At 61.3% G+C, this 227,459-nt stretch carries 208 protein-coding genes and 3 pseudogenes (2 of these 211 cut by a window edge); 112 read left to right on the top strand and 99 right to left on the bottom strand.

Annotated elements, in window-relative coordinates; translation table 11 throughout:
- From AB8B20_RS05350 to AB8B20_RS05275, 16 genes are all read left to right on the top strand, one after another.
- Window positions 1-15: the end of an SDR family NAD(P)-dependent oxidoreductase gene (locus AB8B20_RS05350; protein ID WP_439071884.1), read on the top strand. It extends 756 nt beyond the left edge of the window; only the last 15 of its 771 coding nucleotides appear in the window; the start codon falls outside the window, past its left edge; the stop codon is at window positions 13-15.
- Window positions 16-502: 487 nt separating this feature from the next.
- A complete protein-coding gene (locus AB8B20_RS05345; RefSeq protein WP_439071883.1) occupies window positions 503-2,026 on the top strand; it encodes a porin in 1,524 nt (507 codons plus the stop codon).
- Between the two features lie 223 nt (window positions 2,027-2,249).
- Entirely contained in the window at window positions 2,250-3,218 is a 969-nt protein-coding gene (locus AB8B20_RS05340; protein WP_439071882.1) for a Bug family tripartite tricarboxylate transporter substrate binding protein, read from the top strand.
- A 94-nt stretch (window positions 3,219-3,312) separates the two neighbouring features.
- Window positions 3,313-4,074 carry an SDR family NAD(P)-dependent oxidoreductase gene (locus AB8B20_RS05335; protein ID WP_439073029.1) on the top strand — a complete coding sequence of 254 codons (762 nt, stop codon included), beginning with the start codon at window positions 3,313-3,315 and terminating at the stop codon, window positions 4,072-4,074.
- A gap of 95 nt (window positions 4,075-4,169) precedes the next feature.
- On the top strand, window positions 4,170-5,585 hold the full coding sequence (locus tag AB8B20_RS05330; protein WP_439071881.1) for an aldehyde dehydrogenase family protein: 1,416 nt from the start codon (window positions 4,170-4,172) through the stop codon (window positions 5,583-5,585).
- Between the two features lie 1,145 nt (window positions 5,586-6,730).
- Window positions 6,731-7,342, top strand: a complete 612-nt coding sequence (locus tag AB8B20_RS05325) for a TetR/AcrR family transcriptional regulator (protein WP_439071880.1) — start codon at window positions 6,731-6,733, stop codon at window positions 7,340-7,342.
- Window positions 7,343-7,430: 88 nt separating this feature from the next.
- Window positions 7,431-9,161 (top strand): FAD-dependent monooxygenase, encoded by a 1,731-nt coding sequence (locus tag AB8B20_RS05320; protein ID WP_439071879.1) that lies wholly within the window; start codon window positions 7,431-7,433, stop codon window positions 9,159-9,161.
- 20 nt (window positions 9,162-9,181) lie between these two features.
- Entirely contained in the window at window positions 9,182-10,195 is a 1,014-nt protein-coding gene (locus AB8B20_RS05315; RefSeq protein WP_439071878.1) for an ABC transporter substrate-binding protein, read from the top strand.
- Between the two features lie 19 nt (window positions 10,196-10,214).
- Window positions 10,215-10,973, top strand: a complete 759-nt coding sequence (locus AB8B20_RS05310) for an ABC transporter permease (protein WP_439071877.1) — start codon at window positions 10,215-10,217, stop codon at window positions 10,971-10,973.
- Window position 10,974: 1 nt separating this feature from the next.
- Window positions 10,975-11,766 (top strand): ABC transporter ATP-binding protein, encoded by a 792-nt coding sequence (locus AB8B20_RS05305; protein WP_231079509.1) that lies wholly within the window; start codon window positions 10,975-10,977, stop codon window positions 11,764-11,766.
- Window positions 11,766-12,590 (top strand): ABC transporter permease, encoded by an 825-nt coding sequence (locus AB8B20_RS05300; protein WP_439071876.1) that lies wholly within the window; start codon window positions 11,766-11,768, stop codon window positions 12,588-12,590. Before AB8B20_RS05305 ends, AB8B20_RS05300 begins: the two co-directional genes overlap by 1 nt.
- 9 nt (window positions 12,591-12,599) lie before the next feature.
- Complete coding sequence (locus AB8B20_RS05295; RefSeq protein ID WP_439071875.1) at window positions 12,600-13,220, top strand: glutathione S-transferase family protein; 621 nt, start codon at window positions 12,600-12,602, stop codon at window positions 13,218-13,220.
- The gene (locus AB8B20_RS05290; protein ID WP_439071874.1) at window positions 13,217-14,203 is read left to right on the top strand and encodes a Bug family tripartite tricarboxylate transporter substrate binding protein; all 987 of its coding nucleotides are present in this window, start codon (window positions 13,217-13,219) and stop codon (window positions 14,201-14,203) included. Before AB8B20_RS05295 ends, AB8B20_RS05290 begins: the two co-directional genes overlap by 4 nt.
- Before the next feature lie 34 nt (window positions 14,204-14,237).
- Window positions 14,238-15,209, top strand: coding sequence for a VOC family protein (locus AB8B20_RS05285; RefSeq protein WP_120286750.1), 972 nt, complete (start codon window positions 14,238-14,240; stop codon window positions 15,207-15,209).
- A gap of 4 nt (window positions 15,210-15,213) precedes the next feature.
- The gene (gene mhpA / locus AB8B20_RS05280; protein ID WP_439073028.1) at window positions 15,214-16,734 is read left to right on the top strand and encodes a bifunctional 3-(3-hydroxy-phenyl)propionate/3-hydroxycinnamic acid hydroxylase MhpA; all 1,521 of its coding nucleotides are present in this window, start codon (window positions 15,214-15,216) and stop codon (window positions 16,732-16,734) included.
- Between the two features lie 42 nt (window positions 16,735-16,776).
- Window positions 16,777-17,634, top strand: a complete 858-nt coding sequence (locus tag AB8B20_RS05275) for a fumarylacetoacetate hydrolase family protein (RefSeq protein ID WP_439071873.1) — start codon at window positions 16,777-16,779, stop codon at window positions 17,632-17,634.
- 593 nt (window positions 17,635-18,227) lie between these two features.
- Here AB8B20_RS05275 and AB8B20_RS05270 read toward each other — a convergent pair.
- The 7 genes and pseudogenes from AB8B20_RS05270 to AB8B20_RS05240 all read right to left on the bottom strand — a co-directional run bounded on the left by AB8B20_RS05270 (window position 18,228) and on the right by AB8B20_RS05240 (window position 23,166).
- Window positions 18,228-18,464 (bottom strand): hypothetical protein, encoded by a 237-nt coding sequence (locus AB8B20_RS05270; protein ID WP_439071872.1) that lies wholly within the window; start codon window positions 18,462-18,464, stop codon window positions 18,228-18,230.
- 91 nt (window positions 18,465-18,555) lie between these two features.
- A complete protein-coding gene (locus AB8B20_RS05265) occupies window positions 18,556-18,783 on the bottom strand; it encodes a hypothetical protein (protein WP_439071871.1) in 228 nt (75 codons plus the stop codon).
- A 542-nt stretch (window positions 18,784-19,325) separates the two neighbouring features.
- Window positions 19,326-20,047: pseudogene (locus AB8B20_RS05260) on the bottom strand (SOS response-associated peptidase).
- A gap of 16 nt (window positions 20,048-20,063) precedes the next feature.
- Window positions 20,064-20,279 (bottom strand): hypothetical protein, encoded by a 216-nt coding sequence (locus AB8B20_RS05255; RefSeq protein ID WP_439071870.1) that lies wholly within the window; start codon window positions 20,277-20,279, stop codon window positions 20,064-20,066.
- A gap of 204 nt (window positions 20,280-20,483) precedes the next feature.
- The gene (locus AB8B20_RS05250; protein WP_439071869.1) at window positions 20,484-21,362 is read right to left on the bottom strand and encodes a class I SAM-dependent methyltransferase; all 879 of its coding nucleotides are present in this window, start codon (window positions 21,360-21,362) and stop codon (window positions 20,484-20,486) included.
- A 33-nt stretch (window positions 21,363-21,395) separates the two neighbouring features.
- Window positions 21,396-22,259, bottom strand: coding sequence for an alpha/beta fold hydrolase (locus AB8B20_RS05245; protein WP_439071868.1), 864 nt, complete (start codon window positions 22,257-22,259; stop codon window positions 21,396-21,398).
- Between the two features lie 10 nt (window positions 22,260-22,269).
- Window positions 22,270-23,166 (bottom strand): NAD(P)/FAD-dependent oxidoreductase, encoded by an 897-nt coding sequence (locus AB8B20_RS05240; RefSeq protein WP_439073027.1) that lies wholly within the window; start codon window positions 23,164-23,166, stop codon window positions 22,270-22,272.
- 234 nt (window positions 23,167-23,400) lie between these two features.
- Between AB8B20_RS05240 and AB8B20_RS05235 the strand changes: the two genes are divergently transcribed.
- A complete protein-coding gene (locus AB8B20_RS05235) occupies window positions 23,401-24,048 on the top strand; it encodes a TetR/AcrR family transcriptional regulator (RefSeq protein ID WP_439071867.1) in 648 nt (215 codons plus the stop codon).
- Between the two features lie 875 nt (window positions 24,049-24,923).
- Here AB8B20_RS05235 and gcvA read toward each other — a convergent pair.
- Window positions 24,924-25,817, bottom strand: coding sequence for a transcriptional regulator GcvA (gcvA, locus tag AB8B20_RS05230; protein WP_439071866.1), 894 nt, complete (start codon window positions 25,815-25,817; stop codon window positions 24,924-24,926).
- On the opposite strand from gcvA, the gene AB8B20_RS05225 reads away from it, so the two are divergent.
- The 7 genes and pseudogenes from AB8B20_RS05225 to AB8B20_RS05195 all read left to right on the top strand — a co-directional run.
- Complete coding sequence (locus tag AB8B20_RS05225) at window positions 25,767-27,083, top strand: acyl-CoA dehydrogenase family protein (RefSeq protein ID WP_439071865.1); 1,317 nt, start codon at window positions 25,767-25,769, stop codon at window positions 27,081-27,083. The genes gcvA and AB8B20_RS05225 overlap by 51 nt on opposite strands.
- 1 nt (window position 27,084) lies before the next feature.
- Entirely contained in the window at window positions 27,085-29,157 is a 2,073-nt protein-coding gene (locus tag AB8B20_RS05220; protein ID WP_439071864.1) for an acetate--CoA ligase family protein, read from the top strand.
- A gap of 14 nt (window positions 29,158-29,171) precedes the next feature.
- Complete coding sequence (locus AB8B20_RS05215; protein WP_439066474.1) at window positions 29,172-29,534, top strand: hypothetical protein; 363 nt, start codon at window positions 29,172-29,174, stop codon at window positions 29,532-29,534.
- Window positions 29,531-30,373, top strand: a complete 843-nt coding sequence (locus AB8B20_RS05210; protein WP_439071863.1) for an alpha/beta fold hydrolase — start codon at window positions 29,531-29,533, stop codon at window positions 30,371-30,373. Before AB8B20_RS05215 ends, AB8B20_RS05210 begins: the two co-directional genes overlap by 4 nt.
- Before the next feature lie 50 nt (window positions 30,374-30,423).
- Window positions 30,424-31,623: an ABC transporter substrate-binding protein gene (locus AB8B20_RS05205; RefSeq protein WP_439073026.1), complete on the top strand. Its 1,200-nt coding sequence runs from the start codon at window positions 30,424-30,426 to the stop codon at window positions 31,621-31,623.
- A 72-nt stretch (window positions 31,624-31,695) separates the two neighbouring features.
- Window positions 31,696-33,135 (top strand): NAD-dependent succinate-semialdehyde dehydrogenase, encoded by a 1,440-nt coding sequence (locus AB8B20_RS05200; protein ID WP_439071862.1) that lies wholly within the window; start codon window positions 31,696-31,698, stop codon window positions 33,133-33,135.
- Between the two features lie 34 nt (window positions 33,136-33,169).
- Window positions 33,170-33,307: pseudogene (locus tag AB8B20_RS05195) on the top strand (ATP-binding cassette domain-containing protein); the annotation flags it as partial.
- An 833-nt stretch (window positions 33,308-34,140) separates the two neighbouring features.
- Here the strand turns inward: AB8B20_RS05195 and AB8B20_RS05190 are convergent.
- The 3 genes from AB8B20_RS05190 to AB8B20_RS05180 all read right to left on the bottom strand — a co-directional run bounded on the left by AB8B20_RS05190 (window position 34,141) and on the right by AB8B20_RS05180 (window position 40,942).
- On the bottom strand, window positions 34,141-35,214 hold the full coding sequence (locus AB8B20_RS05190) for a CBASS cGAMP-activated phospholipase (protein WP_439071861.1): 1,074 nt from the start codon (window positions 35,212-35,214) through the stop codon (window positions 34,141-34,143).
- Window positions 35,215-35,649: 435 nt separating this feature from the next.
- Window positions 35,650-36,927, bottom strand: coding sequence for a nucleotidyltransferase domain-containing protein (locus tag AB8B20_RS05185; RefSeq protein WP_439071860.1), 1,278 nt, complete (start codon window positions 36,925-36,927; stop codon window positions 35,650-35,652).
- Window positions 36,928-37,198: 271 nt separating this feature from the next.
- The gene (locus AB8B20_RS05180; protein WP_439071859.1) at window positions 37,199-40,942 is read right to left on the bottom strand and encodes a vitamin B12-dependent ribonucleotide reductase; all 3,744 of its coding nucleotides are present in this window, start codon (window positions 40,940-40,942) and stop codon (window positions 37,199-37,201) included.
- Between the two features lie 754 nt (window positions 40,943-41,696).
- Between AB8B20_RS05180 and AB8B20_RS05175 the strand changes: the two genes are divergently transcribed.
- Window positions 41,697-42,593: a DMT family transporter gene (locus AB8B20_RS05175; RefSeq protein WP_439071858.1), complete on the top strand. Its 897-nt coding sequence runs from the start codon at window positions 41,697-41,699 to the stop codon at window positions 42,591-42,593.
- On the opposite strand, the gene AB8B20_RS05170 is transcribed toward AB8B20_RS05175, so the two are convergent.
- Window positions 42,556-43,167 (bottom strand): cytochrome b, encoded by a 612-nt coding sequence (locus AB8B20_RS05170; protein WP_439071857.1) that lies wholly within the window; start codon window positions 43,165-43,167, stop codon window positions 42,556-42,558. The genes AB8B20_RS05175 and AB8B20_RS05170 overlap by 38 nt on opposite strands.
- Before the next feature lie 177 nt (window positions 43,168-43,344).
- On the opposite strand from AB8B20_RS05170, the gene AB8B20_RS05165 reads away from it, so the two are divergent.
- On the top strand, window positions 43,345-44,805 hold the full coding sequence (locus tag AB8B20_RS05165) for a glycosyltransferase family 2 protein (protein ID WP_439071856.1): 1,461 nt from the start codon (window positions 43,345-43,347) through the stop codon (window positions 44,803-44,805).
- A 3-nt stretch (window positions 44,806-44,808) separates the two neighbouring features.
- Here the strand turns inward: AB8B20_RS05165 and AB8B20_RS05160 are convergent, their stop codons facing one another.
- Window positions 44,809-46,005, bottom strand: coding sequence for a GAF domain-containing sensor histidine kinase (locus tag AB8B20_RS05160; RefSeq protein ID WP_439071855.1), 1,197 nt, complete (start codon window positions 46,003-46,005; stop codon window positions 44,809-44,811).
- Between the two features lie 200 nt (window positions 46,006-46,205).
- Complete coding sequence (locus tag AB8B20_RS05155) at window positions 46,206-46,721, bottom strand: BA14K family protein (protein ID WP_093758378.1); 516 nt, start codon at window positions 46,719-46,721, stop codon at window positions 46,206-46,208.
- A 286-nt stretch (window positions 46,722-47,007) separates the two neighbouring features.
- Between AB8B20_RS05155 and AB8B20_RS05150 the strand changes: the two genes are divergently transcribed.
- Window positions 47,008-47,418, top strand: coding sequence for an NADH:ubiquinone oxidoreductase subunit NDUFA12 (locus tag AB8B20_RS05150; protein ID WP_089264087.1), 411 nt, complete (start codon window positions 47,008-47,010; stop codon window positions 47,416-47,418).
- A 306-nt stretch (window positions 47,419-47,724) separates the two neighbouring features.
- Window positions 47,725-49,140 carry an aspartate ammonia-lyase gene (gene aspA, locus AB8B20_RS05145; protein ID WP_439061662.1) on the top strand — a complete coding sequence of 472 codons (1,416 nt, stop codon included), beginning with the start codon at window positions 47,725-47,727 and terminating at the stop codon, window positions 49,138-49,140.
- Between the two features lie 22 nt (window positions 49,141-49,162).
- Here aspA and aroQ (AB8B20_RS05140) read toward each other — a convergent pair whose 3' ends face one another.
- From aroQ (AB8B20_RS05140) to AB8B20_RS05125, 4 genes are read right to left on the bottom strand one after another with little or no spacing between them, the layout of a single operon-like run.
- Complete coding sequence (gene aroQ, locus AB8B20_RS05140) at window positions 49,163-49,600, bottom strand: type II 3-dehydroquinate dehydratase (protein ID WP_149533122.1); 438 nt, start codon at window positions 49,598-49,600, stop codon at window positions 49,163-49,165.
- Between the two features lie 14 nt (window positions 49,601-49,614).
- Window positions 49,615-50,895, bottom strand: coding sequence for a TRAP transporter large permease (locus AB8B20_RS05135; protein ID WP_439071854.1), 1,281 nt, complete (start codon window positions 50,893-50,895; stop codon window positions 49,615-49,617).
- A complete protein-coding gene (locus AB8B20_RS05130; RefSeq protein WP_439071853.1) occupies window positions 50,892-51,467 on the bottom strand; it encodes a TRAP transporter small permease in 576 nt (191 codons plus the stop codon). Before AB8B20_RS05130 ends, AB8B20_RS05135 begins: the two co-directional genes overlap by 4 nt.
- Before the next feature lie 60 nt (window positions 51,468-51,527).
- Window positions 51,528-52,547: a TRAP transporter substrate-binding protein gene (locus AB8B20_RS05125; RefSeq protein WP_231080551.1), complete on the bottom strand. Its 1,020-nt coding sequence runs from the start codon at window positions 52,545-52,547 to the stop codon at window positions 51,528-51,530.
- Between the two features lie 163 nt (window positions 52,548-52,710).
- Between AB8B20_RS05125 and AB8B20_RS05120 the strand changes: the two genes are divergently transcribed.
- On the top strand, window positions 52,711-53,445 hold the full coding sequence (locus AB8B20_RS05120) for a GntR family transcriptional regulator (RefSeq protein WP_184517019.1): 735 nt from the start codon (window positions 52,711-52,713) through the stop codon (window positions 53,443-53,445).
- Here AB8B20_RS05120 and AB8B20_RS05115 read toward each other — a convergent pair.
- From AB8B20_RS05115 to AB8B20_RS05105, 3 genes are read right to left on the bottom strand one after another with little or no spacing between them, the layout of a single operon-like run.
- On the bottom strand, window positions 53,442-53,933 hold the full coding sequence (locus AB8B20_RS05115; RefSeq protein WP_184517016.1) for a GFA family protein: 492 nt from the start codon (window positions 53,931-53,933) through the stop codon (window positions 53,442-53,444). The genes AB8B20_RS05120 and AB8B20_RS05115 overlap by 4 nt on opposite strands.
- Before the next feature lie 30 nt (window positions 53,934-53,963).
- The gene (locus tag AB8B20_RS05110; RefSeq protein WP_439071852.1) at window positions 53,964-54,911 is read right to left on the bottom strand and encodes an alpha/beta hydrolase; all 948 of its coding nucleotides are present in this window, start codon (window positions 54,909-54,911) and stop codon (window positions 53,964-53,966) included.
- Between the two features lie 27 nt (window positions 54,912-54,938).
- Window positions 54,939-55,718: an SDR family NAD(P)-dependent oxidoreductase gene (locus tag AB8B20_RS05105; protein ID WP_439071851.1), complete on the bottom strand. Its 780-nt coding sequence runs from the start codon at window positions 55,716-55,718 to the stop codon at window positions 54,939-54,941.
- A 225-nt stretch (window positions 55,719-55,943) separates the two neighbouring features.
- Between AB8B20_RS05105 and AB8B20_RS05100 the strand changes: the two genes are divergently transcribed.
- Window positions 55,944-56,864 (top strand): DUF2155 domain-containing protein, encoded by a 921-nt coding sequence (locus tag AB8B20_RS05100; protein ID WP_439071850.1) that lies wholly within the window; start codon window positions 55,944-55,946, stop codon window positions 56,862-56,864.
- A 15-nt stretch (window positions 56,865-56,879) separates the two neighbouring features.
- Here AB8B20_RS05100 and aat read toward each other — a convergent pair whose 3' ends face one another.
- Window positions 56,880-57,566, bottom strand: coding sequence for a leucyl/phenylalanyl-tRNA--protein transferase (gene aat / locus AB8B20_RS05095; RefSeq protein WP_439071849.1), 687 nt, complete (start codon window positions 57,564-57,566; stop codon window positions 56,880-56,882).
- A 287-nt stretch (window positions 57,567-57,853) separates the two neighbouring features.
- Here aat and AB8B20_RS05090 point away from each other — a divergent pair, with 287 nt between their 5' ends.
- Entirely contained in the window at window positions 57,854-59,209 is a 1,356-nt protein-coding gene (locus AB8B20_RS05090) for an NAD(P)/FAD-dependent oxidoreductase (RefSeq protein ID WP_439071848.1), read from the top strand.
- 451 nt (window positions 59,210-59,660) lie between these two features.
- On the top strand, window positions 59,661-61,106 hold the full coding sequence (locus AB8B20_RS05085; protein WP_439063984.1) for a DASS family sodium-coupled anion symporter: 1,446 nt from the start codon (window positions 59,661-59,663) through the stop codon (window positions 61,104-61,106).
- A 57-nt stretch (window positions 61,107-61,163) separates the two neighbouring features.
- Here AB8B20_RS05085 and upp read toward each other — a convergent pair whose 3' ends face one another.
- The 3 genes from upp to AB8B20_RS05070 are packed head-to-tail and all read right to left on the bottom strand — an operon-like array spanning window position 61,164 to window position 64,344.
- Window positions 61,164-61,793 (bottom strand): uracil phosphoribosyltransferase, encoded by a 630-nt coding sequence (upp, locus tag AB8B20_RS05080; protein ID WP_068736713.1) that lies wholly within the window; start codon window positions 61,791-61,793, stop codon window positions 61,164-61,166.
- 39 nt (window positions 61,794-61,832) lie between these two features.
- Entirely contained in the window at window positions 61,833-63,077 is a 1,245-nt protein-coding gene (locus AB8B20_RS05075; protein WP_439071847.1) for a URC4/urg3 family protein, read from the bottom strand.
- Between the two features lie 10 nt (window positions 63,078-63,087).
- Window positions 63,088-64,344: a GTP cyclohydrolase II gene (locus AB8B20_RS05070; RefSeq protein WP_439071846.1), complete on the bottom strand. Its 1,257-nt coding sequence runs from the start codon at window positions 64,342-64,344 to the stop codon at window positions 63,088-63,090.
- A gap of 251 nt (window positions 64,345-64,595) precedes the next feature.
- Between AB8B20_RS05070 and AB8B20_RS05065 the strand changes: the two genes are divergently transcribed.
- Complete coding sequence (locus tag AB8B20_RS05065; RefSeq protein WP_439071845.1) at window positions 64,596-65,093, top strand: Crp/Fnr family transcriptional regulator; 498 nt, start codon at window positions 64,596-64,598, stop codon at window positions 65,091-65,093.
- Here the strand turns inward: AB8B20_RS05065 and AB8B20_RS05060 are convergent.
- The 9 genes from AB8B20_RS05060 to AB8B20_RS05020 form a co-directional block, all read right to left on the bottom strand.
- Window positions 65,020-65,859, bottom strand: coding sequence for a metallophosphoesterase family protein (locus AB8B20_RS05060; protein ID WP_439071844.1), 840 nt, complete (start codon window positions 65,857-65,859; stop codon window positions 65,020-65,022). The two genes, AB8B20_RS05065 and AB8B20_RS05060, sit on opposite strands and share 74 nt — an antisense overlap.
- Window positions 65,860-66,005: 146 nt before the next feature.
- Window positions 66,006-67,100 carry a response regulator gene (locus tag AB8B20_RS05055; RefSeq protein WP_439071843.1) on the bottom strand — a complete coding sequence of 365 codons (1,095 nt, stop codon included), beginning with the start codon at window positions 67,098-67,100 and terminating at the stop codon, window positions 66,006-66,008.
- Window positions 67,097-67,537 (bottom strand): response regulator, encoded by a 441-nt coding sequence (locus AB8B20_RS05050; RefSeq protein WP_089264105.1) that lies wholly within the window; start codon window positions 67,535-67,537, stop codon window positions 67,097-67,099. Before AB8B20_RS05050 ends, AB8B20_RS05055 begins: the two co-directional genes overlap by 4 nt.
- Complete coding sequence (locus tag AB8B20_RS05045) at window positions 67,534-69,057, bottom strand: sensor histidine kinase (protein WP_439071842.1); 1,524 nt, start codon at window positions 69,055-69,057, stop codon at window positions 67,534-67,536. Before AB8B20_RS05045 ends, AB8B20_RS05050 begins: the two co-directional genes overlap by 4 nt.
- A 116-nt stretch (window positions 69,058-69,173) precedes the next feature.
- Complete coding sequence (gene accC / locus AB8B20_RS05040) at window positions 69,174-70,526, bottom strand: acetyl-CoA carboxylase biotin carboxylase subunit (protein ID WP_120289360.1); 1,353 nt, start codon at window positions 70,524-70,526, stop codon at window positions 69,174-69,176.
- 30 nt (window positions 70,527-70,556) lie between these two features.
- Window positions 70,557-71,051 carry an acetyl-CoA carboxylase biotin carboxyl carrier protein gene (gene accB / locus AB8B20_RS05035; protein WP_089264108.1) on the bottom strand — a complete coding sequence of 165 codons (495 nt, stop codon included), beginning with the start codon at window positions 71,049-71,051 and terminating at the stop codon, window positions 70,557-70,559.
- Window positions 71,052-71,102: 51 nt separating this feature from the next.
- On the bottom strand, window positions 71,103-71,570 hold the full coding sequence (aroQ, locus tag AB8B20_RS05030; RefSeq protein ID WP_093758393.1) for a type II 3-dehydroquinate dehydratase: 468 nt from the start codon (window positions 71,568-71,570) through the stop codon (window positions 71,103-71,105).
- Window positions 71,571-71,858: 288 nt separating this feature from the next.
- A complete protein-coding gene (locus AB8B20_RS05025; RefSeq protein WP_439071841.1) occupies window positions 71,859-72,596 on the bottom strand; it encodes a DUF1236 domain-containing protein in 738 nt (245 codons plus the stop codon).
- Window positions 72,597-72,699: 103 nt separating this feature from the next.
- Complete coding sequence (locus AB8B20_RS05020) at window positions 72,700-72,915, bottom strand: DUF6894 family protein (protein WP_439071840.1); 216 nt, start codon at window positions 72,913-72,915, stop codon at window positions 72,700-72,702.
- A gap of 134 nt (window positions 72,916-73,049) precedes the next feature.
- Here AB8B20_RS05020 and AB8B20_RS05015 point away from each other — a divergent pair, with 134 nt between their 5' ends.
- Complete coding sequence (locus AB8B20_RS05015) at window positions 73,050-73,217, top strand: hypothetical protein (RefSeq protein ID WP_439071839.1); 168 nt, start codon at window positions 73,050-73,052, stop codon at window positions 73,215-73,217.
- A gap of 141 nt (window positions 73,218-73,358) precedes the next feature.
- On the top strand, window positions 73,359-75,383 hold the full coding sequence (locus tag AB8B20_RS05010) for a pyrroloquinoline quinone-dependent dehydrogenase (protein ID WP_439071838.1): 2,025 nt from the start codon (window positions 73,359-73,361) through the stop codon (window positions 75,381-75,383).
- A 1-nt stretch (window position 75,384) separates the two neighbouring features.
- Here the strand turns inward: AB8B20_RS05010 and AB8B20_RS05005 are convergent, their stop codons facing one another.
- The 3 genes from AB8B20_RS05005 to AB8B20_RS04995 form a co-directional block, all read right to left on the bottom strand.
- Window positions 75,385-76,293 carry a cation diffusion facilitator family transporter gene (locus tag AB8B20_RS05005; RefSeq protein ID WP_439071837.1) on the bottom strand — a complete coding sequence of 303 codons (909 nt, stop codon included), beginning with the start codon at window positions 76,291-76,293 and terminating at the stop codon, window positions 75,385-75,387.
- A 197-nt stretch (window positions 76,294-76,490) separates the two neighbouring features.
- Entirely contained in the window at window positions 76,491-77,255 is a 765-nt protein-coding gene (locus tag AB8B20_RS05000; protein WP_439058516.1) for a DsbA family protein, read from the bottom strand.
- Between the two features lie 133 nt (window positions 77,256-77,388).
- Window positions 77,389-78,648, bottom strand: a complete 1,260-nt coding sequence (locus tag AB8B20_RS04995; protein ID WP_439071836.1) for a GGDEF domain-containing protein — start codon at window positions 78,646-78,648, stop codon at window positions 77,389-77,391.
- A gap of 316 nt (window positions 78,649-78,964) precedes the next feature.
- Between AB8B20_RS04995 and AB8B20_RS04990 the strand changes: the two genes are divergently transcribed.
- Window positions 78,965-79,978 carry an adenylate/guanylate cyclase domain-containing protein gene (locus AB8B20_RS04990; RefSeq protein WP_439071835.1) on the top strand — a complete coding sequence of 338 codons (1,014 nt, stop codon included), beginning with the start codon at window positions 78,965-78,967 and terminating at the stop codon, window positions 79,976-79,978.
- A gap of 111 nt (window positions 79,979-80,089) precedes the next feature.
- Complete coding sequence (locus tag AB8B20_RS04985) at window positions 80,090-81,217, top strand: patatin-like phospholipase family protein (protein ID WP_439071834.1); 1,128 nt, start codon at window positions 80,090-80,092, stop codon at window positions 81,215-81,217.
- Between the two features lie 240 nt (window positions 81,218-81,457).
- On the opposite strand, the gene AB8B20_RS04980 is transcribed toward AB8B20_RS04985, so the two are convergent.
- The 4 genes from AB8B20_RS04980 to AB8B20_RS04965 all read right to left on the bottom strand — a co-directional run bounded on the left by AB8B20_RS04980 (window position 81,458) and on the right by AB8B20_RS04965 (window position 85,922).
- Window positions 81,458-82,687 carry an ATP-binding protein gene (locus tag AB8B20_RS04980; RefSeq protein WP_439090620.1) on the bottom strand — a complete coding sequence of 410 codons (1,230 nt, stop codon included), beginning with the start codon at window positions 82,685-82,687 and terminating at the stop codon, window positions 81,458-81,460.
- A 26-nt stretch (window positions 82,688-82,713) separates the two neighbouring features.
- On the bottom strand, window positions 82,714-83,439 hold the full coding sequence (locus tag AB8B20_RS04975) for a response regulator (RefSeq protein WP_089264118.1): 726 nt from the start codon (window positions 83,437-83,439) through the stop codon (window positions 82,714-82,716).
- A 105-nt stretch (window positions 83,440-83,544) separates the two neighbouring features.
- A complete protein-coding gene (locus AB8B20_RS04970) occupies window positions 83,545-84,393 on the bottom strand; it encodes a DUF3313 family protein (protein ID WP_439071831.1) in 849 nt (282 codons plus the stop codon).
- Between the two features lie 113 nt (window positions 84,394-84,506).
- The gene (locus tag AB8B20_RS04965; RefSeq protein WP_093758401.1) at window positions 84,507-85,922 is read right to left on the bottom strand and encodes a M48 family metalloprotease; all 1,416 of its coding nucleotides are present in this window, start codon (window positions 85,920-85,922) and stop codon (window positions 84,507-84,509) included.
- 111 nt (window positions 85,923-86,033) lie between these two features.
- Here AB8B20_RS04965 and AB8B20_RS04960 point away from each other — a divergent pair, with 111 nt between their 5' ends.
- From AB8B20_RS04960 to AB8B20_RS04950, 3 genes are all read left to right on the top strand, one after another.
- Entirely contained in the window at window positions 86,034-87,236 is a 1,203-nt protein-coding gene (locus AB8B20_RS04960; RefSeq protein WP_439071830.1) for a pyridoxal phosphate-dependent aminotransferase, read from the top strand.
- A 17-nt stretch (window positions 87,237-87,253) separates the two neighbouring features.
- The gene (locus AB8B20_RS04955) at window positions 87,254-87,862 is read left to right on the top strand and encodes a biotin transporter BioY (RefSeq protein WP_439073025.1); all 609 of its coding nucleotides are present in this window, start codon (window positions 87,254-87,256) and stop codon (window positions 87,860-87,862) included.
- Window positions 87,863-87,980: 118 nt separating this feature from the next.
- On the top strand, window positions 87,981-89,321 hold the full coding sequence (locus AB8B20_RS04950) for a dicarboxylate/amino acid:cation symporter (protein WP_120289380.1): 1,341 nt from the start codon (window positions 87,981-87,983) through the stop codon (window positions 89,319-89,321).
- 74 nt (window positions 89,322-89,395) lie between these two features.
- Here the strand turns inward: AB8B20_RS04950 and AB8B20_RS04945 are convergent, their stop codons facing one another.
- Window positions 89,396-92,575, bottom strand: a complete 3,180-nt coding sequence (locus tag AB8B20_RS04945) for an Rne/Rng family ribonuclease (protein WP_439071829.1) — start codon at window positions 92,573-92,575, stop codon at window positions 89,396-89,398.
- A gap of 699 nt (window positions 92,576-93,274) precedes the next feature.
- On the opposite strand from AB8B20_RS04945, the gene AB8B20_RS04940 reads away from it, so the two are divergent.
- The 5 genes from AB8B20_RS04940 (at window position 93,275) to AB8B20_RS04920 (ending at window position 100,002) form a co-directional block, all read left to right on the top strand.
- Window positions 93,275-94,573, top strand: coding sequence for an N-acetylmuramoyl-L-alanine amidase (locus AB8B20_RS04940; protein WP_439071828.1), 1,299 nt, complete (start codon window positions 93,275-93,277; stop codon window positions 94,571-94,573).
- 245 nt (window positions 94,574-94,818) lie between these two features.
- Window positions 94,819-97,311 (top strand): penicillin-binding protein 1A, encoded by a 2,493-nt coding sequence (locus tag AB8B20_RS04935; RefSeq protein WP_320444266.1) that lies wholly within the window; start codon window positions 94,819-94,821, stop codon window positions 97,309-97,311.
- Between the two features lie 108 nt (window positions 97,312-97,419).
- A protein-coding gene (gene prfB, locus AB8B20_RS04930; RefSeq protein WP_139285829.1) for a peptide chain release factor 2 occupies window positions 97,420-98,551 on the top strand; the annotation gives its coding sequence in 2 pieces (ribosomal slippage) (window positions 97,420-97,488 and window positions 97,490-98,551; 1,131 coding nt in all).
- Between the two features lie 15 nt (window positions 98,552-98,566).
- Window positions 98,567-99,445: an NAD(P)-dependent oxidoreductase gene (locus AB8B20_RS04925; RefSeq protein WP_439060492.1), complete on the top strand. Its 879-nt coding sequence runs from the start codon at window positions 98,567-98,569 to the stop codon at window positions 99,443-99,445.
- 173 nt (window positions 99,446-99,618) lie between these two features.
- Window positions 99,619-100,002, top strand: a complete 384-nt coding sequence (locus AB8B20_RS04920; RefSeq protein WP_116662286.1) for a hypothetical protein — start codon at window positions 99,619-99,621, stop codon at window positions 100,000-100,002.
- 84 nt (window positions 100,003-100,086) lie between these two features.
- On the opposite strand, the gene AB8B20_RS04915 is transcribed toward AB8B20_RS04920, so the two are convergent.
- Window positions 100,087-100,716, bottom strand: coding sequence for a helix-turn-helix domain-containing protein (locus AB8B20_RS04915; protein ID WP_089264128.1), 630 nt, complete (start codon window positions 100,714-100,716; stop codon window positions 100,087-100,089).
- A 227-nt stretch (window positions 100,717-100,943) separates the two neighbouring features.
- On the opposite strand from AB8B20_RS04915, the gene AB8B20_RS04910 reads away from it, so the two are divergent.
- Both AB8B20_RS04910 and AB8B20_RS04905 read left to right on the top strand, forming a co-directional pair.
- Window positions 100,944-101,813, top strand: a complete 870-nt coding sequence (locus AB8B20_RS04910; RefSeq protein ID WP_093758407.1) for a fumarylacetoacetate hydrolase family protein — start codon at window positions 100,944-100,946, stop codon at window positions 101,811-101,813.
- Between the two features lie 195 nt (window positions 101,814-102,008).
- Window positions 102,009-102,989, top strand: coding sequence for a tripartite tricarboxylate transporter substrate binding protein (locus tag AB8B20_RS04905; RefSeq protein ID WP_439071827.1), 981 nt, complete (start codon window positions 102,009-102,011; stop codon window positions 102,987-102,989).
- Here the strand turns inward: AB8B20_RS04905 and AB8B20_RS04900 are convergent.
- The 5 genes from AB8B20_RS04900 to AB8B20_RS04880 all read right to left on the bottom strand — a co-directional run bounded on the left by AB8B20_RS04900 (window position 102,986) and on the right by AB8B20_RS04880 (window position 108,367).
- The gene (locus tag AB8B20_RS04900; RefSeq protein ID WP_439071826.1) at window positions 102,986-105,046 is read right to left on the bottom strand and encodes a carbamoyltransferase C-terminal domain-containing protein; all 2,061 of its coding nucleotides are present in this window, start codon (window positions 105,044-105,046) and stop codon (window positions 102,986-102,988) included. The genes AB8B20_RS04905 and AB8B20_RS04900 overlap by 4 nt on opposite strands.
- A 159-nt stretch (window positions 105,047-105,205) precedes the next feature.
- On the bottom strand, window positions 105,206-106,564 hold the full coding sequence (locus tag AB8B20_RS04895; RefSeq protein WP_439071825.1) for a M23 family metallopeptidase: 1,359 nt from the start codon (window positions 106,562-106,564) through the stop codon (window positions 105,206-105,208).
- 91 nt (window positions 106,565-106,655) lie between these two features.
- Window positions 106,656-107,450: a peroxiredoxin gene (locus AB8B20_RS04890; RefSeq protein WP_439071824.1), complete on the bottom strand. Its 795-nt coding sequence runs from the start codon at window positions 107,448-107,450 to the stop codon at window positions 106,656-106,658.
- 20 nt (window positions 107,451-107,470) lie between these two features.
- Window positions 107,471-107,611: a hypothetical protein gene (locus AB8B20_RS04885; RefSeq protein ID WP_158005733.1), complete on the bottom strand. Its 141-nt coding sequence runs from the start codon at window positions 107,609-107,611 to the stop codon at window positions 107,471-107,473.
- 195 nt (window positions 107,612-107,806) lie between these two features.
- On the bottom strand, window positions 107,807-108,367 hold the full coding sequence (locus AB8B20_RS04880) for a hypothetical protein (RefSeq protein ID WP_439071823.1): 561 nt from the start codon (window positions 108,365-108,367) through the stop codon (window positions 107,807-107,809).
- Between AB8B20_RS04880 and AB8B20_RS04875 the strand changes: the two genes are divergently transcribed.
- Window positions 108,323-111,556 (top strand): DUF3971 domain-containing protein, encoded by a 3,234-nt coding sequence (locus AB8B20_RS04875; RefSeq protein WP_231080587.1) that lies wholly within the window; start codon window positions 108,323-108,325, stop codon window positions 111,554-111,556. The two genes, AB8B20_RS04880 and AB8B20_RS04875, sit on opposite strands and share 45 nt — an antisense overlap.
- Before the next feature lie 45 nt (window positions 111,557-111,601).
- Here the strand turns inward: AB8B20_RS04875 and AB8B20_RS04870 are convergent, their stop codons facing one another.
- Window positions 111,602-112,345: an IclR family transcriptional regulator gene (locus tag AB8B20_RS04870; protein ID WP_439071822.1), complete on the bottom strand. Its 744-nt coding sequence runs from the start codon at window positions 112,343-112,345 to the stop codon at window positions 111,602-111,604.
- A gap of 238 nt (window positions 112,346-112,583) precedes the next feature.
- Here AB8B20_RS04870 and AB8B20_RS04865 point away from each other — a divergent pair, with 238 nt between their 5' ends.
- Both AB8B20_RS04865 and AB8B20_RS04860 read left to right on the top strand, forming a co-directional pair.
- Window positions 112,584-113,807 carry an ABC transporter substrate-binding protein gene (locus AB8B20_RS04865; RefSeq protein WP_089264135.1) on the top strand — a complete coding sequence of 408 codons (1,224 nt, stop codon included), beginning with the start codon at window positions 112,584-112,586 and terminating at the stop codon, window positions 113,805-113,807.
- Between the two features lie 105 nt (window positions 113,808-113,912).
- Window positions 113,913-114,683 (top strand): SDR family NAD(P)-dependent oxidoreductase, encoded by a 771-nt coding sequence (locus AB8B20_RS04860; protein ID WP_439071821.1) that lies wholly within the window; start codon window positions 113,913-113,915, stop codon window positions 114,681-114,683.
- A 75-nt stretch (window positions 114,684-114,758) separates the two neighbouring features.
- On the opposite strand, the gene AB8B20_RS04855 is transcribed toward AB8B20_RS04860, so the two are convergent.
- From AB8B20_RS04855 to tyrS, 5 genes are all read right to left on the bottom strand, one after another.
- Window positions 114,759-116,453, bottom strand: a complete 1,695-nt coding sequence (locus tag AB8B20_RS04855) for a methyl-accepting chemotaxis protein (RefSeq protein WP_439071820.1) — start codon at window positions 116,451-116,453, stop codon at window positions 114,759-114,761.
- Between the two features lie 185 nt (window positions 116,454-116,638).
- Entirely contained in the window at window positions 116,639-118,333 is a 1,695-nt protein-coding gene (locus tag AB8B20_RS04850; protein ID WP_439071819.1) for a methyl-accepting chemotaxis protein, read from the bottom strand.
- Window positions 118,334-118,514: 181 nt separating this feature from the next.
- Complete coding sequence (locus AB8B20_RS04845; protein WP_093758416.1) at window positions 118,515-120,209, bottom strand: methyl-accepting chemotaxis protein; 1,695 nt, start codon at window positions 120,207-120,209, stop codon at window positions 118,515-118,517.
- A gap of 110 nt (window positions 120,210-120,319) precedes the next feature.
- Window positions 120,320-121,537 (bottom strand): MFS transporter, encoded by a 1,218-nt coding sequence (locus AB8B20_RS04840; protein WP_439071818.1) that lies wholly within the window; start codon window positions 121,535-121,537, stop codon window positions 120,320-120,322.
- Between the two features lie 84 nt (window positions 121,538-121,621).
- Window positions 121,622-122,872 carry a tyrosine--tRNA ligase gene (gene tyrS / locus AB8B20_RS04835; protein WP_093758417.1) on the bottom strand — a complete coding sequence of 417 codons (1,251 nt, stop codon included), beginning with the start codon at window positions 122,870-122,872 and terminating at the stop codon, window positions 121,622-121,624.
- 155 nt (window positions 122,873-123,027) lie between these two features.
- On the opposite strand from tyrS, the gene AB8B20_RS04830 reads away from it, so the two are divergent.
- Window positions 123,028-124,137: an anhydro-N-acetylmuramic acid kinase gene (locus AB8B20_RS04830; RefSeq protein ID WP_439073024.1), complete on the top strand. Its 1,110-nt coding sequence runs from the start codon at window positions 123,028-123,030 to the stop codon at window positions 124,135-124,137.
- Between the two features lie 317 nt (window positions 124,138-124,454).
- On the top strand, window positions 124,455-125,981 hold the full coding sequence (locus AB8B20_RS04825) for a porin (RefSeq protein ID WP_439071816.1): 1,527 nt from the start codon (window positions 124,455-124,457) through the stop codon (window positions 125,979-125,981).
- Window positions 125,982-126,086: 105 nt separating this feature from the next.
- On the opposite strand, the gene AB8B20_RS04820 is transcribed toward AB8B20_RS04825, so the two are convergent.
- Window positions 126,087-126,734 (bottom strand): alpha/beta hydrolase, encoded by a 648-nt coding sequence (locus AB8B20_RS04820; protein WP_068736626.1) that lies wholly within the window; start codon window positions 126,732-126,734, stop codon window positions 126,087-126,089.
- A 318-nt stretch (window positions 126,735-127,052) separates the two neighbouring features.
- Between AB8B20_RS04820 and AB8B20_RS04815 the strand changes: the two genes are divergently transcribed.
- From AB8B20_RS04815 to AB8B20_RS04775, 9 genes are all read left to right on the top strand, one after another.
- The gene (locus AB8B20_RS04815) at window positions 127,053-128,219 is read left to right on the top strand and encodes a cysteine desulfurase family protein (protein WP_439071815.1); all 1,167 of its coding nucleotides are present in this window, start codon (window positions 127,053-127,055) and stop codon (window positions 128,217-128,219) included.
- A 108-nt stretch (window positions 128,220-128,327) separates the two neighbouring features.
- Window positions 128,328-129,809: a Fe-S cluster assembly protein SufB gene (sufB, locus tag AB8B20_RS04810; RefSeq protein ID WP_093758420.1), complete on the top strand. Its 1,482-nt coding sequence runs from the start codon at window positions 128,328-128,330 to the stop codon at window positions 129,807-129,809.
- Between the two features lie 5 nt (window positions 129,810-129,814).
- Window positions 129,815-130,126: a hypothetical protein gene (locus AB8B20_RS04805; RefSeq protein WP_120289416.1), complete on the top strand. Its 312-nt coding sequence runs from the start codon at window positions 129,815-129,817 to the stop codon at window positions 130,124-130,126.
- Window positions 130,110-130,868 carry a Fe-S cluster assembly ATPase SufC gene (gene sufC, locus AB8B20_RS04800; protein WP_089264143.1) on the top strand — a complete coding sequence of 253 codons (759 nt, stop codon included), beginning with the start codon at window positions 130,110-130,112 and terminating at the stop codon, window positions 130,866-130,868. The genes AB8B20_RS04805 and sufC overlap by 17 nt, the downstream gene beginning before the upstream one ends.
- 11 nt (window positions 130,869-130,879) lie before the next feature.
- The gene (gene sufD, locus AB8B20_RS04795) at window positions 130,880-132,199 is read left to right on the top strand and encodes a Fe-S cluster assembly protein SufD (RefSeq protein ID WP_439071814.1); all 1,320 of its coding nucleotides are present in this window, start codon (window positions 130,880-130,882) and stop codon (window positions 132,197-132,199) included.
- Entirely contained in the window at window positions 132,196-133,443 is a 1,248-nt protein-coding gene (locus AB8B20_RS04790; RefSeq protein WP_093758422.1) for a cysteine desulfurase, read from the top strand. The genes sufD and AB8B20_RS04790 overlap by 4 nt, the downstream gene beginning before the upstream one ends.
- Complete coding sequence (locus tag AB8B20_RS04785) at window positions 133,440-133,841, top strand: SUF system Fe-S cluster assembly protein (RefSeq protein WP_170849663.1); 402 nt, start codon at window positions 133,440-133,442, stop codon at window positions 133,839-133,841. The genes AB8B20_RS04790 and AB8B20_RS04785 overlap by 4 nt, the downstream gene beginning before the upstream one ends.
- An 89-nt stretch (window positions 133,842-133,930) precedes the next feature.
- A complete protein-coding gene (locus tag AB8B20_RS04780; RefSeq protein WP_439073023.1) occupies window positions 133,931-134,332 on the top strand; it encodes a HesB/IscA family protein in 402 nt (133 codons plus the stop codon).
- A gap of 202 nt (window positions 134,333-134,534) precedes the next feature.
- On the top strand, window positions 134,535-135,002 hold the full coding sequence (locus AB8B20_RS04775; protein WP_175368911.1) for a TfoX/Sxy family protein: 468 nt from the start codon (window positions 134,535-134,537) through the stop codon (window positions 135,000-135,002).
- Window positions 135,003-135,058: 56 nt separating this feature from the next.
- Here the strand turns inward: AB8B20_RS04775 and AB8B20_RS04770 are convergent, their stop codons facing one another.
- The 5 genes from AB8B20_RS04770 to AB8B20_RS04750 form a co-directional block, all read right to left on the bottom strand.
- Complete coding sequence (locus AB8B20_RS04770; RefSeq protein WP_315842317.1) at window positions 135,059-136,126, bottom strand: GGDEF domain-containing protein; 1,068 nt, start codon at window positions 136,124-136,126, stop codon at window positions 135,059-135,061.
- Between the two features lie 123 nt (window positions 136,127-136,249).
- A complete protein-coding gene (locus tag AB8B20_RS04765; RefSeq protein WP_089264148.1) occupies window positions 136,250-137,761 on the bottom strand; it encodes a DEAD/DEAH box helicase in 1,512 nt (503 codons plus the stop codon).
- Between the two features lie 376 nt (window positions 137,762-138,137).
- The gene (locus tag AB8B20_RS04760) at window positions 138,138-139,514 is read right to left on the bottom strand and encodes an MFS transporter (RefSeq protein ID WP_439058492.1); all 1,377 of its coding nucleotides are present in this window, start codon (window positions 139,512-139,514) and stop codon (window positions 138,138-138,140) included.
- Window positions 139,515-139,633: 119 nt separating this feature from the next.
- On the bottom strand, window positions 139,634-140,248 hold the full coding sequence (locus tag AB8B20_RS04755) for a TetR/AcrR family transcriptional regulator (protein ID WP_089264150.1): 615 nt from the start codon (window positions 140,246-140,248) through the stop codon (window positions 139,634-139,636).
- 369 nt (window positions 140,249-140,617) lie between these two features.
- Window positions 140,618-140,926: a hypothetical protein gene (locus AB8B20_RS04750; RefSeq protein WP_089264151.1), complete on the bottom strand. Its 309-nt coding sequence runs from the start codon at window positions 140,924-140,926 to the stop codon at window positions 140,618-140,620.
- A gap of 228 nt (window positions 140,927-141,154) precedes the next feature.
- On the opposite strand from AB8B20_RS04750, the gene AB8B20_RS04745 reads away from it, so the two are divergent.
- Together AB8B20_RS04745 and AB8B20_RS04740 are read left to right on the top strand one after the other, a co-directional pair.
- On the top strand, window positions 141,155-142,654 hold the full coding sequence (locus AB8B20_RS04745; protein ID WP_439071813.1) for a caspase family protein: 1,500 nt from the start codon (window positions 141,155-141,157) through the stop codon (window positions 142,652-142,654).
- Window positions 142,655-142,748: 94 nt separating this feature from the next.
- Complete coding sequence (locus AB8B20_RS04740) at window positions 142,749-143,981, top strand: FAD-dependent oxidoreductase (protein ID WP_439071812.1); 1,233 nt, start codon at window positions 142,749-142,751, stop codon at window positions 143,979-143,981.
- Window positions 143,982-143,987: 6 nt separating this feature from the next.
- On the opposite strand, the gene AB8B20_RS04735 is transcribed toward AB8B20_RS04740, so the two are convergent.
- The 4 genes from AB8B20_RS04735 to AB8B20_RS04720 form a co-directional block, all read right to left on the bottom strand.
- A complete protein-coding gene (locus tag AB8B20_RS04735; RefSeq protein WP_439071811.1) occupies window positions 143,988-144,758 on the bottom strand; it encodes an SDR family NAD(P)-dependent oxidoreductase in 771 nt (256 codons plus the stop codon).
- Window positions 144,759-144,776: 18 nt separating this feature from the next.
- The gene (locus tag AB8B20_RS04730) at window positions 144,777-145,547 is read right to left on the bottom strand and encodes a glucose 1-dehydrogenase (RefSeq protein ID WP_120289438.1); all 771 of its coding nucleotides are present in this window, start codon (window positions 145,545-145,547) and stop codon (window positions 144,777-144,779) included.
- Window positions 145,548-145,642: 95 nt separating this feature from the next.
- A complete protein-coding gene (locus tag AB8B20_RS04725) occupies window positions 145,643-145,834 on the bottom strand; it encodes a hypothetical protein (RefSeq protein ID WP_120289440.1) in 192 nt (63 codons plus the stop codon).
- Window positions 145,835-145,936: 102 nt separating this feature from the next.
- Window positions 145,937-146,905: an SDR family NAD(P)-dependent oxidoreductase gene (locus AB8B20_RS04720; RefSeq protein ID WP_439071810.1), complete on the bottom strand. Its 969-nt coding sequence runs from the start codon at window positions 146,903-146,905 to the stop codon at window positions 145,937-145,939.
- A gap of 136 nt (window positions 146,906-147,041) precedes the next feature.
- Between AB8B20_RS04720 and AB8B20_RS04715 the strand changes: the two genes are divergently transcribed.
- Window positions 147,042-147,638 carry a TetR/AcrR family transcriptional regulator gene (locus AB8B20_RS04715; RefSeq protein ID WP_439071809.1) on the top strand — a complete coding sequence of 199 codons (597 nt, stop codon included), beginning with the start codon at window positions 147,042-147,044 and terminating at the stop codon, window positions 147,636-147,638.
- A 78-nt stretch (window positions 147,639-147,716) separates the two neighbouring features.
- On the opposite strand, the gene parE is transcribed toward AB8B20_RS04715, so the two are convergent.
- Window positions 147,717-149,765: a DNA topoisomerase IV subunit B gene (parE, locus tag AB8B20_RS04710; protein WP_309946110.1), complete on the bottom strand. Its 2,049-nt coding sequence runs from the start codon at window positions 149,763-149,765 to the stop codon at window positions 147,717-147,719.
- A 102-nt stretch (window positions 149,766-149,867) separates the two neighbouring features.
- Window positions 149,868-150,248 carry a hypothetical protein gene (locus AB8B20_RS04705; RefSeq protein WP_093758435.1) on the bottom strand — a complete coding sequence of 127 codons (381 nt, stop codon included), beginning with the start codon at window positions 150,246-150,248 and terminating at the stop codon, window positions 149,868-149,870.
- 277 nt (window positions 150,249-150,525) lie between these two features.
- Here AB8B20_RS04705 and AB8B20_RS04700 point away from each other — a divergent pair, with 277 nt between their 5' ends.
- From AB8B20_RS04700 to argC, 5 genes are all read left to right on the top strand, one after another.
- The gene (locus tag AB8B20_RS04700; RefSeq protein WP_120289448.1) at window positions 150,526-151,056 is read left to right on the top strand and encodes a DedA family protein; all 531 of its coding nucleotides are present in this window, start codon (window positions 150,526-150,528) and stop codon (window positions 151,054-151,056) included.
- 148 nt (window positions 151,057-151,204) lie between these two features.
- Window positions 151,205-152,194: an MBL fold metallo-hydrolase gene (locus AB8B20_RS04695; protein WP_439071808.1), complete on the top strand. Its 990-nt coding sequence runs from the start codon at window positions 151,205-151,207 to the stop codon at window positions 152,192-152,194.
- 146 nt (window positions 152,195-152,340) lie between these two features.
- Window positions 152,341-153,330 (top strand): MBL fold metallo-hydrolase, encoded by a 990-nt coding sequence (locus tag AB8B20_RS04690; protein WP_115028867.1) that lies wholly within the window; start codon window positions 152,341-152,343, stop codon window positions 153,328-153,330.
- A 232-nt stretch (window positions 153,331-153,562) separates the two neighbouring features.
- Window positions 153,563-154,249: an FMN-binding negative transcriptional regulator gene (locus AB8B20_RS04685; protein ID WP_439071807.1), complete on the top strand. Its 687-nt coding sequence runs from the start codon at window positions 153,563-153,565 to the stop codon at window positions 154,247-154,249.
- Window positions 154,246-155,304 (top strand): N-acetyl-gamma-glutamyl-phosphate reductase, encoded by a 1,059-nt coding sequence (argC, locus tag AB8B20_RS04680; RefSeq protein ID WP_120289454.1) that lies wholly within the window; start codon window positions 154,246-154,248, stop codon window positions 155,302-155,304. The genes AB8B20_RS04685 and argC overlap by 4 nt, the downstream gene beginning before the upstream one ends.
- A gap of 103 nt (window positions 155,305-155,407) precedes the next feature.
- On the opposite strand, the gene AB8B20_RS04675 is transcribed toward argC, so the two are convergent.
- Both AB8B20_RS04675 and AB8B20_RS04670 read right to left on the bottom strand, forming a co-directional pair.
- Entirely contained in the window at window positions 155,408-155,872 is a 465-nt protein-coding gene (locus tag AB8B20_RS04675) for a carboxymuconolactone decarboxylase family protein (RefSeq protein ID WP_439071806.1), read from the bottom strand.
- Window positions 155,873-156,069: 197 nt separating this feature from the next.
- Complete coding sequence (locus AB8B20_RS04670) at window positions 156,070-157,104, bottom strand: glutamine synthetase beta-grasp domain-containing protein (RefSeq protein ID WP_089264165.1); 1,035 nt, start codon at window positions 157,102-157,104, stop codon at window positions 156,070-156,072.
- A gap of 502 nt (window positions 157,105-157,606) precedes the next feature.
- On the opposite strand from AB8B20_RS04670, the gene AB8B20_RS04665 reads away from it, so the two are divergent.
- Window positions 157,607-157,807: a DUF2735 domain-containing protein gene (locus tag AB8B20_RS04665; RefSeq protein ID WP_093758441.1), complete on the top strand. Its 201-nt coding sequence runs from the start codon at window positions 157,607-157,609 to the stop codon at window positions 157,805-157,807.
- Window positions 157,808-157,920: 113 nt separating this feature from the next.
- Here the strand turns inward: AB8B20_RS04665 and AB8B20_RS04660 are convergent, their stop codons facing one another.
- The 3 genes from AB8B20_RS04660 to AB8B20_RS04650 form a co-directional block, all read right to left on the bottom strand.
- Complete coding sequence (locus AB8B20_RS04660; protein WP_089264167.1) at window positions 157,921-158,862, bottom strand: glutaminase; 942 nt, start codon at window positions 158,860-158,862, stop codon at window positions 157,921-157,923.
- Window positions 158,863-158,889: 27 nt separating this feature from the next.
- The gene (locus AB8B20_RS04655; protein ID WP_439071805.1) at window positions 158,890-159,291 is read right to left on the bottom strand and encodes an MAPEG family protein; all 402 of its coding nucleotides are present in this window, start codon (window positions 159,289-159,291) and stop codon (window positions 158,890-158,892) included.
- A gap of 146 nt (window positions 159,292-159,437) precedes the next feature.
- Entirely contained in the window at window positions 159,438-161,177 is a 1,740-nt protein-coding gene (locus AB8B20_RS04650; protein WP_276511328.1) for a PHA/PHB synthase family protein, read from the bottom strand.
- 351 nt (window positions 161,178-161,528) lie between these two features.
- Here AB8B20_RS04650 and AB8B20_RS04645 point away from each other — a divergent pair, with 351 nt between their 5' ends.
- The 7 genes from AB8B20_RS04645 (at window position 161,529) to recJ (ending at window position 168,766) form a co-directional block, all read left to right on the top strand.
- The gene (locus AB8B20_RS04645) at window positions 161,529-161,849 is read left to right on the top strand and encodes a hypothetical protein (RefSeq protein WP_414716883.1); all 321 of its coding nucleotides are present in this window, start codon (window positions 161,529-161,531) and stop codon (window positions 161,847-161,849) included.
- A 93-nt stretch (window positions 161,850-161,942) separates the two neighbouring features.
- Window positions 161,943-163,163 carry an LL-diaminopimelate aminotransferase gene (locus tag AB8B20_RS04640; protein ID WP_092143358.1) on the top strand — a complete coding sequence of 407 codons (1,221 nt, stop codon included), beginning with the start codon at window positions 161,943-161,945 and terminating at the stop codon, window positions 163,161-163,163.
- Between the two features lie 77 nt (window positions 163,164-163,240).
- On the top strand, window positions 163,241-164,563 hold the full coding sequence (locus AB8B20_RS04635) for a homoserine dehydrogenase (RefSeq protein ID WP_184516879.1): 1,323 nt from the start codon (window positions 163,241-163,243) through the stop codon (window positions 164,561-164,563).
- A gap of 57 nt (window positions 164,564-164,620) precedes the next feature.
- Complete coding sequence (gene glpX / locus AB8B20_RS04630) at window positions 164,621-165,619, top strand: class II fructose-bisphosphatase (RefSeq protein WP_068736567.1); 999 nt, start codon at window positions 164,621-164,623, stop codon at window positions 165,617-165,619.
- Between the two features lie 10 nt (window positions 165,620-165,629).
- The gene (locus tag AB8B20_RS04625; protein WP_439058481.1) at window positions 165,630-166,082 is read left to right on the top strand and encodes a GNAT family N-acetyltransferase; all 453 of its coding nucleotides are present in this window, start codon (window positions 165,630-165,632) and stop codon (window positions 166,080-166,082) included.
- Between the two features lie 78 nt (window positions 166,083-166,160).
- A complete protein-coding gene (locus AB8B20_RS04620; RefSeq protein WP_439071804.1) occupies window positions 166,161-166,880 on the top strand; it encodes a haloacid dehalogenase type II in 720 nt (239 codons plus the stop codon).
- Window positions 166,881-166,927: 47 nt separating this feature from the next.
- Window positions 166,928-168,766: a single-stranded-DNA-specific exonuclease RecJ gene (recJ, locus tag AB8B20_RS04615; protein WP_439071803.1), complete on the top strand. Its 1,839-nt coding sequence runs from the start codon at window positions 166,928-166,930 to the stop codon at window positions 168,764-168,766.
- A gap of 41 nt (window positions 168,767-168,807) precedes the next feature.
- Here recJ and AB8B20_RS04610 read toward each other — a convergent pair whose 3' ends face one another.
- A complete protein-coding gene (locus tag AB8B20_RS04610; RefSeq protein WP_439071802.1) occupies window positions 168,808-169,557 on the bottom strand; it encodes a GntR family transcriptional regulator in 750 nt (249 codons plus the stop codon).
- Between the two features lie 134 nt (window positions 169,558-169,691).
- Between AB8B20_RS04610 and AB8B20_RS04605 the strand changes: the two genes are divergently transcribed.
- Genes AB8B20_RS04605 through AB8B20_RS04595 form a run of 3 tightly spaced genes read left to right on the top strand, consistent with a single transcriptional unit; the run spans window position 169,692 to window position 173,450 of the window.
- Window positions 169,692-171,041 (top strand): class-II fumarase/aspartase family protein, encoded by a 1,350-nt coding sequence (locus tag AB8B20_RS04605; protein ID WP_439071801.1) that lies wholly within the window; start codon window positions 169,692-169,694, stop codon window positions 171,039-171,041.
- Window positions 171,042-171,065: 24 nt separating this feature from the next.
- Window positions 171,066-172,052 carry a tripartite tricarboxylate transporter substrate-binding protein gene (locus AB8B20_RS04600; protein WP_439073022.1) on the top strand — a complete coding sequence of 329 codons (987 nt, stop codon included), beginning with the start codon at window positions 171,066-171,068 and terminating at the stop codon, window positions 172,050-172,052.
- Between the two features lie 9 nt (window positions 172,053-172,061).
- Window positions 172,062-173,450 carry a class II fumarate hydratase gene (locus AB8B20_RS04595; RefSeq protein WP_439071800.1) on the top strand — a complete coding sequence of 463 codons (1,389 nt, stop codon included), beginning with the start codon at window positions 172,062-172,064 and terminating at the stop codon, window positions 173,448-173,450.
- Window positions 173,451-173,459: 9 nt separating this feature from the next.
- On the opposite strand, the gene AB8B20_RS04590 is transcribed toward AB8B20_RS04595, so the two are convergent.
- Complete coding sequence (locus AB8B20_RS04590) at window positions 173,460-174,689, bottom strand: lytic murein transglycosylase (protein WP_439071799.1); 1,230 nt, start codon at window positions 174,687-174,689, stop codon at window positions 173,460-173,462.
- Between the two features lie 168 nt (window positions 174,690-174,857).
- A complete protein-coding gene (gene efp / locus AB8B20_RS04585; RefSeq protein ID WP_068736546.1) occupies window positions 174,858-175,424 on the bottom strand; it encodes an elongation factor P in 567 nt (188 codons plus the stop codon).
- Window positions 175,425-175,562: 138 nt separating this feature from the next.
- Between efp and epmA the strand changes: the two genes are divergently transcribed.
- Genes epmA through AB8B20_RS04570 form a run of 3 tightly spaced genes read left to right on the top strand, consistent with a single transcriptional unit; the run spans window position 175,563 to window position 178,031 of the window.
- Complete coding sequence (gene epmA, locus AB8B20_RS04580; RefSeq protein ID WP_439071798.1) at window positions 175,563-176,615, top strand: EF-P lysine aminoacylase EpmA; 1,053 nt, start codon at window positions 175,563-175,565, stop codon at window positions 176,613-176,615.
- A complete protein-coding gene (locus AB8B20_RS04575; RefSeq protein WP_093758455.1) occupies window positions 176,612-177,712 on the top strand; it encodes a lysine-2,3-aminomutase-like protein in 1,101 nt (366 codons plus the stop codon). Before epmA ends, AB8B20_RS04575 begins: the two co-directional genes overlap by 4 nt.
- 40 nt (window positions 177,713-177,752) lie before the next feature.
- The gene (locus tag AB8B20_RS04570) at window positions 177,753-178,031 is read left to right on the top strand and encodes a hypothetical protein (RefSeq protein ID WP_081422013.1); all 279 of its coding nucleotides are present in this window, start codon (window positions 177,753-177,755) and stop codon (window positions 178,029-178,031) included.
- A gap of 23 nt (window positions 178,032-178,054) precedes the next feature.
- On the opposite strand, the gene AB8B20_RS04565 is transcribed toward AB8B20_RS04570, so the two are convergent.
- Window positions 178,055-178,630 (bottom strand): HdeD family acid-resistance protein, encoded by a 576-nt coding sequence (locus tag AB8B20_RS04565; protein WP_089264182.1) that lies wholly within the window; start codon window positions 178,628-178,630, stop codon window positions 178,055-178,057.
- Between the two features lie 123 nt (window positions 178,631-178,753).
- Window positions 178,754-179,779 carry a PrsW family glutamic-type intramembrane protease gene (locus AB8B20_RS04560; RefSeq protein ID WP_093758456.1) on the bottom strand — a complete coding sequence of 342 codons (1,026 nt, stop codon included), beginning with the start codon at window positions 179,777-179,779 and terminating at the stop codon, window positions 178,754-178,756.
- 156 nt (window positions 179,780-179,935) lie between these two features.
- Here AB8B20_RS04560 and AB8B20_RS04555 point away from each other — a divergent pair, with 156 nt between their 5' ends.
- On the top strand, window positions 179,936-180,196 hold the full coding sequence (locus AB8B20_RS04555; protein WP_068736902.1) for a hypothetical protein: 261 nt from the start codon (window positions 179,936-179,938) through the stop codon (window positions 180,194-180,196).
- 3 nt (window positions 180,197-180,199) lie between these two features.
- On the opposite strand, the gene AB8B20_RS04550 is transcribed toward AB8B20_RS04555, so the two are convergent.
- Complete coding sequence (locus AB8B20_RS04550; protein WP_175368942.1) at window positions 180,200-180,490, bottom strand: hypothetical protein; 291 nt, start codon at window positions 180,488-180,490, stop codon at window positions 180,200-180,202.
- Between the two features lie 198 nt (window positions 180,491-180,688).
- Here AB8B20_RS04550 and AB8B20_RS04545 point away from each other — a divergent pair, with 198 nt between their 5' ends.
- Window positions 180,689-181,282 (top strand): DedA family protein, encoded by a 594-nt coding sequence (locus AB8B20_RS04545; RefSeq protein ID WP_439071797.1) that lies wholly within the window; start codon window positions 180,689-180,691, stop codon window positions 181,280-181,282.
- A gap of 21 nt (window positions 181,283-181,303) precedes the next feature.
- Here the strand turns inward: AB8B20_RS04545 and AB8B20_RS04540 are convergent, their stop codons facing one another.
- Both AB8B20_RS04540 and AB8B20_RS04535 read right to left on the bottom strand, forming a co-directional pair.
- Complete coding sequence (locus AB8B20_RS04540) at window positions 181,304-181,540, bottom strand: hypothetical protein (RefSeq protein ID WP_439071796.1); 237 nt, start codon at window positions 181,538-181,540, stop codon at window positions 181,304-181,306.
- A gap of 135 nt (window positions 181,541-181,675) precedes the next feature.
- On the bottom strand, window positions 181,676-182,227 hold the full coding sequence (locus AB8B20_RS04535; protein ID WP_309946149.1) for a hypothetical protein: 552 nt from the start codon (window positions 182,225-182,227) through the stop codon (window positions 181,676-181,678).
- Window positions 182,228-182,439: 212 nt separating this feature from the next.
- On the opposite strand from AB8B20_RS04535, the gene AB8B20_RS04530 reads away from it, so the two are divergent.
- Window positions 182,440-183,837 (top strand): molecular chaperone, encoded by a 1,398-nt coding sequence (locus tag AB8B20_RS04530; RefSeq protein WP_439071795.1) that lies wholly within the window; start codon window positions 182,440-182,442, stop codon window positions 183,835-183,837.
- Window positions 183,838-183,972: 135 nt separating this feature from the next.
- Here AB8B20_RS04530 and AB8B20_RS04525 read toward each other — a convergent pair whose 3' ends face one another.
- The 3 genes from AB8B20_RS04525 to AB8B20_RS04515 all read right to left on the bottom strand — a co-directional run bounded on the left by AB8B20_RS04525 (window position 183,973) and on the right by AB8B20_RS04515 (window position 186,933).
- Entirely contained in the window at window positions 183,973-184,827 is an 855-nt protein-coding gene (locus AB8B20_RS04525) for a metal-dependent phosphohydrolase (protein ID WP_439071794.1), read from the bottom strand.
- 233 nt (window positions 184,828-185,060) lie between these two features.
- Window positions 185,061-186,161, bottom strand: coding sequence for a calcium/proton exchanger (gene cax / locus AB8B20_RS04520; protein ID WP_120289492.1), 1,101 nt, complete (start codon window positions 186,159-186,161; stop codon window positions 185,061-185,063).
- A 250-nt stretch (window positions 186,162-186,411) separates the two neighbouring features.
- Entirely contained in the window at window positions 186,412-186,933 is a 522-nt protein-coding gene (locus AB8B20_RS04515) for a GNAT family N-acetyltransferase (protein WP_439071793.1), read from the bottom strand.
- A gap of 145 nt (window positions 186,934-187,078) precedes the next feature.
- On the opposite strand from AB8B20_RS04515, the gene AB8B20_RS04510 reads away from it, so the two are divergent.
- The 5 genes from AB8B20_RS04510 to fabI all read left to right on the top strand — a co-directional run bounded on the left by AB8B20_RS04510 (window position 187,079) and on the right by fabI (window position 193,453).
- Window positions 187,079-188,155: an AI-2E family transporter gene (locus AB8B20_RS04510; protein WP_120290302.1), complete on the top strand. Its 1,077-nt coding sequence runs from the start codon at window positions 187,079-187,081 to the stop codon at window positions 188,153-188,155.
- 77 nt (window positions 188,156-188,232) lie between these two features.
- The gene (locus AB8B20_RS04505) at window positions 188,233-190,455 is read left to right on the top strand and encodes a DUF3141 domain-containing protein (RefSeq protein ID WP_439071792.1); all 2,223 of its coding nucleotides are present in this window, start codon (window positions 188,233-188,235) and stop codon (window positions 190,453-190,455) included.
- Between the two features lie 27 nt (window positions 190,456-190,482).
- Window positions 190,483-191,445 (top strand): phosphate acetyltransferase, encoded by a 963-nt coding sequence (locus AB8B20_RS04500; RefSeq protein ID WP_120289498.1) that lies wholly within the window; start codon window positions 190,483-190,485, stop codon window positions 191,443-191,445.
- Between the two features lie 5 nt (window positions 191,446-191,450).
- Window positions 191,451-192,665 (top strand): acetate kinase, encoded by a 1,215-nt coding sequence (locus AB8B20_RS04495; RefSeq protein ID WP_120289500.1) that lies wholly within the window; start codon window positions 191,451-191,453, stop codon window positions 192,663-192,665.
- Window positions 192,662-193,453 carry an enoyl-ACP reductase FabI gene (fabI, locus tag AB8B20_RS04490; RefSeq protein WP_120289502.1) on the top strand — a complete coding sequence of 264 codons (792 nt, stop codon included), beginning with the start codon at window positions 192,662-192,664 and terminating at the stop codon, window positions 193,451-193,453. The genes AB8B20_RS04495 and fabI overlap by 4 nt, the downstream gene beginning before the upstream one ends.
- Before the next feature lie 17 nt (window positions 193,454-193,470).
- Here the strand turns inward: fabI and AB8B20_RS04485 are convergent, their stop codons facing one another.
- From AB8B20_RS04485 to AB8B20_RS04465, 5 genes are all read right to left on the bottom strand, one after another.
- A complete protein-coding gene (locus tag AB8B20_RS04485) occupies window positions 193,471-193,929 on the bottom strand; it encodes a MaoC family dehydratase (RefSeq protein WP_120289504.1) in 459 nt (152 codons plus the stop codon).
- 22 nt (window positions 193,930-193,951) lie between these two features.
- Window positions 193,952-194,602, bottom strand: coding sequence for a 3-oxoacid CoA-transferase subunit B (locus AB8B20_RS04480; RefSeq protein ID WP_120289506.1), 651 nt, complete (start codon window positions 194,600-194,602; stop codon window positions 193,952-193,954).
- 3 nt (window positions 194,603-194,605) lie between these two features.
- On the bottom strand, window positions 194,606-195,253 hold the full coding sequence (locus AB8B20_RS04475; protein ID WP_120289508.1) for a 3-oxoacid CoA-transferase subunit A: 648 nt from the start codon (window positions 195,251-195,253) through the stop codon (window positions 194,606-194,608).
- A gap of 84 nt (window positions 195,254-195,337) precedes the next feature.
- Window positions 195,338-195,952 (bottom strand): hypothetical protein, encoded by a 615-nt coding sequence (locus AB8B20_RS04470; RefSeq protein WP_120289510.1) that lies wholly within the window; start codon window positions 195,950-195,952, stop codon window positions 195,338-195,340.
- Window positions 195,949-196,875 (bottom strand): alpha/beta fold hydrolase, encoded by a 927-nt coding sequence (locus AB8B20_RS04465; protein ID WP_439061637.1) that lies wholly within the window; start codon window positions 196,873-196,875, stop codon window positions 195,949-195,951. Before AB8B20_RS04465 ends, AB8B20_RS04470 begins: the two co-directional genes overlap by 4 nt.
- A 131-nt stretch (window positions 196,876-197,006) precedes the next feature.
- Here AB8B20_RS04465 and AB8B20_RS04460 point away from each other — a divergent pair, with 131 nt between their 5' ends.
- The 4 genes and pseudogenes from AB8B20_RS04460 to AB8B20_RS04445 all read left to right on the top strand — a co-directional run bounded on the left by AB8B20_RS04460 (window position 197,007) and on the right by AB8B20_RS04445 (window position 200,861).
- Window positions 197,007-199,514: an alpha/beta hydrolase gene (locus AB8B20_RS04460; RefSeq protein ID WP_439071791.1), complete on the top strand. Its 2,508-nt coding sequence runs from the start codon at window positions 197,007-197,009 to the stop codon at window positions 199,512-199,514.
- Between the two features lie 8 nt (window positions 199,515-199,522).
- Window positions 199,523-199,711: pseudogene (locus tag AB8B20_RS04455) on the top strand (alpha/beta fold hydrolase); the annotation flags it as partial.
- Window positions 199,692-200,384 (top strand): alpha/beta fold hydrolase, encoded by a 693-nt coding sequence (locus AB8B20_RS04450; protein WP_439071790.1) that lies wholly within the window; start codon window positions 199,692-199,694, stop codon window positions 200,382-200,384. The pseudogene AB8B20_RS04455 and the gene AB8B20_RS04450, both read left to right, overlap by 20 nt.
- A gap of 18 nt (window positions 200,385-200,402) precedes the next feature.
- On the top strand, window positions 200,403-200,861 hold the full coding sequence (locus AB8B20_RS04445; RefSeq protein WP_089264203.1) for a potassium channel family protein: 459 nt from the start codon (window positions 200,403-200,405) through the stop codon (window positions 200,859-200,861).
- On the opposite strand, the gene AB8B20_RS04440 is transcribed toward AB8B20_RS04445, so the two are convergent.
- The gene (locus AB8B20_RS04440) at window positions 200,839-201,522 is read right to left on the bottom strand and encodes a helix-turn-helix domain-containing protein (RefSeq protein ID WP_120289518.1); all 684 of its coding nucleotides are present in this window, start codon (window positions 201,520-201,522) and stop codon (window positions 200,839-200,841) included. The two genes, AB8B20_RS04445 and AB8B20_RS04440, sit on opposite strands and share 23 nt — an antisense overlap.
- Before the next feature lie 306 nt (window positions 201,523-201,828).
- On the opposite strand from AB8B20_RS04440, the gene AB8B20_RS04435 reads away from it, so the two are divergent.
- Window positions 201,829-202,446: a response regulator gene (locus AB8B20_RS04435; RefSeq protein ID WP_120289520.1), complete on the top strand. Its 618-nt coding sequence runs from the start codon at window positions 201,829-201,831 to the stop codon at window positions 202,444-202,446.
- A gap of 22 nt (window positions 202,447-202,468) precedes the next feature.
- Here AB8B20_RS04435 and AB8B20_RS04430 read toward each other — a convergent pair whose 3' ends face one another.
- Both AB8B20_RS04430 and AB8B20_RS04425 read right to left on the bottom strand, forming a co-directional pair.
- Window positions 202,469-203,086, bottom strand: a complete 618-nt coding sequence (locus AB8B20_RS04430) for an invasion associated locus B family protein (protein WP_439071789.1) — start codon at window positions 203,084-203,086, stop codon at window positions 202,469-202,471.
- 21 nt (window positions 203,087-203,107) lie between these two features.
- A complete protein-coding gene (locus tag AB8B20_RS04425) occupies window positions 203,108-203,947 on the bottom strand; it encodes an alpha/beta hydrolase family protein (protein ID WP_439060489.1) in 840 nt (279 codons plus the stop codon).
- A 152-nt stretch (window positions 203,948-204,099) separates the two neighbouring features.
- On the opposite strand from AB8B20_RS04425, the gene AB8B20_RS04420 reads away from it, so the two are divergent.
- The 4 genes from AB8B20_RS04420 to AB8B20_RS04405 all read left to right on the top strand — a co-directional run bounded on the left by AB8B20_RS04420 (window position 204,100) and on the right by AB8B20_RS04405 (window position 207,245).
- Window positions 204,100-204,816: a YoaK family protein gene (locus tag AB8B20_RS04420; protein ID WP_120289526.1), complete on the top strand. Its 717-nt coding sequence runs from the start codon at window positions 204,100-204,102 to the stop codon at window positions 204,814-204,816.
- A 68-nt stretch (window positions 204,817-204,884) separates the two neighbouring features.
- Window positions 204,885-206,477, top strand: coding sequence for a SulP family inorganic anion transporter (locus tag AB8B20_RS04415; RefSeq protein WP_439071788.1), 1,593 nt, complete (start codon window positions 204,885-204,887; stop codon window positions 206,475-206,477).
- A 123-nt stretch (window positions 206,478-206,600) separates the two neighbouring features.
- Window positions 206,601-206,756, top strand: coding sequence for a hypothetical protein (locus tag AB8B20_RS04410; protein WP_158596792.1), 156 nt, complete (start codon window positions 206,601-206,603; stop codon window positions 206,754-206,756).
- Between the two features lie 54 nt (window positions 206,757-206,810).
- Window positions 206,811-207,245, top strand: coding sequence for a hypothetical protein (locus AB8B20_RS04405; protein ID WP_120289530.1), 435 nt, complete (start codon window positions 206,811-206,813; stop codon window positions 207,243-207,245).
- A gap of 43 nt (window positions 207,246-207,288) precedes the next feature.
- Here AB8B20_RS04405 and ppk2 read toward each other — a convergent pair whose 3' ends face one another.
- Together ppk2 and AB8B20_RS04395 are read right to left on the bottom strand one after the other, a co-directional pair.
- Window positions 207,289-208,089, bottom strand: a complete 801-nt coding sequence (ppk2, locus tag AB8B20_RS04400; protein WP_120289532.1) for a polyphosphate kinase 2 — start codon at window positions 208,087-208,089, stop codon at window positions 207,289-207,291.
- A gap of 36 nt (window positions 208,090-208,125) precedes the next feature.
- On the bottom strand, window positions 208,126-208,581 hold the full coding sequence (locus AB8B20_RS04395; RefSeq protein WP_089264212.1) for a hypothetical protein: 456 nt from the start codon (window positions 208,579-208,581) through the stop codon (window positions 208,126-208,128).
- A gap of 158 nt (window positions 208,582-208,739) precedes the next feature.
- Between AB8B20_RS04395 and AB8B20_RS04390 the strand changes: the two genes are divergently transcribed.
- The 9 genes from AB8B20_RS04390 to AB8B20_RS04350 all read left to right on the top strand — a co-directional run bounded on the left by AB8B20_RS04390 (window position 208,740) and on the right by AB8B20_RS04350 (window position 217,123).
- Complete coding sequence (locus tag AB8B20_RS04390; protein ID WP_120289534.1) at window positions 208,740-209,183, top strand: hypothetical protein; 444 nt, start codon at window positions 208,740-208,742, stop codon at window positions 209,181-209,183.
- Window positions 209,176-210,408: a biotin/lipoyl-binding protein gene (locus tag AB8B20_RS04385; RefSeq protein ID WP_120290304.1), complete on the top strand. Its 1,233-nt coding sequence runs from the start codon at window positions 209,176-209,178 to the stop codon at window positions 210,406-210,408. Before AB8B20_RS04390 ends, AB8B20_RS04385 begins: the two co-directional genes overlap by 8 nt.
- A gap of 11 nt (window positions 210,409-210,419) precedes the next feature.
- Window positions 210,420-210,845 carry a hypothetical protein gene (locus AB8B20_RS04380; protein WP_439071787.1) on the top strand — a complete coding sequence of 142 codons (426 nt, stop codon included), beginning with the start codon at window positions 210,420-210,422 and terminating at the stop codon, window positions 210,843-210,845.
- Window positions 210,846-210,924: 79 nt separating this feature from the next.
- Entirely contained in the window at window positions 210,925-211,728 is an 804-nt protein-coding gene (locus tag AB8B20_RS04375; protein ID WP_439071786.1) for a DUF2092 domain-containing protein, read from the top strand.
- A gap of 38 nt (window positions 211,729-211,766) precedes the next feature.
- Window positions 211,767-212,006, top strand: a complete 240-nt coding sequence (locus tag AB8B20_RS04370; RefSeq protein ID WP_439073021.1) for a hypothetical protein — start codon at window positions 211,767-211,769, stop codon at window positions 212,004-212,006.
- Between the two features lie 96 nt (window positions 212,007-212,102).
- Window positions 212,103-214,004: a sensor histidine kinase gene (locus tag AB8B20_RS04365; RefSeq protein ID WP_120289540.1), complete on the top strand. Its 1,902-nt coding sequence runs from the start codon at window positions 212,103-212,105 to the stop codon at window positions 214,002-214,004.
- Window positions 214,005-214,120: 116 nt separating this feature from the next.
- A complete protein-coding gene (locus AB8B20_RS04360; RefSeq protein WP_120289542.1) occupies window positions 214,121-215,749 on the top strand; it encodes a DUF3300 domain-containing protein in 1,629 nt (542 codons plus the stop codon).
- Entirely contained in the window at window positions 215,746-216,669 is a 924-nt protein-coding gene (locus AB8B20_RS04355) for a DUF2950 domain-containing protein (RefSeq protein ID WP_120289544.1), read from the top strand. Before AB8B20_RS04360 ends, AB8B20_RS04355 begins: the two co-directional genes overlap by 4 nt.
- Window positions 216,653-217,123, top strand: a complete 471-nt coding sequence (locus AB8B20_RS04350; protein ID WP_120289546.1) for a hypothetical protein — start codon at window positions 216,653-216,655, stop codon at window positions 217,121-217,123. The genes AB8B20_RS04355 and AB8B20_RS04350 overlap by 17 nt, the downstream gene beginning before the upstream one ends.
- A 485-nt stretch (window positions 217,124-217,608) precedes the next feature.
- On the opposite strand, the gene AB8B20_RS04345 is transcribed toward AB8B20_RS04350, so the two are convergent.
- The 3 genes from AB8B20_RS04345 to AB8B20_RS04335 all read right to left on the bottom strand — a co-directional run bounded on the left by AB8B20_RS04345 (window position 217,609) and on the right by AB8B20_RS04335 (window position 219,726).
- Window positions 217,609-218,538, bottom strand: a complete 930-nt coding sequence (locus AB8B20_RS04345; protein WP_439071785.1) for a DUF4344 domain-containing metallopeptidase — start codon at window positions 218,536-218,538, stop codon at window positions 217,609-217,611.
- Window positions 218,539-218,887: 349 nt separating this feature from the next.
- Window positions 218,888-219,151: a hypothetical protein gene (locus tag AB8B20_RS04340; RefSeq protein ID WP_120289550.1), complete on the bottom strand. Its 264-nt coding sequence runs from the start codon at window positions 219,149-219,151 to the stop codon at window positions 218,888-218,890.
- A 374-nt stretch (window positions 219,152-219,525) separates the two neighbouring features.
- Window positions 219,526-219,726 carry a hypothetical protein gene (locus tag AB8B20_RS04335; RefSeq protein ID WP_147421633.1) on the bottom strand — a complete coding sequence of 67 codons (201 nt, stop codon included), beginning with the start codon at window positions 219,724-219,726 and terminating at the stop codon, window positions 219,526-219,528.
- Here AB8B20_RS04335 and AB8B20_RS04330 point away from each other — a divergent pair.
- Window positions 219,716-220,111 (top strand): hypothetical protein, encoded by a 396-nt coding sequence (locus tag AB8B20_RS04330; RefSeq protein WP_439071784.1) that lies wholly within the window; start codon window positions 219,716-219,718, stop codon window positions 220,109-220,111. The genes AB8B20_RS04335 and AB8B20_RS04330 overlap by 11 nt on opposite strands.
- Window positions 220,112-220,625: 514 nt before the next feature.
- Here AB8B20_RS04330 and AB8B20_RS04325 read toward each other — a convergent pair.
- The 4 genes from AB8B20_RS04325 to pflB are packed head-to-tail and all read right to left on the bottom strand — an operon-like array spanning window position 220,626 to window position 226,278.
- The gene (locus AB8B20_RS04325) at window positions 220,626-221,495 is read right to left on the bottom strand and encodes a formate/nitrite transporter family protein (RefSeq protein ID WP_120289556.1); all 870 of its coding nucleotides are present in this window, start codon (window positions 221,493-221,495) and stop codon (window positions 220,626-220,628) included.
- A gap of 31 nt (window positions 221,496-221,526) precedes the next feature.
- Window positions 221,527-223,131 carry an aspartate:alanine exchanger family transporter gene (locus AB8B20_RS04320; RefSeq protein ID WP_439071783.1) on the bottom strand — a complete coding sequence of 535 codons (1,605 nt, stop codon included), beginning with the start codon at window positions 223,129-223,131 and terminating at the stop codon, window positions 221,527-221,529.
- 36 nt (window positions 223,132-223,167) lie between these two features.
- Window positions 223,168-223,995 (bottom strand): pyruvate formate-lyase-activating protein, encoded by an 828-nt coding sequence (gene pflA / locus AB8B20_RS04315; RefSeq protein WP_093758490.1) that lies wholly within the window; start codon window positions 223,993-223,995, stop codon window positions 223,168-223,170.
- Between the two features lie 12 nt (window positions 223,996-224,007).
- The gene (gene pflB, locus AB8B20_RS04310; protein WP_439071782.1) at window positions 224,008-226,278 is read right to left on the bottom strand and encodes a formate C-acetyltransferase; all 2,271 of its coding nucleotides are present in this window, start codon (window positions 226,276-226,278) and stop codon (window positions 224,008-224,010) included.
- A 294-nt stretch (window positions 226,279-226,572) separates the two neighbouring features.
- On the opposite strand from pflB, the gene AB8B20_RS04305 reads away from it, so the two are divergent.
- Together AB8B20_RS04305 and AB8B20_RS04300 are read left to right on the top strand one after the other, a co-directional pair.
- The gene (locus tag AB8B20_RS04305) at window positions 226,573-226,746 is read left to right on the top strand and encodes a hypothetical protein (protein WP_170849664.1); all 174 of its coding nucleotides are present in this window, start codon (window positions 226,573-226,575) and stop codon (window positions 226,744-226,746) included.
- Window positions 226,747-226,795: 49 nt separating this feature from the next.
- A protein-coding gene (locus AB8B20_RS04300; RefSeq protein ID WP_120289560.1) for a hypothetical protein crosses the window boundary here: on the top strand, window positions 226,796-227,459 show its 5' portion. The gene runs 20 nt beyond the window's last position; only the first 664 of its 684 coding nucleotides appear in the window; it begins with the start codon at window positions 226,796-226,798; its stop codon lies beyond the right edge, outside the window.

Genomic DNA, 227,459 nt, shown 5'->3' with positions numbered 1-227,459 from the left:
GGCGGCGTGAGCTGACGGAGCGCGCCAAACAGCAGTCCGCATCCGCTGCGGGATCGAACGACGCCGGTTCGACAATAGTTCGGCGGCATTCATACGCCGACCATGGATGCGCTGCCCTACACGCCCAATGATATCGCCGCGCGCGCGAGCCGCAGCGAGCGGCATCTTGCGGAGCGACTCACTAAATCGATCGCCGGCAATGCGGTAGCGAGTTGATATGAGCCCCATTGGCGGGCTCGCAATCATCGTTCTCGGCGCGCTGCGCGCATGCGTTTCGATAGTTGTTCGCGATGACGAAACGTCACCCTTCATTTGTGCGTCAATCCAACGCGAATGACACACTCTGTTCATCATTGGCCCGAAATTCGCCGCCGTCGTTGACAGGCCGATCTCTCCATCAATATCCTATTTAAAACGATGTTCCGTCCTCGCGTACATATAGGCGTGGGCCGGGCAAGTAGATTTCACTGAGGAAACGAAGGCAATTGGAGGGCTATCTATAATGACGACTATCAAGACTCTTGTTCTCGGCTCGACGGCAGGGATGCTGGCGATCGGCGGTGCACACGCTGCCGATCTTCCTGTGAAGGCCAAGGCGGTCGAATATGTGAAGATCTGCTCACTTTACGGCGCAGGCTTCTATTACATCCCGGGCACCGACACCTGCATTAAGATCGGCGGTGCACTTCGCATCGATACCGCGTTCAATGCCGCGAGCAATTATGACGTGCCGTACTGGTTCGGCGGCGCTGGCGGCAACAATCTTTACACGAAGGACTATTTCAACACCAAGCCGCGCCTGACGCTGACCACCGATACGCGCACGGCGACCGAATATGGTCTGCTTCGCACATTCTCTAACATTCATTTCGACTTCGCACAGGGACGTGAAAGCATCGCCGGTGGCTTCGTCGAAGTAGACTTCGCGTTCATCCAGTTCGCAGGTTTCACCTTCGGCAAGGCCGTCTCGCAATTCGACCCGCAATGGGCGCTCGCCAAGCCGACCATTGCGTCCGGTTTCTTCGCGGGCTCCAACAATGCGACGGGCATTCCGCAGCTGGCCTATACGGCGTCGTTCGGTAACGGCGTCTCTGGCACCATCTCGCTTGAGAACGCATCACCCTATCGCAATGCCGGCCTGTGGAACGTGAACACGTTCATTGTGGCGCCCGGTGCCTCGCAGTTCACCGGTGCATTCTATGGCTCGTCGTCGAACACGTTCCTCGGTAATGCCGCCGGCGGCAACCATATGCCGGACGTTGTCGGCAACCTGCGGCTAGATCAGGCATGGGGCACGCTGCATTTCGCTGCAACCCTTCATCAGGCGACGGCGCAATACTACACCAACGAACCCTCCGGCCACCCCGACGATGCCTATGGCTTCGCCGTAAGCGGCGCTGTCGAGTTCAAGAACCTGCCAACTGGCGCGGGCGACAGCCTCAAGCTGGAAGCCTCCTACGCCAAGGGCGCTGCGAAATACGTCTTCGCTGGGACGGTGGATACGCTGGGTGGCGGGCGGTTCGCCAAGTTCGATGGCAACACGGTCGGCTTCGGCTACGTTCTCGATGGCGTCTATGCGCCCGGCGGCCAGATCGTGCAGAGCTCGGCTTGGGAAGTCAGCGGCTTCTTCGAGCATTACTGGAACCCGGCGTGGCGCACCTCTCTGTTCGCCAACTACAGCCACATCTCTTACGGCGACGCGGGCAACGCTCTGTTGGCAGGGGCATTCGCCTCGACCACGCGGGGCTTCGGCACCAGTTCGTCCTCGGCAGCGGCTTCGTCCGCCGGCGTTCTGTCCGGGACCAGCAACAACTTCGACTTTGCCACCACGCAGGTCGGCACCAGAACAGCCTGGACGCCCGTTCAGAATCTGACGCTCTCGGCGGAATTCATCTACAGCCGCATGGATCAGAGCCTGGGTGGCACCTACACCGGCAACGTCGTGGGCAAGCCAGCCGGCACATCCTACGCCGTGCGCGATCAGAACCTCTACAACGGAGCGGTTCAGATCCTGCGGTCGTTCTGAGCCTGATCAACCACCGGGTCGGTGTTGATAACAAGAGCCCCCGGCAGACGTGCCGGGGAACTGTTCACGCAAGCGCGTGAGCGAGCCATGCCGTACAGCGGAACGGCGGCACATTCCGCAACTTCGATATCGGTTTGATTGTAGGACATCGAACAGGGAAAGCGCTGCGGAAGATGGCGCTGAACAAGTGGGCACAGCCTGCATCTTAAAAATCGGAGGAAACATGCGTGCATTGCTAGTCGGCCTGTGCGGTCTCGTGCTCGCCCTGACGCCCATTCACAACGCCGCCGCGCAAGGATGGCCGGAACGGACCGTCACCATGATCGTGCCGTTTCCGGCAGGATCCGCCGTTGATACGCTCGCGCGCGCGGTCGGCCAGGCACTGAGCGAGGCGCTCGGCAAGCAGTTCATCGTCGACAATCGAGCGGGGGCAGGCGGCAGCATTGGCGGTGCGGCCGTGGCCAAGGCGAGCGCTGACGGCTACACGCTTCTGTTCGGCACGCCTGCGCCGATTGCGCTCAACAAGCTGATGTATAAGGGGCTGGCCTATGATTCCGAAAAGGATTTCACGCCGGTCGTTCTCGTCGCTAAGTCCCCGCTCATCGTGACCGCGCGCGCCGACTTTCCAGCGAAGACGTTCGAAGAGCTGATCGCTTATGCGAAGCAGAACCCCGACAAGGTCAATGTGGGACATCCCGGTAACGGCACGCTCGGACACATCACGTCGGAACTGGTGCAGAGGTCCGTCGGCGTCAAGATGACCAACGTGCCGTATCGCGGCACATCACCGCTGATGACAGATTTGCTCGGCGGTCAGATCGATATCGTCATCGACTTCATGCCGACCTATGTACCGCTGGTCACCTCCGGAAAAGTTCAGGCGCTTGCCGTCACGACCAGCCAGCGGGCCGCGCAACTGCCGGCCGTGCCCACAGTGCAGGAGACGGGCTTCAAGGGCTTCGAGGCTTCAGCGTGGTACGCCATGGTCGCGCCGATCGGGACGTCACCCGAGATCGTCGCCAAGTTGAACAGCATCGTGAACAGCTTTCTTCAGAGTGAAAAGGGAAAGGCTATTCTCGGGCAGAATGCATTGCTGGGCGTCGGTGGATCGCCGGACGATCTCAAGGCATTCATCGCGGCCGAACTCGCCAAGTGGCGCCCGGTAATCGAGGCGGCAAAAATTGCAATGTAGCAAGGGCGAGGCCGGCACCGCGCAGTGCAGTGTTATCCTGCTTGCGCTGGTCCGGGCTCGTCGTCTGACGATCGGGAGTGATTGAGTGACCGACATGATCCGCATCGATGTTCCCGCGCTATCGACTCCCACAGTGGCGCTCGTCACGGGCGGCGGCAGCGGGATTGGCAAGGCGACAGCGGCGCGCCTCGCCGCCAGCAGATCGGCTGTCGTGGTCGGCTACAACAGCCGCAAGGAGCTGGCGGAAGATGTCGTGAGCGGGCTGCAGGGTACCGGGCATCTCGCTCTGCGTATCGCGATCGACGATCCATCCTCTATCGCCGAAGCCGCGGCGCGGGTGGAGAAGGAGTACGGCCGGCTCGATGTACTGGTCAATTGTGGAGGCGCCACGACGCCAGTGCCCGCCAACGATCTTGACGCACTGACCGACGAGATCTTCGATCGCACCGTGACCATCAACCTGCGGGGGCCTTTCGCCATGGTGCGCGCTTTCCGTCCATTGCTGGAGCGCGGTAGCGGCGCCGCCATTGTGAACATTTCATCCATTGCCGCTCGCACGGGACTGGGAAGCAGCCTCGCTTATCTGTCCGCCAAGGCGGGTGTCGACGCGCTGACGATTGCGCTCGCGAAAGTGCTCGCACCCAAAATCCGCGTGTTTTCCATATCGCCGGCTGGCGTGGATACGGATTTCGTCGCCGGGCGGACGCGAGAGCAGTTGCAGCGGGTCGCCGAGAAACTCCCGCTGGCCCGGATCACGACGCCCGACGATGTCGCGAGGGCAGTGATGGCCTGCATCATCAACCTGACGAGTTCGACAGGGATCGTCGTGCCCGTGGACGAGGGCAGGCATCTTTAAAGCGCGCGCCGGGAACTACAGCGAGACAGCGATGGCGGGGGCACGAGCCCCGGACACAATGGCTACGCCTCGTATGGGCGTCACGGGTGGAGAAAATGGACAAGCTGAAGTTCTATATCGACGGCGCTTGGGTGGATCCGGTTACACCGTCAACTCTTGAAGTTTTCAATCCTGCGACGGAGGAGGCCTTCGCGCGGATCAGCCTGGGTACCCGCCAGGATGTGGACCGGGCCGCGCAGGCGGCCCGCCGCGCCTTCGCAACCTATTCCGAAGTGAGCGTGAAAGACCGGCTCGTCTATCTTCAGAAGATCATTGAGGGCTTCAGGGCACGTCTGCCGGAACTGGCGCAGATGATGACGCTGGAAATGGGATCGCCGATCACCTTTGCGACAGAACGCCAGGCGACCGTTGCGCTGTTTCATTTCGAGGAAGCTGCGCGCGTGCTTGCGGACTACAGGTTTGAAGAACCGATGGGAGGCGGGGTCGTTCGCCGTGAGCCAATCGGTGTCTGCGGCCTGATCACGCCGTGGAACTGGCCGTTGAACCAGGTGGCTTCGAAGGTCGCGCCAGCACTGGCCGCCGGCTGCACGGTCATTCTCAAGCCGAGTGAGATCGCGCCGCTGAGCTCCATGCTGTTCGCCGAGATCGTGCACGACGCCGGCATTCCAGCGGGTGTGTTCAATGTGGTGAACGGCGATGGTCCAACGGTGGGCGAGGCAATCGCCGGCCATCCCGAGATTGACATGGTGTCATTCACCGGATCGACAGCCGCCGGTGTTCGGGTGGCCAAGCTGGCGGCGGATACGGTCAAGCGCGTCGCGCAGGAGCTGGGCGGCAAGTCCGCCAATATCATCCTTCCGGATGCCGATCTGAAAGCTGCTGTCATACAGGGCGTTCACGCCTGCTACACGAATACGGGCCAGAATTGTCAGTCGCCCACTCGCATGCTGATTCCGCGCGCGCAGCGCGACGCAGCCTTCGCCGCGGCAAGTGAAGCCGTCAGCAGAATCCGTCTCGGTGATCCGCTCGATCCGGCGTCCACCATGGGGCCTTTGGTGAGCCAGTCACAGTTCGGGAAAGTGCAAGACCTGATCCAGTCCGGCATCGACGAGGGCGCGACCCTGGTAGCGGGCGGAACGGGCCGGCCGGCCGGGCTCAATCGCGGATATTACGTTCGTCCCACCGTGTTCGGCGACGTGACGTCGCAAATGAGGATTGCGCGCGAGGAGGTGTTCGGTCCGGTACTGTCCATCATGAGCTATGACAGCGAAGATGAGGCCATCGAGATCGCCAATGACACGCCGTTCGGACTGGCGGGCTTCGTGCAATCGCGTGACCGTAACCACGCGCGCTCCGTCGCCAATCGCATCCGCGCGGGACGTGTTTACCTCAACGGCGCTGCATTCGACCGCAGCCTCCCGTTCGGAGGATACAAGCAGTCTGGTAACGGGCGCGAGTTCGGGGTTTTCGGCTTCGAAGAATATCTGGAGGTCAAAGCGATCATTGGGTAGCGAATCCGGCTTCGCCCCAAAACACGATAGCGGTTCGCCGCAAGTGGTCCGCCACGGGGCTGTCGTAGCTCTCGCGGCGCCGCGGTCGCGCGCTTCCTCCAAGTTGGCGCGCGGCCGCACATTATCTTCCCGCGGGGAAAGTTGGGCTTCGACTTTGAGCCCGTGCCCGCAAATTGGACGGGTCAGGTCGTACGGCGTAAAGGACTAGGCGTGACCTGTGGGCGGCTCTTGGCGCAAAAAAAAAAGCGGTCATCGGATATCTGGCATCTCGAAAACGGCTGGCAGGCCAGCAGAGTTCTGTCCAACTGGCGCCAATTGTAGAGACGGGCGAATTCCACCGGTGGACCCAGCAAATCGTCCCTGACGTACCGTCGATAGCGAAAATGCGGGCGGGGAATGCAAGATAGCTTCTCGTCTACCGAGCGCCCGAGCCCGATTTTTGTATTCGCCCGGCAAGACTCGCATCGGTACGCTTCAAGGGGCGGATGATCTCGGAACGCGACTGGTAAAGCTGTCGGACCTCTTCTTCGATCATCGCTTTGATGGCAAGAACCGTGCGTCCGAGCGGACGATCGCGGCGAATAGGCCGCGGGTCAGGACGAGGCCCTGCAATGGTGCCCCAACAAATTCTCCTGCACGGACGCCCTCAATGAGATCGAGTCGGAGTTTGCCGGCTTCTTCGCCCATATCGTGGCGACTGGTGCGGACCGTGGACAGCCGGCTCTTCTGGAACGCCGTGCTCGCTTACGTAATCTGAACTGGCATAGAGACCTACCGAAAATTCGCCGATGCGACGCGCAATGAGATTTGAGTCAGGCAGATATGTTCGCAGATCAGAGCAGCTATCGTTGATCTGAATTTTCCATAGGCAGACGGTGGCGCTTCCCGGCGCGAAACACGTCGATGGTCTGCTTGGGATTCTATAGGGTGGAGGGTAGGGCCCGATACCGGGAAGTAGCGTGAGTGCGAGACTATTTTTGTCGGCAATCGAACATGGTATCGATAAGAGCGAAGGGCAAGTCATTGGCGCCAATTGGACGTTTGAGAAACAGCTGGGCTGATCTAGTCTTTCCGTTGCTTTCTGTTAGAGCAAATACTTCGCATTGTAGATGGGCGATGTCGGAGTGATACGGGCGGTCAAATCAATGAAGAAAATAAGCAGTAAGGCCGGAAGTATCGAATCCAGAAGGAAGATCATCGACGCCGCGACGCGTCTTTTTACGAAGACCTCGTTTCAAGATGTGCCCGTTGAGGAAGTCGCCCGCCAGGCCGGGGTCGCGCACGGTCTTGTCTTTCACTATTTCGGGACAAAGGCGAAGCTCTATGAGGCAGTTTCGCAGGGCGCCGCCGATCGCCTCGATCTGCTTCACATCGAAGCGACGCGGCGACCGAAGACACCGAACGCGAAACTTCGCGCTTTCTTGGTAAGCCATATGGACGCCGTCAGCCAGCGACGGGCGGACTATGTGTTTCACTCGCGCGGCGGTGGGACGCCGGCCATTCAGGCGATCTGGGAAAAATCCCGCAGCAATGCCATCCACTTGGTTCTCGGCTTTTTCAACATCGAAAAGCCTTCGGAGCCGCTTGTCGTCGCCACGAGGGCGTGGCTTGGATTCTACGACGAACTGGTCCTGGAGTGGATTCAGGGGCGGCGTGTGCTGCCCGATGGTGTGATCACCGCATCCCTGCAGCTGTTTCCCGTCGTAATGTCACAAGCGCACGTCCTCGGCGCAGATGATGCACCGCAAGGCCTATAATAAACGGCTTGACTGCCAGTCAATCTAAGGATTGACTGGCAGTCAATGAAGGTGACGCTGCTTAGAACGCGTCATGCCGGAGGAAGCGATGCCTGACGTTGCGGTTATCGGCGCGGGTCCTGTGGGGCTGACGTGCGCCTTGTTGCTGTCCCATGAGGGCATAGCGACGATCGTCTACGAACAGAATGCAACGACGTCCACGCATCCCCGTGGTCATGTCGTCAATGCGCGCAGCATGGAGATCTTTCGCTCTTTGGGGCTGGAAGAATCCATCGTGGCCCAAAGCCTTCCAGCCGATCGAAACCAGGGCGTTGCTTTCCTGCGACGGCTCGCCGAGCCTGCAGTTGCGGTGCTGCGCACGCGCGGTGTAACGGAACGCGATGCAGCCCATCGCGCCGCTAGTCCCAGCTTGCGCGCATCGTGTCCGCAGGATCGCCTCGAGCCGATCCTGCTGCAAGCGGTCCGCAACGATCCGAATATCGAGCTCCGCTTCGAAACCGAGATCCAAAGCGTTGCGCGTGAAGGCGATGGCGTGCGTCTGGTCGGCATCGGTCCGGATGGCGCGTTCGAAATCGCCGTTCCCTTCGTGGTTGGTGCCGACGGCGCGCGCAGCCTGGTTCGCCGACAGGCCGGCATCGAAATGTCCGGGCGCGGCCGGATCGGACGCCAGATCGGCATCTATTTCGAAGCCGACTTGTGGTCGCTGGTCGAGGATCGCCCGTATCTATTGTGGTGGATCTATAATGCACAGACGTGCGGGGTCCTGATCGCGCTCGATGGGCGCCGTCGCTGGACCTATAATTTCGCTTTCGATGAGCAGAAGGAAGCGGCAGCTGATTTCACGCCGGATCGCTGCGCCGACATCCTGCACGAAGTAATCGGCCTCGACAGCATCGACATCAAAATCCATTCGATCATGCCATGGCGGATGCAAGCGCGGTTGGCCGACCGCATGAATGCGGGACCGATTTTCCTGGCGGGCGATGCGGCCCATCCGCTCCCGCCGACGGGCGGGCAAGGTATGAATACAGGGATCACAGACGTTCAGAATCTCGCCTGGAAATTGGCGCTGGTGTTGCGCGAACGGGCGCCGGGCGCACTGCTCGACAGCTACGATACGGAGCGGCGGCCGATTGCGCAGATCAACATCGAGCAAAGTGTCGCCAATGCCTTGAAGATGGCGGAGCTTGGCTTGTCCGGTATGGCGACGGCTGACAGCGCGATGGCGAGGAGCCTCGACGGCGATGGCCGCGATGCGGCGGAAGCCCATATTCGCAACGTCGTGCCGAGTCTTCGGGAGCATTTCGATTATCTTGGCCAGACTTTTGGCCACGTCTATCCAAGGGGAGCCTTCGTCAGCGACGGGACATCGGCTCCGCCGTTTTCGGTAATCGACTACACGCCGGATGGCCGCCCCGGTCATCGCGCGCCGCACATCTGGCTGGGGCGCGGCGGACAGCCCGTTTCGACCATCGATCTGATCGGCTACGGGCAGTTCACGTTGTTCACGACGCCAGAGTTCGAGGCCTGGCACGCTCCATTCATGCAGGCCATCGACGCTCGGCAGTTGCGGGGCGGTGCCTGGTCGATCGGCGCAAGCGGTGACTTGGACGATCCGTCCGAACAATTCCGTGCGCTGTACGGGCTCGCGCAGGGCGGCGCCGTGCTGGTTCGGCCCGATGGTTACGTGACCTTCCGGACTACAGACCCGCACGCGGAGCCGCCCGACATTGTCGATCAAGCATTGGACGTCGCGCTCTGTCGGACGCCGAGACGACATCCGGAACAGGAAGCATATCTGCAAAAGACAGGTAGCTGAACATCAAGGGGAGGGACGTCATGAGCTACTCGGTAAAGAAAGCGCGGTTTGCAGCACTGGTTTCCTGTCTGATGTTCGCGTCGGGTGGCGGTGCCGTGCAGGCGCAGACCGCCGTGACGATGGCGCTGCCGGCGCAGTCGCTGCTGTTCGCGCCGGCTTACATCGCTGTCGAGCGGGGGCTGTTTCGCGAACACGGGATCGACCCCAAGATCATCTATGTCGCCGGGCCCGGTGTCATTCCGGCTGTGCTCGGCAAGAGCGCCGATTTTACGCTGATCTCCGGCGGCATTCAGGTCGCGGCAGCCGCGCGCAACCAGAAGCTTGTCGCGATTGCCAATACCCAGGATCGCTTCACGACCGATATCATCGTGCGCAAGCCGGTCGCCGACAAACTCGGGTCGATGGCCTCCGCAGGCGCCCTCGACAAGGTCAAGGCACTCAAGGGACTGACCATCGGTATCGACGCGGTGAACGGTCTGCCGCACAGCTTCCTGCGTTATCTTGCCCGCAAGGCGGGCATGAATCCCGAAACAGACTTCACCATCACGGCTCTGCAGCCGCAGGCGATGGTCGCCGCAATGAAGAGCGGGACGATCGACGCGATGGCGTTCTCGCCGCCGTTCTCCCTGACGGCGGTCGCCGACGGCGGCGTGATGTGGGTGTCGGGTCCCGACGTCGACCTGCCGGAAATGAAGACGTTTCCCTACAACGTCGTTCTGGTGCGTCCGGATCATTGCCAGGCCCAGGCGGCGATCTGCCGTGGCTTCGTCGCGGCGCTGAAGAAGGCCGTCGCCTTGATGAAGAGCGATCCGGCCGCGAGCCTCGCGGCGCTCGGCGAGACCTTCGACAAGATGGAGCCCGGCGCGCTGAAGCAGTCGTTCGAGATCTTCGCGAAATATGCGCGGTCCGACCTCGAACTGACCGACGACATGTATCGTAACGTCGTTTCCTTCGACAGGATCAGCGGCATCATCCCGGAGGATGCCAAGGTTCCGCCTGCCGGCGAGCTGTACTCGCCGGCATCCGCCAACTAACGCCATCTGGAGCTGAGAGATGTGGGATCGCATCATCTTTGCGGCTGCACTGGCTGCCATCTGGCAGGTAGGAAGCGCCTGGGCCGGGCCAGAGCAGATAAGCTCTCCGGTCCTGGTGGTGCAGCAGATCTATGTCTGGATCGCATCCGGCGTGCTGCTCGGCCATGTCGGCTACACCGTGCTCGAGGCGGCGCTCGGCTTCTTAATCGGAGCGGTGCCCGGCTTGCTGCTGCCGTTGGTGCTGCGGCGGCACGTGTTCCTCGCCGCCGTGCTCGATCCCTTCATCATGATCGGCTACGGGCTGCCAAAAATCGCGTTCATTCCGCTTTTCATCGTCTGGTTCGGGATCGGTATTTGGAGCAAGGTCGCGCTGGTCGCGAGCGTTAGTTTCTTCCTGGTTTTCTTCAGTACTTCTGAGGGAGTGCGAGCCGTCGATCCACGCCTGCTGCGGATGGCAAAGGTCGCCGGCGCCAGCGAAGCGCAATTGCTGCGCACCATCGTGCTGCCCTCGGCGACGCCGTTCGTCTTCCAGGCGGTCCAGATTGCCCTGCCGCTGTCGATCGGCGGTGCGGCGATCGCCGAATTGATCTCCTCAAACCGCGGCCTCGGCTACTTGATCCAGTCCTCGGCCGGCAACTTCGAGATCACCGGCGCGCTGGCCGCCGTCGCGGCGCTGACGCTGATCGTGGCGCTGACCAATATCGCCGTGGCCGCTGCAGAAGCGCAGCTACTGGCATGGCGTCCGCAGATGAACCCCAGCACTCCGAAGGCGGCCTGACATGACTTGTGAACCCGTTCTCGAAGCCCGCGATCTTGGCAGGTTCTTTAGCGACAGAGCGACGCAGAGCGAGCGCTGGATCATCAAGGGGCTCTCATTTGCGCTGCACGAAGGCGAGTTCGTCACGCTGGTTGGCCCATCGGGATCGGGAAAGTCGACGCTTCTGAATCTGCTCGCCCAGATCGATAGGCCTTCGGCGGGAGAGATCCGGCTCCACGGTGAGGTCATAAGCGCGCCGTCGCGGCCGGGTCAGAGCGCGGGCGCAAATGGACGCATCGGCTACATCATGCAGGACGACAACCTGCTGCCGTGGCGCACGCTGCGCGCCAATGTCGAATACCCGCTGCAGATCCAGGGCCGGCTCGATGCCTCGTTTCGCAAGCGGGTCGATGAGTTGATCGCCGCTGTCGGCCTGAACGGTTTTGAGAACCACTATCCGCACGAATTGTCGGGCGGCATGCGCAAACGCGCGTCGATCATCCGCACGCTGGCCTACGATCCGCCTGTGATTCTGATGGACGAACCATTTGGCGCACTCGATGCGGAGTCGCGCCTGCACATTCAGGAGGATCTGGTCCGGCTGTGGGAACTCGGTCGCAAGAGCATCCTATTCGTGACGCACGACATCACCGAGGCCATCGCGCTCGGCGACCGGACCCTGACGTTGACGAGGTCGCCGGCTTGTATTCGCGGCGAGCACCTAATCGACATTTCACGCCCACGCTCGGTCGATAGCCTCGTCACCGAGCCGAATTATCCTGGCATCTTCAGCCGCATCCGGGCGGAGGTCTGATGAGCCAGTCCATCAGCCATATCGTTCCCGAGATCGCGCAGCCCCAGCTGCGTCGCTCCGTTATGCCCTGGCTCGCGCTGGCCCGCGGCGGCGTTGCAATCGGCTTGCTGTTGATGTGGGAAGCATTCGCCCGCTGGGTTCCGGATTTGATTGCCGGGCCGTTGCCGACCCTACTACGTGTGATCGATCTGGCTCGGACCGGCGAGATCGTCTCGATGGTCTGGGCAACGACGCTGGAAGCCATCGGCGGACTTCTGATCGGCGCAGGCCTCGGGGTAGTGCTTCCGTTTGTCGTGCAAATGTCGCCGCGGCTGTCAGCCGTCATCGAGCCGTTTGCCAAGACGACGGTCGGGATTCCGAAACTCGCGCTAAGCCCGATCCTGATCATGTGGTTCGGGATCGGCCTGACGTCGAAGATCGTGCTAGTGGCGCTGATGACGTTCTTCCTTGTCTTCGTCGCCACCTTTGTCGGCATTCGGTCGGTCGGACCGAACCTGATTCGGACGGTTGCGATCTTCGGCGCCGGCAAGCGCGAGATCGCGCGCGAGGTTCTGTGGAATTCGTCCCAGCCCTTCGTCTGGGCGGCGCTGCGGGCGGCGCTGCCGTGGGCGATCAATGCGGCGCTGGTCGGTGAATTCCTCGCGGCCGAAAACGGCATCGGTTACTACATCCACCATTCCTACAACGTTGCCGATATCACCGGTGTTTATGCCGGCATGGTCATTACCGCAGCACTGGTGCTGCTCGCCGACGCCGTGCTGCGCCTGTTTCAGCGCCGTGCCCTAGCCTGGCGTCCCGACAACGCAGATCAAACTCTTCATTAGAGGACGAGCATGAAACTGTTTTACGCACCCGGCGCGTGTTCGATCGGCATCCACTATCTGCTGGAGACCATCGGACACCCCTACGACCGGCAGAAGATCGACATCAAGACGGGCGAGAACCGCCAGCCCTGGTATCTAGCTCTCAACCCGAAGGCCAAGGTGCCCACGCTGCAGCGTGACGATGGATCGGTGCTGACGGAATTTCCGGTGATCGCGCAACACATCGCTGCGTCGGCGCCGGGCACTGGTTTGTCGCCGTCCGATCCTGAGTGTGCATTGCGGGCGGCCGAAATGACGGATTACCTGGTCTCGACCCTGCACATGCAGGGCTTCTCTCGCATCTTTCGTCCGGCCAAATTTTGCGAAGATCCAGCCACGCATGATGCCATCCAGCAGCAAGGCCGCGACGTGGTCACAGCCGGGCTCGCCATTGTCGAACGCGATTTAAGAACGGGCGGCGCTTTGCACGGCGAGGCGACCTTCGCGGATGCGGCCCTGTTCTATGTGCTGTTCTGGGCCGTCGACCGCGTCAAGCTCGAGGTCCCGTCAGCCTGTGCGGAGCGCTATGGCAAGTTGAAGTCGAGCGACGCAGCAAGACGCGTATTTGCCGAAGAGGGGATTGCGCTATGATCGGGCACCGTTCGTCAACGAGGCGGATTGCGGTCATAGCGGCCGCATTCGGTATCGCTCTGTCGTCGGCGGACGGGCAGGCCGCAGACGGATATCCTGGTAAGGCGATCCGCATCGTCGTGGGTTTTGCACCCGGTGGCAGCTCCGATACCGCGTCCCGGTTGGTCGCTGACCGGCTGTCTAAGCGTCTCGGCCAGACCGTGGTGGTTGAGAACAAGCCCGGCGCAGGCGGCATGCTCGCGACAACGCAGGTAATGAACGAGCCGGCGGACGGCTATTCGTTGCTGCTGCTGGCGAGCGCGCATTCGGTGGCAGCGGCGATGCGTGCCAAGCTGCCATTCGATCCGGTAGAGGATCTAGAGTGGATTTCGACGGTCTCGACCTACGGCATGGTGGTCGGCGTTAGACCTGCGTCGCCCTACAATTCGCTGGACGAGCTGATCGCGGCGGCCAAGGCAAAGCCGGGGTCGATCAGTTTTTATTCGGTGGGATTCGGTACGGGACACCACCTGGTGGGCGAATGGATCAATGCCGCCACCGGTGCAGGACTGCTCCACGTGCCGTATCGTGGAAGCACGCCCGCACTGACCGATTTTCTCGGCGGGCGTGTCGACGTGATGATCGATACGATGACCTTCGCTTATCCGCAGACCTTGGCCGGCACCGTTCGGCCGCTCGCGGTGACGACGCGCGACGTCCCCGCGGAGATGAAAAACGTTGCCTTCTCCGGGGACGTCGTGCCGGGGCTGGAATACGAATCCTGGCTCGGCATCGCGGCCAAGAAAGGCATCCCATCCGAGGCCGCCGACCGTCTGCGGCAGGAAGTCGTCGCGATCGTCAAGTCCGAGGACTTCCAGAAGGAGATGCGTGCGCTGGGGGCCAATGCGACGCCGAGCACTGCGCCCGAATTCGCCGGTCGCGTGAGGCGGGAGATCGCAGAATTTAACAAGGTCATCGATGCCCGGGGCATCGAGCGTCAGTAGTGGTACCGACCGCATTTCCGACAGGAGATATTCAATGGCTCTTAAGTCTCTCGGCTATATCGGCATTCAGTCCACCAAACTCGAGGACTGGAGTGGCTTTGCCACCAGTCTTCTAGGCATGCAGCCGGTCGACCGGGGCGGGGCCGTGCGAACCTTCAGGATGGACGATCGCAAGCAGCGACTTGTGGTGACCGGAGCGGACAACGAAGGGCTCGGCTTCATGGGCTGGGAGGTCGATCATCACGACGACCTGGAAGCGATGGCTACGCGGTTGGATGCGCATGGCGTCCGGGTCAGGCGCGGCACGCGGGCGCTTGCGGACGAACGCCGCGTCGCCGACTTGATCGTCTTCACCGATCCCAACGGGCACCGCGTCGAGATCTTCCACACGCCAGAGATCGCGAGCGACCCGTTCAGTCCCGGCCGTCCGATTTCCGGGTTCAAGACCGGACCGCTGGGCATGGGCCACGTGGTCCTGAACGTCGACAATATCGAGCAGGCGATGTTGTTCTATCGCGATGTCCTCGGTTTCAGTGTGACGGACTATGGCTTGAAGCCTTATCCGCTGTATTTCTTCCACATCAACGGGCGCCATCACTCCTTCGCGATGGTCGGGTCGGGCAGGCAGAGCTTCCACCATTTCATGGTTGAACTGCAGAGCCTCGACGATGTCGGGCAGGGCTACGATCTGGCCCAGCTCGACGAGGGCCGCGTCGCCTATACGCTGGGACGCCACACCAACGATCACATGACGTCGTTCTATGCGCACTCGCCGTCGGACTTTTTTGTCGAATACGGCTGGGGCGCGCAGGTCATCGATCCCAACACCTGGGAGCCGTTCGAGACCCATGACGGCCCGAGCCTGTGGGGCCACGAGCGGCTCTACATGGCGGAGGAACAACGCAAGCGCATGCGGGACATGCGGCTGGATGCTGCCCGCCGCGGCGTCCGCGTTCCCAACCCGGCAAACTGCGCCTGGCTCGACTCCGTGGTGCGGGCGGAGTAGCGGAATGTCCGTCAGCGATAAAACCGTCGATGTGGCAATCGTTGGCCTCGGGCCGGTCGGCGCCACGCTTGCGCTGCTGCTAACCCAGGCCGGTCTCTCCATCACCGTGCTGGAACGCGAGGCCAAACCGTATCCGCTGCCGCGCGCGGTTCACTTCGACGACGAAGTGATGCGTGTCTTTCAGACGATCGGCATCGCCGCCGACGTCCTGCCGTCCACCTGCCTGTCCCCCGGCATGCTGTTCGTCGATGCCGATGGCCGGTGCATGCTCGATTGGTCTCGGCCGGCGACGATCGGGCCGCAGGGTTGGCACGAAAGCTACCGCTTTCATCAGCCGGACCTCGAGCGCGTGCTGCGCCACAAGCTTGAGACGCTGCCCGAGGCGACGGTGCTCACCCGTTGCGATGTGTTCGCGATCGATCAGGACGTGGACGGCGCAACGTTGCGCTTCGAGGATCTTGCCTCGGGCCAGCTGGAACAAATCCGTGCGCGCTATGTGGTCGGCTGCGACGGGGCGCGCTCGTTGGTTCGGCGTCTGATCGGTTCGACATCGACCGATCTGGGTTTTCACGAGCGCTGGCTGGTGGTGGATTGCCTGTTGAAGCGCGACAGGCCGGATCTCGGCGATCACAGCATCCAGTTTTGTGAACCGGAGCGGCCCGCGACCTATGTGCGCGGTGTGGGACAACGCCGCCGCTGGGAGATCACGGCGCGCGATGACGAAAGCAACGCCGCGCTGATCGAGCCCGCAAAGATCTGGCAATTGCTGTCACGCTGGATCACGCCGGAGGATGCCGATCTCGAACGCGCGGCGGTCTACATGTTTCATTCGGTGGTGGCGCGCAGGTGGCGACGGGACCGCTTGCTGATTGCCGGCGATTCCGCCCATCAGACGCCGCCGTTTCTTGGTCAGGGGCTTTGTGCGGGGATCCGCGATGTGAGCAATCTGGCGTGGAAACTGATCGCAGTGATCGGGGGCTGCGCTGACGATGCGTTGCTCGATACCTACGCCAGCGAACGCGTGCCGCATGTCACCGAATATATCGAGCTTGCCGTGCGTCTCGGCGGATTGATCAATACCCGCGCCGTCGAGCGCGCGTTGCCGGGCGCGTCGGCCACCGCCGAGCCGGTCCGCATGAGTTCGATCAAGCCCCGTCTGGGCCCGGGTCTGGCGCCGGACGGCGTTTGCCCGATCGGGATGCCCGGGCCGCAACCGCGCATGTCGGACGGCCGCCTTCTCGACGATCACGTCGGATATGGATTCGCCCTGATCGCGCGTGCCGGCGACATCGGCGCCGAGGAAACGCTGCGGCGGCGATGCCGGCAGCAGGGCGTGGCATTCGTGGCGGCCGATGACGACGGTCCGCTTCGGGATTGGCTGGATCAGGGCAATATCAGCGCCGCGCTCATCCGGCCGGATCGATACGTGCTCGCCGTGGCCGCGACTCCGGGTGATGCAGCAAGCCTGCTCACCCACGCGCTCCACCTTCCGCCTTCACTGCACCGGGAATCCTGCGCCGCATGAGCGCTCCAGATCATTTTTTCATTCAACTCAGAGAGACCGATCATGAAACTTGTATCGTTCCAAGCCGACAACGTCACTCGCTTCGGCGGCATAAAGAACCAGGGCATCGTCGAACTCGGCCCGCATTTCAGGGAGCGCGGCATCGCGTCGTTACGGCAGCTACTCGCGGCGGATGCGCTCGGCGAAGCGAAGCGCATTGTCGAGCAGGCTGCGCCGAACTGGAAACTCGATGATGTCGCCTTCCTTCCAGTGATCCCCGACCCGGGTAAGATCATCTGCATCGGTCTCAACTATCGCGATCATGTCGCGGAAACTGGGCGCACCGTGACGGAAAATCCGGCGCTCTTCGTCCGCTTTCCAGAAAGCCAGGTGGGGCATCTACAACCGATCGTGAAGCCGCTGGAATCCGATCATTTCGATTACGAGGGCGAATTGGCCGTGGTGATAGGCAGCGGAGGTCGTCGCATCGCAGAAGATCTCGCGTTGGCCGCGATTGCCGGATACGCTTGCTACAATGAAGGCAGCATCCGGGACTGGCAGCGCCATACGTCGCAATTCATTGCAGGAAAGACGTTCGCGCGAACCGGGTCGTTCGGACCGTGGCTAGTGACGGCCGACGAGATTCCCGACCCGTCGAAACTGTCATTGCAGACCCGGCTCAACGGCGAGGTCGTTCAGAAATCAACGACGGATCTGCTGATCACGGGCATCCCAGCGCTGATTAAATATTGTTCCACGATCATGACTCTCGAGCCGGGCGATGTGATCGTCACCGGCACGCCCGGCGGTGTGGGCGCGAAGCGCTCTCCGCCGCTGTGGATGAAAGACGGCGACACTGTTGAAGTAGAGATCAGCAGAATTGGTGTGCTGCGCAATCCTGTCGTTGCCGAAAAATGTTAAGTGTCGGGACGGGCAAACTGTGGAGAGTGCGGACCACATTGCAGTCCGGCAGCTAGGCGCGACAGGCCAAAGCCGAGTTTGAGGTTGTGCCAGAACCGTGAACCTCCGGCGTTTATCCCTCGTTTTGTAACCCGTCCAATCTTTCCGTGCGGCCTATAACGTCAAGTAGCGGCTCGCTTGGCGCGGCTATCGCGCGGCGAGCGTCCATCTTCTGCGCTGGACTAAGCAGAGCCACGCCAGAGCTTCCAGCTCCGGGTACCGCTTTGCCCTCGCAGACCGCAGCCAAGCAGTGAGCGATCCGCACTTCGGACAGATAGGCGTTTGGGTCTGTGGCATAGCGGTAATAAATTATCAGAATTAGTCATCTGAAAAGTGAATTGCGCTTGATACCAATTGAGCAGCGGAGGTACCTCGTAGTAACTCGGCCCGACGTCATCGGGGGCAATGCCGTCGGGCCTGACCGGATATTTATGTGATTTTGGGGGAACGGTATCCGGCTTTGCAAACAACCAAATCGGGTGAGCAATGTTCCTTGAGCGCCCGGGCAGGTCGGGGCTTCTGCCGCTACTCAAGCGGCAGAAGCTTGGGGATAGTTAGTTCTCGGTGCACACCTTGATGGTCTTCATGCCGGTCTCGGCTTCAGCCCTGGTCTTGAAGATGCCATTACCGACGATGGTGGTGGTAGTTGTCGTCGGCTTCTTATCGACGACAGTGCACTTCTTAGTGGTGGTGTCGCGGACCACGTAATACTCAGTCGAAACGGCTGCCTGGCCAAATGCCGCGGTAGCAGCGAAAGCTGAAACGGCGGAGACTATAAGAAATTTTTTCATAGCATTCCTCCATTCGCATGCGGGTGCACAAATCCCGCTTGATTCAAATAAGAAGAATTGCCGAAAGTTCCCGATTGCTGCAGACCGCAGACTATTGGTGCCGACGATACTTGATAGCGCCCTTGCCACGCAGGTCAGCCCTTACCTTGCGGACGCCGGCCAGAGGAATACCCAGATCGAACGCCTTCCTTCTTACCGACGTAATAGGCCTGCCGAGCGCGGCTGCGGCTCGCAGAGCGGACGCTCCTTTTTCGGCCAGCACTTTCAGCTTGGCGACGTCTTCCGTGTCCCATGGTTTCGCGAGGAGGCGCCTGACCATGGCTACCTCTCCGGCGGCCGCAGCTCGCCCTTCAACCAGCCCTGGGCTTTGAGCACCGGATCTGGCTCAACAGCGGCGTGGATGAAGCTGCACTTTGGGCACTCATATGTGTGAGCAACGAAGCCGTTCTCCGGGAGGGAGCATCTGATCCAATAAGAGGCGGCTCCGCAATTTGGACAGGGTATGGTTCGGATGCGTCGCATGGCCGATACTCGAACTAGAGCCGTTGCGCGGCAGGGCACAGAGTATCGTTAAAACTCTCACGATATCGGTTGGGTTCCCGGCAACTGGCCGTCAGCGCCCGGCTCGACCCACATGAAGAACCCGCCGCACTCGTGCATTTTGATAATGCCGTCGGCTATGAGCTTGTCGCGGCCAAGCGTGTATTCGGCGACGCTCGCCTTGTCCTTCCATATAAATGTCGAATTTCATTCGCCGATCGACATCCGGCTCGTCGATACGGAGGGTCTTCGCGATCTCAAGCAGTTTGGCTGCTGCGGCCTCAGGCTCGGCGTAGGGGCGTTTGTCGCCAACGTACTTCGTCATGGAGCAGTAGCTTCGTCTTTCTTGGTGCCGCGGGCGACGAGCTTGAGCGCGCCGTTCGGAAGGGGGCGCTGCAGCTTCATTGCCTCGTCGGCGGGGCCCGTCATCCAGGCTTGCAGCTCTTCAGGGGTCGTCAGGATAACGGGCATAGCTTTCGGATGGATTGCGCCGACTTCGGCGTTAGGGTCGGTGGTCAGGAAGGCGAAGATGTCGTTGGTCGTCTCACCTTCTTTGACCTTCCGGACCGAGGTCCAGTTCGTCCAGATTCCCGCGAAGAATGCCAGAGGGCGTGTCTCATCAAAGGCGAACCAGATGTCGCCGCCCTCAGCTTTGTTGAATTCGCTGAACGAGGTGAACGGCACAAGGCAACGGGACTCGACACCGAGCCAGCGCTTCCAATGTTTGTATCGAGATTGCGGATGTTGGTCGTCCCGCTATCAGGCTCCATCCGCAGCAATTCTTTGAAGTCGACTGGCTTGCCTTTCTCCTCAAGCTTGGCCGCGCGATTCTTGGCCGCCTGCATTTGGGCGAATTGCGAGGAGGGCATGCCCCAGCGAGCGAGCGTCAGTTCTGTCGCGCCGGCATTGTTGCGCACTATCGGCGCTGGATAGTCTGGGAAAATGCCCGGCATAGCCGGGAGATTGCCGGTGATGTCATGATCGACCTTGAACAGGTTGCGGATCGCGGCCTGGTTCTTCGTCATCGAATACAGATTGCACATACAGCATTCCTGTCCGTTACGTGCCCGGTGCTCGCCCGGTGATGTGGCTGATATGGGCCATCGTCTGTTCATGGAATCGAGGGTTAAATGTCTTGCCGCACGGGCAGTGGATCTCGCCACGCCGGATTTGCTCGGTATAACCGGCATCCCATAGCGCGTATTTGTTGGCAGTCCACTGTTTGTCTCGGCGCGAGGCCTCGAACTCGGCTTCGGTGCGCGTCGTCAGGAACACGTTCCAGGCAGCATCAAAGGCGGCTCACGCCGTTTCGAAGTCCCGTGCGACGCCTCTGAAACATTGATCCCGATGGAGCGGGTAAAAGCCGCAAGACCATTGCCAGACGCCAGATCGCTCCGGGTTCGGATCCCAGTCTTGCTGAGCGATGGCGCCGACCTTCACGTCGCCGTACCAGATTTCCCACGTCTCACGCTCTCCACCTCAAAACCAAAAATATGATTGAACCGCCGACTTGCGCGCCGTAACGATCCACGCCGCGCTGTCGATCATCACCGACCGTTCGCCGGAGCTGCCCGCGAAGGCAGCACGAAGCGCGATCGAGGCGCGGGCACGGATGTCATCGGGCTGATCAGCGAGCACGCGCGACACCGGACCGACCTCGAATGTCAACTTCACCGCGTCGTCGATCGCCGCGTCCCGCGTCGCGCCCTCGCCAAACGGGAGGGAAGCATCGAAGGGCGCGATAGCGATATCGGTGAAGCCGGCCGCCGTCAGGATGCGAGCCACCCGGCCCCGGTCGCCGAATGAGAATGGGCCCGGTGCTTCGGGATCGGGCGGCGCCGCGGGCGGGACGATGCCTTTGATCGCACCCATCGCCAGGCGCACCCAATCGTTCTCGGCCGCGCTACGCCAGCAAACGAAAGCGACCCGCCCTCCCGGCTGGAGCGCGCGGCGCATATGGGCGAATGCTCTTGTCGGATCGTCGAAGAACATCACCCCGAAACGCGAGAACAGTATGTCGAACACGCCCTCGGGCAGTTCGGCGCTGCTGGCGTCGGCAACCCGGAACAGGACTGGCGTATCCTGTGGCGCAAGCGCACGCGCTCGGGCGATCATCGGTTCGGATATGTCCACGCCCAGCACTTGGCCCTCTGCTCCGACGCGGGCGGCGAGAGCAAAACTCGACGCGCCGGTGCCGCAGCCGATGTCCAGCACGCGCTCGCCCATCGCGGGCGCGGCGGCTTCGATCGCGGCTTGGCCGAACACCGCCAGCCTAGCGTCGAGCATGGCCTGGTGGGCGACCCAGCGCTCCCCGCTTTGGTCGTTCCAGTCCACCCGCTCCACATTCTGCTCTGCCATACATATCCTTGTTCGGATTAGTTGATAACTAAGCTATCCGATGCCAAAGCGCGCATCGGCCCATACCGCGATCCGTTCCGCTATCGCCTCGGGGGCCTCGAGGTGCAAGAAGTGACCGAGGTTGGGGACGATCTCCCTCGTGCGCTGCGCGGCGAACCGATGTCGGTCGTCAACCTCCGCAGGAAGGATGCAGCCGTCGTTGGCACCGTGAAGCTGCAACATGGACACCGTGATCGGCCGAGACATGCGGAGCGTCGCCCTAAGCATGCCGGGTCGCATCATCGCCCGGTAGTACTTCAGAGGCGCGGGCATACTCGCCCGCAGGTGCTCGTGTAGTTCCGCCTTGAGAGCAGGATCAAGCGAGCAGCCGGGCGACCACTGACGCCAGAGGCGGTCGATGAAGGCGAGATCGCGGGCGGTGGCGATCCAGCCGCTTCCCGGTAGTTGAAAGAGTCCCATGTACGCGCTCCGGAGCAGCTGAGCGGGGTGCGTCAGCCGGCTCATGAACGTGAGAGGGTGAGGGATTGCGAGAGCGACCGCGCGTTCGATCCGCCCCGGCGCGGTGACGCAGGCATCATAGGTGAGTAGGGCGCCCCAGTCGTGGCCAATCAACTCCACGGGTCGCCCCGGAGACCAGCGGTCAATCAGCGCGAGTACGTCGCTGGTGAGGGCTGCGAAGTCGAACGGCCCAGCCGTCGGGGACGGCGCGTAACCGCGAAGCCAGGGTGCGACGACGTGACGTCCACGGCGGCCGAGCTCAGCAAGGAAGGGCTTCGCGATCGGCGGATGGTCCGGGAAGCCGTGCAAGACGATCGTCGGTTGACCATCGGGAGCACCACCCTGTAGCGCGTGAAAGGTGCCGTGCGGTAGGTCGAAAGTGACCTGTTCGAACTCCATATGTGTCTTCTCAAACCACCATCGACTGCTGCGCGAAGATACCCGCCATCGCGCCGTGCGACGATGCCAGGGTGACCGATGGCGGCGTGATGGGGTTAGCGAGGTCGCCGGCGGCGTAGATGCCGGGCATGCTGGTTTCGCGGCGCTCGTCGACCTTGAGGATGATGCCGAGAGGTGTTTTGACCGTGGCGAGCCCCAGTGATTCATGCAGGCTTGCGGACGGCTTGTTGCGCGGATGCGCGAACAGGATGTCGACCGCGACATCGGGGCCGGTATCGAGCTTGACGGTGGCGTTATGGGCCCCGCGTTGGGCGATCCCAGTAATACGGCCATCGACGACAGGGACGTTGCGGCGAGCCAGATCGGCCCGGATATCGGGTGCAATGTCGTGACCATCGGCGAAGACCGTCAACCTGTCGGTCCAATCGTGGAACAGCCTGACCTGATTAATCGACTGCGGGCCGGACCAGACGAGACCCCAATGCTGGCCGGCGACTTCAAAGCCGTCGCAATAGGGGCAGGGCACGATGGACCCGCCCCAGCTTTCGGCGAAGCCCGGAACATCGGGCATCTGGTCGACAACGCCATAGCTCAGGATCAGGCGGCGCGCGCCAAGGCTTTCACCATCGCCAGTGAGGACGGAGAATTTGTCGATGGCGCCAGAGACGCTGTCGGCCCGGGCATTGACCAGCCTGACCGTGGGATAACGCGCCAGTTGCTGCCGCGCCTCGGCCAGAATGTCCAACGGTGGCTTGTGATCGTGGCCGAGAAGACCATGCGAGTGTTCAGCGAAGCGGTTGCGCGGCAGGCCGGTATCGAGAACAGTGACCTTGCGGCGGGCGCGGCCGAGCTGCAGGGCGCCGGAGAGACCGGCAAAGCTGCCGCCAATGATGATAACGTCCTTCATGGTGATGGGCTCCGTGTTGTGGATGGAGGGAGACGGGTTTGCCTGGGCGCGGGCGAGGCCGATGGTAGAAAGCGCGGCCAACTTCAGCAGGGCTCGTCGTTGCATCGAAGTCGCCTTGTGTTTTGGTCAGATGATACGCGCTTGAGACAGGCAGCGATCTTTGGCTTGCATGTTTTGGAAACTGCGTGGTATCGTAATTCAAGAATTGGAATACTGTCAAGTACTGGAATTGTCGTGACCGAAAACAGCCAGGCCCGGCGCGGCCGGCCCGCCAACGAGGCGCTTGGCCAAACGATAGTCGACGCCGCGCGCGAACTTTTTGTGGAATTGGGTTTTCAGGCGACGACCTTGGACAAGGTCGCCCAGCGAGCGAAGATATCCAAGCTCAGCATCTATCGGCACTTCGAGAACAAGGAGGCGCTGTTCAGCGCGGCCATGGCGGCCAGCTGCCATCAGTTGTTTGCACCACAGGCCCTTCTTAAAGGCGTCGACGGTTCGGTCGAAGATCAGCTCGTGGCGGTGGGATCATTACTGCTTCGCACGCTGTTGCGATCAGACGTCCGCAGTGTCGAAGCCATGGTCATGGCCGACAAGACGAGTCAAAACTCGTTAAGCAAGCTCCATTTCGAAGCCGGCCCCGCCCATGTCATCGCCCAAATCGAGGCCCTGTTGCGTGAGTTGCACGCGAAGGCGGTTCTAAACGTGCCCGATCCTCTTCGGTCCGCCCGCTTGTTTGCCGCGCTTTTCAAAGGATCCGATCTCCTGATTGTCGCACGTTTCGATGAGGCGAGAGCAGAGGACGAAATCGAATCCTATTGCCGGTCTGCCGTCGCCATGTTCATCGCCGCGCACGGTAGCAACGACCACGCGGGAGGCTCTTAAAGGCGGCAACTCGCTCGCCAACATCAAGGGCGGCAATGTCGGAGCGGCAAGTAAGTAGTCGATAAGCGTTGAGGGGCAGGGCGCGCCGCTCCAATTCGCAGTTCGGTCAACCACCTTCCAAGAAAAATCGCTCCTCGATCGGCCGTTTCTTTTACGAAACCACCGACGATGAAGAGGCGAAAAGTGGAGCAGTCGCCTTTGCGATCGAAGAAGCTGTCGCAGGATGTCCCGTCCGTTGAGACTATAAATTGGTCTCCGACTTTGGTCCCCTTAATAACGGTCACAACCCAAGTTGGCCAGAATGCGAAGAAAGGCGACAGCCCAGCTGATCGGTCATGGTGGCCATGAGCTGCGTGGGAAGTCTTCTCGAGTCGAGGGAGGCTCGAGTTAGACCCCACGTAGTGTGCGATAGCTCTGTAGAACAGTTAGCTTCCCAACGGAGCAGTTCTGGCTCGGTGGCCGAGTAGCAAAGTCACCAGCGTGACCTCCTATAATGATCTTCTTTGCCGATGACATAAGGCTTCGCTTCGCTGTCCGCGCGGTCCAGCTGGGGGACCCCGAAATTGATTGGCCACGAAGGGAAGCTAAATCAACTTAGCTTCCCTCCTACGACCACGAGTCCCGGGGCGCCCGTCCGCCGCTCATGGCGACGATGATGCGGTCACAGCGCCGGCGGTACTGGGAGCTGCGAATGTCTAGGAACAGTCGGCGGCACCAACCTCCACGGCATCTCTGCATCAGCTGAGAGTCCTAGCACCGCGGACGGTAGGCAGAACCGACCCGCTGCGAGAGATGCCCGCAACCGGGAACATGGCGCGGTGGTACGCCTCAGCATGGGCATGAAGACAAGCAAGATTTCCGGACGCAGCGACGGTTCACACAGCGTTGGCAAGGGACTCGGCGATCTGCGCCTTCAGCCAATGTACGAAGCTCCGTGCCTTCCGACTGAGCGGCCGGTGCTTTGGCCAGGCGACATAGTGGGCCATGCGGCGCTCGAACGGCGCGTTGAACAGCGGGACCAAGGTCCCGTCCTGGATCTCGTTTCGCAGCAGGAAGAGCTGACCGATCGCGACGCCAACGCCTTCGACGGCGGCCTGATAGGTGAGCACCGAACTCGGGAAGCTGATCCCGGCGTCGGTGAGCAGGTCCGGGCGCTTCACGGCCATCAACCAGTCCGGCCAGTCGGTGCGGCGATAATGGGAATGCAGGAGCTGCACCTTTCGCAGATCGTCGAGCTCCGAGAGCCGCGTCTTTTTGAGGAGCTTCGGGCTGCATACCGGCTGAATCAGATCCTTGAACAGGAGTGCGGTCTCGACGCCCGGCCAGTTTCCACCGCCGAACTGGACGGCGAGATCGACCTTGTCCTTCTCGAAATCGATCGGGGCCACCATGTTGCTGATGTTCAGCTTGATCTGCGGGTAGGCGACGTAGAACGACGGCAATCTCGGAATAAGCCACTTCGCGGCGAATGTGGTGTAGAGGCGGATCTTGAGCGGCTCGGCTTTTCCGGTTGCCGTGATGCTGGCGGTCGCGTTGGCGATGATCCGGAACGCCGGAGCGATCTGGCGCTGGAACTCCTCGCCCTCCGACGTGAGCCGCAGTCCGTGCTTATCACGCTCGAACAGCCGAACGCCGAGAAAGCTCTCGAGTGTGTTGATCTGCCGGCTGATCGCCGGCTGGGTGACGCGGAGCTCTGCCGCCGCGCTCGTGAAATTCAGATGCCGGGCGGCGACATCGAAGACGTGCAGCGGGTTCAGCGGAGGCAGCATGGGTTAGCCATTACCTTAAGTAATAGACCTATAACCGATGTTCAGTTGCAGGTCAAAGCCCGGGTTGGGAAACAGGGCGCACATTCCAGCAGGTGCGCCAGGCAGATGAATTTCGAACTGAACGAAGAGCAGCAGGCATTCGCGGACTCGGTCCGCCGTTTCGCGGAAGCCAATCTGAAGGATGGCGCTCTCGAGCGTGCGCACGATCCGCAATTCCCGCGGGATGTCGCGCAGTTGCTCGCGAAGCAGGGGCTCATGGGCATCGCGTTCGATCCGGAGGACGGGGGCCAGGGTGGTACGCTGTTCGACTCGGTGATCGCCATTGAGCAGATTGCATCCGTGTGTCCTCGCAGCGCAGACGTGGTGCAGGCCGGCAACTTCGGACCGATCCGCACCTTCGTGGAATACGCGACGCCGGAACAGAAGGAGCGGTGGCTTCCCGATCTGCTCGCCGGCAACATCTGCATCAGCCTCGGCATGAGCGAGCCCGATGCGGGATCCGCCGTTACCGAACTGAAGACCTCTGCGACCCCGGACGGCGACGACTATCTCATCAACGGAAGCAAGGTGTTCGGCACCCACAGCCCGGACGCCGCGATCTATCTCGTCTACGTTCGGTTCGGGCCCGGCGTGAACGGCATCGGCTCCGTCATCATCGAGCGGGATGCACCGGGCTTCACGATCGGCAAACCGACGCCGTTCATGAGCGGCGAGCAGTGGAGCCAGCTCTATTTCGAGAACTGCCGTATCCCGGCGAAAAATGTGCTGCTGGGCCCCGGCGGATTCAAGAAGCAGATTTCTGGCTTCAACGTGGAGCGTCTCGGCAATTCGTCGCGCGCTCTCGCCGTGGGACGCTTCGCCTTCAACCTCGCCCGGGAGCACGCCCTCATTCGCAAGCAGTTCGGCCGCCCGCTGTGCGAATTCCAGGGACTGCAATGGAAGTTCGCCGACATGGCGCTGAAGCTGGAATCCGCGCAACTGCTGCTGTACCGCGCCGCCAGCGTGACCGAAGGTCTGCCGTCGCCGTACCAGACGGCATTGGCGAAGCTCGCATGCAATCAGGCGGGCTTCGATGCAGCCAACGAAGCGGTGCAGATCATGGGCGGGCTCGGCTACAGCCAGGAATCGCTCGCCGAATACTGCATGCGCCGGACACGCGGCTGGATGATCGCCGGCGGATCCACCGAAATCCTCAAGAACCGCATCGCGGAGGACGTGTTCGAACGCCGCTTCGACCAACGCGGACAGGCAGCACGTGCAAGCTGAGATGAAAAGACTGTCGCTCCGCCAGGCGCTGCTCGCCCCGCGCAGCATCGCGCTCGTTGGCGCGTCCGACGATGTCTCGAAGACGTCGGCGCGTCCGCTGCAGTACCTGCGGAGCGCCGGGTACGAAGGCAAGATCTATCCGATCAATCCGCGCCGCGCGACGGTCCTGGGCGAACGGGCCTGGCCGTCGCTTGCCGACCTGCCGTCGGCGCCGGACCACGCATTCATCCTGACGCCCACCGAGGGAGTGATGGAGGCCGCTTCGGAATGCGCGCGTCTGGGCGTGCCGGTGGCGACGATCCTAGCGTCCGGCTTCTCAGAAGGCGGAGAAGAGGGCCTGAAGCTGGTCGCAGCGCTGCAGAAACTTTGCGCGGAGACGGGCCTGCGAATCCTCGGACCGTCCAGCCTCGGCGCCATCAACCTGCGCCACAAGACGATCATCACGGCCAACGCCGCGTTCGCGGAGCCGGACCTGCCGACCGGGGGCATCTTCGTCGCCTCGCACAGCGGAAGCCTGCTCGGAGCCCTGATCTCGCGCGGCAAGACCCGCAATGTCGGCTTTGCCGGGCTCGTCTCCGTCGGTAATGAGATCGACCTTTCTCTCGGAGAGATCTGTTCGGCGACGCTCGATGATCCCGAGATCACGGGCTACATGCTGTTCCTCGAGAGCATCCGCCGTGCGCGCGATCTGCGGACCTTCGCGCTCGCCGCAGCCGAGCGGGGCAAGCCGGTGGTCGCCTACAAGCTCGGCCGTTCCGCTGCCGCCGCCGAACTCGCGCTATCGCACACCGGTGCCCTTGCCGGTGAAGACGATGTCGCCGCGGCGTTCCTCGCCGACTGCGGCATCGCGCGCGTGTTCAATTTCGAAACCCTCCTCGAATCCCTGCCGCTGCTGCAGCGCATGCCTGCGCGCGCGGCGGGCGTGCAAAGCAAGCGTGTGGGCGTCGTCACCACCACCGGGGGCGGGGCGGCCATGGTCGTGGACGAGCTTTCCGTGCGCGGCATCGACGTCGTGAAGCCGAGCGACGAGACGTTCGCCCGTCTCGCCGCGGCTGGCGTCAAGGCCAACCATGAACGCATCACGGACCTCACGCTGGCAGGGACGCGCTACGACGTCATGAAGGCCGCGCTCGATACGATGCTCGCCGCGCCGGAATTCGATGTCGTGGTCGCGGTCATCGGCTCGTCGGCCAGGTTCAAGCCCGAGCTCGCCGTGAAGCCCGCCATCGACAGCGCTGCGTCCTCGAAGCCGTTGGTGACCTTTCTGGTCCCGGACGCTCCGGATGCGCTGGCCATGCTCACGGCCGCTGACGTGCCTAATTTCCGCACCCCTGAATCCTGCGCCGACGCGGTCGCCGCTGCGCTGCTGCGTCGGCCGCCGGTGATCGCACCGACCACGCGGCACGATACGACGGTCGTGGCGACACGACAGTTGGACGAACTCGCGGCCTACGAGCTATTCGAGAAGGTGGGCGTCCCGCACGCGCCGGCCGTGGCGGTCGCGGTGGATGCAGCCTCGATCACGCTGCCTTTCGCCTATCCCGTTGCCGTCAAGCTTCTGTCCGCCGAGATCGCCCACAAGACAGAGGTCGGTGGAGTGATCCTCAACGTCCGCAGCGAGGCGGAACTCAAGGTCGCGATGACGAAGATCTCGGACAACGTGACATCGCATCGCTCCGACGCGCAGGTGTCCAAGGTGCTCGTCCAGCCGATGACCTTGGGTCTCGGCGAGATGTTGCTCGGCTTCCGGGTCGATCCGGAAGCCGGCCCGATGGTCCTGCTGGCGGCCGGTGGCATCTACACCGAGATCTACCGGGACCGCAGCATTCGCCTCGCGCCTGTCGATCTCGCCGGCGCGAGGAGCATGATCGCGGAGCTGTCGATCACGAAGGTCTTCCAGGGCTTCCGGAACAAGCCTCACGGAGACCTGGAGGCGCTTGCGCATGCCATCGTCGCGATGTCGCAGCTTGCGCATGAGAGCACGGTCGTGGTGGATGCCGAGATCAATCCACTGATCATAAATCAGGTGGGCGAGGGCGTCGTCGCGGTCGACGCGCTGATCGCGATAGCCTGAAGGGAGAAGACGCGATGATCGAAGACCTGAAGAACAAGGTCAATGCCGACGAGACGCTGGTGAAACGCGGTCGATGGCTGTCGACGACGTTTCTGCTGGAGGTCGGCACGACGCCCTGGCTGATCAACATCGTCGAAGGCAGGATCGTCTCGATCGTGAAGGGACCCTTCGTGATGCCGTCCTGGACCTTCGCGCTGCGCGCGTCGGACGAGGAGTGGACGAAGTTCTGGAGTCCGCCCCGGCCGGGCTCGCACGATCTCATGGCGCTGATCAAGCGTCGCGTCCTGAAGGCGGAGGGCGACCTCCAGCCTTTCATGGCCAACCTCAGGTACTTCAAGGAAGCGCTCGTCAAGCTGCGCAAGGGAGACGCCGCATGAGCGCCCGTTTCGAACCCACCATCGGCCGCTATCTTCATCTCGAACTGTTCGGACGCGAGCACCGCATCTACGTCGAGGAGGCCGGCCAAGGCACGCCGCTGCTATGTCTGCACACCGCAGGCGCCGACGGCCGCCAGTACCGCGCGCTGATGAACGACAAACGCGTCACGTCGAAGCACCGCGTCATCGCGTTCGACATGCCATGGCATGGCAAATCCTCGCCACCGGTCGGATGGCACAACGAGGAATACCAGCTCACGTCGGCTCAGTTCACGACCATGATCCTCGAAGTCATGACTGCGCTCGAACTCGACAAGCCGATCGTGATGGGCTGCTCGATCGGCGGCCGCATCGTCCTGCATCTGGCGCTGGAGCATCCGGAGCGCTTCCGCGCCATCATCGGCCTCCAGGCCGGCGCGCACGTCGATCCTTACTACGACCTCAACTTCCTGCATCGTGCCGACGTGCACGGCGGCGAGACCTGTGCCGCGATCGTGTCGGGCCTGGTCGGACCGGACGCGTCGGACGCGCATCGTTGGGAGACGCTCTGGCACTACATGCAGGGCGGTCCCGGCGTGTTCAAGGGAGACCTCTATTTCTACAAGCTCGACGGCGACATCCGCTCCCGGGTGGCGCAGATCGACACGTCGAAGTGCCCGCTGTTTCTGCTTTCCGGCGAGTACGACTACTCCTGCACGCCCGAGGAGACGCTCGCCGTCGCCAACAGCGTCAAGGGCAGCCACGTCACGATCATGAAGGATCTCGGCCATTTTCCGATGAGCGAGGATCCCGACAAGTTCCTGAACCACCTTCTTCCGGTGCTCGCAAAGATCGACTGAACGAAACCTAACAACAAATCGAAAAGGGGAAACGCGTGAAGATCAACAAGATGCTTGTCACCGCTGCGGTGCTGTCGTTCGTGACGTCCGCTTCCGCGGAGATCTCCAACGGCACGGTCAAGATCGGCGTACTCACCGACATGTCCGGCCCCTATGCCGACAATGTCGGTGCCGGTTCGGTGCTGGCCGCGAAGATGGCTGTCGAGGACTACGGCGGAAAGGTCGCCGGCATGCCGGTCGAGGTGATATCGGCGGACCACCAGAACAAGGCGGACATCGGCCTCGCGCTGGCGCGCAAGTGGTACGACACCGAAGGCGTCGACGCGATAACCGAAGTCGTCTCTTCGGGTGTCGCGCTCGCGGTGCAGCAGCTGTCGCGCGAGAAGGACAAGGTCTTCCTGGCGACCGGCCCCGGCACGCCCGATCTCACCGGCAAGGCCTGCTCGCCCAACGGCGTACATTGGGCGTACGACAACTACGCGCTCGCCAACGTCGCGACCGCGCCGCTGGTTCAGAAGGGCCTCAAGAGCTGGTACTTCCTGACCGCCGACTACAGCTTCGGCTTGGCGCTGGAATCCGAGGCCGCCAAGGTGGTCACGGCCAACGGTGGCAAGGTGCTCGGGTCCTCGAAGCATCCGCTGAATTCGTCGGACTTCTCTTCCTTCCTGCTGCAGGCGCAGGCCTCCAAGGCCCAGGTCGTCGGCCTCGCCAACGCGGGTTCGGACATGATGACGGCGCTGAAGCAGGCCAACGAGTTCGGGCTGACCGCGGGCGGGCAGAGCATGGCGGCGTTGCTGGTGAACCTGCCGGACATCCACGCGCTCGGCCTCGCCAGCGCGAAGGACCTGATCTTCGCCGACAGCTTCTACTGGGACGCCAACGACAAGACCCGCGAATGGAGCAAGCGTTTCATGGCCCGCTTCAGCGGCAAGGCGCCCGGAAGCCTCCAGGCCGCGGTCTATGGCGCGGTCACGCACTACCTGAAGGCCGTCGAGGCCACCAAGAGCGACGTCGGTTCTGTCGTCGTGCCCGAAATGAAGAAGCTGCCGATCAACGACTTCTACACGACGAACGCATCCATCCGCGAGGACGGCCGGGTGATCCGCGACATGTACCTGCTGCAGGTCAAGCAGCCCTCGGAGTCCAAGTATCCTTGGGACTACTACAAGATCCTCGACACCGTCCCCGGTGAGAAGGCGTTCCGCCCCCTCAAGGACGGCAACTGCCCGTTCATCAACGCTGCCAAGTAGGCGGCCGGCATTCCAACCAACACGCGGGCACGGTGTCGTCGTGCCCGTTTTTGCTCCCGACGGAGGACGCTCATGGTCGATTATCCCGCGCTCAAGCTTTTCATCGACAGTAAATGGCGGACCGGCGAAGGCCGAGATACGCAATCGGTGCTCAATCCGGCGACAGGTGCGGTGCTCGGCGAACTGCCGAATGCCGGCGAGGCCGATCTGGACGAGGCGCTGGCATCGTCGGCACGTGGCCACGAGCAGTGGCGCAAGATGTCGCCGGTCGACCGCGGCCGGATTCTCCTGAAGGCGGCGGCGCTGATCCGGGAACGCAGCGAGCGGATCGCCGGACTGATCACGTTGGAGCTCGGCAAGCCGATCGCCGAATCCCGCGTCGAGGTCGAAACCGCCGCCGGAATGTTCGATTGGAACGCGGAGGAGGGCCGTCGGGCGTATGGTCGCGTGATCCCCTCGCGCAGCCGCTCCATCCAGCAGATCGCGGTACGTGAGCCGCTCGGTCCGATCGCGGCGTTCGCCCCTTGGAACGCGCCGGCTATCACTCCCGCCCGCAAGATTTCTAGTGCGTTGGCGGCGGGCTGCTCCGTGATCATCAAGCCTGCCGAAGAGACGCCGGCGACGGCACTCGCCATCGCCGAGGCTCTCGCGGATGCCGGCTTGCCGGCCGGCGTGCTGAACGTCGTGTTCGGCGACCCCGCGCTGGTGTCGCGGAAGCTGCTGGAATCTCCGATCATCCGCGGCCTGACCTTCACGGGCTCCACCCAGGTGGGCAAGCAACTCGGCTCGCTCGCCGTGCAGACGATGAAGAAAATGACGCTTGAGCTCGGCGGTCACGCCCCCGTGCTTGTCTTCGGCGATGTCGATCCGGAGGCGGCGGCGGTCTCGGCGGTCGCGGCCAAGTTCCGGAATTCCGGTCAGGTCTGCACCTCGCCGACGCGCTTCTTCGTGCATGAATCGATCCACGACCAGTTCGCCGCGAAGCTCTCGGAACTCGCCGACAAGATCGTCGTCGGCGACGGCTTCGATGCGGCCACCAAGATGGGGCCATTGGCGCATGCGCGGCGCGTGGAATCCATCGAGCGCTTCGTCGAGGATGCGCGGGCCTGCAACATCGCGGTCTCGGCTGGCGGGGAGAGGTGCGGCAACCAGGGCTTTTTCTACAGGCCGACGGTGCTGTCGAACGCCGACGACGACTGCATGGCGTCGAACGTCGAGCCTTTTGGGCCGCTTGCGACCACCGCTCCGTTCTCGGGGATGGACGATGCCATCAGGCTCGCCAACAGGCTTCCCTTCGGTCTGGCCTCCTACGTGATGACCAACGACATGCGCAACGCGTCCGCAGTCTCCGAGGCGATCCAGAGCGGCAACGTCGTCATCAACCATTGGCAGGCGTCGCTGCCGGAGACCCCGTTCGGCGGCTACAAGGATTCCGGCATCGGCTCCGAAGGCGGGATCGAGGGTCTCCAGGAATTCCAGTCCGTCAAGTACATCAGCCAGTCGGCGGCCTGAGCCGTGATCAGGACCCGGCGGAAGAGGGGCGTCCATGCCCGGTGACATCATTCTGGAAGCCCGCGGACTGACAAAGCAGTTCGCTGGCTTCTTCGCCGTCGGCGGCGTCGACCTCAAGGTCAGGCGCGGGACGATCCACGCGCTGATGGGCCCCAATGGTGCCGGCAAGTCGCCGCTGAAGTCGTCGACCTTGCGTTGCCTCCGATGGATCAGCGATTTCGCAGCCTGTGACCTATGTGCAGTGCGATGAGGCCAAATGGCTCGAACAGTAGGAGCTGGACCCAGTAATTCCGCAAGTTGGCTAGGATGGGTGGGAAAGTGACGGCACAGCTGATCGGTCATGGTGGCCATGAGCTGCGGGGCAAGTCTTCTCGAGTCGAGGGAGGCTCAAGTTAGACCCCACGTAGTGTGCGATAGCTCTGTAGAACAGTTAGCTTCCCAACGGAGCAGTTCTGGCTCGGTCGTCTGGTCCGCGTGGCCTCCTATATTGACGATATTCTCTGCCGATGACGGAGCGCTTCGTCTCGCAGTCCGCGCGGTCCACCCGGGGCCCCGAAATTGATTGGCCACGGAGGGAAGCTAAATCAACTTAGCTTCCCTCCAATGACCGTGCGTTCCTGGGCGCCTTCAGAGGCGCCATGGGGCGGTACTGGGAGCCGCGAATGTCCAGTAACAGTCGGCGACGCCAGCCTCCACGGCATCTCTCTATCAGTTGGTCCTAGCCCCGCGGAGAGTAGCGACGACCGCGACGGCGGCACCAACTCGGACTGAAACCGCCCGCTCAATTCGTTGACCGACCCTCCGTCGTGCCTAACTGGCCGGATCAGCGAGCTAATATATTTCGCAGCTCCGCTGGGGGAGCTACCAAATAGCTTGCTTGATGATACGCAGCCGCTCCGACTGTCTTCCATCGTGTGTTAGCCGGTCTCTCGCAGACTTTAAGTATCGCTGGCCTCTGAACGAGCGAGCTGTCGAGCACGCAGAGGTGCTTCCAAAAGAGGGAGCTCAAGTAACCAGGTCCGGCGGCACCGGTACGAACGGTACGGCGGGAGCAGCAAGAAATTCGGCGGCGATCCGGTCGCCGTGTTCGTCGACCGCTTTGCGGGCCGCCGGAACGAGTTCGTCCCGGGACCTGCGGAAATCGTCCAGCATGATCGGCTTCGGGTTCGCGGGCGGATCGATGCGCCTGATCGCCGGCGGACCCAGCAGCAGGCGCGCCTGGTTGGTCGCAGCCAGCGACTGCAGCCGCATGGCCGCGAAGATCAAGTCGTACCAGGCCAGCTTCCCGCCGAGAGCCGACTGTAGGGGAGAGACGACGTAGGGGTCGTCGCCGCAGCCGAGCGTCAGCACGTCGATCTGGTCGTGATCAAGGTCGAAGCAGATCATCGCCTCGATGACGGCCAGCATGACTGGATTGTTGGCCCAGACGCCGCCATCCACCAGCTTATAGCCGTTGTGCGCGAGGGGCCGGAAGAAGGTCGGCGCCGCGGCCGTCGCCAACGCCGCTTTGACCATGGGTTCGAGACGATCGAACTTGTAGTCGCGGTGGTGGGGCGTCTTGAAGACGAAGACCTCGCTGTTCTTGCCCTCGAACGCGGGAATGCACAGCCGCACCGTGGAGTCACCCAGCAGTTTGCCGTCGAGCGCACCCGCGAGAAGGGCTTCCAGCGGCCCGCGGTCGTAGTTGTACAGGACGTAGTTGCGGGCCCCCCTCCACCACGACAGGGCGCGCCCCCAGGCGGTGTCCGACGGCTGAGGAAAGACCTCGGGGCCGCGCGTCAGGTAGAGGTCGGCCATGTCCGCCGCTGTCAGGCCCGCTCCGAGACCAAGTGCGATGATGCCGCCGGTGGAGGTGCCGGCGACGAGATCGAAATAGCCAGCGATCGATGCACCGCCGAGGTAGCGTCGTTCGAGCTCGGCGAGAACAGTTGCTGGGAACAGGCCCTTAATGCCGCCCCCGTCCAGAGATAGGATCCGAAAACGCCGGTCCTTCGGCCAATCCTGTGGAATTCGTCGCTGCGGAATCGCGCCCTTCGAGCGCGGATCTCCGGGTCGGAAGTCTCGGGCGGTTTCGGGCATTCCTTGCGTCTCCTCGGCGGATGCCGGCCTGGCCCCAGGAACTCGCCGGAGATCTGCCAGTATTCGAAAAACAGCAGCCACTCGGACGTCCATGGGATGATCGTCGTCGCGATCGACATCTCCGGGGTCCAAAACATCTCGGCTGGATCCCACAGGCATAGCGCCGGCCAGGCGGGGTTGCGGTCGTTCCAGTAGATGTGCGGCAGAAGCGTCTCGTTCGCCAGCATCTCCGCGCCGACGAGCGGGTCGACAACGTGGACGGTCACGTAGTCGTTCGTAAGCGTCCATCCCTCGAAGATCGTCCGCCGGAAGTGGACGATGCGGACGCGGTAGGTCTTCGACGCCGGCCTGAGCGGTCCTTCCCACACCGCGATCCAGTCGGCGTGGGCCGTGAGGCGGAAGTCGGGAAAGAGCCGCCGGATCTCGGCGTCCTGCTCATCGATGCTTCGGTAGGTCATCGTGGTGATCGCCGAAGAACTTGTGCGATGGGGCCGACCTGACGCTGCTCGGCGCCGCGACGCCGCCGGCGATCGCCGCCGGGATTGCCGCCTTGCCGGGCGTGAAGCGGCTACCAGTGGAGCCGACATCCTGTCCGACGCGCTTGACGTGGTCCTTGATCGCCGACCGCGCCGGCTTCTCGCCGAACAGATCCTCGAGAATCTGCTGCATCTCGGGCAGCGCGATCTCGCCGCGAAGCCGCCGCAGTTTGACTGCGAAGTCGGTGAGTTCGCGGATGAAGACTGCTTGGTCGCTCAGGTCCGCGGGCCAGCGGTCCGTGAGGATGTCGTCCTCGCACATCGGGTTGCTGGCGGAGACCTTCTGGCCGCGGTCGTGGGCCTCTCCGAGGATCGCCAGCATGCTCTCGACCTGGAAACTGAGCTCCTCCGCAAGCGATTTCGTCCGGTTGGCATTGGTGGCTACGTAGAAGGCCAGCAGCACCGAAGGTGGCAAGCGTTGGGCGCCGTGCCGCTTGTCGTAGGCGAGGTTGCGCCAGCGTTTGATCAATTGCAGCGCGATGACGGCACGCGACTTTTGGTAGGCCGGGCACTGCTCGGGCACCGGGGCGGCGTCGGCGCGCTTGGACAGGATCGCGCGTTCGCGGTCGTAGTCCAGAGAGCGGCGCTCGAAGAAGGTGCCGAAGTCCTGGTCCGGCGGGGTCCGGGAGATGAACCACTGCGCGAAGCCGTGTGGGTTGGCTAACAGAGACTTCTTCGCCCACGGCTCTTCCGGTTTCGAGTGGAAGATCAGTCCCGTCTTCTCGTGGGTACCCGCGATGCGGGCGGTCGGCGTCACGTCGAGGTGCATGCCGTCGTAGTTGACGGTGCTGCAGCGGGTCTTGCGGTCGGTCTTGACGTAGTAGCGCGAGCCGCGCTCGCCGCGCATCGCGTCGTGCAGGGTCGCCAGCGCATCTTCGGGATCGACGTCGGGGCGGTAGTCGATGTCGGCCATGACGTCGATGTCGAACTCATCGTCGGTCGAGTGCCGGGCCACGGTCGCGCCGATTGCGAAGCCGCCCTGCGGATAGAAGTCGCGCACGTGCCCCGTCAGAGGACTGTCGTCGCGCTCAAGCCACTCGTTGATGGCGTGGTAGTGGTCGACGGCGAGCTGGTAGTCAGTCGGGCTGAGCTGGATCCGAATCGCCACGTCGGCCAGCATCACGTCGATGATCGAGTAGCTCGCGATCTGACGCAGGTAGCGATCGGAATAGTTCATATCGACTGCCCTCTACAACTTTTGCTTCAATTCCCGTTTCGTTCCTTTTGCCATTTTCCGGCGGCCCTGACGGCCGCCGGAAAACCTGTTTCCGCTCTCTCTTGGGTTGTAATTCGCGCAATAACTAATTGGGGCGCAAATACCTGGGCCGGAAGTAGGCCGATTGGGTTCGTAATCTGCGGCAGTGCTTTCGCTCCATTTGCGGAAGCGGATCGTGGCCGCGCGGAAACACTATGATTCCTCTCTCATCAGAGCCCATTTTTCTCCCGCCTTAAGAGCAACCCGTTGTTGAGCCGCAAGTGTCGCACTTCATACACGTACCGTTGCGTACCAGAGTAAAGTTGCTGCATTCACCGCACATGTCGCCTTCGTAGCCCTTGGCTTTGGCTTCGGCTCGGCGTTCTGCTTTCGATGGAGCCGCTGCGGCCGCGGTACCCGCCTTGCTCCAGGCCTGAGCTTCGAGCTTGCCCGTTGGCGAAAGATTATGCTCTGGCTCGATCTTGAGAGCGGTGGCGCTACCTAACGAAGATTCAGACCGTGCCTCAGGAGCCGAAAATGCCATCCGAGGTCCGTCGGCTTTCGCAGCAGTAGCAGTCGTTTCAGCCGGAGCAGATGCGCGCATGACGACGAGGTTGTCGCTGCGTGAGCGGGTCAGGCCCTTGGAGACGTACTTGTTCGCGCCGGCCGGTGCCTTGCCTTCGTCCTCGCCCTTGCCGAGCGCGTCGAAACCCGCTTCCGAGACGTCGACATGGCCGAGATCGAAGCGCGACATGTAGGAAACCGCGAGTTCGCGGAACACATAGTCGAGGATCGAGGTCGCGAACTTGATGCTGTCGTTGCCCTGTACCGGGCCCGCGGGTTCGAAGCGGGTGAAGGTGAAGGCGTCGACATATTCCTCCAGCGGCACGCCATACTGGAGGCCCAGCGAGACGGCGATGGCGAAGTTGTTGATGAAGGAGCGGAGCGCCGCGCCTTCCTTGTGCATGTCGATGAATATCTCGCCGAGGCGGCCGTCATCATATTCGCCGGTGCGCAAGTACACCTTGTGACCGCCGACGACGGCCTTCTGGGTGTAGCCCTTGCGGCGATCCGGCATCTTCTCGCGGTCGCGCATCACCACGATGCGCTCGACCAGACGCTCCACCACCTTCTCGGAGATCGCGGCGGTGCGGGCCGCCATCGGCTTCTCCATCAGGTTCTCCAGCGCATCCTCGTCCTCGTCATCATCGCTGATGAGCTGCGAGTTGAGCGGCTGCGAGAGCTTGGAGCCGTCGCGATACAGCGCGTTGGCCTTCAGCGCGAGCTTCCAGGAGAGGAGGTAAGCGGACTTGCAGTCCTCCACCGTGGCGTCGTTCGGCATGTTGATGGTCTTGGAGATCGCACCCGAGATGAAGGGCTGCGACGCTGCCATCATGCGGATGTGGCTTTCCACCGAGAGATAGCGCTTGCCGATCTTGCCGCAGGGATTGGCGCAATCGAACACGCTGTAGTGCTCGGCCTTCAGATGCGGGGCACCTTCCACCGTCATCGCGCCGCAGATGTGCACGTTGGCGGCTTCGATCTCGCGCTTGGTGAAGCCGAGCGCGGCGAGCAGGTCGAAGCCCGGAGCCGCAATGGCTTCGGCTTCGATCTTCAGGGTGTCGCGCAGGAAGTCCTCGCCGAAAGTCCACTTGTTGAAGGCGAACTTGATGTCGAAGGCGGTCGGCAGGGCAGCCTCGACCTTCTTCAGCGCTTCATCGGTGAAGCCCTTGGCCTTCAGCGTCGAGGCATTGATGCCCGGCGCGTTGGACAGCGAGCCGTGACCGACGGCATAGGCCTCGATCTCGGCGATCTCGCTTTCGCGATAGCCGAGCACGCGGAGTGCTGCGGGGACGGCGCGGTTGATGATCTTCCAGTAGCCGCCGCCGGCGAGCTTCTTGAATTTCACCAGCGCGAAATCAGGCTCGATGCCGGTGGTGTCGCAATCCATGACCAGGCCGATGGTGCCGGTCGGCGCCACGACGGTGGTCTGGGCGTTGCGATAGCCGTGGAGTTCGCCGAGTTCGAGGGCGAGATCCCAGGCGATCTTGGCGCGGGTGACGATGTCGGCTTGCGGGCAGGAGGCATGGTCCAGCGCCACGGGGGCGACGGCGAGGCCTTCATAGCCGCGGGTTTCGCCATGGGCTGCACGGCGATGGTTGCGGATGACACGCAGCATGTGGGCTGCGTTCTTCTTGTAGCCGGGGAACGGGCCAAGCTCCTTGGCCATCTCGGCCGAGGTCGCGTAGCTGACGCCGGTCATGACAGCGGTGAGGGCGCCGCACAGCGCGCGGCCTTCCTTGGAGTCGTAGGACAGACCCATGGTCATCAGCAGGCCGCCGATATTGGCATAGCCGAGGCCGAGGGTGCGGAACTCGTAGGAGAGTTCGGCGATCGGCTTCGACGGGAACTGTGCCATCATCACCGAGATTTCGAGCACCATGGTCCACAGCCGGCAGAGATGCTCATAGGCGTGGATGTCGAAGGTCGCCGAAGCGGTGTCGTAGAAGGTCAGCAGGTTGGCCGAGGCGAGGTTACACGCCGTGTCGTCCAGGAACATGTATTCCGAGCACGGATTGGACGCGCGGATATCGCCGGACGACTTGCAGGTGTGCCAGTCGTTCATGGTGGTGTTGAAGTGCAGGCCGGGATCGGCCGACGCCCAGGCGGCGTAGCCAATTTTCTCCCAGAGGTCGCGGGCCTTGATGGTCTTCATGACCTTGCCGTCCTTGCGGGCGATCAGGTCCCAGGTGCCGTCGGTCTCGACGGCGCGCAGGAAATCGTCCTTCAGCGAGACGGAGTTGTTGGAGTTCTGGCCGGCCACGGTGAGATAGGCTTCGGAATCCCAGTCGGTGTCGTAGATCGGGAAGTCGATGTCCTTGTAGCCCTGCTTGGCATACTGGATGACGCGCTTGATGACGTTGTCATTGACCAGCGAGCGGCGGGCGAGCTTGATCTCGCGGCGCAGCGCCGGGTTCTTCTCGGGATCGAAGCAGTCGTCGCCCGAGCCTTCGCAATTGACGCAAGCCTTCAGGATGGCCTTGAGGTGCTTTTGGTTCATCTTCGAACCAGTGACCAAGGCCGCGACCTTCTGCTCTTCCTTCACCTTCCAGTCGATATAGGTCTCGATATCCGGATGGTCGGCATCGACCACGACCATCTTGGCCGCGCGGCGCGTGGTGCCGCCCGACTTGATGGCGCCCGCGGCGCGGTCGCCGATCTTCAGGAACGACATCAGGCCCGACGAGCGACCGCCGCCCGACAGCTTCTCGCCTTCGCCGCGCAGCTTCGAGAAGTTCGAGCCGGTGCCCGAACCGTATTTGAACAAGCGGGCTTCACGCACCCACAGGTCCATGATGCCGCCTTCATTGACCAGATCGTCCTCGACGCCCTGGATGAAGCAGGCATGGGGCTGCGGATGTTCGTAAGCCGACTTCGACTTGGTCAGCTTGCCGGTCTTCCAGTCCACATAGTAGTGGCCCTGGCCGGGACCATCGACGCCGTAGGCCCAGTGCAGGCCGGTGTTGAACCACTGCGGCGAATTCGGCGCGACCATCTGCTTGGCGAGCATGAAGCGCAGCTCGTCATGGAAAGCGTGGGCGTCGGCCTCAGAGGTGAAGTAGCCACCCTTCCAGCCCCAATAGGTCCAGCAGCCGGCGAGGCGGTCGAACACCTGCTTGGATGAGAGCTCAGAGACGAAGCGCTCTTTCTCGGGCAGTGCGGCGAGGGCCTCGGTGTCCGGCACCGAGCGCCACAGCCACGACGGCACGGTCTCTTCCTCGACCTTCTTCAGTTTGGCGGCGACGCCGGCCTTGCGGAAATACTTCTGGGCCAGCACGTCGGAGGCGACCTGCGACCACGAGTCGGGCACTTCAACGCCTTCAAGCTTGAACACCACGGAGCCATCCGGATTGCGGATCTCGGACGTGGTGTGGCGGAAGTCGATCCCGGCATAGGGCGACTGTCCTTCGGTGGTGTAGCGGCGTTGAATCTGCATCGTGGTCGTGCCCCGTCTTAAGCCCGACACCCCATCTGGCGGCATCGGCGATTTCTGTTAGCGACGTCCGGGTTGCCCCAAATTCGCCGCAGCTTGGCCGGGTGAACCGGTCCTGTTTTCTCTGTGGAGCATGTGCTGGCCGTCATCTCGGCCACCCGGGACTGCCGGGGTCATGCTTCCTTGGATCGGGCTTCCTCGCTGTTGCGGGTCGACCTGATCCTAACGCCTCACCACGCTGTTTGAGCCGGTTTCCGGCCCGTTTTTTAGTGCTCCAAACGCCGACTTTCCGGCCCGGATTCCAGGACGCAAATCCCCGATCCCGTAGCCTCGACTGGAGGACGGAGCGGTCAATCTGGAACCCGTTTGGGAGCGTCCGACGGGACAAAAAACGACCCGCGCCGAACAGTTCGAAAACTAGGCCAAACCGATCTCACCCGTCAAGGAGTAGTCGGGGTTCCTGAATCAAATACTAAATATGGTGGAAAGGGTGGATAACCAAGGGGGCAGAGCGCGCCTCGATTGAGGTCAAGTATCAGTGAGTCCTCATGGATTCGGAAGTCAAAAATATTTCTAAAACTGTCCGGAATCCGAGCTGCGCCCACTGTTCACAGCCCAACTTTATTTTGTCATCCAGGGATTGCGTTTGGTGGACTCAGGCCGAGCAGATGATCGCCGGGCAGGTTCCCGCCACCGGCAGTGGTCAGACCCTCCAACTGCGCGCATGGTCCCGCCGATTCCTCAGCCGGTTCCCTCCATGACAATGCCCATTCCCCCCGTTTCGCGCGCGCGAATCGCTCCCTTCGGTCTCGTGTTGCTCGCCATCGCGTCGATCGCCTGGGGTCTGAACTGGCCGGTGTCGAAAGCGCTGCTGTCGGAATGGCCACCGCTGTCGGCGCGCGGCAGCACCGGCATCGTCGGGGCATTGCTGCTGGCCGGGATCGCCGTCTGGCGCGGCGAGAGTCTTCGCGTGCCGCATCATCAATGGTTGCATCTGGTCGTGCTGGCGGGCCTGAACGTGTTCGGCTGGATGGCTTTCGTCGGCTTGTCGCTGCTGTGGCTGCCGGCCGGCGAGGCCGCGGTGATTGCGTTCACCATGCCGGTCTGGGCTGCCGGACTGGCCTGGCTGATCCTCGGCGAGCGCCTGTCGATGCAGCGGATCGTGGCCATGCTGATGGCCTTTGCCGGCATCGCCGCGTTGATGGGGGGCGGTGGGCTGGCCGCGAGCGCGGAGAAGCTCCCGGGAATCGCTCTGGCGCTGCTGGGTGGGTTCGGCTTTGCGCTCGGCACGGTGCTGGCCAAGAAGTTCGGGCTCACGCTGCCTCTGGTGACGTCATCCGCCTGGCAGATTGGGATCGGTTGTGTGCCGGTGCTGTTGCTGGGTCTGATCTTCGAAAGCCCGCATTTTGCAGCACTGACGCCGGGCTGGGGGCTGCTCGCCTATGTCGTGCTGGTGGGGTTCTGCATCGCTTATGTCTGCTGGTTCGCGGCGCTCAAGCAGTTGCCGGCCTCGGTGGCCGCAATCGGGACCATGGCGGTGCCCGTGATCGGCGTGGTCAGCTCGGCCATCGCCCTGCGGGAACCGCTCGGCGCCATGCAGATCGCGGCCCTGGTATTTACGCTGGCGGGCGTTGCGCTGGCGACAAGGGGCTAGGCGCGGGCGCGTCGCCACCGGGCCACATCCGCTGCAGTTCGGGATGACCGTCCCAGAATTGATGCTTCAGCGCGGCGGCGATGTGCAGGCCGACCAGCGCATAGAGCGCATAGGACAGCCACACGTGAATGCCGCCGAAGATGTCGTGCAGGCGTTCCTTGAGGGCTGGCTCGACACTCATGATCCAGCCGATGCGCGGCCACTGGAACAGCCCGAACAGATACATCGGAATTTCGCCGGCGGCCTTCCAGGCGGAATCGTGCATCCAGCCCGACAGCGGCAATCCGATCATCAGCACATAGAGCGCGAGATGCGCGCCATGTGCGGCGGCCTTCTCGGCGGGGGGATAGGTCTCGGGCAGATCGGGTGGCCTGTTCGCCGCGCGCCACAGCAGGCGCATCAGCACGAGGCCGAGCACGGTGATGCCGAATGACTTGTGCGCATCGATGACGAAGCGGATGTTGTCCTCAGGAATGAGGTTCACGCTCCAGATCAGCGCGACGTTGAGTGTGATCAGAACGGCGATCAGCCAATGCAGGATCATGGCGATGCGGCTGTAACGTTGAATCGGCATTTTCTGTGCGTGCATGGAATAAGTTTAAACAGGATTTGTCTTTTGAGGCATGACGACTTTGTGTGTTCGTCGTGACCGCAATCACGCGCTATTTGATCGCGGCTCCGCAACTCGATCACGATTCACGCGTAGCTCTCGCAGGATCGGTTTGCTCGAACGCGCGATTGAATTGACGGCATGACAATATCCCTTCAGGCGGCCTTCGCCACCGCATCGCCGCGTATCACACCGCGCCGGATGCCGGTCATCAGCCTGATGATCTATCTCGCCGTACTCGCGCTATGGGCGCTGCTGTTCGGCCGCGCGTTCTTTTTGAACAGCATCTGGGCGTGGTCAGCGGGCATGGTCTATATCGCCTATGACACGGTGCTGATGCTCTATGTGGTGTGGCAGACGCTGCCGCTGGCAGTGTCCGCGCGTGGTCCATCTGGAGCGGTTGCTGCGCAATCGCTTCCATCGGTGGGCATCCTGATAGCCGCGCATAACGAGGCACTTAATCTGCCGGAGGCGCTGGCGGCCATCGCACGCCAGTCCGATGCGCCGGATCTGATCCTGATCGCGGATGACGGCTCGCGCGATGCAACTGATACGCTCCTCCGTGACCGTTACGGTCTCGCCATTCCGGCGGTCGGCCAGAGCAGCATCGGCCAGTTCGGCAGTTCCAGGCTGCAATGGTTGCGCCTGCCGCATCAGGGCAAGGCGCGAGTGCTGAACACGGCGATCCTCAAGGCCGATACCGACATCGTCATCACGCTGGATGCCGATACGTTTCTGGCTGACGATGCCATCGCCGAAATGCGCGCGGCCTTTGCTGCAGATCCCGCGCTGGTCGCGGCCGGCGGCATTCTCGTGCCGGTCTGCGACGACAGCGCCAGCGGCCGCGTGATGCAGTGGTTCCAGACCTATGAATATATCCGCAACATCATCTCGCGCTTCGCCTGGATGCGCGGCAACAGCCTGCTGCTGATCTCCGGCGCCTTTGCCGGCTTCCGCAGGGAGGCGCTGGTGGCCGTCGGTGGCTTCGATGCGGAGTGTCTTGTCGAGGACTATGAGCTGACCCACCGCATGCATCGCTATGCCGTCGATCACGACCTCGACTGGCAGCTTCGCATGATCGGCACGTCGCTGGCGCGCACGGAAGCGCCGTCTCACGTCATGACGTTCCTGCGGCAGCGCCGGCGCTGGTTCGCGGGCTTCCTGCAGACGCAATACTGGAATCGCGACATGACCGGCAATGCGCGTTACGGCCGGCTCGGCCTGCGCATGCTGCCGATCAAGGCGCTGGATACGCTGCAGCCGATCTACGGCCTCACGGCCTTCGTGTTGCTGCTGGCTTTGCTCGTTACCGGCAAGACCGCCATCGCCGTGCCAGTGTTCGGTCTGATCACCGCGAAGATCGTTGCTGATTTCCTGGTCTATCTCTGGACCGTGCATCTCTATCAGCGCCTGACAGGCGGCCGCACGCGCACGAGCTTCGCCGCAGCGGTATTCGCCGCGATCCTCGAACCGTTCAGTTTTCAGTTGCTGCGTCACGCCGGCGCGGCCTGGGGCTGGATCGCATTCCTGCGCGGCAACAATGAATGGGGCTTTGCGCCCGTTACATTGCCGCCGCGTCAGGCGCCCAACGCGGGCGAGTAGTCGCTAGACCGGTTTCGCCGCCAACGGCACTTTCACGGTGAAATGCGAACCGTGGGTGAGGTCGGACTTCACCTCGATCACATGGCCGAGTGCTTCGGCTGTGCGCCGAACGATCGACAATCCGAGGCCAAGGCCCTCGCTGGCCGGATTGATCTGGTGGAAGGCATCGAAGATCGCGGTGAGCTGTTCGGCGGGAATGCCGGTGCCGGAGTCCAGCACCTCGATGGTCACCGCGTTGGCGTGCTTGCGACAGCCGACCAGCACGCGACCGCGCTCGGTATATTTGATGGCATTGCCGACGAGATTGCCAAGGATCGCGCGCAACATGCCGGGATCGCTGACAACCTGCGCGTTGCTCGGCACAATGACGAGGTCGAGGCCCTTGGCTTCGGCATGCAGGCGCCAGTTGGCGCTGATCGACTCGAACACGTCAGAGATCGGGAACGATCGCAGGTTCGGAATCCCAAAGCCGGCATCCAGCACAGATGTCTCGGCGAGACGGTCGAGCTCTTCCGCCATCCGCATGCCGGCATCGATGGCATAGCCGAGCCGCTCACGATCCTTCTCGTCGGTCAGCTTGTTGCGGATGCGGTCGATCGCCATGATCATGACCTGCAATGGCTGCTTCAGGTCGTGGCCTGCCACCGCCATTAGCCGACTGATATTGCGCTGAAGCCGATCCGACAGATGCAGCGCCCGGCGGAATTCCATCTGCGCCATGACCTGGCGGGCGAGGGCGGCCAGCACCTCGCGCTGTTCGACCGACAGCACGCGCGGCTTGTCATCGAGCACGCAGACGGTGCCGAGCGGCAGGCCGTCCGGTGTGCGCAGTAGTGCGCCGGCATAGAAGCGCAAATGGGGCTCGCCGGTCACCAGCGGATTGCAGTCGAATCTTGGATCCTTGGTGACGTCCTCGACTTCGAGAAAACTGTGTTCGAGGATCGCGTGCGCGCAAATCGATTGATCCATCGGCGTCTGCCGCACGCCAAGACCGATCTCCGACTTGAACCACTGCCGGCCGTCATCGACGAGGCTAATGATCGAGATCGGCGTCTGGCAGACATAGCTGGCGATCTTGGTGATGTCGTCGAAGGATGGCTCAATGGCGGTGTCGAGAATGCCGTAGGAGCGCAGCGCCTTGAGGCGTTCGGCTTCATTGGGATGGAGCCTGGCGATCTTCGGCTTGTCTGACGCGTCCACTGAACCTGCTCACACCCGACGTCGACCCATCGAACCGGTAGATAGGTCCACATGTCTACCAACACTACGCGCGAGTTCCCTGAATGTCCCCCGTACGCTGCACCCACGTTCTTAGACCTTGAGACAGCAGGCGCAAACCAGAAACGACAAAAGACGATGCCGCGAGGCACCGTCTTTTGCGTAACGCTTAGATCGTCGTGTTACGGGCAGGCGTGACGCAGGCCGTCATAACCGAGATAGGTGCCTGTGCGGACATTGTACGACTTGTAGGTGCGGATGCAGTAGTCAACGTCGCCGCCGCCGGTGTCGGGAGCGACTTCGACCACGTCCGGCGCGTCGTCATAATAGCTGCTGCCGTAATACGGGCTGCCGCCGTAATAGCCGTAGGAATTACCGTAATAGCTGCTGGCCGCCAGTCCGCTACCGATGATGGCGCCGGCTGCGAAGCCCGGACCATAGCCGCCGCCACGCCAGCCACCACCGCGCCAGCCGCCGCCGTGATTCCAGCCACCGCCGCCGGGGCGCTGGCCGCCATGCCAGCCGCCACCTCCGCCACCAAAGCGCTGACCGCCGCCAGAGAACGTGCCGATCGTGCGCGCACCGCCGGGGCCGACGCCCACGACCTTGGTGTTCTGTGCGTAGCTGGGGGTCACCGCGAAGGCGGGGATGGCCACAGCGACGGCTGCTGCGACACTCAAGATTTTCAAATTCGTCATCGTTTGCTCCTGTCTGGGATGCATCTTCAACCCCCTGAAGGGACTGCCGTTCCCTGCCGCCACGCGGTTATTGCGCAACGACAGAATGATCGTCCGGAACTGTATGCGGCATGAATGGATTGCGCCGTTTCTGCGACCGCCGGTACTTTGGAGATAGGGTTCGGGGGAGGCCCATACGAGGCTTGTCACGATCAGTTGCAGGCGGCGATCGGTCGCGGCGGCAACTGGACATTTGGCGGCCCGGATGGCATCAACAGCCGACGAAAACCTTCGAACGGTTCAAAATATGAAACAGTTTCTGCTGAAATTCTTCACGTGGTGGAGCGGGACGACCTTCGGGACGAACCTGTGGACGTCGCGATTCGGCGAACTGGTTGGCACCGACGAGCAGGGCAACACATATTACCGCACCAAAGGCGGCAAGATCGACCCGACGCTGGGCTTCGAGCGCCGCTGGGTGATTTATAACGGCTATGCCGAAGCCACCAAGATCCCGCCGGACTGGCATGGCTGGATCCACCACACCGTGGACGTGCCGCCGACCGAAGAGAATTATACGCCGCGCGAATGGCAGAAGCCGCATCAGCCGAACCTGACCGGCACGCCCGCGGCCTATCGTCCGTCGGGCTCGACACTGGCCAGCGGCCGGCGTCCCAAGGCGACCGGCGACTACCAGGCCTGGACGCCGGGCTCGTAACAACTCACCCGTTCTGGACGACCGGTTGTGCGTGCCGCTCTGCGGCGCGCACGGCCTCGCATTGTTTCCAGCCGCCAGCTCTTGCAGTGAGACCGGCAAGCACGTCCGGCGTGCGGCCTTGGATGAGCCCGCCTTGCAGGGCGGCGCCGGATTGTACTCGATCGACTGGGCTGGGGCGGATACGATATAGCCGTAACATGTGAGTTCGAGATGTTAGGTTTCGAAAGCTCACTGGGCATGATCGGGGACGGGGACGGCTGACGAGATCAATCGTCTGTTCACAGCGACAACTCAGGAAAATCCGACATGACCAACGACACGCGCAGTGAGCACGACCTGTTGGGCAACCGCGATGTTCCGGCCGACGCCTATTACGGCGTTCATACGCTGAGGGCCGTCGAAAATTTTCCGATCACCGGGATTCCGATTTCCATCTATCCCGAACTCATTAGCGCGCTCGCCGCGATCAAGCAGGCGGCGGCACTGTCGAATATGGAGCTGGGGCTGCTCGACAAGTTACGCGGCGATGCGATCATCGCTGCCTGCGAGGAAATTCGCGCCGGTCGCCTGCATGACCAGTTCGTGGTGGACGTCATCCAGGGCGGCGCCGGTACCTCCACCAACATGAACGCGAATGAGGTGATCGCCAATCGTGCGCTGGAAATTCTCGGTCACGGCAAAGGCGACTATGGGTACCTGCACCCGAACGAACAGGTCAATATGAGCCAGAGCACCAACGACGTGTATCCCACGGCGTTGAAGATCGCGACCTATCACGGCGTGTTTCACCTGATCGATGCGATGGCCGTGTTGCGCCAGGGTTTCGAACGCAAGGCCGAAGAGTTCAAGGATGTCCTGAAAATGGGCCGCACCCAGTTGCAGGATGCGGTGCCCATGACGCTCGGTCAGGAGTTCAGCACTTATGGCGTCATGATCGGCGAAGACGAGGACCGGCTCCGCGAGGCAGCACTGCTGATTTGCGAGATCAACATGGGTGCGACAGCCATCGGCACCGGGATCACGTCCCATCCGGACTACGCGCGTCTGGTCTGCCATCATCTCGTCGCCATCACCGGCATGCCGCTGGTCACCGCTGTAAACCTGATCGAGGCCACGCAGGATTGCGGTGCGTTCGTGCAGTTGTCCGGCGTGCTCAAGCGGGTGGCCGTCAAGATTTCCAAGATCTGCAATGATCTTCGGCTGCTGTCGAGCGGCCCGCGCGCCGGTCTCAACGAGATCAATCTCCCGGCGGTACAGGCAGGTTCCTCGATCATGCCGGGCAAGGTAAACCCGGTTATTCCTGAGGTCGTGAATCAGGTTGCGTTCGAGGTGATCGGCAACGATCTCACGGTGACGTTCGCCGCCGAGGCTGGCCAGCTTCAGCTCAACGCGTTCGAGCCGATCATCGCGCACAGTCTGTTCAAAAGCGTCAGTCATATGCGGGAGGCTTGCCTGACACTGGAAAAGCGTTGTGTCGCGGGTATCACCGCGAACCGCGAACGTCTCCGTGCCTATGTCGAGAATTCGATTGGTCTCGTCACTGCGCTCAATCCCTATATAGGCTACGCCAATGCCACCGCCGTCGCGGTCGAGGCCCATGCGACCGGCCGCAGCGTCTACGATCTGGTGCTGGAAAAAGGTTTGCTACCTGCAGCGACCCTTGCCGCCATTCTCCACCCCGACGTACTCACCAAGCCCCAGAGCATGTTGATCCGCGAATGAAGGCCGCATCGGCCCGGCGCGATCAACGCGTCGGCATCTGCGCGACCGCCAGCATCGCTGCGACATAGCCGTACGGTCCGAGACCGCAGATCACAGCGGTGGCGGCCTGCGAGAGCACCGAATGGCGATGATACTTGTCGCGCGCGTGGATGTTCGAAATGTGCAGCTCCACGATCGGTCCCTCGAACGCTTTCATGGCGTCGAGCATGGCGATCGATGTGAACGAATAGCCCGCGGGATTGATGATGATGGCGTCGGCATCCTGACGGGCCGACTGGATGAGGTCGACCAGAATGCCCTCGTGGTTCGACTGGTGGAACGCCAGCGCCAGTTTGAGTTTGACCGCCTGTTCCTCGCAGCTGGCCTTGATCTGGTCGAGCGTGGTGGTTCCGTAGATATGCGGCTCCCGCACGCCGAGCAGGTTGAGGTTGGGACCGTTGAGGATCATCACGCGTTTCATTGTCGAACTTCCTTCTAGCCGCCGAGCCACTTCGCCGGCACCATCACGAGCGACGGAAACAGCGTCAGCAGCGCCAGCACCACCAATTGTGCGATCATGAACGGCCAGACGCCGCGCATGATCTCGTCCATGCTCACCTTCGCCACGCCGCACACCACATTGAGCACCACGCCGACGGGGGGCGTGATCAGTCCGATCGCGTTGTTGATGATGAACAGCACCCCGAAATAGACCGGGTCGATGCCGGCCTCGCGGACAATCGGCATCAACACGGGCGTCAGGATCAGGATGGTCGGCGTCATGTCGAGCGCCGTGCCGACGATGACGACGATGATCATCAATACGATCATGAGCAGCGTCTGGTTGCCCATGAAGGGACGGGCCAGTTCGACGATCTGGCCGGAAATTTCGGCCACCGTGATCAGCCATGACGACACCAGCGCTGCCGCGACCAGGAACATCACCACGGCGGTGATCTGGGCTGAACTGATCAGGATGTTCATCAGCTGCGCCAGCGTCAGCTCGCGATAGACGAACGTTGCCACGATGAAGGAGTAGACCGCAACAACGACGGCAGCTTCGGTGGGTGTGAAGATGCCGAAGCGGAGGCCGACGATGATGATCATCGGCAGCATCAAGGCCCAGAAGCCGTCGATCAGCGCGCGAAAGATCTGCGCCAGGCTCTGGCGCGGCGGACTCACCGAGCTCTCGTTGCGTGCAACCCACCACCAGGCAAAGCACAGGCTGCCGCCGAGCATCAGGCCCGGCACCACGCCGGCGAGAAACAGTTTTGAGATGGAAACGCCGGCGGCAACGCCGAAGATCACGAATCCGATCGAAGGCGGGATCACCGGCGCGATGATTCCGCCGGCGGCAACGAGGCCGGCCGCGGAGGCGCGGTTATGCCCGGCCGCAACCATCATCGGGACCAGCAATGCGCCGAGTGCGGCGGCGTCGGCAACGGCAGACCCGGACAGCGACGCCAGGATGCAGGAGGTCAGGATCGCGACATAGCCGAGGCCGCCGCGCAGATGGCCGACAAGGGCGATGGCGAAGTTCAGGATGCGGCGGGCAAGGCCACCGGTGTTCATGATCTCGCCGGCCAGGATGAAGAACGGCACGGCCATCAGCGGGAAGGAATCGACGCCATTGATGACGTTCTGCGCGATGATCTGGGAGTCAAATATATCCAGATAGGTCATCAGCGCGACGCCGCAGATGATCAGGGCGAATGCGATCGGCATGCCGATGGCCATCGCGCCGAGCAGCGAGAAGGTGAAGATGCTGATGGTCATCGGCGTTCGTTCCCGTTGGCGGGGGCGGGCGTCGCTGGGGCATGCTCCTCGGATTCGCTGATGGCGATCAGCTCCGACGTGGCGAGCTGGCCGGTGAGCAGGCGATAGAGGTCATGCAGCAGGATCGGGATCGAGGCGACGCCGAAGACGAGACCTGCGGCATAGAACAGGCCGACTGAGAGACCGGAGGCGGGCGCCGTCGTGTCCCAGTTCAGCACCGTCTGTTTCCACGAGCCTTCGGTGAGCAATACAGAAGCGTAGAGCATCAGCACGTGACTGAGCGCGTAGCAGATCTTGCGGCCCATCGGCGACAGCAGCTTCACGAAACTGTCGACGCCGAGATGGGCGTGTTCGCGGAGGCCGACGATGGCCCCGAGAAACACCATCCAGACGAACAGCCAGCGCGACAGTTCCTCGGAAATGGCGATGCCGGAGTTGAAGACGTAACGCAGCACCACATTGCCGAAGACCAGGACCACCATGGCGGCGAGCAACACCGCCATGACGATCTTGATCGACCGGTAATAGGATTCGACGATCCTGCTTGTCGCGGTAGTTGATGAAGCGGGCATGGATGCTTTCGCAGTGAGCGTGGGGTCGCCGCGTAGTGACGGTTGGGATGCGCGGCTCACTCAGTCCTTGTGAACGCGCTCAAGTTCACTATTGAACAGCTTGACGATCTCCTGATCGTAGTCGGCGGAGAATTTTGCCGCGATCGGCTTGGTCTTGTCGCGCATCTTCGCAAGCTCGGCCGGAGCGATCTCGTTGACCTCCATGCCCTTGGCCTTCAGCTCGCCGATGGAAGCCGCTGCGGCATCGCGGCTGACCTTGCGCTGATAGTCGCGGGCCTCGTTGGCAGCATCCTGCAGGATCTTTTGCTCGTCCTTGGAGAGCTTGTCCCAGAACACCTTGCTGACCAGGATGATGTTGGTCGAATAGGTGTGGTTGGTGACGCTGAGATATTTCTGCACCTCATAGAACTTGTTCGACAGGATCACCGAGAACGGATTTTCCTGGCCGTCCACCGTGCGTGTTTCCAGCGCGGTGTAGAGCTCGGAGAAGCTCATCGGCACCGGATTGGCGTTGAACGCCTTGAAGGTCTCAAGATAGACCGGGTTCGGGATCACGCGGATCTTGATGCCGTCGAGGTCTTCGCCCTTGGTGATCGGGCGGCGGCTGTTGGTGACGTTGCGGAAGCCGAGATCCCAATAGCCGAGACCGATCAGACCCTTCTCCGGTAGCTTGGCCAGCAGGGCCGAGCCGAGCGGACCATCCAGCAATGCATCGGCCTGCTTCGGCGTCGAGACGATGAACGGGAAATCGATCAGCCCGTAATCCTTGACGATGCCGACCAGCGACGTCGTGGCGGGCGACTGCATTTCCTGCGTGCCGGCGCGCAGCGCGGATTGCTGCTGCATCTCGGAGCCAAGCTGGTTGGCGGGATATTCGCGCACCTTCATTTTGCCGCCGCTCTTGGCCGCAACGAGTTCGGTGAACTTCTGCACGCCTTTGCTGACGGGATGATCGGTGTTGTTGAGATGACCCCAGCGGATCGTGCGCTCCTGCACCTGCGCGGATGCAGAGCCGCCTGCGATGGCGAGGGTGGCGGCGATGGCGGCAAGCCAGACGGCGGACTTCGGGTGTACGGACATGTTGAAGCTCCCTTGGATGGTATTTTTACTTCTTGGCGTCACCGTCATCTACGACAAAACAAAAATCAACCGATATTTTACATTATCTATGATGATTTGTGTCTGAGGCGCGGGGTGATGTATGGTGGCGCAGCGCGACCATTCCTCGTCACCAGGACCTTTCATGCTGGATACCCCCATTGCGGACCGCGCCGGAGAGACCGTCGGCGACAGCGCCTATCGGCGTATCCGCAACGACGTGATTTTCGGCACGCTTGAACCCGGCCAGAAGCTGAAGCTGGAGAAGATGAGCGTCGCTTATGGCACCAGCGTCAGCACGCTGCGCGAGACGCTGAACCGGCTGTGTTCGGAAGGCTTTGTCGTCGCCGAGGGCCAGCGCGGCTTCGAGGTCACCTCGATCTCGGCCACGGAATTCCAGCAGATCGCCGAATTGCGCGAACTGCTCGAGGGCCATGCCATCGAACAGTCCTTCAAATCAGGCGATCTCGATTGGGAGGCGCTGGTCGTCTCCGCGCATCACAAGCTGTCCGCCATGGAAAAGGCCATGCTGGCTGGCGACAAGTCGAAGACCGAGGCCTGGAAACAGTGCGACTGGCAATTTCACCGCGCGCTGATCGCGGCCTGTGGCTCGCAGGTATTGCTCGATGCGCTGTCGGCGGCTTACGACAAATATCTGCGCTACCAGATGCTCGCTGTCGTGTTTCGCGGTGAGGTCGCCGCCGTCGAGCATCGCGAATTGATGAATGCCGCGTTGGCACGGGATTCCGCGAAGGCGCGAAAACTGCTGCACACCCACATCCATGACTGCGTGAAACATGCGCTTGGCAATTCGGATTGGCTGAGACCGGCTCCGTCGCGGCAGCAGGTCATCCAGCAGCGCAGGAAACCGAAAACCTAGAACGGTTCGTCGTTTGGAGTCCGTTTCTTCTTTCTTCCCGGACGCTCCCAGACGACGCCCGGAAAGCCCTTGAGTGGAACCAGCGGCTCGCCGGTGTAGGTCCACTCCTGCAACTCTTCGATGCCGATATGATAAAGCGGCTGCCGGCCGGTGCGGCTTTCGAACAATGCGCGGGGAATGTTGACCATGTGCGGCGAGCGGGCGCGCTCGTAAAATAGTGGCGTGCCGCATCGCGCGCAGAAGCTTCGCGCGGCTCCCGACGCCTTGTCTTCGAAGCGTGTGATCTTCGCTTCGCCTGCGGTGACACGGAAACGCCTGCGCCAGCTGCCGACATAGGTGGCGTAGGCGGCGCCATGCGCCTGCCGTGTTGCGCGGGAATGATCGTGCCACGCCCAGCGCGCCGGAAAATCGATTTCGAACTGAACCGTGCCGCACAGGCAACGGCCCCTGACCGGACCGCCGGGTGCGATCTTCTCCGGCTTCTTCATCGTGATTGCTCCCGGGGCGCCGCCAGCGCGCTAGCCCAACCCTTTCAACCATTCCCCCATCTCATGGAGCGCGGTGTTCGCCTTCGGCAGGATCTTGCCCATGGTAATGAAGCCGTGGAATTGCCCGGGATAGGTTTTGTAGGCCACGGCGACGCCGGCGTCTGACAGGCGTCTGGCATATTCGTCGCCTTCGTCACGCAGCGGATCGGCGCCGGCGGTCAGCACATAGGCCGGCGGGAGGTCCTTCAGGTTCTCCACGCGGGCAGGTGACGCCCGCCAGTTGTCCACGTCGGCCTTGCTGGTGAGATAGTGATCGGCGAACCAGCGAATGACGTTGTGCGTCAACAGGCAGCTTGTCTCCGGCTCGCTGTGCGAGGGATGGCTCATGCGGAAGTCGGTGGCGGGATAGATCAGCAACTGGCCGGCGAGCTTTGGCCCGCCATTGTCCCGCGCATCGATGGCCACGATGGCCGCGAGATTGCCGCCAGCGCTGTCGCCGCCGATGCTGATCTGCTTCGCATCCACATTGAGCTGCACGGCATTGTCGGAGATCCAGCGCGTCGCGGCGATGGCGTCGTCGATGGCTGCCGGAAACTTGTGCTCGGGCGCGAGGCGATAGTCGACCGAGATGACGATCGTCTCGCCTTCATGGGCGAGGATGCGACACACCACGTCGTGGCTATCGAGATCGCCGATCACCCAGCCGCCGCCATGGAAGAACACCAGGCATGGCGACATGCCGTCCTTTTTCCGCAGGGTCTTTGGTGTGTAGAGCCGCACGGGAATGGCGCCGGCCGGGCCGGGCACCGTCATGGAGGTCACCGACGCCAGTTCCGGCGGTTCGGGATTGGCGACCGGGCGCGCTTTCAAATACCATTCGCGGGCTTCCTGAGGCGAGATCGTCTCATAGGGTGGTCGTCCGGCATCGCGGAAGACGTTGAGGACGGCGGCGGCATCGGGATCGAGAACAACGGGCATGTGATCTGCTCTTGGTTTTCTTGATGTTTAAGCGGAGGTGCGGCCGCCATCGACGGTGTAAGCGGAGCCGGTGACGTAGCTCGCATCATCGGAGGCGAGGAAGGCGACGATCGGGGCAACTTCCCGGGCAAGACCGAGCCGGCGCTGCGGCACGCGATCGACAACCTTCTCGACCGGGGCAGGCGCCCCGCGGCCAACGCGGGCATCCACAATCGCCGACAGCATGCGGCTGTCGATCAGGCCGGGACAGACGCAGTTCACGCGCACATTGGTGCCGGTGCATTCCTGCGCCGCGCTCTTTGTGAGGCCGATGACGGCGTGTTTGCTGGCGCTGTAGACGGCGACTTCGGCCGAGCCGATCACGCCGGCGATGGACGCGGTGTTGATGATCGAGCCCTTGTTGGCCTTCAGCATCACTGGCAGCACGTGCTTCATACCGAGAAAGACGCCGACCACATTGACGTCGAGCACTCGCCGGAAGTCGGTGAGCGACATCTTCACGATGGGCGTGATCGTGCCTTCGATCCCGGCATTGTTGTAGAAGATGTCGATGGTGCCGAAGCGTTTCACCGTGGCGGCGACATAGCCGATGACGTCTTCCTCGCTCGTCACGTCGGCGGTGAGAGCGAGCGCTTCGGCGGAGGCGGGGAGTTCTGCGACCGCGCGCTGCAATGCGCCTGCATCGCGATCCACCGCGACGATTTTGGCGCCGCGCGCCGCCAGTAGCTTGATGGTCTCGGTGCCGATCACCCCGGCCGCGCCGGTGACGACGGCGATTCTGCCGTCCAGACGGATTCCGTCAGTCATCTTGAGCGTTCTCCCCATGCTCCGGTTTGTTCCGGATTGATGGCTGGTCGCGTATCGCGCGCCTGCCTGATGTGGACTATTTCACGGGGAGAATGACCTGACCAGCCGGGCGGTATGGGGAGCAGGGTGCCCTTTCGCCGCCGCATTCGGCGTGTTAACCGGAGGCGATTACGCGGCCATTCTCCTACAATGTCGCGAGCCTGATTCTCGATTGAGCCGCGCCGCATGTTGCGAACCCTGACCATTGCCGGATTTGCGGCCCTTCTGGCCGCCACCTCACTGTCGCCTGCACCTGTGCAGGCGCAGTTCGGTCCGCTGTTCGGTGACACGCCGCCACGGCCGCCGGGGGCCGTGCCGCGTGGCCAGCAACCCCCGCCGCCCATGGACGACGAGGAAGAGGTGCCGGAACTGCCGCAGGGCCGTCTGTTGCCGACCCGTCCCGGCATGGGCGCACCGCCGCCCGGCGCCGTCCAGTCGCAGCCACTGGCACCACCGCCTGGCAGCAACACCACTATCGTTCCGCAGAACCCGCCGGGGCAGGGACAGGCCCAGCAGCCGGCCGTGCCAGGGCAGCAACAGCCCGGCGTCGCCAACGCGCCGCCTGCCGCCACTCCCGGTGGCCGTCAGCCGCCGAAGGTGGCGCCGCCGACGCCCGCCACGCTGCAGCCTGGCGATGAGGTCGTTACCGAGCCGCCGGCGCAGAAGATCGTCAACAAGAAGGCCAGCTTCTCGGGCCTCGACAAGATCACCGGCCGTATCATCAATTTCGATGCTGACATTGGCGAGACCGTGCAGTTCGGCGCGCTGCGCGTGAAGACCGACGCCTGCTACACGCGTCCGGCGACCGAGGCAGCGAACACCGACGCCTTCGTCGAGGTCGACGAAATCACCCTGCAGGGCGAAGTGAAGCGCATCTTCTCCGGCTGGATGTTTGCGGCCAGCCCTGGTCTGCACGGCGTCGAGCATCCGATCTACGATATCTGGCTGACCGATTGTAAGCAGCCGGAAGCCACGGTTGCGACGACACAGCCCGACGCACCGCGTGCCCCGCCGCCGGCCCAGAAGCGTGCGCCGCCGAAACAGCAGCCGCGCGCCCAGCAGCAGCCCCTGCAGCCGCCGCCGGGCTTCCCCGCCTTCCGGCAGTAAGCACTACGGCGCGTCTTAAGAGGCGCCGTTCCGCCCCGCGATGATGTCCAGCACCGTTGCGCCCTTCAGTGGGAAATCCGTCGGCAGTCTGTCGAACTCCGCGATGCCGTCGAGCGATGCGTCGAGCAGCTTGCGATAGCGCGCACGTGGCACTTCCTGTGCGCCGAACGACAGCAGGTGATCGGTAACATACTGCGTGTCGAGCAATTTGAAGCCGCCGGCGATCAGCCGCGCGACGAGATGCACCAGCGCCACCTTCGAGGCGTCGCGCGCGTGATGAAACATGCTCTCGCCGAAGAACGCGCGGCCGAGCGAGACGCCATAGAGCCCGCCGGCCAGCGTGTCGTCCTGCCAGATCTCAACGCTGTGGGCATGGCCCATCTCGTGCAACTCGCCATAGAGGTCGCGAATGCGCGTGTTGATCCAGGTGTCCTCGCGGCCCGGCTTCGGCGCAGCACATTCGGCCATCACGCGCTTGAAGGCCGTATTGACGGTCACGGTGAAAACGTCGGAGCGCACCGTGCGGGCGAGGCGCGAGCTGATGCGAAACCCATCCAGCGGAATGACGCCGCGCTGCTCGGGCTCCACCCAGAACAGGCCGGGATCGTCGGCGCTTTCCGACATCGGGAAGATGCCGCAGGCATAGGCGCGCAGCAGCAGTTCTGGCGTGACCTCGGAGGAGGCAGAGTCGCGTGAGCTCATGCGGCCAGCATAGCAGGCGGAGGCGGCGCGGGCGACGGTTTCGGCGCTCGACTGGCGCCGAGCGGATTGAGGGTGCCTCGGAGGATCGGAATCACGAACCAAGCAATGCTTATGCCCGGCATTTGGCTTACTTATTGGATCGGTCCTGACCGCGCAGGGCACACTGATGCCAACGCAGGCTGGTCAATCTGGAACCGCTCAACAACCGGCGTGGCGCGCCCAATTGTTGCTTGATTGTTCGGACGACGGGCATAGCTATCAGGATGCAGGCAGGGAGCCTGTTCACCATGACGAATATCGTGACAATCGACGGCAAGGCATCGATCAGAACGACAACGCCTCATCGGGTGGTCGTTGTCGGCGCCGGCTTCGGCGGGCTGGAGGCCGTATATCGGCTGACCGGTGCCGATATCAGCATCACCATTGTCGATCGCCGCAATCATCACCTGTTTCAGCCGCTGCTGTATCAGGTCGCGACCGCATCGCTGGCGACGTCGGAGATCGCCTGGCCGATCCGTTATCTGTTGCGTGGACGCAAGGATGTGACGACACTGCTCGGCACCGTGACCGGCGTGGATGCGGCGGCGCGTCGGGTGCTGCTCGATGACGGGCAGACGCTGCCCTATGACACACTGGTGCTCGCCACAGGTGCCGGCCACGCCTATTTCGGCCATGACGAATGGGAGCCGTTCGCGCCGGGCCTCAAGACGCTGGAAGATGCGACCACGCTGCGCCGTCGTATTCTCACGGCCTTTGAGCGTGCCGAACGCGAGAGCGATCCTGTCAAGCGCGCGGCGCTGCTCACCTTCGTAATCATCGGCGCCGGGCCGACAGGTGTCGAACTCGCCGGCACCATCGCGGAGCTCGCGCGGGTGACGCTGCCGGAAGATTTTCGCAATATCGATACGCGCAAGACGCGCGTGGTGCTGATCGAGGCGGGGACACGCGTGCTCGCTGGATTTCCGGAGGACCTGTCGGCCTATGCGCAGCGTTCGCTGGAGAAGCTCGGCGTCGAAGTCGCGCTCGGACATGCCGTGTCCGATTGCAACATCGATGGCGTTGCCTATGGCGACAAGACACTCGGCGCCAGGACGATCATCTGGGCGGCAGGCGTGCGCGCGTCGCCGGCTGCCGAATGGTTGGACGTTGCCGCTGATCGCGCCGGACGTCTGCAGGTCAACCCGGATCTTACAGTGCCGGGTCATCCCGAGATATTCGCTGTCGGTGACACCGTGACCATTGCTGCTCCTGATGGCAAGCCGGTACCTGGCATTGCCCCGGCAGCAAAGCAGGAAGGGCGCTATGTGGCGTCAGCAATCAAACAACGTTTGCGGGGTGAGACGCCCGCACCGTTTCGTTATTCGCACGATGGCAGCCTCGCACAGATCGGCAAGAAGCTGGCCGTGATCGACTTCGGCCGCGTCAGGCTGCGCGGCGCGCTGGCGTGGTGGATCTGGGGCATCGCCCATATCTATTTCCTGATCGGGCTGCGCAATCGTCTTGCCGTTGCGATCAACTGGCTCTGGATCCACACGCTGGATCAGCGCGGCGCGCGGCTGATCACGCAGGGGCGTGCCGTGGTCGACAGCCAATCCGTGCCGTCGCATAGCGGCGAGGAGAAGCGCGTCAGTTCGGCGCGCTGAAATCTCGGGACGGTTGCCAGGGCGGCTTGGCAAAAATAGATGCCATGGATGCCGCCAAGCGTGGGCCGCGGCTGATCCAGTATGAGAGCGTCGCCTGACTATACGCGCCGGCGAGCTGCGCGCACGCAATGTGCCGGCGATCGGCAGCGGCAGCTTCACTTATGACCTGTCGTCGGCTTGCTCCCCATGCGGTGAAGAAAACCATCCGATAGGCCGGCATTTCCTGCCGCTCCATGTCGCGTTCGGGACCGCCGACGCAACGCCGCGCGTGACCCGGCTGCATGAGAGCGCGACGTTTGCTGCGGATGCGAAAGGAAAGAGGGGCGCGCTCTAAGATGGTGATACATGCGACGCAGATCGCGTTGGCGGTTGCTCGCCGGGCAACAACTGGTGTTACGTTGCCGGACGTATTGTCGCAGGTACGGCGGCTCGGCTCGCCGGAGGAGATGCCGTGTCGCTGAGCTGGAAGAAGATTGCACCTCTCGCTGTGTGGCTGGTGCTGTACGTCATCCCGATTCCGGCAGGGCTTGTCGCTAATCAGTGGCATTATTTTGCCGTTTTCGCTGCGGTGATTACCGGCCTGATCCTGGAATCCATGCCTGTTGGCGCGGTCGGTTTGATCGGTCTGACCTTTGCGGGCGTGATGGGATATGTCGAACACGATCCCAACAAGTCGCTGCGCTGGATGTTGAGCGGATTCTCCGAAAGCACGGTGTGGCTGATCGTCGGCGCCTTCGTATTCTCGATCGGCTATCGCAAGAGCGGCCTTGGCAGGCGTCTTGCCTTGCTGCTGGTTCGCGGCCTCGGGCGCAACACGGTGGGACTGGGTTACGCCGTTGCGCTGTCCGATCTGGTTCTCGCGCCGGCGACGCCATCGAACACCGCGCGCAGTGGCGGCACGGTCTATCCGATTGTCAGCAACATCCCGAAGATCTACGGATCGGAGCCGGGTCCGACAGCCGGCAGGATCGGAACCTACGTGATGTGGACCGCCTTCGCGGCGACTGCGGTCACGAGCTCGATGTTCCTCACCGCGCTTGCGCCCAATGCGGCTGCACTGAGCATCGCCAAGAAGATCGTGAGCGTGGACGTCGGCTGGTCACAGTGGTTCATCGGCTTCGCGCCGCTCGGCGTGCCGCTGATTTTGCTTCTGCCACTGCTGAGCTACGCAATTTGCCGACCGGAGGTGAAAGAAAGCCCGGAGATCGTGGCGTGGAGCGCGGGTGAGCTCGCATCCATGGGCGCGTTGTCGCGTAGCGAATGGATCATGGCCGGACTGGTCGTGCTTGCGATGTTCCTGTGGATCACCGGATCCAATCCCGACATCTCGCTGCCTGGCGTCGGTTCGAACTTCATCAATGCGACCATGGTGGTGTTCGTTGTGATCTCGCTGATGCTCGTCACCGGCGTCATCACGTTTTCCGACATCATCGCCGAGAAGGCCGCGTGGGAGGTGTTTTTCTACTTCACATCGCTGCTGACGTTGTCATCTGGCCTCAACGACATCGGCTTCATCAAATGGGCTGCCGCCGGCCTGGCGGCTCCACTCGCCACATTCAGCCCGACCATTGCGATGATCCTGCTGGTCTCGATCTTCTTCTGGATCCACTATTTTTTCTCGAGCATTACGGCGCACGCGGCGGCGATGCTGCCTGTCGTGCTGGCGGTGGGGTCGAGCATTCCCGGAATCCCGATGTCGACTCTGACATTGCTCTGTATCTATTCGCTTGGCCTGATGGGCGTGATCTCGCCCTATGCCACCGGACCGGCGCCGATGTATTTTGGCAGCGGCTATATCGGCAAGGCCGACTTCTGGAAGTTCGGTCTGATCTTCGGGTTGATCTATTTCGCCGGCTTGCTGCTGGTCGTGATGCCCTGGCTGCTGATGATCAACTGAGCCACAGTCCAAGGAAGTGTCGCGTGGTCGGAGGCGCCCGCGTGTCGGTGCACCTCGCTACCTGGTGCCGTAAGCACGGTCACCGGCATCACCGAGACCCGGCTCGATATAGGCGTGATCGTTCAGCCGGTCGTCGATCGCCGCGGTCCAGATCGGGACGTCCGGATGATAGCCGCGCAGACGTTCAATGCCTTCCGGCGCTGCCAGCAGGCAGACGAAGCGGATATCCTTGGCGCCGCGCTCCTTGATGCGATCGATGGCAGCCACCGCGGTGTTTGCCGTGGCCAGCATCGGATCGATCACGATGACGAGGCGCTCGTCGAGATTGGTCGGCGCCTTGAAGAAGTATTCCACGGCCACAAATGTTTCGGGATCTCGGTACAGCCCGATATGCGCGATACGCGCTGACGGGACGAGGCCGATCATGCCTTCGACGAAAGAGAGGCCTGCGCGAAGGATCGGTGCGAAGACCAGCTTCTTGCCGGCGATTTCCTTGCCGGTCATCTTCATGATCGGCGTTTCGATCTCGACATCGGTGAGCGGCAGGTCGCGCGTCACCTCGTAGCACAGCAGCATGCCGATTTCGTTGAGCAGTTCACGAAAGCCCTTGGTCGAGCGGTTCTTGTCGCGGATCAGCGTCAGCTTGTGCTGCACCAGCGGGTGATTAACGATCGTGACGCCGTCCATGAACCTTATCCGTTGCGAGAGTGTAAAACCGTCTTTGATCTAGAAAACCGTACCGTCGCTGATGACCTTCACCGGCGGCGAATGATCCTCGCGGCGCTCGCGCGCCAGGATGCGACCGGCGGCCCATGTGCCTCCTTCGAGCACCTTGGCCAGCGGCAGCGACGTCGCGTCGAGCTTCAGTCTTTGTCGCAGGCCGCCGGCGACGCGGTCAAGTAGCGCCACGGTCAGTGCCCGCCATTCCACCACCAGCGGCGACGATACGTCGTGCTCACGCGCGGCGTCAGCAGGATCGCGAAATTTCAGGACTCCACCATCAACGAAAAGGCCACCATTGCGATATTCGGCCAATCCCGTGAGGCCGTCGATATCGGTCACATCGATGCCCGCGGTCTGCAGCGGTTCGATCAGCGAATAGGCCAGCCATTGCGACAGCTTGTGGAGGGGCACAAGGCCGCTCGTCGCATCCGAGGTCGTCATCGCTGGATGCTTCCAGCAATCACCCAGCGCGATGCCGTCGAGCGTCAGCCGCGACGGCCAGATCGGACCAAGTTGCAGCAGCAGTTCCGAGAGGATGGTGGGAGCGGGCAGGCGGCCATTGTCAGCCAGCGACGCCAGACGGTCGAACAATCCGCCGGGCCGCGGCGTATCCTTCGTGCCGAACACATAGGGCTTCGACGCCACGTGTTCGCCAAGCCGGCGCAGCAGATCGGCGCGGCCGTCGATGCCGACCATTGGATTGGTGTCGGAGATCTGCATGCCGCGCTTGAGATCGCTGACGTCGAGCTCTGCGAGCTTGCTGGCATCGGCACGCAGCGGCTGTGCGGGATCGGCAGAGAATGTGCCGCCGGCGAACATCGCGAGGCTCGCGAGACCGAGACCTTCAGAACGGCCGATGGCCGCGCCGGTTTGGGGATCGGTATAGCGCCAGGTCGGACCGGCCCCGGCATCGAGAAACACGCTGGTGATGGCGAGATCGAATTCCGCGCGTCCGCGTGCCGCGCGATCAGGCCATGAAATGCCATCCGCGACATCGGCCCAGCGATTGTCGCCGGCATTGACGAAGTGACGCCAGCGCGAATGGAACGGGACATCGAGCGACGGATAGGAGGCGCGCGTCGTGTCCAGCACCAGGTTGATCACGTCGTCCATGCGCGTGAGATCGATGCGGAAGTTCGGAAGTTTGTCGTCGAGGCCGAGGGTCAGCATGCGCTGCGCACGGGTGCGCACTGCGTGAGCTGACAGCAAGGAGAGGGCGGCAGAGGCTTCCGGGGGCTGGGGATTCACTGCTGATATCTCAATACTTCTCAAGCCCGCGACCGACGGAGTCGATCAGATCCTGCGGTGTCACCGGGTCCGGCGTGAAGTAGCCGGCCGCCTTCTTGGCGGCGATCTCCACATGCGCATCGGCCGGGATCATGTCGTCGGGGATCGGCACGCGCTCGACGATCTCGACGCCCTGACTGGTCAACGCATCATGCTTCATGTCGCTCATGGAAATGAAGCGATCGATGCGCTTGAGGCCGAGCCAGTGCACCACATCCGGCATCAACTGCTGGAAGCGCGCATCCTGCACGCCGGCAACGCATTCGGTGCGTTCGAAATACTGCGCAGCGGCGTCGCCGCCCTCCTGGCGTTTGCGCGCGTTGTAGACCAAAAATTTGGTAACCTCGCCGAGCGCACGGCCTTCCTTGCGGTTGTAGATGATGATGCCGAGACCGCCGGACTGGCCGGCGCGTGCGCATTCCTCGATACCGTGAATCAGATAGGGGCGGCAGGTGCAGATATCGGAGCCGAACACGTCGGAGCCGTTGCACTCGTCGTGAACGCGGCAGGTGATCTTGGTCATGTGATCCGGTAGCTTGCTGACGTCGCCGAACAGATAGGCGGTAGTCCCGCCGATGGGCGGCAGGAACACCTGCAGGTCAGGCCGCGTCACGAGTTCGGGAAACATGCCCGCGGTCTGTTCGAACAGCTGGCGGCGCAGATTGTTCTCGCTGGTATCAAAGCGTTTGGCGAGACCGGGTAGATACCACACGGGATCGATGGCAATCTTGACGACGGAGACGCTGCCATTGGCATGCACGACGTCGCCGTCGTGTTTGAGGCGACCGCCAGCGATCGCGGCCTGCAGCTCGGGCAGATCGAGCCGCGCCTTGGTGATCGCAATGCTCGGGCGGATATCGATCCCTTCGGCGATCTCGGGCGCAAAGTTCTCGGCAACGAGATGACCCCAAGGATCGAGCGATACGATCTTTTCGGGATCGGTCCATTGTCCGAAAGGCCCGACGATAGCAGCGGGATGGGTGTTTGTGAGATCGGGACGCTTCAGCGGATCAAGCGCGCCGGATGAAACGGCGAGCGCGCGATAGACCGAATAGGAGCCGCCATGGGTGCCAATGACGTTGCGGTCCTGCGGGCGGGAAACGGTGCCGATGACTGGCCCACGTTCGCGTGCGGAGGCTGCGCCCCACTGGATCGGGAAGTGATGTTTGGCGCCCGGCGCAGGATGCGACGTCAGGCGAATATGATCGATCCGGTTGGAACGGCTCATCGCGAAGGCCCCCTAAAATGGCAACGGCCCGTCTGGAAGGACGGGCCTTATTGCTAAGGAAGCAACTAACTATAACTATCTCCCAAACAAATGCAACAGGGAGAAAGATGTGGTAGCCGAGGCGGGACGTCTCGCAAGCTCCGCCGCACTCAATATGCGCCGGTTGCCGACAATTTCGGCGCATTCGGGCCTTGCGTCACGCGATCGTCATGGCGAGCATACGCTTTATCAACCATGTTGGAGTGCCTGATATGCGCGCCGTTCTGGATCATTGCAGCGATGGCGTGAAGCACCGCGTTGCAGCGGGCGATACGATCATCCGGGAAGGACAGACCAGCGGGCATTTGTTCGTGCTGATCGAAGGGCAGCTCGATGTCGTCAAGGGCGATACGGTGGTTGCGAGTTTGACCGAACCCGGTGCTGTCGCCGGCGAAATGTCGGTGCTCCTCGAACAGCCGCACACGGCCACGGTGCGTGCTGCCATCGATACGCAAGTCTACGAGTTCGAGAATGCGATGGATTTCTTGCGAGATCACCCGACCGTCGCGCTGATGATCGCGCGGCTGCTGGCGCAGCGGCTCAATGTGGCGACGAGCTATCTTGCCGATATCAAGCAGCAATATGCCGGCCATGGTACGCATCTGTCGATGGTCGGCGAGCTCCTGGACAACATGGTCAACCTGTCGCCGACGAAGATGTCACCAGGTTCGGATCGGGGCTCGGATCGACAAAACGATCCACGGATGTGAGCCATGCGGGCGCGACCTTGATCGGTAACGCCGGACGCTGCAGCGGAGCGTTCAGATCGATATGGTCAGCGCCTTCCGCCGATAGCCAGAATGCTGTGCCGTCATCGAGGTCGAGCACGATGTAAGTCGGCGGCCGGCCGAACTGGCGGCCTGCATTGAACACCCAAGTCTCACCAATCCGGTCGTACCAGGAACCGTCTTTGACAAACGGAGACTCATGCACATGGCCGGAGATCACCATCGCGGGCCGATGCGCCTCGATCCACTGCACCAGTTCGATATCGCCGAAGTAACGTTTGCCACCCCAGCTCGTCGGTGAGTTGGTTGGCGGCGCGTGATGCACCCAGATCCAGCGTTTTGCATTTTGTGCGGATGCTTCGTTGAGTTGTTGCGCGATACGCTGCTGGACCAACGGGCCGTCCCACCACGGACAGACCGTGAAGAACGTATCACCAATGGTGAGGCTGTCACCATCGCAGGCGATGCCGAGTTGTCCCACATCGCCAACCCAGCGCGCGACCTTCTCGCCCTCGGCATTGCGTTCGTCGAGATCGTGATTGCCAGAGCACAGGATCACCTTGGTGCGTTGGGCAAGCAGGCCGAGATACTTTTTTACCACCAGGATTTGAGCGCGGAAGTCGACGACTGAGGCGATATCAAGAGCGTCGCCAGCAAAGATCACGAGGTCGAATTGCGGCGCGACGCTGAGTAGCCAGTCGAACTGGGGCAGCGAATAGTGGAGATCGGCTACGACAAGGCAGCGCATATGAAATCCGAGGTTCGGAAAGGAAGAGAAATATCAGCAGACTGAAAGGTGCAGTCTAGGCACGCGATGGAACCGTGCAAGGCAAACGGGCGCGGCATATTTGTGCAGGTTGGGAGTGTTTAAGGCGCTGCCGCGCGCAGGCGGGCCTAGCCCGCCGCACTCACAGATGGCTTGGCCGCGGGCTTGGTGACGGCGCAGAAGCGCAGGACGATGCGGGTGCCGGTATGGTCGGGATCGCGCTCGACGGAAGCTTCGAGCTTACTTGCCATGGCATTGACGATGCGCTGGCCCATGCCGGTGGAGCGCGGATCGACTTTCACGTTGAGGCCGACGCCATCGTCAGTGATCGACAGTTCGAGCTGGTCGCCCTGCGCGGTGAGCACGACATGGATCGGGCCGGCACCGTCGGGATAGGCATATTTGACGGCGTTCATCACCAGCTCGTTGACGATGATGCCGATCGCTACGGCGCGATCCGGATCGATCTCGACAGATTCGGCCTTCAGCGTCAGGCGCGACATCCGGTTGCCTTCGGCCGAGCGGCGGAGATCTTCCAGCAGGGCTTCCAGATACTGATTGAGCAGCACGCTGTTGAGGTCGTGCGAGGTGTACAGCCGGCGATGGACCTGCGCCACGGCGGCGACACGGCCCATGGCATTGGTCAGCGCCACCTTGACGTGATCTTCGCTGGTTGAGTTGGCCTGCAGATGGAGCAGCGAGGCGATGATCTGCAATGAGTTGCCAACGCGGTGATTGACCTCGCGCAGCAATACCTCGCGCTCGGCTGCAAGGGCAGCGTAGCGATCACGCGATGCATGAACTTCCGCTTCGGCGTCGTCGCGGGCCTTCGATATCAGGGCCTGCTTGATGGCGGTCGTGCAGGCGACATGCAGCAGCGGCAGGAAGTCGCCGTGGGTGTCCTTCACCAGATAGTCGGCGGCACCCGCCTTGAGGGCGGTCACGGCAATCTTGCTGTCCTGCGACGCCGTGACGAACACCACCGGGGGCGGCGAGGGCAGTTTCTGGATCTGCTCAAGCGTTTCCAACCCGTCGAGGCCCGGCATGTACTGATCGAGCGCGATGACGTCGATGCCACCCTGCTTGATCCGTTCGATACCGGCTTCGCCATTGTCGCAATGCTCGACGCCAAAGCCCTGCCGCGTCAGGCCGCGCGACACCAGCCGCGCAAGACCTGCGTCGTCATCGATATACAGCAGCGTAGGCGTCGTGGCAGATGTCATGTGGACGCTTGTGGAACCTGAATGACGGAGAAAAACAGACCGAGTTGGCGGATCGCGTTGGCGAAGCTCTCGTAGTTCACGGGCTTGGTGATGTAGACGTTACAGCCCAATTCGTAGCAGCGTTTGATTTCCTGCGCGTCGTCGGTAGTGGTGAGGACCACGACGGGCGCGCATTTGAGAAATTCGTTCTCTTTGACACGCTTCAGGATATCGATCCCGGTCATGTCGGGCAGGTTGAGGTCGAGCAGAATCAGCAGGGCTTCGCCCTTGTGATCGAGGCCAGTGCTATCTTTGCCGAACAGATAGTTGACGGCGTCTGTACCGTTGGTGAACGGGATGATCTCATTATTGACACCCGAGCGCCTGATATTGCGTTCGATCAGACGGGCGTGACCCTCGTCGTCTTCGATCATAATGATGGTAACTGGCTTACTCATGTTTGTTTATCCCGGTTATGCCCCGTCCATCTGGCCGGCAGCGTGACGGTGAAGTTGCTGCCGTTGCCGAGTTCCGATGACACCGACATGGTGCCGCCCATTCGTCGCACCAAAGCGCGCACATGGGCCAATCCGATGCCCTGGCCGGGCTTGTCCTGTGTACCCGCACGGCGGAAAAGATCAAAGATGCGCTGATGATCCCGGGGATCGATGCCGCGGCCGTTGTCGATGATCTCGAAGATCGCAAAGCCCATCTTGGTGCGGCCCTTGACGAGAATGTCGCCAGGGACGCCGGGCTTCAGATATTTCAGCGCATTGTCGATCAGGTTGCCGAAGATCTGTTCCATTGCGAGACGATCGCTCTCGATGTCAGGCAATGGCTCGATGCGGATCTGGGTTTCGGTCTCGGCTGCCTGATGCGCTACGGTGGAAGCGATGCCTTCGATGAGTTCGCGAGTGTCGATCTTCACCGGCTTGAACTCCCGCCGGCCCTCGCGGGTCAGATTGAGAATAGCGCTGATCAAGCGGTCCATCTTCCCGATCGACGATTTGATGAAGCCGAGCGCTTCGGTGAAATCGGCGGAGAGTTGCTTGTCCTGTTCGGGCAGCGCCGGCTCCGGCAATTCGCCGTTCACATCGGGCACGACGGGGTCTGCATTGGCGAGCGTTGCGATGCGCCTGAAGATATCGCCGCGCAGCTCCTCGAGCTCGCTGGTGAAGCCCATGATGTTGACCAGCGGCGAGCGCAGGTCGTGGCTGACGATATAGGAGAAGCGCTGCAGCTCTTCGTTGGCCTCGCGCAAGTCGGCGGTGCGCTCCTCAACGGCGGCTTCGAGGTCGATGTTGCTGTCGCGCAACCTGGCCTCCGCCTCATCGCGGGCGTTTGACGAGCGGCGCACGAGGAAGATCGACAGCGCCGCCAAGAGCACCACCAGGCCGGAGCCGGCCACGGTGACCCACGAGGCCCATTGCTGGCTCTGGTCGGCCGTCCGGGTGCGTTCGACGAACAGGCGGCCTTCTTCGGCGCGCATCGCGCGGGTGATATCGGCGATGTCTTGAACGGCCTGATTGGCACCGCCGCGACGAAGGATGTCGATGCTCGACTGGATGTCGTTGTTCTTGATGCGGTCGATCCCCCTGGCGAATTCCGCCAGTCGCTGCTCGACGGCTGCACGCAGTTTGACCGTGTTGGCGACCTGGGCCGGATTGTCGTTGGCGAGGGCCACCAGTCTGTCGACGGCCGGCAGAATCGCGGCCGCCGAGGTTTCGTATTCGGAAAGGAATTGTGGACCGCTGGACAGCAGATAGGCGCGGGTCGCGCTTTCGGTCCGGCGGATTTCCAGCAGCAGGTTCGATATCTGGTTCTGGACTTCGACGGTGTGGACCACCCACCTGGAATCGTCACGTGCCTGGTTCACCAGGATAACGGAGGCCGCGCTGATGGCGGCAAGTACCAGCAATCCCGCCAAGAGCAGCAGGATTTGCCATAGCGCTCGCCTGCGGGCGGCGTCAGCGGTCACGTAATACTCGCTTGGATTGCAGGCTGAACTTCAATATGGCCCCCGCCGCCGGACGTCTCCCGGCAGCACAAAAAACGCGGATCGAGGCGATTGGTTCCAGACTGATCCCAAATGTTTCAGGTCTTGGGAGCCTTGCCGGCCAGATACTGTTCCAGCCAGTGGATGTGGTAGTCGCCCTCGATAATGTCGCTTTCCCGGGCCAGGGCCCGGAACAGCGGCAGGGTCGTCTCGACGCCGTCCACGACGATTTCGTCCAAGGCCCGTCGCAGTCGCATCAGGCATTCCGGCCGGTTCTTGCCGTGGACAATCAGCTTGCCCACCAGCGAGTCGTAATAAGGCGGGATCTTGTAACCCTGATAGACCGCGGAATCGATGCGGACGCCGAGGCCGCCGGGGGCGTGATACTGGGTGATCGTGCCGGGCGACGGCCGGAAGGTTTCCGGGTTCTCGGCATTGATGCGGCACTCAATGGAATGGCCGATGATGTTGACCTCTTCCTGAGTGCAGGGCAGGTCGCCGCCGGCGGCGATGCGGATCTGCTCCAGCACAAGATCGATGTCGGTAATCATCTCGGTGACGGGATGCTCGACCTGGATGCGGGTGTTCATTTCAATGAAATAGAACTCGCCGTCCTCGTAGAGGAATTCGATGGTGCCGACACCGAGATACTGCATGTCCTGCATCGCCTTGGCGCAGATGCCGCCGATCCTGGCGCGCGCTTCCGGTGACAGGATCGGCGAAGGACCTTCTTCCCAGACTTTCTGGTGACGGCGCTGCAGCGAGCAATCGCGCTCGCCGAGATGCAGCGCGCCGCCGCGGCCGTCGCCGAGCACCTGAATTTCGATGTGGCGCGGCTTCTGCAAGTACTTTTCGAGATAGACCGACGCGTCGCCGAACGCAGCCTTGGCCTCGTTCGAGGCAGTGGACAGCGCCATCAGCAGATCGGCTTCAGTCTGCGCGACCTTCATACCACGGCCGCCGCCGCCGGCGGCTGCCTTGACGAGGACCGGGAAGCCGATCTCGCGGGCGATCGCTATGGCATCGTCTTCGGGGCCGACGCCGCCGTCCGAGCCGGGCACCACGGGAATGCCAAGCCGCTTGGCGGTCTTCTTGGCTTCGATCTTGTCGCCCATCAGGCGGATGTGCTCGGCCTTGGGGCCGATGAACTTCAGATTATGGTCGGCGAGGATCTCGGCGAAGCGCGCATTCTCGGACAGGAAGCCGTAACCGGGATGCACCGCATCTGCGCCGGTGATTTCACAGGCGGCGAGCAGCGACGGGATGTTGAGGTAGCTGTCTTTCGACGCCGGCGGGCCGATGCACACGCTCTCGTCGGCGAGGCGCACATGCATGGCGTCGGCGTCCGCTGTTGAATGCACGGCCACGGTCGCGATGCCGAGCTCCTTGCAGGCCCGCAGGATGCGCAATGCGATCTCGCCGCGGTTGGCGATCAGGATTTTCTCGAACATGGCGTTCCGAAGTCAGAGGACGTTGTGGTGTTACTCGATGATGACCAGCGCTTCGCCGTATTCGACCGGCGAGCCGTCTTCGATCAGGATCTGCGTCACGGTACCGGCCCGCGGTGCAGGGATCTGGTTCATGGTCTTCATCGCCTCGATGATGACCAGCGTCTGTCCGGCAGCAACCTTGGCGCCGACTTCGATGAAGGCCGGCTTGCCGGGCTCCGGGGCGCGGTAGACGGTGCCGACCATCGGCGAGGGCACAGCGCCAGGATGCTTGGTCATGTCGGCGGCGGCCGGTGCGGCAGCAGCTGCGGCGACAGGCGCGGGTGCAGCAGCCGGTGCGGGCGCATAAGCCGGCACAGCGGCAGCAACGCTGATGTTACGCGCGACGCGCACGCGCAGACCGGCGCGCTCGACCTCGATCTCGGTGAGGTTGGTTTCATCCAGCAGCAGCGCCAGTTCGCGGATCATGCCGCTATCGTTGCTGGCTTTCGGCGTTGCGGTCTGTGTGTCGTCAGGCTTGCGGGCCATGGGCAATCCAATGTCTGAAGTGAAAGACGAATAATGAGCGAAGCGGGCGCGTCACGCGATGGCGTTGGCACCGATTTTTGCGGCGAGGCCGCTGATCGCAAGGCGATAGCCCTCGATGCCGAAGCCGCAGAGGCTGGCAAAGGCTGCCTTGGCGATGAAGGAATGGTGGCGGAAGCTTTCGCGGGTGTAGACGTTGCTGACATGCACTTCCACAGTTGGAATGCGCACGCCGACAATGGCGTCGTGCAGGGCGATCGATGTGTGCGAATAAGCGCCACCATTGATCACGATGCCGGCCACGTGTTTCTCGCGGGCCTGATGGATATAGCCGATGAGCTCGCTCTCGCTATTGGACTGCCGGCAATCTGCGGTCAGGCCATATTGCGCGGCCGTGGTCACGCACAACTTCTCGACATCGGCCAGAGTTGCATGCCCATAGGTGTCCGGCTCGCGGATTCCCAGCAGGTTGAGGTTGGGGCCGTTGAGCACGTAGATGGTGTTGGTCGTGGTATTGGCCATCGGACATCCCGGGCAATCGCAATGGGCGCGGGTGGGCGCCGGTCTGCGGGGGTTATAGGTAACCTGACTGCAGAGGGGAAGCCTCTAGACCCCCGGTTCCCCCAGCCAAATACCTCACCCAATTCATAAAAAGCCCGATGGAACCTGTGGAAAATGCTTATTAACCAAGGTTAAAGCCGCTGGCGCCATTCCGGCAATCTGCCGGCTCACGACAGGGGCGGAGCGTCCCGGATAGCAAACGGGCGGACCCTTTCGAGCCCGCCCGGGTGTCACATCAGATGCCCCGCCTTATGCGTCGATGACTGCGACGATCTCGAGTGTTCGCGGGTTCACGACGATGATCTCGTTGCGCACCAGGAAGAACTCGTAACCGCGCCAATCCGGATAGACGGTGATGATCTCAGCCGGAAGCGGGTGGAAGCGGACCTCGCGCGGCACACGGGTGCCGACCGAGATCGAGAAGTTCACATTGGTCACCGGCTGGATATTTTGCTGCTTGATGACCGTGGTGACCTTGGTGCGCTGCTCGGTGGTCAGCTTGGCGCCCGCGCCGGCCTGACCGGTGGTCGTGGTCGACTTGGTCTCCGTCGATGTCGACTTGGTGTCGGCACCTGACTTGGAGTCGGTCGACTTGGAATCGGCCTTCATGTCCTTGCTGGCTTTTCCACTGTCACGGGTCGAGTCAGTCGTACGCTTGTCGTCACGCTGCATCTTGTCGTCGGACTGCGTCGACTTCACCGCCGGCTTCTGCTCGGACTTGTTGGTGGTGTCGGTCGCTTCGTCCTTGTTGACTGGTGCGTTGCGTTCGGCCGGCGCAGCACGATCAGCAGCCGCGCCGCCTGCGGGCGCGCTCGTTGCGCCGCTACGTGCAGCACCGCCCGCCGGCGCCTCACGGGTCATTCCGGCACCTCCGGCGCCACCACCCGACGTTGCAGCTCCTGCGCCGCCGGGATTTTGCGCGCTAGCCAAACCCGAACCTGCAATCAGTGCAGCGGCGGCGACGCTCATCAATAAACGGTTGTTCATCTTGGTTCTCCTCGCGATGCATTGCCCGCCGTACAACGGCATTGGCGGAGGGATGTTCCTGAGAAAGTGTAGTTCCATTGCTTTTGTTATGCTTGAGTATACGTCACGCCGCGTCAGGGCTTGATCTTCGTCTTGTAGACTTCATCGCCGTTGTCATCGAGACGACGACCTTCCGGTCACAGTCGCCTGCGATATCAACTGCGATTTGATGAGCAATATTCTTGGCGACATCCCTGGCTTGTGTGTCGTCGCTACAATCCAGACCTACGGGGTCTTCAAGCCGGAAACCATCGACAATCTCGAAATGATATTTTGGCATTGCTCTTTCTCCTCCTCCGTAAAGGGCAATCCACCACCGTTGGGGATGTTCCTACGTCGGAAATGGAATGAAGACGGTCTCAACCGGAACCAAATCGCAGCACGTGCATTGCACCATCGAATAAGGAAAATGCGATGCCAGCCTTTGTGGAGATGATTGTTCAGAAGATTGCAGAAGCGGGGCCGATCGAGAATTCGGTGTCCGATTTCATCGCCGGCGTCCTGGAAAATACGGCAAACAAGCTATCGCGCTTTGAGCAGCGCCCGGATGACAGCGAGACGACAATCGAGGACATCGCGTAACTATCGCTGTAACATTGATCGAGTTTCAAAGAGGCCGGCTGTTACGCAGCCGGCCTCTTTACTATGCGTTCGACGTGGACAGGGCGGCCTCAACGACTAACATCAGGTCATGTCAGTCGGGATCTGCGGAGCTGTGCTTCGATGAGGAACTGGATTGGAGGCATCCTGGCGCTGGTAGTCTTGTCGGCTGTGCCCGCGCTCGGATGGGAGCATTGGGGCGGTGACCCGGGTGGCTCTCGCTTTGCGCCGCTTGAGCAGATCACCTCCGACAATGTCGGCCGCCTGATCGAGGCTTGGCGCTTCCAGACTGGAGATCTCCTGCGTCGCACACCTGCGCAGATGGCGCGCACCAAGTTCGAAGCGACGCCGCTCCTGGTTGAAGACAGCCTCGTCTTCTGTACGCCATTCAACGAGGTGATTGCACTCGATCCTGCTAGCGGTCGGCAGAAGTGGCGTTTTGATGCGCGGGTCGCAGCGGATGTGCGTCCGGCCAATCGATGGGTGTGCCGCGGCGTAGCCTATTGGCGTGACGATCGCGCAGCATCTGGCGCTACCTGTCGCAGCCGCATCTTCATGGGTACCAACGATGCCCGTGTCATTGCGCTGGATGCCGCGACCGGACTGCCATGTGCCGACTTCGGCGCGCAGGGTGAGGTCAAGCTCGACCCGGGAATGCCGCTTGATGGCCCCGGTGAATTTCAGATCACATCGCCGCCGGTGGTCGGGCGCGACGTCGTCGTGGTCGGCTCTGCACTCGCCGACAATCGGCGTGTGAGCGCGCCCAAGGGGACCGTCCGCGCGTTCGATGTGCGCAGCGGCGCGCCGCGATGGTCGTGGGATCCGCTGGTCCATGACGGTATCGAAGCCGGGCACGCCAATGTCTGGGCGCCGATGTCGGCGGATGACGAACGCGGATTGCTGTTTCTGCCCACATCGTCGCCCAGTCCCGATTTCTGGGGCGGCAAGCGGCTCGGCAACAATGCGCACGCCAATTCGGTTGTTGCGCTGAAGATCGACACGGGCGAACTGGTCTGGTCGTTCCAGATCGTGCATCACGATGTCTGGGATTACGACGTGCCGGCGCAGCCGACGCTGGCCCGCATCGATCTTGCTAGCGGTCCGCGCGATGTCGTCATCCAAGCCACCAAGCAGGGCTTCGTGTTTGTGCTGGATCGTACCACCGGCGCGCCGATTTGGCCGGTGGACGAGAGGGCAGTTCCGCAAGGCGGTGTCGAAGGCGAGAGCCTGTCGCCGACGCAGCCGTTTCCGACGCATCTTCCGACACTGGTGCCGCAGCGGATAACGCCGGATGATGCGTTCGGCGTGACATTCTGGGATCGCGGCAAGTGCCGGGATGAACTGGCCAATGGACGTAACGAAGGCCTCTACACGCCACCTGCGACGGGTGCCGGCACCTTGCTGTTTCCGATGACCGGCGGCGGCGTCAATTGGGGCGGTGTTGCCTTCGATCCCGTCAGGCAGGTGCTCTATGCCAACACGAGCCGCGCTGTGCATCGGGTGACGCTGATCGCACGCGCCGAGGCGCAGAACTACAGGCCGCCGGCCGGTGCCGATTTCGGCGCGCAGCGCGGCGCGCTTTTTGCCATGACGCGGGCGCTTGTAACGTCGCCGCTCGGCATGCCCTGCAACAAGCCGCCATGGGGCGCGATGGTTGCGGTGGACCTCAAGGCGGGCAAGGTGCTGTGGGAGTCGAAGGTCGGCACCAGCGAGGACACCGCGCCATTGGGGCTCGCATTGGCCACCGGCATGCCGCTGGTCAATGGTCTGCTGCCGACGCGCGGCGGCGCGATCTTCACCGGCGCGATGGATGCCTACCTGCGTGCGTATGATGCGAAGACCGGCGCCGAACTCTGGCAGGGGCGACTGCCAGTGCCGGGCGTCGCCAATCCGATGACTTACGCCGCGAATGGAGAACAGTATGTGGTCATCGCCGCCGGCGGTCATTCGGAAGTCGGCACTTCGATCGGCGACAGCGTTGTGGCGTTTCGTCTTGCGCGCGACGGAGAGGCGCCGTCGCTGCGCTCGCTTTATATCGATCGTCCCGGCGGCCGACTTCGCGCCGGCGCGATCGTGCTTGGCGCGTTGCTCGTCATGTCTCTTGCCTTTGTTCTAGCCTGGCGTGTTCGGCACAAGGTGCGGGCGTGACTTAAACCCAGCGCTTGTCAGCGGTGAAGTCCACTGTCAGCCAATAGCCGGGGCTGAGCCCGCCCATGGCCAGGGCAATCTCCGCACGGATGGCGTCGAGTTCGGCGAAGGTCTTGCTGATCTCGCCGGACGGTGCCACCAGCCCGATCTCGATGAATTGCTGGCGGCCGGATCGCATCACATGCGAGCTGCAGTCGCTGAAGCCGTGCTTGTACGCGATCGATTGCGCGAGCTCGCGAACCTCCTCGTCGAGATCGCTTGGCGCGACCTGCAGGATGTCGCGCCCGGCATTCCAGATCGTCGAGAGCGGAAACGGCAGCAGGCAGATCGCAACCACCAGCAGGATCAGCGGATCGACCAGCGGTGCATAGGCCGCTGCTGGAGTCTTCGTCATCACCGCTCCGAGCAGGAAGCTGATGCAGACCGCCAGACTGAGTACACCGCCCATAAGCCAGGCACGGGCATCGATGTCGAGCAGTTGCGAGCCGTGTTCGCCGGCCGAGCGGCGGATATAGATGCTCATGCCGAAGCTGATGGCACCCGCCACCGCGGCGAAGATAGCGCCGGGGCCGAATTCGATGGCGCGACCGCCGGTGATCAGTCCGTTGAGACCGTCGATGAAGGCATAGGCGCAGGCGAAGCTGAGCACCGTGCCGTTGATCAGCGCGAGGATCGGTTCAAGGTGCCAGTAGCCATACTGGAAGCGGTCGTCTTCGCCTCTGCTGATCAGTCTTGCGGTCAGCAATGCAACGCCGGTCATGGCTGCGTCGATTAACGTGTAAAAACCGTCGAAGGCGATGGCGCGCGAACTGATGGCGAGCCCGAAAGCGATGCTGGCAAATGAAATGAGAAGCGTGACGTAAATCGAAATCTTCAGGAGCCGCTGCTCCTGTTTGGTATCGGTCAACATTGGGAACTTAGGCGGGGTGTCCGCTGCATCCTTTTACCGTTGGGGATAGGTTACCCTATCACAGATGGCGTTCAGCCGCTTTGACCGCTACCGCAAGATAAATAAAAAACCGGCTGCGATGCAGCCGGTTTGTCATATTTCCGAGATGTTCGTGTCGGTGCAGGCGACGGTATGAATCACCCTGCCGGTGTCTGGGTTTACGAACAGAGCGCCTTGCCACAGCGGGCCTGATTGATCTTCTCCTTCAGCGCGTCTGCGCCGACGGCACCGATGATCACCTGCTTGCCGATGACGTAGCTCGGCGTGCCGTTCATGCCCATGGATTCCGCAAGCTTGAAGTTCTCTTCGATGGTCGCGCGCACTTCCGGGCTGGCCATGTCCTTTTCCAGTCTGGCGACGTCGAGACCTGCTTCCTTGGCCGCTGCCAAGGCGCGGGCCTTGTCGGCCTGGCCGCGGCCGCTCAACAGCTTCTGGTGGAAGTCGAGATACTTCTTGCCGGTCGGGTCCTGCATGCGCACGGCAACAGCAACCTGGGCGGCTTCAACCGAGCCGGGCCCGAGCACCGGGAATTCCTTCAGCACGACCTTGAGCTTCGGATCGTTCTTCATGATGCCGACCATGTCGTCCATGGCGCGCTTGCAGTAGCCGCAATTGTAATCGAAGAACTCGACGAAGGTGACGTCGCCATCCTTGTTGCCGACGACGACACCGCGTGGCGAGTTGAAGATGGTGTTTGCGTTCGCGGCGATCGCAGCCTGATGCTTCTCGGCTTCAGCCTGGGCCTGACGCTTGGTCAGCTCGGCCGAGACCTCTTCGAGGATTTCCGGATGGGTGATCAGGTAGTCCTTGATGATCTTCTGGATCTCGCCGCGCTGGGCGTCATTGAACGTCTGCGCCGATGCAGGCGCGCCGCACAGGGCGAGGGCCACAGCGGCAGAGGCGAGAAGGCGGAACGAAGGCATGGGCAAATTATCCTTTGGAAAAGGCCGAGTCAGAAAGCCACGTGTCATTCGGGAAGCTGCTTAGCATTTTGAGGGCGAAATACGCGTTATTTGTGAAGGCGGTCACGCGCAATTCATCGTGGTGCCGCAGGTCTCAGAAGCCGGAATGGTGGTGATCCGGCCCGGTCATTGCAGTGAGGGCATGCGGTGCCGGCAACGGAGCGCTTCCGATCTCGTCATCGAAGATCGGTGCCAGCGGCGGTGCAGGCTCATAGAGCACGACCCGGTTCTTGCCGCTGTGTTTGGCCTGATACAGGGCGTGATCGGCAGCCGCCATCAGCCGTTCGGGGGAGGCGATGAGGTCGGAGGACCACTGCGCGACGCCGATGGAGGCGGATAGGGTTCTCACTGTGTGTCCGGCATTGCCAAATTGTCGCGGGCAGGCCGCCAGCACACGCCGCGCGATCTCGCCTGCCTGCTGCAGGTCGGTGTCGGGCAACACGATGCAGAACTCGTCGCCGCCGCATCGGGCCAAAGTATCGCCGGGGCGCAACTGATCTTGCGCCGCTTGGGCGAATTGCTTCAGGCAGTCGTCGCCGGCGCTGTGACCGAAGCCATCATTGACCGCCTTGAAGCCGTCGAGGTCGATCGCCAGCAGTGCGTATGGGCGTGCGGTCCGCCGCGCCATCGCACATTCCTCGTCCATCCGCTGCAACAGGCGGCGGCGATTGCCGGCGCCGGTCAGATCGTCGATCAGCGCCAGTTCGGCTGCGTCGCCGCGCAGGCGGTCGATCGCCATCATCAGCAGTCCGTAATTCCATGTCATGGCGAGGAATGCCGCCACCAGCATGAAGCCGGCCTGTACCGCATCGACCGTCACCATGGTCGTCTCGCTGCCGCCCAAATGAAGCAGCGCGGCAATCGCGCGGCAGGCAAAAGCAACAAGCAAGAGAATCGAGAGGTAGCCGGCCATCCGTGCGCCGTGATTGCTGCGCCGATGATCGCGCGACAGTAGCAGTGGTAGCGTCAGCGCTACGGGAACGCCCTGGCTCAGCGAGTAGACGACAACGCGCATCGCATATTCGTCGATGACCAGTCTGAAGAACATGAAGCCGGCGAGGCTCGCGGAAATTACCAGGGCGGTGGCGATCCAGGATGTAGGCCTGTCGTAAAAGCGACGGATGCCGACCTCTGACAGACAGTAAGCGAGAACTGTCATCTGCGCGGCGAACAGCAGGCCGACGGGATTGGGAAACAGCAGGCCGAGAGCAGGGCCGGCCGACGCGCTCAGCGAAGCGGCGCTCCAGTAGCGGGCCGGGACGAAGTTCGGATAGCAGCGTGCGACATAGGCCCAGACGAGACCTGACGACAGGAAGTTGGCGAGCGTGAACCAGAAGATGGTCGTCGTGCTCATCGCCGCAGGTCCCACGTGCGTGTGACGCCGCTGTGTGCGGTTTCGTGATCCGATGGCTGCATTGGTCTCCCCGCCGGACGCGATGAGCGCATCCATTTTCACTAAATGCAGCGAGTTCCGTTAACGGAACCTGACCGCTGCCGGCGAGAAGCTTGGGGTGGTTGTAAAAGGATGAAGATCATATCGGCGTGGACGGCAGGGCTCGGTGAGGCCACGCATCGGTCTGCTGGCGGGCAACCTTTGCCATCGGCCCGCGTCAGCCCTCCCTCGGACGATTTGATATACCCTCCCGTCGGTTGTGCCGGTGGGAGGGACCATGAACGCCAGGCTTGAACGGAAACTGAGGGTCCTCACGACGATTATGGCCGCTGGCGCCGCCGCCGGCGTGGCGTTCAGTGCCACCCACGATCTGCCCATTCTGCCCGGGCTCGTCATCGGATTGGTGATCAGCACGGTTCTGGGCGGCTTCGAAATCATGGTGGCCGATGGTCCGATCCGGATCTGGCTGAGCGGTCGCTCGTTCACCGCCAACCTCCTGATCAAGAGCGCGTTCTGCGCCGTCGTGATTTTGGCCGTGCAATGGTTTCGGCTTGCGGATGTGCTGATCGGGCGGACGGTCGAGATCGCGGAGGATACGTTCTGGTCCAGCCTGGTCTATTCGGTCGTCGTCTCCATCGTCGTCAATCTGGCTTTGGCAATCACCAATCTCGTCGGCGGACGCGCTTTGTTGAACTTCTTCACCGGGCGCTATCACACGCCGGTCGAGGAAGAGCGTTTCGTCTTGTTCGTGGATATTGCGGGCTCAACCAGCCTGGCCGAGCAACTTGGTGGCATCGGTATCCACCGTTTCCTCGATCGGACCTTTCGCCTGCTATCGCTCCCGGTCGTCGACTATCGTGGCGAGGTGCTCGCCTATGTCGGCGACGAGATGATCGTGACCTGGACGAAGCGGGACGGTGCGGTCGATTGCCGTCCGTTGCGCTGCTTCATGGCCATGCGCGACGAACTGGCGCGCATGGCGGGGCAGTTTGAGCGCGAGTTTGGCACGGCGCCCCGCATTCGCGGCAGCCTGCATTTCGGGCCGGTGATCATCGGCGAAATCGGCGACGTCAAACGTGCGATTGTCTTCAATGGCGACGTCATGAACACCGCCTCGCGGCTGGAAGAGCTCAGTCGCGGTGTAGAGGGCGGTTTTGTCGCATCGAAGGCGGCGATGGATTGCTTTGCCTCGGCACCGCCATTCACGGTCAGTGCACTCGGTCATCTTCCCATTCGTGGACGTGTGGATGGAATTGTCGCATTCGGATTGCAGCCGCCGCGCGAAACATAATGAAATAAACGCGCAAACAAATGGCAAATCAACCGTGCAAGAGTTTCCGGACATGGAAACCCGCATGGCCCAGTTTTCAAGCTTCACTTTGATCGTTGCAGAGCTCGCGTGATGCCTCGCGCGACGCTTTCCATTATTTGCACAGCGCTGCTGCTGTCGGCCTGTGCGTCGCTGCCGCGCGCGCCGCTGATCGCAAGCGCGCGCGCGACGATCCCGCAGATTCCGTTGGCCAGGATATCGCCCGACGAAGGCTATCGCATCTTCGCGGGATCGCGGCGCCGTGCCGCACCGCTCACCATCCTTGCCTTGTCCGGCGGCGGCGCTGACGGCTCCTATGGCGCAGGATTCCTGAAAGGCTGGTCCGACTCCGGGCTGCGCCCCGAGTTCGATATCGTCACCGGCTCCAGCGTCGGCGCCCTGATTGCGCCATTCGCGTTTCTCGGCCCGGGCTATGACGGCCGTCTCGAAGCGATCTTCACCAGCGGCGCGACTGAAAATCTGATGCGTATCGCGGGGATCAACGCCGTTGTTGGATCGGGCGTCTTCAAGGCGGGACCGATGAAAGACCTCATCTCAAAATATGCCGATGATCGGATCATCGATGCGGTCGGCGCACGGTATCGCAAGGGCAAGATGCTCATCGTGGCCACCACGAACCTCGACACCCAAGGGACGACGCTCTGGAATATGGGGGAGATCGCAAGCAGCGATAGTCCTGGCCGCTATGAGTTGTTCCGGAATGTTCTCGCTGCGTCGGCCGCTATTCCCGGGATTTTCCCGCCGGCCTTGATCGCCGTCGAGTCCGGCGGAAACATGTATTCCGAGATGCATGTCGATGGCGGCGTGACATCGAATATTCTGGCTGTGCCGGAAAGCGTGTTGACGGCCCATGCGGGATCGCTGGCTACGAAGTCTCGGGTCTTCGTGATCGTTAACGGCAAGCTGTCGCCCGACGCCTCCTATACGTCGGATCTGACGCTTCCGATCGTGGCGCGCTCGTTTCAGACCTCGGTGAAGGCCAATACGCGCAATGCGATGATCGCGACATACGATTTCTGCAAACGCAACAACTGGGATTTCAAAGCAACGGCCATCGACGCGGGCAAGCTCACCACGAGCGATCCAACCAATTTCGATACTGACTATATGAAAGAGCTCTACGCCTACGGTCGTGCCAAGGGCGGTTCGGCCAGTGGATTTCAATCGAACCTGGAAGGGCTGAGGGGGCAGGGTAGCTAGATGTGTCGCATCGCTCCAACAGCGTCCTTGGAACGCTCCCGAATACGGATATCCGTTCGGCGCCTCTGGTCTCGTACAAAAGACATCGCGTTCCTGAGCGTGGAGGTTGCGTATTATCCGTTGCTCGTCTTCGGGATCGCGATGATCCTGTGGTCCGGCTGAACAGGTGTTGCTTACGAAGGATCATTCTTCAGTGATGGTCTGCAGCGGCACCGTGTGGTCGCATGGCGAGCGCGTCGTTCAGGCTGCGACCGACGATACGTTCGCGATATCGATCTCAATGGAAAGCGTCTGCCTTAACCCGTGAGGTTGCCGGTTCTCGATCTCGAGCGTGCCTCCCTGTCGTTCGACAATTTCCTTGGCGATGGCCAGGCCGAGCCCGGCGCCGGGAATTGACTGGCGGCGGGCCGGATCGGCGCGAAAGAACGGTTCGAAGGCACTTGCCAGGAATTGTTCGGGAATGCCGGGACCGTTGTCATCGATCAGGACGACAGCGCGGCGATCGTGAACGCTCAGGCTTACGATGGCGCCGCCGCCATGGGTCGCAGCATTGATGATGAGATTGCGCAGGGCGCGCTTGAGTGCGAGCGGTGAGATCTTGACGCTGCTGTGATCGAGTCCGGCAATTGTCACCGGCATCTTGATCAGGGTGAGTTCGGCGCAAACGTCCCCGACGAGTTCGTCGAGTCTGACGTGTTCGGTTCCTTTTCCGACGGTCTCTTCCCGAACGAGCTGGATGGCGCTGTCGGCAATGTGATCCATTTCATCGAGGTCATGCAGCCACTCCTCACGCTCTCGTTCGTTGAGAAATTCGGCGCGCAGACGCATGCGTGTCATGGGTGTCCGCAAATCGTGCCCCGCGGCAGCTACAAGTCTGATCTTGCTGTCCATCGCTTTTTTCAGACTTGCGCCCATCATGTTCAGTGCCTGAGCGGTTGCCTTGATTTCGATAGACCCTTCTTCTTTGAGCACGGGCAGCACGCCGTTCTTGCCAACGGACATCGCCATGCTCTGCAGCAATTTAAGCTGGTTCGTCGTCTGATGGGCGACCGTAAGAGCAACCCCGATGACGCCAACCGTGATCAGTACCATCCAGCCGGCGAGGCCCCACCACACTTCAGGAGGCGGCGCGTGCTCGCGTATGGGCCAGCTCAGCCAGCCGGGGCCCATCTTGATGGACGCCCATCGTTGGCCATCCGGCGTTTGCTTGACGAAAATGTCGAAATTGGCTTGCGATTTTTGAAATGCTTCCTGCAGAAGCTTGGTCGGCGCTTCCAGAAGCTTTCCCTCGATGGGCGCCGGCTGAAGATGAAAGACTGCATCGTTTCCGCGAAAGGTGATGCTGTTGGAAAATGCAGCGACGCGAGACGTCAATCCGTCACGAAAATCCTTTTCGACCAGCCCGAGTATCATTTGCGACATCACGGCGCTGGCCAGGATCACCACGCAAAGGACCGAGCCCACGAGCATCAAGGAAAATCGAATGCGTATGGAGTTCATGTGTCTGCGCCAATGGTTTCAACGCGTGCCGAGAAAATGTAACCGCCGTTGCGCACGGTTTTGATCAACTGGAAATCATCATTGTCGCCAAGCTTCTTGCGCAACCGGCTCATCAACACGTCGATCGAGCGATCGAATACGTCGTCGGAGCTGCGGTTCGTCAGTTCGATCAACTGATCACGCGAGAGCAGGCGACCCGGCCGTCTGACGAGCACCAGCAGGAGTTCAAATTCGGCTGTTGTGAGATCGAACGGCTGCCCGTTTTCGTCCAGCAACTGCCGCGCGCCGGGATGGAGTTTAAATCTGCCGAAGTGATGCTCGAGTACCTGGGAGAGCTGGATATCCTGCGTCACCTTGCGACGAAGAACCGCGCGGATGCGGGCGAGCAATTCGCGCGGATTGAACGGCTTGCCGAGATAGTCGTCCGCGCCGATTTCGAGGCCGATGATCCGGTCGACATCCTCCTTCAGCGCCGTCAACAGGATGACGGGTATCTCGGAACCCTCCCGCCGAAGATCGCGGCAGATATCGAGCCCCGACCCATCGGGGAGCAGGACATCGAGAACGATCAGGCTGACCTCGTTGGTCTGCAGCGCTTCCTTCATCGTTCGCTGGTCGGAGGCGATGGATACGCGGTAGCCTTGTTCGGTCAGATAGCGTCCCAGCAGTTTTCGTATGGCAAGATCGTCATCGACGATGAGGATGTGAGACATGGTCTGCATTGGGCGGCATCCGGCTCCAGGCGGTTGTTCGTTCAACGTGACTGCTAATGTCGTAGCATAGCTGTCTTGGGCGGAGGGACGGTAATCACTGTCATGCATGTCCGGTCATTCCGTCACCGGCATTGCGTCGTCGTTCCACTCGGGAGGTGCTCCCATTTTCCCGCCGATGAAGGCGGAAACGCCGGTGCGCCCGAAGGCGTCACAGGCGGCGTATTTGGGCTTGCCCCCAAAGGCCGAATTCACGCGCTGCATACTGGGCGTGGACAGCTTCTTGTCGAACGGATTTTCACCGGTAATGAGGAGCTTGCTGAAATCTGCGCCGAACTCGCCCGCCAGGTCGTAGGCATCGCCGGATGCCGCAACGCGCGGCGTGCTCGTCAACATGTCAGCATCGCGGGCCCAGACGAATGCCGCTTTCTGCTGGCCTTGTACGTCGCGGGCTTCCGCCTCGACCGACAGGCCGCCCATGCCGTATGGGATCCGGGGCACGACGATGGGAAAGCCTGCACTGATGAACATAGGTGCGGCGGAGGCAACCTTGGCGGCCCCAGCGACATTCGGGTCGGTGACGGTCACACGCGTCACGGTGACATGCACCGTTAGGTCGGCGGGTTGCCCGGATGGGACCACATTGAAGCGGTCGCTCAGTCCGATACAGACGGAACGGTCGACAGCATTCGCGATGACGCGACGTTGCTTGTCGGTGAGGGCGGCTCGAGATGCGGCATGAGAGAATGACGTGGGTATGATGCTGACACTCCTGGCCGCCAGGACACCGGCCTTGTCGACGCGCATCTTGGACTTGGTAGTGATGCCGTCGGCCGGCGCGAGGTCGTTATACGAGGCGAGAGACCCTGATGTCTCCAGCTGCGCCGTGGCGCATCCAGCGACAGTTGCTGTCAAAGCGTGCAGGCATATCAGTTTCAACACCTGGTTGATGGCGTTCGCACGCATAGAGATGTCCCCCAATAGTCAGGGACACTGCGTACGGAGACAAATTGTCAGCCACATTGCGAAAGATTACGGATCAGCCGCCATTTGTTTCAGAACATTGCAGGGGAGGCGCGCTAGTTCTTGCCCGGCATTTTCGCGGCGATGATGTCATCGGCCTTCACCCAGCCGGGCGTGCCCACGGCAAACCGCGCCTTGGCGCGCGAGGCAAGGTCGCGGGCGGTCTTGTTGTCGCCGCGCAGGAATGCGGCCTGGGCCGAGGCCAAGTCGGCCTCTGCGAGTTCGCCCTTGCGGCCATAGGCCATGGCGAGCTGCATATAGCCGACGGGCGCTTCACTCTCGCGCGCCACAGCAGTGCGCAGGATGCGGATCGCCTCGTCGGTATAGGCCTTGTTGTCGGAGGCGACGAGTGCCTGGCCGAGCATCATCTCGATCAGTGGCGCGTTGTTGGAGAGCTGCACCGCGCGGCGCAGCGGCGCGATCGCCTCATTGGGCTTGCCGCCTTCCAGCAAGGCCTGGCCGCGCAGCTCGTAGAAATACGGATTGTTCGGTTGCGCCTTGATCAGCGCATCGATCTGCTCGACAGCCACGCGCAGATCGCCATGGCGATAGGTGGCGATGGCGCGGGCATATTGCGCGGGCAGGCTGGTGTCGGACGGCGGATAGCGCCGCAATACCGTGTCGCGCTGCTCCATGAAGCCGGCGGTCTTGGCGCGCATCAACTCGTGGCGCAGCATCAGTGCCGGATCGTCCTTCTTGTCCCAATAGGGACTCGACTTCGCAAGCTCCTCGAGGGCGGCAACGCGCTCCCGGGGCATCGGATGCGACATCATATACGGGTCGCTTCCGCGTGCTGCGAACAGGCTGTCGGTGCCGAAGCGCTGGAACGTCTCGTACATGCCCTTGGACGACTGGCCGGTCTGGTTCAGGAATTTGACGCCGGCGCGATCGGCGTTTTCTTCCTGCTGCCGCTGATAGGACAGCATCGTATTCATCATCATCGCTTGCGGCGCGGCGACCGCTGCGGCGCCGATATTGCCGGCAGCACCATTGGAGTTGCCGCCGCGCGCTCCGGCCGCCATGGCGCCGACGCCGAGCAGCATCGCCACGATCATCTGGGTCTGCGCCTGCGCCATGCGCTCGCGCAGCTTTGACAGATGGCCGCCGGCGAGATGGCCGGTTTCGTGGGCGAGCACGCCGATCAGCTGGTTCGGCGTCTGTGACTGCATCAGCGCGCCGTGATTGACGAAGATGCGGCGGCCGTCGGCGACGAAGGCATTGAAGCTGGCGTTGTTGATGATGACGACCTGGATGTTTTGCTTTTCGAGGCCTGCGGCGCGCAGGATCGGGCGCGTATAGTCACGCAGCAGCTGTTCGATCTCGGCGTCGCGCAGCAGGCGCGGGGCGTCGCCTTGCTGCGCATGGGCGGCCATTGGCGTCAGCGTCAATGCCGCCGCGGTCAGCAGCGTGGTCAGCTTCGAGAACAATCGAGATGCAGCCCTTTTAGGCTGCAGCTGCAGGTCTTTCATCATTGGCCGAGGTTCGGATTCGATATAAGCCCTAACAAGTCAAATATTGCGGCGGGAGCGCGGCGTTGCTCCCATGCCGTAACGTGCATAACGCCGCGCAGATAGCAGATTTCCATGCCAGATACGATCCTCAAAACCCGGGCACACAGCCTTCTTGCGGCGTCCGGACGCAGCGATGTTCCCCCGTTCATGGTGATGGATGTGATGGCCGCCGCGGCGCGGATCGAGGCCGCTGGCGGGCATGTGATTCACATGGAAGTCGGGCAGCCGGCAGCGCCCGCGCCGAAGGTGGCCATTGAGGCCGCGCAGGCCGCACTGGCGCACGGGCGGATCGAATATACCGCTGCGCTTGGCACCCCGTCGCTGCGTGCGCGAATCTCCAGGCATTATCGCGACGTTTATGGCTGCACGGTCGATCCGGAGCAGATCGTGGTGACTACCGGCTCCTCCGGCGCGTTCATCCTGTCCTTCCTGGCCCTGTTCGAGCCCGGCGACCGCGTCGCCGTCACCGTGCCTGGCTATCCGCCGTATCGGCATATTCTGACTGCGCTGGGCTGCGAGCCGGTGCTGATCGAAACCCATGCCGACAAGCGGCACGCTCTGACCGCCGAGGATCTGCTCGCCGCGCATCGCGAGAAGCCGCTGAAGGGCGTGCTGGTCGCTAGTCCGGCCAATCCCACGGGCACCATGATGTCGCGCGAAGCGCTCACCAGCCTGATCCACGCGGCCGATGATGCAGGCATTCGTTTCATCTCCGACGAAATCTATCACGGCCTCGATTATGCATTCCCGGCAGTGACCGCGGCGGAGCTGTCGCCGAACGCGCTAGTCATCAATTCCTTCTCGAAATATTTCTGCATGACCGGCTGGCGCGTCGGCTGGATGGTCGTGCCCAAGCCGCTGGTGCGGTCCATGGAACGGCTGCAGCAGAACCTGTCGATCTCGGTGCCGACGCTGTCGCAGATTGCGGCAGAAGCTGCGTTCGACGGTCATGCACAGATGGAAGACATCAAGCATGGCTATCAGGAGAACCGCCGCATCCTGACCGCAGGATTGCCGCAAGCCGGCCTCACGGACTTCCTGCCGGCCGATGGCGCCTTCTATCTCTATGCAGACGTGTCGAAATTCACCACTAACAGCTTCGATTTCGCCAAGCAGATGCTGGAACAGGCACATGTGGCCGCAACGCCCGGCAGCGACTTCGATCCGATCCATGGCAAGTCCTATATTCGCTTTTCGTATGCGAGCTCGACCGAGGACATGCATGAGGCGGTCGCGCGGATCAGCAAATGGCTCGGGCAGGGTGGTCCGAAGTGAGCGAGCCTGTCTTGTCGATGGATTCATCTGTCTCGAATTTGCCCCACGTCTCGATCGCCAGTGTGTGGTGGCCAAGCCGCGGTGAAGGCTTGGCTTCTGCGCGCCGCGCCATAGTGCTGGCGGCGTTCGGAGTCGCGTTGTTGGCGGTGTCGGCGAAGATCAATCTGCCATTGCCATATGTGCCGATGACCCTGCAGACGCTGGTCGTTTTGATGATCGGCGCCGTCTATGGCTGGCGCCTCGGCACGTTGACGATCATCGCCTATCTCGCCGTCGGTGCATTGGGATTGCCGGTGTTCGCCGGGCCCGTTGGCGGTCTCAAACCGCTCACAGGGGCGACGGCCGGCTTCCTGTCCGGCTTCGTTGTTGCTGCGTTCATCACGGGCTGGTTCAGCGAACGCGGATGGGATCGCTCGATGGTCCGCCTGTTCGTTGCCATGGCCATCGGCCACATCGTGATCATGGCCATGGGCTTTGCGTGGCTGGCTTACGGTATGAAGCTCGGCGCCGAGAAAGCCTGGTTGGTCGGCGTGATGCCGTTCCTGGCGGGGGCATTAGTGAAGAACACATTGGGCGCGATCCTGGTACCCGTCCTGCGCGGATTGGTTGATCGCCGGTATCGCTGAACGCTCGGCGCGATATTTGTTCGTTAATCGCCCAAGTAATTCCGCGTGGCGGCTTGCAAGAGGCCGCCCATGTGACTAATGACCGCGGCAGTAAAAATGCTCAGGGAGTTGAAGCGGAATGTCTGCGGTAACGGCAACGGCGGGTCCGGGAGCGGCCGCTCCGGTCAAAAAGCCCTGGTACAAGGTTCTCTATATTCAGGTGCTGATCGCTATCGTGATCGGTGTGCTGGTCGGGTGGCTGGAGCCTCAGTTCGCCACCAATGAATGGATCAAGGCGCTCGGCGACGGCTTCATCAAGCTGATCAAGATGGTGATCGCGCCGATCATCTTCTGTACCGTGGTGTCTGGCATTGCCCATATCCAGGACGCCAAGAAGGTCGGCCGCGTCGGCATCAAGGCGCTGGTCTATTTCGAGATTGTCTCGACCTTCGCGCTGATCCTCGGCCTTGTGATGGGCAACCTGTTCCAGGTCGGCCATGGTCTGGTGACCAAGACCGAAGGTAGCGCAGGCGCAGTCGCCAATTACGTCAAGCAGGCTGAAGCAACGAAGTCGGTCGATTTCGTGCTCAACATCATTCCCGACAGTGTCGTTGGCGCCTTCGCCAAGGGCGACATCCTGCAGGTGCTGTTGTTCGCGATCCTGTTCGGTTTTGCGCTGATGGCGCTGGGCGAGCGTGGCCACAGGTTGCGCGACATGATTGATGAGACGTCGCATGCCGTGTTCGGCGTGATCGCCATTGTCATGAAGGCGGCCCCTCTCGGCGCATTCGGCGCGATGGCCTACACCATTGGCAAGTTCGGCCCGGCGGCGCTCACCAACCTGTTGAGTCTGATCGTGCTGTTCTACGCGACTGCAGCGCTGTTCGTGGTGGTCGTGCTCGGCATCATTGCCCGCATCGTCGGCTTCAACATCTTCAAGTTCATCGTCTACATCAAGGATGAGCTTTTGATCGTGCTCGGCACTTCTTCGTCGGAAAGCGCGTTGCCGCAGCTGATGGAGAAGCTGCAGCGTCTGGGCTGTTCGAAGTCGGTCGTCGGCCTCGTGGTGCCGACCGGCTATTCGTTCAACCTCGACGGCACCAACATCTACATGACCCTGGCGACGCTCTTCATCGCCCAGGCGCTCGGTGTGGATCTGTCGTTCGGCCAGCAGGTGACTATCCTGATCGTGGCGATGCTGACCTCCAAGGGCGCTTCGGGCGTCACCGGCGCCGGCTTCATCACGCTGGCAGCCACGCTGTCGGTGGTCGATCCGCGTCTGGTGCCTGGCATGGCGATCGTGTTCTCGATCGACAAATTCATGAGCGAGGTGCGCGCGCTGACCAACATCACGGGCAACGGCATTGCTACGGTGTTCGTGTCGTGGTGGGAAGGCGAGCTTGATCACGACACGATGCACGCCAATCTCAACAAGACCATCGACCCATCGGATGTCGAAACGGCAATCACGACGGACTGATCCGCAGTAGATTGCAGCACTAAAAAAGCCGCCCGGTTTTGCCGGGCGGCTTTTCGTTGTTGCGTTGAGAGCGCTTAGTCGTTGCCGAGGACGCGTGACCACCAGCCAGCTTTGCGCGGCTGGGCTTCGGCTGCTGGCGCTGCGGCCACAGGAGCAGGTGTCGGCTCCGGTGTAGTGATCACAGGCGCTGCAGCGGGCTGCGGCTCCGGAGACGTCGAACCGAAGTTGACCTTCTCGCGCACCGTCGAGCGACGACGTGCTGCAGCTTTGTCATCTTCCTGCGGTGCCGCGGCTTCCTGCACGGGGGGAGGTGCTGCGACGGGAGCAGGAGCGACCGGCGTCGGCTCGGGCACGGCTGGAGCGAACATTGGCACGGCGTTGTGACGGCTCTGTTCGGCCTCTGGCTGTGGCGCTGCATAGGACGTCACGGTGTCCGACGCTGCGTACTGGTGCGGCTGTGCGTCGTGGCGCGTGTCCTGACCTTCGAGATCGGCCACGGCATCGCTGGCCTCCGAGGTCTGCGTCGGTCCGAGTTCATCGGAGATCGATCCGGCCAGACCTTCGTCGTTACCGCCACGCCGGCGGCGTCCGCCGCGACGGCCACGGCGACGCAGGCGACGCTCGCCATCGGCCGGCTGATCGGCACGGGCCTCACGAGGCTGATCGTCGGCCTCGTCGTCTTCACCTTCGTTGTCGTCGCCAACGGTTTCGACGTTACCTTCGACCGTGCCTTCAGCGGCGTTCTGGAGATCGCCGCCCTCGCGACCGGGAGCGCCGCCTTCGCGTGCCTCACCGGAGCGACCGCGACGGCGCCGACGGCGCTTGCGCTTGCGGCCATCGCTGTCTGCATCGCCGGTAGCGCTTTCACCCGAGGTCTCGTCGTCGGTGAGACCTTCGGTCTCCTCGGTTTCGATTTCGGCTTCCGTCTCGAACAGGTCTTCGTCGTCGAACGGTTCTTCTTCCAGCGGGGGCGGGAAGGCTGCGACCTGCGCCGCGAGCAGCGCCTTGGCGGCTTCCAGCGTATGGACCTGTTCGCCGCGGTCGATCACGAAGGACTGCTGACCGCTGACATTCGGATCGGCGATGACGGCGAGCGTCACCTTGAAGCTGTTTTCGAGATCGCGCAGATGGCCACGCTTGTGGTTCAGCACATAGAGCGCGACATCGGTGCGGGTGCGCACGATCAGGTTATGCGTGGCGCCCTTCATCAGGATTTCTTCGAGGCCGCGCAGCAACTGCAGGGCCACCGACGACACCGAACGAACGTGACCGCTGCCGCCGCAATGCGGGCAGATATCCGTGGAGCTTTCCAGCACGCTGGCGCGGATGCGCTGGCGCGACATTTCGAGCAGGCCGAAATGCGAGATGCGGCCGACCTGAATGCGCGCGCGATCCTGGCGCAGGCAGTCACTCATCTTGCGTTCGACAGCGCGGTTATTGCGCTTCTCGTCCATGTCGATGAAGTCGATCACGATCAGACCGGCGAGATCGCGCAGGCGGAGTTGACGCGCGACTTCCTCGGCGGCTTCGAGATTGGTCTTCAGCGCGGTGTCTTCGATGTGGTGTTCGCGGGTCGAACGGCCCGAGTTTACGTCGATCGAAACCAAGGCTTCGGTCTGGTTGATGACGATATAGCCACCGGAGCGGAGTTGCACGGTCGGCGAGAACATCGCGTCCAACTGGCTCTCGACGCCCATGCGCGAGAATAGCGGCTGGCCGTCGCGATACTGTTTCACCGCGCGCACATTGCTCGGCATCAACATGTGCATGAAGTCGCGCGCTTCCTGATAGCCGGCTTCGCCCGCAACCTGGATTTCGTCGATTTCCTTGTTGTAGAGGTCGCGCAGCGAGCGCTTGATCAGCGAGCCTTCCTCATAGACGAGGGTCGGGGCCTGCGACTTCAGCGTCATGTCGCGGACGGTTTCCCACATCCGGATCAGGTATTCGAAGTCGCGCTTGATTTCCGGCTTGGTGCGCGAGGCACCGGCGGTGCGCAGGATGATCCCCATGCCTTCCGGCACGTCGAGGTCTGACACCACTTCCTTGAGACGCGAACGATCCTGTGCCGAGGTGATCTTGCGCGAGATGCCGCCGCCACGGGCAGTGTTCGGCATCAGCACGGCGTAGCGGCCGGCGAGCGACAGGTAGGTGGTCAGCGCAGCGCCCTTGTTGCCGCGCTCTTCCTTGACGACCTGCACCAGCATGACCTGGCGGCGCTTGATGACTTCCTGGATCTTGTACTGGCGACGCGGACGGAAGGCGCGCTCGGGGACTTCCTCGAGAACGTCGTCACCGCCGACGGATTCGACCTGATCCTCTTCGGCTTCTTCCTCGCCGTCGTCTTCGTCTTCCTCGTCGTCGTGTTCGTCGCTGTCAGCGGCAGCGGTGTGCTCGCCCTCGGCACGCTCTTCGTGGTGAACGTCCTCGGCATGCGCCGCGTTCTCTTCGGCGTGAGCGGCCTGTATCTGTTCGTCATGCGCGTGATCATCATGCGCCTCGGCGGCGACTGGCGCCGGCGTCTCCGCAACGGCTTCGACCGGAGCAGGCGAGAAGCCTGCCGAAACAGGCTGTTCGGTCACAGGCTCGGATGCAACGACCTCGGACACGACGACCTCGGGAGCCGCAGCTTCGGCAGCGACGCTCTCGGACGCGACCGGTGCGGCGGCATGATCGTGATGATCATGGTCGTGCGCATGATCGCCTTCGGCGTGCTCATGCGCGTGGGTATGCTCGTGACCGTCATGGTCATGATGGTCGTGATCGGCAGCGTGGTGCCCGTCATCATGGGTATGGCTGTGGACCTCGAAGGCCGGATCGCGCGGCTGTTCGGCCTGCGACGGATCGATCGCCGTCGTATCGACGACATCGCTCTGCACCCGCTCGCCACGGTCGCGGCGACGGGAGTTGCGATGACGCGAGCGCTTACGGTTGGAGCGGTTTTCGGTCTCTTCCTCAGCTTCGCGATGGGCCCGTTCATCCGCCTCGATCAGCGCCTGACGGTCGGCGACCGGGATCTGGTAATAGTCGGGATGGATTTCGCTGAAAGCGAGAAAGCCGTGGCGGTTGCCACCGTATTCGATGAAGGCGGCCTGCAGCGACGGTTCGACGCGCGTGACCTTGGCGAGATAGATATTGCCGCGGAGCTGCTTGCGCTGCGCAGTCTCGAAATCAAACTCTTCGACGCGATTGCCGCGAACCACGACGACCCGGGTCTCTTCCGGGTGGGTCGCATCGATCAACATTTTGTTTGGCATTTGGAAGCTCATGGAGGCGGACGGCGTGCGTGGCGGCAAGCGCGTATCGCGCAGCCGGGTGACGCAACGGTCCACCTGATTCGGGGGTGAGGGGAAGGCCGAAACACAGCCCTGAACGCCGTGCCGATCGCGAGGTCAGTGCGGGGCGACGCGCGAGGCTTGGGCCTCGCATCGGCATAGTTCCCACCTGGGTCTCGGTCGGCATCACAGTCTGGCGCATCAAGCGTCGGCCCGTCTGAACATCTTGGCGGCAAAGGCGCCGCCTTTTGCTGACGTCCGGCGCGCCGCAGAACGCGGTCACCGGCTGTCGCATACTCCGCCCGTAAGGCCGGAATAATCGGTCATGAAGTGTCTAAAGCCGCCCCGGGAGCGAGAAAGGACCTGGGACCGGACACCGCCTGGGCTAAGACCGCCTCTCTGGGCAACCGCGCGCTGCGCTGGTTGTAGAGAGGAGGCCGGAAAACGCTGGATCCACCGATAGATGGTCGGGGGAACGAGCGTTGCACCGGGAGGCTGAACGCGACACAACCGGGAGTTAAACCGTCAGCTCTTCGTACATACGAGGAATGGGGGTCGCATGCAAGGGAAGCGTCACAAGGCTGCAACACTCAGGCTTATTCGATATGGCTGACTTAAGCTCCGGTTAACCCTGCAATCCTATTGGGTTAATGAGGGGCTGCTTCGGAGGCAGTGGATTCGTTGACGAGCCGCGCAAACCACATCGTCAGGCTGGCCACGGTGCTCTTCAGTGCCGGTTTTGGGCTGTTTTGGTGCCCGAACTCCGCCCAGGCCGCCGGCGAGACGCCACGCGCGGAAGTCGAGGGCGTTTTTCCGATCGCCTCCGACGTGCGGATCGCCGGTGACGAGAAACAGACCCGTTTCATTCTCGATCTCGACCGGAAGATCCCGCTGCGTGCCTTTGCGCTGGCTGACCCATATCGGGTGGTCATCGATCTTCCCCAGGTCAATTTCCATCTTGATCCCGGCGCCGGGACGGTCTCCCGCGGCCTGATCAAGGCGTTCCGCTACGGTCTGGTGATGCCGGGCGGGTCGCGCATGGTGTTTGACCTGACCGGACCAGCCAAGATCAAGAATTCCTACGCGCTCGATCCCGCCAACGGGCAGCCTGCGCGGATGGTGATCGAACTCGAATCGGTCGATCGCACCACATTCGTACAGGCGCTGGCGGTTGAGAATCGCCCGGATCTGCGACCGGCCGTCGGAACGACTGCTGCGGCATCTCCGGTTGCCACCAAGGTGGTCGCCAGCGCCGTGCCCGATGCCGCGCCGGACGCCCGTCCGGTCGTCGTGATCGATCCCGGTCATGGCGGTATCGACAACGGCACCCAGGCCGGCGGCGAGAGCGAGAAGGGGATCGTGCTGGGTTTCGGTCTGGCCCTGCGTGACCGTCTGGAGAAGCTTGGCAAATACCGCATCGTCATGACCCGCGCCGACGATACGTTCATCCCCCTGGATGAACGGGTGAAGGTGGCGCGCAACCAGTCGGCTGCCTTGTTTGTCTCCATCCATGCCGACGCATTGCCGCGAGGCGAGGGGGATGCACAGGGCGCCACTGTTTACACCCTGTCCGACAAGGCTTCCGATGCGGAGGCGGAGCGGCTGGCAGACTCGGAAAACAAAGCGGACGCCATCGCCGGCGTCAATCTGACGGAAGAGCCAACCGACGTTGCCGACATCCTGATCGACTTGGCGCAGCGCGAAACCCGGACCTTCTCAAACCGCTTTGCCCGGCTTGTGGTGGGCGAGATGAAGACCACGGCGCGGATGCACAAGCATCCCCTGAAATCGGCAGGTTTCCGCGTGCTCAAGGCCCCGGATGTCCCCTCGGTGCTGATCGAACTGGGTTACGTGTCCAACAAGGACGATCTCCAGCAGCTGATGTCCGAGAACTGGCGCTCCAAGACTGTCGGGGCGGTCGCCAAGGCGATCGACGGGTTCTTCTCCAAGCGGATGGTCTCTGCCGGCCCGGGAAACTGACGACCGGAACTGAAAATGACAAATCTTTCAGTACGAAAGCCCTGGCCTTCAGTATGAAAGCCCTAGTTTGGCCACAGCCGGCGCTCTATAAAAATTTCCGTGCGGCTGTCAGAATCGGTCAAGACTGACGGCCATTTTGGGTTGTCTCCTTGCTGATTTTTGCCGCGGGACTTTTTGCTGACTTCACGCCCGTAGGGCTGCCGTATGCTATATTGCGGCACAGCGATTGAAACGGATCGTCGATAATGCGTCTGCTGGTGCGGTTTATGGGTTTCTTGTTCGCCGCAGGAACCGTGGTGTTCCTGGTGGGCGTCGCCGCCGCAGCAGGGCTGATCTGGCATTATTCCAAGGACTTACCCGATTATTCGCAGCTTCAGGATTATGAGCCGCCGGTGATGACGCGCGTCCATGCGGCGGACGGTGCACTGCTTGGCGAATACTCCAAGGAGCGCCGGCTCTATCTGCCGATTCAAGCCGTGCCGAAGCTGGTGATCAACGCTTTCCTCGCGGCCGAAGACAAGAATTTCTACGAGCATGGCGGCCTCGATTATTCGGGCATGGCGCGCGCAATGGTGCTTTACGCGCAGAACCTTGGCTCCAACCGCCGGCCGCAGGGCGCATCGACGATCACACAGCAGGTTGCGAAGAACTTCCTTCTGACCAACGAGGTCTCCTTCACCCGCAAGATCAAGGAAGCCTTGCTGGCGATGCGCATCGAGCGCACCTATTCGAAGGACAAGATTCTCGAATTGTATCTCAACGAGATCTATCTCGGCCTCGGTGCCTATGGCATCGCCGCCGCCTCGCTGGTCTATTTCGACAAGTCTGTGAACGAACTGACCGTGTCGGAAGCGGCGTATCTCGCAGCTTTGCCGAAGGCGCCGTCGTCGCTGCATCCGATCAAGAACCGCGACCGTGCCATCGAGCGCCGCAACTATGTGGTTGATCGTCTGCTGGAGAACGGCTGGATCAAGCAGGCTGATGCCGACAAGGCGCGCAAGGAGACGCTGAGCGTCACCGGCCGCAACAGTTCGGGTCACATCTTTGCCGGCGAGTATTTTGCCGAGGAAGTGCGCCGCGACATCCTGGAACGCTACGGCGAAAAGAAGCTCTATGAGGGCGGCCTGTCGGTCCGCACCACACTGGATCCCAAGCTGCAGGTGATGGCGCGCAAGACCATGACCAACGGCCTGATCAATTTCGACGAGGTGCGTGGCTGGCGCGGGGCGACCAACAAGATCGATATTTCCGGTGACTGGGGCGTGAAGCTCGCCGAGGTCAAAGCGCTGTCCGACATCGCGCCGTGGAAGCTCGCGGTCGTGCTGGATGTCAGCGATCAGTCGGCGCGGATCGGCTTTCAGCCGGGCCGTGAACTCGGCGGTGCCGTGCTCAAGGATCGCCAGACCGGCATCCTGACGCTGGACGGCGTGCGCTGGGCCAAGCCCGCGGCCGGACCGACGAAGGGCAAAACACCGACGGCCGTGTCGCAGGTTTTGGCCGCGGGCGACGTGATCTATGTCGATCCGCTTACAAACAAGGACGGCTCGGTCGTCGAAGGCCAGTTCCGGCTGCGGCAGTATCCGGAAGTGTCCGGTGCCATGGTTGCGATGGATCCTTTGACTGGACGTGTGCTCGCCATGGTCGGCGGCTTCTCGTTCGACCAGAGCCAGTTCAACCGCGCCACGCAGGCCTATCGTCAGCCCGGCTCATCCTTCAAGCCGCTGGTCTATTCGGCAGCGATGGACAATGGCTACACGCCGTCCACCGTCGTAGTCGACGCGCCGATCGAGATCGATCAAGGGCAGGGCGCCGGGGTGTGGCGTCCGGAAAACTATTCGACCGGCAAGTATTACGGCCCGGTGACGCTGCGTAATGCATTGATGCGCTCGCTGAACACCGTGACAGTGCGACTGGCGCAGGACGTCGGCATGCCGCTGATCGGCGAATATGCCAAGCGATTCGGCGTCTATGATGAATTGCCGAACTATCTCTCCTATGCGCTCGGCGCCGGTGAAACGACCGTCATGCGGATGGTGACGGCCTACTCGATGTTCGCCAATGGTGGCCGCCGCGTGAAGTCGACGCTGATCGACCGTATTCAGGACCGCTACGGGCATACGATTTTCAAGCATGACCAGCGCGAATGCCGCGGCTGCGACGCGCCGGAGGGTTGGAAGAACCAAGCCGAGCCGCAGCTCGTCGATCGCCGCGAGCAGGTGCTCGACGCCATGACCGCCTACCAGATCACCTCGATGATGGAAGGCGTCGTGCAGGGCGGCACCGCGACCGTGCTCCGCGAAGTTGGTAAGCCGATCGCCGGCAAGACCGGTACGACCAATGACGAGAAGGATGCATGGTTCATCGGCTTCTCGCCTGACGTCGTGGTCGGTATCTATGTCGGTTACGACAAGCCCCGGAACCTCGGCAACAAGGCCACCGGCGGTGCGCTGGCTGCGCCGATTGCGAAGGACTTCATGAAGCTTGCGCTCGCCGACAAGCCGGCTGTGCCGTTCCGCGTGCCTGCTGGCATCAAGCTGATCCGCGTCGACGCCAAGTCGGGCATGCGCGCCGGACCGGGCGATGGCGGTCGCACCATCCTCGAGGCCTTCAAGCCGGGTACGGCGCCGCCGGACAACTATTCTGTGATCGGGGTCGCCGATGCGGATGGTCGTTCGCTCTCGGTGTCGCCGGAAACCGACCGCAGTTTCATGCGACCGGGAACGGGCGGGCTGTATTGAGGCTCATCTGACCCACAGCAGATCCTTGCGGATTGCGCTTTGCCGCGCACGCCGCTACATCCCGATCACCATTCGTATTGCGGCTGATGCCGCCAGATCAGAGTTTCCATGCGCGCTGAAATCGAACGCCTCGTAGAAGAGATCAAGCAGTCAGTCGGGCTGCTGAGGAGGCATCTTTGACGTCGATGCATCCACGGCACGACTTGCAGAGCTGAACGCTCTCGCCGAAGACCCCAATCTCTGGAACGACCCGCAAAAGGCCCAAAGGCTGATGCAGGAGCGCACCTCGCTAGAGGATTCGCTTCAGGGCATCGGCAAGGTCATGCGCGAACTCGACGATAATATCGAAATGATCGAGCTCGGCGAGGCCGAGGGCGATCAGGGCGTAGTGACCGAAGCCGAGAATGCGCTCAAGGCGCTGAAGAAAGAGGTCGCGCGCCGCGAGCTGGAAGCGCTGCTCTCTGGCGAGGCCGATCGCTTCGACACCTATCTCGAAGTCCATGCCGGCGCCGGCGGCACCGAGAGCCAGGACTGGGCCTCGATGCTGCTGCGCATGTATACGCGCTGGGCCGAAAAGCACGGTTTTAAGATCGAGTATCTCGAAGAGACGCAGGGTGAAGAAGCCGGCATCAAATCGGCCACCATCCAGATCTCCGGTCACAATGCCTATGGCTGGCTGAAGACCGAAGGCGGCGTGCATCGTCTGGTGCGTATCTCGCCTTACGACTCAAACGCCCGTCGTCACACCTCGTTCTCGAGCGTCGCGATCTTCCCGGTCGTGGACGACAGCATCAAGATCGACATCAACGAGTCCGATGTCCGCGTCGATACGATGCGTTCAGGCGGCGCCGGCGGTCAGCACGTCAACAAGACGGAGTCGGCGGTGCGTCTGACGCATATTCCGAGCGGCGTGGCCGTGGTCTGTCAGGCCGGCCGTTCGCAGCACAAGAACAAGGCCCAAGCTTGGGACATGCTGCGCGCGCGTCTTTACGAAATCGAGCTGAAGAAGCGCGAAGAGAAGGCTGCTGCCGATCAGGCCGCCAAGACCGATATCGGCTGGGGTCACCAGATCCGCTCTTACGTGCTGCAGCCCTATCAGATGGTGAAGGATCTGCGCACCGGCGTGCAGACGTCGGACACCTCAGGCGTGCTCGACGGCGATCTTGACGAGTTCATGGCGGCGACACTGGCGCAGCGCGCCTTCGGCACATCGCCAGGCGCAATCGACGACGTGGACTAAGCCATGCCCCAAGTTTTGCCCCATGTTGCGTTCATCGGTTTGGGACGCATGGGGCACGGCATGGCCGGCTGCTATCTCGAAGCCGGCTTCAGCGTTGCCGTCTGGAATCGCAGCAGGGCGAAAGCAGAAGATTTGATCGCACGTGGCGCACGCTGGGCAGCTTCACCGGCGGATGCAGCCGAAGGCGCCGATGCCATCGTCACGATGGTCGCCGATGACGAGGCTTCACAGACTGTGTGGCTCGGCATTGATGGTGCCGGGCGAACCGCGAAGGCGGACGCGCTGGCGATCGAATGTTCGACGGTGTCGCACCAGCATGCGCTCGATCTTGCCAGGGCGCTGCAGGATCGCGGCCTGATCTATATCGATAGTCCGGTCACCGGTCTGCCGGATGCGGCTGCGAGCGGCAAACTCACGCTGCTGGTCGGCGCGGATGCTGCGGACCTCGACAAGGCCCGGCCGTTCCTGGCGCCGATCGGATCGACGATCCGGCATTTCGGCCCCGTCGGATCGGGTACGGTTTACAAGCTGATCAACAACCTGATGGGCGCAATCCATATCGCTGGGCTCGCCGAAGGTCTGGCCATCGCAGAACATGCCGGGCTGGACATGAAGCTGGTGCTGGAGTCCATCGCGAGCGGCGTCGCGGCAAGCCCACAGGTGCTGCGACATGCGCCGCGGATGGTGGCCCGCGATTATTCAAGTGCATCCTTCACCGCTGCATTGCGCCATAAGGATGCGGCCTATGCTGTGAGATTGGCGGAGCAGCTTTTGCAGGCGAGGCCCCTGGTCGGCGCGGCGGCTGTTGAAGCCTATGAAAAGGCAAAGGCTTTCGCGCCCGACGATGACGAAGCCAAAATGATCGAGCTCATCTCGCAACCGAGAGACGGCTGAGCAAGCTAACCGCCCGCCAAAGTCTGCGGCGTCTTGAAACAGTCGCGTCGCTGCGTGGCCGCTTCCGTTCTTCTTGTCACCCGATATCATCCCCATGCCGGAACTCAATATCCGGCGCTGGCTTATCCTGACTCCGCATGTCGCGGTGTCACGAATTCAACGGGGTGTGGGGCATGAAGAAGATCATTCCAATTCTTGCTGTTGGCGTTGCATTGATGCTGGGCGGCTGTGGCCGCGATCCCGGACCAGCAGGTCCGAAGGGCGAAACCGGCGCGCAGGGGCCGGCCGGTCCGCAGGGTGCGCAAGGCGTTCAGGGCATTCCCGGCGCGCAGGGGCAGGCGGGTGCACAGGGACCTCAAGGTCCGCAGGGCACGCCCGGCGCCAAGGGTGACAAGGGCGATGCGGCACCAGTGAGCTTCCGCGCGGTGCAGGCAGATGGCGCGATTAGCTGCGAGGCGACAGAGACGCTGGTGTCCGTTGTCTGCCCGAGTGGCGGCGCACCGGATGGCACCAAGTGCACCACGACGCCAACCGTTGGTCTCTGCCTGAAGAAGTAATCGTGTGGCAGATTGAAATCGGCTGCTAGCCAACAGGTCCCTCGCTCGCAGGTGAGCGAGGGCCTTCAAACTTGCGGACGCGTGCTAGGCCTTACCGTCGCTGCGTCGTCCGTAACTCGGAGGCACCGAAATCACGAGATAGTATTCGCACCGGCGCGCAGTCTTGTTCTCGAACCAGTGCTCGACGTCGACTTCGAAATACAGCGAGTCACCCTCATCCAGAACCGTCTCGGTATCCTTGGTGCGCACGGTGACGCGTCCGTGCGTGGCAAGGACGTGTTTGGATGTGCCCTGCGGGTAGGCGGGCAATTTGCCGGTCGAGGTTTTCGGGGGCAGGTGATGCAGGACGACTTCCACTGCCATGCCGGCCATGACGGGCGACAGCAGGAAGCGCTCGAAGCCCGTCTTTGAATCGCGAAAGATCTGGCGTTGATCCTTGCGCACCACAGCGAAGGCCCGGCGCGGCGCGTCGTCGTCGCCCATCAGCGTCGAGAACGATGTTTCCAGAGCCAGCGCGATACGTCGCGCGACCCCGATCGTCGGGCTCTTCTCGCCGCGCTCGACTTTCGACAGCATCGCCCGACTGACACCGGACTGCTTGGAGAACTGCTCCAGGGTCAGGTTGGCCTGTTCACGCAATATGCGAACCCGATCGCCGAATGCGCGACTGACGGGGTCTTCACGAACGACCTTCCGCGTCGCCGGTTTCGCCATATCGGGTGCTGCTCCAATGTCATTCGCGGATGTAATCCGCCGGTGATTCCATCTTAGGCGCCGTTGCCCGCCATGTCACATCCTGCTGCGGCAGATGACCGCGTGCGTCTTCTAAAGAATAAATAGCCGGGATGATCAGCTTGCCAAAATCTTCTATCGAAGATAGGTGTATCTTTAGAAGATGCCGGCGATCCGTTCGCCGACAAGCAGACATATCAGGAGGAAGAATGCACCTTGTTACTTTCCTGCATGAGGGCCGGGCCACGGTCGGCATTGCAGATCAGGCGCTCACTCAGGTCTCGCCGCTGCCGCGCGACGTTGCCCCCGATATGATTGCGCTAATTGCCAATTTCGATAGCCTGAAGGGTACGCTTACCGCTTCAGCGGGCGCGCCCCTTCCTATCGCCAGCGTTGAGCTTCTTGCGCCAATCCCGCGCCCGGCACGCAATGTGTTTTGCGTTGGCAAGAACTACCATGAGCACGCGAAGGAATTCGCGGGTAGTGGTTTCGACTCCTCGGCAAAGGAAGTCGTGCCGGAAGCGCCAGTCATCTTCACGAAGCCGTCGAGCACGGTGATCGGTTCCGGCAAGTCGATTCCGAATTATCTCGATCCGACCGACAGCACCGACTACGAAGGCGAGCTGACGGTCGTCATCGGGCGTGGCGGCCGCGGCATCAAGAAGCAAGACGCGCTGGCGCATGTGTTCGGTTACACGATCATCAATGATGTCACGGCACGCACGCTGCAGCACAAGCATCGTCAGTGGTTCATCGGCAAGGGCATCGACGGTTTCTGCCCGATGGGTCCGGCGATCCTGACCGCTGACGAGATGCCCGACCCGACGAAAATGCGACTGACGACATCCGTCAACGGCGAAAAGCGCCAGGATGCGTCGGTGACCGATCTCATCTTCGACATTCCGACGCTGATCGAGACGCTCTCGGCAGGGATCACGCTGGAGCCGGGCGATCTGATCGCGACCGGAACGCCGGCTGGCGTCGGCCTCGGCTTCACGCCGCCGCGCTTCCTGAAGAAGGGCGACGTGGTTACGATCGAGGTCAGCGGCATCGGCAAACTCGAAAACCCGGTCGGCTGATTAAGCTTACATCGGTTGCGGTTTTGATGAAGAGGCGCGGGGCATCATCTGCCCCACGCTCAATTCTGCGAACTTCACAACTTAGAGCTTTGAGAGCGCTCCAAGGCGCGCAGGCGCTGTCTCCCGAGATGGCGCGTCGTCCCCTGGATGCGACTGAAACCAATGCGTTGCTTAAAAACAAAACGGGAGACAAGTATGAAACGTCGTGACTTCATTGCAGGCCTCGGGGGCCTGTCGACGCTCGCTTTGACCGGTCAGGGCGTACGCGCGCAGGAAGCCTGGCCAAGCCGCAACATCACCATGGTCGTGCCATTTCCGGCCGGCGGGCAGGCCGACATCGCCGCGCGTCCGGTCGCGAGCTATATGCAGAAGGTCCTCGGCAAGCCGGTCATCATCGACAACCGCAGCGGCGCCGGCGGCTCGCTCGGCAACGCGACCGTTGCCCGCGCCCAGCCTGACGGGCATACGCTGCTGATGACGCTGTCGTCGCTCGCGGTGCTGCCTGAGTCGGATCGCATCTACGATCGGCCGGTCGCCTATGAAGTCGATCAACTGCAGCCTGTTGCGCGCGTGCTCGCAGATCCGACCCTGTTCGCCGTGCCGGCTAGTGCGCCCTGGAAAACGATTCAGGAATTCGTCGCCGACGCCAAGGCGCGACCCGGAGCGATATCATACGGATCGTCGGGCCCGTTCGGTACGTTGCACGTCTCGATGGAGATGTTTGCGATCGCCGCTGGCATCAAGCTGCTCCACGTCCCTTATCGCGGCGCAACGCCTGCGATCAGCGATCTCCTGGGCGGCCAAATCCAGGCGCTGGCCTCGGCGCCGGGCACGCTCAAGCAGCATGTCGATGCCGGGACACTGCGTGTTCTCGCGAACTTCGGCGGTGAACGCCTCGCTGCCTTCCCGAATTTGCCGACGTTCAAGGAACTGGGCTATCCCGATGTCGAGTTCTACATCTGGGCCGGTCTGTTCGCGCCGAAGGGAATGCCAGCTCCTGTCGTGACCAAATTGCGCGAGACCATGACGCAGGCGATGAGCGATCCGGAAGTCACGAAGACATTCGAGGCTGCCGGCAACATGCCCGCCTATCAGGACTCGGAAGAGTTCGCGGCGTTCGTGGCCAAAGACAGCGCGCGTCTGGTTGCCGTCGCAAGGAAGATCGGCAAGGTCTAATTGCGGCTGCGCGTCCACTCCGACAGCCAGGCCGTGAAGCGGCCGCTGTCGCGGGTGCCGCCATGCCAGGCGGCAGTCATCTGACCGTCGCTCGCAACCATCAGCACCACGTCGAGACCCGCCGAACGGCGCAGGGTCTCTACGGCCTGCTGCGGCGTCTGTGCGATCGGGCCAGCGACGTTGAATGAGGTATTCACCGAGAGCTCAACGCCGATATGGCGACCGAGCGCCTTGAGATAGGCATAGGTTAGTGGATCGTCCTCGGCGCGGACGATCTGGATACGGCCGGTGCCATCGGCATGGATAACGGCCGGAATTCTCTCCCGTGCATGAGGCTTCGATTGCGCCGTCAGCACCATGTAATTGTAGGCGTTGTAGTTCGCGTCAGACGCGCCTTCCAGCAAATCGAAATACTCGTGCGCCGCGTCAAGTGTCGCCATCGGCGCCAACGGGCGGATCGCCTCGCGATATTTCACGCGTTCATTGAGCCGTTCGCGCGTACCGGCATCGCAGGGATTGGCGAGGATCGAGCGATGGCCGAGCGCACGTGGGCCGGTCTCTGCCGCGCCCTGATAAAGCGCGATGATGCCGCTCTGAGCGACCATGAAGGCCATCAGGTCGGCAATTGCATCGCAGCCCTCAGGCGTTGAGATATTGCCGATTGTCTGTGTCTTGATGTCGTCAGCCTGCAGTGCCGCGGTGATGTCGCTCTGTGTCGGCGCATCGCCGCAATAGAACGCGTGCGTCATCGCGGCGCCGCGTGGCGCGCCGATGAGATGCGCGAACATCCAGGCAGCGCCGATGGTCACGCCGGGGTCGCCGGGTGTCGGTGGAATCCACAGATGCAGTCGTTTCGCGCGACCTTGCGCCTTCTGGAACCATGTTTCGTCGAAATGCTGCAGCAGTCGCATGTTGCCGAGCGCGTTCAGTGCCACGCCGCCGGTGAGCACCAGCCGATGCGCGCCGGTGGTGCGCAGTAGATGATCGACGACGTGCTTCATCGCGTCCTCGAACACAAGCTGCGTCGCTGCCGCTTTATCGAGACGGGCCTGCGTATCCGGCCGGTGCTGAATATCTTCGACGCGCAGCACGGCGTCCGGATTCCAGAGCTGATCTGGTTTGAGCGGCTCGCCGAGAATCTTGATCAATGCGGACTTGTAAGGTGCCTCGAACGGGTCGCAGTACCAGTTGCCCATGGCGCGGTTGAGCTGGATCTCACCATTTGCACCGAAATGCAGCACCTCGCGCAAGCGTGCGTAATACGGATTGCTGGCGCGGTCCATGTCGCCCCAGGCGGCCGCGCCCATATAGCGGCCCTCGCTGGAGAGCCAAGTCCAGCCGCCCTGTGTCGACGAGATGACGCTGTAGAACGCACCCAAGGAGTCGAAGACGCTGTTATTGCAATAGAGCCGCTGCATCTCGCCATGCTTGGCGACATATAGGGAGACCGAGCCCAGATCCCCTGTACCATCCAGCACGGCGATCGCGACCGGTTCGTCATCGGGGAAGGGCGATGCGGCAAAGGAGAACCAGGCGTGGTTGTCGTGATGGGGCACCATCAGCAGCGGGACACGCGCGGGCAGGCCGAATTGCTTGCGGAGCAGCTTCGGGGTCCGCGTCATCTGCTCGAGGCGCCGTGCGTCGAAGCTGACGGAGTTCTTGGTGCGCAGCAGCTTCAATCCGTCGGGAAGTTCTTCGACGATGCTTCGCACCAGCGTGCCGAGCAGATCAGGATAGTCCCAGGTCGTCAGCCATGCATCGATATCGGCGACGTCACGGCCCATCGCCTGCAGCGTGACGCGCATCGCATCGAGTGCTGCGCGCGGATATTGTGTGGTGTGCTTGTCGCCCGAGAATCGCTCTTCTTCGTTGTTGACGATGAGGCGCGGGCCATTGGCCTGCGTGACTTCAACCAGCGCCACGCCAGAATTATGCGTGCCGGGCAATCCGAGACCGGCAAGCAAGACCGTCTCACCGCGCGCAAGCTTGGCGCGGATCTCTGCGATGCGACGGCCCGTGAAATGGGAGTCGTTGGCGTGAAAACCTGCCAGCGTCATCGCCCAGGTCGCGACCGGTCGTGTGGCGCGGAAACAGAACCGGCCGAGACGGGGGAAACGGGGACCAATGCGTCGGGGGGATTTCAACGGGGTGCCTCGGATTGACGGAGACCCGCTTCAATCACATCAGGGGCAGGGCAACAATGCCCCACATCTAGTTCAGCCTGCGTTGAGGCGAACGCCGGCGCGGAGAAACTTCTGCGGATCGACAGCTTCGCCATCGATACGGGTTTCATAGTGCAGATGCGGGCCGGTGGAGCGGCCGGTCGAACCGACCAGGCCGATCACCTGGCCGATCTTGATGATATCGCCGACCTTGACGTTGATCGCGGACATATGGCCGTAGCGGGTCGACAATCCGTTGCCATGGTCGATCTCGACCATGCGGCCGTAGCCGCCGGCATAGGCCGCGGAGACGACGCGGCCATTGGCCGTGGCGCGGATCGGATCCCCGGTAGCACCGCGGAAATCGAGGCCGGTATGCATCGCAGGACGGCCGAGGAACGGATCGCTGCGCACGCCAAAGCCTGAGGTGAATTCGACTTCGCCGACGACGGGCTTGCGATAGGGCACCAGCGCCATGGTCCGGTTGAGCTTGTCCATCTGCGCGCGGGTCACGTGGATGCGGTAGAGTTGGCGTTCGAACGGATCCGCGCTCGATGACAATTTGACCGGCACAAACGGGCCGCCCATGGGCGCGCGCGGTGTGGCGGATTCGAGTTTCGCCATATTCAGCCCGAGGTCCGAAATCGCGCCGCGCATGCGACGAACCTTCGAGTCCATGGATTCTTCAGCCGCGGCGAGTGTCGCAATCTGGCGGCTCTCGACCTGATCGAGCGAGGCCTGCAGGCGACCAATCACATTGTCGACGCCGCCGAGTTTGGCGAACTGGTTGGGTGGCTGGGCGGTGAGCGCAGGCGTGCGGGACTCAAGCCGCGCTTCGCGATCCGGCGGCGCCACGAAGGTCACCGTATCGCTGATCGGCGACGGCTTGGGGATCGATGTCGTAGGCTCGATCGCGGCGCCACGGGCCGGCGGCTTGCCGATCGAACCTGTAACAGACAGATCGGGCATGGTGCCGAGCGCCGTGGCGCGCGATTCCAGCGTGGTCTGCCGGCGCATGACCTGATCGAGCTTCTGGTCGAACTGCTCCTGGTCCAGCATCTGGCGGCTGGTGGTACGGTCGATCTTGGCGCGGAGTTCGGCGATGCGATCTTCGTAGGCATATTGCATGTCCGCCTGGCGCGCGATGAGCTTGGTCAGCACGTCGTCGCGAAAGGCAAAGTAAGTGGCTGTGGCCGCAGACCATGCTCCCAGCACGGTCACCGTGCCGACGACGATCCAGAACACCACAGGCCCGATGCGGACCTGCTTGCCGCCATGAGCAATCGTATAGTCGCTTTGATTGGCTTTCGGGGGCGGCGCCTTGACCGGCCCGACGCGGCGCGCCTGTGGCCGTCCATGGTCGTGTGCGTGGTGCTGAGGGTACTCGGCATATTGGGTAGGGCGGTTCGACATCAGCACTCCTGATGCCAGCCGGAGACTCGTCGGCTGGCTCAACGGAGGCGATTTGAGCCCTTCATGGTTAATTTTGAGCAAATGACATTGATCAAATCCGACGTGCCTCTTCGAGCACCGCGTCTGCGTGTCCGTCCACTTTGACGCTGTGCCAGATCTTCGCGACGTTGCCTTTTGCATCGATCAAAACCGTGGTGCGAAGAACGCCTTCGAAGGTTTTGCCATACATCGATTTCTCGCCCCAGGCGCCATAGGCTTTCAGCATCGATTGCGTCGCATCCGACAGCAGCGGAACTCCCAGCGCGAACTTGTCGCGGAACGACTCCTGAGCCTTTAGTGGGTCGGCCGAGACGCCAAGCACGGCGGCGTTAGCTGCCTGAAAGTCGGCGGACAGGCGGGTGAAGTCGATGGCTTCCTTGGTGCAGCCCGGAGTGCTGGCGCGGGGGTAGAAGAAGATCACGAGCTTCTGGCCGGCATAGTCTGACAGCGAGACCGTGGCGCCGCCATCGCGGGGCAACTGGAAGGCCGGAGCCTTGGCCCCCTCGGCTGCGACACGAGGCGCCGGTGCGATTTTCTCGCGAGTTGCTTTCGGTGCCGCCACGGAGGGTGGCGCAGGCTTCGCAACTGCTTTGGGCGACGCCTTCGCGGCGATCGTCTTAGTCGCTGGAGCCTTTTTGGCGACAGGAGCCTTCGCGACTTTGGCGGCTGGCTTGGTTAGCGCCTTGGACACGGCTTTCGCCACAGGCTTGGCTTGCTTGGCGGCAGCCTTTTTGGCTGGGGACTTTGTCGCAGTCTTGGCTGGCTTCTTCGCCTTCGAGGGAGAAGCAGTCTTGGCCGTTTTCTTGGCGGTGGCCTTGGCGGGTTTCTTGCTGGCTTTCTTGGCCATGGATGTTCCTTTCTTCGCGTTCAGCGGTTCAATTGCGCGGCGCGCCCGACGAGGCGCTTGGCCGCAGTTTCCAGCGTCAATCCGGCTTTCGCGCCCGATGCGTTTTCTGCCACTGTACAGATGGCTCGTTTCGAGGGATTCTTGCGCGATTTCTTGGACATACGCCTTCCTTTCGTCGCTTTCAGCGGCTCAGTGTGATGACATTGCAAAGCACCAGCGATCGGGTGGCGGCACGTTGCGGTGCAAATGCGCTGGCCCAAATATGCTGGTCTCGGAGTATGGTTACAAAGGATTCGACGCAACACACGTTCCGTGCGCCATAGGGGCGCCGCAACGACCGCACGACGAGTTATAATTCAAACCGAGGATTGGCAGCGATGCCGGCAGAAGAGCGCTCGTCGGTTGTCGATGCGCGAAGGGCCGGTGACGATCATTCTCATAGTCAGCGCCAGCACCGAGAGGCAATGGCCAGAAATAAGCCGCCACAAGCGTATCGATCGCGCGCCGATGACGAGTCCTTGCAATGGGATGATGCCGATTGGGATCATCAGCATGACGAGGCCGGGCATCACCGTGCACGCCGCTTGCTGTCCAAGAAAGATAGTGGCTGGCACCGTTTCGGCGATCGACTCGTTGCGGTTCGCGATTGGCTGTTCGGCGGTCGATGGGTCAAGCGGATCGCGGCTGTTCTCGGCATCCTTCTGATTATTTTTGGCGTTTGCTTTGGCGCCTTGTGGGTCCGGCTGGGCGCAGGCCCGATCAATTTCGACATGGCCACACCGTGGCTGGTCGAGGCGATCCAGGACAATATCGGGCAGGGTAATACGGTCGAAGTTGGCGGCACGCAGATCGAACGCGCCGGGCGGGTCCGGATGGCTGTACGTATCCGCGACATCGTCGTCCGCGATCGTGATCACGCCGTCGTGGCCAGTGCTCCGAAGGCCGAAGTCCGGCTCTCCGCTGCTGCCATGATGATGGGCCGCTTGCGCGCCGAAAGCCTCAACCTGGTCGATGTCGTGCTGGCCGTGCGCATTACGCCGGATGGGCAGGTGACCGTGTCGACAGGCGAGAATGCTCGCCCGATTGCGACGGGTGTCGCATCGCCTCGCACACCAGGGTCGTGGCTCGGTCCGGGCAGACAACCGGAACTCACTTTCCCGCGGCAGCCGCAGCCGCCGGTGGTCCAGATTCCGCAGCCCCCTGCTGACAAGCGCGAGGCCTCCACCGGCTTGCTTGCGGGTCTCGATTGGCTCGACAGCCTGACCCTGTCGGGCCTCGACGGACAGAACCTCAACGAGATCGGCCTGAAGAACGGCAAGCTGGTGGTTGATGACCAGCAGCGCGGCAATACGTGGGACTTCAACAATATCAGCCTGACCCTGCGCCGACCGAGCGGCGGCGGCGTCATGATGACAGTGGGCGAAGGCGGCAAGGCCCCATGGACACTCGGCGTCACGGTCGGCGCGCCAGCCAATGGCGTGCGTGCGGTCAGTCTGCGCGCCGACAAGGTCTCGACCCGGAATATCCTGCTCGCGCTGCGCATGAAGGATCTGACTTACAGCGCCGATCTGCCGCTGACTGGTGAGTTGAGGGGCGAAATTGGGCGCGACGGCCTCCCGACCTATTTCCGCGGCAAGCTCACTGCAGGCGCCGGCAACATCATCGATAATGACACGCCGGATTATCCGATGCCGATCGATCAGGCGGAGCTGAGCGTCGAGTGGGATGCCGGCCGCCGTGTGCTGCTGGCGCCATTCAAGTTCGTGTCCGGTGAGAACCGCGTCACTTCGCTTGCCCATGTCGAGCCCCCCAATGGCGCGACCGACTCGTGGCAGGCAGGGATCAGCGGCGGCACAATCGTATTGGGTGGAGGTCCGGGTGAAGCGCCGCTGATCTTCAACAGCATCGACATTGGCTTGCGTTTCGATTCCGACAACCGTCGGGTTTTGCTGACGCGGGCGAATATCAGCAACGGCGAGATCGGCGTCGCCGGCACAGGCAGCATTGACTACGCCGGCGAGCCGCGCATGACCCTCGGCTTTGCGGGAACGCCGATGTCTGCCTCGGCGCTCAAGCGCATGTGGCCGATCCTGATCGTGCCTGAAGTACGCGAATGGGTCACCGAACGCATCGAGGGCGGACAGCTTCAGAGCATCGAGATCGGGGTCAATTCGCCAACCAAGAACCTGACACGGCGCGGGCCGCCAATCCCCGATGAGGGGCTGTCGGTGAAGATCCTCGCCAATGGGGTGGCGCTACGTCCGGTGGATGGCATGCCGGTGATCCGCGACGGCGATCTGCGCGCGCGCGTCACGGGACGGACCGCGACCGTGACCATCGGTCAGGCAAACTCCGAGACCGCGGGCGGACGCAAGCTCAATCTCAGCGATATCGTGTTCGAAGTTCCGGATATGGCGCCGAAGCCATCGCCAGCTCGCGTGCGTTTCAAACTGGAGGGACCGGTGGCGGCGGTGGCCGATGTCCTCAACTCCAACCGTCTGAGCGAAGTCACTGGCAACATGCTCGACCCGGCGACCACCAAGGGCAATGTGACCGCGCAGGTCGCCATGGGCATGCCGATCCAGCACGAACTGACCAAGGCCGATACGACCTACAACATCACCGCGGATCTGACGGCATTTTCCGCCGACAAGCTGGTGATGAACCAGAAGCTCGAAGCCAATTCGCTGAAGGTCACAGCGAACAATCAGGGTTATCAGGTCAAGGGTGACGTCAAGATCAACGGGCAGGCGGCATCGCTCGACTATCGCAAGCCGACCGATGGCGATGCCGATGTGCGTCTCAACGCGACGCTCGACGATGCAAGCCGCGCGCGGCTCGGTGTGGACCTCGGACCGGCGGTGGTCGGCAATCTCCCGATCAAGGTTGTCGGCAAGATTGGCTCCGGGGACCGTGACAGCAAGCTCGGGGTCGACGCCGATCTGACGCCGTTGAAGCTCGACAATATCCTGCCGGGCTGGATGAAGCTGCCCGGCAAGAGCGCTCGCGCTGTCTTCAACGTCGTGAAGAAGGGCGACACGACCCGTCTGGAAGATATTGTCGTCGATGGCGGTGGGGCTTCGATCAAGGGCTCCGTCGAAGTCGATCAGAACGGTGACCTCGTCGGTGTGAACTTCCCGACCTATTCGCCGTCTGAGGGCGACAAGACGTCGTTGAAGGCAGACCGTGGTCCGGATGGCGTATTGAAAGTCACGATGCGTGGCGACGTGTTCGACGGCCGCGGCTTCCTGAAATCGGCGATTTCAGGCAAGGATGGGGATCCCAAGAGCAAAACCAAATCGGTCGACTTCGATATTGACGTGAAGCTCGGCGCTGTTGCCGGTTACTATGGCGAGGCGGTTCGCAGCGTCGATGCCAAGATTTCGCGGCGCAACGGTACGATCCAGAAATTCTCCCTGAGCGGAAAGCTCGGACGCGACACACCGCTGACGGGCGACATGCGCGGGCGCTCCCAGGGGGCCGGTCGTGACGTCATCTATATAGAGACCAACGATGCCGGCGCCTTCCTGCGCGCGACCGACACCTATTCCAAGATGTCGGGGGGCCAGCTCGCACTGGCAATGGATCCGCCATCGTCGGACGCCCGCGCCAAGGAAGGCCTGATCAACATCCGCGACTTCAACGTCAAGGGCGAGGCGCAACTGGCCAGCGTCGCCGGAGGCGGGCAGAACGCGGCGCAGAGCAGCGTCGCGTTCTCGCGGTTGCGTGCCGAGTTCACGCGGCAAAACGGCCAGCTCACCATTCGGGACGGCGTTGTCAAAGGCCCGACCGTCGGTGCGACCATCGAGGGCAGCATCGATTACCCGCTCAACCAGGTTCGGATGAGCGGCACCTTTGTGCCGATGTATGGGCTGAACAACATGTTCGGCCAGATTCCGATTGTCGGACTGTTTCTCGGCGGCGGCAGCAATGAAGGCCTGATCGGCGTCACTTACGAAGTCGTCGGTACGCCAGGTGCGCCGGTGCTGCGCGTCAATCCGATCTCGGCCATGGCACCGGGCGTGTTCCGCAAGATCTTCGAATTCGGCACCGGCAAGCAGAACAATTCGGTCGAATTCCCGAACCAGAACAACAACAGCAACTAACGACGTCTGTGGCTCAAGCGCAGCGCTCGCCGCATTGTGCGGGGCTTAGCTTGACGCGAATTCGGATGCGAATCTCTGTATCAGCTTCCGGATGATGGCTGCCGTTTCGGGACGCCGTGTCAGGCAGCGCGACGTCGGACCGGCGACCACCAGCGACAACCGGCGATGTTGCACCGGCAAGGGCACGGCGACGCCCGCGAGGTCGGCGATATATTCCGATGAACTTTGCTGATAGCCGCGCTCGGCCGCCTCTCTGAGTTCGTCCTCGATCGCCTCTGCCGTTGTCGGTGTCGTGTGGGAGAAGGCTTCGAACTTGATCTTGCGATAGATCGCCTTGCGTTCCTCGGGCGAATGCTGCTCGAGAATGGCGCGGCCCACCGAACTCGCATGGACCGGAACGCGGTCGCCTATCTGCGCGAAGTAGCGCACCGAATGCGTGGACTCGACGACATCAAGGAAGATTGCTGACGTTCCGGCGAGGGCGGCGACGCCGGTCGTTTCGCCGGTCTGGTCGGCGATTTCGGTCACCAGCGCATGGGCCGCGTCCGGGAGCGGCTCGGCATCTGCGACAGCGCGGGCAAGCATTAGCCAGCGGGGGCTGGGATAGTAGCCGTTGCGCGCACGGGGCTCATAGAGCCAGCCCTTGTCGGCGATGGTGCCGACGAGATTGAACGTACTGGAGCGCGGCCAGCCGAGGTCGTCCGAAATTTCGGCCAGCGTTGCGGGGCGTTTGCGCCGGGCGAAATATTCCATCAGTTCCAGGACGTTGGCAGCTTGTCTGACCAGCATTGGAATTCTCATTCTTCCTTGTTGGCACGTCCCGCGTCGCGACACGCTTGCGATTCTGCGCGTTCTGGTTGGCCCCTGTATCGCCGAAACGTCCCTGAAGCCATCCAGATCGGCGGCGGCGGTCTTGACTTACAATTCACATATAGGTCTTATAAATTCATAAACAAGAATTATTCACGTGATTGCCGGGCTGGCGCCTTGCCAGGGTGAATCACGGAATTTGTCAGGGGAGGAATAGATGACCATTCGCAATACTGTTGCCGTGTCAGCCGTGGCGCTGTCGCTCGGATTGCTGTCCGCGCAGATGGCGTCGGCACAGACGCCGGTGAAGCTCGGCGTCCTCGCCGACATGTCCGGCATTTTCTCTGATATCGGCGGCATGGGTTCGTTCGACGCCACCAAGATGGCTGTCGAGGATTTCAACAAGCTTCCGGGCGCCGACAAGTTCAAGGTCGAGGTGATCCAGGGCGATCCGCAGAACAAGCCGGACATCGCGCGCAACATCGCGCGCAAGTGGTACGAGACCGAAGGCGTCGACGTCCTCGTCGACATTCCGACCAGCGCCACCTCGCTGGCTGTCGCGCCGCTCACGGCGGAGCTCAACAAGGTCGCGCTGTTCACGGCATCAGGCACGTCGGACCTGACGGGCAAGGCCTGCACGCCGAACTCGGTGCATTGGACCTATGACACCTGGGCACTGGCGCACGGTACGGCCGACGCCATGACCAAGGCCGGCGGCAAGAGCTGGTTCTTCCTTACTGTCGACTTCGCGCTGGGCGCTTCGCTAGAGCGTGATGCTACAGCCGTCATCAATGCCAATGGTGGCAAGGTGCTCGGCAGCATCAAGCACCCGACCGATTCTAACGATTTCGCGTCCTATCTGCTGCAGGCGCAGGCCTCCAAGGCCGAGGTCATCGCACTGGCGAATGCCGGCGGCGATACCATCAAGGCGATCAAGCAGGCGTCTGAATTCGGTATCGTGCAGGCGGGCCAGAAGCTCGCCGGCATGCTGATGTTCATTTCGGATATCCACTCTCTCGGTCTCAATACGGCGCAGGGCCTGCAGCTCACTGAGGGCTTCTACTGGGATCTGAACGAGCAGACCCGCACCTTTGGCGAGCGGTTCGCCAAGCGCAACAACGGTCGCTATCCCAGTATGAACCAGGCCGGCGCCTATTCGGCGTCGCTCACCTATCTGAAGGCGGTCGCCAAGGTTGGCTCGCCGAAGGATGGCGCGGCGGTCGTGAAGGCGATCCGCGAGATGGGTACGTTCGACGATCCGCTGTTCGGCAAGACCACGCTGCGTGAAGACGGCCGCGTGCTGCACGACATGTATCTGCTCCAGGTCAAGAAGCCCGCTGAGTCGAAGAAGCCGTACGATTATTACAATGTTTTGGCGACGATCCCGGCCGACACGGCCTTCCGTCCGCTCAAGGACGGCGGTTGCCCGCTGATCAAGTAACGGCTGCAGCAACGAACGATGAGAACGCGCAGATGTCGGTGACCCCGCGCTGCGCGTTTTTCTTTTTCTGAACCGCGATATCAAAACCATCACAAGGACAACAGAATGCGTCTCGCCAATAAACTCGCCGCCGTCACCGCTGCTGCATCGGGCATGGGACGCGCCGGCGTCGAACTGTTCCTCAAGGAAGGCGCCAAGGTCGCCGCCATTGACGTCAATGCGGACGCGCTCGCGCAGCTCAAATCCGACATGAAGAAGCTGGGTTATGAGCTCACCACCATCCAGGCCGATCTGTCGAAGACCGAACAGATGAAGAGTTCAATCAACGACGCGGCTGCCGCGCTCGGCGGCATCGATATCCTCTGGGCCCATGCCGGCACGCCGGGTCCGGCCGGCGTCGAGAATCTCGACCTCACGGCCTATGAATTTGCGATGGCGCTCAACGTCACCTCGGCGACGCTGGCGGCCGGCGAAGTGATCAAGCACATGCGCAAGCGCGGCGGCGGCTCGGTGATCTTCACCTCGTCGGTGTCGGGCATTGTCGGCTCCATGATGAGCCCGATCTATTCGGCTGCTAAGTTCGCTGTGGTCGGCCTCACCAAGTCGCTGGCACAGGCATTCGCGCCCGAAGGCGTCCGCGTCAACGTGATCTGCCCGGGTCTTGCGGATACACCGATGAAGCTCGGTTTCACCGGCCGCTCGGGCGTCGCAGCGGAAGCTGCGGCCAACGAGGCCAAGCTTTTGGCGGCAGTGCCCATGGGCCGTCTCTGCAAGGCCGAGGATGTGGCGCATGCCGCGCTGTGGCTTGGTTCGGATGATGCTTCCTTTATCACGGGCGTTGCGCTGCCGGTGGACGGCGGCTTCACCGCGCGTTGATCGGCAGTCACTCCTAAAATAGCAAAGGGCGCAGTCATTGCTGACCGCGCCCTTCGTGCTTGAGGGATATCTGCGTCAGGCGGCGCGAACGCCGGCGAGGAAGGTTTTGACTTCGCCGGACAGTTGCTCGGCCTGTTTCGACAGGCCGGTTGCCGCACTCAGCACCATGCCCGCAGCGTTGCCGGTCTCGTGCGCTGCCGAGCTGACACCGCCGATATTGGTAGTGACGTTCTGGGTCGCCTGCGCCGTCTGCGTCACGTTGCGAGCAATTTCCGCAGTCGCCGTACCTTGCTCCTCGATGGCAGAGCCGATCGTGGTGGCGATGGCGCTGACTTCTTCGATCGTGGCGGTGATGCCCTGAATGGCATCGACGGCCTCCTTGGTTGCGCTCTGGATCTGCGCGATGCGGGTACTGATCTCCTTGGTGGCATCGGCAGTCTGGCCGGCCAGGCTCTTTACCTCGGTGGCGACCACAGCAAAGCCGCGGCCGGCATCGCCGGCACGTGCAGCTTCGATGGTGGCGTTCAACGCGAGCAGATTGGTCTGGGCGGCGATGGTCTGGATCAGCTCGACAACATGTTCGATCTGCTGCGCGCCATCGGCCAGCGCGCGCACGATGGTGTCGGTGCGCCGGGCGCTGTCGACGGCATGCGTCGTGATTTTTGCGGATTGCGCCATTTGGCGCGCGATCTCGCTGATCGACGACGACAATTCCTCGGCGGCAGATGCTACCGTCTGGACGCGGGTGCTGGCTTCAGTTGCGGCCGAACTCACCATCGTAGCCTGCTGGTTGGTCCGGTCGGCCGTCCCCGTCATGGACTGTGCGGTGGCTTCGAGCTCGGTCGAACCCGATGCCATCAGTCCGACCAGCTGGCCGACGGATGCGTCGAAGCGATTAGCGAGAGCGATCAGAGCGTCGCGCTTTTCGGTTTCGCTCATCTGCTTGAGCTTGGCCTGCTCGGCTTCGAGAGACCGTGCCGTGAGTGAGGTCTGCCGAAGCATTTCCAGCGTTTCCGCCATGCGGCCGATTTCGTCGCCGCGATCGGTTTCCTCGACCTTGGCGTCGAGCGCGCCGTTGGCGATGTCATGCATGCGTGACTGCAACCGGCGAAGTGCACCGAGGATGTCGCTGGAAATCAGCCAGGACAACAGCGCCATCAGCGCGAGGACGCCAGCACCGATAGCGCCGAGGCGCATCAGCAGCGCATTCATGTCGGCATCGAGGTCGTCCACATAGACGCCGATGCTGATGACGACGTTCCACGGCGCAAATTTGCGCGCGAACACGACTTTCGGCCGAGGCTCATCCTGTCCAGGACGTGGATACAGATAGGTCGCGGTCGCACCTTCAGGCTTGCTGTTGGCGGCGGCGATGACGGCGGAGGCGATCAGGACGCCATTGGAATCCTTGCCGTTGGTGATGGTGCCTTCGAGCTTCGGTAGCGTGCCGTGGACCATCACGGTGGAGTCGGCGCGATAGGCGAGCACGTAGCCCTGTCCCTTGTCGAACAACATGCGCCGGCTGCGCAGGCGAAGCTGATCTTCAGCTTCCGGCAGCTTCATCCTGCCGGCTTCAACCTCGTCCTGGAGCGATTGCGCGAGGCCAGTGACGAGATCGACGGCGGTGCGGAGCTGCAAAATCCGATCCTCCATCATCCGCTTCTGACTAAGCGAAGCGGCGACCGCGATGACGGCGCAGACCGCAATGGCAGAGACCGCGACCATGCTGACGAGCTTGGTGCGGATCGTGAAGTTACTGAGCAGACTCATCTGGACCTCGGCGTGAGAGTGACCAGACAATAATACCGTCAACCTGCTTACCAATGGTAAATCACGGGTTGCAATGCGCATCTTGAAGCGAGTTCAGCATGCGTCGCTTCGTCAGGTCCTGAAATGAAAAAGGCGCAGTCATTGCTGACTGCGCCTTTCATTCAATGGGGTTTAGTTCGTCATGCTTAGGCGGCGCGCACGCCCGCGAGGAAGGTGGTGACTTCGCCTGACAGTTGTTCGGCTTGTTTCGACAGGCCGGTCGCAGCACTCAACACCATGCCGGCGGCATTGCCAGTCTCATGCGCTGCCGAGCTGACACCGCCGATATTGGTGGTGACGTCCCGCGTCGCCTGCGCGGTCTGGGTGACGTTGCGGGCGATCTCTGCGGTCGCGGCACCTTGCTCCTCAATGGCCGAGCCGATCGTGGTGGCGATGGCGCTGACCTCTTCGATGGTCGCGGTGATGCCCTGGATAGCGTCGACCGCTTCCTTGGTCGCACTCTGGATCTGCGCGATGCGGGTGCTGATTTCTTTGGTGGCGTCGGCGGTCTGACCGGCGAGGCTCTTCACTTCGGTCGCCACGACGGCGAAGCCGCGGCCTGCATCGCCTGCGCGGGCGGCTTCGATCGTGGCATTCAGCGCCAGCAGGTTGGTCTGGCCCGCGATGGTGGAGATCAGTTCAACCACGTGTTCGATCTGCTGCGCGCCGTCAGCGAGGGCGCGAACGATGGTGTCGGTGCGGCGGGCGCTATCGACGGCGTGGGTGGTGATCTTGGCCGACTGCGCCATCTGACGCGCGATCTCGGCGATCGACGACGACAGCTCTTCGGCGGCCGCGGCGACCGTCTGCACGCGGGTGCTGGCCTGCGAGGCGGCGGTGCTAACGATATCAGCCTGATCGTTGGTGCGGGCGGCGGTGCCGCTCATCGACTGCGCGGTGGCTTCGAGTTCGGTGGAACCGGACGCCATGAGGCCGACCAATTGACCGACGGAGGAGTCGAAACGATCGGCGAGGGCGATCAGCGCGTCGCGCTTCTCGGCTTCGCTCATCTGCTTCAGCTTGGCCTGTTCGGCTTCCAGCGTACGTGCCGTGAGCGAGGTTTGGCGCAGCATCTCCAGCGTCTCGGCCATGCGGCCGATTTCGTCGCCGCGATCGGTTTCGCCGACGTTCTCGTCCAGCGAACCATTGGCGATTTCATGCATGCGCGTCTGGAGTCGGCGCAGTGCACCGAGGATATCGCTGGCGATCAGCCAGGACAGCAGCGCCATGACGGCGAGAACGCCAGCGCCGACAGAACCAAGGCGAACAAGCAGGGCGTTCACGTCGGTGTCGAGGTCATCGACATAGAGCCCGATGCTGAAGGTGACGTCCCAAGGAGCATAGTAGCGTGCGAAGACCATCTTGGGGACAGGTTCTGTCTGACCCGGTCGTGGATAGTAATAGAAGGTGCTGCCGCCGGTCGGCGTCTGACGCGCGGCTTCGATGACGGCCTTGGACATCACGACGCCATTCGAGTCCTTGGCGCCCCTGTTCGTGTCTTCGAGCTTTGGGTTACCGCCATTTACAAACTGGACGCCATCAGATCTGTAAGCGAGGAGATAACCTTGCTTGTTGCCGAAGGTCATGTTGCGGGCCAGCTGGCGATAGCGCAACTGGGCGTCGGCCAGGCTCGTCTTTCCGGCGGTGACATCTTCCTGCACGGCATCTGCCAGGGTCACCATCAGTTCAGCCGCGGTCTTGAGCTGCTCCATGCGGTCCTGCTGCATGCGCTTCTGGCTGAGCGAAGCGGCGACGGCAACAACGGCGCAGACCGAAGCGACGGACACCAGCACCATACTGGTGAGCTTGGTGCGGATGGTGAAGTAACTGAGCAGACTCATCTGAACCTCTGAATGTGGCAGGCCGGACAATAGTACCGCAAATCTGCTTACCAATGGTGAATCACGGATTGCGACGCGCATCTTAAAGAGGGGCAGTGAGTGTCACTTGGTGGCAGGCGCTCAAAGCAGAAAGGCGCGGTCATCGCTGACCGCGCCTTTCATACAAGGATGTAGCTGCGTTTTAGGCAGCCCGCACGCCGGCGAGGAACGTCGTGACTTCGCCAGACAATTGCTCGGCTTGCTTCGACAGGCCGGAAGCGGCGTTGAGCACCATGCCGGCAGCGTCGCCGGTCTCATGCGCGGCAGCGCTGACGCCGCCGATATTGGTGGTGACGTCCTGCGTAGCCTGCGCGGTCTGGGTGACATTGCGGGCGATCTCCGCGGTCGCGGCACCTTGCTCCTCGATCGCAGAGCCGATCGTGGTGGCGATGGCGCTGACTTCCTCGATGGTGGCGGTGATGCCCTGGATCGCGTCGACAGCTTCCTTGGTCGCACTCTGGATCTGCGCGATGCGGGTGCTGATTTCCTTGGTGGCGTCGGCGGTCTGGCCGGCGAGGCTCTTCACTTCGGTGGCCACGACAGCGAAGCCGCGGCCTGCATCGCCGGCGCGGGCGGCTTCGATCGTGGCATTCAGCGCCAGCAGGTTGGTCTGGCCCGCGATGGTGGAGATCAGCTCGACGACATGCTCGATCTGCTGAGCACCGTCGGCGAGGGCACGCACGATGGTGTCAGTGCGGCGGGCGCTGTCGACGGCGTGGGTGGTGATCTTGGCCGACTGCGCCATCTGACGCGCGATCTCGGCGATTGACGATGACAGTTCCTCGGCGGCGGCGGCGACCGTCTGCACGCGGGTGCTGGCTTGCAAGGCGGCAGTGTTGACGATGCCCGCCTGGTCATTGGTGCGGGCGGCGGTGCCGCTCATCGACTGCGCGGTGGCTTCGAGCTCGGTCGAACCGGATGCCATCAGGCCGACCAACTGGCCGACCGAGGAGTCGAAACGATCGGCGAGGGCAATCAGCGCGTCGCGCTTCTCGGCTTCGCTCATCTGTTTCAACTTGGCCTGCTCGGCTTCGAGGGAGCGGGCGGTCAGCGAGGTCTGGCGCAGCATTTCCAGCGTTTCGGCCATGCGGCCGATTTCGTCGCCGCGATCGGTTTCGCCGACATTCTCATCGAGCGCGCCATTGGCAATCGCGTGCATACGAGCCTGCAGCCGGCGGAGTGCGCTCAGGATGTCGCTGGCCATCAGAAAGGACAGCAATGCCATCACAGCAAGGACGCCGGCGCCGAGCGAGCCGAGGCGGACGAGGAGAGCATTAACGTCGGCGTCGAGGTCATCGATATAAAGGCCGGTGCTGAACGTGATATCCCATGGGGCATAGTAACGAGCAAAGACCATTTTGGCGGTCGGCTCGGTCTGGCCGGGACGCGGATAGAGATAGTAAGTGCTGCCGCCATTTGCGGTCTGGCGTGCGGCGTCGATGATGGCCCTTGAGATCAGAATGCCATTGGAATCCTTGGCGCCCGTATTCTTGTCTTCCAGCTTCGGGTTGCCGGCATTCACCAGGAGAACGCCATCAGGTTTGTAGGCGACGAGATAGCCTTGCTTGTTGCCGAAGGTCATGTTGCGAGCCAGTTGGCGGTAGCGCATCTGGGCGTCGGCCAAGGTGATCTTTCCGGCTGCAATTTCTTCCTGCATGCTGTCGGCCATGCCAACCATCAGATCGACGGCAGTGTGAAGCTGCTCCATGCGGTCTTGCTGCATGCGCTTCTGGCTCAGCGAAGCGGCCACCGCGATGATGGCGCAAATAGACGCAGCAGAGACCAGCACCATGCTGGTGAGCTTGGTGCGAATGGTGAAACGGCTAAGCAAACTCATGTCGACCTCTGATCGGAGCACTACTGGCAAAGAGATACCAGCGAGTCGCTTACCAATCGTGAAAGCTGACAAACTCAGTGAGTTCGCTGTGCGAACGCGCGTGTAGCGATTTAGCGGCGCAAGGCAGGGACGACGAGAAACGGGATCATGCCGATCACGACGCTGACCAAGGCAAAGGCGAGCAGCGAGTTGTAGCTCTGGGTCCAGTCATGCAGCAGGCCACCGGTCCATGAACCGAGCGCGGATCCAAGCCCGCTGCCGAAGGTGATTGTCCCATAGATGGTGCCGACCCGCTTGCCGCGAAAGATCTTCATCGCAGTCGCTGTCAGCAGCGGGCCGCGCGAGCCGATCATGCTGCCGAAGCAGACGACGAAGCCAGTAAGCAGCGCATAGTTCGGATACCATTGCAGCAGCCAGAGCATGACGATGCCGAGGAGCGACAGGCTGTAGCTGAACAGAATGGACGGCCGTCGACCGATCACGCCGTCCAGCCAGCTGACACCGAGCATGCCGAATAGCAGCAGCACGCCGCTGAAGCCCCAGGCGGTCGCCGCCTGCAGCGGCGGGAAACCGACGTCGATCAGATAGGCGACGACCTGCGGCGAGATCGCATACATGCCGATGGCAGTGAAGAAGAAGGTTCCGAACAAAGCCCAGAATGCGTGATGGCGCATGGCGCTAATCAGGGTCCAACCCTCGTCGATAAGCGTCTCGCTTGTCTGCGGCTTCTCGAGATGCGGTGAGCCTGCGCCGAACCTGCGCCATGGCAGAAACAGCAAGGGCACCAGCAGCGCCAGGACGCCAAAGCCGAAGATGCGATAGGCGCCGCGCCATTCGACGTGATCGATCAGCAACTGGGCGATAGGTAGCATCAACAACACGCCGGCGCCGGTTGCCGAATACACGACGGACATCGCGGTCGGCAACCGTTTGCCGAACCAGCGTCCGAGCAGCAGGGAGTTAGGCACATTGCCGATACAGGCGATTGCGAAACCGAGACAGAGGCCGAGCGCGAGTTGAAATTGCCAGAGTTTCTGCGCATAGGCTGCCGCGAGCAGCGAACCACCCAGAAGAGCTATGCCGGTCAGAAACACGGTGCGCGGACCGGACCGGTCGAACAGCCGTCCCACCAGCGGTCCCGCAAGGCCGACGCAGAGTGCGATGAGGGAGTAGATCGAGACGACCTCGGCCCGGTCCCAGCCGAAAGATTGCGAGATCGGGAGCAGAAAAACAGTGAAGCTTTCCTGCAGGCCGCGTCCCAGCACGGACAGTGTGAAACAGACACCGAGAACAGTCAGTCCGGTGCGTTGGGACGTCTTCAAATCCATCTGGCTCTTCTTCACGGCGTTTGCGACAGCTGCGCCATGGAGCGCGTTTCGGTCGCTGTGAACAAGTGCGCTGGATGAATGCGGCTATGCAGGCTTGAGCAGGATGTGACGTTTCTTGCCCATCGAGAGCTTGATGACACCTTCTATCAGCAAAGCCGGCGTCAGCATCATCTTCTCGTCAGTGACCGCGACATCGTTGACGCGCAGTCCTCCGCCCTTGATCTGGCGGCGTGCCTCGCCATTCGACGCGACGAAACCGGCATTGACGAAGGCAGCGAGGACGCCGACGCCTGCATCCAGTTCGGCGCGCGGAATATTGACGGTCGGCAGGCTGTCGGCGAGCGCGCCTTCTTCGAAGGTCTTGCGTGCCGTCTCCGCAGCGGCATTTGCTGCATCGCGGCCGTGCACCACCGCCGTCGCTTCGGTGGCGAGAATCTTCTTCGCCTCGTTGATCTCCGAACCGCCCAAGGCCGCGAGCTTGGCGATTTCGTCGAGGGGCAGGCGCGTGAAGACCTTGAGGAAACGGCCGACGTCTGCGTCCTCGGTATTGCGGAAGTACTGCCAGAAGTCATAGGGGCTGAAGAGATCGCCATTGAGCCAGACGGCGCCGGAGGCCGACTTGCCCATCTTCTCGCCGGATGACTTGGTGAGCAGCGGCGTTGTCAGTGCGTAGAGCTGCGGGCCGCCCATGCGGTGGCTGAGATCGACGCCATTGATGATGTTGCCCCACTGGTCGGAGCCGCCCATCTGCAGCAGCGTGCCGTAGCGGCGATTGAGCTCGACGAAGTCGTAGCCCTGCATGATCATGTAGTTGAATTCGAGGAAGGACAGCGACTGGTCGCGGTCGAGGCGCAGCTTCACGCTGTCGAAGGACAGCATGCGGTTAACCGAGAAGTGGCGGCCGACATCGCGCAGGAATTCGACATAGTTCAACTTCAGCAGCCAGTCGGCATTGTTGACCATCAGTGCGTCGGTCGGGCCGTCGCCATAGGTCAGCATCTTGCCGAAGATCTTCTTGATGCCTTCGATGTTCTCCGCGATCTTCTCGACCGTCAGCAATTGTCGCTGGTCGTCCCGGAACGACGGGTCGCCGACCATCGAGGTGCCGCCACCCATCAGCGTGATCGGGCGATGGCCGGTCTGCTGAAACCAGTACAACATGGTCACCGAGATCAGATTGCCGATATGCAGACTGGTCGCCGTGGCGTCATAACCCACATAAGCCGTGACCGGTCCCTTGCAGCAGGCGGCGTCCAGCGCCTCGGCATCCGAGACCTGATGGATCAGGCCGCGGCTCTGCAGGACGTTGAGAAAATCGGACTTGTAGGTGGTCATCGGTTTACGGCTCGGTTGGATAATTTTACGCTGTCTCAATGGATTGGCGGCAAGGTGGGGGCGTGCTGGCTGCCCCAAAGTGCCTGTGGCATTATAAGATTGGACGCTTCGACACAAGTTTTGACCGGAAATGAGGGCTTTGCCGTGTGCCTGATATGCTGACCGCGATCGGACTAATGAGCGGAACCTCGCTGGACGGGGTCGATGTCGCCCTGATCGAGACTGATGGCGAACGGGTCGGGTCGTTTGGCCCGTCGGGGTATCGGCCATATAGCGAGGCTGAGCGCGCCGTGTTGCGCCAGGCGCTGGCTGAGGCCGTGCAACTGAGCCGGCGCGATATCAGACCGGGCAGTCTGGCCGAGGCGGAGCGGGTGGTTACATCGGTCCATGCTGAGGCGGTCGAGGCGTTTTTGACTGATCATGGCATCGCACGAGGCAGCATCGACATCATCGGCTTTCACGGCCAAACCGTGCTGCATCGTCCCGCCGATCGACTCACCGTGCAGATTGGCGATGGGGCGAGTCTTGCCGGGATGGTCGGCCTGCCGGTGATCCACGACCTGCGCGCGGCTGATGTGGCTGCGGGCGGGCAGGGAGCGCCGCTGGTGCCGGTCTTTCACCGTGCCTTGGCGCAGGGACTGCATCGTGACGGGCCCATGGCCGTGGTCAATATCGGCGGCGTGTCCAATGTGACTTACATTGATGGCGATATCGCGTTGATTGCCTGCGACACCGGTCCGGGCAATGCGCTGCTCGATGATTTCGTGTTGCGTGCAACGGGGCAGCCGTTCGATGCGGATGGCGCACTGGCGGCGCAGGGCCGTGTCGATGACGCGTGGATCGCAAGGGGGTTGCAGAATCCGTTCTTTGCGGCAGCGCCGCCGAAGTCGCTTGATCGCAATCACTTCGCTGCATTGCAACTGAGCGATACGACTCCCGCTGATGGTGCAGCGACACTGACGGCGTTCACCGCGGCGACCATCGCCAGCATTGCGCCGCTGTTACCGAAGCCGCCGCGCAGCTGGATCATCACCGGCGGCGGCGCACGCAATCCGACGATGCTGCGCATGCTGCGGGAGCGATTGCCGGCCGCTAGCGTCGAGAGTGCGAATGACCTGGGCTGGTCGGCCGATGCGATGGAAGCGCAGGCCTTCGCGTTCCTGGCGGCGCGCTCGCTTGCGGGCTTGCCGTTGAGCTATCCGGCAACGACTGGTGTGCCGGAGCCGATGACGGGCGGTGTGAGAGCGGACTACCTCGCGAGCTAGTGCGAAGTTCGCCATAGCTAAGGCGATTCGACTCACTCAACGAATCAGGTTGATCGCGAATAACGGCGTCGATGCCTGTGGTAGGCGGCAAGCTGCCGCGGACACGGATGCGTGATGGCATCATTAAATCTCGTGATAAGTTCGGTACGGAAATGCCGCGGCTTGCCGGTTATGTTGCCGAAAGCACACAGCCGGAAAATGATGCTGCGACAATCGACCGCGCGCATTGTTTCGCAACATGATCTTCCACAACTCTGCCTCATGAATGGCACGCCCGGGGCAATCGCGCGTGCCGATACGATCGGTACGGAGGCGACATGACCACCATGATGAAGCAAATGATACTTGGTTCCGCTGCAGCGTTGCTGGCAGCGAGCACTGCCCAGGCGGCGGACCTTCCGGTGAAGGCCAAGGCTGTCGAATACGTGAAGATCTGCTCGATCTACGGTGCCGGCTTCTACTACATCCCGGGCACCGACACCTGCATCAAGATCGGTGGCGCGATCCGCCTCGATACGACTTTTAACGGTGGCCCGTACGACGCGCCGTTCTGGCAGGGCGGCGCCGGCGGCAACAATCTCTGGACCAAGGATAACTTCCTCACACGCGAACGTATCAACATTACGACCGATACGCGCACGGCGTCCGAATACGGCGTGGTGCGTACCTATGCGAACATGCAGCTCGACTTCACGCAGAACCGCGACAGCATCGCCGGCGGCTTCACGGAAGTGGATTTCGCATTCATCCAGTTCGCCGGCTTCACCTTCGGTAAGGCTGTGTCGAATTTCGATCCGCAATGGGCGCTGACCAAGCCCTGGATCTCATCGGGCTTCCTTGCGGGTTCGAGCAATACGACCGGCATTCCCCAAATCGCTTACACCGCTGAATTCGGCAACGGCTTCTCGGGCACCATCGCGCTCGAGAATGCGTCGCCCTATCGCAATGCCGGCCTCTACAACACCGCAAACTTCATCGTCGCGCCGGGCGCGGGGTCGTTCACCGGTGCCTTCTACGGCACCAATTCGAACACGTTCTTCGGCAACGCCACGGGCGGCAACCATATTCCTGATGTCGTCGGCAACCTTCGGCTCGATCAGAAGTGGGGCTCGCTGCATTTCGCTGCGGCCATGCACACGTCGACGGCCGGCTTCTACGGGGCAAATGAATCCTTCGGGCATCCTGACGATGTCTACGGCTTTGCCGTCAGCGGCGCGGTGGAATTCAAGGTCCTGCCAACCGGTGCAAACGACAGCCTGAAGATCGAAGCGTCTTATGCCAAGGGCGCCGCGCGTTACGCCTTCACCGGCGGCTCGCTCGAAACGTCCGGCGGCGGTCGTTTTGCCAAATTCAATGGCAATACGGTTGGCTTCGGCTATGTGCTCGACGGTGTGTATTCGCCGGGAAGCTCGATCCAGCAGAGCGATGCCTGGGAGGTCAGTGCCTTCTATGAGCATTACTGGAACACGGCATGGCGCACCTCGGTGTTCGGCAACTACAGCCATATCTCCTATGGCGATGCCGGCAACGCGATGCTCGCCGCGGCATTCAGCCCGGCCGGCGGTCGCCTGGGAACGAGCAGTTCGTCCAACCCGGGCTCTACGGCTGGCAGCATTACTGGCACGACCAATAATTTTGATTTCGGAATTGCCCAGGTCGGTACGCGTACTGCATGGACCCCCGTCAAGAACCTGACCCTGTCGGCTGAATTCACCTATAGCCGCCTCGATCAGAATCTCGACGGCACCTATACCGGCACGGCAACTGGCAAGCCCAATCAGGCCTACCAGATCAAGGATCAGAATCTTTACAACGGCTCGGTCCAGATCCTGCGCTCGTTCTGATCCCGATCAGGACCTAAAATTGAAACTGAAAAGCCCTCGGCCGATCCGGCCGAGGGCTTTTTGTTAGGTTGACATGAAGCGGCCGTCGTGAGGCCGATCGACGCCTCAGCGCACGTTGGCGAGGCGCATGTCGAGATAGCCGGTGACCGATTCCATCAGCGGCTCGAGCTTGTTATCGAAGAAGTGATTGGCACCCGGAATGATGTGCTGATCGATCACGATGCCCTTTTGGGTCTTCAGCTTCTCGACCAGCGTGTTGACGTCCTTCGGCGGCACGACCGCATCCTTCTCGCCGTGCACGATCAGGCCCGACGACGGGCAGGGTGCGAGGAACGAGAAATCATAGAGATTGGCCGGCGGTGCGATCGAGATGAAGCCTTCGACCTCGGGGCGACGCATCAGGAGCTGCATGCCGATCCAAGCGCCAAACGAGAAACCGGCAACCCAGCAGGCGCGCGCTTCGGGATTGATGGTCTGTGCCCAGTCGAGCGCTGCCGCTGCATCCGACAACTCGCCGGTGCCATGGTCGAACGAGCCCTGGCTGCGGCCGACGCCGCGGAAGTTAAAGCGCAGCACCGAGAAGCCGCGATGCACGAAGGCGTAATAGCATTGGTAGACGATCTGGTGGTTCATCGTGCCCGCGAATTGCGGATGCGGATGCAGCACCATGGCGATCGGTGCGTTCTTCTGCTTGGCCGGATGATAGCGGCCTTCAATACGGCCTGCGGGACCGGTAAAAATAACTTCGGGCATAGTGATCCTTAGGTCCCGTTCTTGGCGTGATCAGCCGGTTTCGCGCAGGGCTCGGCGAGAATGGCTCGGAGGGGACCCTGCGAGGAAAGGGCGATCGGGCACCGTCAGGTTGATGGCGGGCGGCACCGGGTGAAGTTGAGGCCGCGTTCTACCATGAGCGCAGGGGCGAAAAGCAAGCATATTGAACGTGTCCGCGGCCGTGACATGCGTTGCCGCGGGCGCATTTAGTGAGCAATTGGGCTAAGAGAGACGGCGCGCGGCACCGGACGACGTCCGATGCCGCCAGCAAGGCTCCAAGTCCTTCAAGGTAAAGCAGAATTGGCCAAAGACCGGGTCTATCTCGACTGGAATGCGACGACACCGCTGCGCCCTGAGGCGCGGGCGGCGATGGCGGCCGCGTGGGATTTGGCTGGTAACCCGTCATCGGTTCATACCGAGGGCCGTCAGGCCCGCCGGATCGTTGAGGACGCCCGTGCGGCGGTCGCAGGCGCCTTGGGCGCAGATTCGCGAAACGTCATATTCACCTCAGGCGGAACCGAAGCCAATGTGCTGGCGCTAACGCCCGGGCTGGTGCGCAATCCAGGCGTGCCCGTGCGGCGGCTGATTGTATCCGCGGTGGAGCACGCCTCGGTGCTCGCGGGCGGGCGCTTCGCCGCGGAAGACCTCCAGGTGCTGGGCGTGGACCGCGATGGCGTCGTGAAACCGGATGAGTTGCGGGCGCTCCTGGCGGGTGGGGAGCCGGCGCTGGTTTCCGTGATGTTGGCCAATAATGAAACCGGCACCCTTCAACCGATTCCTGAGCTTGCGGCCATCGTGCATGACGCCGGCGGCTTGCTGCATGTCGACGCTGTGCAAGCGTTCGGAAAGATACCAATAGATATCAAATTATTGCAGGCTGATCTTCTATCAATTTCTGCGCACAAGATCGGCGGCCCAAAGGGCATTGGCGCGCTGGTCTTGGCCAATGGCGTCGCCGGGCTCAATGCGCTGCTCAGCGGCGGCGGGCAGGAACTGGGGCGTCGGGCGGGAACCGAGAATGTGCCCGGAATCGCCGGCTTCGGCGCCGCCGTGACGGCCGCTATCGCGTCGCTTGATGACATGAAACGGGTCGAAAAACTGCGTCAGCGGCTTGAGGCGGGCTTGCGGCAATCCAGCAACGGACTTGTGTTCGCCCAGGATGTGCCGCGTCTGCCCAATACGGTCCTGTTCGGCGCTCCCGGATTGCGCGCCGAGACCGCTGTGATTGGATTTGATCTCGAAGGTATTGCGGTATCGTCTGGTTCCGCCTGTTCGTCTGGTAAGGTGCAGCCGTCCCATGTGCTGGAAGCCATGGGTTTCGGGCCGGAGCTGACCCGGGGTGCTGTGCGTCTCAGTCTGGGCTGGTCGACCACCGAAGCGGACGTCGATCGGTGCCTGGAGGCTTGGCGAAAGCTCTCGGGTACACTACTTAAACATAGCGACGAAACACAGCTTGAACGGTTCTAAGAGGGGTGATTTCCCCGCGGGAACATCGTAAAGAACCCCGACAAGCTTTGAGTTTCACGTTTCTGGATTGATCCACCGCGGTCCTTGAAACCGCGAGCGGAGGATAAAATGGCTGCCGTACAAGAGACCGTTGATCGGGTTCGCCAGATCGACGTCGATCAATATCGTTATGGATTCGAGACCATCATCGAATCCGAGAAGGCCCCGAAGGGCCTTTCCGAAGATACCGTCCGTTACATCTCCGCCAAGAAGAACGAGCCGGCATGGATGCTGGAATGGCGTCTTGAGGCGTATCGCCGCTGGCTGACCATGGAAGAGCCGAAGTGGGCGCGGGTCGAGTATCCGAAGATCGACTTCCAGGATCTCTATTACTATTCGGCGCCGAAGCCGAAGAAGACCATTGGCTCGATCGACGAGATTGATCCTGAAATTCTCGAAACCTACAAGAAGCTCGGCATTCCTCTCCGCGAGATCGAGGCGCTGGAAGGCGTCGTGCGTCCGGAAGGTGAGCGCAGGATCGCCGTCGACGCTGTGTTCGATTCGGTGTCGGTCGCGACCACGTTCCAGAAGGAACTGAAGCAGGCCGGCGTGATCTTCATGCCGATCTCGGAAGCCATCCGCGAGCATCCCGATCTGGTGAAGCAGTATCTCGGCACGGTCGTGCCGACCTCGGATAACTTCTATGCCACGCTGAACTCGGCCGTGTTCTCCGACGGCTCGTTCGTCTATGTGCCGCCGGGCGTGCGTTGCCCGATGGAGCTGTCGACCTATTTCCGCATCAATGAGCGCAACACCGGACAGTTCGAACGAACGCTGATCATTGCCGACAAGGGCGCCTATGTCAGCTATCTCGAAGGCTGCACGGCGCCGCAGCGCGACGAGAACCAGCTCCATGCGGCTGTCGTCGAGCTCGTCACCCATGACGATGCCGAGATCAAGTATTCGACGGTCCAGAACTGGTACCCCGGCAATTCCGAAGGCAAGGGCGGTATCTACAATTTCGTCACCAAGCGTGGTGACTGCCGCGGCGACCGCTCGAAGATTTCCTGGACCCAGGTCGAGACCGGCTCCGCCATCACCTGGAAATATCCGAGCTGCATCCTGCGCGGCGACAATTCGCGCGGCGAGTTCTATTCGATCGCGATTTCGAACGGCTATCAGCAGGTCGATAGCGGCACCAAGATGATCCATCTCGGAAAGAACACCACGAGCCGGATCATCTCGAAGGGTATCGCTGCCGGCAAGTCGCAGAACACCTATCGCGGCCTTGTCACCGCGCATCGCAAGGCGACGAACGCGCGTAACTTCACGGCCTGTGACTCACTCCTGATCGGCGATCAGTGCGGTGCGCATACCGTGCCGTATATCGAGGCGAAGAACGCCTCGACGCTGTTCGAGCACGAAGCAACGACGTCGAAGATCTCCGAAGACGTGCTGTTCTATTGCGTCCAGCGTGGCCTGTCGCAGGAAGAAGCCGTCGGCCTCGTGGTCAACGGTTTCGTGAAGGACGTGTTGCAGCAACTGCCGATGGAATTCGCGGTGGAAGCTCAGAAGCTGATTTCGATCAGTCTCGAAGGCAGCGTGGGATAGTGAGAATGCTGAAGATCCTCGGAGGTGCCGTGGGTCTTCTGTTTGCGATCACGCTGTTTCTCGCATTCGCAGGCGCGATCGTTGCGTTATTCGGCGGCATGGCCGGATTTGAAAATGCCAGGGTAGCCGGAGGGGCGGTCAGCGGGATTGGAGCACTTGGTTTCTTTGCTCTGCTTCTGTCGCCTCTCGGAGAACTTCTCGGTCTGCTGGGCACGTCGACGCCTACCGGATCGTCTCAATTGAACGTCAATGCATCGGCGCCACCGAATCCAGGCAAGCCGGGCAAGAAGGAAGTTACTGATGACCGCATTGCTTGAAGTGAAGGACCTGCAGGTTCGTGTCGAGGATCGCGAGATTCTCCATGGGCTGACGATGACGGTGAATGGCGGTGAAGTGCATGCCATCATGGGACCGAACGGTTCGGGTAAATCGACGCTCAGCCACGTCATCGCCGGCAAGCCCGGTTATGAGGTGACCGGCGGCGAGATCCTGTTCAAGGGCGAAGACCTGCTGGAGATGGAGCCCGACGAGCGCGCCGCCAAGGGCGTGTTCCTGGCGTTCCAGTATCCCGTGGAAATTCCCGGCGTCACCACGATGAACTTCCTGCGCACCGCGGTGAACGCGCAGCGCAAGGCGCGCGGCGAATCCGAATATCTTGTGCCGGACTTTCTCAGGAAGGTCCGCGAGGTCGCTGCTTCGCTGAACATCCCGATGGATATGCTGAAGCGCGGCGTCAATGTCGGCTTCTCCGGCGGTGAGAAGAAGCGCAACGAGGTGCTGCAGATGGCGCTGTTCCAGCCGAGCCTGTGCATCCTCGACGAGATGGACTCCGGTCTCGACATCGATGCGTTGCGCGTGGCTGCCGACGGCGTCAATGCACTGCGCAGCCCGGATCGCGCCATGGTCGTCATCACGCATTATCAGCGCCTGCTGAACTACATCGTGCCGGATCATGTGCATGTGATGTCGAAGGGCCGCGTCGTGAAGAGTGGCGGCAAGGAACTGGCGCTGGAACTCGAAGAGTCCGGTTATGCGCAGTATGAAGACGCGGCGGCCTGAGTGAGACAGTCATGAATGTAGCTCTCGCAAAGACAACAACGGGCGCGGTGCTGGACGGCACATTCGCCGCCGCGCGCGGTCGGTTGCCGGGCGTCGGCACGGTGGCGGAAACGCGCCAGCAGGCGTTCGACGATTTCGCGCGCACGGGTCTGCCGACCCGGCGCCTCGAAGAATGGAAATATACCGACTTGCGCAACCTGCTGCGCGACGTCGCACCGCTCGCGCCCGCGCCGGATCAGGCCGCGCTGGCACAGGCCGCCAGACTGGTCGAAACGCTCGGTACGGGTGATACGCAGAAGCTGGTCATCGTTGACGGCGTCTTCGCGGCAGGTCTCTCCGATCTGACATCGGGCGGCGGCGTGACCGTGCATGCGCTCAGCGCCATGCTCGATGACGCGACCAGTGCGACGCGTGCCGACCTGCTGCGCTCGCGCATTGTCGATCCGATGATCGCGCTGAATGCCGCCTTTGCGACCGATGGCATGCTGATCGATATCGCGGACGATGCCGTTCCGGCCCGGCCGCTGCATATCGTGCATGTCGCGACACGCCCGAGCGTGGCCGCATTCACGCGGTCGCTGGTGCGTATCGGCAATCGCGCGCGTGTGACGCTGGTCGAAAGCTTCGTCGCGACAGAATCCGCGAAGGCGTATCAGGCCCATGATGCTGTCGTGATCTGGATCGGCGACGATTCCGATCTGCAGCATGTGCGCGTGATGGAAGACGCTGGCGATGCAGCGAATATCGCAACGGCCATCGTCACAGTCGGTGCGCGCACCAAGTTCAACACCTTCAGCCTGACCACTGGCGGTGGCGTCAGCCGCTATCAGAGCTTCATCACGCTGGCTGGTGTGGATTCGGAGCTGTCGACCAACAGCGTTCATCTGCTGCGCGACAAGCAGCATGGCGACTGTACCTTCGTGATCGAGCATGCGGCGCCGAATTGCCTCAGCCGCGAGCTGTTCCGCGCCGTGCTCGACGATCGCGCGCATTCGGTGTTCCAGGGTCGCATCAACGTCCATCAGATCGCGCAGAAGACCGACGGCAAGATGATGTCACGGGCGCTGCTGCTGTCCGACGAGGCCGAGATCGACAACAAGCCCGAGCTCGAGATCTTCGCTGACGACGTGCAGTGCGGCCACGGCGCGACCATTGGCGCGCTGGATGACAGCTTGCTGTTCTATCTGCGGGCTCGCGGCCTGCCGGAGAAGGCGGCGCAGGCGCTGCTGATCCAGGCATTCGTGGGTGAAGCGCTGGAGTCGATCGTGAATGACGATCTGCGCGACGTCGCGATATCGGCCGCAGAGCGTTGGCTGGAGTCGCGCGCATGACATTGCATCCCGCGGTCTCGAACGGGTCATATGACGTCGCTCGCGTCCGCGAGGATTTTCCTGCGCTCGAGATGAAGGTCTATGGCAAGCCGCTGGTCTATCTCGACAACGCGGCATCGGCGCAGAAGCCCTATGCCGTGCTCGACCGCATGACCGAGGCCTACAAGTCCGAATATGCCAATGTGCATCGCGGACTGCATTACCTAGCCAATGCGGCGACTGAGGCGTATGAGGGCGCGCGCATCAAGGTGCAGCATTTCCTCAATGCCAAGCGCCCCGAGGAAATCATCTTCACCCGCAATGCCACTGATGCGCTCAATGCCGTCGCGGCATCGTGGGGCGGCGAGAACATCAAGCCGGGCGATGAGATCGTGCTCTCGATCATGGAGCACCATTCCAATATCGTGCCGTGGCACTTCCTGCGGGAACGTCAGGGTGCCGTCATCAAATGGGCGCCTGTCGATGACGAAGGCAACTTCCTGATCGACGAGTTCGAGAAGCTGCTGACTGATCGTACCAAGATCGTTGCCATCACCCAGATGTCCAATGCGCTGGGCACGCTGGTTCCGGTTAAGGACGTGGTGAAGCTTGCACATGCGCGCGGCATTCCCGTCGTGGTGGACGGTAGCCAGGCCGCCGTGCACATGCCGATCGATGTGCAGGACATCGACGCCGACTTCTACATCTTCACCGGCCACAAGCTGTACGGACCGACCGGCATCGGCGTGCTGTATGGCAAATATGACCGCCTAGTCGCGATGCGGCCCTATGCCGGCGGCGGCGAGATGATCCGCGAAGTGGCTAAGGAGTGGGTCACCTATGGCGATCCGCCGCACAAGTTCGAGGCCGGTACGCCCGCCATCGTCGAAGCCATCGGCCTCGGCGCTGCCATCGATTACGTCAATTCGATCGGCAAGGAGCGGATTGCCGCCCATGAGCACGACCTCCTGGCCTATGCACAGGACCGGCTGCGCGAGATCAATTCGCTGCGTATTATCGGAACTGCCAAGAACAAGGGCCCGGTGATTTCGTTCGAACTGAAGGGCGCTCACGCTCATGACGTGGCGACCGTGATCGACCGGCAGGGCGTCGCGGTCCGCGCGGGAACCCACTGCGTGATGCCGCTTCTGGAGCGATTCAATGTGACGGCCACGTGCCGTGCATCATTCGGAATGTATAATACCCGCGAGGAGGTCGACCACCTCGCACAGGCGCTGATCAAGGCACGGGAGTTGTTTGCATGAGTGACATTGCAGAAGCCAAGACGCCGGACGCCACCCCCGAGGCCGAGAAGCCCGCTCACATGCAGACCACCTCGGCGCTCGATCCCGCCGAAACCGAACGCCTGGGCACCGAGATCGTCGCTGCACTGAAGACTGTGTTCGACCCGGAAATCCCCGCGGATATCTACGAACTCGGCCTGATCTACAAGGTCGATATCAAGGACGATCGCTCTGTCCAAGTGGAGATGACGCTGACGACGCCGAATTGTCCGGCCGCCGAAGAGCTTCCGACCATGGTGGAGAACGCCGTGGCCAGCGTGCCCGGAGTCGGCCTGGTCAAGGTCGAGATCGTCTGGGAGCCGACCTGGACGCCGGACCGGATGACCGACGAAGCACGTCTCGTTCTGAATATGTGGTGATGGTTGCGTCTGGTTTGCTGAATACGCCCAAGTCGCTTGAATTCCTATGGCGGCCTTGAACCGCCGAAGGGACTGAACACATGACTGAGATGACACCAACCCCAACCGCACCGGCTGCGAAGCCGAAGCCGCGTCCCCGCCCGCAGGTGATGCGCCTGACCGATGCTGCCGCAACGCGGATCCGGGAGCTGACGGAGCGTGCGGATTCCGAGATCATCGGCCTGCGCGTCGGCATCAAGAACGGTGGCTGCGCCGGCCAGTCCTACACCGTCGAATATGCCCACGACATCAAGCCGACCGACGAAATCGTCGAGGACAAGGGCGTCAAGATCCTGGTCGATCCTAAGGCCGTGTTGTTCCTGCTCGGCACCGAGATGGACTACAAGACTGACCGCATGCAGGCCCAGTTTGTGTTCAACAACCCGAACCAGATCTCGGCCTGTGGCTGCGGCGAGTCCGTGCAACTGACGCCGGCGAAGTTCGACGGCTGAGACTGTCATTTCATAAGTAGAACGCTGTCATGCCCGGGCAAAGCGCGAAGCGCGGCTTCGCTAGATGTCCCGGGCATCCATTTTTCTGGGCTTCGGTGAAAGCGAAGGAGGCTGGATGGCCGGGTCAAGCCCGGCCATGACGTAGGGAGACGACGCGGACGGACCGCTTCCGCAATCGCGCGTCGCATCCTACACTTCCCCAATGGACCGCGATTTCCTCAGTGAACTTTTCGCCGGCTTTGGCCCGGTAACGATCCGCCGGATGTTTTCCGGCTTTGGCATTTCCGCCGATGGCATCAACTTCGCGCTGGTGCTGCGCGGCGCGGTCTATCTGCGTGCCGATGAAATCTCGATCCCGCGTTTCGAGAGTGAGGGCTCGCAGTGTTTTCAGTATGAGATGCGCGGCAAGCTGCGGATGATCGGATCCTATTGGCAGCTGCCGGAACGGCTCTATGACGATCCCGATGAAGTCACCGAATGGGCGAGGGTCGCGCATGCCGCAGCGATCCGTGCATCGCTGGCAAAAGCAAGCAAGAAGCGGGCAACGAAGAAAGCGAAGGTCGTGAAGAAGACCGCGGCGAAAAAGAAGGCCACCAAGAAGGCTGCAGTTAAGACGGTCGCCAGCAAGAAAGCCAGTAAAGCCGCAAAGAAGCGTAAATCCTCATCCTGAGGAGCCGTGCGCTTGCGCGGCGTCTCCTTGCGAATGGTGAAGCCAAGTGTGGGGCGTCATGCCACCTGAAACTGCAGCTCCGCAGAATATTCCGGATCGACTTCGCAGATCACGCGGTTGCGGCCGCTGCGCTTCGCGGCATAGAGACAGGCGTCGGCACGGCCGATGAGCGATTCCATATCGTCGCCGATCTGCAGCATCGAGACGCCGACGGAAATCGTGACGCGTCCCAGGATCTCGCCAGTCGATTTTTTCTTCAGCTCCTTTGACATCACGGCGCGGCGGATGTGATCGGCAACGGTGAGTGCCTGACGCAGCGGCGTGTTCGGCAGCACCACGGCGAATTCCTCGCCGCCATAGCGCGCGGTGATATCCTGGCCCTTGATGGTCTGCTTCAATGACTGGCCGACAAGACGCAGCACCTGGTCGCCGGTGAGATGGCCATAATTGTCGTTGAAGGACTTAAAGTGATCGATGTCGAGCATCAGGAGCGACAACGGTTCGCCGCGCTTCACCGCGGTATCGATTGCCGCCATCAGCGCACGGTCGAAATACTTGCGGTTACCGAGTGCGGTGAGGGGATCGGTCAGGCTCTCGGCGCGGATCGCCTCGAGGCTCTGTTGCAGCGTGTAGACCTCGCTCTTCGAGGACAGTAGCCGCTCTTCCAGCGCCTTGTTCGTGTCGTGCACTTCACGGGTAGATTTGACGAGACTCTCGATCACGGCTTTCACCGCAGCAGAATCGTGCGCCCGCGACAAATCCTTGCTGGCACCATCCAGACTGGCATTGAAGTTCGTGGTCATGCCCAGAGCATCGGTGATGAGCGCCATCACGTCGTCGATCTCGCCGATGACGCGGGCGCCGACCTGATCGATGCGATCGGTGGTGCGAATTTGTGAGAGATAAGTGTCGTGGATCAGGTCGAGATCGGCTTCGGTCAGCCGGCCATTGCGTGCCAGCGTCTCATTGATGACTTTGTTGAGCGCCGAATTGTAGCCAGTCGCGTAGACGTACCAGATCTCATAATTGCGCGGAATCGCCGTCTGGCGGAGCGAGCGAATTTGGCCCAGCGCGACTTCGGCAAAGGCCAAAGTCCGCTCTTGTTCGTCCAGGATGCCGGTCACGTTCTGTGCCCTCGTGGACAGCGGGTATACGCGGTCCTCTGAAATGCAAATTCGTTAAAAATATCGCATTCAGATTAGGGGACGAGAGTGAACGGCAAGTAAACGTTCCTGGCGCGATACTACCTATGCGCGTGCCCGGATCGGACGCAACAGAAAGGCCGGCAGGTGCGAATGATCCGCCGGTTCGTTGTCTTCGCGGCGCGAACGTGGCGCTTCGGCGCGGCCGATGGAGGGGGGACGCTGCGCCTGCGGGGCTGCCGCTGCCACGACCGGTGCTGCCAAAGCGGCTTCCGCGGCCTGCGGCTGCGGGCTGCGCTCGCCGCCTTCCGAACGACCACCTTCACGGCGCGGGCCACGCTCACGGCGCGGTTTGCGATCGCGTCCGCCTTCGCGGGGCTGATCGTTGCGGCCGCCGCGCGGCTGTTCGGCATTGGCTTCGCGATTGCCGGTGCGGTTGCGCGACTGGCGCGACGCCTCAGCGGTTTCGCCTTCGACAGGCTCGGAGATCGCTATGGAAGTTTCGACCTTGGGGATCGACTGGCCGATCAGTTTTTCGATTGCCAGCATGGACTTCTGGTCGGACGGGCACACCAGCGAGATCGCGGAGCCGGTGCGGCCGGCGCGGCCGGTACGGCCGATGCGGTGCACGTAGTCGTCGGAATGATGCGGGACGTCGAAATTATAGACGTGGCTGACGGCGGGAATATCGAGACCGCGGGCGGCGACGTCGGAAGCCACCAGGATCGGTAGCTCGCCCTTGCGGAACTGGTCCAGCGCGGCGGTGCGGGCCGACTGCTCCATGTCGCCATGCAGGGCGCCGACACTGAAGCCGTGCTTCTGGAGCGACTTGGCGAGCAACGCGACTTCACGTTTGCGGTTGCAGAAGATGATCGCATTCTTGAGGTCGGTGGCTTCGCGGAGAAGGGCCCGGAGCACTTCGCGCTTCTCGTGCGGCTCGCGACCGACGGCCACTTGCGACTGGGTCACGGTGACGGCGGTGGAGGCGGGCTTGGAGACTTCGATCTTCACCGGATTATGCAGGAAGGTCTCGGTGACGCGGCGGATTTCGGCGGGCATGGTCGCCGTAAAAAAGAGAGTCTGACGGGTGAAGGGTACCAGCTTGCAGATGCGTTCGATGTCGGGGATGAAGCCCATGTCCAGCATGCGGTCGGCTTCATCGATGACCAGCAATTCGACGCCGGTGAGAAGCAGTCCGCCGCGCTCGGTATGGTCGAGCAGGCGACCCGGCGTGGCGATCAACACATCGACGCCGCGGGTGAGTTTGCTGTCCTGATCACCGAACGAGACGCCGCCGATCAGCAGCGCCACGTTGAGCTTCTGGCCGACGCCGTATTTGTCGAACTGCTCTTTGACCTGTGCGGCCAGTTCGCGGGTCGGTTCGAGAATGAGCGTGCGGGGCATGCGGGCGCGGGCTCGGCCCTTTTCCAGCATCGTCATCATCGGGAGAACGAAGGCAGCGGTCTTGCCGGTGCCGGTCTGGGCGATGCCGAGCACGTCTTTGCGCGCCAGCACATGAGGAATCGCTTGTTCCTGAATGGGGGTTGGGGTGGTGTAACCGGTAGCCGCAACGGCGGCGAGAACCTTGTCGGACAAGCCGAGATTGGAGAAGGACATTGAGCCTCTGTATGGGGGCATGATCTGATCCGGTATCCGGATGATCACCGTTCGGAATCACGCCTCAGGTCGAAACCGCCGCTTGGATTCTCGGGAAATACTGCAACGCTTATCCCCGGAGCGGCACGCAAACATGCACGGAGACGCTGGGCGCTGACAGGCGGCTTACTCAAGATATCGCGTTTCGATACCGGGCCGCGTCGAGCCGGAACATAGGCTGGAATCGGCCAAAGTCAATCCGCCACACCCTGGAACATCCCAAAAAGCTTAATGTTTTAGCGGAAAAGGGCCAAAATCGGGATATTGGCGGGGGCTTGGGGCCCCGCCGGACGGCCGCTACGCGACGTCGCGTGTGACGTCGATGCAGCGCTGACCGTTAGTCGACCGGCCTGCGTTCGCGGCCGGGTGGACCGGCAATGGCGATGAGCGCGCCGCTCAGTAACAGCGCGGTCGAGATCACCGTGAACATCGCGATCGGACCGTGGCTGCCGAGCAGCGGCAGCAGCGCGATCGGTACGAGCGCCGATACGACGCGGCCGAGGCCCCATGCGCCAGCGGTGGCCGAGGCGCGAAGATGCGTCGGCAGCAACTCGACAGCGTAGAGGCTAAGCACGGCGCTGTAGACGGCACTGGCGAGGTTGAACACGATGCCGGTGACGATGAGCGGCGTTAGCACCGTGCTGACAGCGAAAGTCAGCCCGGTTGCGATCATCACCACGGCACAGGCGACCAGAGCGAGGCGCCGCGGGATACGATCGACGAAGGCCGATGCCGCCGCGATGCCGATCGATGGACCGAACATCGTAAGTCCCGCGAACAGCAGGGACTCGCTGACATGAAATCCCTTCTGCACCATCACCGCGGCGCTGAGCAGCGGGAAGCCGATGGTGGCCCAGGGTCCGAGTACATAGAGCGCGGCAAGGAGCGCTGTGCGCCGCAGGCTGATCCGATCGCGGGCGAGCGCTCGGAAGCCGCTGGATCTGGTCGCAATAGTTTCGGGAGCGGAGATCGCCGGCGGTGATGGCTGACGCGCGGATGCCTCGAAGCGGCGGCAGGCGGCATCAGCCTCGGCGTCGCGTCCGACCGATGCGAGCCAGCGCGGCGATTCCGGCACCAGGAAGAACAGCAGGGCTGTCAGGGTCGAGCACGCGCTGCCGAAGATCAAAGCCCAGCGCCAGCCCTCGATGCCCCATGGCGCGATGGGCGTCAGCCAGCGGATCATCAGGATGATTGCCGGTGCGCCGAGAAAGGCGAGCGCGCCGCACAGCATCATCAAAAGGCCACGCCGCCGGGGCGGCAGCAGGTCTGACAGATAGGCCGATGTCAAAGGCGGATAGCCGCCGATGGCGAGGCCGGAGATGAAGCGGAAGGCCGTCATGGTTGCCACATCGCGACTGGCGGCGACGGCGAGCGAGCTCAGCGCCAGGACGGCAAGCGCGCTCTGCAGCGCGATCTGGCGGCCATAGCGATCCGCAATCCAGCCGAACACAGGTGCACCAACGGCGCCGCCGGCAAAGACCGATGCCAACAACAGCGAGAGCTCGCCGCGCGAGATGCTGTAGGGCGGCGCGAGGAAGATGCCGGAAAAGGCATTGCTGAGCGCCACTTCGGCGATGTCTGCGAACAGGCCGAAGGCACAGAGCGCGAAGATGCCGAGGTGAAGCGGCGTGACTGGCAGCCCGTCCAGGCGTGCCGCAATAGTTGGCACGGCTGCGCCCGCTGGCGCCCCGTGCGTCCGCACCTGGTCGTTCATCTGACGCCCCGCATCTCATAGCGGCAACGCAATGCGCGTCCTCCGCTGCCCGCGCGGACCATATGTCGATGGAGCTGGATGAGTCGAGAGGAGGGTATGTGGCGGCGAACCGCAGCGTCTCAAATCTGCGTCGGCGTTGCCGCGCAGCCATACAGGATCATCTCGCAGGTCTGGCGATAGCGCGCCGAGAAGTCATTCGCTGCGATCGGAGGGAGTGCCTGATTGACAGCCCGTCCGCCGTCGGCCAGCGCCTGCGCGATCTGCGCGGCCGTAAAACGGCCGGTCAGGATCAGCAGCTTGCTGTAGTGGAAATCGATAATCAGCTTTTCCAGCTCGGCCTGGAAGGCGATTGCGGACTCGATCATGAGATCGCGGCAGCGCCGAAAGGCTTCCGCATTGAGCTCGACGGTATGCGGTGAGAATGTCAGCATCCGACGGGTTTCGCCGTATCTCAGGTCGATGATCGTCGCAAAGATGTCGAGTGCGCTGCCGCCACTTTCCCGGATCTTTTGGCCGGCCTCGAGTGCCTGCGCTATCGCGACTTCATTGCGATGGCCGATCGAGGCACGAAATGCCTCTTCCTTGTTGCTGAAATAGTAATAGAGCGCGCGCTGCGTGAAGCCGCACTCTCTCGCGAGACCGACCATCGACAGGCCGGCATAGCCGTGGTCGAGAAATGCCTTGTTGACCCGAAGCAGCAACTCGTGCCCGGGCGTAATCATCTTCTTTGCCATTGGTCGTCAGGTATCCAGTCGTAGCGGGCTTCGGGCGGGTGATTAAAACTGCCTGAAATCTTACAGTCTAAAAAATCCCATCCTCAAATCGCCAAGCTATGAGGAACGCAAAGTTCCTGAAGCGCGCTTCCTGACGTTGGTTGCCTGTAGCAGGAGCCGGTTTTAGCAATTGCTCCCCGGATTGGCTCCGGACCTGATGAATTGTCACATAGCACATGTCGGGGCAATCATGTCGATGATTGGCCGCGTAACCCTTATCCACAGGACTTCGCGACATGTGGTACCTCATCACCCCTGATCGAGAGCGCACGCCGAGCCGTCCGGAAGTCGACTTATTCCGGCGCGCGTGAGAGGGATACCGCAGGCTGACTATTTGCCGTAAGTGCCTAGCTGCATCCCGAGATTCTGCATCACGAAAGCATTCATGCGCAGATGCACCTCGCTGCCGCTCTGTAGACGGGCATCGACCTCATACGTCGCCGGATCGACCTGGCGGATCCCGATGATCTGGTTGATATCCAGCACTTCCGGGGTGGTCTGTGCAGGCTTGGCGGCCACCGGCGCGCGCTTCGGTTTGGCGGCGGCAACCGGGGGCTTCGGCGCGGTAGCGGGGGCCGCATCCTGCGCGAGTGCCATGGTGGGAAGCAGCAGGGCGGCTGCGAGGACGAGTGATTTCACGAGGATCTCCTGACTCTGATTGGGGCTCGGGCTAGCGGAGATTAAGGCGGAAAATGTGGCAGCGGGGCTGCAACCGGCGGGCAGATGATCTGCCTGAGCAGGCAGGACAAAATGGGTGGTAACGGCTAGACCTCGGTTTGAACCGGCCGCAGTTCTGCCTCGACCAAGGCAGACAATGACGCGGTCGAGCCACACGGATACATGTGCTGGCGGGGCGGGGATAGAACAATGCGACGGCTTTTGATTCTGCTGGCAACGCTGGCAGCGGCGGCACTTTCGACAGCGCCGGCTTTTGCTGCAAAACGCGTGGCGCTGGTCATCGGCAATAACGACTATCGCAATGTGCCGAAGCTGCAGAAGGCCGTGAATGACGCCCGCAGCATAGGGGACGCACTGAAGAATCTCGGCTTCAGTGTCATGGTGGCCGAGAACCAGACCCGGCAGGCTTTCAGTCAGTCGTTGCTCGCTTTCGATTCGACGATTGAAAAAGGCGACACGGCCTTTTTCTTTTTTGCAGGGCACGGCTTCGAGATCGCCGGCCAGAACTTCCTGCTGCCGACGGATGTCCCTGCCGCCACGGAAGGGCAGGAAGAGCTGGTGCGCGACTCAGCGATTCTCGCCGACCGGATTGTAACGCGGCTGCAGATGCGCGGCGCGCGGACGTCGATTCTGGTGTTCGACGCCTGTCGCAACAATCCGTTCGAGCGCGCTGGCACCCGCGCTGTGGCCGGCAGCGGTGGCCTCGCTCCGATGACGACGCTCCCGGAAGGCGTGTTTTCGATCTTCTCGGCCGGGCCGCGGCAGACCGCGCTGGATCGTTTGTCGAACAACGACACCGATCCGAATTCGGTTTTCACGCGCGCCTTCATCAAGGAGCTGCAGGAGCCATCGCTGAACCTCGTGCAGGTCGCGCAGCGCACCCGGCGGACCGTCAGCGAGATGGCAGAGACCGTGAAGCACCGCCAGGTGCCGGTGTATTTCGACCAGATGGTCGATGACGTCTTTCTTAATGGTGTGGCGCTCAAGCAGGCCGATGCGCGGCCGGCCGAACCGCTGCAGCAGGTCGCTGCGCTGCCGCCTGTCAACGTTCCGCAACTGCCGCCGGCCAACGATGCGGTGAACGCACCGATCGCCAGCTTCTCGCGCCACAATGGCGGCTGGACCGTGATGTTCTCGATCGCCGATCCGACGCTGGGTATCTCCTGGCGGATGGGCGAGGGAGGTAATTTCCGCGAGACCGGCTTCATGGACACGCTCGATCCGCGCACGCGCAAGCGAATGCCAAATCCGGCGATCCAGCTCGACGCCGATGCAGTGGCGACGACGATCTATCTGCGTTACGTCGACGCGAACGGCGAGATGCAGGGCCCGTTTCCGATCCGCTTCGATCCTGAGGCGGCGCTGGTTCGCGACCAGCGCAAGATCCTCGATATGACCGCTGGAAGCTGGCTTGCCTTCGGTGGCTACAACACGCCCCTGATGTATTATACGCATCTGATGTCGTATCGCTGTGCCATTCGCGAGGCCCGCGTCGGGATCGATAGCGCCGTGCCGGACAAGCTGCTGAAATTCCCGCCCTGCGACCTGCGCGACCCCATTGCGACGCCGTCGGATGCCGAGACCTACATCAAAATCCCGGCCTCGACGAAGTTCGTGTCGGTCGAATTGACGTTCCGGGACGGCAGCATCTCCGAAACCAAGAGCTTCCGACGTTCGGGAAATCGATGAGCATGATCGACACCGCCCTGCGAACCACGGCATTTCGACTATCGCAAGCTCGCATTCCTTGATCAAGAAATTCGACTCGCCGGAGGAGTAGCGAATGGCTGCAGGCGCGAATGTGAACTCGCTGACCGCGCGCTGCTGCATCGTTGGCGGTGGCCCTGCCGGAATGATGCTCGGCTATCTGCTCGGCCGCGCCGGCGTCGATACGATCGTTATCGAGAAACACGCCGACTTCTTCCGCGATTTCCGCGGCGACACCGTGCATCCATCGACGCTGCAGGTGATGGACGAGCTTGGCCTGATCGACGACTTCCTGAAGATCAAGCACGATCGTATCCAGAAGATGGATGGCTTCTTCGGAACGCATAAGCTGCGCATTGCGGATATCAGCCGCACCAGCGCGAAGTATCCGTTTATCGCCTTCATGCCGCAGTGGGATTTCCTCAATTTCCTGCGCGACAAAGCGCAGCGCTATCCGCATCTCAAGGTGATGATGAACACCGAGGCCACCGATCTCATCTGGTCGGGCGAGCAAGTGGTCGGCGTCAAGGCCATCACGCAGCAGGGCCCGGTCGAGATCCATGCCGATCTGACAGTGGCCTGCGATGGCCGGCATTCGATCGTGCGGCCGGCGGCGAAGCTGGAGATCGAAGACATCGGTGCGCCTATGGACATCTTGTGGTTTCGCGTTGCCAAGGGCGCGGAGACCGAGAGCGTGTTCGCGCGGCTCGAGCCCGGCAAGATGATGGTGACCATCGATCGCGGGGACTACTGGCAATGCGCTTATGTGATCGCCAAGGGGCACTATGAGGAGATCAAGGTGCGTGGCCTTGAGGCTTTCCGTGCCGAAACGTCACGTCTGGCGCCGATCCTGAGCGCGCATATCGAAGAGTTGAATAGCTGGGACGACGTCAAACTACTGACCGTCGCGATCAATCGGCTCAAGCGCTGGACCCGGCCGGGGCTGTTGTGCATCGGCGACGCCGCGCATGCGATGTCCCCGGTTGGCGGCGTCGGTGTGAATATCGCGGTTCAGGACGCCGTCGCGACCGCTAACCTGCTGGCGGCGAAGCTGGCGAAGGGACCGGTGACCGAGGACGACCTCGGCGCGGTGCGTCGCCGCCGCGAATTCCCGATGCGCGTAACACAGGGCATGCAGGTCGTGATGCAAAACAACATCATCAGCCGTGCGCTGGCCAAGGGCGGCGAGCCGCTGACGCCGCCGCTGATCATGCGCCTGGTCAGCGCGTTTCCGCCGCTGCAGGGACTGACCGCGCGCTTCCTGGCCATTGGCGTACGACCGGAGCACGTGCAGTCGCCAGAAGCCTAAGACAGATTATCCCTGCACCGAGAAGCCGCCGTCCACGGGGATTGCCGTTCCGGTGACGAAGTCCGAGGCGCGCGACGACAGGAACACGGCAATGCCCGCGAAATCTCCCGACGCGCCCCAGCGGCCGGCGGGCGTTCGTGCCAGTACTTTGTCATGCAGGCCGTCGATTTCACGGCGCGCATTCTGTGTCAGTTCGGTATCGATCCAGCCCGGCAGAACGGCGTTGCACTGAATATTGTGAGGCGCCCAAGCGACGGCGCAGGAGCGGGTGAACTGGACGATGCCGCCTTTGCTGGCGGCATAGGCTGGCGCGAAAGACGCGCCGAAGATCGACAGCATCGAGCCGATATTGATGATCTTGCCGCCGCCCGCGACCTTCATCGCGGGATGCGCCGCCTGCGAACAGACGAAGGCGCTGGTGAGATTGGTCTTGATCACGCTGTCCCATTCGTCGAGCGCGATCTCGTGCGGCGGCTTGCGGATGTTGATGCCGGCATTGTTGATGAGGATATCGATGCGGCCCAGTTCTTTCAGCACGCGTGCGATCATTCCATCGACAGCGGTCTTGTCGGTCACATCGGCCGCAATCGCGACGGCTTTTGCACCGCTCTCGGTTAGTTCCGCCACAGCGTCCCTGGATTTGGTCTGGTTACGCCCGACCACCGCGATGGTGGCGCCGGCCTGCGCCAGACCCCGCGCCATGCCGAGCCCGATGCCGCCATTGCCGCCGGTGACGATGGCCACTTTGCCGGAGAGATCGAACAGTCCTGCAGTCATGGTGTTGTCCTCATTGCATCAGCCTTGAATTGAAAAGCCGCCATCGACCGTGAGCGCGGCACCGTTGACGAAGTCGGAAGCCCCGCTGGCCAGAAACACGGCTGCGCCCGCAAGATCATCAGGCCTGCCCCAGCGCTGCGCCGGTACACGCCCGAGAATGCGATCGTGCAGTTCGGGTCGGATGTCCTTGGCGCGCTTCGTCAGGTCGGTGTCGATCCAGCCGGGGAGAATGGCGTTGGACTGGATGTTGTCCGCCGCCCAGGCAGTCGCCAGCGCGCGGGTGAATTGCAGGATGCCACCTTTGCTTGATGCGTAGTTCGCCGCGCCGCCGGCGCCGAGCGTGGCCAACACCGAGGCGATATTGATGATCTTGCCGCGGCCTGCGGCTTTCATCGTTGGGTAGACAGCCTGCGCGCAGATGAAAGGCGCGGTCATGTTGACGTCGATGACCTTCTGCCAGTCGGCTAGCGTCATGTCTTCGATTGGCGCGGAGATGCTGATGCCGGCATTGTTGACGAGGATGTCAATGCGGCCGAACGCGTTCAACGTTGCGGACACCATCTGCGCGATCGAGTTCGGGTCGGCAACATCGGTCGTCAATGCGAGTACCGGATGTCCTGACGTCTCCAGTTCGGCTTTTGCTGAAGCGGCATTATCGCGGTTGCGATCGGCGATCACGAGGGCCGCGCCGGCATTCGCCAGCCCATGTGCCATGCCGAGGCCAATTCCGGTGTTGCCGCCGGTGACAATGGCGACCCTGCCGGTGAGATCGAAGAGATTACTGGTCAAAAGATGTCCGCCCCCGCCATGCATTGTGTCCGACGCGTTCTATGGCGCGTCTGGGACGGATCATCGCAAGACTGGCGGGAAGATGGAAGAGGGCGTCAGCGCCGCGCGAGCGCCAATCCCATCAGGCCGACGCCAAGCGCGGCGAGGGCAGCGCCATAATAGGCCCACTGCATCTGGCTGATCATGAAGCTGGACTTTGGCCAGTTCACGAGGCCGGTGCCCTGGCCGATCCAGAGGGTGCCGATCAGGAAAGCGAGAATGCCGAGGGTAAGGAATGGTGCGCGCATGGGATAGATACGATGAATGGAGCCAAAGGTTTCAAGCGCCAGCTGTGGCGGTGACGAACGAACTGTTTGGTTCATCACCGCAGTTTTATTTCGGCAGGGCGATCAGAAGCGCTCGCCAACCATTTCCTCACTCTTGGCCCATAGCGCCTTGGCGCGTTCGGCATCGAGCGCGTAAGCGCGCACGCCTTCGCTGGCCGGATTGATCAGCCCGTCGACGATCTCCGAGACGTGGCAGTTCTCGCAATAGCGGCCGCCGATCTCGTCCGCGCTGGCGACCACGCCGGCCCACACCGAAGTTGCAGCGCCTTGCGGAATGGTCTTCCATTGAAACAGCGGTTTACCCTCGGCAGCGAGCTCGGCATTGATGCCGTCGAGCATGGCATCGATCGTTGCTTCGCCCATATGGCGGCCGAGTTCTGTCTTGATGCCGCCGGGATGCAGCGCGGTGGCGCGCACGCCGCGCGCCCGATGCCGCCGGTCGAACTCGACGGCGAACAGTATGTTGGCGGTCTTCGAGCGGCCATAGCCGATGAACGGCTCGTAAGAGCCCTTGGTGAAGTTGGGATCATCGAGATCAACATCGGCGAAGCGATGGCCGGACGAAGCGAGGTTGACCAGTCGCGCGGTGGGCGACAGCAGTGACGCGATACGGTTGACCAATACGAAGTGACCGAGATGGTTCGTGCCGAACTGAGTCTCGAAGCCGTCCACGGTGAGGCCGAACGGCGGCGCCATCACGCCGGCATTGGCGATCACCAGGTCGAACGGGCGGCCCGCCGCGACCAGCGCATCGGCGCAGGCGCGGACACTGGCCAGCGAGCCGAGATCGAGTGCAATCAGTTCGAGGCCACCGCCACCAGTGGCATCGGCGCGCACTTGCGCGGTCGCCGCTTCCGCCTTGGCGAGGTCACGGGCGGCACCGACCACCTGCGCGCCCCTGGCGGCCAGGCTGCGCGCCGTCTCGACGCCGAGCCCGGCTGAGACGCCGGTGACCAGAATGCGCTTGCCGCGGAGGTCGACGCCAGCGAGCACGTCGTCGGTGGTGGAAGTGGCGCTGAAAGGTCCTGCCATGATAGCTCCTTGTGTTTGGCACGACGCGCCTCCGAGCGGATCGAGCTTTGTCGAACGGCGCTTTGAGGGTATAAATGGAGGCCGTCTCCGTTTAAATACGGAGGCGCCCTCCGTTTATCAAGAGGTGACCCGTAAAATGGCACAGGAGGCCAAGCCGAAGGCCGTTCGCGGACCACGGATCGATGCGCAGCGCAATCGTCAGCGGCTGTTGGAAACGGCAAAAGCGACATTTGCCGAAAAGGGCGAGGCGGCCGGTCTCGAGGAGATCGCGCGGCTCGCGGGTGTCGGAATCGGGACGCTATATCGCCACTTCCCCACCCGCGACGCATTGGTCGAGGCGGTCTATCGCAACGAGACACAGCAGCTTGCCGAGGCCGCTGCGGAACTTGCGACCACACATGCCCCGGTGGAGGCCTTGCGCGCCTGGATGCGAATCTTCGTCGATCACATTGCGACGAAGCAACTGATGGCGGGTGTGCTGGGTTCGATTGTCGGCGGCTGTTCGGACCTCTATGCCGATGCTGGCGCGCAGATCAAAACTGCGATGGCAATGCTGGTCGACCGCGCCGTTGCCAATGGCGACATCCGCCTTGATCTCGATCCGCTCGACATGTTGCGCGCACTGGCCGGCGTGGCCAATGTCAGCGCAGGTCCGAATTGGGAAGCCAGCGCCAAGCGGCTCGTCGATATCCTGATCGCCGGCGTTCGCACGCCAGGCGGCGAGGGGCGATGACTAAATAGGGAATAAAAGATTGCTCCCGGCACGCGCCCGATGATTTCTGAAGCGTGAGCGCGTCCGAGAAACGAGCTTTTAAACGTCTAGCAATTCCTCGTTGGCGAATTCCGCCTTGTCCGAGATGAACGCAAACCGCGCTTCGGCCTTGGTGCCCATCAGGCGCTCAACGGAGTCAGCAGTGCCGTCGCGGTCTTCCGGCAGCAGCTGCACGCGCAGCAAGGTGCGGCGCGCCGGGTCCATGGTGGTTTCCTTCAGCTGCGCCGGCATCATTTCGCCGAGGCCTTTGAAGCGACCGACATCGACCTTGGCATTGGCGTTGAATTCGCTCTTCAGCAACGCGTCCTTGTGCGCATCGTCGCGCGCATAGACCGTCTTGCTGCCATGGGTCAGGCGGTAGAGTGGGGGGACTGCGAGATAGAGATGCCCTTCATCGATCATCTTTGGCATCTGCCGGTAGAAGAAGGTGATCAGCAATGACGCGATGTGGGCGCCGTCGACATCGGCGTCGGTCATGATGATGATGCGTGAATAGCGCAGGTCTTCTTCGCGGTAATGCGCGCCGGTGCCGGCGCCGATCGCCTGCATGAGGTCTGATATCTGCGCGTTGGCCGTCAGCTTTTCCTTGGTCGCCGAGGCGACGTTGAGGATTTTGCCGCGCAGCGGCAGGATGGCCTGGGTCTTGCGGTCACGCGCCTGCTTGGCGCTGCCGCCTGCCGAATCGCCCTCGACGATGAACAGTTCGGAGCCTTCGGTCGCGGTATTGGTGCAGTCGGCGAGCTTGCCGGGCAGGCGCAGCTTCTTCACCGCGGTCTTGCGCGAAGTCTCCTTTTCGGCGCGGCGGCGCAGACGCTCGTCGGCGCGCTCGAGCACGAATTCGAGCAGCTTGTTGGCCTGGACGGGATTGCCGGACAGCCAGTGGTCGAACGGATCCTTGATGGCCTGTTCGACGATCTTTTGGGCTTCGGCGGTCGCGAGACGATCCTTGGTCTGGCCCTGGAATTCCGGCTCGCGCACGAATACCGAGAGCATCACGGCGGCGCCGACCATCACGTCTTCCGAAGTGATGGTGCCGGAGCGCTTGCCCTGGCCGACGCGTTCGGCGTGGTCCTTCAACCCGCGCAGCATGGCGCTGCGCATGCCGGCTTCATGGGTGCCGCCGTCTGGCGTCGGCACGGTGTTGGTATAGGACGACATGAAGCCGTCGGCATCCGCGGTCCAGGCCACAGCCCATTCGCAGGCGCCATGGGCGCCGTTGCGGCCGGATTTGCCGGAGAAGATCTCCGGATGCACCAGCGTATCGGCATGGATCGCCGCGGCGAGATAGTCCTTGAGGCCGCCGGGGAAGTGGAATTCGTCCTCGGCCGGAGTGTCCTCGAGGCCCTTGAGCAGTTCCGGATCGCACTTCCAGCGGATCTTCACGCCGCCAAACAGATAGGCCTTGGAGCGCGCCATCTTGAACAGGCGCTGCGGCTTGAAGGCTGCCTTGGCCCCGAAGATGTCGGTATCCGGCTTGAAGCGCACGCGGGTGCCGCGGCGGTTATGAACCTTGCCGAGATCCTCAAGCTTGCCCTGCGGAATGCCGCGGGCAAACGTCATCTTGTAGAGCTGCTGATTACGCGCGACCTCGACCTCAAGCAGCGAGGAGAGGGCGTTGACCACGGAGACACCGACGCCATGCAAACCGCCCGAGGTCTCGTAGACCTTGGAGTCGAATTTGCCGCCGGCATGCAGCGTGCACATGATGACTTCGAGGGCGGATTTCTTCGGATGTTTCGGATGCGGATCGACCGGGATGCCGCGGCCGTTGTCCGACACCGACAGAAAGCCGTCGGCGGTGAGTTCCACCTCGATGAAGGTCGCATGGCCAGCCAGCGCCTCGTCCATCGAGTTGTCGATCACTTCGGCGAACAGGTGATGCAGCGCCTTTTCATCGGTGCCACCGATATACATGCCCGGGCGACGCCGGACCGGCTCGAGGCCTTCGAGGACCTCGATATCCGCGGCCGTATAGCCGTCTTCGGCATTGGCGGAGCGGGTGGACGCCTTCGGTGCCGCAGCCGATTTTGGCGCGTTGGCGCCACCAAAAAGATCAGCTTTTGCGTTTGATTTCTGTGCCTTGGCCATATGTCTTAAAGTTTTATCTCGGTTGGCGCCGCGGGCGGCGCGGCGAATCGTTGCTGTGACTATGCCACGTTCAGGTTGGCAATGTGGCTGCGACCTCGGGGCTCATGCGGCCGTGCCAGAGCGCTCGGTGCGTAGCACAATCACAACGAAGAGGGCCATGGCCGCGAGCATGATCAGTGAACCGATGATCGGAATGGCCATATAGGCGTGGTTGGCGAGCAGGGTGATGCCGATGCCGACAGGGAACATGATGCCGCCGACGATGTGCAGCGTGCCCTGGACCTTGGCCAGTAGCGAGCGTCCGGCCAGGGGAATCAGGCGGTAATACAACCCGAACAGGAACAGCAGCACGCCGCCGACGAGGTTGAGATGCGCATGCGCGGGGCTCAGCAGGAAGTCCTGGCGTATGCCCATCACGATGCCGGCGACCATGCCGATCAGCAATACCAGCGCACTCACGCACATCATCAGCGATCCGATCATCTTCAGTCCTTTGCGTTCTTGATTTTGACAGCCGGGCGGGAAGTCAGCCCAACGGCGGTACTGAGTTGCCATTGGGTAAGCCGGTCTCTGACCTTGGACGCAGAGGCCTGGAAAAGGTTCAAATTTACCGGTGGGCACCCGCACCGCGGCTATCGGCCCTCAGATGTTGTGACTTGATGTGATCGGTGCCGCCGGATTACCTGTCCCGGGCGTTTGAAGGTTAAAGCGGTTCGCGGCCAATCAGGCCGGGCCAGAGCCGTAAAGGGACACTCTCCATATGGAAGGCTGGATGCACGGGCTGATCGAATTCGTGCGCCAGAACCAGGTCTGGGCGGCGCCGATCGTTCTGTTGCTGGCCTTCGGGGAATCGCTGGCTTTCATCTCCCTGCTGCTGCCGGCCTGGGGCGCGCTGGTGGCCATCGGCGCACTGGTCGGCGCGAGCGGGATCAGCTTTTGGCCGGTGTTGATTGCCGGCGCTCTCGGCGCGGCGCTTGGCGACTGGCTCTCCTATTGGTTCGGCTTCAGATACAAGGACCAGGTGGCGCAGATCTGGCCGCTGTCCAAATTTCCCGACCTGCTTCCGCGCGGCGAAGCCTTCGTCAAGAAATGGGGCGTGCCCAGTATCTATATCGGCCGCTTCTTCGGCCCGTTGCGGGCCTCAGTGCCGCTGGCCGCCGGCATTTTCGAAATGCCCTATTGGCGCTTTCAGGTCGCCAACTTCACCTCGGCCTTTATCTGGGCGGGCGTCCTGCTGCTGTTCGGCGACGGCCTGTCGATGACCGTGGAATGGCTCTGGAAGCTGAAGTAGTCCGGCGGGGAATAACCGCCGTGTCCGGGTGTTGAACGGGCTGACATGTCGCGGTGTCTGAATGCCGCGATATCTCGCAGAAGTCATCGAACGCTGGTAGATAGTTCCGCCAGCCCCCGCCTGTCACTGCTTCACCCCGGAGAACATCATGGACTTGTCACGCCGCCACGCCCTTGCCGGAGCCGCCGCGCTCGCCGCATCTCCATTGCTCACCGCAGGCTCTGCCAAGGCGTCTGCTCCACCCGCCGACAAGCAGGCGCCGAGCTTCTACCGCTACAAGGTCGGCGATGCGCAGGTGAATGCAATCTCCGACGGCGCAAGCACTTTTCCGCTGGCCGACACCTTCGTGCTCAACGCCAAGAAGGATGAGGTCAACGCCGCGCTCGACAAGGCCTTCCTGCCGAAGGACAAGATGACCATCCACTTTGCGCCGCTGGTCATCAACACTGGCGGCAAGCTGGTGGTGATCGATACGGGCAACGGCCCCGGAGCCCTCGCTGCGACCAAGGGCAATGTCGGCCAGTTCGCCAACAACATGGCCGCCGCCGGCATCGACGCCAAGAACGTCGATATGGTCATCATCTCGCATTTCCACGGCGATCACGTGAACGGGCTTCTGGCTGCCGATGGCACGCCGGCTTTTCCGAATGCCGAAGTCCTCGTCCCGGCCGCTGAGTGGAAGTACTGGAACGACGATGGCGAGATGGCCAAGGCCGCCAATGACCGCATGAAGGGTCTGTTCGCCAGCAACCGCAAGCTCTTCAACGATGGGCTGAAGAAGAAGGTCACGCCCTATGAATGGGGCAAGGACGTCGCGCCAGGCCTGCTCGCCGTAGAGTCGGTCGGCCATACGCCTGGCCACACCTCGTTCGTGCTGTCGTCCGGCAGCGACAAGCTGTTCATTCAGTCCGACGTCACCAACCATCCGTCGCTGTTCGTCACCAATCCCGGCTGGCATCTGATGTTCGACCAGGACCCGGCGCAGGCGGAAACCACGCGCCGCAAGGTCTATGACATGCTGGTGGCCGAGAAGATGCGTGTGCAGGGCTTCCACTACCCATTCCCGGCCAACGGTTTCGTCGAGAAGGATGGCAACGGTTATCGGTTGGTGCCGGCCCCATGGAGCCCGGTGATCTAAACGAAGCCTGGCAAATTTCCCGGCCTGCGCTGCAGTGCAGGCCGGCTGGCCTCGTAAACACCCATCGCCTCCGTCGGTGCGTCGTGCCAGTCTCTGCGCCGGAGTCGCGCCAACAGCGACCATGCAAAGCAAGGGGAGAAGACTTCATGGATCTGTCACGACGACACGCGCTGGCGGGTGCCGCCGCGCTCGCAGCGACGCCACTGCTTTCATCGGCCCCGGCAAAGGCATCCGCACCGCCGGCCGATAAGCAGGCGCCGAGTTTCTATCGCTACAAGGTCGGCGATATCCAGGTGAACGCCATTTCCGATGGTGCGGCGACGTTTCCCCTGGCCGATACCTATATTTCCAACGCCAAACGCGATGATATCAATGCCGTGCTCGCCAGGGCATTTCTGCCGAAAGATCAGATCACCAACTTCTATGCGCCGTTGGTGATCAACACCGGTGGCAAGCTGGTGGTGATCGACACCGGCAACGGGCCGGGCGCCTATGCCAGTAGCAAGGGCAATGTCGGTCAGTTCATTACCAACATGACGGCGGCAGGGATCGATCCAAAGATGATCGACATGGTCGTGATCTCGCACTTCCATGGCGATCATGTGAACGGCCTGCTGACGGCGGACGGCGTGCTGGCGTTTCCCAATGCCGAAGTGCTGGTGCCGGCAGTAGAGTGGAAGTTCTGGATGGACGACGGCGAGATGAGCCGTGCCACCGGCGATCGCATGACCGGTCTGTTCAAGAACAATCGGCGGGTGTTCGAGGCCGGGTTGAAGAAGAAGGTTACGCCCTATGAATGGGGCAAGGACGTCGCGCCCGGGCTGCTGGCTGTCGCCTCGATCGGGCACACGCCGGGCCACACGTCCTATGTGCTGTCGTCCGGATCGGACAAGGTCTTCATCCAGTCGGACGTCACCAACCTTCCGGCGCTATTCGCAGCCAATCCCGGCTGGCACGTGAATTTCGACCAGGATCCGGTGCAGGCCGAAGCCACCCGCCGCAAGGTCTATGACATGCTGGTCGCCGACAGGATGCGGGTGCAAGGCTTCCACTATCCATTCCCGGCCAACGGTTTCGTCGAGAAGGATGGCAACGGCTACCGCGTCGTGCCGGCGCCGTGGAGCCCGGTTCTCTGAGGTCTGCGCTCTGGTGATCTTGACGGATCGCGGGCGCGGCCCTATGACCGCGCCCATGATCAACCTTGCGACCAGCATCATCGCCCGCCGCCGCCGCATTCTCGCGGCAGGTGGAGATATGCGCGCATAAGCGTTTCGATCTCTCACTGCCGCCGGATATGGTCCGCGGCAGTCTTTCTCCCAAACAGCAGCGCGACCCATCCGGCGGCCTTCACTCAGGAAGGAGCCCGTCATGTATACGCCGCCCAAATTTCAGACCGACCGGACGGACGCACTTGCGTTTGCGGACGCGCGCGGCTTCGGCACGGTCTGCGCCTTCGATGGCAGGAAGCCGATCGCCTCCGCGGTGCCTTTCTGCCTCGACTACGGCGATGACGGCACGCCGCGTCTGGCCTTTCACCTTGCGCGACAAAATCCGCTGCTCAAGCTTGCAGACGGCGTGACGCCATGGGCCATGGCCATCCTGGGCGCTGATGCCTATGTGTCGGCCGACTGGTACGTATCGCCCGATCAGGTGCCGACCTGGCTCTATCAGGCGGTCCATCTCACCGGACCGGTGCGCATCCTGTCGGGTGGTGAACTGGGCCCGCATCTTGACGCGCTGAGCGCAAGGTTCGAAACACGGCTGGCGCCGAAGAAGCCCTGGACCTCCGATAAGATGGCGGCGGGGCGGCTTGAGGCGATGAAGAAGGCGATCGTCGGTGTGGTGATGACAGTGGACGAGGTGGAGGGTAGCTCCAAGCTCAACCAGCACAAGTCAGATGCCGATCATCTGGCTGTCATGAGCGCACTGGCGCTGCGGCCGGAGCCTGCCGCGTTCGAGATTTCAAATGCGATGCGCAAATTGCGGCCGCATTTGTTTGCGGAAGAGACGACACAATTGACTGCTATGGCTGAGGCCGAAGGATTTATGGGATGAGCACGAAGAAGAAAATCGGCATTCTCGGCGCGTCCGGTTACACCGGAGCCGAACTGGTGCGGCTGCTGCTGCGCCATCCCAAGGTCGAGCTCGTGCTGCTGACGGCCGACCGGCGCGCCGGGCAGGCGATGGGCGATGTGTTCCCGCAATTCGCGCCCTATGAACTGCCGACGCTCGTAAGCATCGACTCCGTCGACTGGACGACCATTGGCCTCGATCTGGTGTTCTGCGCGCTGCCGCATGCGACCACGCAGAAGGTGCTGCAGGATTTGCTGGCCAAGGCGCCGGAGACCAAGGTGGTGGATCTGTCGGCCGACTTCCGGCTCGAGGACGCAGCCGCCTATGCGAAGTGGTATGGCCATGAACATCATGCGCTAGAGCTGCAGAAGGAGGCCGTCTACGGCCTCGTCGAGCTCTATCGGCGCGACATCAAGAAGGCGCGGCTGATTGCCAATCCCGGCTGCTACACGTCGTGTGCGATCCTGCCGCTGGTGCCGCTGTTGAAGGCGCGCGCCATCGAGACCGACGAGATCGTCATCGATGCAAAGTCCGGCATGACGGGCGCAGGGCGTTCCGCCAAGGAAGAGATGCTGTTCTCCGAAGTGTCCGAAGGCTTCAACGCCTATGGCGTCGGCCATCACCGGCACATGGCGGAGCTCGATCAGGAGTTCTCCAAGGCTGCCGGCAAGGAGGTTGTTGTCAGCTTCACGCCGCATCTCTTGCCGCAGAACCGCGGCATTCTCTCGACCATTTATGTGCGTGGCCGGCGCGGCAAGACGGCGCAGGATCTCCACGAGGTGCTGGTGAAGCAGTACGAGAAGGAGCCCTTTGTGCACATCCTGCCATTCGGCAAGACGCCGCATTCGCGACATGTGCGCGGCTCCAACATGACCTTCATCGGCGTTGCCGCTGACCGTATCCCGGGCCGCGCGATCATCGTCTCGACCCTCGACAACCTGACCAAGGGCGCATCGGGGCAGGCGGTGCAGAACATGAATCTGGTGCTTGGTTTCGTCGAGACGCTCGGCATCGATCAGCCGGCGATGTTCCCGTAGAGCGCGCGCATACACCTTGGCCCGCATTACAGGCCGGGCGACGACAGCGAGAGACAACAGAAAAGGCCCGAATTTGCGTTCGGGCCTTTTTTCTATGCTCTTGTCACTTCGCCGATCCTGGCTTTTGTGCGCGCTCCTTGAACAGCTCACTCAGTGTCTGCGCCGCCTCAATGGCGCGCGGGAAACCGGCATGGACCGTCGTCAGATAGACGATCTCCTTCAGCTCTTCCTCTTTCACGCCAGCGTTGAGCGCGTAGTCCGCATGGATCTTCATGAACGGCCGATGTCCCAGCGCCGCGAAAGCGGCGACGGCTGCCAGCTGTCGCGTGCGCGCGTCGAGAACCGGCCGTGCCCAGACGTCGCCGAGTGCGTAACCCGTGATAGCATCGGCGAGAAAGGGAAACTCGGCGCGCAGGCCTTCGAGGGTCGGCTGGCTGCTGCCGGCATTGAGCGATCGAACAACCTTGTCGCCGCGTCGCAGGCGTTCTTCCGTCGTCTCCGCGCAAAGACTTGCTGCAGATGCCAGCATGCAGAATGCCGCAACGAAAGCGGTCGTTCGATATGACATGATCGCTTCTCCCTGTTTTTCTCGCCGCGCGAATGTTGCGACAGCGGACAAGCATTGGGGCATGTGGCGCGCTCGGCGTTAGACCGATCCTGCCGATCTCTTGTCCAATCCTCTAAGGCGGCGAAAGGACGCAGGGGCGAAACAAAACGGCCCGAACTTGCGTTCGGGCCGTTCATATTTGATCTGAAGTCAGACGCTTACGCGGCAGCCGACTTGGCGGTTGGGACTTCCGAGATGGTCTTCAGGATCTGCGAAGCGATCTGGTAGGGGTCGCCCTGGGAGTTCGGACGACGGTCTTCCAGATAGCCCTTGTACTCGTTCTTGACGAAGGAGTGCGGGACGCGGATCGAGGCGCCGCGGTCCGCGATGCCATAGCTGAACTTGTTCCACGGAGCGGTCTCGTGCTTGCCGGTCAGACGCTTGTCGTTGTCCGGGCCGTAGACGTTGATGTGGTCCATCAGGTTCTTGTCGAACTGGGCCATCAAAGCTTCGAAGTAAGCCTTGCCGCCGACCGTACGCATGTATTCGGTCGAGAAGTTGGCGTGCATGCCCGAGCCGTTCCAGTCGGTATCGCCGAGCGGCTTGCAGTGGAATTCAATGTCGATGCCATACTTTTCCGTCAGACGGAGCAGCAGGTAGCGCGCGATCCACATTTCGTCAGCGGCCTTCTTGGAGCCCTTGCCGAAGATCTGGAATTCCCACTGGCCCTTCGCCACTTCGGCGTTGATGCCTTCGTGGTTGATGCCGGCTTCGAGGCAGAGGTCGAGATGTTCTTCGACGATCTCGCGGGCAATTGAGCCGACGTTCTTGAAGCCGACGCCGGTGTAGTAGGGGCCCTGCGGCGCGGGATAGCCATCCTCGGGGAAACCGAGCGGACGGCCATTCTCGTAGAAGAAGTATTCCTGTTCGAAACCGAACCAGGCGCCGGCATCGTCGAGAATGGTGGCGCGCTTGTTGGTCGAGTGCGGGGTGACGCCGTCCGGCATCATGACTTCGCACATCACCAGGGCGCCGTTCTCACGGGCCGCATCCGGATAGATCGCAACCGGCTTCAGCACGCAATCGGAGCTGTGGCCTTCGGCCTGCATGGTCGACGAACCGTCGAAGCCCCACAGCGGGAGCTGTTCGAGGGTCGGGAAATCTTCGAATTCCTTGATCTGCGTCTTGCCACGCAGGTTCGGAACCGGCGTGTAACCGTCGAGCCAAATATACTCGAGCTTATACTTTGTCATGCGGGTCTCTCATGAGTTGGCGATGCGTAGGGCGTGAGCCCTGAGCTTGCCGGCGGGCGGACGCAAAATCCGCCCCCAGCGGCGCTGCATATAAAGCACGTAGTATGCCAACTTGTCGCGGTGCAACGCTTTTGTGACGAAAAGTGCGGCGCGTCCCCAGTGAGGCTGTCATTCGCTGTCTGGAGAGCGCATCGGAGGCCGGGAATCGGTCCGGATTTGTGGATTTTTCAGAGGAATTCAGCCGCGCGCGAAAATGTTGACTGCCCAATTCCCTTGCAGGCTATTTTTGATCGGAACTTTTCTGCCTTTCAGACGCTCAAATGAGAGGTCAGGCGCTGCATAGGCGGCTTCAAAACCTGCGCGCCCAAAGCGCATGTCGATTGAGTGCGCATATTGTAGCCATTTGGATGCTTCTTACGAGGCAGTCGGCACAAAAGAAGGGCGCCTCTGTTACAATGATGATCCGAAAGGAAAAAACAGATCAGAGGAAGGAAGAGAAGCGATGCCGACGTCTCAAACGCATCACCCCCATACCGCTAAAATCTACCAATTCCCGGTTGGTGGCCGTGGATCGGTCGGCCCGCGGGGACGGCTCAGCAAGCCGCTGGACCTGCGTGCCTCGACCGTAAAAACCGTGGCCGACTATGACAGCTGGTACCACGAGGCTGCCATCCAGGAAGCCAACCGGACCTACGAACATTGACGGTGCCTGGTCGACAGCAAGGTTCACCGCCCCAGGCGCGGTTTATCGACGACGATCAAGGGCTGAAACAGCGATGTTTCAGCCCTTTTTCATGACCGGAGACCGGGTTGGCGTCAGACGCCGAAGATCGACCAGCCGAGCCGCTTCGTGAGCGCTTCGAGCGCAATGCGGCCGAGATGCGAATTGCCGTGCTTGTCGAGACCCGGCGCCCAGACTGCGATCGAGGCCTTTCCGGGGGCGACTGCGATAATGCCGCCGCCGACACCGCTTTTGCCGGGCAGGCCGACGCGATAGGCGAACTCACCCGAACCGTCATAATGGCCGCACATCAGCATCAGCGCGTTGATACGACGCGCGCGCTCCGACGACACCACCGAGAGTCCGGTCGACGGATTGCGGCCCGAATAAGCGAGGTAGCGCGTCGCCATGGCCAACTGCCGACACGACATCGCGATCGCGCAGTGGTGGAAATAGACGCCAAGCGTGAAGTCGACGGGGTTTTCGACCACGCCAAACGACTTCATGTAATTGGCGAGCGCGGTGTTGCGAAAGCCGGTGCGTTTCTCGGACGCGGCGACCGTCTCATCGATCACGATGGAGCTGTCGCCGGACAGAAACTGCATGAAACGCAGGATTTCGCCGATCGCCTCGCGCGGCTGATGGCCGGACAGGATGACATCGGTGACGGCGATGGCGCCGGCATTGATGAAGGGGTTGCGCGGCACGCCGCGCTCGCGTTCGAGCTGGACGATGGAGTTGAACGGATTGCCCGAGGGCTCGCGGCCGACATGTTTCCAGAGCCGGTCGCCGACCATGCCGAGCGCCAGCGTCAGCGTGAAGACTTTCGAGATGCTCTGGATCGAGAACGGCACATCGGCATCGCCGCCAGCCGCGACCTGGCCATCGGCATCGATGACCACAAGGCCGAACTGGTTGGGATCGACACCCGCCAGTTCCGGAATATAGCTCGCGACGTCGCCGCGGTCCGTTCGCTGCGCCATCTCGTCGGCAATTTCCTTGACGACGAGATCGAGACTTGGGGCAGCGTGGTTCATTGCAGATCAATCTGGCGAGAAGAAGCGTTAGTACGGAATCCGCAGGATCGCGATGGCGAGGACCGCCTGGGCGATGAAGCCGATCACGAAGGCCAGCGTGCGGAAAATCGGCAGGCCGAGTGTGTAGACGATCAGATGCACCACGCGCGACCAAAAATAGACCGCGCAGGCCAGAACAGTGGTCGGGGTCGAAACGTCCGCAGCATTCAGGATCAGCACCAGCGGCGCGAAGATGATGAGATTCTCGACGGCATTGTCATGGGCGAACATCATCCGGTTGGCCCATTCGGCCTGCGGCCTGTCGGTGCGCGTCGGGTTGGCCATGACGCCGGTGACACCGCGGACCATGATGCGGTTCAGCATATAAGGCACCCAGAGCAGGCCTGTGAGAATCACGGTCAGCGTCAGCCAGAACAATTCGCGCGTCATCCGGGTATCCTTTCAGTCGAAATTCCCGCGGAAAACGCGGAGATGGTCATGCAAAACATACGCGCCGCAAGCGGATGCGACGCGTCCTAGCTGAAATCATAGACGTTTGCTGTGACGACGCCAAGCAAGCGCGGAGAGGCGGGCCGTTACGCCCGCACCCGCACATAACTGCCGGGGGCGTCTTCCAGTGCGGGGAATGCGTCGGTGCCGACATGGCGGGCAGGAACTTCCTCACCATCGATGCCGGAGAGCCACTCCCGCCAGTTCGGCCACCACGAGCCAGCATGTTCCTGCGCGGTCTTCATCCAGTCGGCAAGATCGGTGGCGTGGGCGTTGTCGTTGGTCCAGTACTGGTACTTGCCCGAGGCTGGCGGATTGACCACGCCGGCGATATGGCCGGAGCCGGACAACACGTATTTCACCGGGCCGCCGAAGAATTGCGAGCCGTACAGCACCGATTGCGCCGGCGCGATGTGGTCCTCGCGGGTGGCGAGATTGTAGACGGGCACCTTGACCTTGGAGAGATCGAGCCGGGTGTTGTCGAGGATCATGTTGCCGGTCGAGAGCTTGTTCTCGAGATAGCAGTTGCGCAGATAGAACGAGTGGTTCGCCGCCGGCATCCGCGTCGCGTCTGAATTCCAGTGCAACAGGTCGAAGGCCGAAGGCGGCTTGCCCTTGAGGTAGTTGTTCACGACATAGGACCAGATCAGATCGTTGGAGCGCAGCATGTTGAAGGCCATGGCCATCTTGCTGCCTTCCAGCACGCCTGCCGCCTGCATGTCCTTTTCCAGCGCCGAGATCTGATCCTCGTCGACGAACACCATGAGGTCGCCGGCATGGGTGAAGTCGACTTGCGCGGCCAGGAATGTTGCCGATGCCACGCGGACGCGGCGCTTCTCGGCGAGCCAGGCCAGCGTCGAGGCGAGCAGGGTGCCGCCGACGCAATAGCCGATGGTGTGGGCCGTCATCTCGCCGGTGACCTGCTCGATGACGTCCATCGCGGTCAGCGGGCCTTCCTTCATGTAGTCGTCGAAGGTCTTGGCGCCGAGGCGCTTGTCGGGGTTGACCCAGGAGATCACGAACACCGAGACGCCCTGATCGACAGCCCACTTGATGAAGGATTTCTCGGGCTTGAGATCGAGGATGTAGAACTTGTTGATCCAGGGCGGCACGATCAGAAGCGGCGTGCGCAGTACGTTCTCGGTTGCCGGCTGATACTGGATCAGCTGCATCACCTCGTTCTGGAAGATCACCTTGCCAGGCGTCGTCGCCATGTTGACGCCGACTTCGAGATTCTTCGGATCTGACTGGCGAATGCGCAGCGAGCCTTTGCCGGCTTCTATATCCTCGGCAAGCATGGTCATGCCGCGCATCAGATTGCTGCCGTTCGACATCACGGTCTCGCGCAGCACTTCCGGATTGGTCAGCACGAAGTTCGACGGCGCCATCGCATTGGTGATCTGCTGGACGTAGAACTCCGCCTTCTTGCGGGTATGCGCATCCAGACCTTCGGCATTCTTGACGAGATCGTGCGCCCATTGCGTGGTCAGCAGATAAGCCTGCATGACGAAATCGAAGAACTGGTTCGATTTCCACTCGGGATCGCTGAAGCGCTTGTCGCGCGGCGGTGCCTCGATAGCGGGCAAGCCGGCTTCGCCGACCATCCGGCGCATCGCCGAGCCCCAGAGGTCGAGATAGGCCTTGCCGAGCTTCATCTGCAGTTCGGCGGCGCGCTTGTCGTCGGACAGCCAGTAATTGGCGACGATGCTGAAGGTCTTGATCAGCTCCGTCAGCTCGTTCGGCGGCTTGTCGACGGTCTCGCCACTTTGGCGCGGTTGCAAATAGGCGGCCAAGGCCTTGCCGCCATTCTCCATCGCCTTGGCCATGTTGAGCGCAAAAGCTTCGGGATTGAACGGTTTGGCGGACGCGTCGCCCGAGATTTTGTCGTTAGCAGCTTTGGCGTCGGCGGCAACTTCGGTCATGGCGCAACAACAGCTTCATTCCAGTCGGGCAACGGTACGTCACCACGCAGATCGATGATGGCACAGTTCGCGGATTGCCGCAGGATTCGATGTGCTGCACCGCGTCATGTATTCGGCTTTGGGTCTTGCTTCCGTCATATTGAAGATCCAAGCCTTTAGCGTCTTCTCCCGGCATTAATCGTTTGTGACCAGATTGGTTGAATGGTGCGCTGCGATAGGGATGAAATCGATTCTAATGCGATGTAGGGTTGTGGCGTGACGCGTAGAGGCACATTCAGGGCAATTGGTGGTCGCAGCGGGCGGGCGGCGACAGCGGCCGCCTTGCTGGTGCTGGGGCTTGGCTTGCCTCTGGGCGGCTGCGCCTCGACCATCGCCGACATGCCCATGGTGGGGACGCCGGCGGGCGCTCCGGCGCGTCCGGCCGAGGTGGGCACCTATCTGCCGGTTCATGATCTGCCGACCACCCGCGAAGGCACCGCCATGGCGCCGGCGGATCAGGCCAAGATGCAGGCCGAACTGACTGCCGCCCGCGACCGCCAGGCCGTCGTGCTGCCGGCCAAACCGGCGGCCAAATAGTCAAAACTGCCCGTCGTGACTGGTGTCACCGGGCTTCCGTGATAAAAAGAAGCGATTCAACCGCATGATGAAGCGGTTCTGGAGCCCGATCCCATGGAAGAATTCTACCGCATCCGCCGATTGCCGCCCTATGTGTTCGAACAGGTCAACCGGGCCAAGGCCGCCGCGCGAAACGCTGGCGCCGATATCATCGACCTCGGCATGGGCAATCCGGATCTTGCGACCCCGCCGCATGTGATCGAGAAGCTCAAGGAGACCCTGGGCAAGCCGCGCACCGACCGCTATTCGGCCTCGAAGGGCATCACCGGCCTGCGCAAGGCCCAGGCCGGCTATTACGAGCGCCGCTTTGGCGTGAAGCTCAATCCGGACACCCAGGTGGTGGCGACGCTGGGCTCCAAGGAAGGCTTCGCCAACGTCGCCCAGGCGATCACCGCGCCCGGCGACGTCGTGCTGTGCCCCAATCCGAGCTACCCGATCCATGCCTTCGGCTTCTTGATGGCCGGCGGCGTGATCCGCTCGGTGCCCTCCGAGCCGACGCCGGATTTCTTTGCAGCCGTCGAGCGCGCCATCATCCATTCGATCCCGAAGCCGATCGCGCTGATCGTCTGTTATCCGTCGAACCCGACGGCGCAGGTGGCGAGCCTCGATTTCTACAAGGACCTCGTGGCCTTCGCGAAGAAGCACGAGATCTACATCCTCTCGGATCTCGCTTATGCCGAGGTCTATTTCGACGATAAGAACCCGCCACCCTCGGTGCTGCAGGTACCAGGCGCGATGGACGTCACCGTCGAATTCACCTCGATGTCGAAGACCTTCTCCATGGCCGGCTGGCGCATGGGCTTTGCGGTCGGCAACGAGCGCATCATTGCCGCGCTGACGCGGGTGAAATCCTATCTCGACTACGGCGCATTCACGCCTGTGCAGGTCGCGGCAACTGCCGCGCTGAACGGCCCCGACGACTGCATCCGCGAAATGCGCGATGTCTATCGCAAGCGTCGTGATGCGATGGTGGAGTCTTTCGGCCGCGCCGGCTGGGACATTCCGCCGCCGTCGGCGTCGATGTTCGCCTGGGCGCCGCTGCCGGAGAAATTCCGCGAGGTCGGCAGTATGCAGTTTGCAACGCTTCTCGTTGAAAAGTCCGGCGTGGTGGTATCTCCCGGCGTCGCCTTCGGCGAGCATGGCGAAGGTTACGTCCGCATCGCGATGGTCGAGAACGAACAGCGCATTCGCCAGGCTGCCCGCGGCATCCGCCGCTTCCTTGAAAGCGGTCTCGAAACGTTGCACAACGTGGTTCCTCTCGCCAACCGGCGATAGGCGTGATCCCCGAAAACCGGCAACCGGTTTTCGGACCGGTCATCGCTCAACAAGAATTCCGACAGGTCTGAAGCTTAATGGTCGCACCCCTCAAAGTGGGTATCGCGGGACTCGGCACCGTTGGTGCCGAAGTCGTCCGTCTCATCGAACAGCAGAACTCGATTTTGGCCGCGCGCTGCGGTCGTGGCGTCAAGGTGGTTGCTGTCACCGCGCGCTCCAAGAGCAAGAAGCGCAGCGTTGATCTGCGCGGCATCGACTGGATGAAGGATCCGCTCGCGGTTGCGCAGCATCCCGATGTCGAGTGCTTCGTCGAACTGATGGGCGGCGTTGGCGATCCCGCGCTGTCGTCGATCGAGGCGGCGCTGCGCGCCGGCAAGTCGGTCGTGACCGCGAACAAGGCACTGATCGCCAAGCATGGCCTGAAGCTAGCCGCATCGGCTGAGAAGCACGGCGGCGCGCTGAACTACGAGGCCGCCGTCGCTGGCGCCATTCCGATCGTCAAGACCATCCGCGAAGGTCTTGTCGGCACCGATATCAATCGCGTCTACGGTATTCTCAACGGCACCTGCAACTACATCCTGTCCCGGATGGAGCTGGAGGGCCTGTCCTTCGAGGAATGCCTAAAAGACGCGCAGCGGCTTGGCTACGCCGAGGCCGAGCCGTCCTTCGACGTCGATGGCCACGACACCGCCCAGAAGCTGGCCATTCTCGCCAGCCTCGCATTCGGGACCAAGGTCGCGCAGAGCGCTGTTTCGGTCGAGGGCATTTCATCCATCGCCGCTGAAGATCTGCGCGCTGCTGCAGAGCTCGGCTATCGCGTGAAGCTGCTGGGCGTTGCCATGCGCACCGCGACTGGCATCGAACAGCGCGTGCATCCAACCATGGTGCCGCTGTCGTCTTCCATTGCGCAGGTCATGGGCGTCACTAACGCCGTCACGGTTGATGGCGCAGGCATTGCGCCGATTACACTGGTCGGTCCCGGCGCTGGCGGCGCCGCGACGGCGTCTGCGGTTCTTGCCGATATCGCCGATGTCGCACGCAATGTGCGTGCGCTGCCGTTTGGTCGGCCGGTTGAGAAGCTCAAGACCACCACCAAGGCGCCGATGGAACGCCACGAAGGTGGCTATTACATCCGCCTGATGGCGCGGGATCTCGCCGGCACGGCCGCACGCATCGCAACGCGTCTGGCCGAGCAGAAGATCTCACTGGAGTCGATCGTGCAGCGCCATCCGAATGGCGGCATCGAGCCGGTTGGCAAGAGCACGAAATCGTCACCAGTGCCTGTTATCCTGATCACCTACGCCACCACCGAGGACGCCATGCGTCGCGCCCTCCAGGCGGTGCAGAGCGACAAGGTGATATCGGGCAAGCCACAGGTTATTCGCATCGAGAAGAACTAAATCCACGCGTTGAGAGTTGTACGGGGACATTCGTCCCACCGTAGAAGGAGCCCGCCAATGTCGACCCATATTACCGTCCCGCCGCAGCAACTGCTCGAGCGTATTCTGACGCTGGAGATCGTTCGCGTGACCGAGCGCGCGGCAGTGTCGGCTGCGCGGCTGCGTGGTCATGGGCAGGAGAAGGCGGCGGATCAGGCAGCGGTTGATGCGATGCGCCGCGAGCTCAACAAGATGCCGATCGACGGCACCATCGTGATCGGCGAGGGCGAGCGCGACGAAGCGCCGATGCTCTATATCGGCGAAAAGGTCGGCATCAATGCCGGCCCGAAGGTCGATATTGCCGTCGATCCGCTCGAAGGCACGACACTGTGTGCCAAGGACATGCCGGGCTCGATCGCCACCATGGCGATGGCCGACGGCGGCACGCTGCTGCACGCGCCCGACGTCTATATGGACAAGATCGCGATTGGCCCGGGCTACGCCAAGAACGTGATCGACATCGATGCATCGCCGGAAGAGAACATCAAGCGCCTCGCCAAGGCCAAGGGCGTGCCGGTGTCGGCGATCACCGCCCTCGTGCTTGAGCGGCCGCGGCACGAAGCATTGATCGCAGCGATCCGCTCGACCGGTGCGGCGCTGCGTCTCATTCCGGACGGCGACGTCGCCGGCGTCATCCACACCACCGATCCCGCCAAATCTGGCATCGACATCTATCTTGGCATTGGCGGAGCACCGGAAGGCGTGCTGGCAGCTGCAGCACTGCGCTGCATCGGCGGCCAGATGCAGACCCGATTGATCCTCGATACCGACGAGAAGCGCGAGCGTGCGCTGAAGATGGGTGTCACCGATCCGAAGATGATCTATGGCATCGAGGACATGGCGAAGGGCGACTGCCTGTTTGCCGCCACCGGTGTTACCGACGGCGCATTGCTGTCGGGCGTCAAGTTCCGCGGCGACGTCATCGAGACCGAGACCATCGTGATGCGTTCGGTGACCGGCACGGTGCGCATCATCAAGGGCGAGCATCGCCAGCTCGAAAAATTCCACTTGGATTGAGTTCGGTCACATGGCGAAGGCGAATGTTGAGATCCGCCCGGTCGGCCCCGATGAGCGGGCTGCCTGGGAGCCGCTGTGGCAGGGCTATCTGACGTTCTACAAGGCAACGCTGCCACAGGCCGCGACCGATACGGCGTGGAAGCGTTTCCACGACGCCAATGAGCAGATGTTCCTGCTCGGCGCCTATGTGGACGGCAAGCTCACCGGCATCGTGCAGTTCCTGTATCACCGCTCATCCTGGACGCCCGGCAACTACTGCTATCTGCAGGATCTGTTCGTCGACAACAACGCGCGTGGGCTCGGCGTTGGTCGCGCTCTGATCGAGGCGGTCTATGCGAAGGCCAAGGCCGATGGCTGCAGCCGCGTGCATTGGCTGACACAGAACGAGAATGCGCAGGCGCGCATTCTGTATGATCAGGTCGCGGACAATTCCGGATTTATGCAATATCGGAAGATACTCTAATTAAAGGCAATCCGAGCGCGCCAATATGCGCTCGGATTAATCGAACTAAAAACCAAAAAACAAAATGGGGATGAGACCATGAGCGAGACCGATAACGTCAAGGCTCTGGTGTTCGACGTGTTCGGCACCGTGGTTGATTGGCGTTCCAGCCTGATTGCTGACTGTACCGCGTTCGGCAAAGCGCGCGGCATCACGGCTGACTGGACCGCGCTCGTCGATGCCTGGCGGCAGGCCTATATGCCGTCGATGGATGTCGTGCGCCATCATCCCGAGCGTGGCTTCGTCAAGCTCGACACACTGCATCGGCAGTCGCTCGACGTGTTGGTCGCCAAGTTCGGCATCAACGGGCTCTCGGACAACGATCTGCATCACATGACACTCGGCTGGCACCGGCTGCATCCGTGGACGGATTCGGTGAGCGGCTTGACCAGGCTGAAGACAAAATACGTCATCAGCCCGTTGTCGAACGGCAATGTCGCGCTGCTGACCAACATGGCGAAATTCGCCGGCCTGCCATGGGACCTGATCATGAGCGCGGAACTGTTCGAACACTATAAGCCCGATCCGCAGGCCTATCTCGGCGCGGCCGCACTGCTCAATCTGAGGCCTGCGGAAGTCATGATGGTCGCCGCCCATAACAGCGATCTCGATGCCGCACACAAACTCGGCCTCAAGACTGCCTTCGTGCCGCGGGTCACTGAATACGGCCCGCACCAGAACCGCGACTTCAAGGCCGAGGGCCCGTGGGACGTGGTGGCCGATGATTTCAATGATCTGGCGAAGCGGATGGGCTGCTGACGGCCTGAGATTTGCCGAAAGCGGCTGCGCGGCCTATTGCTGATGCCATGACGCCACCGACCATCATTCCCGTCGAATCCCAGCAGGCCTTTCTCGGCGTTACCGAATCCGCCACCGGGCGGATCTGGCGCGACCGGGTGGATCAGCGCGGGGCGGCGCGGGCGCTGGCCATGGTGCAGCGTTTCCAATTGCCGGAAATGCTGGCGCGGGTCATCGCCGGCCGCAATATCGAGCTCGACGCGGTCGAAGACTTTCTCGATCCCACCATCCGCAAGCTGATGCCGGATCCCTTCACTATTACGCAGATGGAAGCAGCGGCGAAGCGCATCGCGGATGCCGCACAGCGCCGGGAGAAAGTGGCAATCTTTGGCGACTACGACGTCGATGGCGCGACGTCGTCGGCGCTGCTGGCCTGGCATCTCCGCCATTGCGGGCTCGACCCGAAGATCCACATTCCCGATCGCATCTTCGAGGGCTACGGCCCCAATGTGGATGCCATCAAGACGCTGGCGGGCAAGGGCGCCACGCTGCTCGTCACCGTGGATTGCGGCACGACCAGTTTCGAACCGCTGGCCGAGGCCAAGAAGCTTGGCATGTCTGTGGTTGTCATCGATCACCATCAGACCGGCGAGGAATTGCCTGACGTCGATGCCGTCGTGAATCCCAATAGGCTCGACGATATTTCCGGTCTCGGTCATCTCGCTGCCGTGGGCCTCGTGCTGATCACGCTGGTCGCCGTCAATCGCGAATTGCGCAAGCGCGGCTTCTGGACCGCCGAGATGCCCGAGCCTGATCTCCTGAGCATGCTGCATCATGTGGCGCTCGGCACCGTCGCCGACGTGGCACCGCTGATCGGCCTGAACCGCGCCTTCGTCGCCAAGGGTCTCATCGCATTGCGCCGCCGCGATCACATCGGGCACACCGCGCTGATGGATGTGGCGCGTTTGAACGGTCCGCCGGAAGCGTGGCATCTCGGTTTTATGCTGGGACCGCGCATCAATGCCGGCGGCCGGATCGGGCGCGCAGACCTGGGTGTGCGGCTGCTGCTCGAAGGCGATATTTCCGAGGCCGCGAAGATCGCTGCCGAACTCGATCGGCTGAACATCGAACGACGCGTGATCGAACAAGCCGCGGAAGCGCAAGCCGAGGCCGAGGCTCTGGCGTCACTGGGCCTCGAAGACAAAGGCTCCGTAGTCGTGACCGCGTCTGAAGGCTGGCATCCCGGCGTCGTCGGTCTGGTCGCCTCGCGGCTCAAGGAGAAATTTGCGCGTCCGGCTTTTGCCATCGCGCTGGAGCCTGGCGGAATTGGCACGGGGTCTGGCCGCTCGATCTCCGGCGTCGATCTCGGCAAAGCCGTGCGGCAAGCTGTTGCCGATGGGCTTCTGATGAAAGGTGGCGGCCACGCCATGGCCGCGGGCATCACGCTACGCAAGGAACGGCTCGGCGAATTCCGCGCCTATATCGAAAGCGCGCTGGCTGCGGATGTCGGCAAGTCCCGCAACGAGAAAGAACTCTTCATCGATGGCGCTATCACTGCGCGCGGTGTGACGACGGATCTCGTGAATACGCTCAATCGCGCCGGGCCGTTCGGGCAGGCCAATCCCGAGCCGGTGATTGCGCTGCCGGCGCATCAGCTCGTTTATGTCGATGAAGTTGGGCAGGCGCATCTGCGGCTGCGCTTCAAGGCGTCGGACGGCGCCATGGTCAACGGTATCGCGTTTCGTTCAGTGGGGCAGAAACTTGGCAACGCGTTGCAGGAGCTGCGCGGTCAGCCGGTCCATGTGGCGGGCTCGCTGACCGTCGATCGCTGGCAGGGTGCCGAGCGCGTGCAGATGCGCGTGATCGATGTGGCGGCGCCGGATCCCGGGCCGAAGATGATCAGATAATATCAATCTCAGTCTGTCGTCTCCCGGCTTGACCGGTGCACTCATCCATTTGTGTCTTGCCGGCGGAGCAGCCTAGTCGAATACCGATACCGGTCCGCCGGATGAATGCTGAGCGAGACTTCAGCCAGCTCGTTTGACGCGAACAGATACTGCCGCCGGATCGACAGCGCATGCGCGCCAGCCGTTGCCTTCAGTGGCTCCGCCATCGCGTCCGACACGCCAACCGCAGAAATGTCCTGCCGGATCTCGACAAAGCGTCGTCCCGAGATTTTCTCGACCAGCGTGCCGAAGATCTCATGATGCCCAGCTATTTTCGTGCGTACCTCGTCGGCGAAGGCGCCGTCGATATAGACATCGGTCCAGCAGATCGGCGTCTGTGTGACGTCGCCGGGAATTGTGCGCAGACTTGAGATGCATAGCCAGCGGCGACCCGGCCGGCATCCGAGCTGGCTGGCCAACTCGCTGTCCGCGACAATGTCGGCGACACGCTGCACGTGGCGCTCCGTCTCGGTGCCGAACTGCTGCACCGCCTCGATCGTATTGAGTGCCTGCGTAAAGCCATCACCGCCCTTGGCCGGAGAGGTCGCCTCGACACGCGTCCCGGCATTGCGCTTCCGGCTGACCAAGCCGGACGCCTGCAGCTCCTGCATCGCCGCGCGCACGGTTGATCGGCTCACGGCGAACTGGTCCGCCAGCTCAAACTCTGTCGGCAGCACAGACCCGACCGGATGCCGTCCGTCTGCGATGGCCTCGGTCAGTGCTCGGGCCACGAACGCGTAACGCTTTTCCACCGCCGTCCCTCGACCCCTAAGTTCCTGATCGCAAGATGGAAGCCTGATTGGCGACCATTTCGTCAAGAAAGGAGATTGACACACGGTTTATGTTCGTACAATTAATATGTACGAACATAATAAGAGGAAGCGGTATGGGCAGCACGGTTTTCGATTCAGTCCTGTTTCGGGACATGTTCGGCACCGCGGAAATGCGGGCGGTCTTCGCCGACGAAGCCCTGGTCGGCCGCTACATCGAGGCCGAAGTCGCGCTGGCCCGCGCCCAGGCCCGTCTCGGCGTTGTGCCGAAGGAAGCCGCGCAGGCCATCGAGGCCGCCGCCAAATCGATCCGGATCGATTTCGACAAGCTCCGTGCTGAGACCGAAATCGTCGGCTATCCGATCCTGCCGCTGGTCCATCAGCTCTCTGAAGCCGCCGGAGAGGCGGGGCGCTACGTCCACTGGGGTGCGACCACCCAGGACATCATGGACACCGCCAACGTCCTGCAGATCCGCGCGGCCCTGCAGATCGTGGCACGCGATCTGCGCGAGGTCCGCGACATCTTGGTCGCGATGGCGCGCAAATATCGCGACACGCCGATGGCGGGGCGCACCCATCTGCAGCAGGCGCTGCCGGTCACCTTCGGCTACAAGGCCGCCGTCTGGCTGTCTTCCGTCGATCGCCACATCGAACGCGTCGATCAGGCGCTGCCGCGCATCCTGCTCGGCGAGTTCTCCGGCGCCGCGGGGACGCTCGCATCGGTGGGCGAGGGCGGCTTGGAGATGCAAAAGCTGTTCTGCGAGGAGCTCGGCCTGCATCAGCCCTCGATCACCTGGCATGTCGCCCGCGACGGCATCGCCGAAGCGGTCACGCTGCTTGGTCTGATCACCGGCACGCTCGGCAAGATCGCCACCGACGTGATGCTGTTGTCATCGTCGGAATTCGGCGAAGTGTCTGAGCCTTTCGTGCCCGGTCGCGGGGCGTCATCGACGATGCCGCAAAAGCGTAACGCGATTTCAAGCGAACTGATGCTCGCCGCTGCCAAGGCGGTGCGCCAGCATGTCGCGACCATGCTCGACGGCATGATCCATGATCTGGAACGTGCAACCGGGCCGTGGCATCTCGAATGGGTGTCGTTGCCGGAGAGCTTCCTGCTCACCGCCTCTTCGCTGGCAAATGCCAAATTCATGCTGGCCGGACTTGTGGTTCATGAGAAGCGCATGCTGGAGAATCTGGATCTGACACGCGGCCTTATCGTCGCCGAAGCGGTGATGATGGCAGCGGCGCCGAAACTCGGCCGCCAGCATGCGCATGACGTCGTCTACGACGCTTGCCGCAAGGCCATCGAAGGCGGCGGCAAGCTCGCGGACATTCTCGCCGAGGTCCCGGAAATCACCGAAGCGCTTGGTGGCAAGGAGGCCATCCGTCGTCACTGCGACCCGGCCAACTATCTCGGCCTGTGCGGTCCGATGGTCGATCGCGTGCTGAGCATGAGCGGACACTGAAACAACACACACAATAGGGGAGGAATTTCGATGACGAAGAATATTTTGACGACCGCATTCGTGCTCGCCGGTGCACTGCTGGCCGGCCCAAGTCTGGCGCAGGATTATCCGACCCGCACCATCACCATGAACATGCCGTATTCAGCAGGCGGCCCCGGTGACACCATCGCACGGCTGCTGGCGCAGGGCATGAGCGGCCCGCTGAAGCAGCAGGTCATCGTCGAGAACACGACGGGGGCCGGCGGCTCCATCGGCAGCGCCAAGGTCGCTGCCTCGCCGCCGGACGGCTACAATCTGCTGCTGATCCATATCAGCCACGCGACCAATCCAGCGCTGTATCCCAAGCTGAAATACGATCCGATCAAAGACTACGAGCCGATCGGTCTCGCTGTCGATCTGCCGTCGGTGTTTGTGGCACGCAAGGATCTCCCGGCCGCCAATCTCGCCGAGCTCATCGCCTGGATGAAGACGAACAAGGAGAAAGTGAACTACGCGCATGCCGGCATCGGATCGGCGTCGCATCTGTGCGGTCTGCTGCTCAATGCAGCGACGGGTACGCAGCCGACCCAGATCGCCTATCGCGGCGCTGGTCCGGCGATGAACGACATGATGAGCGGACAGGTCGATGTCATGTGCGACCAGATCGTCAACGTGGTCGGCAATGTCGACGGCGGCACGATCAAGGGCTACGCCGTCACTAGCACCGAGAAGGCGCCGGCGCTGCCAAAACTGCCCACGACAGCCGAAGCCGGTCTGCCGGGCTTTACCTACACCGTCTGGTACGGCCTGTTCGCTCCGAAGGGCACGCCCAAGCCGATCATCGACAAACTCGTTGCCGCGCTGAACGTGGCGCTGAAGGACGAGACCGTGAAGAGCCGGCTTGCCGGGCTCGGCGTGCAGCCGGTGGCGCCGGAACGGGCGACGCCCGATGCGCTGGCCGCGCATCTGAAATCCGAGATCGACAAATGGACGCCGATCATCAAGGCGGCGGGCGTTGTCGGCGCGCAGTGAGTGAGACCCGTGAGTGACGTTCGCACGGAACACGACTCCTTCGGCACCATCGCGGTGCCGAAGGATCGCTATTGGGGCGCGCAGACCCAACGCGCGCTTGAGGTCTTCCAGGTTAGCGATGAGCGTTTCCCGGTCGCGCTGATCCGTGCATTCGCCCTGCAGAAGATCGCGGCCGTTCGCGCCAATCTGCAACTCAGGACGATCGCACCGGAGATCGCGGCGCCGATCGAAACAGCGGCACTCGAACTTCAGCAGGGCCGTTTCGACGATCATTTCCCCTTGCCGATCTGGCAGACCGGCTCCGGCACCCAGACCAACATGAATGCGAATGAGGTGATCGCGAACCGGGCGAATGAATTGATGGGCCAGCCGCTCGGGACCAAATCGCCCATTCATCCCAACGATCACGTAAATTGTTCGCAGTCATCGAACGACAGCTTTCCGACCGTGATGCATGTGGCAACAACGCTGGAGTTGCGCGGGCGCTTGCTCCCGACCTTGCAGGTGCTGCGCGATGATCTCCGCGCCAAGGCGGACGCATTCTCCGACGTCGTGAAGATAGGCCGTACGCATCTGATGGATGCCGTGCCGATGACGATGGGGCAGGCCTTCGATGCCTTCGCCCGTCAGATCGGCCATGCGATTGACCGCATCGAAGCCGTGTTTCCGCGTCTGCTGATGCTGCCCCAGGGCGGCACGGCCGTCGGCTCGGGGCTCAATGCGCCAAAGGGATTCGACAGCGCCTTTTGCGATCACCTGAACGCACTGACTGGCGTTGCATTCGTCCCGAACCCGAGCAAGTTCGAAGGCATGGGCGCACATGACGCGCTGGTCGAAGTGTCCGGCGCGCTCAACGGCCTGGCTGTGACGCTGCTGAAGATCGCGAACGACGTGCGCTTCCTCGGCTCGGGTCCGCGCTGCGGGCTTGGTGAGCTCGTCATCCCGCATGACGGGCTGACGTCGTCGATCATGCCTGGCAAGCGCAATCCCACCATCGCCGAAATGCTTGCGCAGGTCTGTTTTCAGGTGACGGGCAACAACGCTGTTGTCACCGCAGCCAGCGCATCCGGTAATTTCGAGCTCAACGTCGCCAAGCCGGTCATCATTTACAACGTCTTGCAGTCGATCCGCATCCTCGCCGACGGCGTCGATGTCTTCACGTCCCGATTGATCCGCGATCTCGACGTCGATCGGCGACAGCTCGCTGCGAATGTCGCCAATGCACCGCTGCTCGCAACCGCGCTCAATCCGGTGATCGGCTATGACAAAGTCGCGCTCATCACAGCCAGAGCTTTGGATGAAGCTATCACACCGCGCGAAGCAGCGATCGCACTGGGGCTACTCTCGGGTGAAGACTACGATCGTTACGTCGATCCGCAGCGGATGGCGGGCATTTGACGGAACGGCTCAGCCGCCTTGCCGCAACCGCGCGAGTACCTTCAGCCCGCCATAGCCATCCGCCGGCAGCAATCCAGCCTTCGTCTGGAAATCACGCACCGCTTTCATCGTGTCGTTGCCAACGCGGCCATCCGTGCCGCCGGTATCAAAACCGGCGCGGGTGAGGCGGGTCTGCACTTCCTGCACTTCGGCCAGTGTCAGCGCGCGTTCCGAGCCGGGGAATGGCTGGAGGAAAGGCGGCGCGCCGAGAATGCGATCGCCGAGATGGCAGATCGCCAGCGCATAGTTCATCGACGGATTGTAGCTGCGCACGGCGTAGAAGCCCTGGCCGAGCAGGAAGGCCGGACCGCCTTGCACGGGCACCCAGAGCTTGGCATTGGCAGTGGCCTGCGGGAACGGCTGTCCATCGGCGCGCGTGACGCCGGCTGCGGACCATGCTGCAAAACTGCGATTGCTGTCCGATGAGCTGGCGCCATTGGCGCGGACTTCATAGCCCCAGTGTTCGCCGCGCGGATATTTGCCGCGATTGACAAGGAAGCGTGCGCTGGAGCCCAGCGCATCGTCGGGCTTGCCGAACGGCGAGACGCGGCCATCGCGGTCATAGTCGATGCCGACATTGAGCCACACCTCGGGCATCCACTGCGTATGCCCCATGGCGCCGGCCCATGAGCCGCGCATCTCGTCCGGCGTGCCCCATCCCTTATCGACGATCTTCAGCGCGTTGATGAGTTCGGTTTCCCAATAGGCGCGGCGGCGCGGCTCGTTCCACGCCAGTGCGGCCAGCGACGGAAACACCGGGCGCATATGGTTTTGCTGCACGATGGGATCGCCATAAGCGGACTCCACGCCCCACAGCGCCAGCAATGTGCCGCGCTCGACGCCGAAGTCACGCTCGATGCGGTCGAACACGGCTTCGTTCTTGCGCAGCGCGTCCTTGCCGGCGGCGATGCGCCAGTCAGAGGCGCGGCGATTGATGTATTGCCAGAGCTGCTCGTGAAATTCCGGCTGCTTCTGCATCTTGGTGAACACGGACATGTCCGGCTCGATGCGGCCCATCACGCGCGAATAGGTCGCGTCGGAGACGCCTTTGGCAATTGCCTTAGCACGAAAGCCGTCGCGCCACGCGTCGAAGCCCGCGGGGGCCGCAAAGGCGGTCCCGGGCATGGCCAGCAGCGCGCCGGCACCGAGGGCGGAGCGGAACAGACTGCGTCGGTCGATCAGGGAATCGCGTGCGGTCATGCCCCACTGTAGCCGCATGATTTGCGCCGTGGCAGGGGCAATGCGTCGCGGCGCGTCAACGCAAACAACAGATTGATATCATGTATAAAAAAGACCGCCGGAAGCCATTTTCGGGCGTCCGGCGGTCTTGCGAAAAACTTGCGGCAGTCTTGCGACAGCCGGGATCCTTTAGTCCTTGGCGCGTTCGATGTAGGAGCCGTCCTCGATCAGCACCACGATGCGGGTGCCGGTGCCGACATGCGGCGGCACGTTGGTGCGGACGCCGTTGGACAGCATGGCAGGCTTGTAGGACGACGACGCGGTCTGGCCCTTGGTCACCGGCTCGGTATCGACGACTTCGAGGGTCGCGCGCTGCGGCATCTGGATCGCCACCGGAACCAGACCATGCAGCGACAGCTTTACGGTCATGTTCTCCTGCAGATAGGGCTCGGCATCGCCGATGACGTCCTTCTGCACCTGAACCTGGTCGTAATTGTCGTTGTTCATGAAATGGAAGCCGTCGGCATCCTTGTAGAGGTAATTGAAGTTCTGGTCTTCAATCGTCGCCTTTTCCACCTGGTCAGTGGTCTTGTAACGCTCCGAGATCTTCACACCGTCGCTGATTCGGCGCATTTCGATCTGGCTGACCGGAGTTCCCTTGCCGGGGTGGATGTTCTCCGCGGACAGAACCACGTAGAGCTTGCCTTCCTGCTCGATGACGTTGCCCTTGCGAATAGAACTGGCGATGACTTTCACAGATATGTTTCCTAGATTTCAGGCCCGGGACCGATCCGGACGTGTGTGTCCTGTGGCCAGCGAAGCGGTTTCGGGGGGCAACATACTGATTTCACGCGGCGATGCCAGCGTTTTGCAACCCAAAAGGGCCGTTTGCCGATGACTGGAACCGACCGTCCGTCGCCCTGGTGGAGCCCGGCGCGGCACCAGGACCGCCGGGGCTTCCTGCTGGCGCGGGGAGCGATCACGAAGGGTATCCGGACGCGGTTCGAGGCTCAGGGCTTCCTGGAGGTCGAGACTGGCGTCCTGCAGGTCTCACCGGGCAATGAGACCCATCTGCATGCGCCAAAGACGACATTGATCGACCGCGACGGCGAGCGGTTCTCGCGGTATTTACGAACATCGCCGGAATTCGCCTGCAAGAAGCTGCTGGCGGCGGGCGAGACGAAAATCTTCGAATTCGCCCGGGTGTTTCGCGACCGGGAGCGCGGTGACAAGCACCTGCCTGAATTCACGATACTGGAATGGTATCGTGCCGAGGAGAGCTATGAGGCTGTGATCGCCGATTGCGTAGCGATCATTGCATGCGCGGCGCAGGCGACAGGCATCACGCAGTTTACGTTTCGCGGTCAGGTTGCCGATCCGTTTGCCGAGCCGGAGATGTTGACCGTGGCAGCGGCCTTCACGCGTTTTGCGGATATCGATCTGCTTGCGAGCATCGATGGCGCCGAGGGCGATCGCGCTAAGCTGGCGGCGGCTGCAACTGGCAAGGTGCGGATCAGCGATGACGATACGTGGTCGGATATTTTCAGCAAGATTCTGGTCGAACATGTCGAGCCGCATCTCGGGCTGGGACGGATGACCGTGCTGTTTGAATACCCGTCGCCGGAAGCGGCATTGGCGCGCACCAAAGAAGGTGACCGACGCGTGGCCGAACGCTTCGAGGTCTATGCCTGCGGCGTCGAACTCGCCAACGGTTTTGGCGAGCTGACGGATGCTGACGAACAGCGCCGCCGCTTCACGGAAGCCATGGACGAAAAAGAGCGTCGCTATGGCGAGCGCTATCCGCTCGATGAGGAGTTTCTTGAGGCCGTCGCAACGATGCCGCCTGCATCCGGTGTTGCACTCGGATTCGACCGGCTGGTGATGCTGGCGTCGGGCGCGACGCGGATCGATCAGGTGGTGTGGACGCCGCCGGCAGGTGTGTCATGAACCGTCACGTGAAAGTTGCGACGACCCTGCGGCAAGCCAGCGACCTGATCGAAAACGGTCTCGCGCCAGCCTCGACGCTGGCCGATCTGGAGAAAGTCGCCGCGCGTTATGCGGTCGCGGTGACGCCGGCCGTAGCCGCACTGATCGACAGCAGCGATCCCGACGATCCGATCGCGCGCCAGTACATTCCGAGTGTGGATGAACTGAACGCGCAGCCCGAAGAGAACGCTGATCCGATCGGTGATCACGCCCATGCGCCAATCGACGGCATCGTGCATCGCTATCCCGACCGTGTACTGTTCAAGCTGGTACATGTCTGCGCGGTGTATTGCCGGTTCTGTTTCCGCCGCGAGATGGTGGGGCCGGGCAAGGAGACCGCGCTGTCGCGTGAGGCTTATGCAGCGGCGCTGGATTACATCCGCAGCCATGACGAGATCTGGGAGGTAATCCTCACCGGCGGCGATCCCCTGATGCTGTCGCCGCGGCGATTGAGCGAGATCATGGCGGATCTCGCTGATATCCCGCATGTAAGGATCATTCGATTGCATACGCGGGTCCCCGTGGCTGATCCCGGCCGCGTGAGTGCGGAAATGGTGGATGCATTGAAAGTCACGGGCGCTAGCACATGGGTGGCGCTGCATGCCAATCATCCGCGCGAGCTGACGGATGCTGCACGTGCGGCCTGCGCGCTGATGGTGGATGCCGGCATTCCCATGGTGAGCCAGTCGGTATTGCTGCGCGGCGTCAATGACGATGCGGCGACGCTGACGGCACTGATGCGCGGTTTCGTCGAGTGCCGCATCAAGCCCTATTATCTGCATCACGGCGACCTCGCGCCTGGCACCGCACATTTGCGCACCAGCATCGCGGAGGGACAGGCCTTGATGCGCGCCATTCGAGGCAATGTTTCCGGATTGTGCCAGCCGGATTATGTGCTCGATATTCCCGGCGGTTATGGCAAGGCGCCGATCGGTCCCGAATATTTGTCCGAGAATTCTTCAGTCAACCTCAAGCCTGACGGTGAAGCTTCTGCGGAATCGGTCTATCGTGTTGTGGATTACTGCGGCGACGTTCATATCTATCCACCGAAGCCGTAGCGATCGGCTTACACGCGCCACCTGGTGTCGGAGACAAAAAATGAAAACATTGTTCGTGATGACGGCAGGCCTGTTCGTTCTCGGCCATTCGCTGGCTCTGGCGCAGGATTCGTCCCGCAACCTGCCACCCAAGGGCCTGCGCTCGCAGCCGACCACACAGACCAACAGCGGCGGTGCTCTGCCAGAGGCTCCCGTCGGCCATCGCCAGCCGCGCCCGGGCGATTTGCCGCCGGAGACCGGCAAGAACGATCCGTCCCGCATCGACGCGCAGGATCGCGAGCTTGATCGCATGATCAAGAATATCTGCAAGGGCTGCTGAGTCCCTGCAGACAGTTGGCGGGGTCAGGCCTTCTTGCGGGCGGCCATCGCCAAGCCGATCAGCGAAGCGCCGCCGATCACCAGATTGATGCCGACCATCAAGCCGATGGCCCAGGCTGCCGTGCCGGGCAGGCCCGAGATGATGATGAAGGCGATCACGATATCCATCAGGCCGGAGAAGGCCATCCAGCTCCAGCGCTCCGACAGTTCCTTGCGATGCTGGAGCGCGTACATGATGGTCGCTACGCCCTCGGCGAGGAAATAGACGCCAACCACGAATGTCAGTGTCAGCGTGCTTTCGGCCGGGCGCGTAAGCAGAATGATGCCGGCGCCGATGCCGAGGATTGCTGAAATCAGCGACCAGATGAAGCCTGGTGTCTGACGGGCCCAGAAAGTCATCAGCAGCGCGGCAACGCCCGAGATGAAGAACATCCAGCCCAGCATGACGGTGACGGCGATGCTGGCCACCTGCGGCACGATCATTGCGGCGAAGCCGAGGATCACCAGCACTATGCCCTCGATTAGAAATGCCTTCCAGTGCGCGCGCACGGCGTCGCTCATCTTCGATTGCAGCTCGGCGAGGTTGGGCGGCATGGTCATGGCGGCAATGTCCTGATCGGGCCGGCAGCATGCTGGCCGTAGCTTGCATTTATCCGCTCACACGCGGAAGCGTGCAAGTTTGTTGATCGGGAATAGCTCGAATGTCGCGTGAGGTCTTGAACGTTACGACTGCGCGGTCATGGCCGGCGCGGCCGTGCGCATGCGGTTGCGCCCGAGAATATAGGCTGTCGTCGTCAGCACCAGCAGCACGGCGCCGATGGCGATGGATGCCAGACCGAGCGGGATCAGCACCATGGTGACGTTGCGCGCCGGGTTCGTAAACCAGTGATGAATCGAGGTCAGCAAAAAGGCTGTGCCGGCAAAGCCCGCGCCGCCGCCGGCGACCAGCAGCGCCCACATGCCGCGCAACTGGCTGAGCCGCTCGCGTGACACCTCGGTATGTGGCGCATGATGCGCGCCGATCCGCCTGACCAGCCGCGCCGCCAACGCAATGGTGCCGAAGCCGATCACCACGCCGGCGGCCTCGAGCACGCGGCGCATCACGCCGACGATCTCCGGATGTCGCTGCAGCGTCAGCAAAGGAAGATCGAAACAAGCATGCAGCGTCACTGGCGCGAGAACAATGAGCATGGGCGTGCGAATGAAGGCCCAGCCGTCGCGGCGATGGGCGCCGAGCGCACGGCCGGAGCGGGTGATGGCGATGTAAGCGCCGGCGATGACGCCGAGCGCGCCGTGAAATGGTACGGTCAGTACGCTGCGCAGCACCGCGAGCGTCCGCCACATCTCGGGATATTGCAGGAGATAGACGAGATTCTCGTAGGCGGCGAAGCCGAGGCCGGCGGCGGCGCCATAAACCACCGTGTCCATTGGATCGGCCGTCCGGGCGCGCTGGGTGGACACCGCGATGATGACGAAGATCTTCACGATCTCCTCCGGCGCGGCGACGCCAAACACAGCGTGGAGCACCATGGCCAGGGTCGGGTTGTCCGTAAGACCCGGAATTGCTGCGAACAGCGCGCGGGCATAGCCGAGCAGGGAGATGCTGGCGGCCCCCAGCAGGAATGACGCCCAGACCAACCCGGGCGGCCCCGGCCGTTCATCGGCAGCAATCACCAGCCACAGCAACAGCAGAGCTGGTGCCACGGCGGCGATACCGATCACGGTGGGGAGCGATTCGAGCAGGTTCATGGAACTTAATTATAGACGGCCGGGCAGACCGGAAAGAGTGACTCTTGCGGGAGCCGCCTGCGACAAAAGAGAAGCTAGCGGGCCCGGGCCAGGGCCGGAACCAATCAGTGTTCGGTCGATTGGGCTGACACAGCTCATGCCGCACGGGAAATGACCATGGCCGACGACGCAAAGACACCCCCCTACATCTACGAAGGCGTCGAGCCCGTGCCTGAGGCCAGGTCGACAATCACAGAAACGATCACGGATGTGAAAGAGGCGGTGACCGAGACCGCGCACCGCATCGGCGGTGCCATCGAGTCCGGCAAGAAGCCAGGGATGCCGTTGAGCATCCTGGCCAATGTGGCGCGGGAAGCGCCGCTGGGGTCGCTGCTGGTTGCTTTTCTGCTGGGCGTCGCCGTGGCGCGCCGGCGCTAGGTGTCAGCGAATCCGGGCCGGCACCAGATTGACCGGCTTCGTGGTCCGTAGCGATGCCGGCTGATAAGCCGAGGCAGGCGCAAAGACCGACTTGCAGCCATCGCTTAGCTGAGACTTGTTGCGGATCATGCAAGCCGTGACGCGATCGACATCCGGGATTTCCGAACTGCACAGTCGCATCGCATCGCCCGTGCAAAGCTGTTCCTGCTCGGCGCTGTAGGCGTGGCAGACGGTGGTCAGCATGCCGAATGCAAGAACAGTGGCGGCGGCGAGCTTGGCGGTGGTGAATGTCATCGTGTGTCCCTCGATCTTGTGTCCAACCGTGCGCCGATCGGCGCGTCGTTGGAACGATGGGATAGAGGGCGTGCGCTTCAGGCGGTTTGCGCGGAGGCGAGGAAATGGTTTCTTCGACCGCGGTTTTGTTTCATTGCTCGTGACGGACGAAACACAGCCTGAACGAAACACAGCGCGCCGGTCGGAATCCCACCCCTGATGGACATCATTCAGAAAATCTCGGCGCTGATCGCCGCGCAAGCCGATTGGGCTGGACCGCTTGGCTTCGTCATCGCCTTCTTCGGATGTCTGGTCGGCTCCAGTTTTGTCGTTCCGGCTGCGGCCATCGTGACGGCGACCGGCGTGCTGATCGGTGCCGGCGTGGTATCCTGGACTTTCGTCCTCTGGGCCATCGGCGGCGCGGTGCTCGGCATGAGCGTGTCCTATGAGCTCGGCAAGCGGTGCGGGCCGCGACTGCTGGAGATGCGGATGCTCCAATCGCGTCAGCAACTGGTGGCGCGGGTACGCGGGCTATTCGAGCGCTACGGCATCGCGGCGATCATGGTCGGCTACCATATCGGGCCGGCGCGCGCGCTGGTCACCAGCGTCGCGGGCATCGCCGGCATGCCGCGTCTGAAGTTCGAAACCGCCAGTATCGTGTCCGCAATGGTCTGGATTGTCGATCATGCCTTGATTGGCGTCATTCCCGGCACACTCATCGACGCCGACAGTCCATGGTTGCTCCCGGTGACATTTGGAGCGCCGGTCATCGTGATCGTGCTCACGGTGTTGTTGCTGCGCAAGGCGTTCTAGCAAAAGCGCCAATGCGTCGCATCACGCCGCCTTGGATATCTTCTTCTTGAGATGGCCGGTGTCGTGATCGCGGCGGAGTTGGCTGAGCGAGGTGTCGTTGAGTTTTACCAGCACTTCGCTGAGCGTGAGCGTGTCGGGATGCCCGGCTGCGAAGAATTTGCCGTAGATCTTGCGGAGTGTCGCCAGTGTGGTGTTGCCGTATTTCTCGGCTATCGCGCTGTCGTGCGCGTGAAGGTGATCGCCGCCGTCATGCTTCATGTTTCGCTCCCTGCCGGGATCGCATGATCTCACACCTTGATCAGTGCAGATTGCGTTCGGCTGAGCAGACTAGGCGCGGTCTTGTGGAGAGTACAAGCAGTTCACGTGTGCTCGGGAGCAAGCGCTCAGGATGGCTCAGCCCCGCGCCCCGGGGCGCTTGCGCTGCACAACGATCTTCATCTTCTGACGGCCCTTGCTCGCCGCGGCGCGGGAGCGTGAGCGACGCGGTTGCTCACGCGCGGCAGGCTTGTCGTCAGTCGCCGAGGTGCTGGCAAAAGACTGCCGGAGAGTGTCGAGCGTGGAGGTGAGGGCGCCGACCTGCTCGTTGAGCTTGCGCGCTTCGTTCTGCTGCGCTGTCATCAGACGCTGCATGGTCTGCAACTGATCCTGCACGACCTGAAGCTGATCGATCGACTGCTGCTGCGTGGCCTCGATGCCTTTGGTCTTTTCGATCAGCTGTTCGGACGCCTGCGCCACACGGGCCTGTTGCAGGCGCGATGCGGTGAGCCGCTCCGGCTCCGGCGTTGCGCCGCTATAGCTGCGCCACGTAAAGATGCCGCCGATGCCGATCACGACCAGAAACAGGGCCGCAGCCGCAACCATGATCGGCTGCTGGCTAATGCGCCAGGTGTGACTGGGTTCGGACGCGTAACTGTGCTGGGAAGCGCTCGGCATGATTTCGACCATGAAGCTCGAAGTCCTATGGCGTGTGATCGTTCCAATCCGCGACAAAACCATCCAGAACGCGTGAATTTCGGGAGGTTCGCGGCCAAGTTCAACGAAAATAAGGCTCGGGTGGCAATAACGTGGCCTAACCCAGGGCAGTGCGCGAATGGCGCTCCCTAGCAGTGCCAACGGGGCTGTGCATAACATCTTGAAGTAGCGAGGAAAAGTGCGAATTGTTTGACATTTTCTTGGCCTTCGCCGACAAAAACGTCCAACAAAACGTCCAACATGGGGCAAGGATGGGCGAGCATCTGACTAAGCGAAATGGAACCTGGCACTTCGTGCGTCGCGTGCCGGAAGAGTTCGCGAGTTATGACAAACGCGGCATCGTGAAGCTGTCCACCAAGGTACGCATTGCTCGTGACAGGCACGGACGGCGCGCCTCCCTGATCGCCGATCGGATGAATCTGGACCTTGAAGCCTACTGGCAGAAGTGCGCCGCCGGTGAAGCCGGCAGGGCGGCCACGGACCACGCCGAAGCGGTTCGGCGGGCGCGCATCCTCGACCTTTCATATCGCCCCGCTGCCGCCGTAGCGTTAGAAGCGCCAGCCGAGCTGAAGCGACGCATCGAAACCCTCGCCGAGGGCGACCGGTTGCATGATCCCGTGACGCGCGCGGCCGTGCTCGGTGGTGTTGCTGAGCCGCTTATCAAGCTTTCAACTCTGTTTGCCGAATTCGAGGCGGCCACGGCGACCGAGCGCATGAACTATTCACCGAAGCAGCTCAAGAAATGGAAGGCCGGCAAAGAGCGCGCTATTGAGATCCTGATCGAGGTGGTGACCGATAAGGCCCTTCAAGAGATGACCCGTGACGATGCGCTCAAGTACCGCGATCACTGGCAAGCCCGCGCCGTGAAGCGTGAAGTTGCCATCGGCACCGCAAACAAGAACATTACTCATATTCAGCGCATGGTTCGAACCGTCAGCCAGCGGCATCACCTGGACAAGGAGAGCCTGTTCGCCGGTCTGCGTCTCTCCGGCGGTGAGCGCGGGCAGCGCAAGCCTTTCGAGACCGCTTTTATCGTCGACACGATCCTGCGACCGGGAGGCTTCGACGCGCTGAACGATCAGGCGGTGGCCGCAGTGCACATCCTAATCAACACCGGCGCGCGACCCTGCGAGGTGTTGAACCTGCTGCCGGCGAATATCGTGCTCGATGCCAATATCCCCTATATCCGAGTGGTTCCCGACGGACGCGTGCTGAAGACGGAATCGTCGGAGCGCGACATTCCTCTGGTCGGCATCGCTCTCGAAGCGATGCGACGCTTTCCGAAAGGCTTTGCGCGCTACTTTGACAACGAGGACAGTTTCTCGGCAGCGGTCAATAAGCACATGAAGAAGCATGGCATGAAGCCTTCGTCGCGCCATTCGGTCTATTCGTTCCGTCATAGCTTTAAGGATCGGCTGCGCAATGCCGAATGTCCGGACGAGCTTACCGACGAACTAATGGGCCACGCCAGCGGCAAGCCGAAATACGGTGACGGCCACGGCCTCAAGCTCAAACTAAAATATCTGCAAATGATCGCATTGGCCTCTCCGGAACCGGACGTAACCTTGAAGGCAGTCGGATGACTGCTCAGGAGCCCAGTTGAGATTAGGTGGCGGAACGTCACCACCGAATTCCTAGCCTGCCGACAACTATTCACAACGCGCAATATAATTTCGCTGCAATGAAGTGAGCGCGATGACTGCAGGTCTCGGGAGCGTTTATCTCTGCGGCCCCGATAGGTTCACCTCACGCTCAGCCCGAAAAACATTGCTGTGCAGGCTGGCGATCCACTGCCGGCCGCTAGAGGTAACATTGAGATACCGGATCGCAAGCTGGATCTGCGGTGCAACGTTGGTCCAGTAGAACTGAGGAAATTTATAGACGATATCAGCTGGCGTTGCATAGCCGAGTGCCTTGTTCAGTCCGACCTCCTCGAACTCATGGAACAGAGCATTTGATTTCCTGATGTAATTAGGATCGCCGAGCTGGCCAATCAGATCCGCAGCACGCAACAGCAATCCTTCTTCCTCATCGAGGTCATCTCCTCCTCCGTTTGTTGCATCGATGTAGGGAAAGCGCGTGTATTCGATGGCCCGGGCAATCCGGGCGGCGTCGACTTCCTCCACGGCATGGAGCCGCTCAATCACAAAGAGCTTTGAGCGGTCGACATGGTAGGGTGCGAGCGCGGCATCGGAGGATCCAACCGGCAATGCAATTTTGCGCCCAGTAAGGTCCGCAACATAAGCGCCGTCTTCATCGCCTTGGATAATGCCCCGCACATATCCAATGTCATGGGTTAGGCAGGCCATAATAAAGTTCGCATAGTCGGTTGCGGTGGTGGTACGTTGCAGGGCACGCCCAGCCAGGATGTCGTTCCCGACCAGCGTAACCAGCATGGTATGTTCGATATTGTGATAGAGTGCGTCACTATTCCCGATGCACTCCAATGCCAGCCTAGCTGCAAAGGGCAGCAATTTCGTCAGATCGGAATGCGAGGAGCGGAAGCGGTCTTCGGTTTCCCGCGCGAGAAAAGAGCCAAGGGCTTGCGCCGTCAGTTGAGGAATTGTGATCATCTCGGCTCCCTATCTTGCCTCGTTGTTGTTGCACCATGATCGCCGGGTCCTCAGCGGTATCCTCCACCTTCAGCATCGTCAAAGCCTGAGTGCCTGCGGATTTCAACGGATGCTGCTAGTGAGAGTCCCCTGAGAGTTGGTTTGAATCAATGCTCTGAAAGCCAGAATCCCGAAGCGTTCGATGTCAAATAGAGCTGAGCGCTAGCGGCCCGCTGTCCCACCGAGCGCGTACTTCACCCCACCCCTTGGCCCGTCGGTGGGACTACATACAGCGTCAGTGCAAAAACTGCATAAATGAAGATGAGCAGGGCGCCGACGAACCAGGCCGAGCGGCCGCTGCTCGTAATGAAGCTCGCTGTCACGGTCGCAATCAAGACCATGGTGACGGCGCCGGGCCAGAATTGCAGGCTCATCGGCATTGGTCCGACGACATAGCTGAGTAGCACCAGGGCGGGGGCAACGAAGAGCGCAATCTGGGAGGCGCTGCCAAGCGCGATGCTAACGCTCATGTCGAGGCGGTCCTTGCGTGCCGCAGAAAAGGCTACGGCAAACTCGGCGGCGGCCCCGACCATTGAGACAATAATAAAGCCAACGAAGGCCGGACTCATTCCAAATGTTGCTGCGGCCTTCTGCACTGACTCGACGAAAATCTCACTTACAAGTGCAACCAGCACAGTGACAACAAGCAGTGTGCCCACCGCAAGGGCAATCGGCCAATGTTCCTCATCTTCGCTATGCGCGGCGCCTGCGAACAATTCCTTGTGGGTCTTCAGCGAGAACAGCAAACCTAGTGCGTAGGCAATGATGAGCAGGATGGCCAGGCCAATGCTGAGCTTCTGCATGACGGTCTCACCCTGCACAAGATCCAGGTCGGCGACCGCGGATGGGGCAAGCAGGGCGACGGTCGCCATGAGTAGGAGACCGGAGTAGAGCCGCGCGCCGGAGCGATTATATTCTTGGACATGGTAGCGCAGGCCGCCGAGGAGCAGACAGGCACCGAGCATGAAGAGGGCATTGGTGACAATCGCACCAGCAATTGACGCCTTCACCAGCATGTACTGGCCGGCACGTAGCGCGGTGATCGCAATGATCAGCTCCGTTAAGTTTCCCAGCGTAGCATTGAGCAATCCGCCGACGGCATCGCCGGTCTTGGCGGCAACCGCTTCGGTCGCGTGGCTGAGCAGGGCGGCCAGCGGCACGATGGCGAGAACCGAAAGCATGAACAGCAGCGTATGGGAATGCGGCGCTATTGCTTCCGCGACTAGTACGGCAGGCACGAAGATCAACATCCAAAGCAGCGGTGTGTGCTGAATTTGCTTGAGCAGGGGTTTCATGGCGGCGCCGTCTCCATATCGAATGCGACGGCGGAAACTCCGATCCCATCGCCGGACCGGTATTGATCTAGCTCAACAAGACCTCGAAGTTGGAAGAACGCGGACGCACTTCGACCGCTCTTCACCACATCCCCTACAAAATGCCGGCGTTGCGTCAGAAGCCGTCGGGAGGGCCAGATTTCTTCTGACGGTGCGAGGGCTATGCACATCATCAGTATCTAGATGCGTTAGGATTTGCCGACCTTGGATCTTAAGTGAGTGTGAGCATCAGGCTGACGATCTGGGGATCTTTCCGCGGGGCTGCCTTGAAGCCGAACCTGGTGAAAATCTTTCGCATCGCAGTGTTCTCGGGCAGAACTTCTGCGGTCAATTCTTTTAGCCCGGCATCGCGCCCGAGATTGATGAGGTGGCGCATGAGGATCGAACCCACTCCGCGCCCTTGCCAGCCATCGACGACCATAAACGCCATTTCGGCCCGATCTGGCTCCGAGACGATATATCGGCAACCGCCGATCAGGATATTTTGGCCGGTTTCCTCGACTCGCGCGATCAGTGCGACATGGTTCTCAAAGTCGACGTCCATGAAGAAAGCGCGCTCCTTGTCTGAGAAATGGCGCTTCATGACGAAAAAGCGCCGCTGCAGCGACTGCACGCTGGCCTGCGCCAGCGCGGCGAGCATGTCGGGCTCGTCTTCGGGACGAAGCGCCAGGATATTCACCGGGCGGCCATCGCGTAACTGCTCTTGCGCGGCGTAGGTGGCGGCATCGGACATGGGAACTCCGCTGGCTGGTCGGGTACACTAGTTCGGACCAGTGCCAAGCAAACTGCGGTCGACGGACGGGTGCTTGATCTGGATCAAGACCGCGGGCGAGTGCAACGGTAACGCTCGCACGACCTGCACAGATCAAGGCGCGTCCGTGAGAACCGTCCGTCAATTTCTATCCGGAGACGTCATCATCCAGCTTGTAGTCCGGCTGGGACTGCTGGCTTTGCTGGTGACCTGGACATTTATCGTGATCCGTCCCTTCGTGCCAATTCTGGCCTGGAGCGGTGTCCTTGCAGTCGCCTTCTACCCCGCCTTCAACTGGCTGGCCAAATTGCTGGGCGGTCGTCCAAAGACCGCCGCAGTCATCCTCACCATCGTCAATCTTGCAGTTGTCGTCGGGCCGGCGACATGGCTAGGCTTGAGCGCAGTGGAGGGGGTGAGACAGCTCGCCGGTGAACTGACCGCCGGGAATTTAGCCATTCCGTCACCGCCCGAACAGGTCAAGGAATGGCGGATTGTCGGGCCGAAGCTCTACGAATTCTGGGGGCGGGCATCCAGTAACGTCCGGGCGGTCTTGCGTGAGGTTGCACCGTATTTGAAGCCCTTGGCGGGCACGATGCTCACACTTGCGGGCAGCGCCGGTGTCGGGACGCTCAAATTTCTCCTGTCTGTTCTTATAGCCGGCTTTCTCTTTCCCTACGGTCTTCAACTGGTCTCGGGCGGGAGGCGCCTTCTGTCACTTATCGTCCATGAGCAAAGCGAACATTTGCTGGATTTGGCAGGGGCGACAATCCGCGCCGTCTCCCAAGGCGTGATCGGCGTCGCGGTCGTACAGGCCCTGCTGGCCGGCATAGGCTTCAAGATGGCCGGCATTCCCAGCGCCGGCCTTCTGGCTTTCGCGGTCATGTTGCTGACTATTGTTCAGATTGGCGCAGCAATCGTCCTCTTTCCCGTGATCATCTGGATCTGGATGGACAAGGATTTCGCCACAGCGCTGCTGCTGACATTATTTCTCACCGTCGTCGGCATTCTCGACAACATATTGAAACCGCTCGTGATGGGGCGCGGGCTCACGACACCGACGATCGTCATCTTCATCGGAGTCATCGGCGGAACGCTCGCGCACGGAATTGTCGGCCTCTTTATCGGGCCAATTGTTCTCTCGGTTGCCTGGGAGTTGATCGCCGCATGGATGCGTGAGGATCGTTCGCAACCCGCGCCGAACTGACTTAGACCCTTGACCTAGATCAACGTTACGCGCCGGGAAGCCCCTTGAATGAGCTTACGCGACGATGAGGTCGGAACATGTCGATGGAAACGCCAAACCTGCCAGGCGGCCCCATGTCTGGGCTTGTTGCCTCGGCAGTGGAGTACATGGTCGATGCGGGGCAGCGGAGCATGTTGTTCCTGGACGTCATGCGCCAACGCGGCGATCAGTATCGTGAGCACGTCGCGCAGACAGCGCCGCATGTATTGCAATATGCAGCCGAATTGATCATCGATGGTCGCGAACTGATCGAACCCGTCAACTATGCACTGGTCCGCATCGTTCCGCCAGATGACGTCGAAATCGATATCGAGCGGCGCCCCTTCATCGTGATCGATCCTCGTGCTGGTCACGGTCCGGGAATCGGCGGATTCAAGGCTGACAGTGAGATCGGCGTAGCGATGAGAGCGGGGCACTCCTGCTATTTCATCGGCTTTCTCCCCGAACCTATGCCGGGACAGACCATCGAGCGCATTGCGCGCGCCGAGGCGCAGTTCATCGAGAGAGTCATCAACCTGCATCCCAAGGCCGACGGCAAGCCCTGCGTCATCGGCAATTGCCAGGCCGGTTGGGCCGTCATGATCCTGGCGTCACTGCGACCCGAGCTATTCGGGCCTCTGATCATCGCAGGGGCTCCGTTGGCTTATTGGGAAGGCGTGCACGGCAAATACCCGATGCGTTATTCGGGTGGCCTCATGGGCGGCAGTTGGCTCACCGCAATGACCAGTGATCTCGGTGCGGGAAAATTCGATGGCGCGTGGCTGGTGCAGAACTTCGAGAGTCAGAACCCTTCGAACACACTGTGGACCAAGCAGTATAACGTCTACTCCAATATTGATACCGAGGCGGATCGCTATCTCGAGTTCGAGCGCTGGTGGGGCGGGCACGTCAATCTGAACGCCGAAGAAATCCAGTTCATCGTCGACGAGCTTTTCATCGGCAACAATCTTGCCGTGGGCAAGGTCGAGATGTCAGACGGACAAAAGGTGGACTTGCGCAACATCAGGTCGCCGATCCTGGTGTTCTGTTCCGAGGGTGACAACGTTACGCCGCCGCAACAAGCGCTGAATTGGATACTGGATTGCTATGCTGATGTGGATGAGATCAGGGCGTATGGGCAGACGATTGTCTATACCGTTCACCAAAGCATCGGCCATCTCGGCATTTTCGTTTCCGGTGGCGTCGCCAAGAAGGAACACGCCGAATTTTCTAGCAATATCGATCTCATAGATGTGCTGCCACCTGGTCTCTACGAAGCGACCTTCGAGGCGAAGGGCGAGGAGACCACGAACTCCGACCTTGTCGTAGGCCAATGGGTGATGCGCTGCGAGGCGCGGACGCTCGATGATATCAGGGCCATGGGTGGCAATTCGCCTGAGGACGAGCGGCGTTTCGCCGCGGCCAAGCGCGTCTCTGAGATGAATCTCGCAGCCTACCAAAAATTTGTTCAACCCTGGCTTAAGAACGCAGTGACGCCGCAGATGGCGGAGATGATGCGTAATTTGCACCCGTTACGACTGCAGTATGAAGCCTTCAGCAGCAAAAATCCGTGGATGAGCGCCGTAAAGTCCGCAGCCGAAGGCATTGAGGATAACCGTAAACCGGTCTCGAAGAACAATCCCTTCCTGGCATTCCAGGAGCAGATGGGAGAGCAAATCGTTCATCTGCTGGATAGCTGGCGTGACTCTCAGGAGGCGCTGAGCGAAGCCATGTTCCTCAACATCTATGGTTCACCGGCGTTGCAGGCGGCCGTCGGCATTGATCCGAAGTCCGAGCCGTCGCGTCGTCGGGAGATGTCGGATGAACACCGCTTGATGCTCGACAAGAGGATCGCTGAGTTAAAATCGAAGATTTCCCAAGGGGGCTTACGCGAAGCGACCTTGCGCTCATTGCTCTATGTGGGTTCTGCGCGGGGAATGGTCGATGAGCGAAGTATCGAGGCACTGCGTCAGGTTCGGAGCGATCACGCTGGAGCACGACTGACGCTGCCTGAGTTCAAGATGTTGGTGCGTGAGCAGTTCTTTATGTTGTTGCTCGATTCTGAAGGGGCGCTGGCCGCTATTCCGAAGTTGTTGCCCGCGGACGGTGCAAAAAAGCGATCGGCCTTCACGGCAATGCGTGAGATTTTGTCCGCCAGCGGTGACATCGCTGGTGAACGCGCGAGCCGTTGGGCGCGGATCGCCGGATTGTTCGGCGTCGACGCCGGAGAGGCGGGGGCGTCAAACGTTGCTGCGTTCGACCCTGAGGCACGAGCGTCGTAAAGAAATTTCAAACGGGGGAGCAACATCATGTCAACCGACGCAAGCCAGGCACAATCTCCCAGTAAATATGATCGATTGATCGCGTTGGCGCAGGCCGTGCCGCCGGTTTCAACCGTCGTCGTGCATCCTTGCGACGAAACATCACTACGCGGAGCTGTCGACAGTGCGAAGGCCGGCATCATTCGGCCAATCCTGGTCGGTCCCGAGCAGAAGATCAGGGACACCGCGGACAAGGGCGGATTTGACATCACGGGCTTTGAAATCGTCGATGCCGCGCATAGTGAGGACGCTGCTGCCAAAGGCGTCGAATTGATCCACGCAGCCAAAGGCGAAATGCTGATGAAGGGCAGCCTGCACACCGACGAGCTGATGCGCGCGGTGACGGCAAAGGCGGGCGGCTTACGCACCGACCGGCGCATCAGCCATGTCTTCGTGATGGATGTGCCGGCCTATACCGAGACCATTTTCGTCACAGATGCTGCGATCAACATCTTCCCGGACCTTGGTGCCAAGCGAGACATCATCCAGAACGCCATCGATCTCTACAATCAGGCCGGGTTCGGCCAGTCTCCTCGCGTGGCGATCCTGTCTGCGGTTGAAACCGTTACCGCCACGATTCCTTCGACGATCGATGCGGCAGCGCTGTGCAAAATGGCCGACCGAGGTCAGATCACCGGGGGATTGCTCGACGGACCGCTGGCATTCGACAACGCCATCGATGTTGAGGCGGCGCGGATCAAGGGTATCAAGTCCGAGGTCGCAGGCCGCGCGCAGATACTGGTTGTTCCTAACCTTGAGGCTGGCAACATGTTGGCAAAGAACCTGGCGTATTTCGCCAAGGCCGATGGTGCGGGAATTGTGCTGGGTGCCCGAGTGCCTGTTGTGTTGACGTCACGAGCCGACACGGCACGCGCGCGGATGGCGTCCTGCGCTATCGCGTCGCTCTATGCGCATGCCAGGCGTCAACGCGCGCCAACGGTCGCTGGGTGATAGCCATGGACACAATCCTTGTCGTCAATGCTGGCTCGTCGAGCGTCAAGTTTCAGGTCTTTTCGGTCGAGGGAGAGGGGAACTTAGACAGGCGGATCAAGGGCCAGATTGATGGAATCGGCAGTCGTCCGCGGTTACGTGCGAACGGGCCTAATGCTGAGCCGATGGCCGATCGTGTCTATCCGATCGAGGCCGTGGCTGACGTGCCAGCTGCGATGTCTGTCGCCGGCGCCTGGCTCCGCGAAGAACTCAATATCAACCCCGTCGCCGTCGGCCATCGCGTCGTCCATGGCGGGCCGGATTATGCAAATCCGGTATTGATTGATCACGGCGTCGTGGGGCGCCTGGAGCGATATGTTTCGCTGGCCCCGCTACACCAGCCGCATAACCTGGCGCCGATCAAAACGATCCTGAACAACTTCCCGGCTCTGCCGCAGGTCGCCTGTTTCGACACCGCCTTTCATCGCGATCACAACGCTCTCGCGGATCACTATGCGATTCCGTACGAGCTCCATGCCGAGGGCATCAGGCGCTACGGCTTCCACGGCTTATCGTACGAATATATCGCCAAGCGCCTGCCGCAGGTTGCGCCCGACGTCGCAGGCGGACGCGTGATCGTCGCCCACCTCGGCAGTGGTGCCTCGATGGGTGCGATCAAGAATGGAAAGAGTGTCGAGAGTACAATGGGCTTTACGGCGCTCGATGGGCTCGCGATGGGAACGCGTGTCGGTCAGCTCGATCCGGGAGTCGTTCTGTATTTGATTGCAGAGAAAGGCATGTCGGTATCGAAAGTGCAGGATTTTCTCTATCGGGACTGCGGCCTGAAGGGGCTATCTGGCGTCAGCAACGACATGCGTGAACTTGAAAGCAGCGGGGATCCGCGCGCGGCGTTTGCGATCGACTACTTCGTCTATCGAGTGGGGCTGCACGCCGGCATGCTCGCTGCCGCGTTGCAGGGTCTCGACGCCTTCGTGTTCACGGCTGGGATCGGTGAGAACTCGGCATCGATCCGGGCGCGCATTGTCGAGAGGCTTGCCTGGCTCGGCGTCGTGCTTGATCCGGCAGAGAATGCTGGACACGCAAGCAGGATATCGCGATTCGATAGCCGTATTCCCGTCTATGTCATTCCTACCGACGAAGAGCTGATGATTGCGCAGCATACGCTATCGTTGTTGATGAATCCGAAAACGCACGATCAGAAACATGAGAGAGTGTCATGAAGATTCCGGTATATCCAGAGACCAGTATCGCGTTGAAAGGCAAGAAGGGGCTCATCGTCGGTATAGCCAACGACCAGTCTATAGCTTGGGGCTGCGCCAAGGCCTTTCGGGCGCTTGGCGCCGACGTTGCCGTTACATATCTGAACGAAAAGGCCAAGAAGCACGTCGAGCCGCTCGCGGAGGCGCTGGAGTCTCCAATCTTCATGCCGCTTGATGTGATGGTTGAAGGCGAAACCGAGAAGGTGTTTGAGCGGATCGGCAAGGAATGGGGGCAACTCGACTTTCTTTTGCACTCCATTGCTTTCTCGCCCAAGAATGCGTTGCATGGCCGTGTGGTTGACGTTGATCGTGAGGGCTTTCAGAAGACCATGGACGTTTCGTGCTGGTCGTTTATGCGGATGGCGCACCTGGCGGAGCCGCTCATGAAGAACGGTGGCACGCTGTTCACCATGACCTATTATGGCAGTCAGATGGTGGTGAAGAACTACAATGTCATGGGTGTCGCGAAAGCGGCTCTCGAGGCCGCAGTGCGTTATATCGCGGCCGAACTCGGTCCAAAAGGCATTCGCGTGCATGCGATTTCGCCCGGGCCTCTGGCAACGCGCGCTGCGTCCGGCATTCCGGAGTTCGACGAACTGATGGACAAGGCGCAGTCGCAAGCGCCGTCGCGCAGTCTTGTCAGCATTGACGATGTGGGGAGGGCGACTGCATTCCTCGCGCTCGACGGTGCCAAGCTGATCACTGGAAGTGTGCTCTATGTCGATGGTGGCTACCACATTATCGATTAACGTGTGGCGTTCTTGCTTCAGCTGAAGTGTAGGCCGATTACCTCAGCGACGCAGGCAGGGCGCTTGCCGCCCTCGATCTCGATTGTCACGCGATAGTGGGTGCGCAAGCCGTTGGGTGGTACTTCCTCGGCTTCCGCTATGCTGACGCGGCCGCGCAATTTTGAACCGGCCGGCACAGGCGAGAGATAGCGGACGCGGTCCGCGCCATAGTTAAGGGTATTCTTCAGCCCCTTCAGACCCATCACTGAGCGGATAAACATCGGCGTCAAGCTCAGGGACAGCAGGCCGTGAGCGATAGTCTTACCACCCGGCATCTCCGTTTCCGCGCGCTCCTGGTCGACATGAATCCATTGCTCGTCGCAGGTCGCTTCCGCGAACTTGTTGATGCGGTCCTGCGTCACCTCAATCCAGTCGCTAACGCCGACCTCTGTACCGACGGCGGCCTTGAGTTCTTCAAACCCGTTGAAAATCCGCATGAATGTGATCCGATTCCACAGGTTACAGTTTCATTTCGGGAACTTTGTCTGGAACGACGAGCTCGGCCTCCGTCACCGCCAGTACCTCGGCGATGGTGACGCCGGGCGCCGTCTCCTGCAAAGTTGCGTTGCCGCCAGGAAAGGCGATGACCGCCATATCGGTAACGACGAGATCGATTGGCCGAACCGACGTGAGTGGTAGGTTGCATTTGGCAACAATCTTAGACTTTCCCTTGGCTGCATGTTGCATGGCAACGATTACACGTTTGGCACCACTAACGAGGTCCATCGCGCCGCCCATACCTGGCACCATCTTGCCGGGAATCGTCCAGTTGGCGAGCCGCCCGCCGGCATCTACCTGCAGACCACCGAGTACGGTGATGTCGACATGGCCACCGCGGATCAAACCGAACGACATCGCACTATCGAACGTGGCGGCGCCGGGCAGCGCGCTAATCGGCTTGCCGCCGGCATCGGTCAGCAGCGGATGAGCCATGCCCTGCTCGGGGATGGGACCGGTGCCAATCAATCCGTTCTCGGACTGAAAGAAAATGTTCAACCCTGGCGGCACATAGTTAGCGACCAGAGTTGGAATGCCAATGCCTAGATTGACGAGGTTGCCCGGTCGAAGCTCTTGCGCCACGCGGCGGGCGATAGTGGTTTGTGCATCCATAGATCACCCGTTCGCGACGAGGTAATCGACCAGGGGGGCGGGGGTAATAACGTGGTCGGGCGCGATGACGCCGACCGGGACGATATGCTCCGCGGTGACGATGACGGTGTCCGCCGCCATCGCCATGACCGGATTGAAGTTGCGGGCCGTGAGGGCGTAGGACAGGTTGCCGGCGTAGTCGGCAAGAAATGCGTGCACAAGCGCAAAATCGGCGCGTAGGGCGGTCTCGAGCAGATAGCTCTTCCCGCCCACATCGATCTTTTGTTTGCCTTCCTCGACCAGCGTCCCGACGCCAGTCGGCGTCAATACGCCACCCAACCCACAGCCACCGGCGCGAATGCGCTCGACGAAAGTGCCCTGCGGGATCAGATCAACGGTGATCTGTTTGCCCAGCATTTGCTGTTGAGCCTTCGGATTGAGGCCAATGTGGGTCCCGATCATGTGGGCTACCTGTGCGCCCTCGAATAGTTTCCCGACGCCTTTACCGGGGGTGGCCGCATCATTGCTGATGAGAGAAATGTTCGACTTCTTCTGCCGCACTAGTTCGTCGAGCAGGCGCTCCGGCGTTCCCACACCCATGAATCCGCCGACCATGATGCTTGCGCCGGTCGGGATCATCGCAATGGCATCTTCCAGAGAAACAGCCTTCATAATGGAGCTCCGGTCAACAGTCGATCAGGAGAGCCGATGGTGAAGAAGTGTCGGTGTACGAAGCCGGTGCTCCTTTGATCTGCGTCAAGACTTGTCATTATTTCCTTCGCGAACAGAGACTCCCACGCCTTCGAGGGCTTCCGCCCAGAGCTTGCGGATCTCTGCGTGGCGCTCTTCGAGAGTAGCGCTCACGGCTTCACGGAAGGGCGTCAGATTCGGGCTCTTTAGAAGAAGGATCTGTGCCTGCAGCAGGCGGCCGCTTTCAAATTCAATACGGCGCAGCGCCGTGACGAATGGATCATGCGTGTCGGCTTCGACCGGCAAGAGGGCGGCGGGCCGAATTCCAGCATGTATGGCATGCGCGCGGGCAGCCAAATCACCCGCCAGTGCCAGGGGGGGATCGTCAATGCCTTCGATGGGCTTTGGGAGCCATGTCGTTTCCCAAGACGCTGCCAAATAGCTCAGTGCAAGATCGGGTATCCATGATGTTGCGCGCAGCAACAGGGAAACGATTTCCGCTTCTCGATAGAATTGCGCATTCAATTCGGTCTGCCAGGCGGATTCGAGCTTGAGTGGCATGGCGAACGCGAAGTGTCGCGCCAACGCGCCGTGGGCCGAGATCAAGAATGCTGCGACGCGTGTTTGCTGATGTAAGGGCACGCGGCCTTCGGGGTCGAGTGGTCCGAAGAACGCCCTCATCGTATCGTTTCCTGTACTGGTATCGCTCGCAGATGGTCGTAGCCGGCTGGAAATGGAACGAGCTGCCCGCCGGCTTCTTCCGGAGCAATCCAGACAGCCTTGTTGCCTTGCCATCCCCCCGCCAGCACATCCTCTGCAAAGCGTGCGAGCAGGTCGGCGGTGAGCGCGGGTTTCTCCAGCGTAAAGGCATGGTAAGCGCGTTGAACGATGACAAGCGAGCTGTCTGGAATTTGGATACGCAGGGTCTCGTGGAGTGCACGTGGCGTCAGAAAGTCGAATTCACCGTTGAGGATCATCGTTGGTACGCCGATTAGAGGGAGTTGCGGCGTCAAAGGCTGGAAGTCGAGGAAAGACTCCATCAGATTCTGCAGGGCGTAAACGTCATTGATAAGCCAGCCTTGCCGCTTGACGTTGTCGAGCGTTTCCAAAACCGGCTTCAGCCACTGGTCGCTGACGTTCATTGGCAGCAGTAGGTCCTGAAGATAGCTGGTGCCGCCAAGGACTAACCCGGTTCGCAAAGCATTGCCGAGCAGATACAGTTGAGGCGGTAGCTCGGCAAAGCAGCTCATCGGCACCAGACCGGTCAACCGTTGGCCGTGTTCGATTGCATAGCGCAGTGCAATAAGGCCGCCGAAGCTGATGCCACTCAGAAAAATGGGACCGTCGCCGAGTTCTCCAATTAGGAGATGTAATGCGGCGACGTGGTCGTCCTGACGGATGAACAGCGCGGGCTTATCGGACGCACCTTGGCCGAGCAGATCGAACGTCGCGACGCGGAAGTGACGCGCCACCAGTGCGTCGCGATAGGCCGTCCATAATTCAGCGTATTGCGTCAGTCCGTTGACCAGAACGTAGACGGGCGCGTCCGTCGGTCCGTCGAGCTCATAACGTATCCGATATGAACCGTAGCTCAGGAAGGGCATTGCGCTGACCGGTTGGCGATTTGATCGTCGCAATGATCAGCGGACGAAGACAATTTCTATTGAGCTAGATCAAGCATTTCCTGATTGAGCCCCTCAACATATGCACAAAACATCATCGGGAGGAGACCGTCATGACCGGTAGAGCTGCCATGAAACGTTGCCTCGTCAGCCTGATCCTGTTGCTGGTTGGCACTGCAATTGCGGTTGCGCAACCCTTCACACGCCGGTCGTCGCAAGTGCAACATGATGGGCTGAAAAACTACTATGAGGTGCCAAACTTCAGGTTGGGCGGTAAGTATGATCTGAACGATCCGACCAAGTGGGAGAACGGCGGAGAGGGCGGGGTCACGCTGGAGTCGCTCGGTGGCGGACAATTGCGCACCGCGTACGTCGCGATTGGGAATGCGCGCCGCAATGCGGCCGGCGAGATCACCAACGCCGTTGTCATCAATTCCTATTATTCCGGTGACTCCACTGACATGTATGAGCAATGGGTCAAGGGGGCTGCCCTGTCGGGCGGCGTGCCGACTATTGGTCCGGGTCGACCGATCGATACCGACCGGTACTATGTTATTATGGTCGATCCGCTGGGGACCTGGGGTGCTAGTAAGCCATCAGACGGTCTAGGCATCAAATTTCCGCAATACAGCTATTTTGATATGGTGCAGGCTAACTACCGCATGTTGCGTGATCACCTGAAGGTCGCGCGCGTGGCGCTTGTTGCTGGCGTCTCGATGGGCGGCACGCAGACCTACGTTTGGGGTGTGCTGCATCCAGAGTATATCGGCGCACTTATGCCGATCGGCGGAACGACCCAGTCCGACGCCGAGGACCCCGTCGGCAATTGGACTTTTCAGTTGATGACGGCCGCGATCCAATCTGATCCGGTATGGCAATCCACCAAAGGTGATTACTACACGCTTCCCAAGGAGAAGCACCCCTTGCCGGGCATGGCCTTCGGCTGGTCGGTGCTCGGCCTGACCGGATATGATTTCGGCTTCAGGACTACTCAGAGTTTCGCATCGGTACAGCCCGAGGTCTTCTATTGGGATCCACCGAACGAGAAGGCCGGTCTCAGTGTCAACAATCGCTCCAAGATGTATGATGCGGTCGACCTTGTCTGGCGCAATCGAGTTGGTGAAACCTACAACGTCAATCCGTACCTCGGCCGAATTCAGGCGCGCACATTGGTGATGCACATCACCAATGATCTCTGGCTGAACTTCAAGCTCGCCCAGCGCGCCGTCGATCGCGTGCCGGGCGCGGACCTCATTTCCGAGGAGAGTCCGGTCGCACACTACGGCGTGTTCCCGATTATCAACAATCGCAAGAACGATCCGAAGTTCGTGGCTTTCATGGACGACGTGGCGAGCCTTGATCGGGCGCAGAAGTTCGTCGACAAGAATTATCGTGTTCCTGGTGTTGCCGAGAATGTGGATAAGACAAAATCATTCTGGAAAGATCATGTGACCTATCCTTATCCGGTCAAATACGCGACCGCGAAGGACAAGCGTGGAACGCCCTGGCAGATCGGCTACATGGACGAATATGCTGGGACCGACAAGGAACCGAAAGTTCTTGTCGTCATTCACGGGAAGGGCGCGTTTGGCGGGCACTACGGCAATATCATGCAGTATGCGCTGCGCAGCGGACTGCGCGTGATCGTTCCGGATTTACCTCATTACGGCATGTCAGGGCCCGGCAATCTAGATAAGAGCCCGGCGCGGACCATGCAGGACATGCGCGAGGTGATTTACGATCTCGTTGTCAATCAGCTCGGCGTCAAAAAGGCGCATTACCTTGGACACTCGCTTGGTGGTCAGTTTGTGATGGGTTACGCGCTCACTTGGCCGGATGCAGTGCAGGGCCTTGCGCTTGAAGCGCCGTCTGGCCTTGAGGAGTATCCGCGCGACATCATGATCGCCAAGGACAAGAAAGCGCGCTTGTTCGATGAGGCCTTCGGCCGCGATTTCGACAAGTGGAAGCAGAGCTGGGAGCAGACCGGAATTCTCAAAGCGGAAATGGGGCGATCTGAGCCGAACATCCGCGACTTCTTTTACTTCAAGAAACGTGACCCTGAGACCGGCGTGGTGTCGGCTGCCAAGAGCGGATACTTCTTTAGCGACAGCGAATATGCCCGCTTCCATACGGAGCAGCGTGTTGCGTTAACGAAGGGAAATCCCAAGGAGCTCGAGCAGTGGTGTAACGTCTTCATCTTCGACGTCTACACGATCGGGGCGGAGTTGCAGCAGGACGATCCGAAGAACCTTTACGATCGGCTGACGGAGATCAAGGCGCCGATCTTCCTCGCGTTCGGGGACAAGGAGCCATTTATCCCGACGCCTGCTTTTAACGGGCTAACCGACCTGGGACGTGACGTCATTACGCCGTTCATGTCGCGCATGACCAATGCCGGTAACCGGCCGATGCTTAAAATCTATCCGGAGACCGGACACTTCATCCATACGGACAATCCAGTTGAATACTCCGCAGACGTGGTCGATTTTGTAACGAAGGGAACCGCCGACACCAGTTCACCACTCGGCACTGACCGTATGATCAGGGGAGCTGTCGCGTCAGCCGTCCCTTTAGCACCGACGCCGCCCGGAGCTGCGCCGACTGCCGGCCTGAACAAGTAGGGTGATACATGCCAAGAGTGCGGGCAGGTGAGGTCTCTCTGGGCTGGCGGGAGTGGGGACGAGGCGACGTTAGCGTCGTCTTCGTTCACGGCAACCTCGCCAGCAAGGATTGGATCGAAATCGCCGCACCACTGTTTCCTTCTGGACTGCGCGTGATTGGAATCGACTGGCGCGGTTGTGGCGACAGCGACCAGCCGGAACCTGCAGCCGACTATAGCAACTACTCCATGCAGCAGCACGCGGAGGATATTAGCCGCGATCGACGCTCTGGACGTCAAATTCTGCCATCTTGCTACGCACTCAACGGGCGGCATCATTGCCGCGCGTATGTTGTTGATGCAACCGGAGCGCTTTGGGAGCGTATTCTCCCTCGATCCAGTTTCACCGCTCGGTATGGCCTTCAACGCCGATCAGATCGGCGTTTTTCGGGCGATGATGGCAAGCAAGCAAGTCACGCGGACGGTAATGGCCAGCGCGGCGTCCTCGCTATTCTTGCCAGATAGCTTGGCGCCAAATGCGATCCCACGTTTTCGCGAAGGGCTCGGGGAAATTCAGGCCCTGTTTGAACGCATCATCGAACAGACCTTCGGCGTTTCTGAAGGGATCTGGATCGGCACGCCGCTAAATCTTACCCGCGAGCGAGAAATTGGAGAACTCAAACGCCGCATGCCGGATATCCGGCATCCCCATCTGGTGTTGTGGGGGGAACAGGATGGCTGGATTCCGCCAGCCGATCTCCGGGCGATGACTGCGGTAATGCCAGATTGCCGGCTCGTGGTTGTGCCCGGTATCGGGCATTCGATGAATCTTGAACTACCCGCGCTCTACGCAGGCTATTTCGGCGCATGGTTCGGAGGGCGTTCGAAATAGCAGGGATCTGGGCAGGCAATGGCAATTCAGCTCCTCGTCGGCACGATCGTTACCGTGATCACCATCATGGTTCATGCGCTGGTCACCGTTGGTGCGGTGGGCATCGCCCGCTCAGCAGGGCTACGGCACACCACGCGACCGAGACTTCACCTGATGGCCGTGATGGTTGGGGTTGCTGCCGTGCTGATGATTGCACATACGCTGGAAATGCTCGCTTGGGCGCTGGCCTATGCAATAGTCGGCGCTGCCCCAGACGACAGCGACCTTCTTTATTTCGCATTCGTAAATTACACCACCCTCGGCTACGGCGATATAACGCCGGTGCAAGCGTGGCGGCTGATCGGGCCGATGACCGCCATGAATGGCATTCTGATGTTTGGTTGGTCGACTGCGGTCCTCTTCGAAGTGTTGCGTAAGACGCTGGATCATCTTGCCGCGATCGGTGCGCGCGGCTTCAGCCCTGTAGATCCAGACTAGCGAGTCTGCTTCGGTCCAAGAGTACAATCTGACGCTGAGTGTTGCCGATGAAACCGAGAGTCCTCAGTTCGTGCAATCGCGACAGTACGCGGGAAACAGTTTCCAGCGTTAGGCCCAGGTAGTCGGCGATATCGCGGCGTGACATCGGCAGGGCCATAGTGCCCGCGGCAGACAACCGCTTGTCCATCTCAAGCAGGAAGGCCGCGACCCGCTCCAGCGAGGTCTTGCGGCCAAGCAGAAGCATGTGATCCTCCGCGTGTTGCAGATTGCTTGTGGTCATACTGAGCAAGTTGCGCGCGACCATGGCGTCGCTTTCAGCCACGATCTCTAAACTTTGTCGCTTAATGAGGCGAACAGTGGTGTCTACAATCGCTTCCGCAGTGAACCGATGCTCGCCACCGTTCTCAAGGCCGAAGATGTCTCCGGCGAGGTGAAATGCGCCGATCTGACGGCGGCCGTCGGAGAGCAGTTTGTAGCTTCGCACGGCACCGGATTTCACCTGATATACGTACTCTGCAGGCTCTTTCTCCCCGTAGATCTCGGTGCTCTTTTTGTAAGTAAACTCATTCAAGCTGACGATGGGATTCGAGTCGCTGGCCATGCCGAACTCACGGAGGGAATTGGGGCGAGGCGTCGGATTCGTAGTCGTGCGAGCAAACATGGGTCAACTCCCCTCACCAAATGATCGCCAGAGCAACGTTGCATTGCAGGGAAGTGTTGAGCTTTTCGCTTCCTCTAGAGCTGATCTAAGACTAGGGTGCAACCTTAGGCTATTGGTCCAAAGGTCATTGTCCCAAAGTACAATGCGCGAGGCCTTACGTCGCCAAGGGCATTACGCTTGGAATGAATCATTTGAGCGGATGGACGGCGCACTCGCATGATCGATAGGAGAGAATGCGAAGGTCGGTCGGGCAGGAAATGTCAGAGCTGTGGTTGTCATTAGAGAAACTTGATCTCAGAGGGCAAAATGCCTGGTTTGATCCATGTAGTGGATGACGACGCGTCGTTTAGAGCTGCGATCGAACGTCGGCTCAGGGTGGCCGGGTATGAGGTTGCGGTATATGCTTCGTCACAGCAGTTTCTGGATCGATTGCCAGACGTTAATCCGCGCGCGTGTATCGTGCTGGATGTTCAGATGCCGGCACTTAACGGCCCGCAATTGCAGAGCCGCTTGATCGAGCTAGGCTCGAGTATGCCGATCATCTTCCTTACGGGACATGTCGATACCGCGGTAACGGTGCGAACGATCAAGGCCGGCGCGGAAGACTTCCTGACCAAGCCCGTGACATCACAGCAGTTGATTGATGCGATTGAGCGTGCGCTAGCGCGCCAGGAGTCTACGGGAGGTCAGCAAGAAAAAACCGCCTTATGTCGCCTGCTGGTTTCATCTCTTACGCCACGTGAGCGACAGGTGTTCGATCTAGTGGTACGTGGAAATATCAACAAGCAAATCGCCATAAGTCTGGGAACGACGGAGCGCACGATAAAAGCGCACCGCCATCAGGTAATGGAGAAAATGCGTGTCCTTTCACTCGCAGAACTCGTTTCTATCGCGGAGCGGCTGGGGATGCGCGACCGAGCTTGAATCGCAGCGGCCGCAGCTCTCACTATTCATCGATACCCTGATTAAACATCTGCGTGGGCGGGCCTTCATGAGCGGTGGCGAAGCGACCAAGGGCTAGCGAGGTCGTCAGTCGTAACAGACTGGAATCCACAAACTGCAGATGCAGAATCTGCCCCTGTGCCATACGTTTTACCAAGCTTGGTTCGGCGATAGTTCCTGCGATGCAGGCATTGGTCAGACACCAGGTGTACGGAACTCTGTAAGTCACGCCTTGATCGATCGTGAGTTCAACCGGCTTTTGCAGGTACATACCTACGGGGGAGAATATTTGTATCCGCTTGGCGGCATCGCCTTCGCGTTCGATGATGTCCAGCCGAACCGCCATTTGACCGGTCGGGAAAGTACCGGTGATCGATGTGCGACAAAGTGGTTTTGCCCCGCCAGGCTTGAAGCAGACTTTGCTCCAGTCCCCGAAGGTGATGTCCTTCACTGGGCGCTGACCGCGGGAGCGAACTTCCCCATCAGGAGCGGTGGCCGCCGGGTCTTGTTGGGATACTGCGGGTTTGTTGAACGTGAGGCTCGCCAGCGCCGCAAGTAGGAGCGCTCGGAAGGGGTTCAACGGATGCTTGCGTTGTGGTTTATTGGGATCGGAATATGTCACAGCTGACCTCCGGTCTTGGTCTCATTTCTGGTCATCCAAAAACTTCGCTACAATTGGCGACCAAATCGGGATAGCTTCCGGCGATCCGATGAGAAAGTGCCCCTCATCACCAAAAGGCGGTATCAAGCGGTACTCTGCTTTACCGCCGGCGGCCGTGAAGGCCTCGTGCATACGTTTCGACAGTGCTGGTCCGAAGAACGTATCGTTTTCGATGTAGATCCACAGCATTGGCATGCGTGATGTGCGGCCGAAATCTGCCGTCGCTTCGATGAGCCTGTCCGGCGCGCAGTTGTTGTTTGGCTTGCCGTCGACGCGGCCACCGCGGCCGGCGGCGAAAGTAATGATCGCTTTAACCTGTGGTGGATTTACGCTCGATAGCGCAATGGATGCCCAACCTCCGGCGGATTGTCCAACGACGATGACATCGTTCGGCACGATGCGGTTTTCTGCGATCAAATAGTCAATAATCCAGAGGTTAACTTTTGCGACTGCAAGCCCGGCGTCGTGGAAGTTTGGATTTTCGCATTTTCCGATCTTGGAGAAGAAAGGGCCGTAGATGGCACGCTCGGGAATGTCGATGGCGGATGCCCCATATCCGGTGCCGACCGGCGCCACCACCAGATAACCGCGCCTCGCAAACCATTTGGCCGCATCGCGGAATTCAACCAGGGGAAAGAAGCCGCGGTCAGTCGGATTGAGCGAGACGCCGTGGTTCATGATAACCAGCGGGAAGGGGCCGTTGCCTATCGGGCGCACCAGATAGGCAAACATCGGCAACGGCAGCGGCAGCACCCAGAGCTCTTCCTGGATGCGCGCAGCGTCGGGCTTGTCGGCCGCTTGCATCGGCGCGGCAGGGGCCATGGATATAAGAAGCGCCGCCGTGACGAACGCGTGAATGGCATGCATGGTGGGTGCCTTTCCGGATCGCCTCATGTCGCGATCCGACAGCCAAAATTCTGAAGGCAGTTGATTCAGATCAATCCTCATTGCCGGAGCCAGCGCCTGTTGGCCCGATGAGCTCGAATATTTCTGCGATACGTGTGGTTAATGTGCCGACGCGCCGCGAAGAAACCCTGATGGTCGCGTTGCTGCTGGGCTTCGCAGGCGGCTATCTCGATGCCTATACGTGGATTACGCATGGCGTTCTGGCGAATGCGCAGACCGCCAACTTGGTATTCTTATGGGTAAAAGCGACGGCCGGGAAGTGGACGGAGGCATTTCACTTCGTGCCATCGCTCTTCGCTTTCGTCGTCGGCGTGGTGATCGCCTCATGGCTGCGGCGTGCAGTCGGTGATCGAGTCGGCCCGATCAGCATTCTCGTAGAAGCTGGCGTTCTGATCCTTGTCGGTGTGCTGCACAATCGCGTGCCTGACGTTGCGGGCACGCTGGGCGTCTCGATGGTGGCCGCAATGCAGACTTCGATTTTCACCAAGGTTGAGGGTTCAAACTACAGCTCTGTGATGATCACAGGAAACTTTCGCCAGGCGATTGAGGGAGCGGTCGCACTGGTTGCTGGAGATATCCAGGTCGGTCTGTTGCGTAAGTCCCGTATATTCATGGGGGTTTGCGCCGCATTTGGCACAGGCGCCGCTGTCGGTGCTTTCATTACAGAGCGGGCGCCAGCACTCACTCTAACCGTTCCTGTCGGTGCGTTGCTGCTGGTTCTTCTATGCTGCGGCGGATTCCGCGGCATGATGCGGGATCGCGTTGATCGAAGGGAGCAGGCATGAGGTCGCACGGGATCTTTCCGCCGACGCGCTGGCTTGCCGAATATCGCGCTGACTGGCTTCGCTGTGACATGATCGCTGGCGTCACGCTGGCCGCCTATGCGATCCCGGTGTCGTTGGCCTATGCTGCGCTCGCCGGCATGCCGCCCCAGATCGGGATCTATGGCTACATGCTGGGCGGCATTGGCTATGCCTTGTTGGGCTCTTCGCGGCAACTTGCTGTCGGCCCGACTTCGGCGATTTCGCTGATGATCGCCGCTTCGGTCGGGGGTCTAGCGGCAGGCGATGCGCTTCGCTATGCGCAGATTGCGAGTGTAGCAGCCCTTGGCGTTGCGGCTCTCTGCCTGATTGCCTGGATCTTTCGACTAAGCATGCTGGTACGCTTGATCAGCGACACCATTCTGGTTGGCTTCAAGGCTGGCGCGGGTCTCACCATTATCATGACGCAGCTGCCGAGCCTATTTGGCGTTGCTGGTGGCGGGCGAAATTTCTTCGATCGCCTTGTCGTGCTTGTTGGGCAGCTCGGTGGTGTTCACTGGATCGTGCTTGCGATCGGACTTGTTGCGATCATGCTGCTCCAGGGCGAGCGTCTATTGCCCGGCAGACCGGTAGGACTTGCAGTCGTCATCCTATCGATCGTTGTCGCGACAGCGCTCGGCTTGCCGGCGCTTGGCATTCCCGTCACCGGCGAAATTCCGAAGGGCTTGCCGAGCATTGCCATGCCGACCTTCGGGCTTCTTGAGTTCGATGAACTATTTCCTCTCGCTGCCGGCATCATGTTGCTCGCCTATGTCGAAGGCGTCGCAGGTGCGCGAAGTTTTGCGGCGAGGCACGACTATCCCATCGACGTGCGGCAGGAGTTTCTGGGGTTGGGCGCCGCCAATCTGGCGGTAGCGCTCGGCCATGGTTACCCTGTTGCGGGAGGCTTGTCACAATCCGCCGTTAATGATCAGGCCGGCGCGAAAACGCCGCTCGCTCTGATCATTTGTTCAGCCACGTTGGGGATCTGTCTACTTTTCCTCACGGGGATATTGACCAATCTGCCTAAGGCTGTACTTGCTGCGATCGTTTGCACGGCTGTCTACAAACTAGTTGACATCGCCGCGCTAATGCGGATGTGGCGTATCAGTCGGATCGACTTCTATGCTGCGGCGATCGCCCTTGTCTCCGTGCTGATGCTGGGCATCCTTCAGGGCATCCTGCTGGCTACGCTAGCGTCCATATTTCTGTTACTGGCGCGTGCCTCGCAGCCAAACGTCGCGATTCTCGGGCGCTTAGCAGGAACAGGCCGATATGCCGATAGTGCGCGATACCCTGACGTCGAGCCCCTTGCTGGTGTTCTCGCTTTCCGCCCAGAGGCCTCGTTACTTTACATCAATGCGGAAACGGCGATGGAGAATGTGATGGCAAAGGTTCGCGCATCACCGGACACCAGGGTTGTGGTCTGCGGGCTCTCTTCCTCACCCTTTATCGATCTTGCGGGCGTGAAAATGCTTCACGACCTCCATGGCGAACTTGTCTCGCGCGGCATCGCTTTTCAGATCGTCGGCGCCCGCGGGCAAGTCCGAGATGTTTTGCAGGCTGATGGCCTCGCGGAGAAGACCGACAGCGCCAACTGGACCCGAAGGATGGATAGTGTACTCGACGATCTGAGGAAAGGTTGACCGTGTTGCCGTGCCAAGCGGAGCGTCGTTCACAACATCACGTTGCATTGACTTGGATCAACAGGCGCCACTGGGAACGGCTTTAGCATTGGCTACACGCCATCAGCATCCTGGATTTGTTACATGTCCAAGGACGGCAACGCCGCAACAACCGATCTGCTGACATTGGCCGCGGGAACGATATCGGCTTCCTCGGCACGAGATCCAGAGTTCGGTACCGAAGATGGCTTCCCGGTCGGCCATGCCATGTCCGGCCTACTTTTCACCGTGTTCGGATAGTTCGCGATGATCTTGGCCCAAGAAGTCAGTTTCACAACCAGAAGGGAATGAACCATGCGAAAATTTAGCGTCTTTGTCGTTGCAGTCGCGGTGCTTGCTGGGGTCGTCGGCTTCGCCACGCCATCAAGCGCGGATATGGGCCAGGTTGCTGTGATATTTACCAAGGGTGGCTTTATTGTCGGGGTCGGCGGCGGTGAGGGCGTGTTGAGGTACCGCGGAAAAGCCTATCCCTTTACCGTCTCGGGCATGAGCGTGGGTTTCACGATTGGTGCATCTACCACCAAGCTCATCGGTCGCGCGATCAATTTGAAGGGGCCCACATCAATTGAAGGCACCTATGGAGTGGTCGGAGCGGGTGGGGCGGTGGTGGGTGGCGCTGGAGGCGTGCAATTGCAGAATGGCAATGGCGTGATCCTGCAGCTCAGCGGCCCCAAAGTTGGCGCTGAACTATCCGCCGCTGTTGGCGGCGTGACGATACGGTTGAAGTAAGCCGGCGTCGAACGGGGCTGCGCACTGCGCGGCCTCGTTTCTTTTAGTAACGATTTTCGACGAACTTCATCCGACGGAGGCTGACCTGATCGTTGTAGCGGCCCTTGTTGGAACGCTTCGACATCCTAATCTTCTTTCGCGCAATCTTCTTGTATGGGATCGTCTTGAGGATATGCGATATAATGTTGAGCCGAGCCCGCCGCTTGTCGTCGGAGCGGACCAATCGCCATGGCGCATGCCTTGTATCGGTCGCCTTGAACATCACGTCGCGCGCTCGGGAATAGTCATACCAGCGCCCAAATGACTCGGTGTCCATCGGGCTTAACTTCCATTGACGGAGAGGATCCTCGATGCGTGCCTTGAAGCGCAGCTCCTGCTCCTTCATACCGACTTCAAGCCACAGCTTGATTAGGATGATCCCAGCATCCACAGCGAATTTCTCGACCAGCGGGCACAATTCCAAGAAGCGTTTGTGTTCAGCGGGGCTGCAGAAGCCCATCACATACTCGACGCCAGCGCGGTTGTACCAGCTTCGGTCGAAGATCACGATCTCGCCACTTGCCGGGAACTGCTCGATGTAGCGTTGAAGGAATAGCTGAGACTTTTGGCGGTCAGACGGTGCTGGCAGGGCGCAGACGCGGAAGACCCGCGGACTCACCTTTTCGGTGAGGGCTTTGATGGCGCCCCCCTTGCCAGCGGCATCGCGTCCTTCGAACAGAACGATGACTTTTAAATTATTGGCTTTAACCCAGTCCTGCAAATGGCAGAGTTCGACCTGAAGCTTTCCCAGCTCCTTCTCGTAGTCCTTGCGCTTTAATCGCTCCCTTGGCACGTCAGCTGACATCTTACAGCTCCAGCATGAATCCGATGCGAACCACGTTCAATCTCCCCAAGAAATTGTGATGGCAATGTCGCCGGGTATTCCTCCCGGATAATCGATGGTCTGGTAACCGATGCGATAGCCACGTGGCTGCAAATAGTCGCTCCAAAGCTGAAATATCTCACTTGGAATTCCCGTTAGTGTTTTCTCCCATCCCTTTTCTTGCTGATTGATCGCGCGACCCTTGTCGGTGCACAGCGAATTGGGAAAGCGATAGACCTGAACTTCCGTCAAACCGTTTCGTACCGCCCGCTGGATTATGGTCGACGCAAGCTGGACCTTTTCGGCTTCGCTCTTGCCGGACGGTTGGCTGAGCCGCTCGATCAGCGCGCGCTTCTCGGCCTCAGCCGCCGCGGCAAGACGTGCGTACTTTTCCACCGCCTCGGCCTCCTTGAGGGCGGCCTCTTTACGGATCTGCGTGGCGTTGGGAATGAGATCATCGATGCTACGAGACATGATTGATGGCTCCTGGTGATTGTCGGCTTCGGCGCTGCCACAAGGTTATGTACGGCCGATCGTGTTTTATTGATCCAAATCAAGCAAACCGCACCGTGGGGAGGCACGGTACAGCGTATGGCTGCGGAGCGCCCAGGCGTCCGGAAGGGAGAGAATACTTGAGCGAACAGTTGCACGCCGCAGCTCCTCATCATCTGCCATTCTTCGTTCCCGGTGCCGACGGAGCGGATACCCTGATGGTAGTGATGGGCGTTTTTCTCGTAGCGACGCTGCTATGGGCGGGTACGCTATACTGGAAACTGCACAGCCTGCCCGAACGCATGGCGCACAAAAGCCAGAAACTGCAGATGGAGATCGTCGCTGTCCTCGGTCTGATCTCGCTGTTCACTCACATGCATATTTTTTGGATCGCGGGCTTGTTGCTCGCCATGATCGACCTGCCGGATTTCGGTACGCCGATGCGCAGCATTGCGGATTCCGTGGAGCGAATCGCAAATGCGACGCCGGGCACGCTTTCCGCTGAAGCCAAGGTTGAGTCTGTAACTGGCCCCAAGGCCGATGTTCAGCCCTCGATAAGACAAGGGGTGCATGACCATGCTTGAACTCATGATCTGTTCGCTGGTTACCATCCTTCCCGATTATCTCTATCGCCGCTATCGGCAGGGAAAACGGTTCGGCAAAGAGATTACTTTCTTCTCTGTCTGGTATGAACTGAGATGGGGGATCACCGGCTGCCTGATGCTGACGCTCGGGCTAATCACGATGATCTTCTATTTTCATCCGTCCACAACGTCGGCGGCCATCTACTTCCGGACGGTACCAATTCTCCCTGAAGGCTCGGGCCGTGTCGCGGAGGTGAATGTCGGATTCACGGCTGATGTTAAAAAGGGCGACGTTCTTTTCCGGCTGGATAGTTCGAAGCAGGACGCAGCGCTGGAGACCGCCAAGCGAAAGATCGCCGAGGTCGAGGCATCCCTCGTCTCGGCGCGAACCGACATTGCTAAGGCGGACGCCCAGATCGGAGAAGCGAGAGCATCTCACCAGCAGGCCAAGGATGAGCTGGAGGTCAAGACCGAACTGCAACGTCGGAATCCCGGGATCGTGCCGCAGCGCGATATCGAGAAGCTGCAAGTGCTGGTCGATCAGCGGCAGTCCGGTATCGATGTGGCGACCGCCACGAGGGAATCTTCGCTACTGCGTGTTTCTACGCTCTTGCCGGCCGAGAGAGCGAGCGCCGAGGCCGCGCAGGCGCAAGCGCAGGTGGATGTCGACAAGACCTATGTGCGTGCCGGCGTCGATGGCCGTGTTGAGCAATTTCTCATTCGCACCGGCGACGTCGTCAATCAACTTATGCGGCCGGCCGGAGTGTTGATACCCGACGGAGCAGGTCGGCGTAGCTTACAGGCCGGATTTGGCCAGATCGAAGCCCAGGTCATGAAGCCGGGCATGGTCGCGGAAGCAACCTGTATCTCGAAGCCGTGGGTCATCATTCCGCTGGTCGTCACAAGCGTGCAGGATTTTATCGCCGCGGGGCAATTCCGTAGCGGCGAGCTGTTGATTGATCCGCAGAACCTGCAAAGACCCGGTTCGATTCTCGTCTTCCTGGAGCCGCTTTACAAAGGCGGCTTGGAGGGAGTCACGCCGGGCAGTGCGTGTATCGTTAATGCGTACACCAGCAACCATGACGTAATTGCCGATCCAAAAACTGGTGCGTTGAAGGGGTTTGCCCTGCATGCCGTAGATGCGACCGGACTTGTGCATGCATTGCTGTTGCGGATCCAGGCGCTGCTGTTGCCAATCAAGACACTGGTATTGAGCGGTCATTGAGAGGAAAGAATATGGCTATGCTTCAAAGATTTGTCGTTATTGCCCTGATTGCGGCTTCCTCAGCAATGTTGTCACCGCGGAGCGCAAAGGCGATCGATCTTGCTGGTGCGTGGGCGACAAGTGCGGACCAATGCAACAAAGTGTTTACCCGCAAGGGGCGTGCGAAACAGATCGCGTTTACGAATTTCTCCGGCGTATACGGCGGCGGCTTCATCGCCGAAGCAGATCGTCTGAGGGGAAAACACGAGATCTGCAAGATCAAGTCGAAGAAGGAAAGTAAGGAAACGATCAACCTGATCGCGGCCTGCGCATCGAGCATTATGCTTTCACACGTCCAGTTCATCCTTAACGTGGTTGATGAAAATACGATCTCTCGAGAGTTTCCGGGAATGGTGGATATGAAAGTGTCCTACCATCGTTGCGATATAGCGGATTAGCATCCGATGATGCGATTGACCTGGATCACAGAAAGTGTGCGCGGGGTGGCTGGATAGAGTTGACCAAGGGAGTTACGCTATGAACGAGAGAGATTCAGTTAACAGTAAGCCAAAACACCTTGTAGATGTGGCGCTGGTCGCTGCCGCCATCGCATTTTCTGCACAGCCGGCCAGTGCGGACGATCCAGCGAAATTGCTTAAGGCGATGGCTGAATACACGGCCGCGCAAAAGTCGATCTCTGCGACATTCGAAAGTGATATCGAGGTCGTGACGCCTGAGCTGGAGAAGATCCAGTTTACGAGTTCCGGAAGAATGCAGCTCTCGCGACCGGACAAGCTTCGGATTAGCCGAACGGGAGGCTATACCGACGTCGACTTTATCTACGACGGAAAGACTGCGTCGATCTATGGCAACAATGCCAAGGCCTATGTGCAGGCCGACCTTGTGGGGTCCATCGATCAGCTTGTCGATCTGATCCAAGCGAAATCGGGCGCTGCGATGCCAGGCACGGACTTGCTGCTTACAAATACCTATGACGTGTTGATGTCCAATGTCGTCCAGGCTCAACACATTGGGCAAGGTATGATCGACGGCGTCGAATGCGAACATCTGGCGTTTCGTGGCGCGGATATCGATTGGCAAATCTGGATCGAGAGTGGAGCACGGCCTGTTCCTCGGAAATATGTGATCACCAGCAAGACGGTGACCGGGGCACCGCAATACACGCTCAGGATCAGGGACTGGAAGAATGACGCCGTCGTGGAGGCCGACACATTTGTATTCAAGCCACCGGCCGGTGCGACGAAGGTCGATCTGGATTCCGGCGCAATGGCAGAGTTCGACGAAATTCCCCCCGGTACGCCATCAGGAGCAAAAAAATGAAATCAGTGCGAAAAGTGATCATGGTAGCAGTCGCGCTCATGTCCTTTGTAGCGGGATGGTGCTGGAGCGGCGGAGACGTCACAATACATGGGGTATTCTCCGTCGCTGAAGCGAGGGTTGGGCGGCCGCTGACACCGATGAGCTATGCCGGGGTAGCGCGCCGGACCACCCGCCGAGCCGTTGCAGTGGGTGCTGCGGCCGGCGCCGCGGGCGTCTATTATGGCTCATCGTGCAGGCAAGTCGTGGACGCCTATGGGCGAGTCACGACGGTCTGTTGACGTCAGCGCTGCCTGGCCCGGCTGTTGCGGAAATGCGCACACGCTGACACTGTGTCATAGCGACTGTTCGCGAGTCTCAGACGGTTGGGGAGGACGATGAATCGCTGCATCCCCGTTGCTGTCACGGATCGACTACGCCTGGTCGTACGTCTGTGTGTCTGCGCGCTGCTGTGGGCGTCCATTCCGTTCGACATTGCCGGAGCTACTGAGCGTAGTGACATTAAGCGCGTGCTGGTACTTCATTCATTCGGTCGGGAATTTCGCCCCTGGAGCGAGCATGCTAGGAGCATCAAGGCGACGCTCGAGCGGCTTTCGCCGTGGCCGCTGGACATCCAGGAACATGCGCTGCTCACGGCGAGGTTCAATAACCCGGGTCCGGAAGCACCGTTCGTTGACTATTTGAACTCGCTCTACCATGGCCGTCCACCTGATATCGTGTTGAGCATCGGAGCGCCGGCGGCAACGTTCGTTCAGAAGTATCGCGAGCAGCTTTTTCCCGGAACGCCAATGGTTCTGACGGTGGTGGAGCAGCGGCTGGTGAACCGCGTGAACCTCACGGACAACGACACCGTCATTTCGGTCCGCAATGATTTTCTGGCCGCGTTCAAGAATATTCTTCAGGTCATGCCGGAAACTCAGACGATTGCCGTTGTGATCGGTGCCTCAGCATTGGAACAATTTTGGCTTGAGGAGCTAAAAAGGGAATTGAAGCCGCTAGAGAACCGTGTCGCCTTTGTCTATTACACCGATCTTCCGTTTACGGAAATTCTCAAGAGAGCGTCTGCGCTTCCGCCGCACACCGTCCTGTTCTGGGGTTTGATGTCTATCGACGCTGCCGGTGTCAGCCATGAAGGCGACCTTGCCTTGCGTAGCCTTCATGCAGTCGCCAATGCGCCGATCTTCTCCTACCAGGAAGCCTTTTTCGATCCAGAAACCGTTGGCGGCCCGATGCATTCGATCGCCGAAACCAGCAAGCAGACTGTCAACGCAGCGGTTCGAATCCTTGGCGGCGAGAAGCCGGGGAACATCAAAGTCGAGCCAATTGAATTCGCTGCGCCGAAATTCGATTGGCGGCAAATGCAACGCTGGGGCATCAACCAGAGCAATCTGCCGCCGGGCAGCGAGATCCTGTTTCGCGAGCCCGATATTTGGGCGCAGTATCGCTGGCAGATTCAGCTGATTGCTGCCGTCATTCTGATCCAAACGGGGTTGATCAGCGGCTTATTGCACGAACGTCGCCGGCGACGCCTTGCCGAGATCGAGTCACGACAGCGGCTGGCGGAACTTGCGCACGTCAACCGCTATTCGGCCGCCGGAGAGTTGACGACCTCCATTGCGCATGAGCTGAATCAGCCGCTTGGCTCCATTCTTACGAATACAGAGACAGCGGAGCTTTTGCTGAAGGGGGCCTCTCCGGATCTCGCCGAAGTTAGGGAAATCCTTGCGGACATCAGGCGTGACGATCAACGGGCCAGCGAAGTGATCCGCCGACTTCGCAGCGTACTGAAGAAAACGCCGTTCGAGGTCCGGGACATCGATTTGAACAATACGGTGCGGGAGGCGATCGGGCTTGTAGAAGCAGTGACTGATCGACGCGGCATTGCGCTAATGTTCGCTGCCGCTTCGGGCGATTTGTACGTCAAGGGCGATCCGGTTCAGCTGCAACAGGTCATTCTCAACCTGATCATTAATGCAATGGACGCAATCTCCGATGCCGACGATAAAGAGCGCGAAGTCAACATATCGACGGCCCGGCTGAACGCGCACGCCGAAATCAAGATTAGCGACACCGGTCCAGGAATCGTGGTCGCGGATATCCGGAGCATCTTCAACCCATTCTTCACGACCAAGGCGCAAGGCTTGGGTATGGGACTCGCCATCGCCCGTACTATCGTAGAGGCGCACCAAGGGGAGATCTCTGCTGCAAATCAAGTATCAGGCGGCGCGCTGTTTGTGATCAAAATCCCACTCGCTCTCGCGCAGTCGTCCACCGCATGAAGTCAGAGATCCTCCAACGTCGCGGTCACTGGAAATTCGGCTTTCCTTGATCTTGATCAAAGGACCTTCCTCCCTTCCGTCGATGCTTGCTGCAGGGAACCCCGAAGGAGGGTGTGATGTTCTGCTGCCGCAAGATTCTATTCGCGCTTGCACTGGTGATGGCGATCCCTGTCGCTGTCTCGGCCCAGACGGTTGATAAGGCAGCCGCTCCAGACGTTCCGGCGAGCCGACCAACGCCGAGCGTCGAGCTGCTAAAGCCAGAGCAACTTGAGGCGCTGGTCGCACCCATTGCGCTTTATCCCGACGAACTGCTCGCGAATGTCCTGGCAGCATCGACCTACCCGCTGGAGGTAGTGCAGGCGGATCGTTGGGCCAAGGAACGCAAGTCGCTCAAGGGTGACGCGCTGAAGGAAGCGGTCGACAAGCAGGCGTGGGACGACAGCGTCAAGGCTCTGGTCAGCACTCCGGACGTCCTGGCGATGATGAGCGACAAGGTCGATTGGACAAAGAGCCTCGGCGATGCGGTGCTCGCTCAACAGCCGGATGTCATGGATGCGATCCAGCGGCTGCGGGCGAAAGCCTATGACAACAAAAAGCTCGTGACCACCAAGCAGCAAAAGGTCAGCGTTAAGGCCCAGGAAAGCAAGCAGGTGGTCGTAATCGAACAGGCGGATCCTGCGGCGGTTTATGTACCGTATTACGATCCGGCAACGGTGTACGGGACCTGGCCCTATGCGGAATATCCACCGTATTACTTCGGGTACCCGTCCTATATCGGCGCGGGTGTTGTCGCGGCGGGTGTCGCCTTCGGCACCGCATGGGCAATCGGGCGTTGGGGCAACTACTGGGGCGGTGGCTTCAACTGGGGTAACCGCAACGTCTATGTCAACCATCGCACGACCAATGTTGGAAACGGTTGGCAGCACAACCCGGCGCACCGCCAGGGCGTGCGCTACAACAACGCCAACGTTCAGCAGCGCTTCAGCAACAACAATCTGAAGGCGGGCGCCTCGAACCGGATGGATTTCCGTGGTCGCGACGGGCAGCAGGTGCTGCGTCCGAACCAGGGCGCAGGCGATCGCGCGGGAGATCGAGGCGGCGTTGGCGCCGGCACACGAGATCGGCCGGGAGGTGGAGATCGCGCCGGCGTTGCGGACCGGGCCAAAGGCGGCGCCGATCGCGCGAAGGCTGGCAATCGCGCCAAAGGCGGCGGTGATCGTGTGAAGACTGCCAACCGCAGCGGGGCCGGCGCGGCCGGGCGTGGCGGTGGAAATCGTGGCGGTGCAATGAATGTGTCGTCCGGCCGCGCGGCGGCGGCGGCGTCTGCACGCGGACGGGCCAGCATGGCGAGCATGCCGCGCGGCGGCGGCGCAAGCTTCGCTGGTGCGCGCGGAGGCGGCGGCTTTCATGGCGGTGGCGGCGGTGGTTTCCGTGGTGGTGGCGGCGGTGGTTTCCGAGGTGGCGGCGGCGGTGGGCGGCGGTCTGACATCGCTCTGAAGCATGACGTTGTCCTGCTGGGCCATCTCGCCAACGGTCTCGGCTACTATCGCTTCAGCTATCTCGGCGGCCAGAAGGCCTATGTCGGCGTGATCGCGCAGGAAGTCGAAAACGTGGTGCCAGATGCCGTGAGGCGGGGCAGCGACGGCTACCTGCGGGTGAAGTATGAGGCGCTCGGTCTGACGTTCCGCACCTATCGGGATTGGCTTGCAAATGGCGCAAAAATCCCTTCGGAGGTGTCGCCATGATCGTTTGGACGTCAATCCATCGCGCTGCATCGACAACTGCGGCGGCTGTCGTAGCGCTGGCTCTCATGGGCTCGGTGTCGGAAGCGCAACAATCCTTTCCAACGCCGGAGGCTGCTGCAGCGGCGCTTGCCATCGCGGTCAAGGGTGACGCTAGCGATATTCTAAAGGTCCTCGGCAAGGCAGCCGATGACATCGTGTCGTCCGGTGACGAGGTGGCCGACGCTGACACGCGTCTGCGCTTCACGTCCATGTATGACGCCAAGCATGCGATCAAGACGGAGGGCAACAAGAGAGCTACCTTGATGCTCGGTACGGACGACTTTCCGTTCCCGATTCCACTCATCAACACCAAGACAGGTTGGGAGTTCGATACTGAAGAGGGCCGCATCGAGGTCCTGTATCGCCGGATCGGCCGTAACGAACTTGATGCGATCCAGACCAGTCTCGCCTATGTCGACGCCCAGAACGAATATGCCGAGAAGGATCGCGGCGAGGGCGCTGGCGTTTATGCACAGCGGATTGTATCGACGCCGGGCAAGAAGGACGGGCTGTTTTGGCGTGATGATGGCGATCCGAGCCCGTTGGGTGCGTTGGTCGCAGAAGCTTCAACTGAAGGCTACCAGGTCGGTGAAAAGCCGCAGCCGTATCACGGCTACTACTTTCGCATACTGAAAGGGCAGGGGGCCAATGCTCCCGGCGGCGCGCTGATCTATTTGGTGAAAGGCAAGATGATCGGCGGCTATGGACTAATCGCCTGGCCTGCCGAATACGGAAATTCCGGCGTCAAGACGTTCGTGGTCAATCATGCCGGGACGGTCTACGAAAAGGATCTCGGACCGCAGACCGACCGGATCGTGAGGCGCATGTCCTTGTTCGATCCGGACCAGACCTGGAAGAAAGTCGATGCAGAAAAGCCCTGAGCGCGGGATATCTGCTTTGCGTCTGCTCGTGATGCATCTGACGGCAGTTGTACTGCTCACATCGACTGTTCCGGTGACGCCGTCCCGGGCTCAGGCATCCGGCTATGTTCGGGTAAAGCTGTTGAAGGCGGGGCTGGTCTTGGGAGCGGGCGGCGGCAGCGGCATCGTGACATATCGCGGCCGGGACTATCCATTCAGGGTATCCGGCCTGAGTCTCGGGTTTGCAGCGGGAGTGTCCGTCATTCGACTGACAGGATGGGCCTCGGGCATAAGGCAGATCAGGGACTTTGCCGGCACCTATAGCTCTGTTGGGGGTGGAGGCGCCTTCGTTGGCGGGATGGGCGGCGTTCAACTAACGAATGGGCAGGGTGTAAGGATTGCCCTGCGCGGACCCCGCGCGGGAGTGGAGCTTGCTGGAAATATCGGCCAGATCACAATTTCCCTGAAGGAGTGACGAGCGGATAGTCACGACGTAATCGGTTTGATTTCGTAAGAGGTGCGCACTCAGCATGAATTTATCGAAAGCGCCTGAAAGGCCTTATCTATTTTTGGGGCGGTCCGCAGAAATTGGCTGGGGATTAGTGCTGTCACGTAAACTATCCACTATTCGCGGTAAGGCCTTGATCTGCCGACAGTGCCCCTGGGTGTTCGCATTTCTGCTGTTCGCGCCGTCTGCTGTCACTGCTCTCCCGCTTACTTCGTTTCGCTATGAGACGCAGGCGCGGGAGCATTGCCATGAAGATACTGTTGTTTGGCTCGATTATCGCGACGAGGTCTATTACCTCAAGCGGCAGAGAAAATACGGGCGAGGCATGACGGGAAGTTTCGGTTGCGAGAAAGAAGCTCGGGGTAGTGGTTTTCGACGATCGCTTCTTGGGAGACGGTGAACGCCGATTCGCCGGGATGACCGACTACAGCGGGACGAGGATAAAATCTATCCTACTGGCGATTCAGACGCGTACGGCGGGCGCTGACGGTTCTCGTCCAAACCTCATGAAATTTCCTGGCTGAAGTCTTGTCGATATGCGGACCGATCAAGGCCGTCATAGCGAATGTGAGATCGTCGTAGTCGATCTCGCAGGTTTCGGCTCGCTGCTTAGGCAAGATGTCGTTCGCGACGATATCGGCAAACAGCTTCTTGTCCGCGCCGTAAGCGATACACAAAACATTGAAAGCTCGCTGGGCCGGCATCGAATGCTCGTCCGAGAACTTATCGCGAGAGGACAGGGGCTCCGCTTCCGGAAGCTCCTTTGCGCGAAGATAGGCTGCGCCGAGGATCATTCTGCGGGCCTCGGCTTTGCTGAGCCGGAGCATGACGTAAGCGGAGAACTGATCGGCCGCATCCTCCTCCCGGCCGAGGACAGGGATTTGCAGCATGTCGAAAACAGCATGTCCGGTCTCGTGCAGGAAAACGTCGAGCGCTGGACCGAGAATTGTGTCGGCTTTGGAGACCCCAGCAGGGAGATCGCGCGTCGTCGCATTCTTCAGAATCTCTGCCAGCAGTTCGTAGCACAACGTGACGACCTCATCTCCGTACCAGGCATCGGGAACGCCGTCGCAACTCACGACTTTGAGTGTGAGCGGATGGGGAAGGCGGAGAGGGCTCAGCAATTGCTGCAGGAGTTCAAGGGCTCGGCCTTGCTTGATCTGATCGTAGATCGCTTGGTGCGACGGATCTGTTGGCCGAATATACTTGTATCGGATCTGGTCAGGCTTGGCTCGCGGCGCAGCATCTACGCTGCCGATGGCGGCCATGGCGCCGAGGAGTATTGCGGTCACTGCGGCAAGCGATCGGCTCAACAAGCCGCTCCGTACTACATCCGAAACGGTCGTCCGATGGGATTGCAGATGGTCGAGCTGTGGCGACATGTTCGACCTGCTTTTAAGGGGTCTCTTCGCTCTTCGAGCAGCTCTCTCGTTCGCTTGCGGGCGGAGACGTTCGCCAGCCTTGCATCGACTTACGGCTTGCGAGTACAGGACTATCCGCAGGGTTTGGGCAACAGAGATTTGATTTTCAAGAATGGCGCGTTGAATTTGAGCTATCATCTCAGTTGTTAGAAGTGCGCCCGCGAGCAAGCGGCAGCCGCAAGCGCTTTACTTGCCGGCCCGCGCCGGGTGCCAGGGCGTGCTGGCATGCAGATCGCGGTGGCCTGGAAGCTCCGCGACCGCAATTATGAGAATGGCGACAACGAGCCGGGCAGCCGCGGCATACCGACCTCTACCGTCTCACCCCGACGCGATTGACGCCACCATTCATGTTGCCACCGGCGTTATGACGAACCGCAGCGCGCGCCACCGGACGTGCCCTAAGCGCGACGCCCGCGCGGGCAACACAACCTGAAGGATAGCTGACGTACTGGCAATAAACGACCGCGTTGGCTGGCGCCGGATTGAGAGTGAGGCCTGCAGACCCCAACAGGGCGCTCGCAATAATACCGGCAATAGTCGCCGACTTGATTGATGGACTTTTCCTCGGGTGCATGGCCGCACTCCCTCTTTCACGCTTGCGTCACCGAAGGGTGACTGGTGGAGACGCCTGTGGGGCGCGTTACTATAGCGTGAATGCTTGAAGCTCGCAGACGTTGACCTAGATCAAAGGTTTTGTCTCCGACCCGACCGGCGGCACCGTTGCCAAAGATGACGCGCTGCGGCGCTACTGCTGAGAGTAGGGAACGCGATTCATCGTCATGGGTCCGCAGGTTCTGTGGAGGGGACTGAGTTGGGACTGTGCGACCGCAACTGTTGACGATATCTGGTTTGAGAAAGGCCGTGGTTTTAATGCAAGGATAACACGCTGCCATGGCGACTGATCCAGCAGCCAAGCAAAATGACATGTACAGCAGACATGGAAAGCGATCACTGATTTTTCCATGACTTCGGTGCTTCTGCGCGAAGCGCCGGCGGCACGCTCAGACCGAGTTGCTTGGCGCTATTGACGTCGATGGATAATTCATACTTCGGTGCTAATGGGTTTGCGGATGCTGGCGTCGAGCAGTAGCTGAATCTTTCGACCGCCGTAGGGAGGACCGAGACGATGAAAATCACTTTGGCGACCATCGCACTGCTCCCGATAATCGTGACGGTGCAGATGCAGACGCTGACGGACGCAGAATCGACGTTCCTAGACCAACTTGCTACCGCAGCCGCGGTGCTCGAACAACGGTGCACCGGCTACGAGGCCAATGGCGTCGGCGGCGTCCAACAAGGGGCCAAGCTTCTCGGGAGCGCTGATGCGGCGATGGCAATGATCGAGGCTTATGACGCTGCTATAAAGGCCCACGATGCCAAGGATTACGACCGAAGTAAATTCCGTCCTGAAGTATCAGAGGCGGCTGGAAAAACGACCAATCGAGTGCTCGCGGCCTTGAGGAGAGCGCCTAAAGTGGCGTGCGCCGATTACGGCGACATAAGCGTGGAACACGGCATGCTAAGGAGGTATTGAACTGCCGCGCCGACGCCATGACAAGAATTATGTCGGCTTTGGAGACCCCAGCAGCAGAGAGATCGCGCGTCGTCGCATTCTTCAAAATCTCTGCCAGCAGTTCGTAGCATAATGTGACGACCTCATCTTCGTACCAGGCGTTGGGAACGCCGTCGCAACTCGCGACTTTGAGTGTGAGCGGGTGGGGCAGGCGGAGAGGGCTCAGCAATTGCTGCAGGAGCTCGAGGGCTCGGCCTTGCTCGATCTGATCGTAGATCGCCTGGTGCGACGGGTCCGTTGGCGCAACATACTTGTATCGGATCTGGTTGGGCTTGGCTCGCGTCGCTGCATCTACGCTGCCGACGGCGGCCAAGGCCGCGAGGAGCATTGCGGTCACAATTGCGGTCGCTGGGGCAAGCGTTCGGCTCAACAGGCCGCTCCGTATCGCGTCCGAAGCGGTCGTCCGATAGGATTGCCGATGGTTGGGCTGTGGCGACATGTTGGTAAGCCGATTCGAGCGTGGAGATTGCGCCTGTTATTTCTGATCTCGGTGCGATGCGCCGAACGCCGCACGATAGATTGCCCAGTAAGCGACACCGACAAAGCCGGCGCCGCCTATGATGTTGCCGAGCGTTACCGGCAACAGATTGTGGAATATCGCGGACATTGTGATGGATGAAGTGTCGAAATTCGCTGGCGCGTGACCGGTTTGGACTAGCAGCCACGCCAGGGGGAGGAAATACATATTGGCAACGCAGTGTTCGAACCCGGCTGCTATGAAGGCAGACACCGGCAGGATGACTGCAACGATCTTGTCGGTAACTGACCGGCCAGCATAAGCAAGCCACACCGCCGCGCAAACGAGCACGTTGCAAAGGATGCCTTTGAAGAACAGTGTCATCATATCGGGGCGAAGTTTTCCGGCGGCCGTATTCAGTATCGAAAGGCCGATGCGGCCATCATTCATATCCGGGTGATGAGAGAGAAAGACCAGCACAACCAGTCCAAGTGATCCGAGGAAATTTCCGAGATAGACGGTGGCCCAGTTGCGGAGCATCGCCGCCGTAGATACCTTTCCGCTCGCCCACGCCATCACGATCAGGTTGTTGCCCGTGAACAACTCGGCGCCTCCAACTAGAACAAGCGCAAGTCCGAGGGAGAACACTAACCCGCCGACGACGCGCACAGTGGCGAAGCTGAGATCTGCGTCGCTGGCAATGATCGTGTAGTAAAGAGCGCCGAAGCCGACGCTACCGCCCGCGATGACCGCCAGCATGAAGGAGGCCAGGAACGGTAGCGTTGCCTTCTTTATACCGACCTTTTCTACAGCTTCCTTGATTTCTGCCGGGCTGTAAGCCTGCAGATTGAAGATAGCCGGTTGCGGCGCGGGGATCCGATCGGGCATTCCTGCTCCTCCTCGATCGTCGTCACTGGCGCTATTGCCCGCCTGTACTGCCTATCGTCAAAAGCCCGACGATCTGCGCCGCGATCACTTTCAAAAGTGTCATCGATGGGAAGATCATGGCGTAGCCGATGTCTGGGCGTTCGGTCGGCGCCATTTTCGTTGAATAGACCAGGATGGCAGGGTTTCCAGTTGCGCCGGATGCCACGCCGACCAGGTCATCGTATGGGATGTTCAGAATGTAGTGGCCGACAACGAGGACGATGAACACTGTCGTCAGAAGTATGGCAACACCGATGAACAGCATTGTGAATCCCGATTCCGCTACGGTGCGGACGAAGGGCTGTCCGGAATTCACCCCAACAGTTGCGAGAAAAATCGCGAGACCGAAGTTCCGAAGAACGATGTTCGCTGGCAGAGGCATGGTCCAAAGCATCGGTCCGGTGCGGCGGAGCTTGCCGAGAACGAGCGCAACGATTAGCGGGCCGCCGCCGATGCCGAGCGTCACAGTACCCACGCCCGGAATCGGAATAGGGATCAGACCGAGAAGGACGCCCATCACCATGCCGAGACCGAGCGAAACATAGCTGAAGTCAGCAGTCGCCTTGATGGAGTCACCAAAATGTTTGCGGATGTCTTCTTTCTTGTCCGGCGGCGTCAGCACTCCGACGCGGTCGCCAAACTCCAGCATGAGGTCGGGAGATGGAACGAGGTCAGCATCGTAGCGCCGCACGTGCAAGATGTGCGCTGGCACGCCGGGCGGCATCGGCAGCTTCGAAAGCGGTACGCCGACCGTGCTGGCCTTGCCAACGAAGACCCGGATGTAATCGAGGTCGGCGCGGTCGCTCGCGAGCCGGCCCGGTTCGAGTCGGCCAAGACGTTCAGCCGCCAGTGCGATTTCCTCTTTGCGATCGGCGACGACGAGCAGGGCGTCTCCCGCATTCAGAATGGTGCCGTCGGTCGGAACGACGTTGCGGCCGTTCTGGCGGACCATCGTGATCTGCAGCTCGGCGAGAGAGTCAGTGGCGAGGTCTCCAAGCGTGACACCGGAAAAGTTCTCGCCGATAGTGATTTCGCCCATATGAAAATGCTGGGCCTTGGCCGGGAACTTGGGCTTAACGAGCCTGGTCATGAAATAGATGCAGAGAATTGGACCGATGACGCCAAACGGATATGCGATTGAATATCCGATCGACGGGTCCTTGTTCTTCATGACGTCGAGCGCGGCCTGTAGTGATGCCGTGCTTGTCATCGATCCCGCATAAAGCCCAAGGGTATGACCAATTTTGATGTTAAATATGTGCCCGAGCCCGAGCGCTACGGCCAAGCCGGTCAGGCACGCAACGAGGGCGAGCAGATTGTATTTCTGCCCAACTCCGCTCATGCCTTCGAAAAACTGACGGCCGTAGAGGATGCCGATCCCGTAGAGGAACATGATTAGACCGGTCAGTCCGATCGGACCAATGATCTGGGCTTTTGGCGCAAAGGCCCCGATCCCGAGGCCGACAAAAAGAACGGCTCCGACGCCCATGGAAAATCCGGCGATGCTGATCTGGCCGACGAGGTAGCCTAATCCAATCGCCAGAAAAGCCGTCAAGATTGGCTGGCTGCCGATGATGTCGCGCGCAAAATCCATCATGTGTCTTACTCCCAAATCTGCCGAACAATTGTTTGATCAGCGTGCTTGACATCCCGCAGCACGGAACTGTCCGAGCACCCGGTTCACCAGATCCGGACTGGGCGGTAGCGTGTCAGCAAGTTTGTATTCGAGACCCATCGCTTTCCACTTGAACGCGCCCATCTGGTGGAAAGGTTGCACTTCCACCCATTCGACATTCTTCATCGGCGCGACAAATCGCGCGATGCCATCGACATTCGCCGGATCGTCATTCTCGCCGGGAACGAGGGTGAAGCGGACCCAGACCGGCTTCGACATCGACGCCAAGCGCTCGGCAAAACGAAGCGTTGGCGCGATGTCGCGGCCGGTAGTTCGACGATATGTTTCGGGATCCGAACTCTTGATGTCGAGAAGAACGAGGTCGATCTCGGACAGATAGGTATCGTCCGCGTGATCGCCGAGGAAGCCGGAGGTCTGCACAGCCGTGTGCAGGCCCATCTTCTTGGCGCCGGCAAATATTTGCTGGGTAAACGCGCGCTGTACCATCGGCTCGCCACCCGAGATGGTTAGCCCGCCGCCAAGTGCCCGAAGGGAGGGCGCGAAATCGGCAAGGCGGCGGAGCACGTGGGCGGCCGAGACGTAGGTGCCGTCCTTAAGGTGCCAAGTGTCCGGATTGTGACAATAGGTGCATCGCAGAAGGCAGCCCGAGACGAACAGCACGGTGCGCAAGCCGGGCCCGTCGTAGCGAGAGGACGTCTCATAGGAATGGCAGTATCCGAACGTGCCTTCCTGGTCCTTGAATTTGTCCTCATCGGGCGCGTCGGGTGAAATCCCGACCCGAAGGTCATGACGACTTCCCGGCTCCAGGGTCTGCACCGTTGACATGGTGCACCTCGCTCAGATCTGGCCGTGGAAGGTGCGGCTGATCACGTCGCGTTGCTGCTCTGGCGTCAGTCGGACGAAATTCACGGCATAACCCGAGACCCGGATCGTAAGTTGTGGATACTTGTCGGGGTTTTTCATCGCGTCCTCGAGCGTTTCCCTGTCGATGACGTTCAGGTTCATATGGAACCCGCCTCGATCGAAGTACACGTCGAATGCCTTGACTGCTTCATCCACGAGTTGGTCTTCCGACAGATGAGCCTTCTGGGGAGCGACCGAAACTGTGTAGCTGATGCCGTCCTGCGCATCCTTGTAGGGTAGCTTTGCGACCGAGAGGCAGGACGCGAGCCAACCGTGGCTATCGCGTCCATGCATTGGGTTCGCGCCAGGTCCGAACGGCTCTCCTTTCCGCCGTCCGTCCGGGGTGTTTCCGGTGGCTTTGCCGTAGACGACGTTGGACGTAATCGTGAGCACGCTCTGGGTGTGTGTCGCGTTCCGGTAGGTCGGATGCTTACGGATTTTCTCCATGAAACGCGTGACGAGGCTAGAGGCGATCTGATCGACCCGGTCGTCGTTGTTACCGAACTGCGGCGTCGACTTGTTACCCTCGTTCTGGTAGTCAACCACAAGTCCCGTCGCGTCTCGCACGACGCGTACTTTCCCGTACTTCATAGCGCTGAGACTGTCGGCAACCACCGAGAGGCCTGCTATGCCGAACGCCATCGTCCGCAGGATGTCGCGGTCGTGAAGCGCCATCTCCAGACGCTCATAGAAGTACTTGTCGTGCATATAGTGGATGCAGTTCATGGCGTGGACGTAAATCTTGGCGAGCCACTCCATCGTCGTATCGAACTTGCCCATCACATCGTCGTAGTCGAGGAAATCACCCGCAACGGGCTGCGACTGAGGCGCGACCTGCTCGCCAGATACTTCGTCTCGGCCGCCGTTGATGGCATAGAGCAGTGCTTTCGCCAGATTGACCCGCGCTCCAAAGAACTGCATCTGCTTTCCGAGGCGCATTGCCGAAACACAGCAGGCAATGCCGTAATCGTCCCCCCAGAAAGGTCGCATCAAATCGTCATTCTCGTACTGAAGTGAAGAGGTGTCCTTGCTGACTCTCACGCAGTATCGCTTGAAGGGCGCGGGCATCTTGGTCGACCAGAGCACCGTAATATTCGGCTCGGGCGCCGGACCGAGATTGTAGAGCGTGTGCAGCATCCGGTAGCTGCTTCGGGTCACCAAAGCCCGCCCGTCCAAATCCATGCCACCAACGCATTCGGTCGCCCAGTAGGGGTCGCCGCTGAACAACGCATCATAGTCAGGGGTACGGAGGAAGCGGACGATGCGGAGCTTCTGGACAAGCTGGTCCCAGAGCTCCTGGGCCCCGGTTTCGTCCAGAATGCCGCCTTTCAGGTCGCGCTCGATGAAGATATCGAGGAAGCTCGATATACGGCCGATCGACATCGCGGCGCCGTTTGCCTCCTTGATCGCGCCAAGATAGGCGAAATACGTCCACTGGAATGCTTCATGTGCATTCGCTGCTGGCATGGATACGTCGCTCCCGTAGAGCTTCGCCATGGCAGCCAGATCGCCGAGCGCACGCATCTGCTCCGAGAGTTCTTCGCGCATCCGAATGATTTCGTCGGTTGGCCACATGTCGTCGATCTGGGCGCGTTCTGCCTGCTTGACCTCAACGAGACGGTCGATCCCGTAAAGAGCCAAACGGCGATAATCACCAATGATGCGGCCGCGCCCGTAAGAGTCGGGCAGACCGGTAACGATCCCGGATCTCCGACAGTTCATGATCTCGGGCGTATAGGCGTCGAACACGCCATCATTGTGCGACTTACGATATTTCGTGAATGCCTCGTGCACGCGCGCGTCAGGTTCGAAGCCGGCAGCTTGCAAACCGTTCTCAACCATCCTCAGGCCGCCGAACGGGAAGATCGCTCGCTTGAAGGGCTCATCCGTCTGCAGGCCGACAATGACTTCATTGTCGCGATCGATATAGCCAGCTTTGTGTGCCAGCATAGTGGAAGGAGAGGCCGCATCTACCGCAAGCACGCCCTTCTTTCTCTCATCCGAAAAGTAAGGCTGCAGTTTCGCCCATACCGCCTTTGTGCGCTGCGATGGAGCTGCCAGGAAAGTCTCGCTACCGGTATAAGGCGTAACGTTCCGGACAATAAAATCGCGCACATTGATCGAAGTCTGCCAGTCTCCTGGCCGGAACCCCTTCCAGCAATCTTTGGTGTCAGCTTCCTTCCTGAGTGCTGCACTTGCTTTCATGGTTTCCTCCGGTGCTTCCTCGGTCGCTGTGCCGATGGGGTGATTTTGCGCGAGCAAGTGTCTCGGATGTTGGTCCAGCCGAGCTACCGATGCTTGATCTAGATCAAGCCAACGCTGAGCCAAGCGCAGTTGTATCCACAGAGTTCTTGCCTCTCCGTCGTCTTACCCGCCCGAGCGGTCACTCAGTTTAGGGGGCTGGTCTTGCAGCGATGCGGCGGGACCGCCTGATATGTGCTGCGAACTTGTAGGGGAGAAACGGCTCTTGGCGGTGTGTGAATTAAAAGAGGGTTCCGAATGGCTGAAACACCCAAACTCTCCGTAGAGAAAGCGTTGAGTAAACTGCGTGAGAACGATGCAAAATCGGATAGTGCAGTACGCGACGAAAAGAGCGATGCGCTGAATGAAGAAATAAAACGAATGAGAGCGCAGCGTCTGCGGCTAGGTCAGCAGCCGCCCAAGCGCGACTAGTGCCTGCGAGACAAAGACTTTCGATCTCTTCCTTCTCGGGAGCTTCGCTGTGATTCCGAGCGAGCCGCCTTTAACGGACGCATATCTGAGAACGCCAAAGGCCGCGGCGTTTGCCGGGATCATATTCTCGGTCCTGTTGTTTGCAGTGTTTGGGCTCATGCGGCTCTCAGTCCCCTCCGATCCTTTCGAGCGGGGAGCTTGGCTTGCGGGAGACACCGGTTATGTCACGCTGGCCATGAACCTAGTGCCATTCGCCGGGATAGCTTTTCTATGGTTCCTGGGAGTTCTTCGCGATCGACTCGGGGCACGGGAAGATCGTTTTTTTGCTACGGTCTTCTTAGGAAGCGGATTTTTGATGTTGGCCATGCTTTTCGCCGCGGCCGCGGTTGTTGGTGCGATCATCATCGCGTTCCACGCGGCGCCCGAGTTGCTCATTCACTCTGCGACGTTTCACTTTGGGCGCGGCTTAGCCTACGGGATGGTCAACATCTATTTGGCGAAGACGGCGGCCGTCTTCATGATCACGACATCGACTATTGCTATCTATACCCGTTTGACGCCGCGTTGGCTGGCGGTCGGCGGATATGTCATCGCAGCTGTTCTTCTGCTTGGAAGCAATTGCTTCGATGGAAGCTTGCTCGTTTTCCCACTGTGGGTCTTGGTCGTCAGCGCGTCGGTCTTGTACGACAGGCGGCCCGTTCCTAGTTCGAAGG

The sequence above is a fragment of the Tardiphaga sp. 866_E4_N1_4 genome, from assembly GCF_052076075.1.
Classification (GTDB): Bacteria; Pseudomonadota; Alphaproteobacteria; order Rhizobiales; family Xanthobacteraceae; genus Tardiphaga; species Tardiphaga robiniae.
The sequence above is the reverse complement of the archived record's forward strand: the minus strand, read 5'-3'. Positions and strand labels throughout refer to the sequence as shown.

What these genes read in the sequence shown, in the direction of transcription:
- AB8B20_RS05345 (WP_439071883.1), top strand. Translation starts at nt 503, where the DNA reads ATGACGACTATCAAGACTCTTGTTCTCGGCTCGACGGCAGGGATGCTG.
- AB8B20_RS05340 (WP_439071882.1), top strand. Translation starts at nt 2,250, where the DNA reads ATGCGTGCATTGCTAGTCGGCCTGTGCGGTCTCGTGCTCGCCCTGACG.
- AB8B20_RS05335 (WP_439073029.1), top strand. Translation starts at nt 3,313, where the DNA reads ATGATCCGCATCGATGTTCCCGCGCTATCGACTCCCACAGTGGCGCTC.
- AB8B20_RS05330 (WP_439071881.1), top strand. Translation starts at nt 4,170, where the DNA reads ATGGACAAGCTGAAGTTCTATATCGACGGCGCTTGGGTGGATCCGGTT.
- AB8B20_RS05325 (WP_439071880.1), top strand. Translation starts at nt 6,731, where the DNA reads ATGAAGAAAATAAGCAGTAAGGCCGGAAGTATCGAATCCAGAAGGAAG.
- AB8B20_RS05320 (WP_439071879.1), top strand. Translation starts at nt 7,431, where the DNA reads ATGCCTGACGTTGCGGTTATCGGCGCGGGTCCTGTGGGGCTGACGTGC.
- AB8B20_RS05315 (WP_439071878.1), top strand. Translation starts at nt 9,182, where the DNA reads ATGAGCTACTCGGTAAAGAAAGCGCGGTTTGCAGCACTGGTTTCCTGT.
- AB8B20_RS05310 (WP_439071877.1), top strand. Translation starts at nt 10,215, where the DNA reads ATGTGGGATCGCATCATCTTTGCGGCTGCACTGGCTGCCATCTGGCAG.
- AB8B20_RS05305 (WP_231079509.1), top strand. Translation starts at nt 10,975, where the DNA reads ATGACTTGTGAACCCGTTCTCGAAGCCCGCGATCTTGGCAGGTTCTTT.
- AB8B20_RS05300 (WP_439071876.1), top strand. Translation starts at nt 11,766, where the DNA reads ATGAGCCAGTCCATCAGCCATATCGTTCCCGAGATCGCGCAGCCCCAG.
- AB8B20_RS05295 (WP_439071875.1), top strand. Translation starts at nt 12,600, where the DNA reads ATGAAACTGTTTTACGCACCCGGCGCGTGTTCGATCGGCATCCACTAT.
- AB8B20_RS05290 (WP_439071874.1), top strand. Translation starts at nt 13,217, where the DNA reads ATGATCGGGCACCGTTCGTCAACGAGGCGGATTGCGGTCATAGCGGCC.
- AB8B20_RS05285 (WP_120286750.1), top strand. Translation starts at nt 14,238, where the DNA reads ATGGCTCTTAAGTCTCTCGGCTATATCGGCATTCAGTCCACCAAACTC.
- mhpA (WP_439073028.1), top strand. Translation starts at nt 15,214, where the DNA reads ATGTCCGTCAGCGATAAAACCGTCGATGTGGCAATCGTTGGCCTCGGG.
- AB8B20_RS05275 (WP_439071873.1), top strand. Translation starts at nt 16,777, where the DNA reads ATGAAACTTGTATCGTTCCAAGCCGACAACGTCACTCGCTTCGGCGGC.
- AB8B20_RS05270 (WP_439071872.1), bottom strand. Translation starts at nt 18,464, where the DNA reads ATGAAAAAATTTCTTATAGTCTCCGCCGTTTCAGCTTTCGCTGCTACC.
- AB8B20_RS05265 (WP_439071871.1), bottom strand. Translation starts at nt 18,783, where the DNA reads ATGGTCAGGCGCCTCCTCGCGAAACCATGGGACACGGAAGACGTCGCC.
- AB8B20_RS05250 (WP_439071869.1), bottom strand. Translation starts at nt 21,362, where the DNA reads ATGGCAGAGCAGAATGTGGAGCGGGTGGACTGGAACGACCAAAGCGGG.
- AB8B20_RS05245 (WP_439071868.1), bottom strand. Translation starts at nt 22,259, where the DNA reads ATGGAGTTCGAACAGGTCACTTTCGACCTACCGCACGGCACCTTTCAC.
- AB8B20_RS05240 (WP_439073027.1), bottom strand. Translation starts at nt 23,166, where the DNA reads ATGAAGGACGTTATCATCATTGGCGGCAGCTTTGCCGGTCTCTCCGGC.
- AB8B20_RS05225 (WP_439071865.1), top strand. Translation starts at nt 25,767, where the DNA reads ATGCCGGGCGGCGACATCGAAGACGTGCAGCGGGTTCAGCGGAGGCAG.
- gcvA (WP_439071866.1), bottom strand. Translation starts at nt 25,817, where the DNA reads ATGCTGCCTCCGCTGAACCCGCTGCACGTCTTCGATGTCGCCGCCCGG.
- AB8B20_RS05220 (WP_439071864.1), top strand. Translation starts at nt 27,085, where the DNA reads ATGAAAAGACTGTCGCTCCGCCAGGCGCTGCTCGCCCCGCGCAGCATC.
- AB8B20_RS05215 (WP_439066474.1), top strand. Translation starts at nt 29,172, where the DNA reads ATGATCGAAGACCTGAAGAACAAGGTCAATGCCGACGAGACGCTGGTG.
- AB8B20_RS05210 (WP_439071863.1), top strand. Translation starts at nt 29,531, where the DNA reads ATGAGCGCCCGTTTCGAACCCACCATCGGCCGCTATCTTCATCTCGAA.
- AB8B20_RS05205 (WP_439073026.1), top strand. Translation starts at nt 30,424, where the DNA reads ATGCTTGTCACCGCTGCGGTGCTGTCGTTCGTGACGTCCGCTTCCGCG.
- AB8B20_RS05200 (WP_439071862.1), top strand. Translation starts at nt 31,696, where the DNA reads ATGGTCGATTATCCCGCGCTCAAGCTTTTCATCGACAGTAAATGGCGG.
- AB8B20_RS05190 (WP_439071861.1), bottom strand. Translation starts at nt 35,214, where the DNA reads ATGCCCGAAACCGCCCGAGACTTCCGACCCGGAGATCCGCGCTCGAAG.
- AB8B20_RS05185 (WP_439071860.1), bottom strand. Translation starts at nt 36,927, where the DNA reads ATGAACTATTCCGATCGCTACCTGCGTCAGATCGCGAGCTACTCGATC.
- AB8B20_RS05180 (WP_439071859.1), bottom strand. Translation starts at nt 40,942, where the DNA reads ATGCAGATTCAACGCCGCTACACCACCGAAGGACAGTCGCCCTATGCC.
- AB8B20_RS05175 (WP_439071858.1), top strand. Translation starts at nt 41,697, where the DNA reads ATGACAATGCCCATTCCCCCCGTTTCGCGCGCGCGAATCGCTCCCTTC.
- AB8B20_RS05170 (WP_439071857.1), bottom strand. Translation starts at nt 43,167, where the DNA reads ATGCCGATTCAACGTTACAGCCGCATCGCCATGATCCTGCATTGGCTG.
- AB8B20_RS05165 (WP_439071856.1), top strand. Translation starts at nt 43,345, where the DNA reads ATGACAATATCCCTTCAGGCGGCCTTCGCCACCGCATCGCCGCGTATC.
- AB8B20_RS05155 (WP_093758378.1), bottom strand. Translation starts at nt 46,721, where the DNA reads ATGACGAATTTGAAAATCTTGAGTGTCGCAGCAGCCGTCGCTGTGGCC.
- AB8B20_RS05150 (WP_089264087.1), top strand. Translation starts at nt 47,008, where the DNA reads ATGAAACAGTTTCTGCTGAAATTCTTCACGTGGTGGAGCGGGACGACC.
- aspA (WP_439061662.1), top strand. Translation starts at nt 47,725, where the DNA reads ATGACCAACGACACGCGCAGTGAGCACGACCTGTTGGGCAACCGCGAT.
- aroQ (WP_149533122.1), bottom strand. Translation starts at nt 49,600, where the DNA reads ATGAAACGCGTGATGATCCTCAACGGTCCCAACCTCAACCTGCTCGGC.
- AB8B20_RS05135 (WP_439071854.1), bottom strand. Translation starts at nt 50,895, where the DNA reads ATGACCATCAGCATCTTCACCTTCTCGCTGCTCGGCGCGATGGCCATC.
- AB8B20_RS05130 (WP_439071853.1), bottom strand. Translation starts at nt 51,467, where the DNA reads ATGCCCGCTTCATCAACTACCGCGACAAGCAGGATCGTCGAATCCTAT.
- AB8B20_RS05125 (WP_231080551.1), bottom strand. Translation starts at nt 52,547, where the DNA reads ATGTCCGTACACCCGAAGTCCGCCGTCTGGCTTGCCGCCATCGCCGCC.
- AB8B20_RS05120 (WP_184517019.1), top strand. Translation starts at nt 52,711, where the DNA reads ATGCTGGATACCCCCATTGCGGACCGCGCCGGAGAGACCGTCGGCGAC.
- AB8B20_RS05115 (WP_184517016.1), bottom strand. Translation starts at nt 53,933, where the DNA reads ATGAAGAAGCCGGAGAAGATCGCACCCGGCGGTCCGGTCAGGGGCCGT.
- AB8B20_RS05110 (WP_439071852.1), bottom strand. Translation starts at nt 54,911, where the DNA reads ATGCCCGTTGTTCTCGATCCCGATGCCGCCGCCGTCCTCAACGTCTTC.
- AB8B20_RS05105 (WP_439071851.1), bottom strand. Translation starts at nt 55,718, where the DNA reads ATGACTGACGGAATCCGTCTGGACGGCAGAATCGCCGTCGTCACCGGC.
- AB8B20_RS05100 (WP_439071850.1), top strand. Translation starts at nt 55,944, where the DNA reads ATGTTGCGAACCCTGACCATTGCCGGATTTGCGGCCCTTCTGGCCGCC.
- aat (WP_439071849.1), bottom strand. Translation starts at nt 57,566, where the DNA reads ATGAGCTCACGCGACTCTGCCTCCTCCGAGGTCACGCCAGAACTGCTG.
- AB8B20_RS05090 (WP_439071848.1), top strand. Translation starts at nt 57,854, where the DNA reads ATGACGAATATCGTGACAATCGACGGCAAGGCATCGATCAGAACGACA.
- upp (WP_068736713.1), bottom strand. Translation starts at nt 61,793, where the DNA reads ATGGACGGCGTCACGATCGTTAATCACCCGCTGGTGCAGCACAAGCTG.
- AB8B20_RS05070 (WP_439071846.1), bottom strand. Translation starts at nt 64,344, where the DNA reads ATGAGCCGTTCCAACCGGATCGATCATATTCGCCTGACGTCGCATCCT.
- AB8B20_RS05065 (WP_439071845.1), top strand. Translation starts at nt 64,596, where the DNA reads ATGCGCGCCGTTCTGGATCATTGCAGCGATGGCGTGAAGCACCGCGTT.
- AB8B20_RS05060 (WP_439071844.1), bottom strand. Translation starts at nt 65,859, where the DNA reads ATGCGCTGCCTTGTCGTAGCCGATCTCCACTATTCGCTGCCCCAGTTC.
- AB8B20_RS05055 (WP_439071843.1), bottom strand. Translation starts at nt 67,100, where the DNA reads ATGACATCTGCCACGACGCCTACGCTGCTGTATATCGATGACGACGCA.
- AB8B20_RS05050 (WP_089264105.1), bottom strand. Translation starts at nt 67,537, where the DNA reads ATGAGTAAGCCAGTTACCATCATTATGATCGAAGACGACGAGGGTCAC.
- accC (WP_120289360.1), bottom strand. Translation starts at nt 70,526, where the DNA reads ATGTTCGAGAAAATCCTGATCGCCAACCGCGGCGAGATCGCATTGCGC.
- accB (WP_089264108.1), bottom strand. Translation starts at nt 71,051, where the DNA reads ATGGCCCGCAAGCCTGACGACACACAGACCGCAACGCCGAAAGCCAGC.
- aroQ (WP_093758393.1), bottom strand. Translation starts at nt 71,570, where the DNA reads ATGGCCAATACCACGACCAACACCATCTACGTGCTCAACGGCCCCAAC.
- AB8B20_RS05025 (WP_439071841.1), bottom strand. Translation starts at nt 72,596, where the DNA reads ATGAACAACCGTTTATTGATGAGCGTCGCCGCCGCTGCACTGATTGCA.
- AB8B20_RS05020 (WP_439071840.1), bottom strand. Translation starts at nt 72,915, where the DNA reads ATGCCAAAATATCATTTCGAGATTGTCGATGGTTTCCGGCTTGAAGAC.
- AB8B20_RS05015 (WP_439071839.1), top strand. Translation starts at nt 73,050, where the DNA reads ATGCCAGCCTTTGTGGAGATGATTGTTCAGAAGATTGCAGAAGCGGGG.
- AB8B20_RS05010 (WP_439071838.1), top strand. Translation starts at nt 73,359, where the DNA reads ATGAGGAACTGGATTGGAGGCATCCTGGCGCTGGTAGTCTTGTCGGCT.
- AB8B20_RS05005 (WP_439071837.1), bottom strand. Translation starts at nt 76,293, where the DNA reads ATGTTGACCGATACCAAACAGGAGCAGCGGCTCCTGAAGATTTCGATT.
- AB8B20_RS05000 (WP_439058516.1), bottom strand. Translation starts at nt 77,255, where the DNA reads ATGCCTTCGTTCCGCCTTCTCGCCTCTGCCGCTGTGGCCCTCGCCCTG.
- AB8B20_RS04995 (WP_439071836.1), bottom strand. Translation starts at nt 78,648, where the DNA reads ATGAGCACGACGACCATCTTCTGGTTCACGCTCGCCAACTTCCTGTCG.
- AB8B20_RS04990 (WP_439071835.1), top strand. Translation starts at nt 78,965, where the DNA reads ATGAACGCCAGGCTTGAACGGAAACTGAGGGTCCTCACGACGATTATG.
- AB8B20_RS04985 (WP_439071834.1), top strand. Translation starts at nt 80,090, where the DNA reads ATGCCTCGCGCGACGCTTTCCATTATTTGCACAGCGCTGCTGCTGTCG.
- AB8B20_RS04980 (WP_439090620.1), bottom strand. Translation starts at nt 82,687, where the DNA reads ATGCTCGTGGGCTCGGTCCTTTGCGTGGTGATCCTGGCCAGCGCCGTG.
- AB8B20_RS04975 (WP_089264118.1), bottom strand. Translation starts at nt 83,439, where the DNA reads ATGCAGACCATGTCTCACATCCTCATCGTCGATGACGATCTTGCCATA.
- AB8B20_RS04970 (WP_439071831.1), bottom strand. Translation starts at nt 84,393, where the DNA reads ATGCGTGCGAACGCCATCAACCAGGTGTTGAAACTGATATGCCTGCAC.
- AB8B20_RS04965 (WP_093758401.1), bottom strand. Translation starts at nt 85,922, where the DNA reads ATGATGAAAGACCTGCAGCTGCAGCCTAAAAGGGCTGCATCTCGATTG.
- AB8B20_RS04960 (WP_439071830.1), top strand. Translation starts at nt 86,034, where the DNA reads ATGCCAGATACGATCCTCAAAACCCGGGCACACAGCCTTCTTGCGGCG.
- AB8B20_RS04955 (WP_439073025.1), top strand. Translation starts at nt 87,254, where the DNA reads ATGGATTCATCTGTCTCGAATTTGCCCCACGTCTCGATCGCCAGTGTG.
- AB8B20_RS04950 (WP_120289380.1), top strand. Translation starts at nt 87,981, where the DNA reads ATGTCTGCGGTAACGGCAACGGCGGGTCCGGGAGCGGCCGCTCCGGTC.
- AB8B20_RS04945 (WP_439071829.1), bottom strand. Translation starts at nt 92,575, where the DNA reads ATGCCAAACAAAATGTTGATCGATGCGACCCACCCGGAAGAGACCCGG.
- AB8B20_RS04935 (WP_320444266.1), top strand. Translation starts at nt 94,819, where the DNA reads ATGCGTCTGCTGGTGCGGTTTATGGGTTTCTTGTTCGCCGCAGGAACC.
- AB8B20_RS04920 (WP_116662286.1), top strand. Translation starts at nt 99,619, where the DNA reads ATGAAGAAGATCATTCCAATTCTTGCTGTTGGCGTTGCATTGATGCTG.
- AB8B20_RS04915 (WP_089264128.1), bottom strand. Translation starts at nt 100,716, where the DNA reads ATGGCGAAACCGGCGACGCGGAAGGTCGTTCGTGAAGACCCCGTCAGT.
- AB8B20_RS04910 (WP_093758407.1), top strand. Translation starts at nt 100,944, where the DNA reads ATGCACCTTGTTACTTTCCTGCATGAGGGCCGGGCCACGGTCGGCATT.
- AB8B20_RS04905 (WP_439071827.1), top strand. Translation starts at nt 102,009, where the DNA reads ATGAAACGTCGTGACTTCATTGCAGGCCTCGGGGGCCTGTCGACGCTC.
- AB8B20_RS04900 (WP_439071826.1), bottom strand. Translation starts at nt 105,046, where the DNA reads ATGACGCTGGCAGGTTTTCACGCCAACGACTCCCATTTCACGGGCCGT.
- AB8B20_RS04895 (WP_439071825.1), bottom strand. Translation starts at nt 106,564, where the DNA reads ATGTCGAACCGCCCTACCCAATATGCCGAGTACCCTCAGCACCACGCA.
- AB8B20_RS04890 (WP_439071824.1), bottom strand. Translation starts at nt 107,450, where the DNA reads ATGGCCAAGAAAGCCAGCAAGAAACCCGCCAAGGCCACCGCCAAGAAA.
- AB8B20_RS04885 (WP_158005733.1), bottom strand. Translation starts at nt 107,611, where the DNA reads ATGTCCAAGAAATCGCGCAAGAATCCCTCGAAACGAGCCATCTGTACA.
- AB8B20_RS04875 (WP_231080587.1), top strand. Translation starts at nt 108,323, where the DNA reads ATGGCTGTACGTATCCGCGACATCGTCGTCCGCGATCGTGATCACGCC.
- AB8B20_RS04870 (WP_439071822.1), bottom strand. Translation starts at nt 112,345, where the DNA reads ATGCTGGTCAGACAAGCTGCCAACGTCCTGGAACTGATGGAATATTTC.
- AB8B20_RS04865 (WP_089264135.1), top strand. Translation starts at nt 112,584, where the DNA reads ATGACCATTCGCAATACTGTTGCCGTGTCAGCCGTGGCGCTGTCGCTC.
- AB8B20_RS04860 (WP_439071821.1), top strand. Translation starts at nt 113,913, where the DNA reads ATGCGTCTCGCCAATAAACTCGCCGCCGTCACCGCTGCTGCATCGGGC.
- AB8B20_RS04855 (WP_439071820.1), bottom strand. Translation starts at nt 116,453, where the DNA reads ATGAGTCTGCTCAGTAACTTCACGATCCGCACCAAGCTCGTCAGCATG.
- AB8B20_RS04850 (WP_439071819.1), bottom strand. Translation starts at nt 118,333, where the DNA reads ATGAGTCTGCTCAGTTACTTCACCATCCGCACCAAGCTCACCAGTATG.
- AB8B20_RS04845 (WP_093758416.1), bottom strand. Translation starts at nt 120,209, where the DNA reads ATGAGTTTGCTTAGCCGTTTCACCATTCGCACCAAGCTCACCAGCATG.
- AB8B20_RS04840 (WP_439071818.1), bottom strand. Translation starts at nt 121,537, where the DNA reads ATGGATTTGAAGACGTCCCAACGCACCGGACTGACTGTTCTCGGTGTC.
- tyrS (WP_093758417.1), bottom strand. Translation starts at nt 122,872, where the DNA reads ATGACCACCTACAAGTCCGATTTTCTCAACGTCCTGCAGAGCCGCGGC.
- AB8B20_RS04830 (WP_439073024.1), top strand. Translation starts at nt 123,028, where the DNA reads ATGCTGACCGCGATCGGACTAATGAGCGGAACCTCGCTGGACGGGGTC.
- AB8B20_RS04825 (WP_439071816.1), top strand. Translation starts at nt 124,455, where the DNA reads ATGACCACCATGATGAAGCAAATGATACTTGGTTCCGCTGCAGCGTTG.
- AB8B20_RS04820 (WP_068736626.1), bottom strand. Translation starts at nt 126,734, where the DNA reads ATGCCCGAAGTTATTTTTACCGGTCCCGCAGGCCGTATTGAAGGCCGC.
- sufB (WP_093758420.1), top strand. Translation starts at nt 128,328, where the DNA reads ATGGCTGCCGTACAAGAGACCGTTGATCGGGTTCGCCAGATCGACGTC.
- AB8B20_RS04805 (WP_120289416.1), top strand. Translation starts at nt 129,815, where the DNA reads ATGCTGAAGATCCTCGGAGGTGCCGTGGGTCTTCTGTTTGCGATCACG.
- sufC (WP_089264143.1), top strand. Translation starts at nt 130,110, where the DNA reads ATGACCGCATTGCTTGAAGTGAAGGACCTGCAGGTTCGTGTCGAGGAT.
- sufD (WP_439071814.1), top strand. Translation starts at nt 130,880, where the DNA reads ATGAATGTAGCTCTCGCAAAGACAACAACGGGCGCGGTGCTGGACGGC.
- AB8B20_RS04790 (WP_093758422.1), top strand. Translation starts at nt 132,196, where the DNA reads ATGACATTGCATCCCGCGGTCTCGAACGGGTCATATGACGTCGCTCGC.
- AB8B20_RS04785 (WP_170849663.1), top strand. Translation starts at nt 133,440, where the DNA reads ATGAGTGACATTGCAGAAGCCAAGACGCCGGACGCCACCCCCGAGGCC.
- AB8B20_RS04780 (WP_439073023.1), top strand. Translation starts at nt 133,931, where the DNA reads ATGACACCAACCCCAACCGCACCGGCTGCGAAGCCGAAGCCGCGTCCC.
- AB8B20_RS04775 (WP_175368911.1), top strand. Translation starts at nt 134,535, where the DNA reads ATGGACCGCGATTTCCTCAGTGAACTTTTCGCCGGCTTTGGCCCGGTA.
- AB8B20_RS04765 (WP_089264148.1), bottom strand. Translation starts at nt 137,761, where the DNA reads ATGTCCTTCTCCAATCTCGGCTTGTCCGACAAGGTTCTCGCCGCCGTT.
- AB8B20_RS04760 (WP_439058492.1), bottom strand. Translation starts at nt 139,514, where the DNA reads ATGAACGACCAGGTGCGGACGCACGGGGCGCCAGCGGGCGCAGCCGTG.
- AB8B20_RS04755 (WP_089264150.1), bottom strand. Translation starts at nt 140,248, where the DNA reads ATGGCAAAGAAGATGATTACGCCCGGGCACGAGTTGCTGCTTCGGGTC.
- AB8B20_RS04745 (WP_439071813.1), top strand. Translation starts at nt 141,155, where the DNA reads ATGCGACGGCTTTTGATTCTGCTGGCAACGCTGGCAGCGGCGGCACTT.
- AB8B20_RS04740 (WP_439071812.1), top strand. Translation starts at nt 142,749, where the DNA reads ATGGCTGCAGGCGCGAATGTGAACTCGCTGACCGCGCGCTGCTGCATC.
- AB8B20_RS04735 (WP_439071811.1), bottom strand. Translation starts at nt 144,758, where the DNA reads ATGACTGCAGGACTGTTCGATCTCTCCGGCAAAGTGGCCATCGTCACC.
- AB8B20_RS04725 (WP_120289440.1), bottom strand. Translation starts at nt 145,834, where the DNA reads ATGCGCGCACCATTCCTTACCCTCGGCATTCTCGCTTTCCTGATCGGC.
- AB8B20_RS04720 (WP_439071810.1), bottom strand. Translation starts at nt 146,905, where the DNA reads ATGGCAGGACCTTTCAGCGCCACTTCCACCACCGACGACGTGCTCGCT.
- AB8B20_RS04715 (WP_439071809.1), top strand. Translation starts at nt 147,042, where the DNA reads ATGGCACAGGAGGCCAAGCCGAAGGCCGTTCGCGGACCACGGATCGAT.
- parE (WP_309946110.1), bottom strand. Translation starts at nt 149,765, where the DNA reads ATGGCCAAGGCACAGAAATCAAACGCAAAAGCTGATCTTTTTGGTGGC.
- AB8B20_RS04705 (WP_093758435.1), bottom strand. Translation starts at nt 150,248, where the DNA reads ATGATCGGATCGCTGATGATGTGCGTGAGTGCGCTGGTATTGCTGATC.
- AB8B20_RS04700 (WP_120289448.1), top strand. Translation starts at nt 150,526, where the DNA reads ATGGAAGGCTGGATGCACGGGCTGATCGAATTCGTGCGCCAGAACCAG.
- AB8B20_RS04695 (WP_439071808.1), top strand. Translation starts at nt 151,205, where the DNA reads ATGGACTTGTCACGCCGCCACGCCCTTGCCGGAGCCGCCGCGCTCGCC.
- AB8B20_RS04690 (WP_115028867.1), top strand. Translation starts at nt 152,341, where the DNA reads ATGGATCTGTCACGACGACACGCGCTGGCGGGTGCCGCCGCGCTCGCA.
- AB8B20_RS04685 (WP_439071807.1), top strand. Translation starts at nt 153,563, where the DNA reads ATGTATACGCCGCCCAAATTTCAGACCGACCGGACGGACGCACTTGCG.
- argC (WP_120289454.1), top strand. Translation starts at nt 154,246, where the DNA reads ATGAGCACGAAGAAGAAAATCGGCATTCTCGGCGCGTCCGGTTACACC.
- AB8B20_RS04675 (WP_439071806.1), bottom strand. Translation starts at nt 155,872, where the DNA reads ATGTCATATCGAACGACCGCTTTCGTTGCGGCATTCTGCATGCTGGCA.
- AB8B20_RS04670 (WP_089264165.1), bottom strand. Translation starts at nt 157,104, where the DNA reads ATGACAAAGTATAAGCTCGAGTATATTTGGCTCGACGGTTACACGCCG.
- AB8B20_RS04665 (WP_093758441.1), top strand. Translation starts at nt 157,607, where the DNA reads ATGCCGACGTCTCAAACGCATCACCCCCATACCGCTAAAATCTACCAA.
- AB8B20_RS04660 (WP_089264167.1), bottom strand. Translation starts at nt 158,862, where the DNA reads ATGAACCACGCTGCCCCAAGTCTCGATCTCGTCGTCAAGGAAATTGCC.
- AB8B20_RS04655 (WP_439071805.1), bottom strand. Translation starts at nt 159,291, where the DNA reads ATGACGCGCGAATTGTTCTGGCTGACGCTGACCGTGATTCTCACAGGC.
- AB8B20_RS04650 (WP_276511328.1), bottom strand. Translation starts at nt 161,177, where the DNA reads ATGGCCAAGGCGATGGAGAATGGCGGCAAGGCCTTGGCCGCCTATTTG.
- AB8B20_RS04640 (WP_092143358.1), top strand. Translation starts at nt 161,943, where the DNA reads ATGGAAGAATTCTACCGCATCCGCCGATTGCCGCCCTATGTGTTCGAA.
- AB8B20_RS04635 (WP_184516879.1), top strand. Translation starts at nt 163,241, where the DNA reads ATGGTCGCACCCCTCAAAGTGGGTATCGCGGGACTCGGCACCGTTGGT.
- glpX (WP_068736567.1), top strand. Translation starts at nt 164,621, where the DNA reads ATGTCGACCCATATTACCGTCCCGCCGCAGCAACTGCTCGAGCGTATT.
- AB8B20_RS04625 (WP_439058481.1), top strand. Translation starts at nt 165,630, where the DNA reads ATGGCGAAGGCGAATGTTGAGATCCGCCCGGTCGGCCCCGATGAGCGG.
- AB8B20_RS04620 (WP_439071804.1), top strand. Translation starts at nt 166,161, where the DNA reads ATGAGCGAGACCGATAACGTCAAGGCTCTGGTGTTCGACGTGTTCGGC.
- recJ (WP_439071803.1), top strand. Translation starts at nt 166,928, where the DNA reads ATGACGCCACCGACCATCATTCCCGTCGAATCCCAGCAGGCCTTTCTC.
- AB8B20_RS04605 (WP_439071801.1), top strand. Translation starts at nt 169,692, where the DNA reads ATGGGCAGCACGGTTTTCGATTCAGTCCTGTTTCGGGACATGTTCGGC.
- AB8B20_RS04590 (WP_439071799.1), bottom strand. Translation starts at nt 174,689, where the DNA reads ATGACCGCACGCGATTCCCTGATCGACCGACGCAGTCTGTTCCGCTCC.
- epmA (WP_439071798.1), top strand. Translation starts at nt 175,563, where the DNA reads ATGACTGGAACCGACCGTCCGTCGCCCTGGTGGAGCCCGGCGCGGCAC.
- AB8B20_RS04575 (WP_093758455.1), top strand. Translation starts at nt 176,612, where the DNA reads ATGAACCGTCACGTGAAAGTTGCGACGACCCTGCGGCAAGCCAGCGAC.
- AB8B20_RS04570 (WP_081422013.1), top strand. Translation starts at nt 177,753, where the DNA reads ATGAAAACATTGTTCGTGATGACGGCAGGCCTGTTCGTTCTCGGCCAT.
- AB8B20_RS04565 (WP_089264182.1), bottom strand. Translation starts at nt 178,630, where the DNA reads ATGACCATGCCGCCCAACCTCGCCGAGCTGCAATCGAAGATGAGCGAC.
- AB8B20_RS04560 (WP_093758456.1), bottom strand. Translation starts at nt 179,779, where the DNA reads ATGAACCTGCTCGAATCGCTCCCCACCGTGATCGGTATCGCCGCCGTG.
- AB8B20_RS04555 (WP_068736902.1), top strand. Translation starts at nt 179,936, where the DNA reads ATGGCCGACGACGCAAAGACACCCCCCTACATCTACGAAGGCGTCGAG.
- AB8B20_RS04550 (WP_175368942.1), bottom strand. Translation starts at nt 180,490, where the DNA reads ATGACATTCACCACCGCCAAGCTCGCCGCCGCCACTGTTCTTGCATTC.
- AB8B20_RS04545 (WP_439071797.1), top strand. Translation starts at nt 180,689, where the DNA reads ATGGACATCATTCAGAAAATCTCGGCGCTGATCGCCGCGCAAGCCGAT.
- AB8B20_RS04540 (WP_439071796.1), bottom strand. Translation starts at nt 181,540, where the DNA reads ATGAAGCATGACGGCGGCGATCACCTTCACGCGCACGACAGCGCGATA.
- AB8B20_RS04535 (WP_309946149.1), bottom strand. Translation starts at nt 182,227, where the DNA reads ATGGTCGAAATCATGCCGAGCGCTTCCCAGCACAGTTACGCGTCCGAA.
- AB8B20_RS04525 (WP_439071794.1), bottom strand. Translation starts at nt 184,827, where the DNA reads ATGATCACAATTCCTCAACTGACGGCGCAAGCCCTTGGCTCTTTTCTC.
- cax (WP_120289492.1), bottom strand. Translation starts at nt 186,161, where the DNA reads ATGAAACCCCTGCTCAAGCAAATTCAGCACACACCGCTGCTTTGGATG.
- AB8B20_RS04515 (WP_439071793.1), bottom strand. Translation starts at nt 186,933, where the DNA reads ATGTCCGATGCCGCCACCTACGCCGCGCAAGAGCAGTTACGCGATGGC.
- AB8B20_RS04505 (WP_439071792.1), top strand. Translation starts at nt 188,233, where the DNA reads ATGTCGATGGAAACGCCAAACCTGCCAGGCGGCCCCATGTCTGGGCTT.
- AB8B20_RS04500 (WP_120289498.1), top strand. Translation starts at nt 190,483, where the DNA reads ATGTCAACCGACGCAAGCCAGGCACAATCTCCCAGTAAATATGATCGA.
- AB8B20_RS04495 (WP_120289500.1), top strand. Translation starts at nt 191,451, where the DNA reads ATGGACACAATCCTTGTCGTCAATGCTGGCTCGTCGAGCGTCAAGTTT.
- fabI (WP_120289502.1), top strand. Translation starts at nt 192,662, where the DNA reads ATGAAGATTCCGGTATATCCAGAGACCAGTATCGCGTTGAAAGGCAAG.
- AB8B20_RS04485 (WP_120289504.1), bottom strand. Translation starts at nt 193,929, where the DNA reads ATGCGGATTTTCAACGGGTTTGAAGAACTCAAGGCCGCCGTCGGTACA.
- AB8B20_RS04480 (WP_120289506.1), bottom strand. Translation starts at nt 194,602, where the DNA reads ATGGATGCACAAACCACTATCGCCCGCCGCGTGGCGCAAGAGCTTCGA.
- AB8B20_RS04475 (WP_120289508.1), bottom strand. Translation starts at nt 195,253, where the DNA reads ATGAAGGCTGTTTCTCTGGAAGATGCCATTGCGATGATCCCGACCGGC.
- AB8B20_RS04470 (WP_120289510.1), bottom strand. Translation starts at nt 195,952, where the DNA reads ATGAGGGCGTTCTTCGGACCACTCGACCCCGAAGGCCGCGTGCCCTTA.
- AB8B20_RS04465 (WP_439061637.1), bottom strand. Translation starts at nt 196,875, where the DNA reads ATGCCCTTCCTGAGCTACGGTTCATATCGGATACGTTATGAGCTCGAC.
- AB8B20_RS04460 (WP_439071791.1), top strand. Translation starts at nt 197,007, where the DNA reads ATGACCGGTAGAGCTGCCATGAAACGTTGCCTCGTCAGCCTGATCCTG.
- AB8B20_RS04445 (WP_089264203.1), top strand. Translation starts at nt 200,403, where the DNA reads ATGGCAATTCAGCTCCTCGTCGGCACGATCGTTACCGTGATCACCATC.
- AB8B20_RS04440 (WP_120289518.1), bottom strand. Translation starts at nt 201,522, where the DNA reads ATGTTTGCTCGCACGACTACGAATCCGACGCCTCGCCCCAATTCCCTC.
- AB8B20_RS04435 (WP_120289520.1), top strand. Translation starts at nt 201,829, where the DNA reads ATGCCTGGTTTGATCCATGTAGTGGATGACGACGCGTCGTTTAGAGCT.
- AB8B20_RS04425 (WP_439060489.1), bottom strand. Translation starts at nt 203,947, where the DNA reads ATGGCCCCTGCCGCGCCGATGCAAGCGGCCGACAAGCCCGACGCTGCG.
- AB8B20_RS04420 (WP_120289526.1), top strand. Translation starts at nt 204,100, where the DNA reads ATGAGCTCGAATATTTCTGCGATACGTGTGGTTAATGTGCCGACGCGC.
- AB8B20_RS04415 (WP_439071788.1), top strand. Translation starts at nt 204,885, where the DNA reads ATGATCGCTGGCGTCACGCTGGCCGCCTATGCGATCCCGGTGTCGTTG.
- AB8B20_RS04410 (WP_158596792.1), top strand. Translation starts at nt 206,601, where the DNA reads ATGTCCAAGGACGGCAACGCCGCAACAACCGATCTGCTGACATTGGCC.
- AB8B20_RS04405 (WP_120289530.1), top strand. Translation starts at nt 206,811, where the DNA reads ATGCGAAAATTTAGCGTCTTTGTCGTTGCAGTCGCGGTGCTTGCTGGG.
- ppk2 (WP_120289532.1), bottom strand. Translation starts at nt 208,089, where the DNA reads ATGTCAGCTGACGTGCCAAGGGAGCGATTAAAGCGCAAGGACTACGAG.
- AB8B20_RS04395 (WP_089264212.1), bottom strand. Translation starts at nt 208,581, where the DNA reads ATGTCTCGTAGCATCGATGATCTCATTCCCAACGCCACGCAGATCCGT.
- AB8B20_RS04385 (WP_120290304.1), top strand. Translation starts at nt 209,176, where the DNA reads ATGCTTGAACTCATGATCTGTTCGCTGGTTACCATCCTTCCCGATTAT.
- AB8B20_RS04380 (WP_439071787.1), top strand. Translation starts at nt 210,420, where the DNA reads ATGGCTATGCTTCAAAGATTTGTCGTTATTGCCCTGATTGCGGCTTCC.
- AB8B20_RS04375 (WP_439071786.1), top strand. Translation starts at nt 210,925, where the DNA reads ATGAACGAGAGAGATTCAGTTAACAGTAAGCCAAAACACCTTGTAGAT.
- AB8B20_RS04370 (WP_439073021.1), top strand. Translation starts at nt 211,767, where the DNA reads ATGTCCTTTGTAGCGGGATGGTGCTGGAGCGGCGGAGACGTCACAATA.
- AB8B20_RS04365 (WP_120289540.1), top strand. Translation starts at nt 212,103, where the DNA reads ATGAATCGCTGCATCCCCGTTGCTGTCACGGATCGACTACGCCTGGTC.
- AB8B20_RS04360 (WP_120289542.1), top strand. Translation starts at nt 214,121, where the DNA reads ATGTTCTGCTGCCGCAAGATTCTATTCGCGCTTGCACTGGTGATGGCG.
- AB8B20_RS04355 (WP_120289544.1), top strand. Translation starts at nt 215,746, where the DNA reads ATGATCGTTTGGACGTCAATCCATCGCGCTGCATCGACAACTGCGGCG.
- AB8B20_RS04350 (WP_120289546.1), top strand. Translation starts at nt 216,653, where the DNA reads ATGCAGAAAAGCCCTGAGCGCGGGATATCTGCTTTGCGTCTGCTCGTG.
- AB8B20_RS04345 (WP_439071785.1), bottom strand. Translation starts at nt 218,538, where the DNA reads ATGTCGCCACAGCTCGACCATCTGCAATCCCATCGGACGACCGTTTCG.
- AB8B20_RS04340 (WP_120289550.1), bottom strand. Translation starts at nt 219,151, where the DNA reads ATGCACCCGAGGAAAAGTCCATCAATCAAGTCGGCGACTATTGCCGGT.
- AB8B20_RS04335 (WP_147421633.1), bottom strand. Translation starts at nt 219,726, where the DNA reads ATGGTCGCCAAAGTGATTTTCATCGTCTCGGTCCTCCCTACGGCGGTC.
- AB8B20_RS04325 (WP_120289556.1), bottom strand. Translation starts at nt 221,495, where the DNA reads ATGCCCGATCGGATCCCCGCGCCGCAACCGGCTATCTTCAATCTGCAG.
- AB8B20_RS04320 (WP_439071783.1), bottom strand. Translation starts at nt 223,131, where the DNA reads ATGATGGATTTTGCGCGCGACATCATCGGCAGCCAGCCAATCTTGACG.
- pflA (WP_093758490.1), bottom strand. Translation starts at nt 223,995, where the DNA reads ATGTCAACGGTGCAGACCCTGGAGCCGGGAAGTCGTCATGACCTTCGG.
- pflB (WP_439071782.1), bottom strand. Translation starts at nt 226,278, where the DNA reads ATGAAAGCAAGTGCAGCACTCAGGAAGGAAGCTGACACCAAAGATTGC.
- AB8B20_RS04305 (WP_170849664.1), top strand. Translation starts at nt 226,573, where the DNA reads ATGGCTGAAACACCCAAACTCTCCGTAGAGAAAGCGTTGAGTAAACTG.